Source organism: Pseudomonas sp. JR33AA, assembly GCF_021378985.1.
GTDB classification, from domain to species: Bacteria; Pseudomonadota; Gammaproteobacteria; order Pseudomonadales; family Pseudomonadaceae; genus Aquipseudomonas; species Aquipseudomonas alloputida.
In genome coordinates this window covers 396572-602773 of record NZ_JAJSAW010000002.1, presented here as the reverse complement: position 1 = coordinate 602773, position 206202 = coordinate 396572, and the positions used below count along the sequence as shown (strand labels likewise).

The 206202-nt window shown below is 62.3% G+C and carries 184 protein-coding genes, 1 tRNA gene, 1 other RNA gene and 2 pseudogenes (1 of these 188 running past the window's edge); 103 read left to right on the top strand and 85 right to left on the bottom strand.

Features of this window, described 5'->3' with window-relative positions; genetic code table 11:
- The first annotated feature begins 159 nt into the window (after positions 1-159).
- Entirely contained in the window at positions 160-2550 is a 2391-nt protein-coding gene (locus LVS58_RS06060; protein WP_233690275.1) for a TonB-dependent siderophore receptor, read from the top strand.
- 29 nt (positions 2551-2579) lie between these two features.
- On the opposite strand, the gene LVS58_RS06055 is transcribed toward LVS58_RS06060, so the two are convergent.
- The gene (locus tag LVS58_RS06055; RefSeq protein ID WP_233690274.1) at positions 2580-3455 is read right to left on the bottom strand and encodes a helix-turn-helix domain-containing protein; all 876 of its coding nucleotides are present in this window, start codon (positions 3453-3455) and stop codon (positions 2580-2582) included.
- Between the two features lie 185 nt (positions 3456-3640).
- Between LVS58_RS06055 and LVS58_RS06050 the strand changes: the two genes are divergently transcribed.
- On the top strand, positions 3641-4543 hold the full coding sequence (locus LVS58_RS06050; protein ID WP_233690273.1) for a DMT family transporter: 903 nt from the start codon (positions 3641-3643) through the stop codon (positions 4541-4543).
- Between the two features lie 95 nt (positions 4544-4638).
- Here the strand turns inward: LVS58_RS06050 and LVS58_RS06045 are convergent, their stop codons facing one another.
- Positions 4639-5613 carry a 2-hydroxyacid dehydrogenase gene (locus tag LVS58_RS06045; protein WP_233690272.1) on the bottom strand — a complete coding sequence of 325 codons (975 nt, stop codon included), beginning with the start codon at positions 5611-5613 and terminating at the stop codon, positions 4639-4641.
- 175 nt (positions 5614-5788) lie between these two features.
- The gene (locus LVS58_RS06040; protein WP_233690271.1) at positions 5789-6736 is read right to left on the bottom strand and encodes a LysR family transcriptional regulator; all 948 of its coding nucleotides are present in this window, start codon (positions 6734-6736) and stop codon (positions 5789-5791) included.
- A gap of 191 nt (positions 6737-6927) precedes the next feature.
- Here LVS58_RS06040 and LVS58_RS06035 point away from each other — a divergent pair, with 191 nt between their 5' ends.
- Genes LVS58_RS06035 through LVS58_RS06020 form a run of 4 tightly spaced genes read left to right on the top strand, consistent with a single transcriptional unit; the run spans position 6928 to position 11692 of the window.
- A complete protein-coding gene (locus tag LVS58_RS06035; RefSeq protein ID WP_233690270.1) occupies positions 6928-8457 on the top strand; it encodes an efflux transporter outer membrane subunit in 1530 nt (509 codons plus the stop codon).
- Entirely contained in the window at positions 8454-10631 is a 2178-nt protein-coding gene (locus LVS58_RS06030) for an FUSC family protein (protein ID WP_233690269.1), read from the top strand. The genes LVS58_RS06035 and LVS58_RS06030 overlap by 4 nt, the downstream gene beginning before the upstream one ends.
- On the top strand, positions 10621-10821 hold the full coding sequence (locus LVS58_RS06025; RefSeq protein WP_009685040.1) for a DUF1656 domain-containing protein: 201 nt from the start codon (positions 10621-10623) through the stop codon (positions 10819-10821). The genes LVS58_RS06030 and LVS58_RS06025 overlap by 11 nt, the downstream gene beginning before the upstream one ends.
- A gap of 10 nt (positions 10822-10831) precedes the next feature.
- Positions 10832-11692, top strand: a complete 861-nt coding sequence (locus LVS58_RS06020) for an efflux RND transporter periplasmic adaptor subunit (protein ID WP_233690268.1) — start codon at positions 10832-10834, stop codon at positions 11690-11692.
- Positions 11693-11709: 17 nt separating this feature from the next.
- On the opposite strand, the gene LVS58_RS06015 is transcribed toward LVS58_RS06020, so the two are convergent.
- Positions 11710-12162, bottom strand: a complete 453-nt coding sequence (locus LVS58_RS06015) for a universal stress protein (protein WP_233690267.1) — start codon at positions 12160-12162, stop codon at positions 11710-11712.
- Positions 12163-12412: 250 nt separating this feature from the next.
- On the opposite strand from LVS58_RS06015, the gene LVS58_RS06010 reads away from it, so the two are divergent.
- From LVS58_RS06010 to LVS58_RS05995, 4 genes are all read left to right on the top strand, one after another.
- A complete protein-coding gene (locus tag LVS58_RS06010; RefSeq protein ID WP_233690266.1) occupies positions 12413-13318 on the top strand; it encodes a LysR family transcriptional regulator in 906 nt (301 codons plus the stop codon).
- 135 nt (positions 13319-13453) lie between these two features.
- A complete protein-coding gene (locus LVS58_RS06005; RefSeq protein WP_233690265.1) occupies positions 13454-14995 on the top strand; it encodes an MFS transporter in 1542 nt (513 codons plus the stop codon).
- Positions 14996-15023: 28 nt separating this feature from the next.
- Positions 15024-16085: an HlyD family secretion protein gene (locus tag LVS58_RS06000; RefSeq protein WP_233690264.1), complete on the top strand. Its 1062-nt coding sequence runs from the start codon at positions 15024-15026 to the stop codon at positions 16083-16085.
- Entirely contained in the window at positions 16082-17536 is a 1455-nt protein-coding gene (locus tag LVS58_RS05995) for an efflux transporter outer membrane subunit (RefSeq protein WP_233690263.1), read from the top strand. The genes LVS58_RS06000 and LVS58_RS05995 overlap by 4 nt, the downstream gene beginning before the upstream one ends.
- Before the next feature lie 247 nt (positions 17537-17783).
- Here the strand turns inward: LVS58_RS05995 and LVS58_RS05990 are convergent, their stop codons facing one another.
- On the bottom strand, positions 17784-18596 hold the full coding sequence (locus LVS58_RS05990; RefSeq protein ID WP_233690262.1) for an SDR family oxidoreductase: 813 nt from the start codon (positions 18594-18596) through the stop codon (positions 17784-17786).
- A 31-nt stretch (positions 18597-18627) separates the two neighbouring features.
- Positions 18628-19092: a hypothetical protein gene (locus LVS58_RS05985; RefSeq protein WP_010952405.1), complete on the bottom strand. Its 465-nt coding sequence runs from the start codon at positions 19090-19092 to the stop codon at positions 18628-18630.
- A 269-nt stretch (positions 19093-19361) separates the two neighbouring features.
- Here LVS58_RS05985 and LVS58_RS05980 point away from each other — a divergent pair, with 269 nt between their 5' ends.
- On the top strand, positions 19362-19589 hold the full coding sequence (locus tag LVS58_RS05980; protein ID WP_233690261.1) for a hypothetical protein: 228 nt from the start codon (positions 19362-19364) through the stop codon (positions 19587-19589).
- A gap of 39 nt (positions 19590-19628) precedes the next feature.
- On the opposite strand, the gene LVS58_RS05975 is transcribed toward LVS58_RS05980, so the two are convergent.
- From LVS58_RS05975 to yaaA, 13 genes are all read right to left on the bottom strand, one after another.
- On the bottom strand, positions 19629-21083 hold the full coding sequence (locus LVS58_RS05975; protein ID WP_233690289.1) for a mannose-1-phosphate guanylyltransferase/mannose-6-phosphate isomerase: 1455 nt from the start codon (positions 21081-21083) through the stop codon (positions 19629-19631).
- Positions 21084-21118: 35 nt separating this feature from the next.
- The gene (locus LVS58_RS05970) at positions 21119-21766 is read right to left on the bottom strand and encodes an alginate O-acetyltransferase AlgF (RefSeq protein ID WP_233690260.1); all 648 of its coding nucleotides are present in this window, start codon (positions 21764-21766) and stop codon (positions 21119-21121) included.
- 20 nt (positions 21767-21786) lie between these two features.
- Positions 21787-22944, bottom strand: a complete 1158-nt coding sequence (locus LVS58_RS05965; RefSeq protein WP_233690259.1) for an alginate O-acetyltransferase — start codon at positions 22942-22944, stop codon at positions 21787-21789.
- A gap of 11 nt (positions 22945-22955) precedes the next feature.
- Positions 22956-24413, bottom strand: coding sequence for an MBOAT family O-acyltransferase (locus LVS58_RS05960; RefSeq protein WP_233690258.1), 1458 nt, complete (start codon positions 24411-24413; stop codon positions 22956-22958).
- A 181-nt stretch (positions 24414-24594) separates the two neighbouring features.
- A complete protein-coding gene (locus tag LVS58_RS05955) occupies positions 24595-25698 on the bottom strand; it encodes a mannuronate-specific alginate lyase (RefSeq protein ID WP_233690257.1) in 1104 nt (367 codons plus the stop codon).
- 8 nt (positions 25699-25706) lie between these two features.
- Entirely contained in the window at positions 25707-27146 is a 1440-nt protein-coding gene (locus LVS58_RS05950; protein WP_233690256.1) for an alginate O-acetyltransferase, read from the bottom strand.
- 13 nt (positions 27147-27159) lie between these two features.
- Complete coding sequence (gene algG / locus LVS58_RS05945; protein ID WP_233690255.1) at positions 27160-28719, bottom strand: mannuronan 5-epimerase AlgG; 1560 nt, start codon at positions 28717-28719, stop codon at positions 27160-27162.
- Positions 28720-28741: 22 nt separating this feature from the next.
- On the bottom strand, positions 28742-30220 hold the full coding sequence (locus LVS58_RS05940; RefSeq protein WP_233690254.1) for an alginate export family protein: 1479 nt from the start codon (positions 30218-30220) through the stop codon (positions 28742-28744).
- Positions 30217-31650: an alginate biosynthesis TPR repeat lipoprotein AlgK gene (gene algK, locus LVS58_RS05935; protein ID WP_233690253.1), complete on the bottom strand. Its 1434-nt coding sequence runs from the start codon at positions 31648-31650 to the stop codon at positions 30217-30219. Before algK ends, LVS58_RS05940 begins: the two co-directional genes overlap by 4 nt.
- A 10-nt stretch (positions 31651-31660) precedes the next feature.
- Positions 31661-32827 (bottom strand): PilZ domain-containing protein, encoded by a 1167-nt coding sequence (locus tag LVS58_RS05930; RefSeq protein ID WP_233690252.1) that lies wholly within the window; start codon positions 32825-32827, stop codon positions 31661-31663.
- 37 nt (positions 32828-32864) lie between these two features.
- Positions 32865-34346 (bottom strand): glycosyltransferase family 2 protein, encoded by a 1482-nt coding sequence (locus LVS58_RS05925; protein WP_233690251.1) that lies wholly within the window; start codon positions 34344-34346, stop codon positions 32865-32867.
- Positions 34347-34432: 86 nt separating this feature from the next.
- Positions 34433-35749 (bottom strand): nucleotide sugar dehydrogenase, encoded by a 1317-nt coding sequence (locus LVS58_RS05920; protein WP_233690250.1) that lies wholly within the window; start codon positions 35747-35749, stop codon positions 34433-34435.
- A gap of 842 nt (positions 35750-36591) precedes the next feature.
- Positions 36592-37371, bottom strand: a complete 780-nt coding sequence (gene yaaA / locus LVS58_RS05915; RefSeq protein WP_233690249.1) for a peroxide stress protein YaaA — start codon at positions 37369-37371, stop codon at positions 36592-36594.
- Positions 37372-37508: 137 nt separating this feature from the next.
- On the opposite strand from yaaA, the gene LVS58_RS05910 reads away from it, so the two are divergent.
- The 5 genes from LVS58_RS05910 (at position 37509) to moaE (ending at position 41613) form a co-directional block, all read left to right on the top strand.
- Positions 37509-38636 carry a polysaccharide deacetylase family protein gene (locus LVS58_RS05910; protein WP_233690248.1) on the top strand — a complete coding sequence of 376 codons (1128 nt, stop codon included), beginning with the start codon at positions 37509-37511 and terminating at the stop codon, positions 38634-38636.
- Between the two features lie 281 nt (positions 38637-38917).
- A complete protein-coding gene (locus LVS58_RS05905) occupies positions 38918-40312 on the top strand; it encodes a PhoH family protein (RefSeq protein WP_003251772.1) in 1395 nt (464 codons plus the stop codon).
- A gap of 136 nt (positions 40313-40448) precedes the next feature.
- Positions 40449-40919, top strand: a complete 471-nt coding sequence (gene moaC, locus LVS58_RS05900) for a cyclic pyranopterin monophosphate synthase MoaC (protein ID WP_003251775.1) — start codon at positions 40449-40451, stop codon at positions 40917-40919.
- A complete protein-coding gene (gene moaD / locus LVS58_RS05895; RefSeq protein WP_233690247.1) occupies positions 40919-41164 on the top strand; it encodes a molybdopterin converting factor subunit 1 in 246 nt (81 codons plus the stop codon). Before moaC ends, moaD begins: the two co-directional genes overlap by 1 nt.
- Before the next feature lie 2 nt (positions 41165-41166).
- The gene (gene moaE, locus LVS58_RS05890) at positions 41167-41613 is read left to right on the top strand and encodes a molybdopterin synthase catalytic subunit MoaE (protein ID WP_233690246.1); all 447 of its coding nucleotides are present in this window, start codon (positions 41167-41169) and stop codon (positions 41611-41613) included.
- A gap of 182 nt (positions 41614-41795) precedes the next feature.
- On the opposite strand, the gene rhlB is transcribed toward moaE, so the two are convergent.
- Positions 41796-43238, bottom strand: a complete 1443-nt coding sequence (gene rhlB / locus LVS58_RS05885; RefSeq protein WP_233690245.1) for an ATP-dependent RNA helicase RhlB — start codon at positions 43236-43238, stop codon at positions 41796-41798.
- Between the two features lie 100 nt (positions 43239-43338).
- The gene (locus LVS58_RS05880; RefSeq protein WP_233690244.1) at positions 43339-43995 is read right to left on the bottom strand and encodes an alpha/beta hydrolase; all 657 of its coding nucleotides are present in this window, start codon (positions 43993-43995) and stop codon (positions 43339-43341) included.
- A gap of 332 nt (positions 43996-44327) precedes the next feature.
- On the opposite strand from LVS58_RS05880, the gene LVS58_RS05875 reads away from it, so the two are divergent.
- From LVS58_RS05875 to LVS58_RS05860, 4 genes are all read left to right on the top strand, one after another.
- The gene (locus LVS58_RS05875; protein WP_233690243.1) at positions 44328-45356 is read left to right on the top strand and encodes an amino acid ABC transporter substrate-binding protein; all 1029 of its coding nucleotides are present in this window, start codon (positions 44328-44330) and stop codon (positions 45354-45356) included.
- A gap of 67 nt (positions 45357-45423) precedes the next feature.
- Positions 45424-46602: an amino acid ABC transporter permease gene (locus LVS58_RS05870; RefSeq protein WP_233690242.1), complete on the top strand. Its 1179-nt coding sequence runs from the start codon at positions 45424-45426 to the stop codon at positions 46600-46602.
- 10 nt (positions 46603-46612) lie between these two features.
- Positions 46613-47710 (top strand): amino acid ABC transporter permease, encoded by a 1098-nt coding sequence (locus tag LVS58_RS05865; protein WP_233690241.1) that lies wholly within the window; start codon positions 46613-46615, stop codon positions 47708-47710.
- 10 nt (positions 47711-47720) lie between these two features.
- The gene (locus LVS58_RS05860; RefSeq protein ID WP_016498022.1) at positions 47721-48485 is read left to right on the top strand and encodes an amino acid ABC transporter ATP-binding protein; all 765 of its coding nucleotides are present in this window, start codon (positions 47721-47723) and stop codon (positions 48483-48485) included.
- 176 nt (positions 48486-48661) lie between these two features.
- Here LVS58_RS05860 and algW read toward each other — a convergent pair whose 3' ends face one another.
- The gene (algW, locus tag LVS58_RS05855; protein WP_233690240.1) at positions 48662-49822 is read right to left on the bottom strand and encodes a Do family serine endopeptidase AlgW; all 1161 of its coding nucleotides are present in this window, start codon (positions 49820-49822) and stop codon (positions 48662-48664) included.
- A gap of 168 nt (positions 49823-49990) precedes the next feature.
- Here algW and LVS58_RS05850 point away from each other — a divergent pair, with 168 nt between their 5' ends.
- From LVS58_RS05850 to cysN, 3 genes are all read left to right on the top strand, one after another.
- Complete coding sequence (locus tag LVS58_RS05850; RefSeq protein ID WP_233690239.1) at positions 49991-50749, top strand: Nif3-like dinuclear metal center hexameric protein; 759 nt, start codon at positions 49991-49993, stop codon at positions 50747-50749.
- A gap of 224 nt (positions 50750-50973) precedes the next feature.
- Complete coding sequence (cysD, locus tag LVS58_RS05845) at positions 50974-51891, top strand: sulfate adenylyltransferase subunit CysD (RefSeq protein ID WP_233690238.1); 918 nt, start codon at positions 50974-50976, stop codon at positions 51889-51891.
- A 16-nt stretch (positions 51892-51907) separates the two neighbouring features.
- Positions 51908-53809 (top strand): sulfate adenylyltransferase subunit CysN, encoded by a 1902-nt coding sequence (cysN, locus tag LVS58_RS05840; RefSeq protein ID WP_233690237.1) that lies wholly within the window; start codon positions 51908-51910, stop codon positions 53807-53809.
- Positions 53810-53895: 86 nt separating this feature from the next.
- On the opposite strand, the gene LVS58_RS05835 is transcribed toward cysN, so the two are convergent.
- On the bottom strand, positions 53896-54375 hold the full coding sequence (locus LVS58_RS05835) for an Lrp/AsnC family transcriptional regulator (RefSeq protein WP_233690236.1): 480 nt from the start codon (positions 54373-54375) through the stop codon (positions 53896-53898).
- A 127-nt stretch (positions 54376-54502) separates the two neighbouring features.
- On the opposite strand from LVS58_RS05835, the gene LVS58_RS05830 reads away from it, so the two are divergent.
- On the top strand, positions 54503-55699 hold the full coding sequence (locus tag LVS58_RS05830) for a methionine gamma-lyase (RefSeq protein ID WP_233690235.1): 1197 nt from the start codon (positions 54503-54505) through the stop codon (positions 55697-55699).
- Between the two features lie 155 nt (positions 55700-55854).
- Here the strand turns inward: LVS58_RS05830 and LVS58_RS05825 are convergent, their stop codons facing one another.
- Positions 55855-56292 (bottom strand): YhcB family protein, encoded by a 438-nt coding sequence (locus LVS58_RS05825; protein ID WP_003251807.1) that lies wholly within the window; start codon positions 56290-56292, stop codon positions 55855-55857.
- A 135-nt stretch (positions 56293-56427) separates the two neighbouring features.
- Between LVS58_RS05825 and LVS58_RS05820 the strand changes: the two genes are divergently transcribed.
- The 3 genes from LVS58_RS05820 to zapE all read left to right on the top strand — a co-directional run bounded on the left by LVS58_RS05820 (position 56428) and on the right by zapE (position 59676).
- Entirely contained in the window at positions 56428-57063 is a 636-nt protein-coding gene (locus LVS58_RS05820; RefSeq protein WP_233690234.1) for an alpha/beta hydrolase, read from the top strand.
- Positions 57064-57088: 25 nt separating this feature from the next.
- Positions 57089-58432, top strand: coding sequence for a tryptophan--tRNA ligase (locus tag LVS58_RS05815; RefSeq protein WP_233690233.1), 1344 nt, complete (start codon positions 57089-57091; stop codon positions 58430-58432).
- A 149-nt stretch (positions 58433-58581) separates the two neighbouring features.
- Complete coding sequence (gene zapE, locus LVS58_RS05810) at positions 58582-59676, top strand: cell division protein ZapE (RefSeq protein WP_233690232.1); 1095 nt, start codon at positions 58582-58584, stop codon at positions 59674-59676.
- Positions 59677-59785: 109 nt separating this feature from the next.
- Here the strand turns inward: zapE and LVS58_RS05805 are convergent, their stop codons facing one another.
- Both LVS58_RS05805 and LVS58_RS05800 read right to left on the bottom strand, forming a co-directional pair.
- The gene (locus LVS58_RS05805; RefSeq protein WP_233690288.1) at positions 59786-60706 is read right to left on the bottom strand and encodes a GlxA family transcriptional regulator; all 921 of its coding nucleotides are present in this window, start codon (positions 60704-60706) and stop codon (positions 59786-59788) included.
- A gap of 190 nt (positions 60707-60896) precedes the next feature.
- A complete protein-coding gene (locus tag LVS58_RS05800) occupies positions 60897-61937 on the bottom strand; it encodes an NADP(H)-dependent aldo-keto reductase (protein WP_233690231.1) in 1041 nt (346 codons plus the stop codon).
- A 258-nt stretch (positions 61938-62195) separates the two neighbouring features.
- Here LVS58_RS05800 and rplM point away from each other — a divergent pair, with 258 nt between their 5' ends.
- The 7 genes from rplM (at position 62196) to LVS58_RS05765 (ending at position 67059) form a co-directional block, all read left to right on the top strand.
- Positions 62196-62624 (top strand): 50S ribosomal protein L13, encoded by a 429-nt coding sequence (gene rplM / locus LVS58_RS05795; protein ID WP_003251819.1) that lies wholly within the window; start codon positions 62196-62198, stop codon positions 62622-62624.
- A 14-nt stretch (positions 62625-62638) separates the two neighbouring features.
- Positions 62639-63031 (top strand): 30S ribosomal protein S9, encoded by a 393-nt coding sequence (gene rpsI / locus LVS58_RS05790; protein ID WP_003251821.1) that lies wholly within the window; start codon positions 62639-62641, stop codon positions 63029-63031.
- 262 nt (positions 63032-63293) lie between these two features.
- Complete coding sequence (petA, locus tag LVS58_RS05785) at positions 63294-63887, top strand: ubiquinol-cytochrome c reductase iron-sulfur subunit (protein WP_003251823.1); 594 nt, start codon at positions 63294-63296, stop codon at positions 63885-63887.
- The gene (locus tag LVS58_RS05780) at positions 63887-65098 is read left to right on the top strand and encodes a cytochrome b (RefSeq protein WP_003251825.1); all 1212 of its coding nucleotides are present in this window, start codon (positions 63887-63889) and stop codon (positions 65096-65098) included. The genes petA and LVS58_RS05780 overlap by 1 nt, the downstream gene beginning before the upstream one ends.
- The gene (locus LVS58_RS05775) at positions 65098-65877 is read left to right on the top strand and encodes a cytochrome c1 (RefSeq protein ID WP_233690230.1); all 780 of its coding nucleotides are present in this window, start codon (positions 65098-65100) and stop codon (positions 65875-65877) included. The genes LVS58_RS05780 and LVS58_RS05775 overlap by 1 nt, the downstream gene beginning before the upstream one ends.
- A 116-nt stretch (positions 65878-65993) precedes the next feature.
- A complete protein-coding gene (locus tag LVS58_RS05770; protein ID WP_233690229.1) occupies positions 65994-66617 on the top strand; it encodes a glutathione S-transferase N-terminal domain-containing protein in 624 nt (207 codons plus the stop codon).
- Between the two features lie 10 nt (positions 66618-66627).
- Positions 66628-67059: a ClpXP protease specificity-enhancing factor gene (locus LVS58_RS05765; protein WP_233690228.1), complete on the top strand. Its 432-nt coding sequence runs from the start codon at positions 66628-66630 to the stop codon at positions 67057-67059.
- Positions 67060-67119: 60 nt separating this feature from the next.
- Here the strand turns inward: LVS58_RS05765 and LVS58_RS05760 are convergent, their stop codons facing one another.
- The 4 genes from LVS58_RS05760 to LVS58_RS05745 all read right to left on the bottom strand — a co-directional run bounded on the left by LVS58_RS05760 (position 67120) and on the right by LVS58_RS05745 (position 70563).
- Positions 67120-67698, bottom strand: a complete 579-nt coding sequence (locus LVS58_RS05760; RefSeq protein ID WP_019439045.1) for a BON domain-containing protein — start codon at positions 67696-67698, stop codon at positions 67120-67122.
- The gene (locus LVS58_RS05755; protein WP_012053657.1) at positions 67695-68288 is read right to left on the bottom strand and encodes a phosphoheptose isomerase; all 594 of its coding nucleotides are present in this window, start codon (positions 68286-68288) and stop codon (positions 67695-67697) included. The genes LVS58_RS05760 and LVS58_RS05755 overlap by 4 nt, the downstream gene beginning before the upstream one ends.
- An 86-nt stretch (positions 68289-68374) precedes the next feature.
- A complete protein-coding gene (locus LVS58_RS05750; RefSeq protein WP_012053656.1) occupies positions 68375-68746 on the bottom strand; it encodes a YraN family protein in 372 nt (123 codons plus the stop codon).
- Positions 68746-70563, bottom strand: coding sequence for a penicillin-binding protein activator (locus LVS58_RS05745; RefSeq protein ID WP_233690227.1), 1818 nt, complete (start codon positions 70561-70563; stop codon positions 68746-68748). The genes LVS58_RS05750 and LVS58_RS05745 overlap by 1 nt, the downstream gene beginning before the upstream one ends.
- Positions 70564-70749: 186 nt before the next feature.
- On the opposite strand from LVS58_RS05745, the gene rsmI reads away from it, so the two are divergent.
- From rsmI to lpxC, 18 genes are all read left to right on the top strand, one after another.
- Positions 70750-71625 carry a 16S rRNA (cytidine(1402)-2'-O)-methyltransferase gene (rsmI, locus tag LVS58_RS05740; RefSeq protein WP_014592287.1) on the top strand — a complete coding sequence of 292 codons (876 nt, stop codon included), beginning with the start codon at positions 70750-70752 and terminating at the stop codon, positions 71623-71625.
- Between the two features lie 67 nt (positions 71626-71692).
- An RNA gene (gene rnpB / locus LVS58_RS05735) (RNase P RNA component class A) lies at positions 71693-72068 on the top strand.
- Between the two features lie 308 nt (positions 72069-72376).
- Complete coding sequence (mraZ, locus tag LVS58_RS05730) at positions 72377-72832, top strand: division/cell wall cluster transcriptional repressor MraZ (protein ID WP_233690226.1); 456 nt, start codon at positions 72377-72379, stop codon at positions 72830-72832.
- Positions 72829-73776: a 16S rRNA (cytosine(1402)-N(4))-methyltransferase RsmH gene (gene rsmH / locus LVS58_RS05725; RefSeq protein ID WP_442796435.1), complete on the top strand. Its 948-nt coding sequence runs from the start codon at positions 72829-72831 to the stop codon at positions 73774-73776. Before mraZ ends, rsmH begins: the two co-directional genes overlap by 4 nt.
- Positions 73773-74066 carry a cell division protein FtsL gene (gene ftsL, locus LVS58_RS05720; RefSeq protein WP_233690225.1) on the top strand — a complete coding sequence of 98 codons (294 nt, stop codon included), beginning with the start codon at positions 73773-73775 and terminating at the stop codon, positions 74064-74066. Before rsmH ends, ftsL begins: the two co-directional genes overlap by 4 nt.
- Positions 74066-75817 (top strand): peptidoglycan D,D-transpeptidase FtsI family protein, encoded by a 1752-nt coding sequence (locus LVS58_RS05715; RefSeq protein ID WP_233690286.1) that lies wholly within the window; start codon positions 74066-74068, stop codon positions 75815-75817. Before ftsL ends, LVS58_RS05715 begins: the two co-directional genes overlap by 1 nt.
- On the top strand, positions 75814-77304 hold the full coding sequence (locus LVS58_RS05710; protein WP_233690224.1) for a UDP-N-acetylmuramoyl-L-alanyl-D-glutamate--2,6-diaminopimelate ligase: 1491 nt from the start codon (positions 75814-75816) through the stop codon (positions 77302-77304). Before LVS58_RS05715 ends, LVS58_RS05710 begins: the two co-directional genes overlap by 4 nt.
- Complete coding sequence (locus LVS58_RS05705; protein ID WP_233690223.1) at positions 77297-78664, top strand: UDP-N-acetylmuramoyl-tripeptide--D-alanyl-D-alanine ligase; 1368 nt, start codon at positions 77297-77299, stop codon at positions 78662-78664. The genes LVS58_RS05710 and LVS58_RS05705 overlap by 8 nt, the downstream gene beginning before the upstream one ends.
- Positions 78664-79746, top strand: coding sequence for a phospho-N-acetylmuramoyl-pentapeptide-transferase (gene mraY / locus LVS58_RS05700; RefSeq protein WP_003251852.1), 1083 nt, complete (start codon positions 78664-78666; stop codon positions 79744-79746). Before LVS58_RS05705 ends, mraY begins: the two co-directional genes overlap by 1 nt.
- 6 nt (positions 79747-79752) lie before the next feature.
- On the top strand, positions 79753-81099 hold the full coding sequence (murD, locus tag LVS58_RS05695) for a UDP-N-acetylmuramoyl-L-alanine--D-glutamate ligase (protein WP_233690222.1): 1347 nt from the start codon (positions 79753-79755) through the stop codon (positions 81097-81099).
- Complete coding sequence (gene ftsW / locus LVS58_RS05690) at positions 81096-82310, top strand: putative lipid II flippase FtsW (RefSeq protein WP_010952453.1); 1215 nt, start codon at positions 81096-81098, stop codon at positions 82308-82310. The genes murD and ftsW overlap by 4 nt, the downstream gene beginning before the upstream one ends.
- Complete coding sequence (gene murG / locus LVS58_RS05685; RefSeq protein WP_233690221.1) at positions 82300-83379, top strand: undecaprenyldiphospho-muramoylpentapeptide beta-N-acetylglucosaminyltransferase; 1080 nt, start codon at positions 82300-82302, stop codon at positions 83377-83379. The genes ftsW and murG overlap by 11 nt, the downstream gene beginning before the upstream one ends.
- The gene (murC, locus tag LVS58_RS05680) at positions 83372-84820 is read left to right on the top strand and encodes a UDP-N-acetylmuramate--L-alanine ligase (RefSeq protein WP_233690220.1); all 1449 of its coding nucleotides are present in this window, start codon (positions 83372-83374) and stop codon (positions 84818-84820) included. The genes murG and murC overlap by 8 nt, the downstream gene beginning before the upstream one ends.
- Complete coding sequence (locus LVS58_RS05675; protein WP_020192745.1) at positions 84817-85773, top strand: D-alanine--D-alanine ligase; 957 nt, start codon at positions 84817-84819, stop codon at positions 85771-85773. Before murC ends, LVS58_RS05675 begins: the two co-directional genes overlap by 4 nt.
- Before the next feature lie 5 nt (positions 85774-85778).
- Positions 85779-86648, top strand: a complete 870-nt coding sequence (locus LVS58_RS05670) for a cell division protein FtsQ/DivIB (RefSeq protein WP_003251865.1) — start codon at positions 85779-85781, stop codon at positions 86646-86648.
- A 14-nt stretch (positions 86649-86662) separates the two neighbouring features.
- Positions 86663-87925, top strand: a complete 1263-nt coding sequence (gene ftsA / locus LVS58_RS05665) for a cell division protein FtsA (RefSeq protein ID WP_233690219.1) — start codon at positions 86663-86665, stop codon at positions 87923-87925.
- A 55-nt stretch (positions 87926-87980) separates the two neighbouring features.
- Positions 87981-89177, top strand: a complete 1197-nt coding sequence (ftsZ, locus tag LVS58_RS05660) for a cell division protein FtsZ (RefSeq protein WP_003251871.1) — start codon at positions 87981-87983, stop codon at positions 89175-89177.
- A gap of 112 nt (positions 89178-89289) precedes the next feature.
- Positions 89290-90201 (top strand): UDP-3-O-acyl-N-acetylglucosamine deacetylase, encoded by a 912-nt coding sequence (lpxC, locus tag LVS58_RS05655; protein ID WP_003251873.1) that lies wholly within the window; start codon positions 89290-89292, stop codon positions 90199-90201.
- 47 nt (positions 90202-90248) lie between these two features.
- Here lpxC and LVS58_RS05650 read toward each other — a convergent pair whose 3' ends face one another.
- Positions 90249-90704 (bottom strand): DUF721 domain-containing protein, encoded by a 456-nt coding sequence (locus LVS58_RS05650; protein ID WP_233690218.1) that lies wholly within the window; start codon positions 90702-90704, stop codon positions 90249-90251.
- A 372-nt stretch (positions 90705-91076) separates the two neighbouring features.
- On the opposite strand from LVS58_RS05650, the gene secA reads away from it, so the two are divergent.
- The 4 genes from secA (at position 91077) to LVS58_RS05630 (ending at position 96840) form a co-directional block, all read left to right on the top strand.
- Positions 91077-93812 carry a preprotein translocase subunit SecA gene (gene secA / locus LVS58_RS05645; RefSeq protein WP_233690217.1) on the top strand — a complete coding sequence of 912 codons (2736 nt, stop codon included), beginning with the start codon at positions 91077-91079 and terminating at the stop codon, positions 93810-93812.
- A 182-nt stretch (positions 93813-93994) separates the two neighbouring features.
- Positions 93995-95212 carry a bifunctional glutamate N-acetyltransferase/amino-acid acetyltransferase ArgJ gene (argJ, locus tag LVS58_RS05640; RefSeq protein ID WP_010952461.1) on the top strand — a complete coding sequence of 406 codons (1218 nt, stop codon included), beginning with the start codon at positions 93995-93997 and terminating at the stop codon, positions 95210-95212.
- A gap of 54 nt (positions 95213-95266) precedes the next feature.
- A complete protein-coding gene (locus LVS58_RS05635) occupies positions 95267-95899 on the top strand; it encodes a glutathione S-transferase family protein (RefSeq protein ID WP_233690216.1) in 633 nt (210 codons plus the stop codon).
- A complete protein-coding gene (locus LVS58_RS05630; RefSeq protein WP_233690215.1) occupies positions 95896-96840 on the top strand; it encodes a Nudix family hydrolase in 945 nt (314 codons plus the stop codon). Before LVS58_RS05635 ends, LVS58_RS05630 begins: the two co-directional genes overlap by 4 nt.
- A 31-nt stretch (positions 96841-96871) precedes the next feature.
- On the opposite strand, the gene LVS58_RS05625 is transcribed toward LVS58_RS05630, so the two are convergent.
- From LVS58_RS05625 to LVS58_RS05615, 3 genes are read right to left on the bottom strand one after another with little or no spacing between them, the layout of a single operon-like run.
- On the bottom strand, positions 96872-97438 hold the full coding sequence (locus tag LVS58_RS05625) for a cob(I)yrinic acid a,c-diamide adenosyltransferase (protein ID WP_010952464.1): 567 nt from the start codon (positions 97436-97438) through the stop codon (positions 96872-96874).
- 1 nt (position 97439) lies between these two features.
- A complete protein-coding gene (locus tag LVS58_RS05620; RefSeq protein ID WP_233690285.1) occupies positions 97440-99470 on the bottom strand; it encodes a sensor histidine kinase in 2031 nt (676 codons plus the stop codon).
- A gap of 37 nt (positions 99471-99507) precedes the next feature.
- The gene (locus LVS58_RS05615; RefSeq protein WP_233690214.1) at positions 99508-100425 is read right to left on the bottom strand and encodes a putative 2-dehydropantoate 2-reductase; all 918 of its coding nucleotides are present in this window, start codon (positions 100423-100425) and stop codon (positions 99508-99510) included.
- Positions 100426-100525: 100 nt separating this feature from the next.
- Here LVS58_RS05615 and LVS58_RS05610 point away from each other — a divergent pair, with 100 nt between their 5' ends.
- The 3 genes from LVS58_RS05610 (at position 100526) to LVS58_RS05600 (ending at position 103339) form a co-directional block, all read left to right on the top strand.
- A complete protein-coding gene (locus LVS58_RS05610) occupies positions 100526-101011 on the top strand; it encodes a YajQ family cyclic di-GMP-binding protein (RefSeq protein ID WP_003251890.1) in 486 nt (161 codons plus the stop codon).
- 116 nt (positions 101012-101127) lie between these two features.
- The gene (locus LVS58_RS05605) at positions 101128-101970 is read left to right on the top strand and encodes a mechanosensitive ion channel family protein (protein ID WP_233690213.1); all 843 of its coding nucleotides are present in this window, start codon (positions 101128-101130) and stop codon (positions 101968-101970) included.
- Positions 101971-102097: 127 nt separating this feature from the next.
- Complete coding sequence (locus LVS58_RS05600) at positions 102098-103339, top strand: MFS transporter (RefSeq protein WP_233690212.1); 1242 nt, start codon at positions 102098-102100, stop codon at positions 103337-103339.
- A gap of 248 nt (positions 103340-103587) precedes the next feature.
- On the opposite strand, the gene LVS58_RS05595 is transcribed toward LVS58_RS05600, so the two are convergent.
- Positions 103588-105135, bottom strand: a complete 1548-nt coding sequence (locus LVS58_RS05595; protein WP_233690211.1) for an AmpG family muropeptide MFS transporter — start codon at positions 105133-105135, stop codon at positions 103588-103590.
- A gap of 43 nt (positions 105136-105178) precedes the next feature.
- Complete coding sequence (locus LVS58_RS05590; protein WP_233690210.1) at positions 105179-105532, bottom strand: MGMT family protein; 354 nt, start codon at positions 105530-105532, stop codon at positions 105179-105181.
- 164 nt (positions 105533-105696) lie between these two features.
- On the opposite strand from LVS58_RS05590, the gene LVS58_RS05585 reads away from it, so the two are divergent.
- The 5 genes from LVS58_RS05585 (at position 105697) to groL (ending at position 110276) form a co-directional block, all read left to right on the top strand.
- On the top strand, positions 105697-106707 hold the full coding sequence (locus tag LVS58_RS05585) for a DUF481 domain-containing protein (protein ID WP_233690209.1): 1011 nt from the start codon (positions 105697-105699) through the stop codon (positions 106705-106707).
- Positions 106708-106789: 82 nt separating this feature from the next.
- A complete protein-coding gene (locus LVS58_RS05580) occupies positions 106790-107521 on the top strand; it encodes a HugZ family pyridoxamine 5'-phosphate oxidase (RefSeq protein WP_233690208.1) in 732 nt (243 codons plus the stop codon).
- Positions 107522-107586: 65 nt separating this feature from the next.
- Positions 107587-108048 (top strand): FxsA family protein, encoded by a 462-nt coding sequence (locus tag LVS58_RS05575; protein ID WP_233690207.1) that lies wholly within the window; start codon positions 107587-107589, stop codon positions 108046-108048.
- Between the two features lie 241 nt (positions 108049-108289).
- Positions 108290-108583: a co-chaperone GroES gene (locus LVS58_RS05570; protein ID WP_003251905.1), complete on the top strand. Its 294-nt coding sequence runs from the start codon at positions 108290-108292 to the stop codon at positions 108581-108583.
- A 49-nt stretch (positions 108584-108632) separates the two neighbouring features.
- Positions 108633-110276 carry a chaperonin GroEL gene (groL, locus tag LVS58_RS05565; protein WP_233690206.1) on the top strand — a complete coding sequence of 548 codons (1644 nt, stop codon included), beginning with the start codon at positions 108633-108635 and terminating at the stop codon, positions 110274-110276.
- Between the two features lie 125 nt (positions 110277-110401).
- Here the strand turns inward: groL and pyk are convergent, their stop codons facing one another.
- A complete protein-coding gene (gene pyk, locus LVS58_RS05560; RefSeq protein WP_003251912.1) occupies positions 110402-111856 on the bottom strand; it encodes a pyruvate kinase in 1455 nt (484 codons plus the stop codon).
- A gap of 180 nt (positions 111857-112036) precedes the next feature.
- Here pyk and LVS58_RS05555 point away from each other — a divergent pair, with 180 nt between their 5' ends.
- From LVS58_RS05555 to sbcB, 3 genes are all read left to right on the top strand, one after another.
- Positions 112037-112423: a tetratricopeptide repeat protein gene (locus LVS58_RS05555; RefSeq protein ID WP_233690205.1), complete on the top strand. Its 387-nt coding sequence runs from the start codon at positions 112037-112039 to the stop codon at positions 112421-112423.
- Positions 112424-112546: 123 nt separating this feature from the next.
- On the top strand, positions 112547-112906 hold the full coding sequence (locus tag LVS58_RS05550; RefSeq protein ID WP_012053641.1) for a PilZ domain-containing protein: 360 nt from the start codon (positions 112547-112549) through the stop codon (positions 112904-112906).
- 57 nt (positions 112907-112963) lie between these two features.
- A complete protein-coding gene (gene sbcB / locus LVS58_RS05545; RefSeq protein ID WP_233690204.1) occupies positions 112964-114397 on the top strand; it encodes an exodeoxyribonuclease I in 1434 nt (477 codons plus the stop codon).
- Between the two features lie 73 nt (positions 114398-114470).
- Here the strand turns inward: sbcB and mvaT are convergent, their stop codons facing one another.
- Positions 114471-114848, bottom strand: coding sequence for a histone-like nucleoid-structuring protein MvaT (gene mvaT, locus LVS58_RS05540; protein ID WP_003251920.1), 378 nt, complete (start codon positions 114846-114848; stop codon positions 114471-114473).
- Between the two features lie 285 nt (positions 114849-115133).
- Between mvaT and purU the strand changes: the two genes are divergently transcribed.
- On the top strand, positions 115134-115985 hold the full coding sequence (gene purU, locus LVS58_RS05535) for a formyltetrahydrofolate deformylase (RefSeq protein WP_003251921.1): 852 nt from the start codon (positions 115134-115136) through the stop codon (positions 115983-115985).
- 230 nt (positions 115986-116215) lie between these two features.
- On the opposite strand, the gene LVS58_RS05525 is transcribed toward purU, so the two are convergent.
- From LVS58_RS05525 to LVS58_RS05510, 4 genes are all read right to left on the bottom strand, one after another.
- A complete protein-coding gene (locus LVS58_RS05525; RefSeq protein ID WP_233690202.1) occupies positions 116216-117208 on the bottom strand; it encodes a lysylphosphatidylglycerol synthase transmembrane domain-containing protein in 993 nt (330 codons plus the stop codon).
- On the bottom strand, positions 117205-117969 hold the full coding sequence (locus LVS58_RS05520) for a DUF2334 domain-containing protein (protein WP_233690201.1): 765 nt from the start codon (positions 117967-117969) through the stop codon (positions 117205-117207). Before LVS58_RS05520 ends, LVS58_RS05525 begins: the two co-directional genes overlap by 4 nt.
- Positions 117962-119083 carry a glycosyltransferase family 4 protein gene (locus LVS58_RS05515; protein ID WP_233690200.1) on the bottom strand — a complete coding sequence of 374 codons (1122 nt, stop codon included), beginning with the start codon at positions 119081-119083 and terminating at the stop codon, positions 117962-117964. Before LVS58_RS05515 ends, LVS58_RS05520 begins: the two co-directional genes overlap by 8 nt.
- Positions 119084-119251: 168 nt before the next feature.
- Entirely contained in the window at positions 119252-121126 is a 1875-nt protein-coding gene (locus LVS58_RS05510) for a methyl-accepting chemotaxis protein (protein WP_233690199.1), read from the bottom strand.
- Between the two features lie 169 nt (positions 121127-121295).
- Between LVS58_RS05510 and LVS58_RS05505 the strand changes: the two genes are divergently transcribed.
- Positions 121296-122771, top strand: coding sequence for a helicase HerA-like domain-containing protein (locus LVS58_RS05505; RefSeq protein WP_233690198.1), 1476 nt, complete (start codon positions 121296-121298; stop codon positions 122769-122771).
- A gap of 122 nt (positions 122772-122893) precedes the next feature.
- Here LVS58_RS05505 and LVS58_RS05500 read toward each other — a convergent pair whose 3' ends face one another.
- The gene (locus LVS58_RS05500; RefSeq protein WP_233690197.1) at positions 122894-124366 is read right to left on the bottom strand and encodes an inorganic phosphate transporter; all 1473 of its coding nucleotides are present in this window, start codon (positions 124364-124366) and stop codon (positions 122894-122896) included.
- A gap of 313 nt (positions 124367-124679) precedes the next feature.
- On the bottom strand, positions 124680-124880 hold the full coding sequence (locus LVS58_RS05495) for a hypothetical protein (protein WP_233690284.1): 201 nt from the start codon (positions 124878-124880) through the stop codon (positions 124680-124682).
- A 478-nt stretch (positions 124881-125358) separates the two neighbouring features.
- Between LVS58_RS05495 and pcaR the strand changes: the two genes are divergently transcribed.
- The 8 genes and pseudogenes from pcaR to pcaC all read left to right on the top strand — a co-directional run bounded on the left by pcaR (position 125359) and on the right by pcaC (position 133413).
- Entirely contained in the window at positions 125359-126234 is an 876-nt protein-coding gene (gene pcaR / locus LVS58_RS05490) for a pca regulon transcriptional regulator PcaR (protein ID WP_003251938.1), read from the top strand.
- Positions 126235-126554: 320 nt separating this feature from the next.
- Positions 126555-127901 carry an MFS transporter gene (locus LVS58_RS05485; RefSeq protein ID WP_233690196.1) on the top strand — a complete coding sequence of 449 codons (1347 nt, stop codon included), beginning with the start codon at positions 126555-126557 and terminating at the stop codon, positions 127899-127901.
- Between the two features lie 169 nt (positions 127902-128070).
- A pseudogene (locus LVS58_RS05480) lies at positions 128071-128166 on the top strand (CoA-transferase subunit beta); the annotation flags it as partial.
- The gene (gene pcaF, locus LVS58_RS05475; RefSeq protein ID WP_233690283.1) at positions 128163-129368 is read left to right on the top strand and encodes a 3-oxoadipyl-CoA thiolase; all 1206 of its coding nucleotides are present in this window, start codon (positions 128163-128165) and stop codon (positions 129366-129368) included. The pseudogene LVS58_RS05480 and the gene pcaF, both read left to right, overlap by 4 nt.
- A 187-nt stretch (positions 129369-129555) precedes the next feature.
- Positions 129556-130845 (top strand): MFS family transporter, encoded by a 1290-nt coding sequence (locus LVS58_RS05470; RefSeq protein ID WP_233690195.1) that lies wholly within the window; start codon positions 129556-129558, stop codon positions 130843-130845.
- Positions 130846-130854: 9 nt separating this feature from the next.
- Positions 130855-132207: a 3-carboxy-cis,cis-muconate cycloisomerase gene (locus tag LVS58_RS05465; protein ID WP_233690194.1), complete on the top strand. Its 1353-nt coding sequence runs from the start codon at positions 130855-130857 to the stop codon at positions 132205-132207.
- Between the two features lie 11 nt (positions 132208-132218).
- Positions 132219-133010, top strand: a complete 792-nt coding sequence (gene pcaD / locus LVS58_RS05460) for a 3-oxoadipate enol-lactonase (protein ID WP_233690193.1) — start codon at positions 132219-132221, stop codon at positions 133008-133010.
- Positions 133011-133020: 10 nt separating this feature from the next.
- Complete coding sequence (gene pcaC / locus LVS58_RS05455; protein WP_010952489.1) at positions 133021-133413, top strand: 4-carboxymuconolactone decarboxylase; 393 nt, start codon at positions 133021-133023, stop codon at positions 133411-133413.
- Positions 133414-133463: 50 nt separating this feature from the next.
- On the opposite strand, the gene LVS58_RS05450 is transcribed toward pcaC, so the two are convergent.
- The 5 genes from LVS58_RS05450 to ttgA all read right to left on the bottom strand — a co-directional run bounded on the left by LVS58_RS05450 (position 133464) and on the right by ttgA (position 141561).
- Positions 133464-133988, bottom strand: coding sequence for an Mpo1 family 2-hydroxy fatty acid dioxygenase (locus LVS58_RS05450; RefSeq protein WP_233690192.1), 525 nt, complete (start codon positions 133986-133988; stop codon positions 133464-133466).
- Positions 133989-134230: 242 nt separating this feature from the next.
- Positions 134231-135487: an OprD family porin gene (locus LVS58_RS05445; protein ID WP_233690191.1), complete on the bottom strand. Its 1257-nt coding sequence runs from the start codon at positions 135485-135487 to the stop codon at positions 134231-134233.
- 312 nt (positions 135488-135799) lie between these two features.
- Positions 135800-137254 (bottom strand): AdeC/AdeK/OprM family multidrug efflux complex outer membrane factor, encoded by a 1455-nt coding sequence (locus LVS58_RS05440; protein ID WP_010952492.1) that lies wholly within the window; start codon positions 137252-137254, stop codon positions 135800-135802.
- A complete protein-coding gene (gene ttgB, locus LVS58_RS05435; RefSeq protein ID WP_233690190.1) occupies positions 137251-140403 on the bottom strand; it encodes a multidrug efflux RND transporter permease subunit TtgB in 3153 nt (1050 codons plus the stop codon). The genes LVS58_RS05440 and ttgB overlap by 4 nt, the downstream gene beginning before the upstream one ends.
- A 3-nt stretch (positions 140404-140406) precedes the next feature.
- Entirely contained in the window at positions 140407-141561 is a 1155-nt protein-coding gene (gene ttgA / locus LVS58_RS05430; protein ID WP_233690189.1) for a toluene efflux RND transporter periplasmic adaptor subunit TtgA, read from the bottom strand.
- A 257-nt stretch (positions 141562-141818) separates the two neighbouring features.
- On the opposite strand from ttgA, the gene ttgR reads away from it, so the two are divergent.
- Positions 141819-142451: an efflux transport transcriptional regulator TtgR gene (gene ttgR, locus LVS58_RS05425; RefSeq protein WP_004575141.1), complete on the top strand. Its 633-nt coding sequence runs from the start codon at positions 141819-141821 to the stop codon at positions 142449-142451.
- Positions 142452-142568: 117 nt separating this feature from the next.
- Here the strand turns inward: ttgR and LVS58_RS05420 are convergent, their stop codons facing one another.
- Positions 142569-144020 (bottom strand): MDR family MFS transporter, encoded by a 1452-nt coding sequence (locus tag LVS58_RS05420; protein ID WP_233690188.1) that lies wholly within the window; start codon positions 144018-144020, stop codon positions 142569-142571.
- A 381-nt stretch (positions 144021-144401) separates the two neighbouring features.
- On the opposite strand from LVS58_RS05420, the gene LVS58_RS05415 reads away from it, so the two are divergent.
- On the top strand, positions 144402-145271 hold the full coding sequence (locus tag LVS58_RS05415; protein WP_233690187.1) for an isocitrate lyase/PEP mutase family protein: 870 nt from the start codon (positions 144402-144404) through the stop codon (positions 145269-145271).
- A 104-nt stretch (positions 145272-145375) separates the two neighbouring features.
- On the opposite strand, the gene LVS58_RS05410 is transcribed toward LVS58_RS05415, so the two are convergent.
- Positions 145376-146284 carry a LysR family transcriptional regulator gene (locus tag LVS58_RS05410; protein ID WP_233690186.1) on the bottom strand — a complete coding sequence of 303 codons (909 nt, stop codon included), beginning with the start codon at positions 146282-146284 and terminating at the stop codon, positions 145376-145378.
- 184 nt (positions 146285-146468) lie between these two features.
- On the opposite strand from LVS58_RS05410, the gene LVS58_RS05405 reads away from it, so the two are divergent.
- Entirely contained in the window at positions 146469-147083 is a 615-nt protein-coding gene (locus tag LVS58_RS05405) for an NAD(P)-dependent oxidoreductase (protein ID WP_233690185.1), read from the top strand.
- A 19-nt stretch (positions 147084-147102) separates the two neighbouring features.
- Here the strand turns inward: LVS58_RS05405 and LVS58_RS05400 are convergent, their stop codons facing one another.
- Positions 147103-147978, bottom strand: coding sequence for a LysR substrate-binding domain-containing protein (locus LVS58_RS05400; RefSeq protein ID WP_233690184.1), 876 nt, complete (start codon positions 147976-147978; stop codon positions 147103-147105).
- 114 nt (positions 147979-148092) lie between these two features.
- On the opposite strand from LVS58_RS05400, the gene LVS58_RS05395 reads away from it, so the two are divergent.
- The gene (locus tag LVS58_RS05395) at positions 148093-149730 is read left to right on the top strand and encodes a 5-guanidino-2-oxopentanoate decarboxylase (RefSeq protein WP_233690183.1); all 1638 of its coding nucleotides are present in this window, start codon (positions 148093-148095) and stop codon (positions 149728-149730) included.
- 123 nt (positions 149731-149853) lie between these two features.
- Here LVS58_RS05395 and LVS58_RS05390 read toward each other — a convergent pair whose 3' ends face one another.
- Positions 149854-150774: an AraC family transcriptional regulator gene (locus LVS58_RS05390; RefSeq protein ID WP_233690182.1), complete on the bottom strand. Its 921-nt coding sequence runs from the start codon at positions 150772-150774 to the stop codon at positions 149854-149856.
- 202 nt (positions 150775-150976) lie between these two features.
- Between LVS58_RS05390 and LVS58_RS05385 the strand changes: the two genes are divergently transcribed.
- Both LVS58_RS05385 and LVS58_RS05380 read left to right on the top strand, forming a co-directional pair.
- Positions 150977-151270: a putative quinol monooxygenase gene (locus LVS58_RS05385; RefSeq protein WP_233690181.1), complete on the top strand. Its 294-nt coding sequence runs from the start codon at positions 150977-150979 to the stop codon at positions 151268-151270.
- 16 nt (positions 151271-151286) lie between these two features.
- A complete protein-coding gene (locus tag LVS58_RS05380) occupies positions 151287-151553 on the top strand; it encodes a hypothetical protein (RefSeq protein WP_014592241.1) in 267 nt (88 codons plus the stop codon).
- On the opposite strand, the gene LVS58_RS05375 is transcribed toward LVS58_RS05380, so the two are convergent.
- A complete protein-coding gene (locus tag LVS58_RS05375) occupies positions 151554-152159 on the bottom strand; it encodes a flavin reductase family protein (protein ID WP_233690180.1) in 606 nt (201 codons plus the stop codon).
- Positions 152160-152278: 119 nt separating this feature from the next.
- The gene (locus LVS58_RS05370; protein WP_014592240.1) at positions 152279-152605 is read right to left on the bottom strand and encodes a hypothetical protein; all 327 of its coding nucleotides are present in this window, start codon (positions 152603-152605) and stop codon (positions 152279-152281) included.
- A 342-nt stretch (positions 152606-152947) separates the two neighbouring features.
- Between LVS58_RS05370 and LVS58_RS05365 the strand changes: the two genes are divergently transcribed.
- Positions 152948-153700, top strand: a complete 753-nt coding sequence (locus LVS58_RS05365) for a COG4705 family protein (RefSeq protein ID WP_233690179.1) — start codon at positions 152948-152950, stop codon at positions 153698-153700.
- A gap of 127 nt (positions 153701-153827) precedes the next feature.
- Here LVS58_RS05365 and LVS58_RS05360 read toward each other — a convergent pair whose 3' ends face one another.
- The 4 genes from LVS58_RS05360 to bglX all read right to left on the bottom strand — a co-directional run bounded on the left by LVS58_RS05360 (position 153828) and on the right by bglX (position 160911).
- Positions 153828-155147 (bottom strand): MFS transporter, encoded by a 1320-nt coding sequence (locus tag LVS58_RS05360; RefSeq protein ID WP_003251986.1) that lies wholly within the window; start codon positions 155145-155147, stop codon positions 153828-153830.
- A gap of 254 nt (positions 155148-155401) precedes the next feature.
- Positions 155402-156736 (bottom strand): sigma-54-dependent transcriptional regulator, encoded by a 1335-nt coding sequence (locus LVS58_RS05355; protein ID WP_233690178.1) that lies wholly within the window; start codon positions 156734-156736, stop codon positions 155402-155404.
- The gene (locus LVS58_RS05350) at positions 156730-158487 is read right to left on the bottom strand and encodes a sensor histidine kinase (protein ID WP_233690177.1); all 1758 of its coding nucleotides are present in this window, start codon (positions 158485-158487) and stop codon (positions 156730-156732) included. The genes LVS58_RS05355 and LVS58_RS05350 overlap by 7 nt, the downstream gene beginning before the upstream one ends.
- A 132-nt stretch (positions 158488-158619) precedes the next feature.
- Positions 158620-160911, bottom strand: coding sequence for a beta-glucosidase BglX (gene bglX / locus LVS58_RS05345; RefSeq protein ID WP_233690176.1), 2292 nt, complete (start codon positions 160909-160911; stop codon positions 158620-158622).
- Positions 160912-161097: 186 nt separating this feature from the next.
- On the opposite strand from bglX, the gene LVS58_RS05340 reads away from it, so the two are divergent.
- Entirely contained in the window at positions 161098-161715 is a 618-nt protein-coding gene (locus LVS58_RS05340) for a TPM domain-containing protein (protein ID WP_233690175.1), read from the top strand.
- A gap of 144 nt (positions 161716-161859) precedes the next feature.
- Positions 161860-163074, top strand: a complete 1215-nt coding sequence (locus LVS58_RS05335) for a class I SAM-dependent methyltransferase (protein ID WP_233690174.1) — start codon at positions 161860-161862, stop codon at positions 163072-163074.
- Positions 163075-163106: 32 nt separating this feature from the next.
- On the opposite strand, the gene LVS58_RS05330 is transcribed toward LVS58_RS05335, so the two are convergent.
- From LVS58_RS05330 to LVS58_RS05300, 7 genes are all read right to left on the bottom strand, one after another.
- On the bottom strand, positions 163107-164117 hold the full coding sequence (locus LVS58_RS05330; protein WP_233690173.1) for a DUF4917 family protein: 1011 nt from the start codon (positions 164115-164117) through the stop codon (positions 163107-163109).
- A 134-nt stretch (positions 164118-164251) separates the two neighbouring features.
- Positions 164252-165958, bottom strand: coding sequence for a SulP family inorganic anion transporter (locus LVS58_RS05325; protein ID WP_233690172.1), 1707 nt, complete (start codon positions 165956-165958; stop codon positions 164252-164254).
- Between the two features lie 212 nt (positions 165959-166170).
- Positions 166171-166244, bottom strand: a tRNA-Gly gene (locus LVS58_RS05320).
- Positions 166245-166355: 111 nt separating this feature from the next.
- Positions 166356-167243 (bottom strand): (R)-3-hydroxydecanoyl-ACP:CoA transacylase, encoded by an 888-nt coding sequence (gene phaG / locus LVS58_RS05315; RefSeq protein ID WP_233690171.1) that lies wholly within the window; start codon positions 167241-167243, stop codon positions 166356-166358.
- A 343-nt stretch (positions 167244-167586) separates the two neighbouring features.
- Positions 167587-168279, bottom strand: coding sequence for a pseudouridine synthase (locus LVS58_RS05310; protein WP_233690170.1), 693 nt, complete (start codon positions 168277-168279; stop codon positions 167587-167589).
- An 8-nt stretch (positions 168280-168287) separates the two neighbouring features.
- Positions 168288-168500 (bottom strand): cysteine-rich CWC family protein, encoded by a 213-nt coding sequence (locus LVS58_RS05305; protein ID WP_233690169.1) that lies wholly within the window; start codon positions 168498-168500, stop codon positions 168288-168290.
- Positions 168493-169974, bottom strand: coding sequence for a sensor domain-containing diguanylate cyclase (locus tag LVS58_RS05300; protein WP_233690168.1), 1482 nt, complete (start codon positions 169972-169974; stop codon positions 168493-168495). Before LVS58_RS05300 ends, LVS58_RS05305 begins: the two co-directional genes overlap by 8 nt.
- 211 nt (positions 169975-170185) lie before the next feature.
- On the opposite strand from LVS58_RS05300, the gene LVS58_RS05295 reads away from it, so the two are divergent.
- A complete protein-coding gene (locus tag LVS58_RS05295; RefSeq protein WP_233690167.1) occupies positions 170186-170635 on the top strand; it encodes a hypothetical protein in 450 nt (149 codons plus the stop codon).
- Positions 170636-170678: 43 nt separating this feature from the next.
- On the opposite strand, the gene LVS58_RS05290 is transcribed toward LVS58_RS05295, so the two are convergent.
- A complete protein-coding gene (locus tag LVS58_RS05290; protein ID WP_233690166.1) occupies positions 170679-171785 on the bottom strand; it encodes an enoyl-CoA hydratase/isomerase family protein in 1107 nt (368 codons plus the stop codon).
- 126 nt (positions 171786-171911) lie between these two features.
- Here LVS58_RS05290 and ung point away from each other — a divergent pair, with 126 nt between their 5' ends.
- Complete coding sequence (gene ung, locus LVS58_RS05285) at positions 171912-172604, top strand: uracil-DNA glycosylase (RefSeq protein WP_003252014.1); 693 nt, start codon at positions 171912-171914, stop codon at positions 172602-172604.
- On the opposite strand, the gene LVS58_RS25220 is transcribed toward ung, so the two are convergent.
- From LVS58_RS25220 to LVS58_RS05255, 7 genes and pseudogenes are all read right to left on the bottom strand, one after another.
- Entirely contained in the window at positions 172534-172740 is a 207-nt protein-coding gene (locus LVS58_RS25220) for a 5'-nucleotidase C-terminal domain-containing protein (RefSeq protein ID WP_442796439.1), read from the bottom strand. The two genes, ung and LVS58_RS25220, sit on opposite strands and share 71 nt — an antisense overlap.
- 24 nt (positions 172741-172764) lie before the next feature.
- Positions 172765-172971: pseudogene (locus LVS58_RS05280) on the bottom strand (bifunctional metallophosphatase/5'-nucleotidase); the annotation flags it as partial.
- Positions 172972-173061: 90 nt separating this feature from the next.
- Entirely contained in the window at positions 173062-174117 is a 1056-nt protein-coding gene (locus tag LVS58_RS05275) for an AbrB family transcriptional regulator (RefSeq protein ID WP_233690164.1), read from the bottom strand.
- Positions 174110-175624, bottom strand: a complete 1515-nt coding sequence (locus LVS58_RS05270; RefSeq protein ID WP_233690163.1) for a tripartite tricarboxylate transporter permease — start codon at positions 175622-175624, stop codon at positions 174110-174112. Before LVS58_RS05270 ends, LVS58_RS05275 begins: the two co-directional genes overlap by 8 nt.
- 1 nt (position 175625) lies before the next feature.
- Positions 175626-176084 (bottom strand): tripartite tricarboxylate transporter TctB family protein, encoded by a 459-nt coding sequence (locus LVS58_RS05265; RefSeq protein WP_233690162.1) that lies wholly within the window; start codon positions 176082-176084, stop codon positions 175626-175628.
- A gap of 137 nt (positions 176085-176221) precedes the next feature.
- Positions 176222-177202 (bottom strand): Bug family tripartite tricarboxylate transporter substrate binding protein, encoded by a 981-nt coding sequence (locus tag LVS58_RS05260; protein ID WP_233690161.1) that lies wholly within the window; start codon positions 177200-177202, stop codon positions 176222-176224.
- Between the two features lie 46 nt (positions 177203-177248).
- On the bottom strand, positions 177249-178538 hold the full coding sequence (locus tag LVS58_RS05255) for an OprD family porin (protein WP_233690160.1): 1290 nt from the start codon (positions 178536-178538) through the stop codon (positions 177249-177251).
- Between the two features lie 201 nt (positions 178539-178739).
- Between LVS58_RS05255 and LVS58_RS05250 the strand changes: the two genes are divergently transcribed.
- Both LVS58_RS05250 and LVS58_RS05245 read left to right on the top strand, forming a co-directional pair.
- A complete protein-coding gene (locus tag LVS58_RS05250; protein WP_010952527.1) occupies positions 178740-179411 on the top strand; it encodes a response regulator in 672 nt (223 codons plus the stop codon).
- Positions 179404-180783, top strand: coding sequence for a sensor histidine kinase (locus tag LVS58_RS05245; protein WP_233690159.1), 1380 nt, complete (start codon positions 179404-179406; stop codon positions 180781-180783). The genes LVS58_RS05250 and LVS58_RS05245 overlap by 8 nt, the downstream gene beginning before the upstream one ends.
- 65 nt (positions 180784-180848) lie before the next feature.
- Here LVS58_RS05245 and LVS58_RS05240 read toward each other — a convergent pair whose 3' ends face one another.
- Both LVS58_RS05240 and ygfZ read right to left on the bottom strand, forming a co-directional pair.
- Positions 180849-181655: an HDOD domain-containing protein gene (locus LVS58_RS05240; protein WP_161774364.1), complete on the bottom strand. Its 807-nt coding sequence runs from the start codon at positions 181653-181655 to the stop codon at positions 180849-180851.
- A 55-nt stretch (positions 181656-181710) separates the two neighbouring features.
- On the bottom strand, positions 181711-182652 hold the full coding sequence (gene ygfZ / locus LVS58_RS05235) for a CAF17-like 4Fe-4S cluster assembly/insertion protein YgfZ (RefSeq protein ID WP_233690158.1): 942 nt from the start codon (positions 182650-182652) through the stop codon (positions 181711-181713).
- 133 nt (positions 182653-182785) lie between these two features.
- Here ygfZ and LVS58_RS05230 point away from each other — a divergent pair, with 133 nt between their 5' ends.
- Both LVS58_RS05230 and LVS58_RS05225 read left to right on the top strand, forming a co-directional pair.
- Positions 182786-183040 (top strand): FAD assembly factor SdhE, encoded by a 255-nt coding sequence (locus LVS58_RS05230; protein ID WP_003252043.1) that lies wholly within the window; start codon positions 182786-182788, stop codon positions 183038-183040.
- A complete protein-coding gene (locus LVS58_RS05225; protein WP_233690157.1) occupies positions 183024-183482 on the top strand; it encodes a protein YgfX in 459 nt (152 codons plus the stop codon). Before LVS58_RS05230 ends, LVS58_RS05225 begins: the two co-directional genes overlap by 17 nt.
- Before the next feature lie 106 nt (positions 183483-183588).
- Here LVS58_RS05225 and nadB read toward each other — a convergent pair whose 3' ends face one another.
- Positions 183589-185193, bottom strand: coding sequence for an L-aspartate oxidase (gene nadB / locus LVS58_RS05220; protein ID WP_233690156.1), 1605 nt, complete (start codon positions 185191-185193; stop codon positions 183589-183591).
- Positions 185194-185629: 436 nt separating this feature from the next.
- Between nadB and rpoE the strand changes: the two genes are divergently transcribed.
- The 10 genes from rpoE to pdxJ all read left to right on the top strand — a co-directional run bounded on the left by rpoE (position 185630) and on the right by pdxJ (position 195647).
- Positions 185630-186211, top strand: a complete 582-nt coding sequence (rpoE, locus tag LVS58_RS05215; protein WP_003252049.1) for an RNA polymerase sigma factor RpoE — start codon at positions 185630-185632, stop codon at positions 186209-186211.
- Between the two features lie 33 nt (positions 186212-186244).
- A complete protein-coding gene (locus LVS58_RS05210) occupies positions 186245-186835 on the top strand; it encodes a sigma-E factor negative regulatory protein (protein WP_233690155.1) in 591 nt (196 codons plus the stop codon).
- A 12-nt stretch (positions 186836-186847) separates the two neighbouring features.
- On the top strand, positions 186848-187813 hold the full coding sequence (locus tag LVS58_RS05205; protein WP_233690154.1) for a MucB/RseB C-terminal domain-containing protein: 966 nt from the start codon (positions 186848-186850) through the stop codon (positions 187811-187813).
- A 206-nt stretch (positions 187814-188019) separates the two neighbouring features.
- Positions 188020-189423: a DegQ family serine endoprotease gene (locus LVS58_RS05200; RefSeq protein ID WP_442796438.1), complete on the top strand. Its 1404-nt coding sequence runs from the start codon at positions 188020-188022 to the stop codon at positions 189421-189423.
- A gap of 180 nt (positions 189424-189603) precedes the next feature.
- Positions 189604-191403, top strand: a complete 1800-nt coding sequence (gene lepA, locus LVS58_RS05195; RefSeq protein WP_233690152.1) for a translation elongation factor 4 — start codon at positions 189604-189606, stop codon at positions 191401-191403.
- Between the two features lie 5 nt (positions 191404-191408).
- Positions 191409-192263: a signal peptidase I gene (gene lepB, locus LVS58_RS05190; protein WP_233690151.1), complete on the top strand. Its 855-nt coding sequence runs from the start codon at positions 191409-191411 to the stop codon at positions 192261-192263.
- A 163-nt stretch (positions 192264-192426) separates the two neighbouring features.
- Positions 192427-193116 (top strand): ribonuclease III, encoded by a 690-nt coding sequence (rnc, locus tag LVS58_RS05185; protein WP_003252059.1) that lies wholly within the window; start codon positions 192427-192429, stop codon positions 193114-193116.
- A complete protein-coding gene (gene era, locus LVS58_RS05180; RefSeq protein WP_233690150.1) occupies positions 193109-194011 on the top strand; it encodes a GTPase Era in 903 nt (300 codons plus the stop codon). The genes rnc and era overlap by 8 nt, the downstream gene beginning before the upstream one ends.
- A gap of 168 nt (positions 194012-194179) precedes the next feature.
- The gene (gene recO, locus LVS58_RS05175; RefSeq protein WP_233690149.1) at positions 194180-194863 is read left to right on the top strand and encodes a DNA repair protein RecO; all 684 of its coding nucleotides are present in this window, start codon (positions 194180-194182) and stop codon (positions 194861-194863) included.
- 61 nt (positions 194864-194924) lie between these two features.
- Positions 194925-195647, top strand: coding sequence for a pyridoxine 5'-phosphate synthase (gene pdxJ, locus LVS58_RS05170; protein WP_267954295.1), 723 nt, complete (start codon positions 194925-194927; stop codon positions 195645-195647).
- A gap of 43 nt (positions 195648-195690) precedes the next feature.
- Here the strand turns inward: pdxJ and LVS58_RS05165 are convergent, their stop codons facing one another.
- Positions 195691-197073, bottom strand: coding sequence for a heavy metal sensor histidine kinase (locus LVS58_RS05165; protein ID WP_233690147.1), 1383 nt, complete (start codon positions 197071-197073; stop codon positions 195691-195693).
- Positions 197070-197744 carry a heavy metal response regulator transcription factor gene (locus LVS58_RS05160; RefSeq protein WP_233690146.1) on the bottom strand — a complete coding sequence of 225 codons (675 nt, stop codon included), beginning with the start codon at positions 197742-197744 and terminating at the stop codon, positions 197070-197072. Before LVS58_RS05160 ends, LVS58_RS05165 begins: the two co-directional genes overlap by 4 nt.
- Positions 197745-198054: 310 nt before the next feature.
- Between LVS58_RS05160 and LVS58_RS05155 the strand changes: the two genes are divergently transcribed.
- Positions 198055-198258: a hypothetical protein gene (locus tag LVS58_RS05155; protein ID WP_003252072.1), complete on the top strand. Its 204-nt coding sequence runs from the start codon at positions 198055-198057 to the stop codon at positions 198256-198258.
- Between the two features lie 69 nt (positions 198259-198327).
- Here the strand turns inward: LVS58_RS05155 and cmoB are convergent, their stop codons facing one another.
- The 6 genes from cmoB to LVS58_RS05125 all read right to left on the bottom strand — a co-directional run.
- Positions 198328-199284: a tRNA 5-methoxyuridine(34)/uridine 5-oxyacetic acid(34) synthase CmoB gene (gene cmoB / locus LVS58_RS05150; protein ID WP_233690145.1), complete on the bottom strand. Its 957-nt coding sequence runs from the start codon at positions 199282-199284 to the stop codon at positions 198328-198330.
- Positions 199281-200024 carry a carboxy-S-adenosyl-L-methionine synthase CmoA gene (cmoA, locus tag LVS58_RS05145; protein ID WP_004575434.1) on the bottom strand — a complete coding sequence of 248 codons (744 nt, stop codon included), beginning with the start codon at positions 200022-200024 and terminating at the stop codon, positions 199281-199283. Before cmoA ends, cmoB begins: the two co-directional genes overlap by 4 nt.
- Positions 200025-200113: 89 nt before the next feature.
- Positions 200114-200506, bottom strand: coding sequence for a protease inhibitor I42 family protein (locus tag LVS58_RS05140; protein ID WP_233690144.1), 393 nt, complete (start codon positions 200504-200506; stop codon positions 200114-200116).
- Positions 200507-200657: 151 nt separating this feature from the next.
- On the bottom strand, positions 200658-203075 hold the full coding sequence (gene lon, locus LVS58_RS05135; RefSeq protein ID WP_233690143.1) for an endopeptidase La: 2418 nt from the start codon (positions 203073-203075) through the stop codon (positions 200658-200660).
- Between the two features lie 203 nt (positions 203076-203278).
- Positions 203279-205690: a glucose/quinate/shikimate family membrane-bound PQQ-dependent dehydrogenase gene (locus tag LVS58_RS05130; protein WP_233690142.1), complete on the bottom strand. Its 2412-nt coding sequence runs from the start codon at positions 205688-205690 to the stop codon at positions 203279-203281.
- 30 nt (positions 205691-205720) lie between these two features.
- Positions 205721-206202: the 3' portion of a carbohydrate porin gene (locus tag LVS58_RS05125; RefSeq protein ID WP_233690141.1), read on the bottom strand. It continues 853 nt past the right edge of the window; only the last 482 of its 1335 coding nucleotides appear in the window; its start codon lies beyond the right edge, outside the window — the gene reads right to left on this strand; it ends in the stop codon at positions 205721-205723.

Below are 206202 nucleotides of genomic sequence, written 5' to 3'. Positions count from 1 at the left end.
TGGGGGGGGGGGGGGGGGGGGGGGGGGGGCCCCCCCCCCCCCCCCCCGACACAGCAAAAAATATTTCCAGGCACAGGTGAGGTAACAGCACGTGGCATCCGTGTAATGAGTGAAAGTGCGATTGATTCGCAATAATCACCCCCTCACAGGTCAGCGTCCATGAAGTTCTCCCCGCGTTGCGTCCCTCTCTGGTTCGGCCTTGCTGCGCTCCCGGCCTTCGCTGTCGCCCCCCTGGCAAGCGCCGTCGAGCAGCTGCAGGCCTATGCCTTCGCCCAGCCGGCCCAACCCTTGGCCCAGGCCCTGAACGCCTTCAGCCGCACCACTGGCCAGAGCGTGGTCTACACCCTCGAGTTGCCGGGCGTGCAAGCGCCAGCGCTGAATGGCCGGTTCAGCGCCGAGCAGGCGCTGCAACAACTGCTGGGCAACGCTGGGCTGGCCTGGCGCCGCGTCGACGCACGTACCCTGACCCTCGAACCTGCTGACACCTCCGGTGCGCTCAACCTGCAGGCCACAACCGTGACCTCGCAACTGGACGACTACAGCTACCAGCCCTCCGCCAGCGCTTCGATCATGCGCGGGCAGGGCCCGAACCAGGACATCCCCCAGGCAATCAACGTGGTACCGGCCCAGGTCATCCGCGACCAGGCCCCGCGCAACCTCGATGACGCCCTGGCCAACGTCAGCGGCATTACCCAGGGCAACAACTTCGGCGGCACATCCGACACGGTGATGAAACGTGGCTTCGGCGACAACCGCGACGGCTCGATCATGCGCGATGGCATGCCCGTGGTGCAGGGTCGCAACCTCAACGCCAGCACCGAGCGGGTTGAGGTGCTCAAGGGCCCTGCCTCGCTGTTGTACGGTATCCAGGACCCAGGTGGGGTCATCAACGTGGTCAGCAAGCGTCCGCAGCTGCACCAGTACAACGCCCTGACCGTGCGCGGCTCGACCTATGGCAGCGGCAAGAACGGCAGCGGTGGCGGGCTCGACAGCACGGGTGCACTGGGTGAAAGCAACTTCGCCTACCGCCTGATCGTCGACCACGAAGACGAAGACTACTGGCGCAACTACGGCGTGCACCGCGAATCGCTGGTGGCGCCGTCGCTGGCCTGGCTGGGCGAAGACACGCAGGTGGTGCTGGCCTACGAGCACCGTGAATTTCTCTATCCCTTCGACCGTGGCACCGCGTTCGGCAGCAACGGTCACCCGCTGAACATCCCCGCCACGCGCCGCCTGGACGAGCCGTTCAACGACATGGAAGGGCGCTCCGACCTGTATCGCCTGGAAGTCGACCATCAGCTGGCCGATGACTGGAAGCTGCACGTTGGCTACAGCTTCAATCGTGAGACCTACGATGCCAGCCAGGTTCGCGTGACCGGCGTCAATGAAACCCAAGGCACGCTGACACGCAGCATCGACGGCACCCACAATGCGATGAGCCGTGACCAGTTCGTGACCCTGAGCCTCAATGGCACTGTCGAGCTGGCGGGGATGCAGCATGACCTGCTGTTCGGCATCGACCATGAGGACCGCAAGATCTTTCGCGGTGACCTGATTCGCCAGACACCACAGTCCACGTTCAGTTATCTGGACCCGGTCTACGGGCAGGAAGTGGAAGGCTCCAACGTACGGGCCAGCGACAGCGACCAGACCGACAAGCTGCGCACCGATGCGCTGTTCGTGCAGGACGCGCTGCACCTCGATGAGCACTGGATCCTTGTCGCAGGTGCGCGTTTCCAGCAGTACGACCAATACGCTGGCCGCGGTCGCCCCTTCACGGCCAATACCGACATCAGTGGCCAGGCCTGGGTACCCCACGCTGGTATCGTTTACAAAGTCGACGACCAGCTCTCGTTCTATGGCAGCTACAGCGAGTCGTTCAAGCCCAACTCGACCATCGCGCCGCTGACCGGTAATGTCGTGCTCGACTCCTCGGTGGCACCTGAGGAGGGCAAGTCGTGGGAGCTGGGCGCCAAGCTCGACATGCCAGGGCGCATCACAGGCACCCTGGCCTTGTTCGATATCACCAAACGCAATGTACTGGTCTCGAACTTTGACGCAATCACCCGCGAGACGGTCTACAGCAATGCGGGTGAGGTGAGTTCACGCGGTGTGGAACTCGACGTGACCGGCCAGCTCAGCGAGCGCTGGAGCCTGATCGGCAGCTATGCACTGACCGATGCCAAGGTAACCAAGGACCCTGATCTTGAGGGTAACCGCCTGCAGAACGTGGCCCGGCACAGCGGCTCGCTGTCGGCGGTGTATGACTTTGGCAGCCTGTTCGGGGGTGACCGGCTGCGCTTCGGTGCCGGCGCCCGTTATGTGGGCGAGCGTTCGGGTAATGCGACCAATACCTTCGACCTGCCGAGCTATACCGTTGCCGATGCATTTGCCACTTATGAAACCAAACTCGACGAACACAACGTGCGCCTGCAACTGAACGTGAAGAACCTGTTCGACAAGGTGTATTACAGCTCGGCGGTGAACCAGTACTTTGTGGCGATTGGCGATGCGCGGCAGGTAAGTTTGTCGAGCACCTTCGAGTTCTAGGTAAAGGGAGCCGCAGAGCGGCCCCGGTTTCAGATGCCAAAGGCCTTGCGGTATTCGCCAGGTGTGGCCCCCAGGGCTTGGCGAAACCGGTTGCTGAAATGGCTGGCACTGGCAAACCCGCACGACAAGGCAATCTCTCCTAGTGGTATCACTTCCAACCGCAACAACTGGCACGCCCGGTGCAGCCGCCGAGCCAGCAGATACTGGTGCGGTGGGAGCCCGAAACTGGCGCGGAACATGCGCGCAAAGTGGTATTCGGACAGATTGCAGCGCAGCGCCAGCTCGCCCAGGGTGATGGGCTGGTCCAGGTGTGCCTCGATGTAGTCGACCAGCTGCCGGCGCAGGTTTGGCGCCAGCCCGCCTTTGAGGCGCAGGCCTTGGCGCAACCCGACCTGGCTGAGCAGCGCATGGTCAACGATTGCGTGCGCCAGGCTGCTGGCCAACAGGCGCTCGCCGGGCTCGTCCCAGTTCAGCTGGATCAATTGACGAAAGCGGGCAGCCTGCTGCGGGTCGTCCAGAAAGGTCGCTTCCTGCAGTTGCAGCTCGCGCGGTTCCCGGTCGAGCAGGCGAACGCAGCCCAGGGCGAACTGCGCCTCGCTGACATACAGATGCGCCAGGCGGATCGCGCCATTGACGACCCAGTTCGATTCCTGCCCGGCCGGCATCACGCACAGCTTGTCGGGCGCACCTTTGTCGGCCGGGCGCTGGCGGCGGAAGGTGCCGGTGCCGTCGGCGATGTAGCACGACAGGGTGTGATGGCTGGGCGCCTGGTAGTCGCGCGCATCGTCACGGTTGTGCCACAACGCCGCCGCCAGTCCGTCGCCCAGGTGCGCGCTCAGCTCCAGCCTGGCGTTGGGCGAGGCATGCATGGCGTTGAACACTTGCAACTGGGTGAGTGGCGTCATTGGCGGGTCCTCCTGCCTGCCATCCTACTGCGCTCTGGATCGAGTGACAGCTACCGGCGCAAGAAAAGCGCAAGTTCGTGCAAGCAGACAGAGGCCGATCGAAAGAACACTGGTGATCCCTGTAGGAGCGGGTTTACCCGCGAAGCGCCGGGCACCGATTTCCAAAGGCCCAAGGAACCGCCACCATGAACCTGTCACTCTACCTGCTCACCGTCCTGATCTGGGGCACCACCTGGATCGCCCTGAAACTCCAGTTGGGCGTGGTCGCGATCCCAGTGTCGATCGTCTACCGCTTCGCCCTGGCCGGGCTGATCCTGTTTGCTTTCCTGTTGCTCACGCGTCGGCTGCAACCGATGAACCGCCGTGGCCACCAGATCTGCCTGGCCCAGGGCCTGTGCCTGTTCTGCGTCAACTTCATCTGCTTTCTCAGCGCCAGCCAGTGGATTGCCAGCGGCCTGATCGCGGTGGTGTTCTCCACCGCCACACTGTGGAACGCGCTTAACGCTCGCATTTTCTTCGGCCAGAAAATCGCCAGCAACGTGCTTGGCGGTGGCGCCTTGGGCTTGCTCGGCCTGGGCCTGTTGTTCTGGCCGGAGCTGTCGCATCACGCAGCCAGCCGCGAAACCCTGTACGGCCTTGGCTTGGCCCTGTTCGGCACGCTGTGCTTCTCGGCCGGCAACCTGCTGTCGAGCATGCAGCAGAAGGCCGGGCTCAAGCCGATGACCACCAATGCCTGGGGCATGGTCTATGGGGCAGTGATGCTGGCGGGGTTCTGTGTAGTCAGCGGCGTGCCGTTCGGCATGGAGTGGAATGCGCGCTATATCGGTTCGCTGCTGTACCTGGTGGTACCGGGGTCGGTGATTGCCTTTACTGCGTACCTGACGTTGGTGGGGCGCATGGGGCCGGAGCGGGCAGCTTACTGCACGGTGCTGTTCCCGTTGGTGGCGTTGAATGTGTCGGCGGTGGCCGAGGGTTACCAGTGGACGGCGCCGGCCTTGCTCGGCTTGGTGGCGGTGATGGCGGGGAATGTGCTGGTGTTTCGCAAGCCCCGGGCCAGGGGGGCTGAGGGTGTTGTGGTCGCCAAATAGGTGATGGGTTGCCTTTGCCGGCCCTTTAGCGGGTAAACCCGCCCTGTAGGAGCGGGTTTACCCGCGAAAGGGCCGGCACAGGCACCATCAAACGGTCACCCCTTCCACACCTGCGGGTTCACCAGGTCCCGTGGCCGCTCGCCCAGCAGCGCCGCACGCAGGTTGTCGATCGCCCGGTTGGCCATGGCCGCACGGGTTTCGGCAGTCGCCGAACCAATGTGCGGCAGGGTCAGCGCATTGGGCAGCTTGAACAGCGGCGAGTCGCTCAGCGGTTCTTTCTCGTATACGTCCAGGCCCGCGCCGCGAAGGGTGCCGTTCTGCAGCGCCTCGATCAGCGCCGCCTCATCCACCACCGGCCCACGGGCAATGTTGATCAGGAACGCACTCGGCTTCATCAGCTTCAGCTCGCGGCTGCTGATCAGTTTGCGGGTGGCATCGGACAACGGCACCACGATGACCACGAAGTCGGCTTCGGCCAGCAACTGGTCCAGGCTGCGGAACTGCGCGCCCAGCTCCTGCTCCAGCGCAGTCTTGCGGCTGTTGCCGCTGTACAGGATCGGCATGTTGAAGCCGAAGCGGCCACGGCGTGCCACTGCTGCACCAATATTGCCCATGCCGACGATGCCCAGGGTCTTGCCATGTACATCGCTGCCGAAGTGGGCCGGGCCCACGGTAGCCTGCCAGTTGCCGGCCTTGGTCCAGGCATCCAGTTCGGCGGTGCGCCGGGCGCAGCCCATGATCAGCGAGAAGCCCAGGTCGGCGGTGCTTTCGGTCAGCACGTCGGGGGTGTTGGTCAGGGCGATGCCGCGCTCGTTGAAGTAGTCGAGGTCGTAGTTGTCATAGCCGACCGACACGCTGGACACCACCTCCAGCCTGGCCGCGCCTTCCAGCTGCACCCGGCCAAGCTTGCGGCCAACGCCGATCAGGCCATGGGCTTCAGGCAGGGCTTCGTTGAACTGGGCGTTGATGTCGCCGAGCTTGGGGTTGGGCAGAATCACGTTGAAGTCTTGCTGCAGGCGCTCGGCCATGGCCGGGGTGATACGGCTGAAGGCCAGGACGGTCTTTTTCATCGGGCAACTTCTCTGCTAAGCGGGGTGGGGCTGTGCCGGCCTATTCGCGGGCAAGCCCGCTCCTACAGGGGGGCGCGGTGCGTTGTAGGAGCGGGCTTGCCCGCGAAGGGGCCGGAACAGGCGAAATCAATGGTTAGCAACCTACCATTGTCCGCCCCCGCAATGCAGCAGCTTTTTAGTTGGCGATCAGCACCTGATGGGTTTTCAGGTCGGCCTCATGCGCGGCAAGAATCTCTGGCAGCGAGTTGCGCAGGTACTCGACCCAGGTCTTGATCTTGGCATCCAGATACTGCCGCGATGGATAGATGGCATACAGGTTCAGCTCCTGCAGGCGATATTCGGGCAGCACCCTTACCAGGCTACCGTCGCGCAGGCCCTCGATAGCCGAATAGATCGGCAGCACGCCTACGCCCATGCCGCTGCGGATCGCTGTCTTCATGGCATCGGCGGTATTCACCATGAACGGCGAGCTGGTGATGTTGACCATCTCCTGGCCTTCCGGGCCATCGAACAGCCATTTCTCCAGCGGTATGACCGGGCTGACCATGCGCAGGCAGGCGTGCCTGAGCAAGTCGGCAGGCTTGTGGGCCACGCCATGCTGAGCGATGTAGGCGGGCGAGGCACAGACAATGCTGTAGGTGATGCCCAGGCGCTGCGAAACGAACCCTGAGTCGGGCAGTTCGGTGGCCAGCACGATGGAGACGTCATAACCCTCGTCGAGCAGATCGGGCACGCGGTTGGCCATGGTCAAATCGAAGGTCACGTCCGGGTGCGTTTCGCGGTAGCGGGCGATGGCATCGACCACGAAGTGCTGGCCGACCCCGGTCATTGAATGCACCTTCAACTGCCCGGCCGGGCGCGCATGGGCGTCGCTGGCTTCAGCCTCGGCTTCTTCGACGTAGGTAAGAATCTGTTCGCAACGCATCAGGTAGCGCTTGCCGGCTTCGGTCAGCGCAATGCGGCGGGTGGTACGGTTGAGCAGCCTTGTTTGCAGATGGGCTTCCAGATTGGAGACCGCCCGCGACACGTTCGCGGTGGTCGTATCCAGCTGCGCCGCGGCGGCAGTGAAGCTGCCGAGTTGGGCTACGCAACTGAAAGCACGCATGTTTTGCAGGGTGTCCATGGGTCACTCTCGAGGTAGAGGACAAAATTGTGTCACGAAGTAACTTGGAAAAGAGAAAAAGTTACCTTCGACCAAAGGCGGATTATCGCTGTTTTGGTAACAAAGATTCGCAGGAATCCGTGCTTATCGCCAGTGCTGCCGCCCCCTAGAATTGCCCGGCCCCTTCACCTCTTCCTCGGGAAATCGCAGCTGTGCCGCGTCGCATCATCAGAACGCTCAAGGCGTTCAGTGCCTGTGCCCTTGCCCTCACCTTGAGCGGCTGTATCGGAACCTGGGGCATTGCCCCGCAAAGCAAGACGCTGCAAGCCAATACCTTGACCACCGACGCGGCCATTCGCGAAGCCGCGACCGACGCCCACTGGCCCGACCAGCAGTGGTGGCACGCCTATGGCGACCCGCAGCTGGACCGCTGGATTGCCCTGGCTGTGGCCGGTAGCCCGAGCCTGGCCATGGCTGCGGCGCGGGTGCGCGAAGCCAAGGCCATGGCCGGTGTGGTCGAGTCGGCGGAAAAGCTCCAGGCCAACGGCCAGGCTACGCTCAAGCGCCACAACTGGCCGGAAGACCAGTTCTATGGCCCTGGCGCGCTGTCGGGTGCCAACACCTGGGACAACAACGCTGCCATCGGTTTCAGCTACGCCCTTGACCTGTGGGGGCGCGAGCGCAATGCCAGCGAGCAGGCCGTGGACCAGGCGCACATGAGCGTGGCCGAAGCCCGCCAGGCGCAGCTGGAGTTGCAGAACAATGTGGTGCGTGCCTACATCCAGCTGAGCCTGCATTTTGCCCAGCGCGATATCGTCATGGCCGAACTGCAGCAGCAGGAGCAGATCCTGGCCCTGGCCAAGCGTCGCCTGGAGGCCGGTATCGGCACCCATTTCGAAGTCAGCCAGGCCGAAGCGCCGCTGCCGGAAACCCACCGCCAGCTCGATAGCCTCGACGAAGAAATTGCCCTGACCCGCAACCAGCTGGCCGCACTGGCAGGCAAGGGCCCAGGGGAAGGCGCGCAGTTGCAGCGCCCGGCCCTGGCCTTGGCCGCGCCGCTGAAACTGCCTTCGAACCTGCCCGCCGAGCTGGTGGGCCAGCGGCCGGATGTGGTTGCCAGCCGCTGGCAGGTGGCTGCCCAGGCGCGTGGCATCGACGTCGCTCACGCCGGCTTCTTCCCCAACGTCGACCTGGTCGGCAGCCTGGGCTTCATGGCCACCGGCGGTGGCCCGCTGGAATTCCTCACCGGGCGCAAGTTCAACTACAACGTCGGCCCGGCCATCAGCTTGCCGATCTTCGACGGTGGCCGTTTGCGCTCGCAGCTGGGCGTGGCCTCCGCCGGCTATGACGTGGCCGTGGCGCGCTACAACCAGACTGTGGTCGGCGCACTGAAAAACATCTCCGACCAGTTGATCCGCCGCGAGTCGATGAAAGAACAGTCGCACTTCGCCGCCGAATCGGTTGCTGCCGCGCAGAAAACCTACGACATCGCCATGGTCGCGTTCCAGCGCGGCCTTACCGACTACCTGAACGTACTCAACGCGCAGACCTTGCTGTTCCGCCAGCAGCAGGTGCAGCAGCAGGTGCAGGCCGCCCGCCTGATTGCCCATGCCGAGCTGGTCACCGCCCTGGGCGGTGGCCTGCAGGCTGGTCAGGATGCGCCGAAAGAGGAACGCCAGGCAGCCCCGAAGACCCCGGCCACCCTGGCCATTTTCGACAAGAAGCCGGATAACGCCGAATGAGCACTTCCAGTTTGCCCGTGCGCTGGCTGCAAAGCCTGGAATGGCGGCGGGGCTTCTTTGCCTGGGCGCGCACCGACGGCGTGACCTGGGTGTACATCTTCAAGGTGCTGGCCGCTGCGTTCATCACCTTGTGGTTGGCCATGCGCCTGGAGCTGCCGCAACCGCGCACGGCCATGATCACCGTGTTCATCGTCATGCAGCCGCAAAGCGGGCATGTGTTCGCCAAGAGCTTCTACCGGGTGCTAGGCACCCTGGCCGGCTCGGCGATGATGGTGGCGCTGATCGCCATCTTCCCGCAGAACACCGAGCTGTTTCTGCCCAGCCTGGCGCTGTGGGTGGGCCTGTGCTCGGCCGGCGCCATGCGCTACCGCACCTTCCGCGCCTATGGTTTCGTGCTGGCCGGCTACACCGCAGCGATGATCGGCCTGCCGGTGCTGCAACACCCCGACCAGGCGTTCATGGCAGCGGTATGGCGGGCGCTGGAAATCGCCCTGGGTATTCTGGTGTCGACCTTCGTCAGTGCCGCGATCCTGCCGCAGTCGGCCAGTGCCGCCATGCGCAACGCCCTGTACCAGCGCTTTGGCGTGTTTGCCGGGGTGGTGGTCGAGGCCCTGCGTGGCGATAGCCAAAAGGACCGCTTCGAGAGCAGCAACGTGCGCTTCGTGGCAGAGGCCGTGGGCCTTGAAAGCCTGCGCAACGTCACCGCTTTCGAAGACCCGCACATGCGCCGTCGCAGTGGCCGGCTGGTGCGCATGAACAGCGAGTTCATGGCCATCACCACGCGCTTCAATGCCTTGCACCGCTTGCTGGAGCGCCTGCGTGCCCGTGGTCCGCTGCAGATCGTCAGTGCCATCGAACCGGGCCTGGACACCCTGGTGGAGTTGCTGCAGCCCTATGTGGGCCGGGCATTGACTGACGCCGATGCGCTGCGCCTGACCCTGGAACTGGCCGCCTACAAGGAAGGCCTGCAGGCCCAGGTGCGGGGGCTGCGGGCTGAGTACCTGGCAACGGACCCCAGCGAGTCGGACCTGCTTGATTTTCACACCGCGTTCGAGCTGCTGTACCGCTTCGTCGACGAGATGTTGAGCTACGCCGAAACCCATGCCTCGCTGGCCGCGCACAAGCACGAGCGCGAGCAGTGGGACGAACCCTACGTGGCGCAGACCAGCTGGCTGGTATCGCTGGCGGCCGGTGTGCGCGCCTCGGCAGTGCTGTTGCTGCTGGGCAGTTACTGGCTGCTCAGCGATTGGCCCAGCGGCGCCATGATGACCCTGATCGCCACGGTCACCGTCTGCCTTTCGGCGGCGTCACCCAACCCCAAGCGCATGTCGTTCCAGATGGCTTGCGGCACGGCCATCGGCGCTTTTGTCGGCTTTTTCGAAACCTTCTTCGTGTTCCCCTGGATCGACGGTTTTGCGCTGCTGTGCATGGTGCTGGCGCCCGTGTTCGTGCTAGGCGCGTTTCTTTCGTCGCGCCCTGCCTACGCCGGTTATGGCATCGGCCTGCTGGTGTTCTTCGCGATTGGTTCGGTGCCGAACAACCTCACCGTTTATGACCCGTACACCTTCATCAACGACTACATCGGCATGGTGATCGGCATGATCGTCTGTGCCGCCGCCGGGGCGATCATCCTGCCGCCCAACAGCCGCTGGTTGTGGAGCCGCCTGGAGCAGGCGTTGCGTGAGCAGGTGCTGTTCGCCATCAGTGGCCGCCTGCGCGGCCTGGGCTCGGCCTTCGAAAGCCGCACCCGCGACCTGCTGCACCAGGCCTATGGCCTGGCGGCCGGCAAGCCGCAGGTGCAAAGCCAGCTGATGGGCTGGATGTTCACCGTGCTGGAGATCGGCCACGCCGTCATCGAACTGCGCAAGGAGCAAGCCTGCGCCCCGGTGCACCCGGCCTATGCCGAGTCGCAGCCGTGGCGCCAGGCAATCCGTGTCATGGGCCGTGCACTGACCCGGCTGTTCCTGCAGCCTAGCGCCAGCAACCACGAACGCGCACTGGTGGCAGTGGACCACGCCATTGCACGCGTGCAGGCCACCGACGAGCCATTCGCCCGGCACTTCGACACCTCGGTGCTGCGCCGTGTGCAAAGCTACCTGCACTTCATCCGTACTTCCCTGCTGGACCCACAGTCGCCACTGGCACCGGCGAAAGGACTGCACCATGCCCCGTGAGATCGCCTTCCATGGCGTGTACATGCCCACCATGACCTTGATGTTCCTGTTTGCCCTGGGCCTGGCCTGGGGCCTGGACCGGTTCATTGCCAGCCATGATGGCTACCGCTTCTTCTGGCACCCGGCGCTGCTGCGCCTGAGCCTGTTCGTCTGCTTGTTCGGCGCCATGGCGCTGACTGTCTACTGGTGAGAATCCTTCGATGAAAAAGTTCTTCAGCCTGATCGCCACCCTGCTGGTGCTGGTCGCTGCCGTGGCCATCGGTCGCCAGTTGTGGCTGCACTACATGACCACGCCATGGACCCGGGATGGCCGTGTGCGTGCCGACATCATCAACGTCGCTGCCGACGTGCCCGGCTACGTGGTGGATGTACCGGTCAAGGACAACCAGCGGGTGAAGAAGGGTGACCTGCTGATCCAGATCGACCCTGAGCACTACCAGTTGGCAGTCGACCAGGCCAAGGCACTGGTCGCCTCGCGCAAGGCCACCTGGGAAATGCGCAAGGTCAATGCCAAGCGCCGCGCCGACATGGACAACCTGGTGATCTCCAAGGAAAACCGCGACGACGCCAGCAACATCGCCAATTCCGCCCAGGCCGATTATCAACAAGCCCTTGCCGCGTTGGCCGCAGCCGAGCTGAACCTCAAGCGCACGCATATCGTGGCGACGGTTGACGGCTACGTGACCAACCTGAACATCCACAAGGGCGATTATGCGCGTACCGGTGAAGCGGTGATGGCGGTGGTCGACGAGCACTCGTTCTGGGTTTACGGGTTTTTCGAGGAGACCAAGTTGCCGCATGTGAAGGTGGGTGATCAGGCCGAATTGCAGATGATGAGCGGCGAGCGCCTCAAGGGGCATGTGGAGAGCATCGCCCGCGGCATCTACGACCGTGACAACCCACAGAGCCGCGAGCTGATCGCCGACGTGAACCCCACGTTCAACTGGGTGCGGCTGGCTCAGCGGGTGCCGGTGCGCATTCACATCGATGAAGTGCCGGAAGGGTTTTTGCTGGCGGCAGGGACGACCTGTACGGTGGTGGTGAAGCCGAGTTCGCCTTGAGAGACACCTCGCACAACTCAGGCACTCGTCGCCCCCACCAACACCGGCACTTCGACCCGATCAATCACCTTTGCGCTGATCGACGGGTCGAGTAACCGCCCCAGCCGCGACAGATGGCGGTGGCCCATGATGATCAGTTCGCAGTTCAACTCCTGCGCCTTGGCGACAATCGCTTCAACCGGCAGCCCGGCCACCATGCAGCCCTGGCTGGCGAAGCCGGCTTGCTGCAGTTCGCGCACGGCTTCGGCTACGGCGTGGTCGGCATGCTGCTGTTCCACGCAGGCGGCGGGGTATTCTGCCCGTTCCTCGGCGGTGTAGGGCGCGGGTTGCTCGTGCACCGCGAAGGTCGAATCGATGGCCAGCAGCACGTGCAGTTCGTGCTCGCCCAGGCGGCAGTAGCGGCGGGCGAGGGTAACCAGGGCGGCAGATGCAGGGGAGGCGTCGATGGCGATCAGGACGGGGCTGGGCATGCGGGATCCTTGATGTATTTGGGGGGCTGGGGCGGCCTCTTCGCGGGTAAACCCGCTCCTACAGGCCACCGCAACACCTGATTCAGGGTAGGCGCGGGTGCTCCTGCGAAAGGGCCGAACCTGCCATGCACCATTCTTGACCCAATCCTTTCCCTGAATAAATGGCCCACCACGCACAAGCGCATTGCGTCCGGTGCAATCCATCAACCTGATACCATCGCATTTCCCACAGCTGTAACGGAAAACGGCCATGCAACTTCCGGACATGAACCTGCTTGTTGCCCTCGATGCTTTGCTCGACGAGGGCAGCGTGGTTGGCGCGGCGCAACGCATGAACCTGAGCCCGGCAGCCATGAGCCGGACCCTTGGGCGTATCCGCGAGGCATTGGGCGACCCGATCCTGGTGCGGGCCGGCCGTGGCCTGGTGCCGACGCCGCGTGCGCTGGCCCTGCGCGAGCAGGTGCATGGCCTGGTGGAGCAGGCCGGGCAGGTATTTCGCAGTCGCGACGATGTCGACCTGGTGAACCTGGACCGTGCCTTCAACATCCGCACCAATGACCTGTTCATCGCCCTGTATGGCGCTCAGTTGTTGCGCATGATGCTGGCCCAGGCACCGCATACGGTGCTGCGTTTTGTGCCGGAGGGTAGCGGGGACGATGATGCGGTGCTGCGCAATGGGCAAATCGACTTGATCATCAGCTCAGCCATTGAACTGGGCCCCGAAATCAAAGTTCAGAGCCTGTTCAACACCTACTTCGTGGGTTTGGCGCGGGAAGGGCACCCGGTTTTCGATGACGAGATCACCCCTGAGCGCTTTGCCGCCTACCCGCACATCAGCGTGTCACGCCGTGGCCGTGCCAACGGGCCTATCGACGTGGCGCTGGCCAATTACAAGGTGGAGCGCCGGGTAGCGCTGATCACGACGAGTTTTCACTCCGCGATGTTTTCGCTGCCGGACTCGGACCTGATCTTGCCGATACCCGCCAATATCCTGAACAGTGTGAACCGGTTGAAACTGCCATTGAGGTCCTTCGAGATCCCCGTGCCACTGGAGAAGGTCAACGTCATGCAGGCATGGCACCCGCGGTTCGATAATGACCCGGCCCATCGCTGGCTGCGGCAGATGTTGAAGGCGTGCGGCAGGATGGACCCTTGAGGCATGTGGCACACGCGCTCCCGCTGCCCGATTGCGTTTGACGCAATATAAAACTGCCAACAAGTCAGTTTTCGTAAGCATTCGACCTTTTTAGACTTGCTCCAGTCGCAAATTTGTTGCCGGAGATGTCTGCCCATGAGTTCCCTGTCTGTCCCGTCTGCCGCCATTGCCGCCGCCCCCGCGCCGGCTGCGCCCGCGCAGGCGGCGTTCGGCCTGCAGGTAGTGGTCGGGTTGTTCGGTGTGTTGCTGGCGGTGCTGTGCGCCGGCCTCAACGAGTCGGTAACCAAGATTTCCCTGGCCGATATCCGCGGTGCCATGGGCATTGGGGCCGACGAAGGGGCCTGGTTGCTGGCGGTATACAGCGCCGCTTCGGTCTCGGCCATGGCCTTTGCACCGTGGCTGGCCACGACCTTCTCGCTACGACGCTTCACCATGGGCGCAATTGCTCTGTTCGCGGTGTTTGGCCTGTTGCAACCGTTCGCCCCCAACCTGCACAGCTTGATGTTGCTGCGCGTGCTGCAGGGCTTTGCCGCTGGCGCGTTGCCGCCGATGCTGATGAGCGTGGCCCTGCGCTTTTTGCCGCCAGGTATCAAGGTCTATGGCTTGGCCTGCTACGCCCTGACCGCCACCTTCGGCCCCAACCTCGGCACGCCACTGGCGGGGCTGTGGACCGAATACGTCGGTTGGCAATGGGCGTTCTGGCAGATCATCCTGCCCTCGTTGCTGGCCATCGTCTGCGTAGGTTGGGGGCTGCCGCAGGACCCACTGCGCCTGGAACGTTTCAAACAGTTCGACTGGCGGGGTGTACTGCTGGGCCTGCCCGCCATCAGTTGCACTGTGCTGGGCCTGTCGCTGGGCGACCGCTGGGGTTGGTTCGACTCGCCGCTGATCTGCTGGCTGCTTGGCGGTGGCCTGCTGTTGCTGGTGTTGTTCATGTACAACGAGTGGTCCGAGCCGTTGCCCTTTTTCCAGTTGCGCTTGTTGCAGCGGCGCAACTTGAGTTTCGCCTTGGTGACCCTGGCCGGTGTGCTGGTCGTGCTCTCGGGTGTGGGCAGCATCCCGTCGGCCTACCTTGCGCAGATCCAGGGCTACCGCCCGGCGCAGACCAGCCCGTTGATGATGCTGGTGGCCATGCCGCAACTGATCGCCCTGCCGCTGACGGCGGCACTGTGCAATATCCGTGCGGTGGACTGCCGCTGGGTGCTGGGCCTTGGCCTGGCGATGTTGGCGGTGTCCTGTGTTGGCAGCAGCCTGCTGACCAGCGAATGGATCCGTGGCGACTTCTACCCGTTCTACCTGCTGCAGGTGTTCGGCCAGCCGATGGCAGTGCTGCCGTTGCTGATGCTGTCCACCAATGGCATGACGCCGCAGGAGGGCCCGTTCGCCTCCAGCTGGTTCAACACCGTCAAGGGCCTGGCCGCCGTCATCGCCGGGGGCCTGCTGGATGTTCTTGGCACCCTGCGCCGGCATTTCCATTCCAATCACCTGGTGGACAGCCTGGGCAACGCCCCGCTGGTCGACGGCAATGCCGCTGGCCTGGCCAAGCGCATTCACGACCAGGCCCAGGTACTGACCTCGGCCGACCTCTATCTGGTGCTCGCCTGTATCGCCGTGGCCCTGATCTGCCTGATTCCTTTCGTGCCCACCCGGGTCTATCCGCCGCGTGCGGTCGCTTGAACCCTGGATGATTTCGAGAACCATTGAAATGACCAACAACCGCAAAACCCTGTTCATCGGCTCGGTGCTGGCCGTGGCCGTCCTGGCCGGCATCGTCGGCCCCTGGATGTTTGGCAGCGACCACCGCCAGCGCACCAATGACGCCTATGTGACCGCCGACTACACCGTGGTCGCGCCCAAAGTCGCCGGTTTCATCAAGCAAGTGCTGGTGGAAGACAATCAGCAGGTCACGGCTGGCCAGTTGCTGGCGACCATCGATGCGCGTGACTACCAGGCCGCGCTGGATGCTGCGCAGGCGCAGTTGCTGGTAGCCCAGGCACAAAGCGCCGATGCCCGCGCCACGCTTGAACGCCAGGACGCGCTGATTGCCCAGGCCGAAGCGGCAGTGAAGGCGGCCCAGGCTGAAGTGGCGTTCGCCGACCATGAAGTCAACCGCTACAGCCGCCTTGCCGAGCAGGGCGCGGGTACCGTGCAGAACGCACAGCAGGCGCGCAGCGCTGTCGATCAAGCCCGTGCTCGCCTGGCCAACGCTCAAGCTGCACGGGTGGCGGCGCGCAAGCAGGTCGACATCCTCACGGCTCAAGTGGCCAGCGCCGATGGCCAGCTCAAGCGTGCCGAAGCAGGCCTGGAAAAGGCCCAGCTCGATCTGTCCTACACCCGCATCACAGCGCCGGTGGACGGTATGGTCGGTGAACGCGCCTTGCGTGTGGGGGCCTACGTCAACCCGGGCGCCCGCCTGTTGTCGGTGGTGCCGTTGCAGCAGGCCTATGTGGTCGGCAACTTCCAGGAAACCCAGCTGACCCACGTACAGCCGGGCCAGCCGGTGCGCATCAGTGTCGACACGTTCTCCGGCGAAACGCTGCAAGGCCATGTGCAAAGCATTGCCCCGGCTACCGGCGTCACCTTCGCCGCGGTCAAGCCAGACAATGCCACCGGCAATTTCACCAAGGTGGTGCAACGCATTCCGGTAAAGATCGTCTTCGATGATGGCCAGCCACTGCTCACCCGCCTGCGTGTGGGCATGTCGGTAGAAGCCACCATCGACACGCGTGGCGACAAGCTGGACGGCAAAGAGGTAAGCGCGCGATGAAACCGGGATTACGCTTGAGCCCGTTGCTGCTGGCCGTGCTGCTGGCCGGTTGCACCCTGGGCCCGGATTTCCTGCGCCCAGATAGCCAGGCCCCGCAGCAGTGGGCGCCGCTGCAAGGCGAGGCGGCGGCCAGCCAGCCGCAGGCCGAACCGCTTGAGCTGTGCTGGTGGGAAACGTTCCACGATGCCCGCCTGAGCGCTTTGATCCAGCGCGTTGCCGAACGCAACCTCGACCTGCAGATGGCCAGCGCGCGGCTGCTGCAAAGCCGTGCCCTGCGCAGTACCCTGGCTGCCGACGAAGTACCGTCGGTGGATGTGAACGCCGGTTACAGCCGCGCTCGTAACAGCGCCGATGGCTTGAGCGATCCGTCCGGCAAGGCCGGGAAAGAAGCCTTCAACCTCTGGCAGGGCGACCTGGTGGCCGGTTGGGAACTGGACCTGTGGGGCCGTGTGCGGCGTCAGGTCGAGGCTGCCGATGCCACGGTCGAAGTGGCCGAGAATGACCGCCGCGGTGTGCTGCTGGCACTGCTTTCGGAAACCGCCGGCAATTACATCCAGCTGCGTGCCGTGCAGCACACCCTCGCTGTGACGCAGGACAACCTCAGGGTCGCCCGGCACAGCCTGAAGCTGTCCCAGGACCGCCAGGCCGAAGGCGTTGCCACACGCCTGGATGTGGCCCAGGCCAGCGCCCAGGTCGCGTCTATCGAATCGCGCCTGCCAAGCCTGGAAGCGCGGCGTGATGACCTGATCAATGCCCTCAGCCTGCTCGCTGCCGAGCCGCCGCGCAGCCTGCAGGCCGAATTGCTGCAAGGCGGCGAGCTGCCTGCGCCACAGCAGACCTTTGCCATCGGCTTGCCGTCCGAACTGGCCGAGCGGCGCCCAGACATCCGCCAGGCCGAGGCCCGTCTGCATGCCGCCACCGCCAGCATTGGCGTGGCCAAGGCGGATTTCTACCCGAGCATCCGCCTGTCGGGCAGTGTCGGCTTCCAGGCCCTGCAGCTGTCGGATTTCGGTGGCTGGGATTCGCGCCGTTTTGCCTTCGGGCCGCAGTTGTCACTGCCGATCTTCGAGGGCGGCCGGCTCAAGGGCACCCTGGAACTGCGCGAGGCGCAGCAGCAGGAAGCCGCGTTGAACTACCGCAAGGTGGTGCTGGCGGCCTGGCATGAAATTGACGATGTGCTACGCCTGTACAACGCCAGTCAGTTGCGCCGTGACCACCTTGCCGAGGCCGTGCGGCAAAACCGCATCGCCCTGGAAACCGCCCAGCGCCAGTATGTGGAAGGGGCGGTGGACTTTCTCAACGTGCTGACGGTGCAAGGCGCGCTGCTGGCCAGCGAGGAGCAATGGATCGACAGCTCGGCGGCGGTGTCGCAGGCGCTGGTGGGGCTTTACAAGGCCCTGGGTGGTGGCTGGCAGGCGTTTGACGAGCCGCAGCCGAATGCTCACAGCTAGGGAGGACGCGCTGGTTTTGGAGGGTGGGGCATTGTGGTTCAAGGCCTGATTCTTTACAGCCTGTACCGGCCTCTTCGCGGGTGAACCCGCTCCTACAGGGGGCTGTGTCCAACCTCCGATGTGTGTCCACCACCAATGTGTGTAGGAGCGGGTTTACTCGCGAATACGGTAGCGGCGGCAACAGTGAACGGCGGTTGGAGATTGGCCAGTTGGCCCGGCCATTTCGCGGATACAGGCAGGCGATCACTCAAAGCGGTCGCAACAGGCCAAAGCGCTTGCGCAGCGCCCAGTCCAGCAAACGCCGCGGCAGCAACCGTGCCATCAGCGGCAAGGCTGTACTGCCATTTCCCAGCCGCACCCGCGCTGGCGCCGGCGACTTGCCGACTGCTGCCAGCACGCCTTGGGCAAATACCGCCGCCGACGTTGGCTTGTCCTGCGATGCCCGCGCCCGCGCCTGCACATGCTCACGCAAAGGCCACCACGCCGAGTCTGCCACCAGCACCTGCTCGGCCTGGCGCTGGGCATTGCTGGCGAACTGCGAGGCAATTGCGCCTGGCTGTACTTCCATCACCTGCACACCGAACGGCGCCAACTCCAGGCGCAAGGCATCGCTCAGGGCATGCACAGCCGCCTTCGAGGCGCAGTACGCGCCGGCGAATGGCGTGACCAGCACGCCCGAGACACTGCCGATATTCACCACCAGGCCGCGGGAGCGGCGTAGCAGCGGGAACAGCGCCCGGGTAACGCCGACCACGGCGAAGACGTTGGTTTCGAACTGCTGGCGCAGGGCGTCGACGCCACCATCGAGCAGTGGGCCCATGGCGCCGTAGCCGGCGTTGTTGATCAGGATATCGAGGGTTTCCAGTTCCTCTGCCAACCGGGCCAGCCCCTCACCGTCGTTTACATCCAGCTGCCGGGCCGTGTAGCCGGCGGCACTCAGTTTCTCGACATCCTCAGGCTTGCGGGCGGTGGCCCAGACATGGTGGCCCGCATCGCGGAAGGCGTCGGCCAGGGCGCGGCCGATGCCGCTGGAACAACCGGTGATCAGGACGGTGGGCATGGTAGGGGCCTGTTGTCATGGAGGAAACACATCAATTGGCAAACGTACCTTGCAGGTGCTCGGCACGGAATTCCAGGGTCTGCGGCCGATAGCCGGAACGCAGCGGCGGCAATGGCAGGCAGTCTTGCCACTCGGCACCCGGCTGCAATTCACCTGGCCCTCGGTATCGCGGTGCATTGTAGGTGTTCTCGGCCAGATTCACGGTATCGCCCGGTGCGTACGCCGCCACGCGCCAGCGCAGTTCGGTCAGCGGCACGTCGTTGCCGTTCTTCATGCGTACCTGCAGCGCACGGTCGGCGGGACAGTGTTCGGGAGCGTAGGTCAGGCGCAGGTCCAAGCGTGCCAGTCGACTGCTTTCGCGGCTGTCTTGCCAGACGACGAACAAGGCCACCAGGCCCAAGCCACACACGGCCGCCAGGGAAATGGGAAGAGCCTTGGCTGGGTAGCGCAACAACAACACCAGCCAGGTGAGGATCAGCAGGGCACCGATCAGCATCGCGTAATCGCCTCATTCGCGCGGATGGATGGCTACAGCCTATCGAGAACCCAGCGGTCATGTCACCGGTGAGTCACTGTGCCAGAAGCTAGACCTAGCAGTGCTGCGAGTAGTGGAAAAGGTACATCCATTCTAGATTCCGCCATGCCAATTCAAAAGGAGCATGGCCATGAGTGACACATCGGTTGAGCAAAAGCTTGTGCAAGAAATGAAAAGAACGCCTGGATGCGGACGTCTACATTGACTTCGACCTGGCATTACAGGAAGGCGTGCGGGATGTCGTTATCGGGGGGGAGGAGAACCGGGCGCTTGTTCACAAGCGCGGCACAACCTATGGCGGCTATGCCAAATCCGGGCGTATCCGGAAACTCGAGATGACCGCCACACGCATCAGGGCTGAGTCCTTCGAATTTGAAGGGGAGGATGATTTGCAGCGACCTTTCAAGGTGGTGGGTGGCCCATTCGACATCTACGTCATAGCCCCGACCCTTGAATGAACAGGCTCGCCCCTGGTCAGCCCAGGGGCGAGTCAGCATTTACTGCGCGATGGTCTTCACCGAAACGCCGCGCTCGATGGGTGTGGACGTGCGCCCATACACATCCTCGAAGCGCTCGATGTCATCCTCGCCCAGGTAGCTGCCGGACTGCACTTCGATGATCTCCAGCGGGATCTTGCCCGGGTTGCGCAAACGGTGCACCGAAGCGATGGGGATGTAGGTCGACTGGTTTTCGGTCAGCAGGAACACGTTCTCGTCGCAGGTCACCTCGGCGGTACCGGATACCACGATCCAGTGCTCGGCGCGGTGGTGGTGCATCTGCAGCGAAAGGCTGGCGCCCGGCTTGACGGTGATGTGCTTGACCTGGAAGCGGCCACCCATGTCCACCGAGTCGTACGAGCCCCACGGGCGATACACTTCCAGGTGGTTCTGGGTTTCCGTGCGGCCCTGTTCGTCGAGGGTCTTGACCATCTGCTTGACGCCCTGGACCTTGTCCTTGTGGGCAATCATCATGGCATCCTTGGTCTCGACCACCACGATGTTCTCCAGGCCGATCACCGACACCAGTTTGCCATTGCCGTGGATCATGCAGTTGCGGCTGTCTTGCACCACCACGTCGCCCTTGGTGACGTTGCCGTTGTCGTCTTTCTCGTGCACTTCCCACAGCGACGACCAGCAGCCTACATCGCTCCAGCCGGCCGACATCGGCACCACGCAGGCACGCTGGGTTTTCTCCATCACCGCATAGTCAATGGAGTTGTCCGGGCAGCAGGCGAAGGTGGCTTCGTCAATGCTCAGTACATCGCCGTCTTCCTGGCTGCGCTCCAGGGCCAGTACGCAGGTATCGTAGATGTCGCCGTCGTGCTTTTTCAGCTCTTCGAGGAAGCGGCTGGCGCGGAACAGGAACATACCGCTGTTCCAGAAGTAACCACCGGCCTGGACGAACTCGGCCGCGCGTTTTTCGTCGGGCTTCTCGACGAACTGGGCAACCCGCGCCACGCCTTCGGGCAGCAGCGCGTCCTGGCTGGAACGGATGTAGCCATAGCCGGTTTCCGGCTTGGTTGCCGGCACGCCGAACAGCACCATCTCGCCACGCTCGGCGGCCACGGTGGCCAGGGCCAGGGCGCGTTGCAGCGCCTTCTGGTCCTCGATCACGTGGTCGGCAGGCAGCACCAGCATCAGCTCGTCGCGGCCTTCGTTGACCAGCTTCATCGCCGCCATGGCCACGGCCGGCGCGGTGTTACGGCCGAACGGCTCCATCAGGATGCCTTGGGTTTCGAGCTTCAGGGCGGCCAGCTGCTCCTGGACGATGAACTTGTGGTCCTTGTTGCAGACCACGATCGGCGTGTCCATGCCCTCGAACACCAGGCGCTCGATGGTTTGCTGGAACAGGGTGTGTTCACCGGTCAGGGCCAGGAACTGCTTGGGGAACTGCTTGCGCGACAGAGGCCACAGACGGGAACCGCTACCACCAGAAAGAATTACCGGGATCATCATGTTTCTCCAATAGTCGTTGAGAGGCAGGGGAATCAGTTGCTAGCCACGGGGCGAGTTACCCACACCGGCGACAAGGCGTTGCCGGAACCCGTTACGTACAGCACTGCGGCTTCGCCGCGCTCCAGGGCGACGGGTTTCACGTCGCCCACTTTCTTGTCTCCTTGGTACAGCGCCAGGTTGACCTTGACTGGGTTGATTTCGCGTTCGCCACGGCCGTTGGCGGCCACCGGCTTGACCACTTCGGTCTTGCCGTCGGCGGTTTTCAGGGTCAGTGGCTGGTCGCTCAGGTTCTGCAAGCGCACCAGGGCTTTCTGCTTGTTCTTGAACGGTGGTTCTTCGATCAGTTTCGGGTTGCCGCTGTTGCTGTTGACCAGGGTGTAATACTTGTCCGAGGCCAGCTTGACCGGCACGCTCTTGCCGCCGACCTGAGCGGTGTAGTCGCCGCCTGGCAGGAAGCTGAAGTCGCTGCTGGCCTGTGCGCCAACCTGTTTGATCTGGGTGTTGCCGACCGACGCGGCGGCGGGTGCACTGGTTGCGTTGTACAGGCGTACGAAGGTCGAGCCTTTCGGCGCGCTTGGGCCATACAGTGCGGCGTCGGCACCGGCGAAGGCCTGCATCGAAGCAAGGGAAAGGCCGGCCGCGAGGGTGAGGGCTTTGGCAATGGAAGTCTTGGTAGTCATGTGCATTTCCTCTCTATCAGTCAGTGGTCTGTCCGGGTGGACGACAAGGCCAGGTTTTCTTCGGATTTACGGGAGTTTTTCAGCTGCGCGATCCACTGCGGATCGAAGCTGCTGAGGTCGTTTTTCATTGGCAGATAACGTTCGGGGAATTCCCACACCACCACTTGTGGTGCGGCGTTTTTAAAGGCATCGCTTTGCAGGTACTTGAGCATCGGCAGCAGTGGGCCATGGCCGTCTTCGGCGTAGTTGGCGACGTCACTGCGCAGGGCCTGCTGCAGCGCGCCGAGGAAGTTCCAGTGCGGGTTGGCGCTGTAGCTGGTGCCTACCAGTGCAACCGGGATCTGCTTGTCGGCAAACAATGCGTCGCCGGCGTCACCCTCGGCATCGACCGGCCGGGTGGTGCGTTGCTGCAGGTTGTCCGGGGCCGGCAGCAGGTTGCTGAACAAGGGGTCCAGTGGCAGGAAGTTGGTCAGGTCGCCCTTGTAGGGGGCGGTATTGCCGGCTTCTGTGATGAAGGCTTGTGGGTCGCCGTTGAGCAGGCTCTGGCGGCTGACCGCTTCGGCCAGCGCCTGCGCCGCCACTTCGGCCCCCATAGGCGTCCAGTGGGTGTCCGTACGCAGGAACACCTGTCCGCGGGCCTTGGCCTGCTCCATGGGTGCCATCAGGTCCGGTGCGAACACGTTGGCCTGGCGTGCCTGGGCATGGAACTGGTTGTACAGGTCGTCATGCAGGCTGGCAGGCTGCTCTTTGCCCAGGTATTCGGCGTAGACCCGCGCCTTGGCCGGCACAATCGCCAGCACCAGCTGGCTACCGTGTTGCTGCAGGGTGTCGCGCACGCCACGGATCAGAGCCAGGTTTTCCTGCATCAGTTGCTCGGCACCGGCGGTGGGCTTGAACTCTTCGTCACTGAACAACCACTGGTCGCGGCCCAGGACCACACCGGGGCGGCCTTCGTTGAACAGCTTGAAGTCCATTGCCGCCCACAGGTTGGTGCCCAGGCGCTTGATCGGGAACTCGGCGTCGTAGTGGGTCTCGGCGGCCTTGGCCAGCTTGCCGTTGAGCAGGGTCATCTGCTCGGTACGCTGGAAACTCTGCAGGCCACCGGTGGACCAGACGCCCATGCCGACCAGCAGGCCGAGGAACGACAGGGAATAGGTGATGCGTAATGTCCGGGTCATGGTCATCAACCTCAGAACTGGAAGTAAAGGAACGGCGAGTAGCTTTGCGCCGAAAGCTTGAGGATCGAGGCGACGAACAGCAGCAGGATCAGTGCGCGGGTCATCACCCGGGTCCAGTCCAGGCCGATCGAGCCGTCAGCGTTGACCTGCACCGGGGTCGCCTTGGGCGTCGGTCTGGCATTGCGGTAGAAGTCGCGCAGGCCGAAGAACGCCAGGGTGAGGTAGGCGATGACCAGGGTAGCCACCTGCAGACCGGTGAGCTGGGCGCGGTTGAGCTCCGACAGCTGCCAGTCGCCGAAGCTGAACATGGCGCCGTACATACGGGCGGCCACATGCAGGTTCTCGGCGCGGAAGATCACCCAGCCGACCACCACCAGCAGGAAGGTGAAGGCCCACTTCACCGGGTTGAAGCGCTGCGGGTTGGTGTCGATGCCCAGCGCGCGTTCGATGGCCAGCCACATGCCGTGCCAGGCGCCCCAGATGATGTAGGTGAAGTTTGCACCGTGCCACAGGCCGCCCAGCAGCATGGTCAGGAACAGGTTGCGGTAGGTGTTGAAGGTGCCTTTGCGGTTACCGCCCAAGGTGATGTACAGATAGTCGCGCAGCCAGGTCGACAGGCTGATGTGCCAGCGCCGCCAGAACTCGGTGATCGACTGGCTGATATAGGGCTGCTTGAAGTTTTCCATGAAACGGAAGCCCATCATCAGGCCCAGGCCGATGGCCATGTCGCTGTAGCCGCTGAAGTCGAAGTACAGCTGCGCGGTGTAGGCCAGGGCGCCGAGCCAGGCATCGCCCGTGGTGGGGTTTTGCAGGGCGAAGCAGTGGTCGGCGACCACGGCCAGGGTGTCGGCGATGAACACTTTCTTGATGAAGCCCTGCATGAAGCGGGTGCAGCCTTCGGAGAACTTGTCCAGGGTGTGGGTGCGGTTGTTGAACTGGTCGACCAGGTCCTTGAAGCGCAGCACCGGGCCTGCGATCAGGTGCGGGAAGATCGCTACGAACGCTGCGAAGTCGATCAGGTTGCGGGTAGCCGGGGTGTCGCCGCGGTATACGTCGATGATGTAGCTGATCGACTCGAAGATGTAGAACGAGATACCGATCGGCAGCAGCACGTGGGTCAGAATGAATGGCTCCAGGCCAAACGAAGTCATGATCGCGTTCAGGCTGTCGACGCCGAAGTTGGCGTACTTGAAGTAGCCGAGGATCGCCAGGTCGACACCCACGCCGAGCAGCAGCCAGCGCTGTGCCGGTTTGGTGCGTACACCGGCGGCACCGACTTTCAGGCCGATCCAGTAGTTCCACAGGGTGACGCCGGCGAACAGTGCCAGGAAGTCCACCCGCCACCAGGCGTAGAAGATGTAGCTGGCGACCAGCAGCAGCAGGTTGCGATAGCGTTGCCCGCTCAAGTAGTACAGGCCGAGGAAGATCGGCAAGAACAGGAACAGGAACACGTTGGACGAGAAGACCATCCCGGTTCTCCTAATTTGTTCACAGCATCCAGGGCAAAGCGCCCCCCAAACCCCCCACGAAAGGCGGGAGATACCTAGTCCCCCGTAGGAGCGGGTTTACCCGCGAATGAGGCCGGCACAGGGCACCGCAGATGGCAGGCCCGGCCCTTTCGCGGGTAAACCCGCTCCTACAGGGATGGTGTTACTTTTTACGCTCTGCGCTTGGGTCGTAGACCCGGGTCACATCGCCCCCCAGCCGGAAGCTGTTGAACGGCTGCATGTCGTGCTTGCGCTCAAGCGTGTCGCCGACGCAGTGGTACAGCGCACACCAGGGCTCGAGCCAGGCGTACTTGCTGTCGACCTTGAGGTCGGTCAGGTCCTGTTGCTTGCCCGCACGCGCCTTGAAGTGGCTGGGGTCGCGGGCGCCGGCCAGCACGCCTTCACCCAGGCGCTGCAAGGCGAAGTTGTTCTCGGCGCGCAGGTCGACGCCATTGGCCTGGGCGAAGCTGGCAATCATCGCCAGCGGTGGCAGGGCGTAGTTGTGATAGGCCAGCGCGCGCTGCTTGCGCTTGATTTCGTTGGGCAGGAAGCCCTGGTCATCCACCTGGTTGGCGCCAACCTTGTATTCCTTCACGGCCCAGTCGAACAGGTCGCGGCGGTCGGTGGCGACGGCGGTAGCCATCACCGACCAGGCCGCCCAGTAGCTGTGGTTGTTGATTTTTTCCAGCGGCAGGTCGCTCCAGTCGCGCACAGTCTGCTCGGCCAGGCGGGTGAGCCATTTTTCGATCAGGTCGGCCTCGGCCTGGTGTGCGGCCAGCGGCTGCGAGTTGGAGAACTTCAGCCGCAACCACGAACCGCTCATGCTGCCCAGCGCCCATTTGCGCATCGACTTGCCGGTATGGTTGTAGTCGGTGGACAGCAATGCACCGGCGCGTGCCCAGGTGCCCAGCCACGTCAGGGTGCAGTCGAGTTGCGCCGGGCGGCCGTCGCGCATGTACTGGCCGACCATCTTGCTCACGCCTTTCTCCAGCGTGGTGATGTCTTCGGTCGACGTGCGGAAGGCCTTTTCCGAGGCTGCGTTGAGCGTTGCCCGTGCCTTGTCCGAGCCTTCGTACTTGCTGCGAAACTGCAGCGGGCCGGTGTATGGCCTGGGCGCCGCTTCGCAGCGGAAATTGCCGTCGCCGACCTTGAGCTTTTCGATCCCCTCGTAGTAACCCTGCGGCGGTACCAGCGCGGCGTGCGCGGCACCGCCAAACAGGGCCAACGCGAGCAGGGCGGGGCTGGAAATTCGCTTGAAAATGGTCATGGCGCGCCTCACTGGCCCGCCTGCGCGGTTTGCGCAGGCACGGCAAAGTTGTTGCGTTTGCAGAGCTTGGCTTCGACCTTCTGGGTGCCGCTTTCCGGCCCCTGAACCTCGAACGCCAGCAGGTTCTGGCTGGCCCAGTCCTCGTCTTCGCGCATCTGGAAGACGAAGCGGCCGTCGGTGTCGGAGGTTTCCGGTTTTTCCAGCTTGATGTCCTCGTGGCGGCCGTTGAGGTACCACAGGGTGGCCTGCAACACCTTCACCGAGGGGTCTTCGAACTTGACGTCCATCTGCAGGTTGCGGTTGATCAGGTCCTTGATGACGCCGCCCTTGCCGTTGACCATCAGCTCGTTCTTGCCAGGCTTGAGGGTGGCTTTGGCGCTCATCAGGGCTGGGCGGTCGTCGCAGCCGTCATCGAGCAGGCCAAGGATTTGCCGCCAGATGGTTTCCTGGTCCAGGCGGTACAGCGGGGAGAATTCCCAGATCAGGATCTTCGGCGGGTTCTTCTGGAATTCCTCGCTGCCCAGGTACTGGATCATCGACCCTTCCAGGCCACCGCCTGGGAAGGCGACGTTGAGCACGTCGGCGCCGATGTATTGCTCGAGGAAGCCCGAGAAGTTGTAGTTCTTGCCACTGTGGCTGGTACCGACCAGGGTGATCTGCGCGTTGCCGCTGTCACCGAACAGGTCGTCGCCGCCGCTCGCGCCTTTCGGCTCGGTGGCGAACTGGTCCATGTACTGGACGGCGTAGCTGGTGCCGCACAGTTGGCCGGCAACGTTGTGCAGGGTGCCGGTCTTGCCCATGCGCCCGGACTTCTTGGTCTCGAATTCCTTGCGCGGGATGCCTTCGAAAGCCGGCATCTTGTGCACGGTGTCGGCCACGATCTTCGCCGCGCGCTCGGCACCGTACGGCGTCCAGTGCTGGTCGCCACGGAAGTAGAAGTCCTTGCCCTGGTCGGCGGCGGCCAGTTGCTCGTTGGTCAGCGGTGACAGGTCGGGCACGTTGTAGCCCATGCTGGCGAAGCGCTTGAGCATGGCCTGGTAGTTGCCCAGGGCCTTCTGGTAATCGAACGCGGCCTTTTCGGCCGGGTTGAGCATGTTGCGGTTCACCAGGCCACGGGTCGGCTGGTACACCACCACCAGTTCCACGCCCCGTTTCTTGAACGCGTCGTGCACTTGCTGCAGGCGTTTGTAGCCGGCCGGGGTGGTGTTGAACTCCGTGCGCAGGTCTTCGCGGGTACGGAACAGCCAGTCGCCCTTGGCCTGCACCAGCGTGGTGAAGTTTTGCTGATAGCGGGTGGTGTAGCGGCTGGCATCGTGCGCTTCAGGGCACAGCTGGCAGCAGGGCTCGGCGTTGAAGGTCGGGGCCTTGACGTCTTCGGCGCGCACGCCCTGGCTGATTGCCAGAAGGGCGGCGGACAGGCCCAGCAGTTTCATCAGGTGTGGAGTCATGGTCTGGGCTTCCTTAATCGATCATTTCGGTCTGGCGTTCGACCGGGTCGATCAGCACAGCCTTCTGCTGGCGTACCAGCAGGTCGAGGATTTCGTCCTGGCGCTCGCCCAGCACACCATTGAGGCTGATGCCGCTGGCCTTGCGCGGGGCGAGCATGGACACCTTGTACAGCTCGACCGACAGCGGCGAGTCGATCGACAGCGGGCCGGAGCCGTTGGCCGACAGCTCGCCACCCACAACGATCAGCGACACCTTGGTGTCGAACGGGTCGAGGGCGATGTCGCGGTCGGTGTCGGACAGGTCCTTGATGTGGCCGTATACGCCGACCAGGCCGTTGGCCATGGCGACGTTTTCGTACAGGCGGATGTTCACGCTGTTACGCACGCGGATGCCGTGGCGGCGGTTGTTGACCAGCTTGTTGCCCCAGATCAGGTTGTCGCCGCTTTCGTACAGGGTGATGCCGTCGGTGTGGTTGCGGTAGATCTCGTTGTAGGCCACCAGGTTGTTGACGCTGTTACGGTCGATCACCACGCCCGAGAGCTTGTTGTCGTAGCTCTTGTTGTTGATGATCCAGCTGTCGTTGACCTCACGCGAAACGATGATGCCGTGCTTCTTCTTGGTGCCGTACACCGTGTTGCCAGCGATGATCAGGCGATGCGAACGGTCGTGCGGGTCAATGCCGTAGACGATGTTGTCGCGGTAGGTGCTGTCCTTGACCACGAAGTCCTGCGTCTCGTAGCAGTAGAAGCCGTACCACATGTCGCTGAACTCAGAACCGATGATCCAGCCGGTGGGCTCAGGGCGGCCCATGCGCTTGGCCATGTTCGGGGTGTACTGCGAGATGCTCACGCCATACGACTTGGACTTGGCGTAGCCGAAGCTGGCCATCTTCGTGTTGACGATGTAGGTCTCGGTACCGCCCCACGACAACAGGAACGGGCGGAATTCCTTGGGCGAGCGGAAGGTCGCCGGGCCATTGTCCTTTTCCCGCCAGCCGGTCACCTGGGTGTCGGTTACGAACAGCTTGCCGTCATTGACCAGAAATGCGCCGCCCTCCTGGGACAGGCGCAACTGCTTGACCTTGCCGTCGATCTCGAGGATGCCCTTTTGCCCGACCACGATCGGCAGGCGTGCCAGGTACACCCCAGGCTCGACTTCGCTGAAGTACTGTTTGGGTACCTTCTTGCTCAACTCGGTCAGGTCGACATGGCCGTCATCGACGAAGATCGCCTGCGGGATGCCGTGCTGGCGCTGCACCCACTCGGCGGCCTTGTTGTCGCCGCCGACGAACTCCTTGAGGGTGTCCTCCTGGAACATACGGCGCAGGCTGACCTTGCCCTTGTGACGGCGGTCGATTTTCTTCTGCACCGCCTCGGCCGTGAAACCGGTGAGGTCGGGCAGCTTTGGCGGGTCCATCTGCAGCGGCTCGATCGGTGCGCTGGCCACCGTATAGGTCTTGGCCTGCTGCAGCCCCTTGGCGATCACCTGGGGCTCTGCGGCAGTGGCCAGGCCGCTTGCCAGCAGCAAGGCACTGGCCAACAGGCTGTGACGTAAGTGCGGGTGAAGGTTCATCACGGTCAGTCCCCTACCGGCCTCAGAAGCGCCAGATGACGTCGACGAAGGCGCGGTGCATGTACGAGTCCGCTTCCTTGCCGTAGGCGTCGCCCGGCTTGAATACACCGGCACGCAGGCGCACCAGGGCGGACGGCTCGTCGATTGCCTGGCTCATCGAAGCCGGCAGCAGGCCTTGCTTGAAGTACTTGGTCACGACCACGTCCATTTCCTGGCCAAGGTCTTTCTCGCCATCGACCAGCGGGCGATTCACGCCGTTGTCGTTGACCACCGCGTTGATGCCACTGGAACCGATGTTCTGGTTGCCATCGACTCGCCAGAATTTGTGGTAGATCAGGCTCGCGTCATAGTCGTCACGCAGCTGCCAGGAGGCGAACAGGGTGGCGGCCTGCAGGTTGCCCAGCTCGCCGCGGAACGCTTCGCCGAAGCGGTGCACGCGCGAGCGGGTGCCGGTGAAGTTGGAGCGGTTGCTCTCCAGGCCGGTCTGTTCGAAGTTGTTCGAACCGTCATCCCCGCCGCCGCCGCTACCGCGGGCGTACGCAGCGCCGACCTGCCATTGCGGGTCCAGGCGCAGGCGGATACCGAGGTCGGTTGCCCAGGCATTGACGTCGCCGCTCTGCTTGCCGGTGGCAACCTGCTCATCACCTACGGCCTGGCTGCTGAGGGTGTCGCGGTCACCGGTCAGCCAGGTGACGCTGCCCCAGTAATTCACGGTGTGGTCGTTGCGCCAGTTGTAGGCGTCACTGTTGGCCTCCAGGCCCAGCCAGGTGAGGTCGCCAGTGCGGGTCTTGTCCAGCGCGTCGACCGTTTCGCCGGGGCTTTTCAGGCTGCCGCTGTCATGTGTGTGGTGAGCGCGCAGGCCAACCCAGTGGCCAGGGGTCCACTGCGTGGCGACGTTGCCGTAGATGTGCGTGCGGTCCTTGTCTTCCGGCGCCAGCTCGGTGAGGTCGGTGCGGTATTCGCTGAAGCGCTGGGCTACGCCCAGGTCGGCCTTGAGCAGCGTGGTATCGAAGGTCCAGTTCAGCGCTTCGATGTTGGTATCGCGCCACATGCCATCGTCGCTGCGCAGGCGCTGGCGACCGAAGCGCAGTTGCTCGCCGGGGTAGGCGGTGAGGCCGCTGTAGCCGACCCAGAACTCGCGCATGGCCAGGTAGCTTTTGTCGGGTTGACGGCTGTCGTCGCCGGTGTCGGTGCTGGTGCCGTCGTCGTTCTGGCGCAAGGTGTCCGTTTCGATGGTGTCGGTTGCAGCGACCGCCTGGCCCATGGCGTAGGCACTCCAGTTACCGCGCTCGCCATACACCCACGGGCGCAGATCCAGGCCCAGGCCGTTGACGTCGCCGCCAGAGCGGGTGCCGAGGTCACGGTCGTCTTCCGACTGGCCGGTGATTTTCACGTCCAGGCCGAAGTTTTTTTCAGCGGTAATTTCCGCCAGGGTCGGGCAGGACCACAGCAGGGCGAAGCTCAGGCCGATGCCGGCTTTCACGAAGGGATTGAGCGTCATAGCGAGTCCTCACCGTCTACTTCTTTTTCGTCGTCTTGCAGGGCTTCGAGGGCTAGGGTGCTATTCGCGCCCTGCGCCATGCTGCCGCGTGCACGCTTTTCCTGGTCCAGCAGTTGCTGGGCCTGGTTGCGCTGATCAGGTGTCAGTTGCTGGTCAAGCTGCTGCAGCAGTTCGGCTGATTGCGGCGTCGGGTTGGCCTGCGACAGCTGGGCGAACACCCAGGCGTTGCCCGGTTGCGGGCGGATGCCGTGGCCTTCGCTGAACAGCTGGGCCAGGGCATAGTCGGCGCTGTTCTGCCCGCCACGGGCGGCGGCCAGCAGGTGGTCGACGGCCTTCTGCGGCTCGACATTGCCCAGGTAGCCGCGGCGGTAAAGCTGGCCCAGGTAGTAATGGGCACTGATCTCACCGGCTTCGGCAGCGGCTTGCAGGTGCTGCTCGGCTTTATGAGCGTCGGCTGGCAGGGTTTTGCCTTCGTAGTACAGACGGCCCAGCAGCAGTTCGGCGCGTGGCTGTTCAGCTTCACGGCCTTTGTCGATGTAGGCCATCAACTGGTCGGTGTCGCCCAGTTCGGGGAAGTCGTATACCAGCTGCGCCAGGCTGACCCAGGACGCCGGGTTGGCCGGGGCGACTTGCTCGAGCAGGTCCTTGGCGGTTTTTTCGTCGGTCTGGCCAAGGCTGCGATCGGCCAGCACACGGGCCACGCTGTCAACCCGGGTGGCCGGTACTGCGCCACGGGCGTAGGCGGCCTTCAGCTGGCCGAGCAGGGCGGCTTGCTGGTCGGCCTGGCCGCGTTTCTGGTACACGGTGGCCAGTTCGACGTAGCAGATGTCGGTGCTGTTCAGCGCCGCCTTGCAGATCTTTTCCACTTCGCCCAGGTGCTGGTCATAGGTGCCCTGGGTGCGGTACAGCAGCACCTGGGCCAGGCCCGCTTCCGGGTTGCCGGCGGCGCGCCACTGGTCGATCTGCTGCTGCGCGTTGACCTTGGGGAAGCTCTGCGGGTAGCTGAGGTAGAGCATCGCCAGTGGGATCAGGGTATTGCTTTCACCTTGACTGGCCGCTTGCTTGAGCAGGGTCTCTGCTTCTTCGCGCTCGGCCTGGGTGCTGTCCGGTTTGGCCACCAGCAGGCGGCCAAGGCGCGCCTGGGCGCGTGGCGACGTGGTGGCTGCCGCGCGATAGGTGGCTTCGGCTTCCTTGATTTGCGAGGGGTCGCGGGTGGCCACCTTGATGTCCGCAAGGCCGACTTGCGCTTCGCTGTAGCCCAGGTCGGCCAGCGCCTTGTAGTTGCGCTCGGCCAATGCCGTGTCACCGCGCTTCATGGCCTCGTTGGCCAGGCGCTGGTCGGGCAGGCCGGCACAGCCGGCCAGGGTGATGGCGGCGGCCAACGCGCACAACCCAAGGTTCGCGCGGGCTTTGTAGGTATCAGAGATCATTGTCCGTCCCTCACAGGCCACGGGCCACGGCTTTGTCGATCAGCCAGTTCAGCGACGGGCCACGGTCGCTGTTGACCGAGGCCGGGCGGCCGGCCAGTTCGGCGGGCAGGCCGCTGTCTGGCTTGATCTGCACGCGGATGTCGGAAGACAGGTCTTCGCTGTTGAGGCTGGCGCTGCTGACGATCTGACCGGTGCGCACTTCCTCTTCGCCGGCCACCTGGAAGTTGACCCGGGTACCTGGCTTGATCTCGTCGAACTGGCGGTAGCTGAAGCGCGCCTCGACCATCGGGTTGGTAGTGCGTGGGATCAGCTGGAAGATCGGCTGGCCCTTGGCGGCGTACTGGCCGTCGTCCACCAACTGGCGCGCGACCACGCAATCGCAGGGGCTGGTGAGGGTGCCGGACAACTGCTTGCCGAACAGCTCCTCGATCTTCGCCGGCTCCAGCTGTGCGTCTTCCAGGTTGCCCTTTAGCATGTCCAGCATGCTGGTGGTGAAGCTGGCCAGTGGCGCGCCCTTGGCGATCTGCCCACCGCTTTCGACCAGGCTGCTTACGGTACCGTCGCGCGGCATGGTGACGTTGGTGGTCGGCACTGCAACCACACCTGCTTGGGCGTGGCTGACGAAGTACATGCCATACAACGATTTGGCGACGAAGCCGAAGGCCGCAACCCCGATCACGAACACGCCCAGTGTGACGGTGACCGCCTTGAAGCGGCCAAAGGCGCTCAGGCCCGACCCGCCGTCCTTCTGCTTGCGCGCCTTGGTGAAGTTGTCACGCTGCAGGGTGCTGAGTACGTCGCCGATGCTGATCAGCTCACCCGACAGGTGGCTGGTGATGATGTGCCGCAACGTGGCGATGTCGCGAGGTTCAAGGTTCTGGAATTGCGCACCGATACGGCCGTTGTCCGGGTTGTACGAGCGCACCTGGAACTCGATGTCGATCGACAGGCCCAGGTTGTCGACCACGAACTGCAGGCGCCCGCGCAACACATCGCCCACCGACTGCGGTTGCTTGGTGTGGAAGCTCAGGCCGCCGGCAGAAAGGTCTTCGACTTTGACTTCGTGGACCTGGCGCTGGGCGTCCAGGAACCGCAGCTTGGCGGGAATGCGTACCCGGGCGTGTTGGCGCTGGGCTTCGGACTCATGCACGACATTGACGTTCACGGCGGTATTCATGGTGGTTTGTTCCTGTTAGATCCGATCCGGGTTGGGCTCACACGACCATGAACAGCACAGCAACGAAGATGCTGGCAGCCGAGAAGGTCATGGTCCGCGAGGACCAGGTGTTGAACCATTGTTGAAAGCTGGCGAGGTCACGCTTGAGGGCAGTGGGCTGACGCGTCCATGACTGCTTGTCGAGGCGGAAGAACACGTAGATCTTCATCAGCGCGCCGATGATCTGGTTGTAATAGAGAATCAGCGGGTAGGCCGGGCCTACGTTGTGGCCGGAGCACAGCAGCATGATGGTGAGGATCAGGCGAGTGATGCCGATCCACAGCAGGTACACCAGCAGGAAGGCCATGCCGAATTTGAGGCTGGCGATCACCGCCACGGTCAGGCCCAGCAGGCTGGTCCACATCGACACGCGCTGGTCGAACAACACGATGCTGGTGAACAGCCCCAGGCGGTGCAGGCCAAGGCCCAGTGCCCGTGAGTTCTGCCGCAGGTTGTTGCCGTACCAGCGGTACATCAGCTTGCGGCTGGCCTTGAGGAAGCTTTTTTCCGGCGGATGCTCGACCGTATTGATGGCGGCGTCCGGCACGTAGAAGGTGTCGTAGCCCAGGCGCATCAGGCTGAACCAGCTGGACTTGTCGTCCCCGGTAAGAAACTTGAAGCGGCCCAGGCGCCAGTGCATCAGCGAATCGCTTTCGACGTCGGCGATGAACTCGGGGTTGGTCACCACGCTGGCGCGGAACATCGACATGCGCCCGGTCATGGTCAGTACGCGCTTGGACAGGGCCATCGAGCACATGTTGATGTGGCGCTGGGCGAAGCGCAGCTTGTGCCACTCGCTCATGATGTAGCCGCCACGCACTTCGCAGAATTCATTGGTGGTCAGGCCGCCCACATTGGGGAACAGCTTGAACCACGGTACGGTCTTGCGCACCACGCCGTCGGCCAGCACGGTGTCACCGTCGATCACCGCCACTACGGCGTTGTCGTCCGGCAGCATGCGCGAGATGGCACGGAAGCCGTAGGCCAGGCCGTCGCGCTTGCCGGTGCCGGCGATACGCACGATGTCCAGCTTCACGTGGGCCGGCGGGTTGTACTTGGCCCACAGGCTCTTCACCAGCAGTTCATCGGACATTTCCACCAGCGAGCAGACCACGGTGGTGGGGAAGCCGCAGTTGATCGCCTCGCGGATCACCGAGCTGTATACCTGGGCGGTGGTCAGCGCTTCGATACGGAAGCTGGTGACCATCAGGTAGACATGCGACGGGTCGGTGGCATTGCCCATTTTCTGCACCTTGCGGCGCAGGTACGGGTACACGCCGTAGAGGAAGATCATGCCGCGGATGAAATGGGTGGCGCCCATGGAATAGCGCCAGATGCCGACTGCGCCGACCAGGAAGATGAAGTGCTTCGACTGCGAGTCGAAGATATCGGCCGGCAGGGCCAGGGCGATCAGCATGAGCAGGCTCATGTAGAGCAGCCACCCGGCACACTGCAACAGCACTGTCTGGAGCCTTTGCATGTTCAGCATCCGTCGAGAATTCGGGAAAGGGTGGGCAGCGAGGGGGCGGCTCTTGTCGAGTGCCTCATCGCTGCCCGGTCGGGCACTTACCAGCAGATGCCTTCGGTACGGTTGGTGGTGCTGGTCGGTTTGTTCATGAAGCCGACCAGGTCGATCACCTGCTTGCCGGCTGGCGCTTGCAGGGCCAGCGCACGGAACTGCTCGTCACGGTTGCCGAGGACGATGATGTCGGCGTTGTCGATCACCTGCTGCAGGTCGGCGTTGAGCAGCGACGACACATGTGGGATCTTCGACTCGATGTAGTCCTTGTTCGCGCCGTGAACACGGGCGTACTGGACGTTCTCGTCGTAGATGTCCAGCTGGTAGCCCTTGCCGATCAGGCGCTCGGCCAGTTCCACCAGCGGGCTTTCGCGCAGGTCGTCGGTGCCGGCCTTGAAGCTCAGGCCCAGCAGAGCGACCTTGCGCTTGTCGTGGGCTTCGATCAGCTCGAAGGCGTTCTGCACCTGCGATTCGTTGCTGCGCATCAGCGAGTCGAGCAGCGGTGCACGCACGTCGAGGCTGGCGGCACGGTAGGTGAGGGCGCGTACGTCCTTGGGCAGGCACGAGCCGCCGAAGGCGAAGCCTGGGCGCATGTAGTACTGGGACAGGTTGAGGACCTTGTCCTGGCAGACCACGTCCATCACCTCACGGCCATCGACGCCCACGGCCTTGGCGATGTTGCCGATTTCGTTGGCGAAGGTGACCTTGGTGGCGTGCCATACGTTGCAGGTGTACTTGATCATCTCGGCCACTTCGATCGGCTTGCGGATGACCGGGGCGTCGAGTTCTTCGTACAGGGCCTGGAGGATGTCACCGCTGGCGCTGTCCAGTTCGCCGATGACCGTCATCGGTGGCTGGTCGTAGTCCTTGATGGCGGTGCTTTCACGCAGGAATTCCGGGTTGACCGCCACACCGAAGTCGACGCCGGCCTTTTTGCCCGAGCAATCTTCGAGGATCGGGATGACCACGTTCTTGACGGTGCCAGGCAGCACGGTGCTGCGCACCACGATGGTGTGACGGCGGGTGGTGTCACGCAGCACGTAGCCGATTTCGCGGCACACGGACTCGATGTACTCCAGGCCCAGGTCGCCGTTTTTCTTGCTGGGGGTACCCACGCAGATCATCGACACATCGCTGGCACGGATGGCTTCGGCGAAGTCGGTAGTGCCGCGCAGGCGGCCATTGGCGATGCCCTGTTGCAGCAGTGCTTCCAGGCCAGGTTCGACGATGGGCGACTTGCCCTGGTTGATCAGGTCGATCTTGGTGCTGGACACGTCCACACCGATCACTTCATGGCCACGCGCCGTCAGGCAGCCTGCACAGACTGCACCCACATAACCCAAACCAAAGATGCTGATACGCATCGCTATCACCTCATGTGTTTATCACGCCGACACCTCCGCAGAGAGCCGGGCTGGGTTGATTAACAACAGTTTTCGGGCGCACGGGTCCATGGCGAATGCACACTTCGCCGAGCGCAGGCAAAATAAATCCGGAACGCAAAAAGTTATGCGCTCAAAGTTGGCACTCAATAGCCATTCATTAAAAAACGTGCCCTGAAATGCAGCCGTCTTTATTGCAACGCGCTACTTGGCGCGTTGCTGTGCTTGTTTTTTCAAGTGAATAAATCCTTTGAAATCAACCACTAGGACGATTTGTAAGGGACGCTTCTCTCCTGCATGGACAAGGTCTTCGGGGGGTTCCGTAATACCTGTCAAATTTTTTATGGCGGGCAGTGGATACCCGCCGCTGTCATCTGTAAGTCATCTCTCACAGCCCGTAGGCAGGAAAATCGTTACGGCACTATGAGCGATTGGCTTTGGTAGAAGTTCCGGAGCCGGTTTCGCTCGAATGAAAGATTTCTAAATATTTATTCAGTTGCGGACAGTTTCAAATTGATAGCACGCGGGTGTTTCGCCCCCGTGTATCAAGGGCGTAACTGTTGCGAGATATTTTTATGCCAGCATCTGAAAAATTTTTTCAGAATTCGTCAAAAAAGGTATGAACGGTCTTATGGCGTTTTGCGATAAAGGTGATGGTGCTGGTTTTTTGGCGTCGAATTAATGGCGTTATAGCGGTTTGCAGCGTGCCCTGTTGCAGGGCGAGAGGGGGCATGGCTGCTGGCCTCTTCGCGGGTGAACCCGCTCCTACAGGTAGCGCATTTACCTGTAAGAGCGGGTTTGGCCGTGAAGGGGGCGTTACAGGGTCACTCCGAGGGGTGATCGCGCAGGAACACCAAATGGTCCGGCCTGGACTGCTCGGCACTGTAGTAGTACCCCTGAGCATCAAACTGCTTGAGCTGTTCCGGGGTGCTGATGCGCTGCTGGATGACGAAGCGGCTCATCATGCCTCGGGCTTTCTTGGCGTAGAAGCTGATGATCTTGTACTGGCCGTTTTTCTGGTCCTTGAAGTCGACGTCGATCACCCGGGCCTTCAGTGCACTGCGTTTCACCGCACTGAAATACTCGTTACTGGCCAGGTTCAACAGCACGTCATCGCCTTGGTCGGCCAGGGCCTGGTTCAGCCATTCGCTGATGCGCGTGCCCCAGAAGGCATACAGGTCCTTGCCGCGGGCGTTGGCCAGCTTGGTGCCCATCTCCAGGCGGTAGGGCTGCATCAGGTCGAGCGGGCGCAGCAGGCCATATAGGCCCGAGAGCATGCGTAGGTGGTCCTGGGCGTAGCTGAAGTCGTCTTCACTCAGGCTCTCGGCATCGAGGCCGGTGTACACGTCACCCTTGAACGCCAGCAGCGCCTGCTTGGCATTGGCCGGGGTGAAGTCTGGGGTCCAGCTGCCAAAGCGCGCAGCATTCAGGCCGGCGAGCTTGTCGGACAGGTGCATCAGTTCGCTGATCTGTGCCGGCGACAGTTCGCGCAGCTGCTGGATCAGGGCCTGGGATTCATCCAGGTACTGGGGCAGGGTGAAGCGCTCGGTCACTGGCGGGGTGTCGTAGTCGAGGGTCTTGGCGGGGGAAATCACCGTCAGCATCGGGTCGGCTCCTGGCATCGTTGGCCGAGGATTCTACGGGGTGGGCGGTACAAGTCCAAACTATGGCGACAATAGTCACAGCCCATGGTCGGTGCAGGCGCTATAGTTCGCGTTTTGCCGTTGCGGAGCCTTCCACTGTGCGCATTGCTTCTGCCTTGCTGGCCGGCCTGCTGAGCCTGGCCGCGCAAGCCGCCCCTTCACCCCAGGTCAGCCTGGACCGCAGCCTGTGGCCCGAAAAGCTGGACAGCCCGGCGCTGTTCGATGTGGCCTCTCGGGCAGAAATCCTTTCGTTCGCCCAAGTGCTGCACGAAAGCGAGTTGCTGGATGACGCAAGCCTGGCGGCCCGGCTGGGGCTGCGGCAGATCAACCTACAGAAGGTGCGCCAGGTTCGGGCGCGCATGTGGCGGAGGCTGTGGGAGGGTTATCAACAGGCGCAGCGCAGTTGTGAGCAGGATGCATCATTCTGCTACCCGGTCACGTCCATGGCGGAGTTGCGCACACAAGCGGCGACGTTCGCTGCAGATGTCGGTGCGTTCTATACCGGCTGGATCGAGCCGAGCCACCAGTTCCATGTCCGCTACCTGGACGAGCAGCTGCGCAAGGCGGCGTTGCTGCCGCAGACCAGCAGCGAAATTGAGCGGTTGTCTTCGCGCGAGCGCAAGGGTGACGAACTGAACGACCGCATGTTCCTGCTGACCTTTGTCGGCGGGCCCGGGCCCGAGGGGGGCAGTACGGATCTACTCACCGATTACCTGCGCCGCCAAAAGCTCGAAGGCACGTTCTTCACGCTCGGTAACCGCCTGCAGCAACGCCGTGATGGCGCGGCGGCAAACGCCTTGCGCCAGCTCTATGACGGGCAGTGCGTGGGTATCCAGGGGTGGGAATACCGCTCCCATGCGCAGTGGACCGACTGGCAGGATTCGCTGCGGCGCAGCCAGGCGCGGGTGCAGGCTGATCTGCCCGAGCAGTATGTGCCGCTGTTCAGTCCACCTTATGGCCAGCGTCGGGCTGACGGCGAGGCGTTCATGGCCAGCCAGCAGTTACGGGTCTCGTTGTGGGACATCGACGCTCAGGACGACGGTGCATTGAACGCAGAGGCCTCCGCGCAACGCGTGTTGACCCTGATGCTGTTATGGCGCAAGGGTGTGATCCAGTTTCATGACAGCCTTCCCAAGGCGCAGCCGGCGGTGGAATGGTTGCTGCGCAATACCGCGCAAAGCGGTATCGGCTGGGAGGATTGCCGGGAATATGGATATAGCGAATAGAGGGTATGACTTATGAGCGTAGTCCCCTCTGACGCTGGCGCCAAGGCCTCTTCGTCAATCGGAAAAATAAACTTCAAAAATGCGTAAAAGTGCTTTTTTCGGTCATGGTTTTTGCGGTATGAAGAAACCAGACAGCCGATTCCTGCAGCACAGGTGGCGTCATCCAGGCCCACCTAGCCAGGTTCGCTTCCCGCCCGTAACAACGCGGATACGGGGACAGCGGCAGTCACTCTGCGGCGTAACAGACCACGCCGTGTGGCTTCGATATAAGGTGACCGAGTATGGATGACCAAGGACGCAACCCTTCCTCCAGCAAGCCAATCCTGTATGTGCTCGATACCAACGTCCTGATTCACGACCCTAACGCATTACTGAACTTCGAGGAGCACCATGTCGCCATCCCGATGACGGTGCTGGAGGAACTCGACAAGCTCAAGACCGGCAAACAGAGCATCGCCGCCGAATGCCGCCAGGCCATCCGCCTGATAGACCAGACCCTCGGTGACGCTTCGCCCAGCGATGTCGAGCAGGGCGTACCGATCCAGCGCAACAAGAGCGGCCCCAAGGGGTTCCTGTCCATCCTGATGACCCCGCGCAACGAGCCGAACAAGCTGCTGCCGGAAAACCTCAACGACAACATCATCATCAACCAGTTGCTCGAAGTACGGGCCCGGCGCACCGACCTGGATGTCGTGCTGGTCACCAAAGACATCAACATGCGCCTGAAGGCGCGCGCTTGCGGTATAGCGGCTGAGGACTACAGCACCGACCAACTGGTCGATGACGTGTCCTTGCTGTCCAAGGGCTACCATTCGGTCACCGGCTCGTTCTGGGACCGCGTGAGCAAGGTCGATACCCGTCAGGAGCGCGGCCGCACCTGGCATCGGGTACAGATGATCGACAACCTGCCGGCCGTGCACGTCAACGAGTTCATCATCGATGAGCAGGGCTTCGTCGGCTGGATCAAGGGCATTCGTGACGACGAACTGCTGCTGCTGGACCTGCACCAGGAGCCGTTGCTGCACCAGGAAGCCTGGGGCCTGAAACCCCGCGACATTCACCAAAGCCTGGCGCTGTTCGCCCTGCTGGACCCGGATATCCACCTGGTGAACCTGACCGGTGCCGCCGGCTCCGGTAAAACCATCCTGGCGCTGGCTGCGGCCATTGAGCAAACCATGGTCAGCAAGCGCTACCGGCGCATCATCGCCACCCGCAGCGTGCAGGGGCTGGACCAGGAGATTGGCTTCCTGCCGGGTACCGAAGCAGAGAAGATGGAGCCGTGGCTGGGCGCCATCACCGACAACCTCGAAGCCTTGCACATGGATGACGAAAGCACCCATGGCAGCGTGGAATACATCCTTGAGCGCGTGCCGCTGCAGTTCAAGTCGCTGAACTACATCCGTGGCCGTAGCTTCCAGCAGAGCCTGATCCTGATTGACGAGTGCCAGAACCTGACGCCGCACCAGATGAAAACCATCATCACCCGTGCCGGCTCCGGGTCCAAGGTGGTCTGCCTGGGTAACCTGGCGCAGATCGACACCCCCTACCTGTCCGCGACCAGCTCGGGCCTGACCTACCTGACCGAGCGCTTCAAGGACTTCCCCCACGGCGTGCACATCACTCTGCAGGGTGTGCCTCGCTCGGTGCTGGCCGAGTACGCCGAGTCGCATTTGTAACCCTTTCCGCCGGGCGGTTCGCCGCCCGGCTTGTTCGCGGGCTCGGCCGCGAAGGGGCCAAACCTGCCGACACATATCTCTGCTCAAACCTGACCCACAGGTTTACACTGCGAACTCCCTTCACAGGAGCAGAGCAGTGCTGACACATCTTGATTCCCAGGGGCGGGCCAACATGGTCGACGTCACTGAAAAGGCCGTGACCGAGCGTGAGGCTACTGCCGAGGCGCGCGTGCGCATGCTGCCGCAGACCTTGCAGATGATCGTCGACGGTGAACACCCCAAGGGTGACGTGTTCGCCGTGGCGCGCATTGCCGGGATACAGGCGGCGAAAAAAACCAGCGACCTGATTCCGCTGTGTCACCCGCTGATGCTCACCAGCGTCAAGGTCGAGCTCAGCGCCGAGGGGCAGGATGCCGTGCGCATCGTCGCCCGTTGCAAGCTGGCCGGGCAGACCGGTGTGGAGATGGAGGCGCTGACCGCCGCCAGCGTGGCCGCGCTGACGATCTATGACATGTGCAAGGCTGTGGATAAAGGTATGGTCATCGAGCAGGTGCGCCTGCTGGAAAAACTCGGTGGCAAGAGTGGCCACTACAAGGTGGAGGCGTGATGAAGGTCAAAGTGATGTACTTCGCCCGTTACCGCGAACTGTTGGGCGTGGATGCCGAGCGGGTAGAGGGTGCGTTCAAGGTGCTCGATGATGTGCGCCAGGCCTTGATAGCCAATGGTGGGCAGTACGAAGTACTGGCCGAGCAGAACCTGATGTGCGCGCGCAACGAAGAGCTGTGCAAGCTCGATGAACCGCTGGAAGAGGGTGATGAAGTGGCGTTCTTCCCGCCGGTGACCGGAGGCTGAACATGGCTGTGCGAGTGCAGGAAGGTGCGTTCGACCCGGGGGCTGAGACCAATGCCATGCATGCAGCCAATGTGGGCGTGGGTGCGGTAGTCGGGTTTGTCGGTTATGTGCGGGATTTCAACGATGGCCGCGAAGTGGCGGGGATGTTCCTCGAACACTATCCGGGCATGACCGAAAAGGCCCTGGCCAAGATCGTGGTCGAGGCCGAGCAGCGTTGGCCGCTATTGAAGGTGGAGGTGCTGCACCGCATCGGTGCGCTGGAGCCGGGCGAGCCGATTGTCTTCGTCGGGGTGGCCAGTGCCCATCGGCAGGCGGCGTTCGATGCCTGCAACTTCATCATGGACTACCTGAAGACCCGGGCGCCGTTCTGGAAGAAGGAGAATACCCAGGACGGGCCAAGATGGGTGGAAGGGAAGGAGAGTGACCAGGAGGCGGCGGGGCGCTGGTAACCAAGGCGCCCCCGGTCGCCCGTAGGAGCGGGTTTACCCGCGAAAGGGCCGGCCCTGCTGGCCAATCTCCACCCGCCGTTCACCGTTGCCGCCACTTCCGTATTCGCGGGTAAACCCGCTCCTACAGGGATCGCGCCAGCTTTTAGACATTGAGCAAGACAGTTGCTCCCACAGGGCGCATGTCAGTGATGCTTGCGCGGCACCGGCTTGAGCAGTTCATCCGGCGGCATTTCGCACTTGATCTTGCGTCCCAGCAGCGTTTCGATCGCCGGCAGCTGATACGAGTCGTCTTCACCGGCAAAGCTGATCGACACACCACTGGTGCCGGCACGGCCGGTACGGCCAATGCGGTGCACGTAGTCGTCAGGGTCTTCCGGCAGGGTGAAGTTGATCACGTGGCTGATGCCATCGATATGGATCCCGCGCCCGGCCACGTCCGTGGCCACCAGCACGGTAATGCGCCCTTCGCGGAAGCTTTCCAGGGTTCGGATGCGCTTGTGCTGCGGCACGTCGCCCGACAACTGGGCGGCATTGATACCATCGCGTACCAGCTTTTCCTCGATGCGCCGCACTTCGTCCTTGCGGTTGGCGAACACCATCACCCGTTCCCACTTGTTTTGGGTCACCAGGTTATACAGCAGTTTGTACTTGTCGCTGCCGGCTACCGCATACACGTGCTGCTCCACCGTTTCGCTGGCCACGTTCTCCGGCTCGATCTCGACAATGGCCGGGTTGGTGGTCCACTGCTTGGCCAGGTTCATCACGTCGTCGGTGAAGGTGGCGGAGAACAGCAGGGTCTGGCGCTCGCTTTTCGGCGGCGTCTGGCGAATGATCTGACGCACCTGGGGGATGAAGCCCATGTCGAGCATGCGGTCGGCTTCGTCCAGCACCATCACCTCGACCATGTCCAGGTGCACCTCGCCGCGCTGGTTGAAGTCCAGCAGGCGGCCTGGGGTAGCTACGAGGATGTCGCAGTGGCGTGCTTCAAGGGCTTTGAGCTGCTTGTCGAAGTCCATGCCACCGACGAAGCTCATCACGTTCAGGCCGGTGTACTTGGTCAGGGCAGCGGCGTCCTTGGCGATCTGCACCACCAGCTCGCGGGTGGGGGCGATGATCAGCGCGCGCGGCTCGCCCATGTAGCGCTCTTTAGGCGGCGGCGTCTGCTGCAACTGGGAAATGATCGAGATCAGGAAGGCGGCCGTCTTGCCGGTACCCGTCTGGGCCCGGCCGATGGCGTCCTGGCCACGCAGGGTGTAACCCAGGACCTGCGCCTGGATCGGCGTGCAGTACGGGAAGCCCAGGTCGTGGATGGCGTGCATCAGCTCGTTGGACAGCTTGAAGTCGTGGAAGCGGGTTTTGCCTTCCTGTGGCTCGACAACGAAGTCTTCGGGCTTCCACAGGCTGGCCTGCGGCTTGGGCTTGCGTTCGCGACGCGGTTTGTCCTTGGCCGGTTGTTCGGCAGGTGGTGTCGCGGCGGCAGGTTGCTCAGCCTTGGGGGCGGGGTTGGCCTGTGGTGCGGCCGGTTTTGCTGCGGGCCGGGCTTCCGGCGTCACGCTGGCAGCAGGAGCGGCGGCTTGTGGTGCGGCCTCTCCCTTGCCGAATATTTTTTTGAGTGCTTTGAGCACGGTCGTCTCATCAACTGATTAAGGAATGTACGCCGGGCAGTGTAATGCAAGATCCGGGCGCGGCGTAGCGGAATACGCCCACAACTACAAGCGAGGCTGCCTATTGCAGCTGGTTGCTCAGCCAGTCGTGGATATCGTTCAGTTCTTCGACCGCCACTTCGTGTTCCATCGGGTATTCGTACCAGCGGGCAGCGACGCCCCAGCTGTTCAGGTACTCGAAGGCGGTACGGCCCATGGACGGGATGACCACCGGGTCATGCACACCGTGCAGGCACAGGGCCGGGGTGCGTTGCTGGCAGGCACTCAACTGATGCTGGTCATTGAAGGTGGGGGCATAGGTGGACAGGGCGATCACCCCGCCCAGTGCTTCCTGCCACTTTATATAGGCCGTGTGCAGCACCACCGCGCCGCCCTGGGAGAAGCCGGCCAGGAAGATCCGCGACAGGTTGATGCCTTTGGCCTGCTCGGCCTTGATCAGGGCAACCACCTGCTCGGCAGACGCCTCCAGCTGCGCTTCGTCGATGGCGCGGGCCGGGGTCATGGCCTTGATGTCATACCAACTGGGCATGGCATAGCCGCCGTTGATGGTCACGGGGCGGGTCGGTGCCTGGGGCATGATGAAGCGAGTGCTGAGCAAACGCTCCTGCATGAATTCGGCCACAGGTAGGAAGTCGTAACGGTCGGCCCCCAGACCGTGCAACCAGATCACACAGGCGTCAGCGGTTTTCTGTGGTTCGAGAATCAGCGGGTTGGTCATGACTGCTCCGAAAGTGTGCGGGTCTTGTTATGGCGTGCGTGAAAAGAAAGCACCGGAAATGATTGTGGGAAAAAGAATGTCGCAACGATACAACTTTTACTACTTGACGAGCGCTTAAACGCTACAGCCAGAAAATTTGGTACGCGGTTTGCAACTCCCCCTGTGATGCAAAGGGCAGGCCGTGACGGTAACACCCTCTGCACGCGAAGGCTGTCACAGAACAGTCCATTGCGCCAATTGACCCAATAACAAGCCAATACGGGTCGGATACGCCTCAAAAGGGTGCGGTGCAATTCCGGCTCGATACAACAAGAGCGATTTGGAGGTTGTGAATGAAGATGTTGAAAACCACCCTGGCAGTCCTGACCGCTGCCGCCGCGCTGGGCGCCGTGAGCAATGCCCAGGCCGGCGCCACCCTCGATGCGGTAAAGAAGAAGGGCTTCGTCCAGTGTGGCGTGAGCGACGGTCTTCCAGGCTTCTCGGTACCTGATGCGCAGGGCAAGATTGTCGGCATCGACGCCGATGTCTGCCGCGCCGTGGCCGCCGCCGTGTTCGGTGATGCCACCAAGGTCAAGTTCAGCCAGCTCAACGCCAAGGAACGCTTCACTGCCCTGCAGTCGGGCGAGGTCGACGTGCTGTCGCGTAACACTACCTGGACCAGCTCGCGCGATGCCGGCATGGGCCTGGTGTTCGCGGGTGTCACCTACTATGACGGCGTCGGCTTCCTAGTCAACAAGAAGCTCGGCGTTTCCAGCGCCAAAGAGCTCGATGGCGCGACCATCTGCATCCAGGCCGGTACCACCACCGAGCTGAACGTATCGGACTTCTTCCGCGCCAATGGCCTGAAGTACACCCCGATTACCTTCGACACCTCTGACGAGAGCGCCAAGTCGCTGGAGTCTGGCCGTTGCGACGTGCTGACTTCGGACAAATCGCAGCTGTTCGCCCAGCGCTCCAAGCTGGCCGCGCCGACCGACTACGTGGTGTTGCCGGAAACCATCTCCAAGGAGCCGCTGGGCCCGGTCGTGCGTAAAGGTGATGAGGAGTGGTTCAGCATCGTCAAGTGGACCCTGTTCGCCATGCTCAATGCCGAAGAAGCGGGCATCACTTCCAAGAACGTCGAGGCCGAAGCCAAGGCCACCAAGAACCCGGATGTCGCCCGACTGCTGGGTGCGGATGGCGAGTACGGCAAGGACCTCAAGCTGCCCAAAGACTGGGTAGTGCAGATCGTCAAGCAAGTGGGTAACTATGGCGAAGTGTTCGAGAAGAACCTGGGCCAGAGCACTGACTTGAAGATCGACCGTGGCATGAACGCCCTGTGGAACAACGGCGGCATCCAGTACGCGCCTCCCGTGCGCTGATGGCTGCACCCTGCGGCGGCATCCCGCTGCCGCAGGCTGTTCGAATCCCTACTGTCCGGGGCACTTCATGCAAAATCAAATCGGCGCACCCAAGGGCTTGTCCCTTAACGATCCGCGTGTGCGCGCGTGGCTGTTCCAGATCCTCACGATCGTCTTCGTGGTCGGGCTGGGCTGGTACCTGTTCAACAACACGCAGACCAACCTGCAACACCGGGGTATCACCTCGGGCTTCGACTTCCTCGACCGCAGTGCCGGCTTCGGCATCGCCCAGCACCTGATCCCCTATGTGGAATCCGACAGTTATGCGCGGGTGTTCGTCATCGGCCTGCTCAATACCCTGCTGGTCACTTTCATCGGCGTCATCCTGGCGACGATTCTGGGCTTCATCATTGGTGTAGCGCGCCTGTCACCGAACTGGATGATCAGCAAACTGGCAACCGTGTATGTGGAAACCTTCCGCAACATTCCGCCGTTGCTGCAGATCCTGTTCTGGTACTTCGCCGTGTTCCTGACCCTGCCGGGACCGCGGGGCAGCATCAACATCGATGACATGTTCTTCATCAGCAACCGCGGCCTGAACATGCCGGGCGCGTCGATGGCCGACGGTTTCTGGCCATTCGTGGCGGCCCTGGCAGTCGCGATTGTGGCGATCGTGCTGATGGTGCGTTTCGCCAACAAGCGCTTCGACGAGACCGGCGTGCCGTTCCACAAGTTCTGGGTGGGCCTGGCGCTGTTCATTGCCATCCCGGGGCTGAGCGTGTTGCTGTTCGGCAGCCCGGTCAGCTGGGAAGTGCCGCAGCTCAAAGGCTTCAACTTTGTCGGTGGCTGGGTGCTGATCCCCGAGTTGCTGGCGCTGACCCTGGCGCTGACTATCTATACGGCAGCCTTCATCGCCGAGATCGTGCGCTCCGGGATCCGTTCGGTCAGCCATGGCCAGACCGAAGCCGCGCGCTCGCTGGGCCTGCGCGAGGGCCCGACCCTGCGCAAGGTGATCATCCCCCAGGCACTGCGGGTGATCATTCCGCCGCTGACCAGCCAATACCTGAACCTGGCGAAGAACTCTTCGCTGGCGGCCGGTATCGGCTATCCGGAGATGGTCTCGCTGTTCGCCGGCACGGTGCTCAACCAGACCGGCCAGGCCATCGAGGTGATCGCCATCACCATGAGTGTCTATCTCGCCATCAGCATCAGCATTTCGCTGCTGATGAACTGGTACAACAAGCGCATTGCGCTGATCGAGCGGTGAGGATACGCCCGTGAATGCCCATGTTTTCAAACCCGATATGCCGCCACCGGTGAAAACCGTCGGCGTGCTCGCATGGATGCGTGCCAATCTGTTCTCCAGCTGGCTCAACACGCTGTTGACCCTGTTCGCCATCTACCTGGTGTGGCTGATCGTGCCGCCGTTACTGCAGTGGGCGTTGATCGATGCCAACTGGGTTGGCACCACGCGCGCCGATTGCACCAAGGAAGGCGCCTGCTGGGTGTTCGTGCAGCAGCGCTTTGGCCAGTTCATGTACGGCTATTACCCGACCGAGCTGCGCTGGCGTGTCGACTTGACCGTGTGGCTTGCCGTGCTCGGCGCCGCGCCGCTGTTCATCAAGCGTTTCCCGCGCAAAGCCTTCTACGGCGTGGGATTCCTGGTGCTGTACCCGGTACTGGCCTATACCCTGCTGCACGGTGGGTACCTGGGCCTGGAAAGCGTACCGACCAGCCAGTGGGGCGGGTTGATGCTGACCCTGGTGATCGCCACCGTGGGCATCGTCGGCGCCTTGCCGCTGGGCATCCTGCTGGCACTGGGCCGGCGTTCGAGGATGCCGGCCGTGAAAGTGGTGTGCGTGACCTTCATCGAGTTCTGGCGGGGCGTACCGCTGATCACCGTGCTGTTCATGTCGTCGGTGATGCTGCCGTTGTTCCTGCCAGAAGGCATGAGCTTCGACAAGCTACTGCGGGCGATGATCGGTGTGATCCTGTTCCAGTCGGCGTACATCGCCGAGGTGGTGCGCGGCGGCCTGCAGGCCATCCCCAAGGGCCAGTACGAAGCCGCCGCGGCCATGGGCCTTGGCTACTGGCGCTCGATGGGGCTGGTGATCTTGCCTCAGGCGTTGAAGCTTGTGATCCCCGGCATCGTCAACACTTTCATTGCCCTGTTCAAGGACACCAGCCTGGTGATCATCATCGGCCTGTTCGACCTGCTCAACAGCGTCAAGCAAGCAGCCGCAGACCCGGCCTGGCTGGGCATGGCCACCGAGGGCTACGTGTTCGCTGCCCTGGTGTTCTGGATTTTCTGTTTCGGTATGTCCCGCTACTCCATGCATCTGGAGCGCAAGCTGGACACTGGCCACAAGCGTTAGGAGTTTCGAAATGAGTGAAGCGATCAAGCAGCCTGCTGGCCCCGAAGGCATCATCCAGATGCAGGGTGTGAACAAGTGGTATGGCCAGTTCCATGTGCTCAAGGACATCAACCTGAACGTGCGTCAGGGCGAACGCATCGTGCTGTGCGGGCCGTCCGGCTCGGGCAAGTCCACCACCATCCGCTGCCTCAACCGCCTGGAAGAGCACCAGCAAGGGCGCATCGTGGTCGATGGCGTGGAGCTGACCAACGACCTCAAGCAGATCGAGGCCATCCGCCGCGAGGTGGGCATGGTGTTCCAGCACTTCAACCTGTTCCCGCACCTGAGCATCCTGGAGAACTGCACCCTGGCGCCGATGTGGGTGCGCAAGATGCCACGGCGCAAGGCCGAGGAAATTGCCATGCACTACCTGGAGCGTGTGCGGATTCCGGAGCAGGCACACAAGTACCCTGGTCAGTTGTCTGGTGGCCAGCAGCAGCGTGTGGCCATTGCCCGCGCGCTGTGCATGAAGCCCAAGATCATGCTGTTCGACGAACCAACCTCGGCACTGGACCCGGAAATGGTCAAGGAAGTGCTCGATACCATGGTGGGCCTGGCCGAGGATGGCATGACCATGCTCTGCGTGACCCACGAAATGGGCTTTGCCCGTACCGTGGCGAACCGGGTGATCTTCATGGACAAGGGCGAGATTGTGGAACAGGCCGCGCCGGATGACTTCTTCGACCGGCCGCGCAGCGACCGGACCAGGTTGTTCCTGAGCCAGATCCTGCATTGATGTGACCCAAGGCCGCCCCATCGGGGCGGCTGACGCGGTCCCTGTAGGAGCGGCCTTGTGTCGTGATCGGGCCGCAACGCGGCCCCGCCGATATTTGCTGGAACGCTGAAATCCTGGGGCCGCTACGCGCCCCATCGCGACACAAGGCCGCTCCTACAGAGGTCCTCTGTACGGCTTTACTTTTCTTCTTGCGTTACAGCCGGCGCCGGCGGCGGCCGCAGCCCCACCTCGGCCACCAGCTTCAACTGCTGACCGTTGCGCATCACCTCGATGGTGATCTTCTCGTTGGGTTTGATCCGTGCAACCTGGTTCATCGACTTGCGCCCATCGCCGGCCGGCTCGCCATTGATGCTCAGGATCACGTCACCCAGTTGCAGCCCGGCCTTGGCCGCTGGCCCTTCGCGGAAGATACCCGCCACCACGATGCCTGGGCGGTCCTTCATGCCGAACGATTCTGCCAGCTCCTGGCTCAGTGGCTGTACTTCGATACCCAGCCAGCCACGGATCACCTGGCCGTGTTCGACGATCGACTTCATCACCTCCAGTGCCAGTTTTACCGGGATGGCGAAGCCGATGCCCTGCGAGCCACCGGACTTGGAAAAGATCGCGGTATTGATGCCGATCAGGTTGCCGTTGGCATCCACCAGCGCGCCACCGGAGTTGCCCGGGTTGATCGCCGCGTCGGTCTGGATGAAGTCTTCGTAGTTGTTCAGCCCCAGCTGGTTGCGGCCAGTGGCGCTGATGATGCCCATGGTTACAGTCTGGCCGACGCCGAACGGGTTGCCGATGGCCAGCGACACGTCGCCGATGTGAATGGTGTCGGAACGGCCGATGGTGATCGCCGGCAGGTTCTTCAAGTCGATCTTCAGCACCGCCAGGTCGGTTTCCGGGTCGCTGCCGATCACGCGGGCCAGGGTTTCGCGGCCATCCTTCAGGGCTACGACGATCTGGTCGGCGCCGCTGGTGACATGGTTGTTGGTCAGCAGGTAGCCCTCTGGGCTCATGATTACCGCCGAGCCCAGGCTTGATTCCCAGCGGCGCTGTTTGGGCAGGTTGTCACCGAAGAAGCGGCGGAACTGCGGGTCTTCGAACAGCGGGTGGGCGCTTTTGTTCACCACCTTGGTGGTGTACAGGTTGGCCACCGCCGGGGCGGCCAGGGTCACGGCGTCGGCGTAGGACACCGGGCCTTGCATGATCCGCGTGGTCTGTGGGGCTTGCTGCAGGTTGACGTCCTGGCTGGGCAGCCCGACCCATTGCGGAAAACGCTGGATGATCAGCATGGCGATCAGTATGCCGGTAAGCAGGGGCCAGCCGAAGTAACGCAAAGCCTTGAACATGAACGAATCCTGGAAAGAGCAGGGGCCAGCGGCCTGGCAGTGGGGCATGAGCGCGGGCGATCATACACCGGTTCCCCCAGTGACAGCGACGGCCCATAATGGCCGGCATTATACGGGCGTTCGTCAGGCGTTGTGCCCGAGAAAAGCGCAGTTTTCGAGGAGATTTTCATGGCCGTCGCTCTAAACACCCTGGTCGAGGAAGCCGAGCGTTACCTGGGCAGCGCGAGGATCCAGGATTATTGCCCCAATGGCCTGCAGGTCGAAGGCCGGCCGCAGGTCAGCCGTATTGTCAGTGGTGTTACCGCCAGCCAGGCATTGCTGGATGCCGCCGTCGAGGCCGAGGCCGACCTGGTGCTGGTGCACCATGGTTATTTCTGGAAGGGCGAGAACCCGTGTATCACCGGCATTCGCCAGCGTCGCCTGAAGACCTTGCTGAATAACGATATCAGCCTGTTGGCATTTCACCTGCCGCTGGACGTGCACCCGGAAGTGGGCAACAACGTGCAGCTGGCGCGGCAACTGGAGATCACTGTCGAAGGGCCGCTTGACCCGGAAAACCCCAAGGTGGTCGGCCTGGTCGGTTCGTTGGCTGAGCCGATGACCGCGCGCGATTTTGCCCGGCGGGTGCAAGAGGTGCTGGGGCGTGAGCCGTTGCTGGTCGAAGGCGATGAAATGATCCGCCGGGTGGGCTGGTGCACCGGCGGCGGGCAGGGCTATATCGACACGGCAATTGCCGCCGGGGTCGACCTGTATCTGACCGGCGAGGCGTCCGAACAGACCTACCACAGTGCGCGCGAGAATGGCGTCAGCTTCATCGCTGCGGGGCACCATGCCACCGAACGCTATGGGGTGCAGGCGCTGGGTGACTACTTGGCGCGGCGGTTTGCCGTGGAACACCTGTTCATCGATTGCCCGAATCCTATCTGATGGCAGGGCCGGCCTCTTCGCGGGTGAACCCGCTCTTACGCGCGGGCCTCGGTAGGCGCGGGTTCACCCGCGAAAAGGCCGGGCCTGCGGGCCCAAACCCCCAGTCATATCGTTAGACTTTTTCGATCTAGCCAGCCTCCTAAATAGAAGCAGCCGCTGTGATAAAGTGGCTCGCTCGAACACGGCCCGTAGGCCGTCCATAAGATCGTTTTTCGTGAGTAGCCATGGTCGACAAACTGACGCACTTGAAACAGCTGGAGGCGGAGAGCATCCATATCATCCGCGAGGTGGCCGCCGAGTTCGACAACCCGGTGATGCTGTACTCGATCGGCAAGGACTCCGCCGTGATGCTGCACCTGGCGCGCAAGGCCTTCTTCCCGGGCAAGCTGCCGTTCCCGGTGATGCACGTCGACACCCAGTGGAAATTCCAGGAGATGTACAGCTTCCGCGACAAGATGGTCGAGGAAATGGGCCTGGAGCTGATCACCCACGTCAACCCTGAGGGTGTGGCGCAGGGTATCAACCCGTTCACCCATGGCAGCTCCAAGCACACCGACATCATGAAGACCCAGGGCCTGAAGCAGGCGCTGGACAAGTATGGTTTCGACGCTGCCTTCGGTGGTGCGCGCCGCGACGAAGAGAAGTCGCGGGCCAAGGAACGTGTGTATTCGTTCCGTGACAGCAAGCACCGCTGGGACCCGAAGAACCAGCGCCCCGAGCTGTGGAACGTGTACAACGGCAAGGTCAACAAGGGTGAGTCGATCCGCGTCTTCCCGCTGTCGAACTGGACCGAACTGGACATCTGGCAGTACGTCTACCTTGAAGGCATCCCGATCGTGCCGCTGTACTTCGCCGCCGAGCGTGAAGTCATCGAGAAGAACGGCACCCTGATCATGATCGACGACGAGCGCATCCTCGAGCACCTCTCCGAGGAAGAAAAAGCCCGCATCGTCAAGAAGAAGGTGCGTTTCCGTACCCTCGGCTGCTACCCGCTGACGGGCGCCGTCGAGTCGGAAGCCGAGACGCTGACCGACATCATTCAGGAAATGCTCCTGACGCGCACTTCCGAGCGCCAGGGCCGGGTCATCGACCACGATGGCGCCGGTTCCATGGAAGACAAAAAACGTCAGGGCTACTTCTAATTTTCAGGGTTACTCCATGTCGCACCAATCCGATTTGATCAGCGAAGATATCCTCGCTTATCTGGCTCAGCACGAGCGTAAAGAACTGCTGCGTTTCCTCACCTGCGGCAACGTGGATGACGGCAAGAGCACCCTGATCGGGCGCCTGCTGCACGATTCGAAGATGATCTACGAGGACCACCTCGAGGCCATCACCCGTGATTCGAAGAAAGTCGGCACCACCGGCGAAGAAGTCGACCTGGCGCTGCTGGTCGATGGCCTGCAGGCTGAGCGCGAGCAGGGCATCACCATCGATGTCGCCTACCGCTACTTCTCCACCGCCAAGCGCAAGTTCATCATCGCCGACACCCCGGGCCATGAGCAGTACACCCGCAACATGGCCACCGGTGCGTCCACCTGCGACCTGGCGATCATTCTGGTCGATGCCCGCTACGGCGTGCAGACCCAGACCCGCCGCCACAGCTACATTGCGTCGTTGCTGGGCATCAAGCACATCGTGGTCGCGGTCAACAAGATGGACCTGAAGGGTTTCGACGAAGGCGTCTTCGAGTCGATCAAGGCCGACTACCTGAAGTTTGCCGAAGCCATCAACCTGACCCCGAGCAGCCTGCACTTCGTGCCGATGTCGGCGCTCAAGGGTGACAACGTGGTCAACCACAGCGAGCAATCGCCGTGGTACGCCGGCCCGACGCTGATGGAAATCCTCGAAACCGTCGAGGTTTCGGCTGACCGCAACTTCACCGACCTGCGTTTCCCGGTGCAGTACGTCAACCGTCCCAACCTGAACTTCCGCGGCTTCGCCGGCACCATCGCCAGCGGCGTGGTGCACAAAGGTGACGAGATTGTCGTGTTGCCGTCGGGCAAGAGCAGCCGGGTCAAGTCCATCGTCACCTACGAAGGTGAACTGGAAAACGCCGGCCCAGGCCAGGCCGTGACCCTGACCATGGAAGACGAGATCGACATCTCCCGTGGCGACCTGCTGGTACATGCCGACAACGTCCCGCCGGTCACCGACCAGTTCGACGCCATGCTGGTGTGGATGGCCGAGGAGCCGATGCTCCCGGGCAAGAAATACGACATCAAGCGTGCCACCAGCTACGTGCCAGGTTCGATTGCCAGCATCACCCACAAGGTTGATGTGAACACCCTGGAGCAGGGCGCTGCCAGCGCGCTGCAGCTGAACGAGATCGGCCGCGTCAAGGTAGCCCTGGACACCTCGATCGCCCTCGACGGTTACGACAGCAACCGCACCACCGGTGCGTTCATCGTCATCGACCGCCTGACCAACGGCACCGTTGGCGCCGGCATGATCATCGCCCCGCCAGTATTGCCACACGGCAGCACCGGCCATCATGGCAAACAGGCCCATGTGTCCACCGAAGAGCGCGCCCTGCGCTTCGGCCAGCAGCCAGCCACCGTGCTGTTCAGCGGCCTGTCCGGTGCCGGCAAGAGCACCTTGGCTTATGCCGTGGAGCGCAAGCTGTTCGACATGGGCCGTGCGGTGTACGTGCTCGATGGCCAGAACCTGCGTCACGACCTGAACAAGGGCCTGCCACAGGATCGCGCTGGCCGTACCGAGAACTGGCGCCGCGCCGCCCATGTGGCGCGCCAGTTCAACGAGGCCGGCATGCTGACCCTGGCTGCGTTCGTGGCCCCGGATGCCGAAGGCCGCGAACAGGCCAAGGCGCTGATCGGCAAGGAACGCCTGGTGACCGTTTACGTCCAGGCCTCGCCGCTGGTTTGCCGCGAGCGTGACCCGCAAGGCCTGTACGCTGCCGGTGGCGACAACATCCCGGGCGAAAGCTTCCCGTACGATGTGCCGCTGGATGCTGATCTGGTGATCGACACCCAGGCCACCAGCGTGGACGAGGGCGTGAAACAGGTGCTGGACGTGCTGCGTCAGCGTGGCGCGATCTAAGCGCCAGCCTGCAATTGAAAACCCCGCTTCGGCGGGGTTTTTTGTCTCACGTTCAGGATCCTTCCCAATGCTCGGAAAGATCTGTCTCAGATATGTTTTTCCGACACCGGTATCACCCGTCTGTCCTTCACCGCTTTGTACGAAAAACTCGAATAGATCTCCTTCACCCCCGGCAACCGCTGCAGCACTTCCCGGGTAAATTCGCCAAACGATTCCAGGTCCCGTGCCAGGATCTCCAGCAGAAAGTCATAGCGCCCGGAGATGTTGTGGCAGGCGACGATCTCGGGGATTTCCATCAGGCGTTGTTCGAACGCCAGTGCCATGTCCTTGGTGTGCGAGTCCATCATGATGCTGACGAATGCGGTCACGCCAAACCCCAGCGACTTGGGCGAGAGGATGGCCTGGTAGCCGGTGATGTAGCCGTTTTCCTCCAGTAACTTGACCCGTCGCCAGCAGGGCGAGGTGGTCAGTGCCACCTGGTCGGCGAGTTCTGCAACGGTGAGGCGGGCGTTGTCTTGCAAGGCAGCGAGTAGGGCGCGGTCGGTGCGGTCGAGGCTTGAAGGCATTTTTTGCCCTCCTGATCCGGTAATTTTTGTTTTCATTCCAACAGACGCACGGATATGTGGGCCACTTTGGAAAAAATCGGGCAGCTCGGTGGCATAAGCTTATAGCAAACCACAAGAGGCTGTTGCCATGCGCGACTCCCACCACAACACCGGTTTTTCCACGCGGGCCATTCATCATGGCTATGACCCGCTTTCCCATGGTGGCGCCCTGGTGCCACCGGTGTACCAGACGGCTACTTATGCCTTCCCCACTGTTGAATACGGGGCTGCCTGCTTCGCCGGGGAGGAGCCTGGGCATTTCTACAGCCGCATTTCCAACCCCACACTGGCCTTGCTGGAGCAGCGCATGGCTTCGCTGGAGGGCGGTGAAGCGGGGTTGGCGTTGGCCTCGGGGATGGGCGCGATTACCTCAACCATATGGACCCTGCTAAGGCCTGGCGATGAGCTGATTGTCGGACGCACCTTGTATGGCTGTACCTTCGCGTTTCTGCACCACGGTATTGGTGAGTTCGGGGTGAAAGTTCGCCATGTGGATCTCAACGATGCCAAGGCCCTGAAAGCGGCGATCAGCAGCAAAACGCGGATGATCTACTTCGAAACACCGGCCAACCCCAACATGCAACTCGTGGACATTGCGGCGGTAGTCGAGGCGGTGCGGGGGCATGATGTGCATGTGGTGGTCGATAACACCTACTGTACGCCGTACCTGCAGCGGCCACTGGAGCTGGGGGCGGACCTGGTGGTGCACTCGGCGACCAAGTACCTCAGTGGGCATGGCGACATCACTGCCGGGTTGGTGGTGGGGCGCAAGGCGTTGGTAGACCGTATCCGCCTGGAAGGCCTGAAGGATATGACCGGGGCGGTGCTGTCACCGCATGATGCGGCGCTGCTGATGCGAGGTATCAAGACCCTGGCTCTGCGCATGGACCGGCATTGCAGCAATGCCCGGCAGGTTGCGGAATTTCTGGCTCGGCAGCCGCAGGTGGAGCTTATCCACTACCCAGGGTTGCCGTCGTTTGCCCAGTACGAGCTGGCCCAGCGGCAGATGCGGTTGCCTGGCGGGATGATTGCCTTTGAGCTCAAGGGTGGCATAGAGGCGGGGCGGCGCTTCATGAATGCGCTGCAGCTTTTTGCCCGGGCGGTGAGCCTGGGGGATGCCGAGTCGCTGGCGCAGCACCCGGCGAGCATGACGCACTCCAGCTATACGCCGCAGGAACGGGCGCATCACGGGATCTCGGAGGGGTTGGTGCGTCTGTCGGTTGGACTGGAGGATGTGGAGGACCTGCTGGCAGATGTCGAACAGGCATTGCAGGCCTGCTGTTAGGTTGCCTGCACTGGTCCTTTCGCGGGCACGCCCACAGGTTGAGCGTAATATCTGAAACCTGCGCGGCCCTGTAGGAGCGGGTTCACCCGCGAAGAGGCCGGTAAATCCAGCCCACAAAAAAGGCCTCTTGCGAGGCCTTTTTCATTTTCAGCAGATCAACGCTTGAGCCCGTAGCTCTCATCCAGCATGCCCGGCGAGTTGGGCACTTTCGGCGCATAGTCGCGCGGTACTTCAGCGGTGTCTTTAGGTGGGGTCAGGCGGTCACGCGGGCCTTGCGGTGCGTCGGAGTGCAGCGCAGCCAGCAGGCGTTGGCGAGTGACGTCATCGAGGGCCAGGCTGTTGGCGCCTTCAGCCAGGTGATCTTGTACGTCCTGATAGCTCTGGGTCAGTTTCTTGACCAGCATGGCGGTGCTGTTGAAGTGGGTGACCACTTCGTTCTGGTAGCTGTCGAAGCGCTTCTGGATGTCATCCAGTTGACGCTGGGTGTTGCTCGGGGCCGCATTGGGCAGCAGGCGGGCAACAATGAAACCGACTGCCACACCGATGACCAGGGCCAGGGTTGGCAACAACCAAACAAGGAGCGAGAGTTCCACGAGTCCTTCCTCTATAAACGGCTTTGCTTTACGTTAACGGCTCAGACCTGCGCTGTATACCGCGAGCGATCGCAAATCAGAACAGAATTTCACACCTAGACGAATCGACCCTTCCCGAGGTCACGGAGTAGTGCCTTGCTTGTCCGCGAAACCCCCTTGTTCATCGATGGCCCCAGCGGCCAACTGGAAGCGTTGTACCTGGACGTGGCGCAAGCCCGTGGCGCGGTGCTGATCTGTCACCCTAACCCGGTCCAGGGCGGCACCATGCTCAACAAGGTTGTCTCGACCCTGCAGCGCACCGCACGTGATGCCGGTTATGTGACCTTGCGTTTCAACTACCGTGGCGTCGGCCAGAGCGCCGGCAGCCACGACATGGGTGCTGGCGAAGTGGCCGATGCCGAGGCCGCTGCAGCATGGCTGCGTGCCAGGCACCCCGAGCTCCCGCTGGTGCTGATGGGCTTTTCGTTCGGTGGTTTCGTTGCCACCAGCCTGGCCGGGCGCCTTGAAACTGCAGGCGTAGAGTTGCAGCACCTGTTCATGATCGCCCCGGCAGTCATGCGCCTGACCGCCGAATTCCCGCTGCCGCAGCGCTGCCCGCTCACCGTGGTGCAGCCGGACGCCGACGAAGTCGTCGCGCCGCAGCTGGTTTACGAATGGTCCGACAGCCTGTCGCGTCCCCATGAGCTGCTGAAAGTGGCAGAATGCGGACACTTCTTCCATGGCAAGCTGACCGATCTGAAGGATCTGCTGCTGCCGCGCCTTTCGAACTGAGCCAAGCCTGAATAAGCGAACACCCATGACCACGCGCATCCTTACCGGTATCACCACCACCGGCACTCCGCACCTGGGCAACTACGCCGGCGCCATTCGCCCGGCGATCCGTGCCAGCCAGCAGCCCGGTGTCGACTCGTTCTACTTCCTGGCCGACTACCACGCCCTGATCAAGTGCGACGACCCGCTGCGCATCCAGCGCTCGCGCCTGGAAATCGCCGCCACCTGGCTGGCCGGTGGCCTGGACCCGGACAAGGTGACCTTCTATCGCCAATCCGACATCCCGGAAATCCCCGAGCTGACCTGGCTGCTGACCTGCGTTGCTGCCAAAGGCCTGCTGAACCGTGCGCATGCCTACAAGGCCTCGGTGGACAAGAACGTCGAGAACGGCGAAGACCCGGACGCCGGCGTGACCATGGGCCTGTTCAGCTACCCGGTGCTGATGGCCGCCGATATTCTGATGTTCAACGCCAACAAGGTGCCGGTCGGCCGTGACCAGATCCAGCACGTGGAAATGGCCCGCGATATCGGTCAGCGCTTCAACCACCTGTTCGGTCAAGGCAAGGACTTCTTCGCCTTGCCGGAGGCGGTGATCGAGGAAAGCGTGGCGACCCTGCCGGGCCTGGATGGGCGCAAGATGTCCAAGAGCTATGACAACACCATCCCGTTGTTCACCAGCGCCAAGGACATGAAAGACGCCATCTCGCGCATCGTCACCGATTCGCGCGCGCCCGGTGAAGCGAAAGACCCGGACAACGCGCACCTGTTCACCCTGTACCAGGCCTTCTCGACGCCCGAGCAATGCGCCGGGTTCCGCGAAGAGCTGCTGCAGGGCCTGGGTTGGGGCGATGCCAAGCAGCGCCTGTTCCAGCTGCTGGACGGGCAACTGGCCGAGAAGCGCGAGTACTATCACCAGCTGATCGCACGTCCTGCGGACCTGGAAGACATCCTGCTGGCCGGCGCCGCCAAGGCCCGCAAGATCGCCACACCGTTCCTCGAGCAGCTGCGCGAGGCCGTTGGCCTGCGTTCGTTCCGCAGCAGCGTGCAGGCCAGCACCGAGGTGAAGAAGAAGGCTGCCAAGAGCGCACGCTTTGTTAGCTTCCGTGACGAAGACGGCAGCTTCCGTTTCCGCCTGCTGGCCGCTGACGGTGAGCAACTGTTGCTGTCGCGCAGCTTCGCTGACGGCAAGAGTGCCGGTGCCGTGAGCAAGCAGTTGCAGCAGGGTGGCGAGGCCGATGTCCGGGTCGAAGGCCTGAGCTTCGGCCTGTGGCTCAATGGCGAGCAGGTTGCCGAAGGGCCGCAGTTCGACAGCGCCGAAGCCCGTGATGCCGCCATCGAAGGTCTACGGGTAGCGCTTCAGCCATTGTAGGAGCGAGTTTACTCGCGAACACCGGCAAAGCCGGTGCCATCCAACGCATAAGCTATGCTGGATGAGGCATATTGACGCAAGTCTGATTGCCATTAAGCGGGCCTGTCGCTACAGTGACGGCCCGTTTTTTGTTGCCTCGCTAACGAATCATGACTCCCTTAGAACGCTATCAAGCAGATCTGAAACGTCCCGACTTCTTCCATGACGCGGCGCAGGAAACTGCGGTGCGTCACCTCCAGCGCCTGTACGACGACCTGGTGCACGCGCAGAACAACAAGCCGGGCGTGTTCGGCAAGCTGTTCGGCAAGAAGGAGCAGACCCCGGTCAAGGGCCTGTACTTCTGGGGTGGGGTGGGGCGAGGCAAGACCTACCTGGTTGATACCTTCTATGAAGCGCTGCCCTTCAAGCAGAAGATGCGTACGCACTTCCACCGCTTCATGAAGCGGGTGCACGAGGAGATGAAAACCCTCAAGGGCGAGAAGAACCCGCTGACCATCATTGCCAAGCGCTTCAGCGAAGAAGCCAAGGTGATTTGCTTCGACGAATTCTTCGTGTCGGACATTACCGACGCCATGATCCTCGGCACCTTGATGGAAGAGCTGTTCAAGAATGGTGTGTCGCTGGTGGCCACGTCCAACATCGTGCCGGACGGCCTGTACAAGGACGGCCTGCAGCGTGCGCGCTTCCTGCCGGCCATCGCCATGATCAAGCAGTACACCGACGTGGTGAACGTCGATAGCGGGGTCGACTACCGCCTGCGTCACCTGGAGCAGGCCGAACTGTTCCACTTCCCGCTGGATGACGCAGCGCACCAGAGCATGCGCGCGAGCTTCAAGGCGCTCACCCCTGAGTGTACCCAGGCGATCGAAAATGACGTGCTGATGATCGAGAACCGCCCGATCAATGCCCTGCGTACTTGCGACGACGTTGCCTGGTTCGACTTCCGCGCCCTGTGCGACGGGCCGCGTAGCCAGAACGACTACATTGAATTAGGCAAGATCTTCCACGCCGTATTGCTGAGCAACGTTGAGCAGATGGGCGTCACCACCGACGACATCGCCCGTCGTTTCATCAACATGGTCGACGAGTTTTACGATCGCAACGTCAAGCTGATCATCTCGGCAGAGGTGGAGTTGAAGGACCTGTATACCGGTGGGCGTCTGAGCTTCGAGTTCCAGCGTACCCTGAGCCGGTTGCTGGAGATGCAGTCGCACGAATTCCTGTCGCGCCCGCACAAGCCCTGACCGCAGCGGCAGCTTCGGGGTAGGCGGCAAGGGAACGTCAGGGCAACGCGCGATCCGCTCTGGTTTTCCTTGTCGCTTCAAGCTCGAAACGTGCCGCTCGGGAAGCCTTTCAGGCTTCCTGCATGAACTGCTGCCGATACTGGTTCGGCGACAACTCGGTGTGCTGGCGGAACAGCCGCGCAAAGAAACTGGCATCGTCATACCCCACCTCGTAACTGATGGTCTTGATGCTCTTGCGCGTACTCGACAACAACCCCTTGGCTGTCTCGATGCGTAACCGTTGCAGGTAGTGCAGCGGCTTGTCACCTGTAGCGCCCTGGAAGCGGCGCATGAAGTTGCGGATGCTCATGCCGTGGTTACGGGCCACATCCTCGAAGCGGAACTTGTCGGCGAAGTGTTCCTCCAGCCAGTGCTGGATCTGCAGGATGATCAGGTCCTGGTGCAGCTTCTGCCCGCCAAAGCCCATGCGCCCCGGGGTGTAGTTGCGTTGCACTTCGTAGAGGATGTCGCGGGACACTGCACGCGCCACGTTGGCACCGCAGAAGCGTTCGATCAGGTAGATGTACAGGTCGCAGGCCGAAGTTGCACCGCCGGCGCAATAGATGTTGTCGGCGTCGGTCAGGTGCTTGTCCTGGTTCAGGCGAATCTTCGGGAAGCGTTCGGCAAAGCTGTTGAAGAAGCGCCAATAGGTGGTCGCCTCCTTGCCATCGAGCAGGCCGGATTCGGCCAGCCAGAACACACCACTGGCCTCGGCGCACAGCACCGCGCCACGTGCATGCTGTTCACGCAGCCACGGCAGCACCTGGGGATAACGTTGCAGCAGGTTGTCGAAATCATCCCAGTAGGCCGGGAGGATGATCACATCGGCGTCGTCCAGGCCACCGTCAACCGGTAACTGCACATTGCTGAAGCTGTCCACGGGCTGGCTATCAGGGCTCACCAGGCGGATGTCGAACATGGGCTTCAAGCCCAGGCCCAGCTGCTTGCTGTAGCGCAGGCTGGCGAGGTGGAAGAAGTCCTTGGCCTGCATCAAGGTCGAAGCGAACACCTTGTCAATGGCCAGGATGCTGACGCGCCGCAGCGACGCTGAGGGTTGGGTAAACATCATTGTCATTGTTCTTATAGGGTAGAGTGGTCAATCACCGGCTGGATCGTCTTATTTTTTGGCGATTGTGTCTACCCCATGTCACAGCGGCGCGAAGCGGGGCGCAGTGTTTGGCTCAAGGCGCCGGGTTGGGCTGCTCCTGATGAATGGCTTCGATCGCTGTCAGCAGATCGGCGCTCAGGTTCAGTTCAAGGCTGGCCAGGTTGCTGTCCAGCTGCTGCAGGCTGGTGGCGCCTATGATGTTGCTGGTCACGAACGGCTGCCGAGTGACGAACGCCAGGGCCATTTGCGCCGGGTCCAGGCCGTGCTCGCGGGCCAGCTGCACGTAGCGGCTGCAGGCTGCCACGGTCTGTGGGTTGGAGTAACGGGCAAAGCGGCTGAACAGGGTCAGGCGTGCATTGTCAGGCCGTGCGCCGTTCTCGTACTTGCCCGAGAGCATGCCGAAGGCAAGCGGCGAATAGGCCAGCAGGCCACACTGCTCGCGTATCGCCACTTCTGCCAGGCCCACCTCGAAGCTGCGGTTGAGCAGGTTGTACGGGTTCTGGATCGATACGGCCCGCGGCCAGCCACGGCTCTCGGCCAGTTGCAGGAACTTCATGGTGCCCCACGGCGTTTCGTTGGACAGGCCGATGTGGCGGATCTTGCCCGCACGCACCTGCTCGTCGAGCACTTCGAGGGTTTCTTCCAGGGGGGTGAAGTGATCCTGCGGCAGGTGCTGGTAGCCCAGCTTGCCGAAGAAGTTGGTGCTGCGCTCTGGCCAGTGCAACTGGTACAGGTCGATTCGATCGGTCTGCAGGCGCTTGAGGCTTTCGTCCAGCGCCGCGACGATGTGCTGGCGGTTGTGCTTGAGCTGCCCGTCGCGGATATGGCTGATGCCGTTGCCCGGGCCTGCAACCTTGCTGGCCAGGATCCACTCGTCGCGGTCGCCATGGTCACGGAACCAGTTGCCGATGATGCGCTCGGTGGCCGCGTAGGTCTCCGGGCGGGGAGGGACCGGGTACATTTCGGCGGTGTCGATGAAGTTGACCCCGGCGGCCTTGGCCCGGGCAATCTGTTCGTAGGCCTCGGCCTGGATGTTCTGCTCGCCCCAGGTCATGGTGCCCAGGCACAGGGCGCTGACGTTGAGGTCGGTACGGCCGAGCTGGCGGTATTCCATCGGTTAGTCACTCCTTGGCAATAGAAGCCAATCAAAGCAGGTTGATATTTTTCGCGCAATCTGGATAATTCAGCCCCTCTCCGCGTGGCGGAAGTGATGCACCATCACGCAGGAAGAACCCCGTCGAACATTGGCGTGCCCGACCCGAGCCCCCAAAAGCGTCTGTGTTCGGCTGCGCGCTTGCCCTTGGCAAGCTGTGCACTATCCAGTAAGATTCGCCGTCTATTTTTCGCTGGGCGGCCTCTGAGGCTTTAGAGAATGAAAACTTTTACTGCTAAACCGGAAACAGTAAAGCGCGAGTGGTTCGTAGTCGACGCCGCTGGCCAGACCCTGGGTCGTCTGGCTACCGAAATCGCTACCCGTCTGCGTGGCAAACACAAACCAGAATACACCCCTCACGTTGACACCGGCGACTACATCGTCGTTATCAACGCCGAGCAGGTTCGTGTGACTGGTGCCAAGTCTTCCGACAAGATGTACTACTCCCACTCCGGTTTCCCAGGCGGTATCAAGGAAATCAACTTCGAGAAGTTGATCGCCAAGGCCCCTGAGCGTGTTATCGAAACTGCGGTCAAAGGCATGCTGCCTAAGAACCCGCTGGGTCGCGACATGTACCGTAAGCTGAAAGTGTACGCGGGTGCTGCTCACCCACACACTGCTCAGCAGCCTCAAGAACTGAAGATCTAACGGGATAGTTCATTATGTCGGCGACTCAAAATTACGGCACTGGCCGTCGCAAGACCGCAACCGCTCGCGTATTCCTGCGTCCGGGTACTGGTAACATTTCCATCAACAACCGTTCTCTGGACGTGTTCTTCGGTCGCGAAACCGCTCGCATGGTTGTTCGCCAGCCGCTCGAGCTGACTGAATCCGTTGAGAAATTCGACATCTACGTCACCGTTTCCGGTGGTGGTGTCAGCGGTCAGGCCGGTGCGATCCGTCACGGTATCACCCGCGCTCTGATGGAATACGACGAAACCCTGCGTGGCGCTCTGCGTCGTGCTGGCTACGTCACCCGCGACGCTCGTGAAGTTGAGCGTAAGAAAGTGGGTCTGCGTAAAGCGCGTAAGCGTCCTCAGTACTCCAAGCGTTAATACCGCTTCGGCAGTCGAAAAAAGCCCGGTTCCTTGGAACCGGGCTTTTTTTTTAGCCTTGAACTAACCTGTCAGCAGTCAGTGGCCGCTCGTCGCATAGACGTAGATCAAGCAAAGCGTGGGTTGTCGCCCTTGCCAAGGTAATCACCTTGTCAGTGTGTGGATTTGTTTCTTACCATGGCGGCCAATTTTTAGTGCCATTGACACAACCTAAGTACAGGCCAGGTCCAACTGGCCAAGCAAGCTGATGGGAGAGGACTGAATGAGCAATGACGGCGTCAACGCAGGCCGGCGCCGCTTCCTCGTAGCCGCGACATCCGTGGTCGGGGCGGCGGGGGCAGTGGGGGCTGCGGTACCGTTCGTGGGGTCATGGTTTCCCAGTGCCAAGGCGAAAGCCGCGGGTGCACCGGTGAAGGTCAACATCGCCAAGGTCGAGGCGGGGCAGCAGATGGTGGCCGAGTGGCGTGGCCAGCCCGTATTCATCGTGCGGCGAACGGAGGAAATCCTTGGCAATCTGAAAAAAATCACGGGTGACCTGTCGGACCCCGAGTCCAAGGCCTCGGTACAGCCAGCGTACGTCGACCCAGAGGTTCGCTCGATCAAGCCGGAAATTCTTATTCTCGTCGGCCTGTGCACGCACCTGGGCTGCTCGCCCACCTTCCGACCAGAAGTGGCGCCCGCCGACCTGGGGCCGAAGTGGGTAGGGGGTTACTTCTGCCCGTGCCACGGCTCTCACTATGACCTGGCTGGCCGTGTCTACAAGTCCCAGCCAGCGCCTCTCAACCTGCCCGTGCCACCGCACTCTTACGAGTCGGACGAGATCATCGTCATTGGCGTCGACCAGGAGAACGCATGATGAGCAAGTTCATGGACTGGATTGATGCTCGCTTCCCCGCCACCAAGATGTGGGAAGACCACCTCAGCAAGTATTACGCACCCAAGAACTTCAACTTTCTGTACTTCTTCGGCTCCCTGGCATTGCTGGTGCTGGTCAACCAGATCGTGACCGGCGTGTGGCTGACCATGAGCTTCACGCCCTCGGCGGAAGAGGCGTTCGCCTCGGTCGAGTACATCATGCGTGACGTGGAATACGGCTGGATCCTGCGCTACCTGCACTCCACAGGTGCGTCAGCGTTCTTCATCGTGGTCTACCTGCACATGTTCCGCGGCCTGCTCTATGGCTCCTATCAGAAGCCACGCGAGCTGGTCTGGCTGTTCGGCATGCTGATCTATCTGGCGCTGATGGCTGAAGCGTTCATGGGCTACCTGCTGCCATGGGGTCAGATGTCGTACTGGGGCGCCCAGGTGATCATTTCGCTGTTCGGTGCCATCCCGGTGATCGGTGATGACCTTACCCAGTGGATCCGCGGTGACTACCTGATCTCGGGCATCACCCTGAACCGCTTCTTCGCCCTGCATGTGGTCGCCCTGCCAATCGTGATTCTTGGTCTGGTGGTATTGCACATCCTCGCCTTGCACGAAGTGGGTTCGAACAACCCTGACGGCGTCGACATCAAAAAGAAAAAGGACGAAAACGGTATTCCGCTGGATGGTATTCCGTTCCACCCGTACTACACCGTCAAAGACATTGTCGGCGTGGTGGTGTTCCTGTTCGTGTTCTGCGCCGTGGTGTTCTTCTTCCCGGAAATGGGCGGTTACTTCCTGGAGAAACCTAACTTCGAGCAAGCCAACGCCTTCAAGACCCCTGAGCACATCGCGCCGGTGTGGTACTTCACACCGTTCTACGCAATTCTGCGTGCGGTGCCCGACAAGCTGATGGGCGTCATTGCCATGGGGGCGGCCATCGCCGTGCTGTTCGTGCTGCCCTGGCTCGACCGCAGCCCGGTGCGTTCCATGCGTTACAAGGGCTGGATCAGCAAGGTCTTCCTGCTGGTGTTCTGCGTGGCCTTCGTCATCCTCGGCGTGCTGGGGGTCCTGGCACCGACACCTGGGCGTACCTTGCTGTCGCAGGTGTGCACGGTGCTGTACTTCGCCTACTTCCTGCTGATGCCGTTCTACACAAGGCTCGAGAAGACCAAACCGGTTCCGGAAAGGGTGACTGGCTGATGAAAAAGTTGATTGCAGTATTTTTGCTGGCAGTGATGCCTGCCTTTTCCTTCGCTGCCGAACATGGCCTGGAGCTGGACAAGGTCGATATCGACCTGACTGACAAGGCCGCCATGCAGGACGGCGCGCGGACCTTCGCCAACTATTGCATGGGTTGCCACAGTGCCAAGTTCCAGCGTTATGAGCGGGTGGCTGATGACCTGGGTATCCCACACGAGCTGATGCTCGAGAAGCTGGTGTTCACGGGTGCCAAGATCGGTGACCACATGCAGATCGGCATGAAGCCAAGCGACGCCAAGACCTGGTTTGGTGCCGCGCCGCCCGACCTGACGCTGGTCGCCCGCGTGCGCGGTACCGATTGGCTGTACACCTACCTGCGCAGCTTCTATGAGGACCCATCGCGCCCTTACGGGGTGAACAACAAGGTGTTCCCGAACGTCGGCATGCCTAACGTGCTGGTTGGTCTGCAAGGTAACCAGGTGGTGGGTTGCAAGCAGGTACAGACGGTGGTTGATGGCAAGAAGCAATTCGACCCGTTGACCGGCAGCCCGTTGACCCATGAAGCTTGCGATCAGCTGACCATTACGCCGAATTCCGGTACCCTGACGACCGAGCAGTTCGACGAGAAGGTCAAGAACCTTGTGACCTTCCTGGCCTATTCGGCCAACCCAGTCAAACTGGAAAGCCAGCGCATCGGTACCTATGTGTTGCTGTACCTGGCTTTCTTCTTCGTATTCGCCTACTTGCTCAAGCGTGAATACTGGAAGGACGTGCACTGATCACGCAGTAGTTTCTGGTTGTTGAACGCGCCCGGGGCGGCCTGGCAGTATTGCCAGGTCTCCCCGGGCGCGTTTTCATTTAAAGTTGCACAAGCATCCGTGCGAGGAGCCGCTACATGGGCGCAACCAACAGGTTAGCCTGCTATTCCGATCCCGCTGATCACTATTCTCATCGGGTGCGCCTGGTTCTGGCTGAGAAGGGCGTCAGCGTGCAGTTGATCGATGTCGATCCCACCCGCCTGCCGCCGAAGCTGGCCGAGGTCAACCCTTATGGCAGCGTGCCGACCTTGGTCGATCGTGACCTGGCGTTGTATGAATCGACCGTGGTGATGGAATACCTCGAGGAGCGTTACCCGCACCCGCCGCTGTTGCCGGTATACCCGGTTGCGCGTGGCAACAGCCGTCTGCTGATGCACCGCATCCAGCGCGACTGGTGTGCCTTGGCCGATACCGTGCTTGACCCGCGTAGCAGTGAAGCTGCCCGAACCGAGGCGCGCAAGGCCTTGCGCGAAAGCCTGACCGGGGTCTCGCCGTTGTTTGGCGAGTTCGCCTGCTTCATGAGTGATGAGCAAAGCCTGGTCGATTGCTGTCTATTGCCCATACTCTGGCGTTTGCCGGTGTTGGGTATCGAATTGCCGCGGCAAGCCAAGCCGCTGCTGGATTACATGGAGCGCCAGTTCGCCCGCGAGCCTTTTCAGGCGAGCCTGTCCTCCGTAGAACGTGAAATGCGCAAGCTTTAAGGAGCCGTTGATGAACTCCAGTCGCCCCTATCTGGTTCGAGCACTGTACGAGTGGATCGTCGACAACGATTGCACGCCCCATATGCTGGTCAATGCCGAATTCCCGAAAGTTCAGGTGCCGGATGGTTTCGCCAGTGATGGCCAGATCGTCTTGAATATCTCGCCAAGTGCTGTGCGTAGCCTGCACATGGACAATGACGCAGTCAGCTTCGAGGGCCGCTTCAGTGGCGTGGCTCACTCGCTGTTTGTACCGGTTGGTGCAATCCTGGGTATCTACGCCCGCGAAAATGGCCAGGGAATGGTCTTCGAGCTGGAGTCGTCTTCGATGGAAGGCGACGAGCTGGAAGACGATGCTGTGCAGCCGGATGACGATGGCCCGCCAGAAGGTGGAGGGCAGCCGCCGCGTCCGACTGGCCGGCCAAGCCTGAAAGTGGTCAAGTAACAAAAAAGGCGATCCAGATGGATCGCCTTTTTGTTTGGCCTTGTCCAGGCAATCACTCCGTCAATCGATGTATTCGAACAGCTTGACGATCTTCTGTACGCCCGACACGCCCTGCACCACGGCGGTGGCCGAGTTGGCTTCCTGACGGGTGACCAGACCCAGCAGGTAGACGATGCCGTTTTCGGTGATCACCTTGATGCGCGAGCTGGGCACGGCGCTGTCGGTCAGCATCTGGGTCTTGATCTTGGTGGTCAGCCAGGCGTCGTTGTTGCGCGCCAGAATGGAGGAGGGCTGCATCACTTGCAGCTCGTTGTGTACTTTCTTGACCCGTTGGACCTGGCTGGCGGTTTGCTCCGCGAGGCTCTTGAGGTCGGCGCGCGGGGTTTGCCCGGCCAGCAGGACGATGCCGTTGTAGCTGCTGACAACGATGTGCGAGCCCTTGTCCAGGTCTGGGTTGGCTTTGGAAATGTTCACGGCAGCCTTGGTCTCGATCAGCGAGTCGTCGATCTTGCTACCGATGGTGCGCGTGCCGCGATCGTCCTCGATCGGCGAATTGCGGGTAGAGGTGAGTACCGAGCTGCAACCAGTGACGCTCAGGCACAGGGTCAGGGCCATCAGGCCGAGGCGCATAGGGGTCATTCTTCACTCCCGAACAGTTGGCTGTCGATCAGATCGCACAGGCAGTGGATCGCCAGCAGGTGGACTTCCTGGATACGCGCGGTAACTGTCGAAGGCACGCGGATTTCCACGTCCTCGGGCAGCAGCAGCGAAGCCATGCCGCCGCCGTCGCGACCCGTCAATGCTACGACAATCATTTCACGGTCATGTGCGGCCTGGATTGCCTGGATTACGTTGGCCGAATTGCCGCTGGTGGAGATCGCCAGCAGAACGTCACCGGGCTGGCCCAGGGCGCGGATCTGCTTGGAAAAGACTTCGTTGTAGCTGTAGTCGTTGGCGATTGAGGTCAGGGTCGAGCTGTCGGTGGTCAGCGCGATGGCTGGCAGGCTGGGACGCTCGCGCTCGAAGCGGTTGAGCAGCTCCGATGAAAAGTGCTGGGCATCGCCGGCCGAGCCGCCATTGCCGCAGGCGAGCATCTTGCCCTCGTTGAGCAACGCATTGACCATGACCAGGCTGGCCTGCTCGATGTGCGGTGCCAGGATGTCCATTGCCTGTTGCTTGGTTTCGATGCTGGCCTCGAACAGCCGGCGAATTCGGGATTGCATGTCCATCTGGTGACCTTAAAGGGGGCGGTGGCCTTTGCTACGCGCAACAACGACCAGCCCGCGATACATAGAGCAAAAAAAACGAAGTGGGTTCAGCATTCGAAGGCGTTTTTCAGCCATTGAAGCGGTCTGCCTGCATGGTGGCTACCCTGCAGGGCGACTACGTCGAAGCGGCAGGGGTGGTTGCCCCAGTGGGCCTCCTTCTGCAGGAACAGGCTAGCGGCAAGCACCAACCGTTTCTGCTTGCGCCCGTCGATACTGTCGAGGGCGCCTCCGAAGCCCGCGTGCAACCGGTAGCGGACTTCGACGAATACTACTGTATCGGCGTCGAGCATGACCAGATCAAGCTCGCCGCCTTTGCACCGCCAGTTGCGCGCCAGCAACTGCAGCCCTTGCCCCTGAAGGTACTCAAGGGCTTGGGTTTCTGCCGCTTGCCCGGCACGGGTAGGCGATGCTGCGGCCATCAGCGCGCGGTGTCAGGCAGGCGCTTGACCTGGCCGCCGGTAAACTCGGCCCATGGCAGCTGGCGCTCGACGCGCTGGTTGGCATTGATGCTCAGGCTGCCCGAAAGGCCCAGGACGCGGTTGTCCGGTAGCGCTTTCAGTTGGCCCAGGCGCGGCGCCAGGCTGTAGGCGTCGACGCCCATGGCATACAGGCGGCCGAGGCTGCCGGCGGCTTGCGGCCACTGCTGCACCACCTGTTGACGCAGGCTGTTGCTGGTGTCGAGCAGCCACGGTGTTTCGCAGAAGCGGATGCCGTTCATGTCATTGTACTGGTTGATGTCACCGCTGGCGCTGTACAGGTTCGAGGTGGCATAGACCGGCACGTCACCGGCGTACTGGAAGTTCAGGGTCGGCTTGATCTGCTGCGCCTGTTGTGGGGTAGAGGCGAGGAAGATGAAGTCGATGTCCTGGCGGCGCGACGGTTGTGCAGCGATGCTGCCGCCCACCGTGCTTTGCAGGCTCTTGGCGCGGCCTTCACTCTGGCGCAGCTGGAACAGGTCGGCAATCTGCTGGGCCAGGGCGACCGGTTGGGCGATGCGCTCGGCGGCGAGCAGGGTTCCGCCATTGCCTTCCCAGTCCTGACGGAAGGCGGCCAGGACACGGTCACCCCATTCGCCGCTCGGCACCAGGGCTACGGCGCGGACCATGCCATCGGCGCGGGCGCGGCGGGCCACTTCACGGGCTTCGTCCTCGGCCGCCAGGCCGAACTGGAACAGTTGTGGCGGCGCCTTCTGGCCGGCGTCGGCGTAGTTCAGGGCCAGCGTAGTGATCGGCAGCTGTGGTTTGGCGGCCAGTTGTTTGACCAATGGTTTTTCAAGCGGGCCGATGACCAGCTGCACGCCGGCGGCTTGCGCCTGGCGATAGAAGTCGTCCAGCGAGCCGATACGCGAGCTGTCGAACACTTGCACCGCCGGCGCTGGCTGGCCGCTTTGCTGGGCCTGGAAGTGGGCGGCCATGAAGCCATCGCGCAGCGCGCGGGCTACACCGGCCAGCGGGCCTTCCTGAGGCAGCAGCAGGGCGATCTTGGTCAGCGGCTGGCTGGCCAGCTCCTTGAGTTTGGTCAGGGCCAGCGGCAGTTGCTGGGCGGCAGGGTGGTCCGGGTGCTGTTTGACCCAGGCTTCGATGGCCGCTTGCTGCTGCTCCAGGGTGCCGGCGCTTTTCACGGCGAAGGCCAGGCTGGTCCAGCCCGCCAGGGTCTGATCGTTGGTTGGCTGCTGCAGTTGCTCTGCCGGAAGCGATGCAACCAAGGCCCAGATGGCGTCATTGTTGGTGCTGGCGGCCTGGCCGCCAAGCAGCGGGGCCAGCAGAATGCGCTGCTGTGCGGCAGCCAGGGCCTGGCCATCGGCTTCGAGCGCGGCGGCGTGCACGCTGTAGGTGCGCACTTGCTGTTCTGTCGGCAGCTCGGCAAGGCGCTGCAGGCTGGGGTGGGCCAGGGCGGTCAGCGCTGCTTTGGGCTGGTTGCGGCTCATGGCCAGTTCCGCCGCGAGGGTGCTGGCGAACACTTGCTGGGCCGGCTGGAGCGTGTCCATCGGGACCTGCTCGAGAATGCGTGCGGCGCGTGGGAAGTCCTTCTGCTTGTAGGCCAGGTTGGCCGCGCTCAGGCGCAGCAGAGCGGCGTCTTGCGCAGACTTGCTGGAAGCGGCCTTTTCGAGCAGTTGCTCGATGCTGGCGTCCGGGGTGCGTGGCAGTTCGCCCAGGCTGGATGAGGGCGAGCTGGCGCAGGCTGCCAGCAGGGCGGCGAGGCAGAGGGCTGTGAGCAGCCGCAGGCAAGCGATCATGTAAAGGTCCTGTTACTCGATCAAGTTGGCCGGCAATTGTACCCAAGCACTGGCCGGGGCGCGATGTTGCTGTGTCGATCCTTCACTATAGGCGGCTTGTTCCTGATCGCCGGCGAAGTTCTTTGCGCCCTGTTGCAGGCGCTCGGGCTACAATGGCGCCTTTGATCCGAATGACAGGTGTGCGCAGTGACTGATGTGGCAGGGGCTTCGAAATCCACGGTGGGGACGCTGTATGTGGTGGCAACCCCCATCGGCAACCTCGACGACATGAGCGCCCGGGCGCTGAAGGTGCTGGCGGACGTGGCGCTGATCGCGGCCGAAGACACCCGCCATTCAATCCGCCTGCTGCAACACTTTGGCATTGATACGCCGTTGGCCGCTTGCCATGAGCACAACGAGCGTGACGAGGGCGGGCGTTTTCTCTCCAAGCTGCTGGCGGGTGAAAATGTGGCGCTCGTCTCTGATGCCGGCACGCCTCTGATTTCCGACCCGGGCTACCACCTGGTGCGGCAGGCGCGGGCCGCGGGGGTGAGCGTGGTGCCGGTGCCAGGCGCCTGTGCCTTGATCGCCGCGCTATCGGCGGCAGGCCTGCCGTCGGATCGCTTCATCTTCGAAGGCTTTCTGCCGGCCAAGCAGGCAGGGCGCCGGGCGCGCCTGGAGCAGGTGAGGGAAGAGCCGCGCACGTTGATCTTCTATGAAGCCCCGCATCGAATCCTGGAATGTCTTGAAGACATGGAGGCGGTATTTGGTGGCGATCGTCCGGCGTTGCTGGCGCGCGAACTGACCAAGACCTTCGAGACCCTCAAGGGCTTGCCGCTGGCAGAGTTGCGTGCTTTCGTAGCTGGCGACAGCAACCAGCAGCGCGGTGAATGCGTGGTGCTGGTCGGCGGTTGGAGTGCGCCGGAGGGCGAGCAGGCCATCAGTGCCGAAGCGCAGCGCGTGCTCGACCTGCTATTGGCTGAGTTGCCACTGAAGCGGGCAGCGGCGCTTGCAGCGGAAATTACCGGGGTACGCAAGAACCTGTTGTATCAACTTGCCCTGGAAAAGCAGAAAGCCGAATAGTGGCAGTTTGATATAAATGTCGGTAGCGCTTGTTCTTGCGCGCGCGTGTCGGTAACCTTGGCGGCGGAGAGTCGATCGGACAGTCGCTGCCTGTTTTTGTTCCGCAACTTTTTGTTGTGTGAGCAGCAGGGGGAGGAAAGTCCGGGCTCCATAGGGCAGAGTGCCAGGTAACGCCTGGGAGGCGCGAGCCTACGGAAAGTGCCACAGAAAATAACCGCCTAAGCACTTCGGTGCCGGTAAGGGTGAAAAGGTGCGGTAAGAGCGCACCGCACGGCTGGCAACAGTTCGTGGCTAGGTAAACCCCACTCGGAGCAAGACCAAATAGGGTTCCATCAGGCGTGGCCCGCGTCGGAACCGGGTAGGTTGCTAGAGGCGTCCAGTGATGGCCGTCGTAGAGGAATGACTGTCCTCGACAAAACCCGGCTTACAGATCGACTCTCCACCTTTCTTTCCCTGCTTGAATCGATAGCAGATCCTCTCTGGTAATACCGAAAAAATCTTACTCTTAATAAATTACTTTAACTTCGAACTCCATGCGTTTGCGTGGGTTTGATTTTTCTCGTGTTTTTTTCTCCCTGGCAGTCCTTCCACCTTCCGTTGTCGCGCTAAATCTCGGTCCTGTAAGGCTTTTCCTTATGAACGTGCCTTGACGGTGCTGCGGGCGGATTCCTATAGTGTGCGCAAGTGGCAGAAAGTGGGATGAAGTGGGTTTTCTGACACAAAAAAGCTAACATTGTGGGGAATCACAGCCGTGTTCCGCGGAGCCAACGCCGTCAGCCTCGATGCAAAGGGCCGTCTCGCCATGCCGAGCCGGTACCGTGACGAGCTCGACTTACGTTGCAATGGCCAACTGATCGTGACCATTGACGCCGTAGACCCCTGCTTGTGTGTTTATCCCCTCGATGAGTGGGAACAGATAGAAGCCAAGTTGCGTGCCTTGCCATCATTGCGTGAGGAAAACCGCCGCCTGCAGCGTTTGCTGATCGGTAACGCGGTTGACCTGGAGCTCGATGGCAGTGGGCGTTTCCTGGTGCCGCCCCGCCTGCGTGAGTACGCCAAGCTCGACAAGAAGGCGATGCTGGTGGGGCAACTGAACAAATTCCAGCTGTGGGATGAAGATGCCTGGAACGCGGTTTCGGCAGCTGACCTTGCAGCTATTCAACAACCGGGCGCCATGCCCGACGAATTGCGTGACCTGATCCTGTGACCATAGATAGCGGCTTCAACCACATTACCGTCCTGCTCGACGAAGCTGTCGAGGCATTGGCCCTGCGCGCCGACGGTTGCTATCTGGACGGCACCTTCGGCCGTGGCGGACACAGCCGTCTGATTCTCAGCAAGCTCGGGCCGCAAGGGCGGCTCTTGGGCTTCGACAAAGATCCACAGGCGATTGCCACGGGGCAAGCGCTGGCGGCCGAAGACGGCCGCTTTGTCATTGTGCAGCGCAGTTTTGCCGAGCTGGGTGCGGAAGTGGCAGCGCGCGGCCTGCACGGCAAGGTCAGTGGTGTGTTGCTGGACCTGGGCGTGTCCTCGCCGCAGCTGGATGACCCGGAGCGTGGCTTCAGCTTCCTCAATGATGGCCCGCTGGACATGCGCATGAACCCGGACCAAGGCATCAGCGCCGCCGAGTTCATCGCCACTGCGCCCGTGGAAGAAATCGCCCGCGTCTTCAAGGAGTACGGCGAAGAACGCTTTGCCGGGCGAATGGCGCGTGCAGTGGTCGAGCGCCGTGAAAAACAGCCCTTCACCCGTACCGCCGACCTGGCGGAGGTGCTCAAAGTGGCCAACCCGGCATGGGAAAAGGGCAAGAACCCGGCTACCCGTGCCTTCCAGGGCCTTCGCATTCACGTCAACAACGAGCTGGGTGACCTGGAGGCTGGCCTTGAGGCTGCGCTCGATGCACTGGAAGTCGGTGGTCGCCTGGCGGTCATCAGTTTCCACTCGCTGGAAGACCGTATCGTCAAGCTGTTCATGCGCAAGCTGGTGAAGGGTGAGGCTGACAGTCTGCCGCGTAACCTGCCGGTTCAGCACAAGGTCTTCGAGCCGAAAATCAAGCTCATCGGCAAGGCTCAGTTCGCCTCCGAGGCCGAGCTCAAGGCCAACCCGCGGTCGCGTAGCGCCGTGATGCGCGTGGCGGAGAAGCTGCGGTGAGCAGGCTACTTGCCAAACCCTTGCCAGGCGGAAGCTTCCTGATGCTTCTGCTGTTTGCCGGCGTGCTGGTTTCGGCCATTGCCGTGTCCTACAGTGCGCACTGGAACCGTCAACTGCTCAACACCCTGTACGGTGAATTGAACGAGCGCGACAAGGCGCAGGCCGAATGGGGCCGGCTGATTCTTGAGCAGAGCACCTGGACCGCTGCCAGCCGCATCGAGAGCCTGGCCTCCGAGCAGTTGAAGATGCGCGTGCCGTCAGCTGACGAAGTCCGGATGGTGGCGCCATGATGAAGCTCGAAGGCGCACTCTACCCGTGGCGCTTCCGCGTAGTGATCGGCTTGCTGGCGATCATGGTCGGCGCCATTTGCTGGCGCATCATCGACCTTCAGGTGGTTGACCGTGACTTCCTCAAGGGCCAGGGCGATGCACGCAGCCTGCGTCACATCCCCATCCCGGCCCACCGCGGCTTGATTACCGACCGCAACGGTGAGCCGTTGGCCGTGAGTACCCCGGTTACCACCTTGTGGGCCAACCCCAAAGAGATGCAGGCCTCCAGGGAGCGCTGGCCGCAATTGGCGGCAGCGCTGGGGCAAAACCCGCAGCAGTTGATCGAGCGCCTGACCCAGCAGGCCAACAAAGAGTTCATCTACCTGGTCCGGGGGCTGACCCCCGAGCAGGGTCAGCACGTGCTCGACCTCAAAGTGCCGGGTGTGTACGGCCTGGAAGAGTTCCGCCGCTTCTATCCGGCCGGGGATGTGACTGCGCACATGGTCGGCTTTACCGACCTCGACGACCATGGTCGTGAAGGGGTAGAGCTGGCCTATGACGAGTGGCTGGCCGGTGTGCCGGGCAAGCGCCAGGTGATCAAGGACCGGCGTGGCCGGCTGATCAAGGACATTCAGGTAACCAAGAACGCCAAGGCCGGGAAGACCTTGGCGTTGTCGATAGACCTGCGCCTGCAGTACCTGGCTACCCGCGAACTGCGCAACGCCATTGCCGAACAGGACGCCAAGGCCGGCAGCCTGGTGATCATGGACGTCAAGACCGGTGAGGTCCTGGCCATGGTCAACCAGCCGACCTACAACCCCAACAACCGCCGTAGCATGTTCCCGGCGGCCATGCGTAACCGGGCGATCATCGACGTGTTCGAGCCGGGCTCCACGGTCAAGCCGATCTCCATGAGTGCGGCGTTGCAGAGCGGCCGCTGGAAGCCTACCGACAAGGTCGAGGTGTACCCTGGCAGCCTGCAGATCGGTCGCTACACCATCAAGGACGTGTCGCGTAGCGAGGGCCCGATTCTTGATTTGACCGGCATCCTGATCAACTCCAGTAACGTTGGCATGAGCAAGATCGCCTTCGACATCGGCGGCGAGGCCATTTACCGGGTCATGTCCCAGGTCGGCCTGGGCCAGTACACCGGTCTTGGCTTCCCGGGCGAGCGTGTCGGCAACCTGCCCAACCACCGTGAGTGGCGCAAGGCCGAGACCGCAACCCTGTCCTATGGCTACGGCGTATCGGTGACTGCCCTGCAGCTGGTGCATGCCTACGCAGCGCTGGCCAACGACGGCAAGATGGTGCCGCTGTCGATCATCAAGGTCGACAAGGCGCCGGAGGCCGTGCAGGCCATTCCGAAGGATGTCGCCGAAACCGTTCAGGGCATGCTGCAGCAGGTGATCGAAGCGCCGCGCGGCGTCTTCCGTGCCCAGGTGCCGTTCTATCACGTGGCCGGCAAGTCCGGCACCGCGCGTAAGGCCACCGTGGGGGCCAAGGGGTACACCGAAAACGCCTACCGCTCGCTGTTTGCCGGCTTCGGGCCAATGAGCGACCCGCGCTACGCCATCGTCGTGGTCATCGACGAGCCGGGCAAGGGCGGCTACTTCGGTGGCCTGGTTTCGGCGCCTGTATTCAGCAAGGTCATGTCCGGCACCCTGCGCCTGATGAACGTGCCGCCAGACAACCTGCCGCCACCTGCACCTGCCCCAGTACCCGCCGTGCAATCGCAAGTCAATGCAGCAGCCGCCAAGGGAGGGCGTGGATGATGACAATGCCATTAAGCAAACTTTTCGCCCACGCCAGCCGTGACCCATTGATTCGTGAGCTGACCCTGGACAGCCGTAATGTGCGCCCGGGGGACTTGTTCCTGGCGGTGCCGGGTGCCAAGGTCGATGGCCGCGAACATATCGCCGATGCCCTGGCCCGTGGCGCTGCCGCCGTGGCCTACGAAGAGCAGGGCGCCAACGTGCTGCCGCTGACCGATGCGCCCCTGATTCCGGTCAAAGGCCTGATCGCTCAGCTGTCGGATATTGCCGGGCGCTTCTACGGTGAACCGAGCCGCCAGTTGAATCTGGTCGGCGTGACTGGCACCAACGGCAAGACAAGCGTGACCCAACTGGTCGCCCAGGCGCTCGACCTGCTTGGCCAGCGCTGCGGCCTGATTGGCACCCTGGGTACCGGTTTCTACGGCGAGTTGCAGAGCGGCCGCCTGACCACACCGGACCCGATTGCCGTGCAATCGACCCTCAACGACCTCAAGAAAGGCGGCGCCAAGGCCGTGGCCATGGAAGTGTCTTCCCATGCCCTGGAGCAAGGCCGGGTTGCCGCACTGGAATTCGACATCGCGGTGATGACCAACCTGTCCCGCGACCACCTCGACTATCACGGCAGCATGGAGGCCTATGAGGCCGCCAAGGCCAAGCTGTTTGCCTGGCCGAGCCTGCGTTGCCAGGTGGTCAACCTGGATGACGACTTTGGTCGTCGTCTGGCGGCCGACTTCGCGCGTCGCCCGAGTGTCGACCATCTCGAGACCCGGCTGCTGAGCTACAGCCTGGAAAACCCTGAAGCCTCGCTGTTCTGCCGCGAAGCCTTATTCAGTGACGATGGCGTGCGCGCCACCCTCGTCACCGCCCAGGGTGAGCGTATCCTGCGCAGCCAACTGCTGGGTCGCTTCAACCTGAGCAACATGCTTGCCGCTGTGGCGACCCTGCTGGCGCTGGACTATGCGCTGGACGAGATCCTCAAGGTCACGCCGCAACTGCAGGGGCCGGTCGGCCGCATGCAGCGCCTGGGTGGCGGCGACAAGCCGCTGGTGGTGGTCGACTACGCACACACGCCGGATGCACTTGAAAAAGTACTCGAGGCCCTGCGCCCGCACGCTCATGGCAAGCTGTTGTGCCTGTTCGGCTGCGGCGGTGACCGTGATCGCGGCAAGCGCCCGCTGATGGCCGAAGTGGCCGAGCGCCTGGCCGACCGCGTACTGGTCACCGACGACAACCCGCGTACTGAAGATCCGTTGCGCATCTTCGATGACATTCGCCCCGGTTTCACCAGGCCTGACGACGTCGAGTTCGTCGCCGGGCGTGGCGAAGCCATTGCGCACCTGATTGCCACCGCCGCTGCCAACGATGTGATCGTGCTGGCCGGCAAGGGGCACGAGGATTACCAGGAAATCCATGGCGAGCGCCATGGCTTCTCCGATTTGACCGAAACCGAAAAGGCACTTGCAGCCTGGGAGGCTCCGCATGCTTAAGCCGTTGTCACTCAGCCAGCTGACCACAGCACTGGACGGTCAACTCATCGGTGGCGATGCCACGTTCGCCGGCGTCAGCATCGATAGCCGCAGTGTCAGCGCCGGGCAACTGTTCGTCGCCCTGGCCGGCCCGCGGTTCGATGGCCATGACTACCTGGCAGACGTGAAAGCCAAAGGCGCGGTAGCAGCCCTGGTCGAGCGTGAAGTGGCCGGTGTCGACCTGCCGCAGTTGCTGGTCAAGGATTGCCGGCTAGCACTGGGGCAGCTCGGCGCCCTGAACCGCGCGGCTTTCGGCAAGCCTGTAGTGGCCATTACCGGTTCCAGCGGCAAGACCACGGTCAAGGAAATGCTCGCCAGCATCCTGCGTACCCGTGGCCTGGTGCACGCTACCCGCGGCAACTTGAACAATGACCTCGGTGCACCGCTGACACTGCTGGAGATCGCACCGGAGCACAGCGCGGCAGTGATCGAGCTGGGCGCCTCGCGCATTGGCGAAATCCGCTACACCGTGGGCCTGACACAACCGCAGGTGGTCATCATCAACAATGCCGGTACTGCCCACGTTGGTGAGTTCGGCGGGCCGGAAAAGATCGTCGAAGCCAAGGGCGAGATTCTCGAAGGCCTGGGCGAGGGCGGTATTGCCATTCTCAACCTGGACGACAAAGCCTTTGATATCTGGAAGGCGCGTGCCGGTGCGCACAAGGTTGTCAGTTTCGCGCGCAGCAACCCGGAGGCCGACTTCCACGCTTCAGGCATCGGCCGCGATGCCCGTGGCTGCCCGTCCTTCACCCTGCATGGCGCCGGTGAAACGGTAGACGTGCAACTCAATGTGCTGGGTGAACACAACGTCAGCAATGCCCTGGCCGCTGCCGCCGCTGCACACGCCGTTGGTCTGAGCCTGAGCGGCATCGCCGCTGGCCTGGCTGCGATGCAACCGGTCAAGGGGCGTACCGTGGCGCAGATCGCGCCGAACGGGGTACGGGTAATCGACGACAGTTACAACGCAAATCCCACCTCTATGTGCGCAGCCATTGATATACTCGCCGGCTTTTCCGGGCGCACCGTTCTGGTGCTTGGGGATATCGGCGAATTGGGGCAATGGGCGGAAGAAGGCCACCGTCAGGTGGGTGACTACGCGCGTGGCAAGGTCAACGCCCTGTACGCAGTGGGTTCCAACATGACACATGCGGTCAAGGCGTTCGGCGCCAATGGCCGCCATTTCGCTACTCAAGCTGAGCTGATCGATGCAGTTAGTGCCGAGAATGCCAGTGACACCACTATCTTGATCAAGGGCTCGCGCAGCGCTGCGATGGAAAACGTCGTAGCGGCATTGTGCGGTGCCAGCGGGGAGAAACATTAATGCTGCTGCTGTTGGCCGAGTATCTGCAACAGTTCCATAAAGGCTTTGCGGTCTTTCAGTACCTGTCCCTGCGCGGGATCCTGGGAGTACTGACCGCATTGTCCCTGGCGCTGTGGCTGGGCCCCTGGATGATCCGTACCCTGCAAATTCGCCAGATCGGCCAGGCCGTGCGTAACGATGGCCCGCAATCGCACCTGTCCAAGTCCGGCACCCCGACCATGGGTGGTGCGCTGATCCTGTCGGCCATCGCCGTCAGCACCTTGCTGTGGGCCGACCTGAGCAACCGCTATGTATGGGTTGTGCTGATCGTCACCCTGGCGTTCGGTGCCATTGGCTGGGTCGATGACTACCGCAAGGTGATCGAAAAGAACTCGCGTGGCCTTCCAAGCCGCTGGAAGTACTTCTGGCAGTCGGTGTTCGGCCTGGCGGCGGCGGTGTTCCTGTACAAGACGGCGCCAACCAGCGTCGAGACCACGCTGATCCTGCCGTTCATCAAGGATGTCACCATTCCGCTGGGCGTCGGCTTCGTCGTACTGACCTACTTCGTCATTGTCGGTTCGAGCAACGCGGTCAACCTCACCGATGGCCTTGACGGCCTGGCGATCATGCCGACGGTGATGGTCGGCGGCGCGCTGGGCATCTTCTGCTACCTGTCGGGTAACGTGAAGTTCGCCGAGTACCTGCTGATCCCCTACGTGCCGGGCTCGGGCGAGCTGATCGTGTTCTGCGGCGCGCTGATCGGTGCCGGCCTGGGCTTCCTGTGGTTCAACACTTACCCCGCGCAAGTGTTCATGGGTGACGTCGGCGCGCTGGCGCTGGGCGCCGCGCTGGGCACCATCGCCGTCATCGTGCGCCAGGAAATCGTGCTGTTCATCATGGGCGGCATCTTCGTGGTGGAAACCCTGTCGGTGGTCATCCAGGTCGCCTCCTTCAAGCTCACCGGCAAGCGCGTGTTCCGCATGGCGCCGATCCACCACCACTTTGAACTCAAGGGCTGGCCAGAGCCCCGGGTGATCGTCCGGTTCTGGATCATCACCGTGATCCTGGTACTGATTGGCCTTGCAACCCTGAAACTGAGGTAGATGAGCGTGTCCTTGATCGCTTCCGACCAATTCCGCATCGTTGTCGGCCTCGGCAAGAGCGGCATGTCCCTGGTTCGCTTCCTGGCGAGCCGGGGCATTGCCTTTGCGGTCGCCGATACCCGCGAGCAACCGCCGGAACTGGAAACCCTGCGCCGTGATTACCCGCAGGTGGAAGTGCGCTGTGGTGAACTGGACGTGGACTTCCTGTGCCGCGCCAACGAGTTGTATGTGAGCCCCGGCCTGGCCTTGGCCACACCGGCCTTGCAGCAGGCGGCCGCGCGTGGCGTGAAGCTGTCTGGCGACATAGAGCTGTTTGCTCGCCATGCCAAGGCGCCGATCATTGCCATCAGCGGTTCCAACGCCAAGAGCACCGTCACGACGCTGGTCGGTGAAATGGCCGCCAAGGCCGGCAAGCGCGTGGCCGTGGGCGGTAACCTCGGTACACCGGCGCTCGACCTGCTGGCTGATGACATCGAGCTGTACGTGCTGGAACTCTCCAGCTTCCAGCTGGAAACCACTGACCAGCTCAACGCCGAAGTGGCGACCGTTCTGAACATCAGCGAAGACCACATGGACCGCTATAGCGGCCTTCCGGCCTACCACCTGGCCAAGCACCGGATTTTCCGCGGTGCCCGCCAGGTGGTGGTCAACCGCCAGGACGCCCTGAGCCGGCCGCTGCCGGTGGAAGGCCGTCCATGCTGGACCTTCGGCCTCAACTCGCCTGACTTCAAAGCGTTTGGCCTGCGTGAAGTGGACGGTGAGAAATACCTGGCGTTCGAGTTCCAGGCGCTGATGCCGGCGCGCGAACTGAAGGTTCGCGGGGCTCACAACCAGAGCAACGCCCTGGCAGCGCTGGCCTTGGGGCATGCTGCCGGCCTGCCGTTCGAGCCCATGCTCGCGGCCCTGCGCGAGTTCGGTGGCCTGGCCCACCGTTGCCAGTGGGTACGCGAGCGTAATGGCGTGAACTGGTACGACGATTCCAAGGCCACCAACGTCGGTGCTGCCCTGGCCGCCATCGAAGGCCTGGGCGCCGATATCGAAGGCAAGTTGGTGCTGATCGCCGGTGGTGATGGCAAAGGTGCTGAATTCACTGCGCTGCGCGAGCCGGTCAAGCGTTTCTGCCGCGCCGTGGTATTGCTTGGCCGTGATGCCGAGCGCCTGGCCGAGGCCTTGGGCGATGCCGTGCCACTGGTTCGGGTCAAGACGCTTGACGATGCTGTACAGCAGTGTGCCGAGCTGGCCCAGGCCGGCGATGCCGTGCTGCTGTCGCCAGCGTGCGCCAGCCTCGACATGTTCAAGAACTTCGAGGAGCGGGGGCGCCTGTTCGCCCAGGCAGCGGGAGGTCTTGCATGATCTTCGGCATCTTCAAACCCTACCCGTCGCCGCTGATCAGCGGCCGTGGCATCGACCTCGACTTCCCGATGCTCGCCGGTTGCCTGGCCTTGCTGGGCCTGGGCCTGGTTATGATCACTTCGGCATCGTCGGAAGTGGCTGCTGTACAGTCCGGCAACCCGCTGTATCACATGTTCCGCCACCTGGTGTACGTGTTCCTTGGCCTGGTGGCCTGTGGTGCAACCATGCTGGTGCCGATCGCCACTTGGCAGCGCATGGGCTTCATGATGCTGCTTGGCGCCTTCGGCCTGCTGGTACTGGTACTGGTGCCGGGTATCGGCCGTGAGGTTAACGGCTCCATGCGCTGGATCGGTTTCAGCTTCTTCAACGTGCAGCCTTCGGAAATCGCCAAGGTGTTCGTGGTCATCTACCTGGCCGGCTACCTGGTACGCCGACAGACCGAGGTGCGCGAAACCTGGATGGGCTTCTTCAAGCCGTTCATCGTACTGCTGCCCATGGCCGCCTTGCTGCTGATGGAGCCAGACTTCGGTGCCACGGTGGTGATGATGGGCGCGGCGGCGGCCATGTTGTTCCTGGGTGGAGTGGGGCTGTTCCGCTTCAGCCTGATGGTGGTGCTGGCGGTGCTGGCGGTGTTTGTCCTGGTACAGGCGCAGCCCTACCGCATGGCGCGCCTTATTACGTTCACCGACCCCTGGGCCGATCAGTTCGGCTCCGGCTACCAGCTGACCCAGGCACTGATCGCCTTCGGCCGTGGCGAGTGGCTGGGCGTTGGCCTGGGCAACAGCGTGCAGAAGCAGTTCTACCTGCCTGAAGCGCACACCGACTTCGTGTTCTCGGTCCTGGCGGAAGAACTGGGCGTGGTCGGTTCGCTGCTGACCGTCGCGCTGTTCGTGTTCGTCACCGTGCGCGCCCTGTACATCGGCCTGTGGGCCGAAAAAGCCAAACAGTTCTTTGCCGCCTACATGGCGTTCGGCCTGGCTTTCCTGTGGATTGGCCAGTTCCTGATCAACATCGGTGTGAACGTCGGCCTGCTGCCGACCAAGGGCCTGACCCTGCCGTTTCTCAGTTACGGGGGTAGCTCGCTGGTGATCTGCTGCGCCTGCGTGGGGCTGTTGCTGCGCATCGAGTGGGAGAGCCGCACGCATCTGGGCAGTGAGGAGCACGAATTCAGCGAAAGCGATTTTGCCGAGGAGACCAGTCATGGCCGCTGAAGGCAAAAATGTATTGATCATGGCCGGCGGCACCGGGGGGCACGTATTCCCGGCGCTGGCCTGCGCCCGTGAGTTCCAGAAGCGCGGTTACAGCGTGCACTGGCTGGGCACTCCGCGTGGCATCGAGAACGAGTTGGTGCCACAGGCGGGTTTGCCATTGCACCTGATTCAGGTCAGCGGCTTGCGCGGCAAGGGCAAGCTGTCGTTGCTCAAGGCGCCTTTCACGTTGGTCAAGGCCGTGCTGCAGGCCCGGCGCATCATTCGCCAGCTCAAGCCCGTCTGTGTCCTGGGCTTTGGCGGCTATGTGACCGGCCCCGGCGGCGTGGCCGCGCGGCTGTGCGGTGTGCCACTGGTGATCCATGAGCAGAACGCCAGGGCCGGTACCGCCAATCGGTTGCTGGTGCCACTCTCGGCGCGGGTCTGCGAAGCGTTCCCGAACACCTTCGAGGCCAGCGACAAACGTCGCACCACCGGCAACCCGGTGCGTCCGGAGCTCTTCATGGACGCGCAACGCGTGCCCTTGGGCGAGCGCCGCGCTCGCCTGTTGGTGCTCGGTGGCAGCCTGGGTGCGGAACCATTGAACAAATTGTTGCCTAAGGCCCTGTCTGAAGTGCCCGCGGCGCTGCGGCCAGAGGTATTCCACCAGGCCGGCAAGCAGCACGCACCGATCACCGCCGAGCGTTATCACGAGGTGGGCGTCGAGGCTCAGGTAGAGCCCTTCATCAACGACATGGCCCAAGCTTATGGCTGGGCCGACCTGGTGGTGTGCCGTGCCGGTGCCCTGACTGTCAGTGAACTGGCGGCAGCAGGCCTGCCTTCGCTGTTGGTGCCTTTGCCCCACGCGATCGACGATCACCAGACCCACAACGCCCAATATCTGGCCCGCGAAGGTGCTGCCTTCCTGATGCCACAAGCGACAACTGGCGCAGCGCAACTCGCTGAACGCCTGAACGAGGTGCTGATGCAACCCGAGAAACTCAACGTCATGGCTGGCACCGCACGGCGCCTGGCCAAACCTGCTGCAACCAGCACCGTGGTCGATATCTGCCTGGAGGTGGCCCATGGTTGAGAGCCAGAAAGCCATGCCCCAGCCGAAGATGGGCCGTATTCGCCGTATTCACTTCGTCGGCATCGGCGGCGTGGGCATGTGCGGTATTGCCGAAGTGTTGCTGAACCTGGGCTATGAAGTGTCCGGTTCGGACCTTAAAGCCTCGCCGGTGACCGAGCGCCTGGAGTCCTTTGGCGCTGAGATCTTCGTCGGCCACCGCGCCGAGAACGCCGCCACTGCCGATGTGCTGGTGGTGTCCAGCGCCATCAACCCGGCCAACCCGGAAGTTGCCACCGCCCTCGAGCGGCGCATTCCGGTAGTGCCGCGTGCCGAGATGCTCGCCGAGCTGATGCGTTACCGCCATGGCGTGGCCGTTGCCGGTACGCACGGCAAGACCACCACTACCAGCCTGCTGGCTTCGGTGTTCGCCGCCGGTGGCCTGGACCCGACCTTCGTCATCGGTGGCCGCCTTACCGCTGCCGGTACCAATGCGCAGCTGGGCACCAGCCGCTACCTGATCGCTGAAGCAGACGAAAGCGATGCCAGCTTCCTGCACCTGCAGCCGATGGTGGCGGTTGTTACCAACATCGATGCCGACCACATGGCGACCTACGAAGGTGACTTCAACAAGCTGAAGAAAACCTTCGTCGAGTTCCTGCACAACCTACCGTTCTATGGGCTGGCGGTGATGTGCCTGGACGACCCGGTGGTTCGCGAGATCCTGCCGCAGGTGAAGCGCCCGACCGTGACCTACGGCTTCAGCGAAGAGGCTGACATCCGCGCCATCAATGTGCGTCAGCAGGGCATGCAGACCCACTTCACCGTGCTGCGCCGTGATCGCGAGCCGTTGGATGTTTCGGTGAACATGCCCGGCAACCACAACGTGCTCAACGCCCTGGCTACCATCGCCATCGCCACTGATGAAGGCATTACTGACGAGGCCATCGTCCAGGGCCTGTCCGGCTTCCAGGGTGTCGGTCGTCGCTTCCAGGTATACGGCGAGCTGCCGGTTGAAGGCGGCAGTGTGATGCTGGTCGATGACTACGGTCATCACCCCACCGAAGTGGCGGCGGTGATCAAGGCTGTGCGCGGTGGCTGGCCAAGCCGCCGCCTGGTGATCGTCTACCAGCCGCACCGCTACAGCCGTACCCGCGACCTGTACGACGATTTCGTCCAGGTGCTGGGCGATGCCAACGTGCTGCTGCTGATGGAGGTCTACCCGGCCGGCGAAGAGCCGATCCCCGGTGCCGACAGCCGTCAGCTGTGCCACAGCATTCGCCAGCGCGGCAAGCTGGACCCGATCTACATCGAGCGCGGCGCCGAGCTGGCACCGCTGGTCAAGCCACTGCTGCGCGCTGGCGACATTTTGATCTGCCAGGGGGCCGGTGATGTCGGCGGCCTGGCCCCGCAGTTGATGAAAAGCCCGCTGTTCGCAGGCGCCAAGCAGGAGAAGTCGAAATGACCAGCGCCTACGACAAGCTGCACTCGACCCTGGACGTCAAGGCGTTCGGCCGCGTCGCCGTGCTCTACGGTGGCAAGAGCGCCGAGCGTGAGGTGTCGCTGAAATCCGGCGCCGCAGTGATCGATGCGCTGAGCACTGCCGGCGTCGACGTGGTGGCCATTGACGTCGGTGACGACCTGCTCGCACGCCTGCAGAGCGAGAAGATTGACCGCGCCTTCATCATCCTCCACGGCCGTGGCGGTGAAGACGGGAGCATGCAAGGTTTGCTGGAGTGCCTGGGCATCCCCTACACCGGCAGCGGCATCCTGGCTTCGGCGCTGGCGATGGACAAGCTGCGCACCAAGCAGGTGTGGCAGAGCCTGGGCATTCCCACGCCGCGCCACGCGGTGCTGGCGAGCGAAAGCGATTGTTTGCAGGCCAGTACGGAACTGGGCTTCCCGCTTATCGTCAAACCCGCCCATGAGGGCTCTAGCATCGGCATGGCCAAGGTGAACAGCACCCAGGAACTGGTCGCCGCCTGGCAGGACGCCGCCAAATACGATTCCCAGGTACTGGTGGAGCAGTGGATCCACGGCCCGGAGTTCACCATCGCGGTACTGCGCGGCCAGGTGCTGCCGCCGATCGCCCTGGGGACGCCGCACGTGTTCTACGACTACGACGCCAAGTACATCGCCAACGATACCCAGTACCGCATCCCGTGCGGGCTGGATAGCGTCAAGGAACAGGAACTGATCGACCTGACCGCGCGCGCCTGCGATGCCATTGGCATCGAAGGTTGGGGGCGGCTGGACGTGATGCAGGACGAGCAGGGCCGGTTCTGGCTGCTCGAAGTCAACACCGCACCAGGCATGACAGATCATAGCCTGGTGCCCATGGCGGCCCGCGCGGCCGGCCTGGACTTCCAGCAACTGGTGCTGGCAATCCTGGCCGAAAGCGTGGCGACGCGAGGTTAATAACCATGCAAGGCGCGATGATACGTCAGCAGCAACCCGTTACCGGCCGTAGCAAGCCGGTGCCGCGTGGTGCCAGCCGGCTGGTGGCCGACGAGCCCGTATCGGCGCGCCTGCCTCGGCCAAGCCTGGGCGGCCTGAAGCGCTTGCTGTGGCCGGTGTTGCTGGTGGCGGCCGGCTTTGGTGCCTACGAGGGCGCCATTCGCCTGATGCCGTACGCCGACCGCCCGATCACCAAGATCGATGTGCAGGGCGACCTCAGCTACATCAGTCAGCAATCGGTGCAGCAGCGTATCGCGCCCTACGTGGCGGCGAGCTTCTTCAGCGTCGACCTGCCGGCGATGCGGGCCGAGCTCGAGCAGATGCCGTGGATCGCCCACGCCGAAGTGCGCCGGGTGTGGCCCGACGAGGTGGTGATCCGCCTTGAGGAGCAGCTGCCGGTGGCGCGCTGGGGGGACGCAGCCCTGCTCAACAACCAGGGCCAGGCGTTCACCCCGCGCGAGCTGGCCAACTATGAGCATCTGCCGCAGCTGGCCGGGCCGCAGCGTGCTCAGCAACAAGTCATGCAGCAGTATCAGGTATTGAGCCAGATGCTGCGCCCCCTGGGCTTTTCCATCGCTCGTCTGGAGCTGCGCGAGCGAGGCAGCTGGTTCCTGACCACCGGTGCGAGCAGTGCCGGGCCAGGCATCGAGTTGCTGCTGGGGCGCGATCATCTGGTGGAGAAGATGCGCCGTTTCATTGCCATTTACGACAAGACACTCAAAGACCAGATCACCACTATCGCCCGCATTGATCTGCGTTATTCCAACGGACTTGCCGTTGGTTGGCGGGAACCGATTGCACCGACGACGGCCCAACCCGCCGTTGCGAAGAATTAGAGAGAGGCAGGACCATGGCAAACGCGCATAGCGGCAAAATGATCGTCGGGCTGGACATTGGCACCTCCAAGGTGGTGGCGCTGGTGGGCGAAGTGGGCCAAGACGGCACCCTGGAAATTGTCGGGATCGGCACCCATCCGTCCCGTGGCCTGAAAAAAGGCGTGGTGGTGAACATCGAGTCCACCGTGCAGTCGATCCAGCGCGCCGTGGAAGAGGCGCAGCTGATGGCCGGCTGCCGTATCCACTCGGCGTTCGTCGGTGTGGCCGGTAATCACATCCGCAGCCTGAACTCCCACGGTATCGTCGCCATCCGTGACCGCGAGGTCAGCCTGGCCGACCTGGAGCGCGTACTCGACGCCGCCCAGGCCGTGGCGATTCCGGCCGACCAGCGCGTGCTGCACACCTTGCCGCAGGACTACGTGATCGACAACCAGGAAGGCGTGCGCGAGCCGCTGGGCATGTCTGGCGTGCGCCTGGAAGCCAAGGTTCACGTGGTCACTTGCGCAGTCAACGCCGCCCAGAACATCGAGAAGTGTGTGCGCCGCTGCGGCCTGGAAATCGACGACATCATCCTCGAGCAGCTGGCGTCGGCCTACTCGGTACTGACCGATGATGAAAAGGAACTGGGCGTGTGCCTGGTGGACATCGGTGGTGGCACCACCGACATCGCCATCTTCACCGAGGGCGCCATCCGCCACACGGCGGTCATCCCGATTGCTGGCGACCAGGTGACCAACGACATCGCCATGGCCCTGCGTACCCCGACCCAGTACGCCGAAGAAATCAAGATCCGCTACGCCTGTGCCTTGGCCAAACTGGCTGGCGCTGGCGAGACCATCAAGGTGCCGAGCGTGGGCGATCGCCCACCGCGCGAGCTGTCGCGCCAAGCCCTGGCCGAGGTGGTGGAGCCACGTTACGACGAGCTCTTCACCCTGATCCAGGCCGAACTGCGCCGCAGCGGCTACGAAGACCTGGTGCCCGCCGGCATCGTCCTCACTGGCGGCACCGCGAAGATGGAAGGCGCCGTGGAGCTGGCCGAGGAAATCTTCCACATGCCGGTACGCCTGGGCGTGCCGCACAGCGTTCGGGGGCTGAGCGACGTGGTGCGCAACCCGATCTATTCCACCGGTGTGGGCTTGCTCACCTACGGTCTGCTGAAGCAGTCCGAAGACTTGGCCCTGACCGGTAACAGCAACAGCAGCAGCAACAGCTATGGCGATGAACCGAAGGCCCCCGTGCTTGAACGCTTCAAGAAGTGGGTCCAGGGCAACTTCTAAGTTTCAAAGCAGTAGTGGTAGGCGCAACAACTAGAGAACTGTAAGGAGAGGGAAAATGTTCGAGCTCGTAGACAACGTCCCGCAAAGTCCGGTCATCAAGGTGATCGGCGTTGGTGGTGGTGGCGGCAACGCCGTCAATCACATGGTCAAGAGCAGCATCGAAGGCGTGGAATTCATCTGCGCCAACACCGATGCCCAGGCGCTGAAAAATATTGGCGCGCGCACCATCCTGCAATTGGGCACGGGTGTGACCAAGGGCCTGGGTGCCGGCGCCAATCCAGAAGTCGGCCGTCAGGCCGCGCTGGAAGACCGTGAGCGCATCGCCGAAGTGCTGCAGGGCACCAACATGGTGTTCATCACCACTGGCATGGGTGGCGGTACCGGTACCGGTGCAGCGCCAATCATTGCCGAAGTGGCCAAGGAAATGGGTATCCTCACCGTCGCAGTGGTGACCCGTCCGTTCCCGTTCGAAGGCCGCAAGCGCATGCAGATCGCCGATGAAGGCATCCGCATGCTGGCTGAAAGCGTCGACTCGTTGATCACCATCCCCAACGAGAAGCTGCTGACCATCCTGGGCAAGGATGCCAGCCTGCTGTCCGCCTTCGCCAAGGCTGACGATGTACTGGCCGGTGCCGTACGCGGTATCTCCGACATCATCAAGCGCCCAGGCATGATCAACGTCGACTTCGCCGACGTGCGCACCGTGATGGGTGAAATGGGCATGGCCATGATGGGTACTGGCTGCGCCAGCGGCCCGAACCGTGCGCGTGAAGCCACCGAGGCAGCTATCCGTAACCCGCTGCTGGAAGACGTCAACCTGCAGGGCGCCCGCGGTATCCTGGTGAACATCACCGCTGGCCCGGACCTGTCGCTGGGTGAGTACTCCGACGTGGGTAGCATCATCGAAGCCTTCGCCTCCGACCACGCCATGGTCAAGGTCGGCACCGTGATCGACCCGGACATGCGTGATGAACTGCACGTGACCGTGGTGGCCACTGGTCTGGGCGCACGCATCGAGAAGCCTGTGAAGGTGGTCGACAATACCCTGCAGACTGCCCAGCAGGCGTACGAAGCGTCCAATCCTGCGCCGGTGCGCCAGGAGCAGCCAGCGGTCAACTACCGTGACCTGGAGCGCCCGACCGTGATGCGCAACCAGGCGCATGCAGGCGCTGCAGCAGCCGCTAAACTGAACCCTCAGGATGACCTGGACTACCTTGATATCCCGGCATTCCTGCGTCGTCAGGCTGATTAATGGAATTTATCAGGGGTATAAAGGTGATTGGTATTCATCAAAGGTTGGGTCTGTTATCATCGCCAGCCTTTGTTGATACCTGTTCGCAATTTGCGCTGAAGCGGCCAATGCCATGATTAAACAACGCACCCTGAAGAATACCATCCGTGCCACAGGTGTCGGTCTGCACTCCGGGGAGAAGGTTTACCTGACCCTCAAGCCTGCACCTGTTGACACCGGCATCGTCTTCCGCCGCGCCGACCTCGACCCTGTGGTCGAGATCCCTGCGCGTGCGGCCAACGTCGGCGAGACAACCATGTCGACGACGTTGGTCAACGGTGACGTCAAGGTCGATACGGTCGAGCACCTGCTCTCCGCCATGGCGGGCCTGGGCATCGATAACGCCTACGTCGAGCTCTCCGCCTCGGAAGTGCCGATCATGGATGGCAGCGCCGGTCCTTTTGTATTCCTGATTCAGTCTGCCGGCCTGGAAGAACAGGACGCAGCCAAGAAGTTCATCCGCATCCTGCGTGAGGTAACCGTGGAAGAGGGCGACAAGCGCGCCACGTTCCTGCCTTTCGAAGGTTTCAAGGTGAGCTTCGAGATCGATTTCGATCACCCGGTGCTTCGCAACCGGACCCAGAGCGCCAGTGTCGACTTTTCCAGCACGTCGTTCGTGAAGGAAGTCAGCCGCGCGCGTACTTTTGGTTTCATGCGTGACATCGAGTACCTGCGCAAGCACAACCTTGCGTTGGGTGGCAGTGTCGAGAACGCCATCGTGGTCGATGAGGACGGCGTGCTCAACGAAGACGGCCTTCGTTACGAAGACGAATTCGTCAAGCACAAGATCCTCGACGCCATCGGCGATCTGTACCTGCTGGGCAACAGCCTGATCGGCGAGTTCAAGGGCTTCAAGTCCGGCCACGCGCTGAACAACCAGCTATTGCGCAAGCTGATTGCTGAAACCGATGCCTGGGAAGTGGTCACTTTCGAAGATGCCAGCACGGCACCGATCTCGTACATGCGCCCTGTTGCGGCCGTGTAAGTTCGAACACTCTCTAGTTCATTAAGGCCACCTTCGGGTGGCCTTTTTTATGGCTTTTCCTGAGCGTGGGCAGCCAACCGTTCCAGTGCGGCGCGCAGTTTGGGGTCGGTAATGCCCTCGGCAGTGTCGCGCAGGCTCTCGGCGGCGCTATTGGAAAGCTCGGCGGCATGCCCACCACGTTTGGCTGGCACCAGCGGTGGCTGCACCTTATAAAGGATGCGCCTGAGGTTGCCGAACGCTTCCATGGCCTGCAACGCCGCCAGCAGACGCTTCTGCTGGTAGCGCAGGCGGGTTGCCCAGTGGCCGTCGGTGACCACCAGCAACAGAGTGCCATCGCGCCAGGACGCCACATGGCAATGCTCGCGGGCAGCGGGTTGCAACTGGCTCTCCAGCAGGCGCTGCAGGTGCTCCAGGCGTTCGGCCTGGTTCAGCAGCAGGCGCAGCGGGCGCACTTGGCGCAGCAGGGCCGAAGGTGGCTGGGCGGGGGAAGGTTTGTAGGCCATGGGGGTACGCGTGAATTGACGTGGGCAGAGTCTAACATCTCCGTTGCCTGTACCGGCCTCTTCGCGGGTGAACCCGCGCCTACCAGGGTTATCGGTATCCTGTAGGAGCGGGTTCACCCGCGAAGAGGCCGGCACAGGCAGCCAAAGACAAGACTGGTTCTCGATAGCTTTCATGTTGCCAAGCCTTGAACTCAGGGAAAATGCCCCTATCTAAAACAAGCCCCTGCCAAAACGCTGTATCAGCATCGTGGAAATCCACCACTTTCCTCACCATCGTTTCCGGGTAGAATGCTCGTTCGCATGCGGCCTATGGGCTGCACGGGCGACTCATGGGGCCGCCCTCCATCCCTACGTGTGGAAGATCCTGCCGATATGTTTGCGCCTTTGTTAAAAAAACTTTTTGGAAGCAAGAACGAGCGTGAAGTCAAACGCATGCTCAAGACGGTGAGTATCGTCAATGCCTTCGAAGAGAAGATGGTGGCCCTCTCCGACGAGCAACTGCGTGGCAAGACTGCAGAGTTCAAGGAGCGCCTGGCCAAAGGCGAGACACTGGACCAATTGCTGCCCGAAGCCTTCGCCGTGGCCCGCGAGGCCGGCAAGCGTGTAATGGGCATGCGCCATTTCGATGTGCAGCTGATCGGCGGCATGACCCTGCACGAGGGCATGATCGCAGAAATGCGCACCGGTGAAGGCAAGACCTTGGTCGGTACTCTGGCCGTCTACCTCAACGCATTGTCCGGCAAGGGCGTGCATGTGGTCACCGTCAACGACTACCTGGCGCGCCGTGACGCCAACTGGATGCGCCCGCTGTACGAGTTCCTCGGTCTGTCGGTCGGTATCGTCTCGGCCTTCCAGCCGCCGGAAGAAAAGCGCGCCGCCTATGCAGCCGACATCACCTACGGCACCAACAACGAATTCGGGTTCGACTACCTGCGCGACAACATGGCGTTCAGCCAGGACGAGAAGTTCCAGCGTGAACTGAACTTCGCGGTGATCGACGAAGTCGACTCCATCCTCATCGACGAAGCGCGTACCCCGCTGATCATTTCCGGTCAGGCCGAGGACAGCTCCAAGCTGTACATCGAGATCAACCGCCTGATCCCGCGCCTCACCCAGCACATCGAAGAGGTCGAAGGCCAGGTCACCCAGGAAGGCCACTTCACCATCGACGAGAAGAGTCGCCAGGTGGAGCTGAATGAAGCCGGTCACCAGTTCATCGAAGAGATGCTGGCCCAGGCGGGCCTGCTGGCCGAAGGCGAGAGCCTGTATTCCGCGCACAATCTGGGGCTGCTGACCCACGTCTATGCCGGTCTTCGTGCACACAAGCTGTTCCACCGCAACGTCGAGTACATCGTCCAGGACGGCCAGGTTCTGCTGATCGACGAACACACCGGCCGTACCATGCCGGGCCGTCGCCTGTCCGAGGGCCTGCATCAGGCCATCGAGGCAAAGGAGAACCTGAACATCCAGGCCGAGAGCCAGACCCTGGCTTCGACCACGTTCCAGAACTACTTCCGCCTGTACACCAAGCTGTCCGGCATGACCGGTACCGCCGACACCGAAGCGTTCGAGTTCCAATCGATCTATGGCCTGAACGTGATGGTCATTCCGCCGAACAAGCCACTGGCGCGTAAGGACTACAACGACCTGGTGTACCTGACCGCTGACGAGAAATACGCCGCGATCATTGCCGACATCAAGGAAAGCATGAAGCTGGGCCGCCCGGTGCTGGTGGGTACCGCGACCATTGAAACTTCCGAGCACATGTCCAACCTCCTGAAAAAGGAAGGGATCGACCACAAGGTGCTCAACGCCAAGTATCACGAGAAGGAAGCCGAGATCATTGCGCAAGCAGGCGCGCCAGGTGCACTGACCATCGCCACCAACATGGCTGGCCGTGGTACCGACATCCTGCTGGGCGGTAACTGGGAAGCCGAAGTGGCTGCCCTGGAAAACCCGACAGCCGAGCAGATCGCCCAGATCAAGGCCGACTGGCAGAAGCGTCACCAGCAAGTGATCGAGACGGGTGGCCTGCATGTCATCGCTTCCGAGCGCCACGAATCGCGCCGTATCGACAACCAGCTGCGTGGCCGCTCCGGTCGTCAGGGCGACCCGGGTTCCAGCCGCTTCTACCTGTCGCTGGAAGACAGCCTGATGCGCATCTTCGCCTCTGACCGGGTGAAGAACTTCATGAAGGCATTGGGCATGCAGTCGGGCGAGGCCATCGAGCACCGCATGGTCACCAACGCTATCGAGAAAGCCCAGCGCAAGGTCGAAGGCCGCAACTTCGATATTCGTAAGCAATTGCTCGAATATGACGACGTCGCCAACGAGCAGCGCAAGGTGATCTACCACATGCGCAACAGCCTGCTGGCCGCCGAGAACATCGGCGACACCATCGTCGAATTCCGCAAGGAAGTACTGGACGCTACCATCAGCCAGCACATCCCGCCGCAGTCGCTGCCAGAGCAGTGGGACGTCGCCGGCCTGGAGGCTTCGCTGGCCAGCGATTTCGCCATCAAGTTGCCGATTCAGCAATGGCTCGACGAGGACGATCACCTCTACGAAGAGACCCTGCGCGAGAAGCTGCTGAGCGAGATCACCACTGCCTACACCGAGAAGGAAGACCAGGCCGGTCTCGAGGCCCTGCGAACCTTCGAGAAGCAGATTCTGCTGCGCGTACTGGACGACCTGTGGAAAGACCACCTGTCGACCATGGACCACCTGCGTCACGGTATTCACCTGCGTGGTTATGCGCAGAAGAACCCGAAGCAGGAGTACAAGCGCGAGTCGTTCAGCCTGTTCCAGGAGCTGTTGGAGTCGATCAAGCGCGACACCATCCGCGTGCTGTCGCACGTACAGGTTCGCCGCGAAGACCCGGCCGAAGAAGAAGCCCGCCTGCGCCGCGAGGCCGAAGAGTTGGCGAGTCGCATGCAATTCCAGCACGCCGCTGCACCGGGCCTGGAAAGTGAGCAACTGAGCGAGGAGGGTGCCGAAGTAGCGGTAGCCTCGGCGCCAGTGCGCAATGACCAGAAGCTGGGCCGCAACGAGCCGTGCTGGTGTGGTTCGGGCAAGAAGTTCAAGCATTGCCATGGTCAGATCGAGTGATCTGAACCTTACGTTGTAAAAGCCTGGGGCCGCCGTGCGGCCCTTTCGCGACACAAGGCCGCTCCCACAGGTACCACGCTCGTCCATGAACGGGCGCGCTCCTTGTGGGGGCGGCCTTGTGTCGCGATGGGGCGCGAAGCGGCCCCTTTTTCGACATCATCGTTTTCTCTAGGAGCGCTCTAATGGCTGTTGGTCTTGGTCCTTTGCCCACCCTGCACCCGGTTCCGGGTTTTGAACTCGGTATCGCTTCTGCCGGTATCAAGCGCCCGGGGCGCAAGGATGTGGTGGTCATGCGCTGTGCCGAAGGCTCCAGCGTGGCTGGCGTGTTCACCCTCAACGCCTTCTGCGCAGCGCCGGTGATCCTGTCCAAGCAGCGTGTACAGGGCACCGTGCGCTACCTGCTGACCAACACGGGTAACGCCAACGCCGGCACCGGCGCGCCAGGCCTGGCCGCCGCCGAGCGCACTTGCGCCAAGCTGGCCGAACTGGCTGGCGTACCGGCCGAGTCGGTACTGCCGTTCTCCACCGGCGTGATTGGCGAGCCGCTGCCGGTCGAAAAGATCGAAGGCGCGCTGCAGGCCGCCCTCGACAACCTGTCGGAGAACAACTGGGCTGAGGCCGCTACCGGCATCATGACCACCGACACCCTGCCCAAGGGGGCCAGCCGCCAGTTCCAGCACGATGGCGTGACCGTTACCGTCACCGGTATCAGCAAGGGTGCAGGCATGATCCGCCCGAACATGGCGACCATGCTGGGCTACATCGCCACCGACGCCAAGGTGGCGCCAAAGGTCCTCAAGGACCTGATGCTGGACGGCGCCAACAAATCATTCAACCGCATCACCATCGACGGCGACACCTCGACTAACGACTGCTGCATGTTGATCGCAACCGGCAAGGCCGACCTGCCGGAAGTGACCGAAGCCAGCGGCGCGCTATTCGAAGCACTGAAAAAGGCCGTGTTCGAAGTGTGCATGGAAGTGGCCCAGGCCATCGTCCGTGACGGCGAAGGCGCGACCAAGTTCGTGACCGTGCAGGTCAACGGTGGTGGCAACCACCAGGAATGCCTGGACGTCGGCTACGCCGTGGCCCACTCGCCACTGATCAAGACCGCACTGTTCGCTTCCGACCCGAACTGGGGCCGCATCCTGGCCGCCGTTGGCCGTGCAGGCGTGCCGGAACTGGATGTCAGCCTGATCGACGTGTACCTGGACAGCGTGTGCATCGCCAGCAAAGGCGGCCGCAGCCCGAGCTATACCGAAGCACAGGGCTCGGCAGTGATGGCCCAGGAAGAAATCACCATCCGCATCGAGCTGGGCCGTGGCCAGTGCAGCGAAACCATCTGGACGACCGACCTGTCCCACGAGTACGTGAAGATCAACGCCGAGTACCGTACCTGATCGAAAATGGGGCTGCAAAGCAGCCCCAGCATTCCAAACCGATGGAGCCGAACCATGAGCTATCACCTGATCATCGGCGACAAGCTGTACTCTTCCTGGTCGCTGCGTGGCGCCCTGGCGCTCGAGCTGGCTGGCGTGCCCTACGAAGAAACCCTGATCAAGCTGAACCAGCCTGATACCCGCCAGCGCATCCTCGCTTTCTCCTCCACCGGCAAGGTGCCGCTGCTCAAGACCGAGCACGGTGTGATCGCCGATTCCCTGGCCATCGCCGAATACCTCAACGAACAGCACCCCGACGCCCAGCTGTGGCCTGCCGATGTGGCGGCGCGTGCCCAGGCCCGTTCGGCCTGTGCGCAGATGCATAGCGGCTTCTTTGCCCTGCGCGGCGCGATGCCGTTCGACCTGTCGCGTGACCAGGCGCTGGACAATGTGCCGCTGGACGTGCAGGTCGATATCGACCGTATCGTCGCGCTGTGGTCCGAATGCCGCGTGGTGGCCAAGGACAGCGGCCCGTTCCTGTTCGGCAAGCCGAGCCTGGCCGACGCCTTCTTCGCCCCGGTTGCCGTGCGCCTGCGCACCTACCGTGTGGAAGTGCCGGCAGAGGCGGCAGCCTACATCGAGACCATTTATCAGTGGCCAGCCTTCCAGGCGTGGCAGCAGGCCGGCCTGGCGGAGCGTGAAGGTTGAAACGGATACATGTTGTAGCTGCGGTCATTCGCGGTACTGACGGCCGCATTCTGATTGCCCGCAGGGCCGATACCCAGCACCAGGGGGGCTTGTGGGAGTTCCCCGGTGGCAAGGTGGAAGCAGGTGAAAGCGTCGAAGTGGCGCTTGCCCGCGAGTTGCGCGAGGAGCTGGGCATCGAGGTAAGCCGGTCGCGTGCGCTGATCAAGGTCAGCCATGACTACCCGGACAAGCAGGTGCTACTGGACGTGCGCGAGGTCGAAGTGTTCACTGGCGAACCCCATGGTGCCGAAGGCCAGCCGCTGGAATGGGTTGCCCCGCGTGATTTGCCGCAGTACGCATTCCCCGAGGCCAACAAGCCGATCGTCACTGCTGCGCGCCTGCCGGACCAGTACCTGATCACCCCGGACGGCCTGGAAGTGCCGCAACTGCTCAAGGGCATCCAGAAGGCGGTGGCCAATGGCATTCGCCTGATCCAGTTGCGTGCCCCGGACATGTACGACCCCAAGTACCGCGACGTGGCGGTGGATGCGGTCGGGCTGTGTGCGGGCAAGGCGCAGCTGATGCTCAAAGGTCCGCTGGAATGGCTGGGTGATTTCCCGGCGGCCGGTTGGCACCTGACGGCCGCGCAGTTGCGCAAGTACGCCGCCAGGGGCCGGCCGTTCCCCAAGGAGCGCTGGTTGGCGGCATCCTGCCACAGTGCCGAAGAGCTGGCGCTGGCTGAGCAGATGGGCGTGGACTTTGTCACCTTGTCGCCAGTGCAGGCGACCCAGACGCATCCGGAGGCGGTGCCGCTGGGCTGGGATGAGGCGCAGCGCATGATAGCCGGGTTCACCAAGCCGGTTTATCTGCTGGGTGGAGTAGGGCCAAGTGAGCGCGAGCAGGCCTGGGAAGCGGGTGCACAGGGTGTGGCCGGGATCCGGGCGTTCTGGCCCGAGGCCTGAGTAATGGGGCTGCAAAGCAGCCCCCTTCGTATCAGCCTTCAGGTTTGGGTGCGGGCTGCCACAAAACCTCTGCAATCCCCTGCCGCCGCCCAATGATCCGTGCCGCTACAAAGAGCAGGTCGGAAAGCCGGTTGATATAGGCCAAACCGACGCCTTCCAGCGGCTCCATGGCATTCAACTGCTGACACCGGCGCTCTGCACTGCGCGCCAGGCTGCGGCACACATGCGCCTGCGCCACCAGCGCCGAACCGCTGGGCAGAATGAAGTTCTTCAGCGGCCCCAGCTCTTCGTTCCACACATCGATGGCCGCCTCCAGGCGTTCCACTTCCGCCAGGTTCAACGCCTGGTAACTGGGCATCGCCAGCTCGCCACCCAGGTCGAACAAGCGGTGCTGACACGGCGCCAGCACTGTGGTCACTTCATTCAGCCCATGCTCGGCGAGCCCCGCCAGCAGCAACCCCAACTGGCTGTTCAGGCTGTCCACCTCGCCAATCGCTTCGATCCGCGGGTGGTCCTTGGGCACCCGACGGCCGTCGCCCAGGCCGGTTTCGCCTTTGTCGCCGGTGCGGGTATAGATCTTCGAAAGGCGGTAGCCCATGTCATTGCTCCGTTCGGGCCGGCACCGCCGCTGCCGGCTGGGTGAGGGGCAGGCGTAGGGTAAAGCAGGTGCCTTGGCCTGGCGTGGATTGCACTTCCATCTGCCCCTTGTGATTGTTGGTGATGATGAAGTACGAGACCGACAGGCCCAGCCCGGTGCCCTGGCCGATTTCCTTGGTGGTGAAGAACGGCTCGAAGGTGCGTTTGCGCACGGCCTCGGGCATGCCGACGCCGTTGTCCTCGACCTGGATTTCTGCCCATGGCGGGTTTAGCCGGGTGCGCAGTGTAATGCGCCCCGGCTCGCTGGGTTGCGGGCGTTGGTGGATCGCCTGGGCTGCGTTCTTCAGCAAGTTGAGCAGTACTTGCTCCAGTTCGTTGGCGGTGCAGGGCACCGGCCCCAGGTCGGGGTCGAACTGGCGCACGATGGCTTGCCCCTTGAAGTCGAAGCCGATGGCAAGGTCGAAGTCATTGCCGGCAATTTCAAGCGCCTGATCGATCAGTGCCGGCAGCTCGCATGGCACCAGCTGGCGGTTGCTGCGGCGGCTGAAGCTGAGCATGTGGGTGACGATCTTCGCCGCCCGGGCGCCGGCCTGCTGAATGCCGTCGAGCAGTTGCGGCACCTCGCGGCTGTCCAGGTAGCGGTTGATCGTGGCCAGGTCGATGCCCAGCTCTTCTGCCTGTTCCTGGTTGCGCGGCAGGTCGGACGACAGGCGCCGGCGAATGTTCTGTACGTTGTGCAGGATAGCGCCCAGCGGGTTGTTGATTTCGTGCGCCATGCCGGCAGCCAGACCACCCACCGAGAGCATTTTTTCTGACTGCACCATCATCTCTTCCAATGACAGGCGCTGGGTGATGTCGTCGATACGAATGACCACGCCGCGCCCGCCGCCGCCTGTCAGTGGGTAGAAGGTCAGGGCGTAGTGGCGCAGGTCATCGCCCTTGGGCCAGGTTACCCGCTCGATCTTCGCCACCCGATGTTTTTCCACGGTTTCCTTCAGTTGCGGGAGGAACGGTTTCAGCGGCTCGAACGCAATGAACACCGGCTGGTTAAGTGCCTCGTCCAGTGGCGTGCCGGAAAGCACCGTGGCTTCGTGGTTCCATTGGGTCACGTAGAGCTGTTCGTCGAGGGCGATCAGTGCCGAGGGCATCGAGTCGATGATGCTGTTGAGGTAGTTCTGGAAACCGGTCAGTTTTTTCTCGATCTTGCTGCGTACCTGTACTTCCAGTTCCAGCTTGCGGTTGGTGTGGCGGGTTTCTTCGGCAAGGCCCTGGGCCTGATCGTAGGCACTCTGGAACTCGTCGCGGGCGCTCTTGAGCTGCTGCTCGCGGGCCTCGATGCGCGACAACATGGTGTTGAAGGCCTCGGCCAGGCTGCCGATTTCATCGTCGTTGCCGCGCTGGGCGCGCAAGGCGTAGCTCTCTTCGCGGGTAACCTGGCGGCTGAGCTCCTCAAGCTGGTTGATCGGCTGGGTGATCAGGCGTTTGATCTGCCGGGCGATGACGATCCAGAGCAGGACACTGAACACCAGGATGCCCAGGCTGGCGCTGAGTGTGCCGGTGTAGAAGGCCGTGGGCAGTTCGCTACTGGCTACCAGCAGCAAATGTGCCGGTGGGTTGGCATCGCGGGGGATGCGGATCAACTGAGTGCTGCGAAACTCCATCAGGCGCCAGCCGTCGATGTTGCGAAAACGCTTGGGCAGGGCCAGCGGCTCGCCATGCTGCAACTGCGCCAGCATTCGGCCATCGCCACCGTAGACGGCGGCGGCGCGCAGCGGTGTGTAACTGTCCAGTTCCTTGAGCAGGGCACGGGCAGTGTCCGGGGTGTCGCCGGCACGGGCTGCAAGCTGTGGGTTGGCCACCAGCCGGCCGATGGTCTGCATAGCCTGCGGCGCCATGCTTTCCTGGGTGATCCAGTAGGCGGCGCTGATGAAGGTGAGGTTGGCCATCAGCAGGATGGTCACCAGCAATACCAGCAGGGCCGCCAGCAGCTTCTGCCCGACCGGGAGGTTTTCCAGGCGTTGGCGCAAGGTCATGGGCAAGGCAATGTCCGTATCCGGTGGAAGGGCCGCGTCAGTCGCAAGGCAAGCCACGCACGCGCAGGTTTTCGACCAAGCGCTGCAGCAGGTGTTCCAGTTGCGGCAGTTGCAGGCCATGACGGCCCGCAGCGCGGCAAGCATGACCGAGCAGGTAGTGCAACTCGGTGCGCCGTCCTGCATGCACGTCCTGGTACATGGAAGAGTAGTTGGCTGCGGTGGCGAGAATTACCCGCTGCACTTCTTCGTCCAGCCCCTCGGCTGCCTGCGGCTGGCCGCAATGGTGCAGCAGTCGGGCCAGTTCAACGCACAGGGCCTGCACTTCACCCAGGTGACCCAGCAGCCCGCCATTCTGGCAATCGTGAAGCACGGTCAGCGGGTTGATGGCGCAATTGAGCGCCAACTTGCGCCACAGGCGGGTAAGTATGTCGACTGTCCACTCAGCGGGGATACCGGCTTCGTGCAGGTCATCGAACCAGGCGGGGAGCATGGGGCTTCGTGGGTCGCCCAGCCAGTTGAAGCCATGGCCGGCAAAACGCACTTGCCAGTCCCCCTCGCGGAAGGCGCCTTCGGTGCTGGAGACGAAGATACAGCGAGCGTGCGGCACCAGGTCGGCGACTTCATCCTGGCTGCCCAGGCCATTCTGCAACAGCAGCACTTCGGCGCTCTCGGCCAGCCGAGGCGCTAGAGCGGCAATCGCCGGGGCAGCGTCATAGGCTTTGCAGGCCACCAGCAGCCGGTGGATCGGGCCTTGCGCTTGCGCCGTTTCGGCCGGTATGGCGTAGCGCCGGGTTTGGTCCTGTTCGACCAGGGTCAGGCCACCGGCCTGTTGATAAGCCTGCAGCCGTTGCCCGTCACGCAGGATCAGCCGCACAGCCTTGCCTGCGCGTGCCAGCCGGCAGGCCCACAGACTGCCAAGGCTACCGGCGCCGAGAATATGCCAGGTGCTGCTCATATGCGTTTCGCAACCCGTTATAATGAGCCCGCATTTTAACCTTCAAACCCAGCGCGCTCCATCTTCAGCCTGAGCGCGCTTTTATTTTGGGAGAACAACCATGCCTTCGTTCGACGTGGTATCGGAACTGGACAAGCACGAAGTGCAGAACGCGGTCGACAACGCCATCAAGGAGCTGGACCGCCGCTACGACCTCAAGGGCAAGGGCACCTTCGAGTTCAAGGATAAAGAGCAGACCGTGATGCTCACCGCCGAGGAAGAGTTCCAGCTCGAGGCGATGCTGGAGATCCTGCGCCTTGCATTGGTCAAGCGCAAGATCGACGTGAAGTGCCTGGAAACCAAGGACCCCTACGCCTCCGGCAAGGAAAAGAAACAGGAAGCCAAGTTCCGCGAAGGCATCGACAAGGACCTGGCGAAAAAGATCGTTGCCACCATCAAGGATGGCAAGCTCAAAGTTCAGGCCGCCATCCAGGGTGAGCAGGTACGGGTAACCGGCAAGAAACGTGACGACCTGCAGGAAGCCATTGCCCTGCTGCGCACCAAGGAATTCGACATGCCGCTGCAGTTCAACAACTTCCGCGACTGATGTGGGGGTGGCCCGGAACCCCGATGGCCAAATGATGTCCATGGGGGCCGGGGTTGCGTAATAACACGCGCGGCCTGTTCTACCGTGTACTTGCCGCTCGGCATCAGGAGATGAATATGGATTTGAACGCTGAGGTCGACCAGCTCGTCCGCCAATCCCAGACGTGGATCCCTTTGATCATGGAGTACGGCAGCCGTGTGCTGCTGGCACTGCTGACCCTGGCGGTTGGCTGGTGGATCATCAACAAGATCAGCGCCCGCCTCGGCAAGCTGGTTGGCCTGCGCAACGCCGACCTGGCGCTGCAGGGCTTCATCAGCTCTCTGGCGAACATCGTGCTGAAGGTGCTGCTGATGGTCAGCGTGGCCTCGATGATCGGCATCGAGACCACCTCGTTCGTCGCCGCCATTGGTGCCGCAGGCCTGGCCATCGGCCTTGCCTTGCAGGGTAGCCTGGCGAACTTCGCCGGTGGTGTGCTGATTCTGATGTTCCGCCCGTTCCGTATCGGTGACTGGATCGAGGCCCAGGGCGTTGCCGGCACCGTCGACAGTATCCAGATCTTCCATACCGTGCTGCGCACCGGTGACAACAAGACGGTCATCATGCCCAATGGCAGCTTGTCCAACGGCATCATTACCAACACCAACCGACAGCCGACGCGCAAGGTGGTGTTCGATGTAGGCGTTGACTACGAGGCCGACCTGCAGAAGGCTCGCAATGTGTTGCTGGAGCTGGCAAAGGACCCGCGTGTTCTGCAAGACCCGGCACCGCAGGCGGTCGTGTCGACGCTGGGCGACAGCTCGATCACCGTATCGCTGCGCTTGTGGACCAAGACCTCCGATTACTGGGATGTGATGTTCATGCTCAACGAGTATGCGCGTGACCGGTTGAAGGCCGAAGGGATCGACATTCCGTTTCCGCAGCGGGTTATCCGCGTGGTGCAGGAGACGGCAACGCAGTAATACCGCGTCAAAGCTGGGGCGCAAAGCGGCCCCAGCTTTTTCCTGCCCTGATTACACTTGCTCACAGCAATTTCCTACCATTTCTGGCATATAGCGTGACCCCACCTGCCACACCCGATATGCCATCATGAAACCACTGCTGTATATCACCCCGCTGCGTGCCTTGCTGTTCGGCCTGACCCTGGCCCTGTTCGAGCTGCTGACCTACCTGGCCAGCGACGCGGTCATGCCGGCCATGCCGGTCGTGGTCAGTGACCTAGAGGCCAGCCCCGAATACATACCCCATGCCCTCAACCTGTACCTGCTGGGGGGCGTGGTACTGCAATGGCTGATCGGCCCGTTGGCCGACCGTTATGGGCGGCGCCCGCTGCTGCTGGTCGGCTGCGCATGCTTTGGCCTGGCCTGCCTGGCTACCTTCTGGGTCCGGGACATCGGCCTGTTCAACCTGTTGCGCCTGTTGCAGGGCATTGGCCTGGGCTTTGTGGTCACGGTCAGCTACCCGGCCCTGAACGAGGCGTTCAGCGAGGCGGATGCGGTACGCATGATGGCCCTGCTGGCCAATATCGCCTTGCTGTCGCCCTTGCTCGGGCCGCTGGTGGGCACCTTGCTGCTGCAATGGCTGGACTGGCGCTGGCTGTTCGTGGCGTTCGCCGTCGGCGCGGTGCTGGCCTGGCTGCTGTTGTACCGCCTGATGCCGGAAACCTTGGGCGTGGAGCGCCGTGACGGCTCGCGGTTGGCGTTCACGCCGATTCACCTGCTGCCACTGTTGGCGGGCTATGGCCAACTGCTGGGCAACCGGCGCTTCGTTGCAGGCAGCGCCGCCCTCGGGTTGGTCGGCTTACCGCTGATTGGCTGGATTGGCCTGTCTCCGGTGCTGCTGATTCACGATGAGGGATTGAGTACCCTGGCGTATGCCTTGTGGCAGTTGCCGGTATTTGGCGGGCTGATCCTCGGTAACCTGATCATCAACCGTATTGCCGATCGCTACCCGCTGCCAGCCCTGGTGCGTGGCGCGCTCTGGCCCTACCTGGCTGGCCTGTGCCTGATGGTGCTGGCGACCTGGTACTGGCCGAGCGTGACCAGTGTGGTGGCTGGCCTGTCGCTGTATGCGCTGGGGTTGGGGGTGGCCAATGCGGTGCTGTACCGCATGACGCTGTTCTCCAGTGAGCAAAGCAAGGGGCTGGTTTCGGCCATGCTGGGGATGATCACCATTGCCTTGCTGGGGCTCGGCGGTGCGCTGCTGGCGATGATTGGCGCCGGTGCCAGCTTGCTGCACTTTGCCCTGGCGGCGGGGGTGGCGGGGGCCTTGGCGCTGTGGCCGCTGTGGTTCGTGGTGGGTGGGCGGCCTGGGGAAGGGGCAGTTGCTTGATAAGCGATATTGCCTGTGCCGGCCTCTTCGCGGGTAAACCCGCTCCTACAAGGCAGCGCGGCCCGGCCTCTTCGCGGGTAAACCCGCTCCTACAAGGCAGCACGGCCCGGCCTCTTCGCGGGTAAACCCGCTCCTACAAGGCAGCGCGGCCCGGCTTCTTCGCGGGTAAACCCGCTCCTACAAGGCAGCACGGCCCGACGTAGGAGCGGGTTCACCCGCGAAGAGGCCGGCACAGGCAATACAAAGCTTCAGGGCCGCTCAGCCACCGAGTGATCCTCGGCCACCGGCTTCCCCCGCCCGGCTTCCTGATGCCACTGCAGGGCGATCAGGATCAGCGTAGGCACCCCCAGCAGCGCCGTGATCAGGAAGAAGTCGTGGTAGCCGAACTTCTCCACAATAACGCCCGAGTACCCGCCGATCAGCCGCGGCAACAGCAGCATGATCGAACTGAGCAGCGCGTACTGGGTCGCCGAGAACTTCAGGTTGGTCAGGCTTGACAGGTAGGCGACGAAGGCCGAGGTAGCCATGCCGGAGCTGAAGTTGTCCAGTGAGATGGTCACCACCAGCATTTCCAGGTTCGGCCCCATGTCAGCCAACATCAGGAACAGGATGTTGGTGCCGGCAGAGGCTACGCCGCCAATGAACAGGATTGGCATGATGCCGAAGCGTACGATCAGCAGGCCGCCCACCCCGGCGCCGACCAGGGTCATGATCAGGCCGAAGATCTTGCTGACGCTGGCGATCTGGTCCTTGGTGAAGCCCATGTCGATATAGAACACGTTCGCCATCACCCCCATCACCGTGTCCGACATGCGATAGGTGGCGATCAGGCCGAGCAGCAGCAGAGCCTGCCAGCGGTAGCGGGTGATGAAGTCGTTGATCGGGGTCAGCACGGGGGCCAGGCCGCGACGGCCGAGGCTCGACAGGCAGGCCCAGGTCAGCAGCACGTAGAGGATCAGGCGCAGGAAGGCGCGGTCTTCCAGCAGCAGGTCGAGCGGCGTGGCATCACCGGAGACCACGCTGGACCAGCCGGTATTGAACATCTGGGTAAAGCTGGCCGGTACCGAGACCAGCAGGATGATCAGCACGAACACCGAGGCCATCTGGTGCACCAGCCCGTAGCGCGCTGCCGACAGCTGGGTGCGCAAGGGCACTGGCGGTTCGCGCATGACCAAGGTGGTGAACAGGGCGGGCAGCATCATCACCCCGAACATCACGTAAGTGCCGGCCCAGGCCTTGTGCAGGTAGCTGAAGCCGGTAGAGCCGAACCACTCGGCGAAGAACAGGGCACCGGCCGTGGCGAGCAAGGCAGCCACTCGGTAGCCGGCCATGTAACTGGCAGCGAGCGCGGCCTGGCGCTGGTCGTCAGCGATTTCCAGGCGGTAGGCGTCGACAGCAATGTCCTGGGTAGCCGAGGCGAAGGCCACCAGTACAGCCATGGCAATCAGCCAGGAGAGATGCTGTTGCGGGTCGCACAGGCTCATGCCGACCAGCCCGATCACTACCAGCGCTTGCGACAACAGCAGCCACGAACGCCGGCGCCCCAGGCCGCCAAGCAGCGGCAAGCGCCATTGGTCGAGCAGCGGTGACCAGACCCACTTGAAGGCGTAGGCCAAGCCAATCAGGCTGGCATAACCAATGGTTTCACGGGCAACGCCAGCTTCGCGCAACCATACCGACAGGGTCGAGAACACCAGCATGTAGGGCAGGCCGGCGGCGAAACCGAGTAGCAAAAGTACCAATGTTGACGGGCTGGCATAGGCAGCAAGCGCAGCGCGCCAGGTTTTACGGGGCATGGGCCAACATCTGCCTCAAGTTTTCGAAAACAAAGCGCGCACTCTAACCGCTGTGCTCCATTGGGCGCCAGCCATGGCGCGTCATATCCACACGATTGTTGCTTACATTCACACCTTCCCCGCGTAACCGCGCCCGTTGTTCATCGCCCGACGGGGTGCCCAGCGCCAGGCTCAGCCGGCCACCTGCACCGAGCACCCGGTGCCAAGGCAGGCTTGTGTCGGCAGGCAACTGCCCCAGGGTGCGGCCGACCCAGCGTGCCGCACGACCCAGCCCAGCCAGTTCGGCCAGTTGGCCATAGCTCACGACCTTGCCAGGTGGCACTTGGCCAAGTACTGAATACAGCGCCGTTCGTCGGCCCTCGGCCGAATCAACGCCGTGCTCATATCCATCAGACATCTCGCCCGCCTTGGGCTGCAGATGAAACCGGACCGGTGGTCCGGTAAATGAGAGTTGAACTCAACGGCATACTCCCGGTCTGTCCTTGCTCTGGTCGTGGGTATCTGGATAATGCCCGGCTTTTTCGTCAAATCGAACCCATAGTCCGCAAATAAAGCCCGTTTATGAATTCTAGATCCTTGTTGTGCCTTCTTGCTGTTTCCCTGTGTGCCTCTCCGGTGTTCGCCGACACTGTGTGGATGAAGAACGGTGACCGGCTCAGCGGCAAGATCAAGGTATTCGACGGCGGCAAGCTGCTGCTGGAAACCCCTTATGGCGGGTCCATCGCCCTGGACTGGAAACAGGTCCAGACGCTGGAAAGTGACCAGGAGATGCTGGTCAAGCAGGACGCTTACAGCGGCGAGAAAGCCAAGTCGCTCAAGGCGGCAGAGCCTGGCAAGGTGACCTTGGCCAATGGCGAGGCACCGAAGACGGTGGAGCTGGCGAGTATTGAGCAGATCATGAAGCCCAAACCGCTGGTCGAGGATTTCGTGTGGAAAGGCAATGTCGACGTGGCGCTGGACTACAAGCGCGCCGAGAACGACACCGACGATTACGACGTGGGCTTCAAGACCACTGCCCGCCATGGCCGTTGGCGGCACAACGCCGAGGGTGAGTACAACCGCGAGACCAAGGACGACGTCACCACCACCGACAACTGGAGCGCCGAGTACGCGCTGGACCGTTTCATTACCGATAAGTGGTTCTGGCAGGGGCGCGCGGAATACAAGCGCGATCGCATCGAAGACCTGGCCCGTCAGCGCACCGTGGGTACCGGCCCGGGTTACCAGTTCTGGGACGATGAGCTGGGCGCGTTCTCGCTGGGCTCACTGATCAACCGTACCGACTTCGAGTATCAGGACGGCGGCAAGGACAATTTCTATTCTGCGGCCGTGAAGTGGGATTACACCCGCTACCTGATCGGCAAGAACGTGCAGCTGTTCACCAACGGCGAGTTCGCCAAACCGCTGGGTGGCGTGGCCGACTACTCGCTGGATGCCGAGGTTGGCTTGCGCTACAAGGTCACCGAGTGGGCCTCGCTCAACCTCAAGGCGGAGAAGGATATCATCTCGGGCACGCGCGAGAGTGACCTGGACAAGACACGCTATACCGCGGGCTTCGGCGTTACCTGGTAAGGCGTCTGGATGCAGGTCAGTGGCACAGGCAGCTGATAATGCTTATCTTGTCCCCAACCCGTCCGCCAGGAGCTGCCCTCAAGTGAGTACCAACGCCATCCGCCCCGCCCGGGAACTGCTGCTCAAGGAATACCGCGGCGTGCTTTCGACACATTCCAAGTCGATGCCTGGCTACCCGTTCGGTTCGGTCGTGCCGTACTGCCTGGACGCCCAGGGCAACCCGCTGATCCTGATCAGCCGCATTGCCCAGCACACCCACAACCTGCAAAAGGACCCCAAGTGTTCGCTGCTGGTGGGGGAGCGCGAGGCCGAGGATGTGCAGGCGGTAGGGCGCCTGACGGTGATGGCCGAAGCGCACAAGCTGGTCGACGAGGCCGTCATCGAAGCCGCCGCCGAACGCTATTACCGCTATTTCCCGGACGCGGCCAACTACCACAAGGCCCACGACTTCGATTTCTGGGTGCTGCAACCGGTGCGCCACCGCTACATCGGCGGCTTCGGTGCGATCCACTGGCTTGACCATGTGACCTTGGTCAACCCGTTCGCCGGCAAGGCCGAGGGGAGCATGATCGAACACATGAACAGCGATCATGCCAATGCCATTGCCCACTACGTCGAATTGGCCGGGTTGCCACAGCACGTGCCGGCGCAGATGGTTGGGGTAGACAGTGAAGGCATGCACCTGCGCATCGGCCAGGCAGTGCACTGGTTGCCTTTCCCCGCACCTTGCAACACGCCGACACAAGTCCGCGAGGCCTTGGTTTTGCTGGCTCGCGCCGACCATTGGCCGCTTGTGGTGCAAGCCGAGGGTTGAAATCCGGAGCGCAGGCATCCATTTGAGGTCTTATTGGAAGGTTATCTTCCGTCGAGGAACCCTTGATGCGTGCTTTTCTACTGCTGTTTCTGCTTTTTCCCGTGCTGGAGCTGTTCGTCTTCGTGAAGGTCAGCGCGGCAATCGGTTTCTTCCCGGCGTTGCTGCTGATCATCGCCGGCTCCGCCCTGGGTGTACTGGTCATGCGGGTGGCCGGCCTGGCTACCGCATTGCGCGCCCGTGAAAGCCTGCAGCGCGGTGAATTGCCCGCCGAGGATATGTTCCAGGGCATGATGCTGGCCGTGGGTGGTGGCCTGTTGTTGCTGCCCGGCTTCATCAGCGACGTGCTGGGTGTGCTGTGCCTGCTGCCATTCACCCGCCGCCTGGCGGCGCGCAAGATGCGTGAGCGTGCCGAGGCCCAGGCCATGCGCCAGCGTGCATTCCAGGATGACCCCTTCCAGGCGCAGCCGCGTGATGGCGGCCACCGCCCGAACGTGATCGAAGGCGAGTACGAGCGCCGCGACAAGTAAAAAGACCGGGGCCGCGCAAGCGGCCCCGGTTTTTTCGGCCTGATGAAAAATTTTCTGTCTCGAGCCTTGTAATTGGATATGGCGGCCTCATGTATGTGGTCACCGCAAGGTTTCTGGTGGCAACACCAGACATTACACAGGTGGTTCGCTCACAGCGGGCCACCCCCGGCAACGCCGGACAGCATCAAAACCGCCGGTGTCGAACCGGCCGATGAAAACCACAATTTGGGAGAGATCGACAATGAAACTTCGTCCTCTGCATGACCGCGTAGTCATCCGTCGCAGCGAAGAAGAATCGAAAACCGCTGGCGGTATCGTCCTGCCGGGTTCGGCCGCTGAAAAACCAAACCGCGGCGAAGTTGTAGCCGTCGGCACCGGTCGCGTCCTGGACAACGGCGAAGTTCGCGCGCTGGCCGTGAAAGTGGGTGACAAAGTGGTTTTCGGCCCGTACTCGGGCAGCAACACCGTGAAAGTCGATGGCGAAGACCTGCTGGTCATGGCCGAGAACGAAATCCTCGCCGTTGTCGAAGGCTGATTTCCCCCGACTTCCCGTTACTCCAAAGTTTTTCAAGGATTAAACGATCATGGCTGCTAAAGACGTAAAATTTGGTGATTCCGCTCGTAAGAAAATGCTGGTTGGTGTCAACGTTCTGGCTGACGCAGTAAAAGCGACCCTGGGCCCGAAAGGCCGTAACGTGGTACTGGCCAAGAGCTTCGGCGCGCCGACCATCACCAAGGACGGCGTTTCCGTCGCCAAAGAAATCGAGCTGAAAGACGCGTTCGAAAACATGGGCGCCCAGCTGGTCAAGGAAGTTGCTTCCAAGGCCAACGACGCTGCCGGTGACGGCACCACCACCGCTACCGTTCTGGCTCAGGCCATCGTCAACGAAGGCCTGAAAGCCGTCGCTGCCGGCATGAACCCGATGGACCTGAAGCGCGGTATCGACAAGGCCACTGCTGCCGTTGTTGCCGAGCTGAAGAACCTGTCCAAGCCATGCGCCGACTCCAAGGCCATCGCCCAGGTAGGTACCATCTCTGCCAACTCCGACAACTCCATCGGTGAAATCATCGCCGAAGCCATGGAAAAAGTCGGTAAAGAAGGCGTGATCACCGTTGAAGAAGGCTCGGGCCTGGAAAACGAACTGTCCGTCGTAGAAGGCATGCAGTTCGACCGCGGCTACCTGTCGCCGTACTTCGTCAACAAGCCGGACACCATGGTTGCCGAGCTGGAAGGCCCGCTGCTGCTGCTGGTCGACAAGAAAATCTCCAACATCCGTGAGCTGCTGCCAGTTCTGGAAGCCGTTGCCAAGGCCGGCCGCCCACTGCTGATCGTGGCCGAAGACGTTGAAGGTGAAGCGCTGGCTACCCTGGTAGTCAACAACATGCGCGGCATCGTCAAGGTTGCTGCAGTCAAGGCTCCGGGCTTCGGCGATCGCCGCAAGGCCATGCTGCAGGACATCGCCGTCCTGACTGGCGGTCAGGTCATCTCCGAAGAAATCGGCCTGTCCCTGGAAACCGCTACCCTGGAGCACCTGGGTAACGCCAAGCGCGTCATCCTGTCCAAGGAAAACACCACCATCATCGACGGTGCTGGCGCTGACACCGAGATCGAAGCACGCGTCAAGCAGATCCGTGCCCAGATCGAGGAAACTTCCTCGGACTACGACCGTGAGAAGCTGCAAGAGCGTCTGGCCAAGCTGGCTGGCGGTGTTGCCGTGATCAAGGTGGGTGCCGGCACCGAAGTTGAAATGAAAGAGAAGAAAGCCCGCGTTGAAGACGCCCTGCACGCTACCCGTGCAGCCGTTGAAGAAGGCGTGGTGCCTGGCGGTGGTGTTGCCCTGGTTCGCGCCCTGGCAGCCATCATCGACCTGAAAGGCGACAACGAAGACCAGAACGTCGGTATTGCGCTGCTGCGTCGCGCTGTTGAATCCCCGCTGCGCCAGATCACTGCCAACGCCGGTGATGAGCCAAGCGTGGTTGCTGACAAGGTCAAGCAAGGTTCGGGCAACTTCGGCTACAACGCTGCTACCGGCGAATACGGCGACATGATCGAGATGGGCATCCTGGACCCAGCCAAGGTCACCCGTTCGGCCCTGCAAGCTGCTGCTTCAATTGGCGGTCTGATGATCACCACCGAAGCCATGATTGCTGACGCTCCGAGCGAAGCCCCAGCTGGCGGCGGCATGCCAGACATGGGCGGCATGGGTGGCATGGGCGGCATGATGTAAGCCAGCCTTACCCCCAGCACCATCAAAAAGCCCCGGTTCGCGAGAACCGGGGCTTTTTTTATTGCTGTCGGGGCCTCTTCGCAGCAAAAGGCTGCGCTTGAGCCTTGTGCTGTGAAAAGCGTGGATCAACCGACCAGCGGATCACCGACGTGCAGGATCTTCATGCCGTTGGTGCCACCGATAGTGTGGTAGCTGTCACCCTTGGTCAGGATCACCCAGTCACCTTGCTCCACCAGGCCACGTTTGAGCAGCTCGTCGACCGCCGCCTGGCTCACCTTGTCGGCCGGCAGCGCGGCCGGGTCGAAGGCAATCGGGTACACACCACGGAACATCGAGGCGCGCGCCTGGGTGGCGCGGTGCGGCGACAGGGCGAAGATCGGTACATGCGAACGCAGGCGCGACATGATCAGCGGGGTGTAGCCGCTTTCGGTCAGGGCGATGATCGCCTTAACGCCCGGGAAGTGGTTGGCAGTGTACATGGCCGCCAAGGCGATGCTTTCGTCGCAGCGCTGGAAGGTGGTGTGCAGGCGATGGCTGGACTTCTGGCTGGTCGGGTGCTTTTCGGCACCCAGGCAGATGCGTGCCATGGCCTGGACAGCTTCGATCGGGTAGGAACCGGCGGCGCTTTCGGCCGACAGCATCACCGCATCGGTGTTGTCCAGCACGGCGTTGGCCACGTCGGACACTTCCGCGCGGGTCGGCATCGGGTTCTGAATCATCGACTCCATCATCTGAGTCGCCACGATCACTGCCTTGTTGTTGCGGCGGGCGTGCTGGATGATCTTCTTCTGGATAGCGATCAGCTCGGCGTCGCCGATTTCCACGCCCAGGTCACCACGGGCAACCATCACGGCGTCAGAGGCGGCGATCAGCTTGTCGAGGGTCTCGTCATCGGCCACCGCTTCGGCGCGTTCGATCTTGGCCACCAGCCAGGCGCTACCGCCGGCTTCGTCACGCAGCTTGCGCGCGTACTCCATGTCGCTGGCGTCACGCGGGAAGGACACGGCCAGGTAGTCCAGGTCCATTTCCGCAGCCAGTTTGATGTCGGCCTTGTCTTTTTCGGTCAGGGCCGGTGCGGTCAGGCCACCACCTTTACGGTTGATGCCTTTGTGGTCCGACAGCGGGCCACCGATGATCACTACGCAGTGCAGGGCATCTGCAGTGGCGGTTTCGACGCGCATGACCACGCGGCCATCGTCGAGCAGCAGTTCGTCACCAACGCCGCAGTCCTTGACCAGATCGGGGTAGTCGATACCGACGATGTCCTGGTTGCCTTCGGTCAGCGGGTGGGCGGTGGAGAAGGTGAACTTGTCACCGATCTTCAGTTCGATGCGCTTGTTGGCGAACTTGGCGATGCGGATCTTCGGACCCTGCAGGTCGCCCAGCAGTGCAACATGGCGGCCGTTCTTGGCGGCGATGTCACGGATCAGGCGCGCGCGGGCCTTGTGCTCGTCCGGCGTGCCGTGGGAGAAGTTCAGACGTGCCACGTCCAGGCCGGCGAGGATCAGTTGTTCGATCACTTCCGGCGAGTTGCTGGCGGGGCCAAGGGTGGCGACGATTTTGGTGCGGCGGATGCTCATGCACAGACTCCTATAGTGAAGCGCAGCGAAAGGCTACTCCTGAATCTCGCTGTAGTCATTGTTCCGTTGCACTACCTGCGACCAAGGCAGCGTGGCATTTGAACGGGGCAGGGTATCCTTGCAAAAGGGTGTGAAGATTTGCAGGCAAACGCCGATACACTGGCATCAAAGGAGATCCCCATGCGAGCCCTGATCGTTTTAGCCCTTGCCGTCAGCGCCGTCGGCTGTACCCGCTGGTCGATGGACCATCACTTGAACAATGCCTACCGCGCCTACGACCGCGGCGATTGCGCACGGGTCATGCTCGAACTGTCGCAGGTTGATCGCACCAGCCGTGCCCGGCCGTTCATCCACCCCGAAGTGTCCCTGCTGCGCGGTCAGTGCCTGGAGCGCCAGGCGTTGTACGTGGACGCGGCGCAGACCTATCAGTATCTGATCCAGCAGTACCCGGGCAACGAATATGCCTATCGCGCCCGAGCGCGTCTGCAGACCCTGGAAAAACTCGGCCATTTGCGCGGCGCAGAAACGGCCGTGGCCAATCCGGTGACGACCGTACCTTGGCGCTAACACAAAGGTGTGGTTTATTTCACGAGATTTGCTGCGCGTGCTGCGCTAATCTGTAACTCAGCTGTTACAACAACCGCCAGTACCTTGTATTCCTGGCATCAGGTACGGAATACACTTGCGATCATGTTCAACAAGCGCCACATCGAACGTCATCAACTGCCTTGTGTCCTCAAGGTGTTCAATCGCTTCACCGGTCAGGAGATCGGTCAGCTAGGCAATGCCTCCGAAAATGGCTTGATGGTTATCAGCCAGCTGCCCGTGTTGGTTGGGCCCGATTACGAACTGCAACTGCGTATGCCCCTGCCTGGCGGCGGGCATCAGTTCGTCAACCTCACTGCCAGTTGCCTGTGGTGCCGCGAGGACCAGACGCCTGGGCACTACGATTCGGGCTTCATGCTGCTGCAGTCTCCGCGCGAGTACGATGATTTCGTACGTTCGTTGCGCGACTATTTCAGTTTCCGCCCCGCCAACGCCCCCGTCTGAACGTTCATTTTTCAGAATCGCGCTAGAATCGGGTCGACCTCGATACAGGACGACCCCGTGACCTCCAGCATTTTCTGGCACGACTATGAAACCACCGGCATCAACCCGCGCTGCGATCGGCCGCTGCAGGTGGCAGGCCTGCGCACCGACTTCGACCTTAACGAAATCGACGAGCCAATCAGCCTTTATTGCCGACCGTCGGACGACATCCTGCCGCACCCGGCGGCCTGTCTGGTGACAGGCATCACGCCGCAGCTGCTGGCGGAGCAGGGCCTGTGCGAAGCCGAGTTCATGACTCGCGTGCATGCCCAGCTGGCGCAACCGGGCACCTGTGGTGCCGGCTACAACACCCTGCGCTTTGACGATGAAGTGACCCGCTACAGCCTTTACCGCAACTTTTTCGACCCCTATGCCCGTGAGTGGCAGGGCGGCAATAGCCGCTGGGACCTGATCGACATTGTGCGCACCGCCTATGCCCTGCGCCCGGAGGGCATTGAATGGCCGCAGCAGGACGGGCGCACCAGCCTGCGTCTGGAGCTGTTGAGCAAGGCCAACGGCATTGACCACGGTCATGCCCACGAAGCGCTTTCCGACGTGCGGGCAACCATTGCTTTGGCTCGCCTGATTCGGCAAAAACAACCGAAGTTGTATGACTGGCTGTTTCAGCTGCGCAGCAAGCATAAAGTGATGGAGCAGATCCGTTTGTTGCAGCCACTGGTGCATATATCCGGGCGTTTTTCGGCGGCGCGCAACTACCTGGGGGTCGTATTGCCACTGGCCTGGCACCCGCGTAATCGCAATGCATTGATTGTCTGCGACCTGCATCAGGAAACCCTACCGTTACTGCGGGAAAGTGCTGAAGTTTTGCGTCAGCGCTTGTACACGCGGCATGATGAATTGGCCGAAGGTGAATTTCCGGTACCGCTCAAATTGGTGCAGATCAATCGTTGCCCGGTAGTGGCGCCGCTGTCGGTATTACGCCCGGTCGATCAACAACGATTGGGCCTGGACTTGACGTTGTTACAATCGCGCGGCGAACAATTGGCGAATCAGCAGGCGCAATGGCAAGAAAAGCTGGAGCACATCTATGGCAAGGACGAGTTCGCCCCCAGTGAAGACCCGGAACAGCAGTTGTATGAGGGTTTTATAGGTGACCGCGACCGGCGTTTATGCGAGCAAGTTCGTGCGCTGGGACCGGTGCAGTTGAGCCATGGCCGCTGGATGTTCGATGATCCGCGTTTGCCGGAGCTGTTGTTCCGCTATCGGGCACGTAACTTCCCTGAGACCTTGACCCGCGAGGAGCGGCAACGTTGGCATGGCTTCTGCCAGCAACGCCTGAGCGACCCGCAGTGGGGCGCGCCGAATACCTTGGGCGACTTCGAACAGGCACGCCAGCAAGCCTGGGAGGGCGCCGACGAGGCGGGCAGGCGAGTGTTGGAGGCCTGGCAACTGCATGCTCGACAATTGCAGGAGCACTATTCAATCGGCTGATGATTGGTAAACAAAAACGCCGGCAGTGTGCCGGCGTTTTTGTTGTGTGAAGCAAGAGGGCGTAGGCGGATAATCAGTCCAGCAGGGTTGCCCAGCTTTCAACCACATCGCCGCCCCAAGTGGCTTTCCACTCTTTCAGGGTCTTGTGGTTGCCGCCTTTGGTTTCGATCACTTCACCGTTGTGCGGGTTCTTGTATTGCTTGACCTTGCGTGCGCGCTTGGTGGCGGTAGTCTTGACCGAACCACGAGGTGCCTTGCTCAGTTTCGACTCTGGATCAAGCAGGGCAATCACGTCGCGCAGCGACTTGGAGTACTCGCCCATCAGTGTGCGCAGTTTGCCTTCGAACTCCAGTTCTTTCTTCAGCTTGTCATCCTGCGACAGATTGGCCAAGCGGGCCTGAAGTTCCTTGATGGCTTCTTCGGTAGCGCGGTACTCGTTGATCAGGGACATGGAGTGTTCCTTAATGCGTGTTCAGAAATGTGTGGGGCAATAATAGACAGCCCATACTCGCAAGTAAACATAAGATTGGGCAATTAACTGTTAATTAAGCTGTGACAGGATTTCTCTACGTGAACAAAATTTTACATATGCCTCGTGCGTTTCCTGTTGTCTGTCTGGCAGCGCCCGTGTGGCGTTTTCGGGGGCTGCATATGCAATCGCGGCGGCGATCAATACTGCGTTTTTTCTGGCGGGCCGCTAGAATAGGCGCCTTTGCGAAGTTCTGGAGTCTCATTCATGCGCACCTATCGTCTGGTGATCGCCTGCCCCGACCGTGTAGGCATCGTGGCGAAAGTCAGTAATTTCCTGGCCCTGTACAACGGCTGGATCAACGAAGCCAGCCACCACTCCGATGAGCAGAGCGGTTGGTTCTTCATGCGTCATGAAATCCGCGCTGAATCGCTGCCGTTCGGTATCGAAGCCTTCCGTGAGGCGTTTGCGCCGATCGCCGAAGAGTTCTCCATGACCTGGCGCATTACCGACTCGGCTCAGAAAAAACGCGTGGTATTGATGGCCAGCCGCGAGTCGCACTGCCTGGCAGACTTGCTGCACCGCTGGCACACCGATGAACTGGACTGCGAGATCCCTTGCGTGATTTCCAACCACAACGACCTGCGCAGCATGGTCGAGTGGCACGGTATTCCGTTCTTCCATGTACCGGTCGACCCCAAGGACAAGGCCCCGGCCTTTGCCGAAGTGTCGCGCCTGGTGCAGGAGCATGCCGCCGACGTCGTGGTGCTGGCCCGCTACATGCAAATCCTGCCGCCACAACTGTGCCGGGACTATGCCGAGAAAGTGATCAACATCCATCACAGCTTCCTGCCGTCGTTCGTCGGCGCCAAGCCTTACCACCAGGCCGCCCTGCGTGGGGTGAAGCTGATCGGCGCAACGTGCCACTACGTCACCGAAGAGCTGGATGCCGGCCCGATCATTGAGCAGGATGTGGTGCGTGTCAGCCATGCCGACAGCATCGAGGACATGGTTCGCTTTGGCCGTGATGTGGAGAAGATGGTGCTGGCCCGTGGCCTGCGTTATCACCTTGAGGACCGCGTGCTGGTGCATGGCAACAAGACTGTGGTGTTCGACTGACACCACCCGGCTTGCGGTGAGATTCCGGGCTGCTGCGCAGCCCTGTCGCGACAGGGGTGCAGGGCGCCCGGCAACCTTGGGTGAAATGGCAATGACCAAGCAACGCAACAACCCCGTCGCCTCACCTCCACCAATCCTTGGCGAAGGCTGCCTGGCCCGCTACGACCCTGAAGCTCTGGATGACATGGATGGCACCGACTTCCCCGGCGCCGCCGAACTCTGGCAACAGCTCAACCCGCCTGACGGCGCCAGCGCTCCAGCAGTGGACGCGCCAGCAGGTACACAAACACCGGCCCCCCAGCCAGCAGATAAAAGTAGTAGGTAACCGCCCGCCATATCAGGATTGCCGCAGCAGCGGTCGAACTGCCCACCAAGGGGGTCAAGAGGCTGGCCGACGTCAGCTCGGCGGCACCGGCTCCGCCAGGCAGGAGGCTGAATTGGCCGGCGCTGAGCGACAGCATCTGCACCAGAAAGCTGGGAATCCACTGCAGGTCTTCCCCCAAGCCCCGCAGCACCAGGTACAGCACGCTGTAGCGCAGCCCCCAGTGGATGCAGGTCAGGGTGAACACCAGGCTCAGCCTGCGCTTGGGCAGGCGCCAGGTCTGCGCCAGTGCTGCGACGAAGTGCAGCAGTTTGCGCGCCCAGCGACGTTTGCGCGGCTGGCCCACCCCCATGCGCTGCAACAGCCTGCCGTTCATGCGCATTATCGGGCGCCGGTAGCGCAACAGCCCGACCACCCCGGCCAACGCTGTGCACAGCAGTAACGCACTGCCAAGCAACATGCTTTCCTGGCTGCGGCCCAGGCTGTGGAACAGCGCATAGCCGGCAATCGCCAGCATTGCGCAGAAGAAGAACACCAGGTCGTTCAACTGGTCCATGGCAAAAACGGCGCCGCTGCGCGCCGGGCGAATGCGGTCTCGCGCCAGCAGGGCCATCAGCGTCAGCGGCCCACCACTGCCGCCCGGGGTGGTGCAGATGGCAAACTCGGTGGCCATGACCACGCCCAGGCTGCGCGCATGGCTCAACTGTTTTGCCTGCTCACCCAGCAACAGGCGCAGGCGCAGCGCATTGATTACCCAGCACAACAGAATCATGCCGAGCAGCATGAGCAGCAGGTGCGGGTCGAACCGGCTCAGCCTCGGCAGCAGCTCGCTACCACCCAGCAACGCTGGCACCAGCGCTGCGCCCAGCAATGCCAGCGCCAGCCAGGCCCAACGCTTCATGCTGCCCCCTGGCGCTCCAGCCAGGCAGATTTTGTCAGCGGTTCGCGGCCATCCTTCAACAGTGTCTCCAGCGTTCGTAACCAATAGTCACGGGATGAGCGATGACGCATGTCTACAGGGTGCAGCCCCAGGCGCAACGTGCTCGCGCCCCGCCAGCGCTGGCATTGCCAGTCGCACAGTGTGCGGGACAATGCGCGACGCCATGCGCTCCGGGCGCTCCAGACCAGGCCTGGCGCATCAATGGCCGTAAAGTCTGGCAACCGGTACAGATGCTGCGGTGTACTGGTGTACTTGAGTGGCAGGCGGCACAGCGCTTGCCGCGTGCCCTGACTCATGAGCCAGGCCGGTGCGACAAACCCTGCCACAGGCCAACCTTGGCCTTCGAACAGCGCCAGGCCCTCCTGTAGCCGGGTAAGCGCTTCGTTCTCATCAAGGCTGTAGAACTCACCTTCATGCGTATAGATGCGCCGCATGAAGTAGTCGATAGGGCTGCGCGGTGCTGGTCCTTCGTCAGCGTGGGCATAGCCGTGAAGCGCCAGCTCGTCACCTTTGCCAAGGCGTTCGTCCAGGAGACGACAGAACGAAGGTGCCTGGTGCAGCGGATTACGACGATGGAAGTCCGGGACTACCAGCCATGTCATTGGCACATGGCCCAGCGCGTCCACGGCCGCTACGAACGGTTCATAGTCCGGCCAGGTTTCCGGGGCAACATCATGCAACACCAGCATGAGGCTGCGCTGGCTGGCGGTGGGCTCAAGCATGGGCGCGTACCTGCGGCTGGTGGCCGAGCACGGCCTGATAGTGCTGTAGCAGGCCGGCTACCACGTTATCCCATGAATAATGCTGCTCGACATGGTGACGGGCCTGCACACCGAGCTCGCGGGTACCCGCCTCGAACACCTCGCGCACGGCGCACGCCATGGCCCGACCATCGTTGGGCGTACACAGGCGGCCACACTGTTCGTTGATGATTTCAGGGAACGCACCGGCACGCACAGCCACCACGGGGGTGGCGCTGGCCATCGCTTCGAGAATGACCAGGCCGAAGGTTTCCTGGTCGCCTGCATGCACCAACACGTCGGCGCTGGCGATCAGCCGGGCCACCTCTGCCGCCGGGCAGAAGTGATCGATGACGCTGACGTTGTGCGGCACGCTGGCCGGCATGTTCGAGCCCACCAGTAACAGGTGGTACGGGGCGCCGAGTTGCTGCATGCAGTCAAGCAGCACCGGCAGGTTCTTTTCCCGCGAGCCGCGGCCGGCAAAGATCAACAGGCGGCTGGTGTCGGCAATGCCCAGTTCGGCACGTACATGTGGGTCGCGCCGGGAGGGGTGGAAAGTGGCAAGGTCAACGCCCAGCGGCTGCACATGGACATCGCGCACGCCCAAGCGGCGTAATTTGTCAGCCATCACCTGGCTGGGGGCCAGTACCCGATCAAAATTGCCGTACAGCTTGCTGACGTAGGCCTCGACATTGGGTGCGAACCAGTTGCCCATGCGGTTGCTGACCAGTAACGGCAGGTCGGAATGGTAGAAACCGATCACTGGCACGTCGAGCTGGCGCCGCGCTTCCAGCGCCGCCCAGGCGGTCAGATAGGGGTCGCCAACTTCAATCAGGTCGGGTTTGAGCGTGCGCAGTGTATTGCACCAGGGGGCCAGGCGCACCGGAAAGCGGTAGCCCTTGCCAAATGGCAATGGCGGCGCAGGTACCTGATAGATGCCATCGCCGTGCTGGGCACTGGCACCGGGAATCAACAGGCTGTGACGTACGCCGTGAATGGCGTCGAGACGGTGATGTTTGGCATCAAGATAGGTACGTACGCCACCGCTGGCCGGGGCGTAGAACATGGTGATGTCGGCGATGTGCACGATCAGCATCCCTCCGGGATCGTCTTCGGGTCTGTCATCCGGCGTTGAACTGCCGGCGATGAAATGCCTAAAGGTGGACCTATCAGAAGGATAGTTTGTTCGATCGGTTTGAGAGGAGGGGAGTGCGCAGTGCCTGGCGCAGCACAGAGGCTGCGCCAGGCGAAGGTATAGGCATTATCAGATACGGAAGCTGCCCACCAGGTGCTTCAGGCGGCCAGCCTGCTGCTCCAGGTCGGAGCACGCGCGCAGGGTCGCCTGCAGGTTCTCCACGCCCTCCTGGTTAAGCATGTTGATCTCGTTGATGTCCATGTTGATCGCCTCGACCACGGCGGTCTGCTCTTCGGTGGCAGTGGCCACCGACTGGTTCATGCCGTCGATCTCGCCAATGCGCACGGTAACGCTGTCCAGTCGCTCACCCGCCTGGTTGGCGATCTGCATGCTGTCCTGGCTGTGGCGCTGGCTCTGCTCCATGGTGTCGACCGACGCGCGGGCACCGACCTGCAGCTCTTCGATCATGGTCTGCACTTGCTGCGCCGACTCCTGGGTGCGGTGCGCCAGATTGCGCACTTCATCGGCGACCACGGCAAAGCCACGCCCGGCCTCACCAGCGCGGGCTGCTTCGATGGCGGCGTTCAGCGCCAGCAGGTTGGTCTGTTGGGAAATGCTGGTGATCACTTCCAGGATCTGGCCGATATTCACAGTCTTGCTATTCAGTGTTTCGATGTGTGCGCTGGAGGTGACGATCAGGTCGGACAGGCGGTTCATCGCGGCAATGTTGCGCTCGACCACTTGCTGGCCTTCTTCGGCCAGCAGGCGCGCGGAGCTAGCGTGCTGCGAAGCCTGGGCGGCGTTGCCGGCGATTTCCTGAGCCGCAGCGCCCAATTCGTTGATGGCGGCTGCGACACTGTTGGTGCGGTTGGACTGCTCGTCGGAGTTGGTCATCGACGAGTTCGAAGCGCTGATCACCCGCAGGGCTACTTCGTTGACCTGCTCGGTGGCCGAGGACACTTCGCGGATGCTGCTGTGAATGCGTTCGACGAAGCGGTTGAAGGCGTTGCCGAGGACGCCGAATTCGTCGTGGTTGTGGATGTGCAGGCGCTTGGTCAGGTCGCCCTCACCTTGGGCGATGTCTTCCATGGCGCGGGTCATGGTGTGCAGCGGTTGCATCAACACGCGGATCAGCAGGCCGAGCAAGCCGATGATGATCACCACTGCCACTACCGTGGCGATCACCGCAGAGGTGCGGAAGGTGCTGAGCATCGAGAAGGCCTTGTCCTTGTCCACCGAGAGGCCGATGTACCAGTTTGCCGATGGCAGGCCGGTAATGGGGCTGAAGGTCAGCAGGCGGGTCTGGCCATCGCTTTGCACTTCGGTCAGCTCACCGGTCAGTTTCGGCGTGCGCTGCGGGAACAGGTCCGACATCGACTTCATGACCAGATCTTTATCCGGGTGCACCAGAATCTTGCCCTGGTCGTTGACCAGGAAAGCGTATCCCATGCCGCCGAAGTTCAGCGAGTTGATGATCTGCACCAGGCCGTCCAGGGCCAGGTCGCCGCCGACCACGCCAACGCTGCTGGAGACCTTGCTGAGGATGCCGATGACCATCTTGTTGGTGGTCATATCGATGTAGGGTTCGGTCAGCGTCGCGCCGCTGGCGTTCATGCCGTCCTTGTACCAAGGGCGGGTGCGCGGGTCGTAGCCGTCGGGCATCTTCGCGTCCGGGCGTACGCTGAAACCGCCGTCGACTTTGCCCAGGTAGACCGTAAGGAAGCTGGATATCAGCGCATTCTGACCCATCAGGGTTTCGGCGTTGGCTGGGTTCTGGGCAATGTTCTGCGCCAGGTTCTCCACCAGTTTTATCCGGCCTTCGAACAGGTTGCGAATGTTGGTCGACGTGGAGGTGCCCATTTCAGCCAGATAGTTTTCCAGGTCCTCGCGGATCGCATTACGCTGGAGGTAATCGTTGTAGAGGGTGAAAAGGCTGAAGGCGAGTATCACGATCAGTGATGCTGCCAAAAGAATCTTGTGGCTGAAACGAAGGCTTTTGTTCATGGCGTAATCGGTTCCGCTAAGGTTTTATATCAGGCGTTCGCACGAGTGGAGCCGTAGGCTGTGCAACATCCCGAAAAGTCCCTTTTCGGCTGTTCCTCTCTAACTAAGGCGAATAACACCCACAGGTATCGGCCGAATTAAGCTAAAGCTTGAGCAGAGGATTAAAGAGATGTCGGAATTTTCGACCATCGTTGTAGGCGCGGGCCCGGATGGCCAGCCAATCGGGCAAGCCATGCGCCTGGCCAACCGCCATGGTCTGGTGGCCGGCGCAACCGGTACTGGCAAGACCGTCACCCTGCAGCACTTGGCGGAGGTGTTCAGCGACGCAGGGGTGGCGGTGTTCGCCGCCGATGTCAAAGGCGACCTCTGTGGCTTGGGGGCTGCCGGTGCGCCACAAGGCAAGGTGGCTGAGCGCATCGCCGGCATGCCATGGCTGGGGCATGCGCCCAGGGCCTACCCGGTGAGTTTGTGGGATATCGCCGGGCTGTCGGGCCACCCGCTGCGCACCACCCTCAGTGAAATGGGGCCGCTTCTGTTGGGCAACTTGCTGGAACTGACCGACAGCCAGCAGGCGGCGCTGTATGCAGCATTCAAGGTGGCCGACCGCGAAGGCCTGCTGCTGCTGGACCTCAAAGACCTCAAGGCCCTGCTGGCGCATCTGAAGGACAACCCGCAGCTACTCGGCGAAGACAGCGCGCTGATGACCACGGCCTCCACCCAGGCGTTGTTGCGCCGGCTCGCTACCTTGGAGCAGCAGGGCGCCGAGGCACTGTTCGGCGAGCCGGCATTGCAACTGGAGGACCTGCTGCGCCCTGATCCGGATGGCCGTGGACGTATCCACCTGCTCGATGCCAGCCGATTGGTGCACGAGGCGCCCAAGGTGTACGCGACGTTCCTGTTGTGGTTGCTGGCCGAGCTGTTCGAGCAGTTGCCGGAGCGCGGTGATGCCGACAAGCCGGTGCTGGCGCTGTTCTTCGATGAAGCACACTTGCTGTTCAACGGCACGCCCAAGGCGCTGCAGGACCGCCTTGAGCAAGTGGTCCGGCTGATCCGCTCCAAGGGGGTGGGGGTCTATTTCGTTACCCAGTCGCCGGGTGACTTGCCCGACGCGGTGCTGGCCCAGTTGGGCTTGCGCATTCAGCACGGCTTGCGGGCGTTCACTGCCAAGGAGCAGAAGTCGCTGCGGGCGGTAGCCGATGGTTTTCGCTCCAACCCGACGTTCGACACCCTGGCAGTGCTTACCGAACTGGGTATTGGCGAAGCGCTGGTGGGTACGTTGGAAGAAAAGGGCACCCCGGCCCTCGTGCAGAGAGTGCTGGTTGCACCGCCGCAGTCGCGTATCGGGCCACTGAGTGCGGCTGAGCGCAGTGCGCTGATTGCGGATTCGCCATTGGCGGGGCGCTATGACAAACCGGTGGACCGTGAGTCAGCGTATGAAATGCTGAGCCAGCGTAAGGGCGAGCCGGTGGAACCGGCGCCGCAACCGAAGGCGGATGAAGAGAGTTTTGCCGACAAGGCGGGTGAGTTCTTGCAGAGTGCAGCGGGGCAGGCGATCAAGTCAGCAGTCCGCCAGGCCGCTAACCAGTTGGGGCGGCAGTTGGTACGCGGGTTGATGGGGTCGTTGTTAGGGGGCAAGAAAAGGTAGTCTTCCTGCGCCGCGCCCATTCCCCCTGGTAGCACAAGGCTGCTCCGGCAAAGAACAAGGGACACAGGAATAACAGCCATGAAAAAGGCGCCCGAGGGCGCCTTCATTCATTGCGGTGTCACTCAGCCAATGGCTTTGGACGCCAGCCAGAACAGGCCGGCCGCCAGGCCCATCGAGGCAGGCAGGGTCAGGACCCATGCCAGCAGGATGGTCTTCACGGTGCCGCCTTGCAGGCCACTTTTGTTGGCGACCATGGTGCCGGCTACGCCGGACGACAGCACGTGGGTGGTCGACACCGGCAGGGCGAATACGTTGGCCATACCGATGGCGCAGGCTGCGGTGATCTGCGCCGACATGCCCTGGGCATAGGTCATGCCTTGTTTGCCGATCTTCTCGCCCACCGTCAACACCACACGCTTCCAGCCAACCATGGTGCCCAGGCCAAGGGCCAGGGCGACGGCCACGATCACCCAGAACGGGGCGTATTCGGTAGTGGCGGTGAGGTCTTTGCGCAGTTTTTCAAGGTCTGACTTTTCACGGGCGTCCAGGCCTGGCAGCTTGCCAACCTTCTTCGCCGTGTCATCCAGGCACAACAGGTAGCGGCGCACTTCGACGCGCTTCTCGGTATCCAGGCTGTGGTAGTCCGTCACGCCTTGCAGCGAGGACTGCAGCGCAGCAATGGTCGGTTCGGTCTGCTGTGGGTTGCAACTGAACTGCTCCGGCAGGTCGCTGGCCTTGGACTTGCCCAGTGCCAGGAACTCGCCTAGGGTGGCCGCGTTACGCTGGTAGAACTGGCTCATGTGCAGGGTAGCGTCGCGAGTACGTTCGATCTGATAGGTGGTGCTGTTCAGGTCGAGAACGAATTTGGCCGGGACGATACCGATCAGCACCAGCATGATCAGGCCGATGCCTTTCTGGCCGTCGTTGGAGCCGTGTACGAAGCTCACGCCCATGGCGGAAACCACCAGGACCAGACGGTTCCAGAAGGGCGGGTGCTTCTTGTCGTCGAGCTTGCGGCGCTGTTCCGGGGTTTTGTGCATCTTCGACAGCGGGCGCCACCATTTCAGGCCGATCAGCACCAGGGCAGCAACGGCGAAGCCGGCCATTGGCGAGACCACCAGCGACATGGCGATATCGATCGCTTTCTGCCAGTTGACGCCGTCGCCGAGCGGAATGTCGTTGATCAGGGCGTTGGCCAGGCCGACACCGAGAATGGAGCCGATCAGCGTGTGCGAACTGGAGGCGGGGATGCCAAAGTACCAAGTGCCCAGGTTCCAGGTGATGGCCGCAGCCAGCAACGAGAAGACCATGGCCAGGCCGTGTCCCGTGTTCACATTGATCAGCAGCTCTACCGGCAACAGGTGCACGATGGCATAGGCCACCCCTACACCGCCCAGCAGAACGCCAAGGAAGTTGAACACGCCGGAAAAGAACACGGCGAGGTGCGGCGGCATGGCTTTGGTATAGATGACGGTAGCTACCGCGTTGGCGGTGTCATGAAAGCCATTGATGAACTCGAAGGCGAGTACGAAGGTCAAGGCGAGCAGCAGGCTCACCAACACCCAGGCATCCAGTCCGCTGAATAAATCGATCATGAAGGTTGTCTGGCGGGTCATAGGGGGGCCGGATTATGCCAGAAAACCTTGGCAATCGATGCACCTGCAACAGACAGATGACAGCCTTCATGCTGCAACCTTGTCGTGCGAACGGGGGCGCTCAAGGAGGTAAATGGCAGTAAAAAATCAGAAAAGAGGGTGAAATACGGTCGAAATGTTGAGAAACCGCCATTGCTCCAAAATTCAAACGACCGTATGAAATTTGTGTGATTCCATTTCATCATCGGCCAGGCAGTAAAGATTGACCTCGCCCGGGTTCACCGGGCGACGACGCGCAGAAGGCCCCCGAGGGTCAGGGATTGTCGCTGCGCAGTTCTTTTTCTATACGTTCCAGTTCCTGGCTGAAGGCCTGGTCGCGAATGCTGGCACGCTTGCGCCAGGGTTTGCGTTCCGGATCCGGTTGTGCGGCGTATGTGGTGACTTCGCCACCGTAAACATCCTTGTAACGTTCAGCCTGGCGCTCGAGTTCCGCGCGCAGTTCATCTTTCGTCACGTGCAGTACCTGAAATAAGTGTAATGACGGTTGTTGAGCATTGTGCAACATGCACAGTGCCTTGCTGGCCGCAACGGCTTGATAAAGCGGGAAGGTTTCATGACCACGGTAAGCGGAGGGCCTGCGCAGACGATTATAGCAACCGATAATTCGCCGATCATCGTTAATTTACTCTGGCCTAACAGCATCTGGCGTAAATAGCAGGATGTGCCCGCGAACAGTTTGGGCCTTTCGTACAAGTTGGAAAGGAATGACGGACAGAAGTTCGTTGCAATGTCAGGGCGGGCCGGAACGAAAAACGGCCTCGCCGAAAGGCGAGGCCGTTGCCTGGGACTTCTACGGTGGGTACCTGACCAGTCTCTCCAAAGAAGCCACAAGTGGCAGGGGAAAGGTATAAGCAAAAGTGTCGGCGGTCAATTGCGATTATCGGCCGTTTGTTCGATAATCGCACGAACCGGCGTTTTTTTTGAGGTGTGCGATGAGTGACGAAACCCTGGGCAACGACTCCGGCAATGCAGAGGTAGCGCGACCTGCTTCGGCTGCCATGGCGCCGCCGATCGTGGCTTCCCCGGCCAAGCGCATCCAGGCCTTTACCGGTGACCCGGACTTCATGACCTCACTGGCACGTGGCCTGGCCGTGATCCAGGCATTCCAGGAGCGCAAGCGTCACCTGACCATCGCCCAGATCAGCCACCGTACCGAAATCCCTCGCGCAGCGGTGCGCCGTTGCCTGCACACATTGATCAAGCTGGGTTACGCCACTACCGACGGGCGTACCTATTCGCTACTGCCCAAAGTGCTGACCCTGGGGCATGCTTATCTGTCGTCGACGCCGCTGGCAATTTCTGCCCAGCCATACCTGGATCGCATTAGCGACCAGCTGCATGAGGCGGCCAACATGGCCACCCTCGAAGGCGACGACATTCTGTATATAGCCCGTTCAGCCACGGTCGAGCGGCTGATTTCGGTCGACCTTTCGGTGGGCGGACGCCTGCCGGCCTATTGCACGTCGATGGGGCGCATTCTGCTGGCGGCCATGGACGACACCAGCCTGCGTGAGTACCTGGAGCGTGCCGATCTCAAGGCGCGCACCAGCCGCACCCTGAATGACCCCGAATCGTTGTTCGCCTGCATCCAGCAGGTGCGCGCCCAGGGCTGGTGTGTGGTTGACCAGGAACTGGAACAGGGGCTGCGATCGATAGCGGTGCCGGTGTATGACGCTTCGGGGCAGGTGTTGGCTGCGTTGAACGTAAGTACCCATGTTGGTCGAGTGACCCGCAGTGAACTGGAGCAGCGGTTCTTGCCGATTTTGCTGGCAGCCAGCCGGGACCTTTGCCATCAGTTGTTTGGTTGAGACCGCAGGGAGCGTGTTGCGGCCCCGGATCCGAACAGGCAATACCGTTTCCTGTGCGATAAACGCACAGTGTCGTGCCGGGTGAATTGCTTCACACCGGCCCGCTGATTAATGTCTCTCGCAACGGTCGGCTAGCCGACCGAACAAAAAAAACATAAGAGGCACTTACGCATGAATACTGTCACCTCGCTGCTGCGGCCGCACCCGCATGCAGTACCGTTGTATCCAGGCTGACCCAGGCCATATACCTCAATCATCGCCCTTGTACCGGTAACCCGCGTGCAATGGCCTGACTGTGCCCCACATTCTGGATAACAACAATGAACCAAGCGCAAACCAACGTCGGCAAAAGCCTCGACGTTCAGTCGTTCATCAATCAGCAGCCACTGTCCCGCTATCAGTGGCGGGTCGTGCTGCTGTGCTTCCTGATCGTCTTCCTCGATGGCCTGGACACCGCTGCCATGGGGTTCATCGCCCCGGCACTGTCGCAAGAGTGGGGGATCGACCGCGCCAGCCTTGGGCCGGTCATGAGTGCCGCGTTGATCGGCATGGTATTCGGCGCCCTGGGTTCCGGGCCGCTGGCTGACCGTTTCGGCCGCAAAGGCGTGCTGGTGGGGGCAGTGCTGGTGTTCGGTGGCTTCAGCCTGGCCTCGGCCTATGCCACCAACGTCGACCAGTTGCTGGTACTGCGCTTCCTGACGGGCCTGGGCCTGGGGGCAGGCATGCCCAACGCCACCACGCTGTTGTCCGAATACACCCCGGAGCGCCTCAAGTCACTGCTGGTGACCAGCATGTTCTGTGGCTTCAACCTGGGCATGGCGGGTGGTGGCTTCATTTCCGCCAAGATGATCCCGGCCTACGGCTGGCACAGCCTGCTGGTCATCGGTGGCGTGCTGCCGTTGCTGCTGGCGCTGGTACTGATGGTCTGGCTGCCGGAGTCGGCGCGGTTCCTGGTGGTGCGCAACCGCGGCACCGACAAGGTGCGTAAGACCTTGTCGCCAATCGCCCCGCAAGTGGTGGCCGAGGCAGGCAGTTTCAGCGTGCCTGAGCAAAAGGCGGTGGCTGCGCGCAATGTGTTTGCGGTGATCTTCTCTGGCTCCTACGGCTTGGGCACCGTGTTGCTGTGGCTGACCTATTTCATGGGCCTGGTGATCGTCTACCTTCTGACCAGCTGGCTGCCAACCCTGATGCGTGACAGCGGCGCGAGCATGGAGCAGGCGGCGTTCATCGGCGCGCTGTTCCAGTTTGGCGGAGTGCTAAGTGCAGTCGGCGTGGGTTGGGCCATGGACCGTTTCAATCCGCACAAGGTGATCGGCATTTTCTATCTGCTGGCCGGGGTATTTGCCTACGCCGTGGGGCAGAGCCTGGGCAACATTACCGTGCTAGCCACGCTGGTGCTCGTCGCCGGTATGTGTGTGAACGGTGCGCAGTCGGCAATGCCATCGCTGGCGGCGCGCTTCTATCCCACTCAGGGCCGGGCCACAGGTGTATCGTGGATGCTGGGTATTGGCCGCTTTGGTGCGATTCTCGGCGCCTGGAGTGGCGCAACGTTGCTGGGCCTGGGCTGGAGCTTCGAGCAGGTGCTGACGGCGTTGCTGGTACCGGCAGCGCTGGCGACTGTGGGTGTAGTCGTCAAGGGGCTGGTCAGCCACGCCGACGCAACCTAAAGGCAATCAGGGCGCACAGCTGCCCCCCCCGCGTGGATGGATAGCTGTGCAACAAATTGTTCGTTAATCGCACAGATAGTCGATTATCGGATTGTAAGGTACCTGCCCGTCTCCTTAATCTGCGTTTACTGAAGCACCCTGACCAGGAGCCTCCAAATGCCACGCGCAGACCATTTCCGAACCCACCCCAATCGAGCTGTCCGCCATGCGTGACCTCGACGCCCGTACCGCCGCTGACCATTGCCAGCTGGCAGGAGAAGCCTGATGCACGACGTATTCATCTGTGATGCCATCCGAACCCCGATCGGCCGCTTCGGCGGCGCCCTGGCCAGCGTACGGGCCGACGATCTGGCAGCCGTACCGCTGAAGGCGCTGATGGAGCGCAACCCAGGCGTGCAGTGGGACCAGGTAGACGAAGTGTTCTTCGGCTGCGCCAACCAGGCCGGTGAAGACAACCGCAACGTGGCCCGCATGGCACTGCTGCTGGCCGGCCTGCCGGAAAGCATCCCGGGCGTTACCCTGAACCGCCTGTGCGCGTCGGGCATGGATGCCGTGGGCACGGCGTTCCGCGCCATCGCCAGCGGCGAGATGGAACTGGTGATTGCCGGTGGCGTCGAGTCGATGTCGCGCGCCCCGTTCGTCATGGGCAAGGCTGAAAGCGCCTATTCGCGCAACATGAAGCTGGAAGACACCACCATTGGCTGGCGTTTCATCAACCCGCTGATGAAGCGCCAGTACGGTGTGGATTCCATGCCGGAAACCGCCGACAACGTGGCCGACGACTATCAGGTTTCGCGTGCCGACCAGGACGCTTTCGCCCTGCGCAGCCAGCAGAAGGCTGCCGCTGCACAGGCTGCCGGCTTCTTTGCCGAAGAAATTGTGCCGGTGCGTATCGCCCACAAGAAGGGCGAAATCATCGTCGAACGTGACGAACACCTGCGCCCGGAAACCACGCTGGAGGTGCTGACCAAGCTCAAACCGGTCAACGGCCCGGACAAGACGGTCACCGCCGGCAACGCCTCGGGCGTGAACGACGGTGCCGCGGCGATGATCCTGGCCTCGGCCGCAGCGGTGAAGAAACACGGCCTGACCCCGCGTGCCCGCGTTCTGGGTATGGCCAGCGGCGGCGTTGCGCCACGTGTCATGGGCATTGGCCCGGTGCCGGCGGTGCGCAAACTGACCGAGCGGCTGGGTATAGCGGTAAGTGATTTCGACGTGATCGAGCTTAATGAAGCGTTTGCCAGCCAAGGCCTGGCGGTGCTGCGTGAGCTGGGTGTGGCTGACGATGCACCGCAGGTAAACCCTAACGGCGGCGCCATTGCTTTGGGCCACCCGCTGGGCATGAGCGGTGCGCGTCTGGTGCTGACTGCGCTGCACCAGCTGGAGAAGAGTGGTGGGCGTAAAGGCCTGGCGACCATGTGTGTAGGCGTTGGCCAAGGTCTGGCACTGGCCATCGAGCGGGTTTGACCTGTACCGGCCGCTTCGCGGGCAAGCCCGCTCTTACAGCGATCCACGCAATCACCTGTGGGAGCGGGATTGCCCGCGAAGCGGCCTGCCCTGTGAGACACAAGGCCGATTGCCAGCCAGATAGCGGAACGAGTGTGTTACTAGGTATGTCTAGACTTACCTAGGACCCTCCAGGAGTGAAACCCTCATGACCTCAACCTATTACACCGGCGAAGAACGCAGCAAGCGCATCTTCGCTATTGTCGGTGCCTCATCAGGCAACCTGGTGGAATGGTTCGACTTCTACGTCTACGCCTTCTGCGCAATCTACTTCGCCCCGGCCTTCTTCCCCTCCGACGACCCCACCGTGCAGCTGTTGAACACGGCAGGCGTATTCGCCGCAGGCTTCCTGATGCGCCCCATTGGAGGCTGGATCTTCGGCCGCCTCGCCGACCGCCATGGTCGCAAGAACTCCCTCATGATCTCGGTGCTGATGATGTGCTTCGGCTCCCTGATGATCGCCTGCCTGCCCACTTATGCCAGCATTGGCACCTGGGCCCCGGCGCTGCTGTTGCTGGCCCGCCTGATCCAGGGGCTGTCGGTAGGGGGCGAATACGGCACCACGGCCACCTACATGAGTGAAGTGGCGCTGCGTGGGCAGCGCGGCTTCTTTGCTTCGTTCCAGTACGTCACGCTGATCGGCGGCCAATTGCTGGCGGTACTGGTCGTGGTGATTCTGCAACAGCTGCTGACTGAAGATGAACTGCGGGCCTGGGGCTGGCGCATTCCCTTCGTGGTGGGGGCCATCGCCGCCCTGATCTCGCTGATGCTGCGCCGTTCGCTGCACGAGACCAGTAGCGCCGAAGCCCGCAATGACAAGGATGCAGGTTCGATCGGTGGTCTGTTCCGCAATCACGCAGCGGCGTTCATCACGGTACTGGGCTACACCGCGGGTGGCTCGCTGATTTTCTATACCTTCACCACCTATATGCAGAAATACCTGGTCAACACTGCAGGCATGACAGCCAAGAACGCCAGCTACGTGATGACCGGGGCGTTGTTCCTGTTCATGGTGTTGCAGCCGTTCTTCGGCATGCTGTCCGACCGTATCGGTCGGCGCAATTCGATGCTGCTGTTCGGTGGCCTCGGTACTTTATGCACCGTGCCGCTGCTGATGGCACTGAAAACCGTGACCAGCCCGTTCATGGCCTTCGTGCTGATCAGCCTGGCCCTGTGTATCGTCAGTTTCTACACCTCGATCAGCGGTCTGGTGAAGGCCGAGATGTTCCCGCCGCAGGTGCGTGCACTGGGTGTTGGCCTGGCCTATGCGGTGGCCAACGCAGCATTCGGCGGTTCGGCCGAGTATGTGGCCCTGGGCCTGAAAACCCTGGGGATGGAAAACACTTTCTACTGGTACGTGACAGCGATGATGGCGATTGCCTTCCTGTTCAGCCTGCGCCTGCCGAAGCAGGCGGCGTACCTGCACCATGATGACTAAGGACGCTGCATGAGCAACCAACTGTTCGACGCCTATTTCACCGCGCCGGCCATGCGCGAGATTTTCTCCGACCGTGGCCGCCTGCAAGGCATGCTGGACTTCGAAGCAGCCCTTGCCCGTGCCGAAGCCTCTGCCGGTTTGGTCCCGCACAGCGCGGTCGCCGCCATCGAGGCAGCCTGCCAGGCCGAGCGCTATGACGTTGGCGCGCTGGCCAATGCCATCGCCACCGCCGGCAACTCGGCGATTCCGCTGGTGAAAGCGTTGGGCAAGGTGATTGCCACTGGCGTACCTGAAGCTGAGCGCTATGTGCACCTTGGGGCCACCAGCCAGGATGCGATGGACACCGGCCTGGTTCTGCAGCTGCGCGATGCCCTCGATTTGATCGAGGCCGACCTCGGCAAGCTGGCCGATACCCTGTCGCAGCAGGCCTTGAAGCACGCCGATACGCCCTTGGTGGGGCGTACCTGGTTGCAACACGCCACCCCGGTGACCCTGGGCATGAAACTGGCCGGTGTACTGGGTGCTTTGACCCGCCACCGTCAGCGCCTGCAGGAACTGCGCCCGCGCCTGCTGGCCCTGCAGTTTGGCGGTGCCTCGGGCAGCCTGGCGGCCCTGGGCAGCAAGGCAATGCCAGTGGCCGAAGCGCTGGCCGAACAGCTCAAGCTGTCCCTGCCCGAGCAACCCTGGCACACCCATCGCGACCGCCTGGTGGAGTTTGCCTCGGTACTGGGCCTGGTTGCCGGCAGCCTGGGCAAGTTCGGCCGTGATATCAGCTTGCTGATGCAAACCGAGGCGGGTGAGGTATTTGAGCCTTCTGCGCCGGGTAAGGGTGGTTCTTCGACCATGCCGCACAAGCGCAACCCGGTGGGTGCCGCCGTGTTGATCGGTGCCGCAACACGCGTGCCGGGCCTGCTGTCGACGCTGTTTGCAGCCATGCCTCAGGAGCACGAACGCAGCCTGGGCCTATGGCATGCCGAGTGGGAAACCCTGCCGGATATCTGCTGCCTGGTCTCTGGCGCCCTGCGCCAGGCTCAAGTGATTGCCGAGGGCATGGAGGTGGATGCCGCGCGCATGCGCCGTAACCTCGACCTGACACAAGGCCTGGTGCTGGCTGAGGCGGTTAGCATCGTCCTCGCCCAGCGTCTGGGTCGCGACCGTGCCCATCACCTGCTGGAACAATGCTGCCAGCGCGCGGTGGCCGAACAGCGGCACCTGCGTGCCGTGCTGGGTGACGAGCCGCAGGTCAACGCCGAGCTGTCTGGCGAAGAACTCGATCGCTTGCTCGATCCTGCTCATTACCTGGGCCAGGCCCGCGTCTGGGTGGCGCGCGCCGTGTCCGAACATCAACGTTTTACTGCCTGAAGGAGACCGCTGTGGCGCACTTGCAACTGGCCGATGGCGTTTTGAATTACCAGATCGATGGTCCGGAAGACGCCCCGGTGCTGGTCCTGTCCAACTCGCTGGGTACCGACCTGGGCATGTGGGACACCCAGATTCCTCTCTGGAGCCAGCACTTCCGGGTGCTGCGCTATGACACGCGTGGTCACGGCGCATCGCTGGTGACTGAAGGCCCTTACAGCATCGAACAGCTGGGCCGCGACGTGCTGGCCCTGCTCGATGGCCTGGACATTCAGAAGGCTCACTTCGTCGGCCTGTCGATGGGCGGCCTGATCGGCCAGTGGCTGGGTATCCATGCAGGTGAGCGCCTGTACAGCCTGACCCTGTGCAACACGGCCGCCAAGATCGCCAACGACGAGGTGTGGAACACCCGTATCGACACTGTGCTCAAAGGCGGCCAGCAGGCCATGCTCGACCTGCGCGATGCCTCCATCGCCCGCTGGTTCACCCCGGGCTTTGCCCAGGCACAGGCGCAGCAGGCCCAGCGTATCTGCCAGATGCTGGCGCAAACCAGCCCGCAAGGCTACGCAGGCAACTGTGCAGCGGTACGTGACGCTGATTATCGTGAGCAACTGGGCCGCATCCAGGTGCCCGCGCTGATCGTTGCCGGTACGCAAGACGTGGTTACCACCCCTGAGCATGGCCGCTTCATGCAGGCCGGTATCCAAGGTGCCGAGTACGTCGACTTCCCGGCGGCGCACCTGTCCAACGTCGAGATTGGCGAGGCCTTCAGCCGTCGCGTGCTCGATTTTCTGCTGGCTCACTGAGGGCAACGCCATGGACGAGAAACAACGTTACGACGCTGGCATGCAAGTGCGCCGCGCAGTGCTGGGTGATGCCCACGTGGACCGCAGCCTGGAGAAGCTCAACGACTTCAACGGTGAGTTCCAGGAGATGATCACCCGCCACGCCTGGGGTGACATCTGGACCCGCCCGGGGCTACCGCGCCATACCCGCAGCCTGATCACCATCGCCATGCTGATCGGCATGAACCGCAACGACGAACTGAAGCTGCACCTGCGTGCGGCGGCCAACAATGGTGTGACCCGCGACGAGATCAAGGAAGTGCTGATGCAGAGCGCGATCTACTGCGGCATTCCGGCGGCCAATGCCACGTTCCACCTGGCTGAGTCGGTGTGGGATGAACTCGGCGTAGAGTCGCGCCAGTAAATCGTGTTCGCGGCAAGCCCCTGCAACAGGGCGCTTGCCCGCGAATGGCCTTACACCGATGCCTTTTTTCCCCGCAGGGCAATCGGGCCGGCATTGGTTTCCACGGCGCGCTTGAGGGTCGGGCACAGGCCTAGCATGAACGCAGCCTCCGCCACCACGAACAATGGCCCGATGATCAGGCCACTCACGTCGTCGACAAATGCTGGTTTGCGGCCTTCGTAGTAATGGCCGATGAACTGGATGATCCAGCCCACCACGAACGCTCCCAGTCCGGCGCCGAGCCATAACGTTGTCGACTGCACTGCCAGCGCCTCACCGACCCACAGGCACAGGCCCAGCAACAGCCCCATCACCAGCCCGAAGCGCAGGTCCAGGCGCAGGTAGAACCACACAGCCGCCGCCGCTGCTACCAGGGCAGGGGACAGCCACATGCCAGCTATTTCCCAGCCTGGGCGTGAAAGCAGGATGGTGACTGCCAGCACGATCATGGGGATGCCGACGAAGTGCGTGGCGATGTTGCGAGGATCGCGGTGGTAGGTGGCGTATTGGCTCAGGTGGTCGACGAGGGTTTTCATGGTTGTGCCTCCCTGTTCTGCTTTGTTTCACCTGTACCTGATAGTGATCAGGATAGCTTGCAGTCACCACCATCATCAGCTCAGCGAATGGCGGCAGCGTGCACTGGCAAATTCATGGCAGGGTTTTCATCAAGCTGTTGCAAATCATGCACTCAAGAAAGTGCATGGATTTTTCTAGCTTCAGGGCATTTGAGAAGGCGTGTGGCCTCTTCGCGGGTCTATCCGCAAAAAGGCCATTTGATTCACAGAAGATTCAGCGGATAACTGACAATCAAGCGGTTCTCATCGAACGCGTTGGTGCTGAAGTCGCGACGCATGGTCGAGTTGCGCCATTTCACCGACAGGTCCTTGAAGCTGCCCGACTGCACCACATAGGCCAGTTCTGTTTCCCGCGCCCATTCCTTGCCATCGTCCACGCTGCCCACGGTGACGTTGTCACCCTTGATATAGCGGTTCATCAGGGTCAGCCCGGGTACGCCGACGGTGGCGAAGTTGAAGTCATGGCGAACCTGCCAGGAACGCTCCTTGGCATTGTCGAAGCTTGAATTGTAGCTGTCGTTGGCCAGGGTACCGCCACTGGTGCCATTGACCCGCATCCAGGCATCGTCACCGCTGACCTTCTGCAGGCCAACGTAAAAGGTGTGGCCCTGGTAGCGCGCCGAAAGCAAGGCGGAGGCGGTGCGGTTGTCCAGTTGGCCGGCCCGTTCGGCCCCATCTTCCTTGCCAATGAAGTAGCCCAGGTTGGCGCCCAGCGTCCAGTCGCCCAGCGGCTGGCTGTGCGTCAGGTTGAGGTATTGCTGGCGGTAGATGTCCTTGAGCTGGGCATCCCACAGGCCGATCATGGTGCGCTTGTCGTTGAAGGTGTACTCACCGCCGCCGAAGTTGAACCGGTCGGAGGTGAAGGCGGCTTTGCCGTTGAGCGACATGTCTTCCATGCTGGCATCGTTGCGCGGGCTGTTGCCGCGGAACTGGCCGGCGTACAGGGTCAGGCCGGCGATTTCCCTGGAGGTCAGCTGACCACCGCGGAAGGTTTGCGGCAGTGAGCGGCCATCGTCCGAACGCAGGATTGGCAGTACCGGCATCCATTCACCGACTTTCAGCTCGGTTTCGGACAGCTTGGCCTTCAGCGCCACACCCAGCCGGCCGAAGTCATCCGCGGGGCGGCCGTCGTCATGCACTGGCAGCAGGTGAGTGTTGGTAGTGCCTTTCCCGCCGTCGAGCTTGACCGAGTACAGGCCAAGCACGTCCACCCCGAAACCGATGGTGCCCTGGGTGAAGCCAGAGCGGGCATCGAGGATGAAGCTTTGCGTCCATTCCTCGGCCTTGCCCTGCGGGTGGGCCGGGTCGACGAAGTTGCGGTTGATGTAGAAGTTGCGCAGGTTGAGGGTGGCCTTGGCGTCCTCCAGGAAACCACCTTGGTTGGCGGCGAACGCGGGGAGGGCGCAGGACATGGCCAACAGGCCGGGCAGCAGCTGGCGTGCGGGTAGCGAAATGCTCATCTGTCGTGGATCTCTTGTTTTTATGGTCGAGCCGGTGCACTGCAGGTTCGGGCCTGCAGGTGCGGGTGTTTTTGATGAACTTGGGTAACGTTGCGTGGGGGGATGGTGCGGGGTAGTGCGTGGGTGAGGCAATTCGCCGCAAACGGAACGGGGCGATAATCGAACGGAATGTTCCGGTTGGTTAATAACTCTCCTGTGCTGGCCTCTTCTCGGGTAAACCCGCTCCTACGACGGCTTGCGCCCAGCCGGCACAGGCAGTAAAAACAAAGCCCACCGCTAAGGGTGGGCTTTCTGCTTTTGTAACAAGGCCAATCAGCCTTTCGGTGTTTCCACCGAGGCCTGCTGGTTGGCCTGCCCGGTCTGCTCGTACCAGCCACCGCCCAGCGCCTTGTACAGGTTGACCTCACTGGTCAGCTGCGACAGGCGGTCTCCGATCAGCGCCTGCTGGGCACTGAACAGGTTGCGTTGGGCGTCGAGGAAGGTCAGGTTGCTGTCAATCCCGATGCGGTAACGGCGTTCGGCCAAGCGGTAGTAGTCCTGGTTCGCCTGCACCAGGTCGCGTTGAGCCTGCAATTGCTCTTCGAAGGTCTTGCGTGCCGCCAGGCCATCGGAGACTTCCTGGAAGGCTGTCTGAATGGTTTTTTCGTACTTGGCGACGTTGATGTCCTTCTGGATTTTCGAGTAGTCCAGGCTGGCTTTCAGGCTACCGGCATTGAAGATCGGCAGGTTGATCTGCGGCTGGAACAACCAGGTGCCCTGGCCGCCCGAGAACAGGTGGCCCATGTCGGGGCTCAGGCTGCCGGCGTTGGCGGTCAGGCTGATGCTCGGGAAGAACGCTGCGCGGGCTGCGCCAATGTTGGCGTTCGCGGCCTTGAGCAGGTGCTCGGCTTCCTGAATGTCCGGGCGACGCTGGAGGATATCCGATGGCAGGCCGGCCGGTACTTCGGCCAGTTGGTCGGCATCAAGCTCCAGCGGCTTGGCCAGGTCGGCAGGAATGCCGGTGCCCAGCAGCACGGTCAGGCTATTGACGTCCTGGGCGACCAGGCGCTGGTACTGCGAGTACTTGACCCTGGCGCCTTCCACGGCGGTACGCGCCTGGCTGACGTCCAGGGCCGAGGCCACGCCGACCTCGTTGCTGCGACGGGTGAGGTTGTAGCTTTCCTCGTAGGTCTTCAGCGTTTCTTCGGTCAGCTTGAAAAGGGCCTGGTCGGCCTGCCAGGTGTAGTAGGCATTGGCCACGCTGGCTACCAGGGCGATTTGCGTGGAACGACGCGCCTGCTCGCTGGAGAGGTAGGTTTCCAGGGCCTGCTCGGTCAGGCTGCGCACGCGGCCGAACAGGTCCAGCTCGTAGGCGCTGACGCCCAACGTGGCCGAGTACTGGCTGGTGATGCCAGATTCGCCTGTTTGCGACATGTTCGCCGGGACACGCTGGCGGCTGCCGCTGCCGGTGGCCGAAACTGCCGGGAACAGGTCGGCGCGCTGAATGCGGTATTGCGCACGGTAGGCGTCGAGGTTCAGCGCCGCGACCCGCAGGTCGCGGTTATTGACCAGCGAGGTCTGGATCAGCTGTTGCAGCGCCGGGTCGTGGAAGAACTGGCGCCAGCCCTGTTCAGCAGCGGCAACATCCGCCGATTGCGTCGGCGAGTAAGCAGGGCCTTGCGGCCACTGCGCAGCCACCGGCGCCTCCGGGGTCTGGTAGTCAGGGATTAGCGAGCAGCCGCCGAGAATGAAAGCGGTTACCGCCAGGGACAACAAAGACTTGGTCATTGCCCAGCCTCATAACGTGGATTTTCAGGGGTGACGTCTTTTTCCGGCTCTTTGCTGCCGAACAGCGACGACACTGCGACGAAGAACAGGGGTACCCAGAAGATAGCCAGCACGGTCGCACTGATCATGCCGCCGATCACGCCAGTACCGATGGCGTGCTGGCTGCCGGCGCCGGCGCCGCTGGCGATGGTCAACGGTACCACGCCCAGGATGAACGCCAGCGAGGTCATGATGATCGGGCGCAGACGCATGCGGCACGCTTCGATCGCTGCGTCGTACAGGCTACGGCCTTGTTCGTGCAGTTCCTTGGCGAATTCCACGATCAGAATGGCGTTTTTCGCCGCAAGACCGATGGTGGTCAACAGGCCAACCAGGAAGTACACGTCGTTGGACAGGCCGCGCAGGCTGGTGGCGATCAGCGCACCGATGATACCCAGCGGTACTACCAGCACCACCGCGATCGGAATCGACCAGCTTTCATACAGGGCCGCCAGGCACAGGAACACGAACAGTACCGAAAGGGCGAACAGTGCTGGCATCTGCGAGCCGGAGAGTTTTTCCTCGTAGGACATGCCGGTCCAGGAGAAGCCGATACCGCTCGGCAGCTCGCCTGCAATGCGCTCGACCTCGGCCATGGCTTCACCGGTACTGTAACCAGGCGCCGGTGCACCGAGGATTTCCATCGCTTCGACACCGTTGTAACGCGACAGCTTCGGCGAACCGTAGGTCCATTCGCCTTTGGCGAAGGAGGAGAACGGCACCATCTCGCCTGCGCCGTTGCGCACGTACCATTTTTGCAGGTCTTCCGGGCTCATCCGCGCGCTTGGTTCGCCCTGGATGTACACCTTCTTGACCCGGCCACGGTCGATGAAGTCGTTGACGTAGCTGGCACCCAAGGCAATCGACAGGGTGTTGTTGATGTCGGCAATGGTCACGCCCAAGGCGCTTGCACGCTCGTCATCAATAGTCAACTGGTACTGCGGTTCATCGTTCAGGCCGTTTGGTCGCACGGCGCTGAGGACCTTGCTCTGCGCAGCTTTGGCCAGGAACTGGTTGCGCGCCTCCATCAACTTCGCGTGGCCGACACCGCCGCGGTCCTGAAGGAATACGTCGAAGCCGGTGGCGTTACCCAGTTCAAGCACCGCTGGCGGGGCGAAGGCGAACACCATCGCATCACGGAAGGTGAAGAAGTGCTGCTGGGCGCGCTGGGCCAGGGCGAACACGCTGTTCTCCTTGGAGCGTTCATCCCAGGGTTTGAGCATGATGAAGGCCATGCCCGAGCTCTGGCCGCGGCCTGCGAAGTTGAAGCCGTTGACGGTGAACACCGACGATACGGTATCGGCTTCGTCCTTGAGGAGGTACTCACGCATCTGGTCGACCACAGCCTGCGTGCGTTCGGCACTGGAGCCGGCCGGGGTCTGCACCTGGGCGAACAGTACGCCCTGGTCTTCTTCCGGCAGGAACGCGGTAGGGATACGGGCGAACAGCCAGATCATGCCGACCACGATCAGCGCATAGGCCAGCAGGAATGGCACCTTGTTGCGCAGGATGGTGCCTACACTGCGCTCGTAGCCATTGACGCTGCGGTCGAAGTTGCGGTTGAACCAGCCGAAGAAACCGCCTTTGGCGGTGTGGTGCTCGCCCTTCTTCAGTGGTTTGAGCATGGTTGCGCAGAGCGCCGGGGTGAAGATAAGCGCAACCAGCACCGACAGGCCCATGGCCGAGACGATGGTAATGGAGAACTGCCGGTAGATCACACCCGTGGAGCCGCCAAAGAACGCCATGGGCAGCAGTACGGCCGAGAGCACCAGGGCGATACCCACCAGGGCGCCCTGGATCTGTTCCATCGAACGCTTGGTCGCTTCCTTGGGCGGCAAGCCTTCCTCGGACATGACCCGCTCGACGTTCTCCACCACGACGATGGCGTCGTCCACCAGCAAGCCGATGGCCAGGACCATGGCGAACATGGTCAGGGTGTTGATGCTGAAGCCCGCGGCGGCAAGGATACCGAAGGTACCCAGCAATACGACCGGTACGGTCATGGTGGTGATGATGGTGGCGCGGAAGTTCTGCAGGAACAGGTACATCACCAGGAACACCAGCACCACGGCTTCGATCAGGGTGTGGATGACGCCGCTGATCGATTCGGTGACCACGGGGGTGGTGTCATACGGGAATACCGCCTTGACCCCCGGCGGGAAGAACGGTTCCAGGCCTTTGATGGTCTCGCGCAGTGCCTTGGCGGTGTCCAGGGCGTTGGCGCCGGTTGCCAGTTTAACCGCCAGGCCGGAAGCCGGCTTGCCGTTGAACTGGGCGCTGACGGCGTAGTTTTCACCGCCCAGGCCCACCTGGGCGACGTCACCCAGACGCACCTGTGAACCGTCTTTGTTGACCTTGAGCAGGATATTCTCGAACTGCTCGGCGGTTTGCAGACGGGTCTTGCCGATGATGGTGGCGTTCAGCTGGGTGCCCGGCAGGGCCGGCAGGCCGCCGAGCTGGCCGGAAGACACCTGCACGTTCTGTGCGGCCACAGCGGTCTTGACGTCGACCGGGGTCAGCTGGAACTTGTTCAGCTTGGCCGGATCGAGCCAGATACGCATGGCGTACTGCGCACCGAACACCTGGAAGTCACCCACGCCCGCAGTCCGCGAGATCGGGTCCTGCATGTTGGAGACGATGTAGTTGGCCAGGTCGTCCTTGGTCATGCTGCCGTCTTCGGAGACCAGGCCAATCACCAGCAGGAAGTTCTTCACTGCTTTGGTGACGCGGATACCTTGCTGCTGCACTTCCTGCGGCAGCAGCGGGGTGGCCAGGTTCAGCTTGTTCTGTACCTGTACCTGCGCGGTGTCGGGGTTGGTGCCCTGTTCGAAGGTGGCGGTAATGGTCATGCTGCCGTCGGAGTTACTTTCCGATGACACATAACGCAGGTTGTCGATACCGTTGAGCTGCTGCTCGATCACCTGCACCACGGTGTCCTGCACGGTTTGCGCCGAGGCGCCCGGGTAGGTCACGGCGATGGCGATGGCCGGCGGCGCGATGCTGGGGTACTGGTTGATGGGCAGCTTCAGGATCGACAAGGCCCCGACCAGCATGATCACCAAGGCGATCACCCAGGCGAAGATCGGGCGATCGATAAAGAACTTCGACATGGTTTACTCCGCTTTGGCGTCTGCTTTCGCCGCGCTGGCCTGATCAGGGCCGCCCGGCTTCTTGACGTTGGTGGCTTCGCTGACCTTCACCTCCACGCCCGGGCGCACGTACTGCAGCCCTTCGGTGATCAGGCGGTCACCTGGGTTGAGGCCTTCCTCGATCAGCCAGTCACTACCCAAGGTGCGGCTGGCCTTGAGCTGGCGCAGTTCGACCTTGTTCTCCTGGTTGACCACCAGGGCGGTGGGGGCGCCTTTGAGGTCGCGGGTCACGCCTTGTTGCGGTGCCAGGATGGCGTTGGCGTTGACCCCGGCCTTGAGCCGCGCATGCACGAACATGCCTGGCAGCAGGGTGTGATCGGGGTTGGGGAACAGGGCGCGCAGGGTCACCGAGCCGGTGGTCTCGTCGACCGCGACTTCGGAGAATTCCAGGCGACCTTCCTGCTTGAACAGGCTGCCGTCTTCCAGTACCAGCTGAACCGAGGCGGCGTTGTCGCCGGCCTTCTGCAACTGGCCGCTTTCCAGGTCACGGCGCAGCTTGAGCAGCTCGGCGGTGGACTGGGTAACGTCGACATAAATAGGATCGAGCTGCTGGATGGTGGCCATGGCGTTGGTCTGACCATTGCTCACCAGTGCACCTTCGGTGAACGAAGAGCGACCGATACGGCCGCTGATCGGCGCCAGAACCTTGGTGTAGCGCAGGTCGATCTGTGCGCTCTTGAGCGAAGCCTCGGCCTGCAATCGTTTGGCATTGGCGTCGTCGTATTCCTGTTTGGAGACGGCCTGTTCGTCGATCAGTTGCTTGTAGCGTTCGGCCAGTGAGCGTGTAGCCAGCAGGTTTGCCTTGGCATTGGCCAGGGTAGCTTCGTACACGGCAGGGTCGATCTGATACAACTGCTGGCCTTCCTTGACCTCACTGCCTTCCTTGAACAGGCGCTTGAGGATGATGCCGTTGACCTGCGGGCGCACTTCGGCGATGCGGTAGGCACTGGTTCGCCCCGGCAATTCCGAGGTGAGGGTGAAGGCTTGTGGCTGGATGGTCACGACGCCGACCTGAGGAGCCTGCGCCGCTGGCGCTGCTTCTTCTTTCTTACAGCCACTGAGCAGGGTTGCCAGGGCGACGGCGGAAACCAGAGCGGTAACGGCTGGCTTGAATTGCATGAGGATCCTCGGGTCGCTGGAGCAGGGAGACGCTCAAGAGTAATGGAAGAGATCTTGATCTGGAAAAAATGCTATCCGGTGGATAAATAGCTTGCTAAGGAATATACTTACATTCATGGTTGTTTGTAAATACTGCTGGGTTGTCCTCAGGTACTGCCTCAGCGCTTGATCAGTTCATCCGTGAGGCCCCGGCAGAGGTGCCCCGGAGCGTTCCCCCGCACGCGCTGCGCGTTCGGGCCAGATGAGGTTGTACTGCCATGGTCCGTCGAACCAAAGAAGAAGCCCAGGAAACCCGCGCCCAGATCATCGAGGCGGCGGAAAGGGCCTTCTACAAGCGCGGGGTTGCGCGAACCACCCTGGCCGACATCGCCGAACTGGCGGGTGTGACGCGGGGGGCGATCTACTGGCATTTCAACAACAAGGCCGAGCTGGTGCAGGCGTTGCTCGACAGCCTGCACGAAACCCATGACCATTTGGCGCGGGCGAGCGAAAGCGAGGATGAAGTCGACCCGCTTGGCTGCATGCGCAAGTTGCTGTTGCAAGTGTTCAACGAGCTGGTGCTCGATGCCCGAACCCGGCGTATAAATGAAATCCTGCATCACAAGTGCGAGTTCACCGATGACATGTGTGAAATTCGCCAGCAGCGCCAGAGTGCCGTGCTGGATTGCCACAAGGGCATCACCCTGGCGCTGGCCAATGCCGTACGCCGGGGCCAGTTGCCTGGCGAGCTGGATGCCGAGCGCGCGGCGGTGGCCATGTTTGCCTATGTCGATGGCCTGATCGGGCGCTGGCTGTTGCTGCCTGACAGTGTCGATTTGTTGGGTGACGTCGAAAAATGGGTCGACACCGGGCTGGATATGCTGCGCTTGAGCCCGGCTCTGCGCAAATGACACTTTGTTAAGGATTGTGAGGGAGTGTTTCCCCTTTGTGTTAAGGGGGGATTAAGGTCGCGCCCGCCTTGCGGCTGTTGGCACCACAAGGCGGCTCTGGCAGCGAGTGTGCAACCTTCAGCGGCCGCGCAATTGCCGGTCAGGCAAGGCAAATGCCGCGAACAGTCCCAGCACCGCGACGAGCGCACTCCCCAGCAGCAGTTGCCTGAACGTCTCCAGCAACCGCCCTTGAGTCATCAGGTCCACCTCTGCGGCCTTCAAACTCCCCAGCAACGGATTACCCAGCAATTCGAAACCACCCTGATGCAACAGTGCCAGCAACAGGCTGGACATGCACGCCACGCCCATGGCTCCGCCCAGCGAGCGGAACAGGTTGGTGGTGCTGGTGGCCACGCCGATGTCCTTGCTGGCCACCGCGCTTTGTGTGCCCACCAGCGAGGTCGGAAATTGCAGCCCGCAGGCTATGCCGGTCAGCAGCATGCACAGCGCACTGAGCAAGGCTGATTGCGGCGGCGTGAGTGCCATCGCGAAAATGGCCACTGGCATCAGCAGTGCACCGGCCAGGATCTGTGGCTTGTAGCGCCCGGTCCGGCTGGTCATGCGGCCACCTGTGAAGGCACCCATGGGCAGGCCCATGGCCAGCGGCAGCAGATGCAGGGCGGCGCTGTCGGCACCGGCGCCGGTAATGCCCTGGTAACGCAAGGGCATGAGCATGGACAGGGAAATGGACTGGAAGCTGGCGAAGAAGATCACCGCCCAGCACAGCACTGCCACACGGTTGCTGAACAGGCTGAGCGGCAGCAGCGGTTCCGGACAACGGCGTTCGTGTGCAATGAAAAGCGCCAGGCCCAGCAGGGCACAGCCGAACAGCGCCAGCACGGCCGGGTCGGCCCAGGCATGGCCCTGGCCTACCAAGGTGATGCCCAGCAGCAGGCTGCCAAGGCCAAGAATCAACAGCATGGCGCCAAGGTAGTCCACCTGTGCCTTGCGACGCTGCACCGGCATGCCACCGAGCGCACGGCCAATGGCCCACAAGGCGACCAGCCCCAGCGGCAGGTTGATCCAGAACACCCAGCGCCACGACAGGTACTCGGTCAACCCGCCGCCCAGTACCGGCCCGGCCACGCTGGCCGCGGCGTACATGCTGCTGAAATAGCCCTGGTAGCGGCCGCGTTCGCGCGGGGGCACGAAGTCGCCAATGATCGCCTGGCTCACCGAGACCATGCCGCCGGCGCCGATACCCTGCAGCACCCGGGCCAGCACCAGTTGCGGCATGTCCTGGGCCATGGCGCAGGCAATGGAGGCCAGGGTGAACAGGCTGATGCCGGTGAGGATCATCCGACGCCGGCCGTAAAGGTCGCCCAGTTTGCCGTAGATCGGCACAGCCACGGTCATGGCCACCATATAACCGGAGATGACCCAGGCCAGCAGGCCGACATCACTGAACTGCGCCGAGATGGCGGGCAGCGAGACGGCGACGATGGTCTGGTCCAGTGCGCCGAGGAAGATGGCCAGCATCAGGGCGGTGAGCACGTTGCGCAGGGAAGTGGGGGGCAGGGCGGCGGTCACGGGAATACCTTGTTTTGTCTACGGCGGCCCCTTGGCGGGCGAGCCTGCTCTCACAGAAGCCCTCGGATTGTAACCTGAGTTAGGTAGCTTCCTATGTACTCTATGCATCCCCTATGCAAGATCGGCATTGGCGCATTCATCCAGTGCTGCATGGCTGCGTGATATCGTTGGTATGCCACAGAGGCTGAAATCCGGGGCTTGCACCAGGTTGGTGCAACATCTTCCCGTACGTTTCTCAGCCGCTGTTTCCCACACCTTTTATTCCTCTGCCTGCATGTCGAGCATGACCGCCCAGATGGCGACGGTTGGAACAGGTCAGGTAGACCCGATTACAGGGGTCGGTAGTTACCGTTCACATTTCAACTTTTTTGCGGAGTGATCATGCCCAAGGCTTCCCACCAAGATCTGCGTTTTGCCTTCCGCGAGCTGCTCGCTTCAGGTTCGTGTTTTCACACTGCCTCGGTGTTCGACCCGATGTCGGCACGCATTGCTGCAGACCTGGGCTTTGAAGTCGGTATCCTCGGCGGTTCGGTCGCTTCGTTGCAGGTACTGGCTGCTCCGGATTTCGCTCTGATCACCCTCAGCGAGTTCGTCGAGCAGGCCACCCGCATTGGGCGAGTCGCGCAACTGCCGGTACTGGCCGACGCCGACCACGGCTACGGCAACGCACTGAACGTGATGCGTACGGTGACCGAACTGGAGCGCGCCGGTGTGGCCGCACTGACCATCGAAGACACCCTGCTGCCTGCCCAGTTCGGGCGCAAGTCCACCGACCTGATCCCGGTCGAGGAGGGGGTTGGCAAGATCCGTGCGGCGCTGGAGGCACGAGTCGATTCGTCCCTGTCGATCATTGCCCGTACCAACGCTGGCGTGCTCAGCACCGAAGAAATCATCGTGCGTACCCAGAGCTATCAGAAGGCGGGAGCTGATGGCATCTGCATGGTGGGGGTCAAAGACTTCGAGCAGCTCGAGCAGATTGCCGAGCACCTGACGGTACCGCTGATGCTGGTTACCTATGGCAACCCGAACCTGCGCGATGACGAGCGCCTGGCGCGTCTGGGCGTGCGCATCGTGGTCGATGGCCATGCGGCTTACTTTGCCGCGATCAAGGCCACTTACGACTGCCTGCGGCTGCAGCGTGGTCGGCAGAACAAGTCGGACAACCTCAGTGCCACCGAACTCTCGCACACCTACACTCAGCCTGAAGACTACATTCGCTGGGCCAAGGAATACATGAGCGTCGAAGAGTGACCAGCGGGGCGCCGTCAATTCAACGGACGGCGCTCAAGGTGACTGGGTGAGTCACGCAATGTGGCAGCTCACCCTTGATACAGCGACAGGTGATACCTGCTTTTCTAGTATAGATCTCGGTCCCAGTCTGGCTCGTCCTTGAACCGCTGTACCAGGAAATCCAGCATGCTGCGCAAGGTCGCCGGCATGTGTTTGCGCGACGTATACACCGCATTCAGGTTCAGTTCACGCGGTTTGGCCTCGGGCAGCAGGCGCACCAGTTCACCCCGGCGTATTGCGTCTGCGGCCTGGAAGGTTGGCAGCATGGCGATCCCGGCGCCGGCCAGCGCGGCCCGCTGCAAGGTCATCACCTCGTTGGCACTGATATTCCCCGCTACCGGTACGGCGACCTGCTGGCCAGCTACCTCGAAATGCCAAAGGCTGTGACCGAAATAGGCGTGGGTCAGGCAATTGTGGCGGCTCAGGTCTTCGACCTGTTGCGGCGTGCCGTGCTCGCGTAGATAGGCCGGTGCCGCGCACACCACCGAACGACAGACGCTCAGGCGCCGAGCGATGAGGTTGGGGTCAAGGTCGTTGCTGGTGCGAATGGCCAGGTCGATGCGTTCGTCTACCAGGTTGACGGTGCGATCAAGCATCTGCAGTTCGACCTTTACCCGAGGGTAGCGCTGTACATAGGCCGCCACCGCATCCACCAGCTGTGCCTGGCCAAATGAGGTACTGACGCTGATGCGCAATACACCCCTTGGCGCATCATCCGGCTGCTGTACTGCAGCCTGCAGGTCGCCGGCCAGTTCCAGCAGTTGCCGGCAGCGGGGCAGGGTTTCCTGGCCGGCTGCGGTGAGGCTGAGCTTGCGCGTGGTGCGCTGCATCAGCCGTGCGCCAACCCAGTCCTCCAGTTCGGCCAGGTAGCGCGACACGACCGGCCGGGATAATTGCAGGTAATCCGCCGCCGCCGACTGGCTGCCCAGGTCGATGACTGTGACGAACACACGCATGGCGTTGAGACGGTCCATGATTTGCCCGATTTCAGAAACAAACTATGTCTGAGCATCGCATTTTTTGTGGCGAATCGGGTAACTAAGCTGTGCACATTGTTTGGCAGAAGGCGTTACCCGAAGCCAGCAGACGAGTGCCCTGGCGCTGGCAGCGAAGGTCACCAAGGGCGGTAATTCTGTTCAATTGATGGGAGAGTATTTCATGAGCAAGATCGCAATCATCGGTGCCACCGGCCGTGCTGGCAGCCAGTTACTGGAAGAGGCCCTGCGCCGTGGTCACCGTGTACTGGCCATTGCCCGCGACGCTTCTACGCTTGAAGGGCGTGAGGGTGTGACCGTCAAGTCGCTGGATGTCACGGATAGCGCGGCCCTCCAAGCAGCCGTCGCAGGTATGGAGGCTGTGTTGAGTGCCGCGCATTTCTCGACAATGGAGCCGCCCGCCATCATCGAGCCGGTGAAGCGTGCCGGGGTCAAGCGCCTGCTGGTGGTGGGTGGCGCCGGTAGCTTGTTGCTGCCGTCAGGCCATCGGGTGATCGACAGCCCGGATTTCCCGGAGGCGTATAAAGCCGAGGCCAGTGCCGGTGTGCGTTTTCTGGAGGCGCTGCGGCGCGAGCCGAACTTGGACTGGACCTTCCTCTCGCCTTCGGCTGAGTTTGTTGAGGGTGAACGCAGAGGTCACTACACGCTGGGCAAGGATCATTTGTTGATCGGTGCGGACGGCAAGAGCTGGATCACGTTTGCCGACTATGCGATTGCCATGCTGGATGAGCTGGAGAAGCCGCAGCACTCGCGGCAACGGTTCACTGTCGGCTATTGAGTCGCCTGCGAACGAGCCGTCACATGCTGGCCTGGCGCTCCAGCCAGTCCAGCAATTCCAGCAACCCTGGCGGCAAGCTCCTGGTCTGGCTCACCAGGTAATACCCCTTGCCTGTCAGCACCTTCAGCGCAAACGGCATGCACAACCGCCCGCCGCGTAGGTCATCGCCAATCAGCGACCAGTCACCGATTGCCACCCCTGTCCCCTGCGAGGCCATGGCCATCGCCATGTCCAGTGTCTCGAAATGTTGTTTAGGGCCATGCGTGGCCAGCGTCACTCCAGCCGCCTGCAACCACAACCGCCAATCGTGTTCATCCCGCGAGGGGTGCAGCAACATATGTCGGGCCAGGTCTTCCACCTGCTGCAACGGCACTGGCCCTTCACGCAATGACGGTGCGCACACTGGGGTCAGTTGCTCATCGAACAGCTTGCGCACCTGCAGCCCGTGGTTCGGCGCATCGCCGTAGACCACTGCCGCATCGAAGCCCTCGCGGCGCAAATCCACCCCGTGCTGCACGGTAGTGGTCAGCTCAACCGGCACATCCGGGCGCAGCGCCTGCCATTCCATCAGGCGCGGCAGCAGCCAGCGCATTACGCAGGTTGGCGCCTTGAGCTGCAAGGTAGTGCTGTGCTCACCCACCTCGTGCACCCCTTGTTCGATCAGCGCGAACACCTGCTGCACCCGCGGCAGCCAGTCCAGGCCTTCACGGGTCAGACTCAACCCACGCGCCTCGCGCTTGAACAGGGCGTAACCGAGGTGTTCTTCGAGGGCTGCAATCTGGCGGCTGACAGCGCCCTGGGTGATGTGCAACTGCTGCCCGGCGCGGGTGAAGTTGCAGTGCTGGGCGGTGACCAGAAACGTATGTAGCGCAGGCAGGGGCGGGAGGCGTTTCATTGCATTAAGCCATGATCACAGGACATGGCTAGTATGTGTTTTTTTACATTGTGGCGATAGCCGTGGCTTGGGTCCAATAGGGGCATACCCCAACAAGATTCATGGTGACCCCTGATGGCAACCTGCGGCGAAGTACTGGTCAAACTCCTTGAAGGCTATGGCGTCGATCATGTCTTTGGCATCCCCGGTGTACATACCGTGGAGCTCTATCGTGGCCTGGCGGGCTCTTCCATTCGCCACATCACCCCGCGTCATGAGCAAGGTGCCGGGTTCATGGCTGACGGCTATGCGCGCACCCGCGGCAAACCCGGGGTGTGCTTCATTATCACCGGTCCGGGCATGACCAATATCACCACTGCCATGGGCCAGGCCTATGCTGACTCGATCCCGATGCTGGTGATTTCCAGCGTGCAGTCCCGTGACCAGCTGGGCGGTGGCCGTGGCAAGTTGCACGAGCTGCCCAACCAGGCCGCGCTGGTATCGGGTGTGGCAGCGTTTTCCCACACCTTGATGAGTGCAGCCGACTTGCCGCAGGTGCTGGCCCGAGCATTTGCCGTGTTCGACAGTGCCCGGCCACGCCCGGTGCATATCGAAATCCCGCTCGATGTGCTGGTTGAACCGGTCGACTTCCTGCTGCCGGGCCGCCCTGTACGGGGCAGTCGGGCAGGGGCTGCACCGCAGGCCGTAGCGCAGATGGCTGAGCGACTGGCCGGCGCACGTCGGCCGCTGATTCTGGCCGGTGGCGGGGCGTTGGCTGCAGGGGCCGCGCTGGCACGGCTGGCTGAACACCTTCAAGCCCCGGTGGCATTGACCATCAATGCCAAAGGCTTGCTGCCGGCCAGCCACCCATTGCAGATCGGCTCGACCCAGTCGTTACCTGCCACACGGGCGCTGGTGGCCGAGGCCGACGTGGTGCTGGCGATCGGCACCGAACTGGCCGAAACCGATTATGACGTGACCTTCAAGGGTGGCTTCGAAATCCCTGGCAGCCTGTTGCGCATTGACATCGACCCGGACCAGACGGTGCGTAATTATCTGCCGGAGCTGGCGCTGGTAGCCGATGCCGCGCTGGCTGCCGACGCGCTGCTCGGTGCCTTGCAAGCCCAGCCGCAGCCAGTGCACGAAAGCACTTGGGGCGTGGCCCGTGTGGCCAACCTGCGCAAGGTATTGGCGGCAGACTGGGACCAGCCAACCCTGAGCCAGACGCGTTTGCTGAGCGCCATACTGGAGCGCCTGCCCAATGCGATTCTGGTGGGCGACTCAACCCAACCTGTGTACACCGGCAACCTGACGCTCGACATGGAGCAGCCACGGCGCTGGTTCAACGCCTCGACCGGCTACGGTACCTTGGGTTACGCGCTGCCAGCAGCCATGGGCGCCTGGTTGGGCAGTGCCGAGCACGCTTGCGAGCGCGCCCCGGCGGTGTGCCTGATTGGTGACGGTGGTTTGCAGTTCACCCTGCCGGAGCTGGCCAGTGCAGTGGAGGCTCAGGTACCGCTGATCGTACTGTTGTGGAATAACCAGGGGTACGAGGAGATCAAGAAATACATGGTCAACCGGGCGATCGAGCCGGTCGGGGTGGATATCCATACCCCGGATTTCATCGGTGTGGCGCGGGCATTGGGCGCGGCAGCAGAGAACGTGGCGGATGTCGCGCAGTTGCAGGCGGCGCTCGGGCAAGCGGTGGAGCGCAAGGGGCCGACCTTGATTCAGGTGGACCAGAATCAGTGGCAGGCGGCGGTGTTGGGTTGAACCATTGCGATTGCCTGTATCGGCCTCTCGCGCCTGCAGGCAGCGCGCAATTTTCGCATCTGTGCAAAAACCTGTAGGAGCGGGTTTACCCGCGAAAGCGCCGGTGCAGGCGAATGTTGAGCTTCATACTGCAGTAGCCCGCAACCGAGCCACATCGCGAATCGGTGGCGCGCCGTAAAGCCGGCTGTATTCACGGCTGAACTGCGACGGGCTTTCATAGCCCACCCGATAAGCCGCCACCGCCGCCTCCAGCCCGTTGTTCAACATCAGCCGCCGGGCCTCCTGCAGGCGCAGTTGCTTCTGGTACTGCAATGGGCTCATCGAGGTCACGGCCTTGAAGCGGTGGTGCAAGGTCGAGGTGCTGAGGTTGACCTCCCGGGCCAGGTCCTCGATACGCAGCGGCTGTTGAAAGTTATGGTTGAGCCAGGTGATGGCCTGGCAAACCCGGTGGGTCTGGCTGTTGGCCAAGGCAATTTCATACAGCCGGTAACCCTGCGGCCCACGGAGCAGGCGGTAGAGAATCTCGCGGCGGAACAGCGGCGCCAGCATGGCGATGTCGCGCGGGGTGTCCAGCAGGCGCAGCAGCCGCAGCAGGGCATCGAGTAAAGCGGCATCTGTGCGCTCAACATACAAACCACGACCGGAAGGACGATTGGGTACCAGCATTGGCCCGCTCTCGGCGATCAATTGGCTGATCTCGGCCGGGTCCAGGTCCATGCGCAGGCCCAGGCTTGGTTTTTCGGGGCTGGCATCCAGCCTCACGCCGCTCAGCGGCAAGGTCACCGAAACGACCATGTAATGCAGGGGGTCGTAGGCATACTGCTCGTCACCCAGGAACAGGCTTTTGCTGCCTTGGGCAAGGATGCACAGGGCAGGTTGCGCCAAGGTGGGGACCGAGCGCACGTTTTCGGTGTAGCGCACCAGGTAGAGGTCATCAATGGCTGATGCCGGGCCGTGGGGCGCCTCGGCATGGCGAGCGATCAACTCGGCCAGCTCCAGGCGCTGCAGTTCCAGGGTCGGTTCGGTGGACGTGGCGGTGGTCATGATGGCTTTCCTCTACTGACCGACGCAGCATAGGTTTGGGCAAAGACGGGCGCTAGTCGAAAGCTGCACGTCGATTGCCTGATCCTGCCGCGTTGCAGGATCAGGCAATCGACGTGCAGAAATGGCCTAACGCGCCGCGCGGGTGCGCGCCTAACCTTGGCAGCCTGGCTTTTCCGTCCGCCTGCTTCAAGGAGATTGTGCAATGACCCTAAGACAACCGGTCACCCACCTTGCTTTCATCCGTGCCAGCAGCGGGCGCTCGGCAGAGCTGGGCGCGCGCCTGCGTGACCTGCTCGAGCCCTCGCTGCGTGCACCGGGATGCCTGAGTTTCACCGTGCAACGTTCTCAAGCTGATGCTGACCTGTGGTTGCTCAGCGGAAGCTGGCAGGACCAGCAGGCGATGAGTGGCTACTTTGCTTCGCCGACACTGGAGGTGTTCGGTGAGCTGGTGCAGGCTCAGGTGGTCAGCAGCCTGGACTTGCATACCTTCGATTGAGCGTGGATGAGGTACAGTGACGCCCTTGTTCAACAACCCGGACAGCAACATGGCACGTAGGGAATTCACTCATTTCGAAGCGGTATCGGCAATGGTGCCGGTGGAAGGTGGCGGCTACAACGCGGCTATCGCAGTCAAAGCCTTGGGCATGGGTGGTGCGCCGCGCTTTCACAAGGTTCTCGACGGGCAGGTGTTCAAGGGCGCTGTGGCCGCCGACGAAGCGGCCACCGCCGAGCTGCAACGCCTGCAGGGCGTCAGCGAAGAGGGCGAGCTGGTCTGGTGATCAGGCCGGCGGCCGGGCCATCTTGAACAGGTTGCCCAGCTCGAAATAATCCGCCGGGCCACCCCCACGCAAGATCGGCTCGGCGGCAGCGGTATCGTAGATGCCGTTGTTCAACAGGTGCTCGGCAATGTGCACTGCCACCACTTCCCCAAGGATCAACCAGCTGGGCACCTGTTGCTGGTCGGCGCGCTTGAGCTGGACGATCTGGCTGACCTTGCACTCGAAGGCCACCGGCGTTTCACCCACGCGCGGCACCTTGACGATGCGAGACGGTGCGGCAGTGAGGCCGCTCAATTCGAATTCGTTCACTTCGGCAGCAACCGGTGCGCAGCTCAGGTTCATGTGCTCGGCCAGTGGACGGGTGGCCAGGTTCCAGACGAACTCACCGGTCTGCTCGATGTTGTTCAGGCTGTCTTTGCGCCCGACGCTGCAGAAACCGATGATCGGCGGGATGTAGTTGAACGCATTGAAGAAGCTGTAAGGCGCCAGATTCAGGCGGCCTTCGCGGTCCTGAGAGGAGATCCAGCCGATAGGGCGGGGACCGACGATGGCGTTGAACGGGTCGTGCGGCAGGCCGTGGCCTTTGGCGGGTTCGTAGTAATACATCTGTGCTGGGCTTGTTGGCCCTACCTCCTGGTGGACAAGGTGCCTAGTGTGCCAAGCCTGAGCTCGCCTGCAAATGATCAAGCCCGGCCGAAGCCGGGCTGGGTGCTCGCAGTCAGGTATCAGCTGATGCGGTGCGCGTTGGTGCGGTCGAAGCCGTCTTCAGCGAAGCGTTGGCCGCCGGTGCGGTCGAAGCCGTCTTCAGCGAAGCGTTGGCCGCCGGTGCGGTCGAAGCCGTCTTCAGCGAAGCGTTGGCCGCCGGTGCGGTCGAAGCCATCTTCAGCGAAGCGTTGGCCACCGGTGCGGTCAAAGCCGTCTTCAGCGTAGCTGGCTGACTGGGTTTGAACCGCGGCAAAGGTGTGAGCGTCGGTCCGGTCGAAGCCATCTTCGGCGAAGGCGCCAGCTGCGAAAACCGAAAGGGCCAAGGTAAGGATCAGTTTGTTTTTCATGGTCGTTTCTCCGAGGGTGCGAGAGGTTGTTTGTTTCTATGGGTTTAATCCTACGCCTATAAATTTGATTAAAAAGCGCAAATAATAGCGCATAAAAATCGAATAAATAGATGTATATGTGTACGCTGCGCGTGAGTCAGGCAGCGGGGTCATCCACTCGCTACAAGCACTCGCGTCGTCGTTTTCTCAGCCATTGCAGCTTGAAGAGCGGGAATTAATGGGGCGTTAAGAGCGAAATATCTTGTTTCAAAGTTCTATCAACGCTTTTTTCATGCGTCACCAACCGTTTTTTCAGATGCACCTCAGCACCATCGCCGCACCTTAGACTGGAGCGGCACAACAATGAACAAACTCCCGCAAATCACTTTGGCCTTCTGGGTCATGAAGATCTGCGCAACCACCCTTGGCGAAACGGCAGGCGACTTGCTGTCGATGACGTTGAACATCGGCTATGCACTCAGCTCGTTGATGCTGATCAGCGTGTTCCTGCTGACCTTGGTCGGCCAGCTTTACTCACGCCGCTACCACCCGATGTTGTACTGGCTGGTGATTCTCTCCACCAGTACCGCTGGCACCACCATCTCCGACTTCATGGACCGCACCCTGGGCCTGGGTTATGCCACGGGGTCGGCCCTCCTCATCGGCATCCTGCTGCTTACCTTCCTGGTCTGGCGCCTTAGCGGCAACCCGCTGGATGTCAACCGCATCAAGAACCGAACGGGCGAGCTGTTCTACTGGGTGGCAATCCTGTTTTCCAACACCCTTGGCACCGCGTTGGGCGACTACCTGGCCGATGACTCGGGGCTGGGCTTTGCCGGCGGTGCGCTATTGATTGGCAGTGCCATTGCACTGGTGGTGGTCGCCCGCTACTGGACGCGTATTCCCGGCGTGGTGTTGTTCTGGGTCGCGTTCGTGCTCACTCGGCCGTTTGGCGCAACCTTGGGCGACTTCCTTACCAAACCCCATGAAAAGGGCGGCCTGGACTTCGGCACGGTCGGCTCTTCGGCTGTGCTGGGCGGAGTGCTGCTGGTGCTGGTGCTGATGGCCAACTGGTACCAGCGCCGTGACCCGCGACAGGCGCTTGAGGTGTCCTGAAGCTGCTTTCAGGTACGAGTGAACCGAATAGAATGTTTAATCGGCTCACAGCGAAAATAAGTGCTGATCGAACAAATGAAAAGGGCGCACCTTGAAACGGTGCGCCCTTTTCATTTCGGCGTCGCATTCACTCGGTGGTAATCCGCGAGTGCTGCTTGGTGTCTTTCATGGTTGCGTAAACCAGCAGCGAGCAGGCGATACAGGCGGTGACGTACCAGTAAAAGCCGCTCTCCATCCCGGCGCTTTTGAACCACAGGGCAACGTATTCGGCGGTGCCGCCGAAGATCGACACTGTCAGGGCATATGGCAGGCCTACGCCCAGGGCGCGAATCTCGGTAGGGAACAGTTCAGCTTTGACCACGGCGTTGATCGAGGTATACCCGCTTACGATGATCAGTGCGGCCATGATCAGGAAGAATGCACCCCACCAGGTCTGGATGGTGTGCAGGGTGCTGAGGATGGGGACGGTGAATAGGGTGCCGAGCACACCGAAAGCGATCAGGATCGGGCGGCGGCCGATCTTGTCGGACAGGCCACCGATCACCGGCTGCAGGCACATGAACAGGAACAGCGTGGCGGCCGAGATGGTGGTCGAGTCACTGATGCTCATGCCCACGGTGTTGACCAGGTATTTCTGCATGTAGGTGGTGTAGGTGTAGAAAGCCAGGGTGCCGCCCATGGTCAGACCGACGACGGTCATCAGCTCCTTGGGGTGACGCAGCAGGGTGCGCATCAGGCTTTCCTTGGCCTTTTCCTTCTTGGTGAACGAGGCGGTTTCTTCCATGCCGCGACGCAGGTACAGGGCCACCACGGCGCACAGCGCACCGATCACGAACGGCACGCGCCAGCCCCAGGCGTACAACTGCTCGGTGGTCAGGGTCTGTTGCAGGACGATCAGTACCGCCAGGGCGATGAGCTGGCCGGAGATCAGGGTTACGTACTGGAAACTGGAGAAGAAACCACGGCGCTCCTTGCTGGCCATTTCGCTGAGGTAGGTGGCCGAGGTGCCGTACTCACCACCCACCGACAGGCCCTGCAGCAGGCGTGCGATGACCAGCAGGACAGGCGCGGCGACGCCAATGGTTTCATAACCCGGGGTTAGGGCAATGACCAGCGAGCCTGCGCACATGAGCAGTACCGACGCCATCAGTGCGGCCTTGCGGCCCTTGCGGTCGGCGTACAGGCCCATCAGCCAGCCACCGATCGGCCGCATGAGGAAGCCCACGGCGAAGATCGCAGCGGTATTGAGCAGTTGTGCGGTGGAGTCGCCGGCGGGGAAGAAAGCCTTGGCGAAGTACAGCGAGAATGCGGCGTAGACGTACCAGTCGTACCATTCGACCATGTTGCCGATGGACCCGCTGAAGATCGACTTCAAGCGGCTGGCGGTGGTTTTTTCTGCGGCAGGCGCGGTGGCCGCCCCGGCGGGCAGGGAGGTGGCGTTATCCATCAGGGATACCTTCTCGTTGTTTTTGTGGAGCGCGCCGTGGCGCAGCTTGCCAAGGCAATTGCAGAAGGTGTGCCAAATGGGGGCGGGCTGATTCATTTCAGGGCATCAGATACCCCAGAACCGGCACAGTAGCGGGGCTTGCGCTGCCCTTTGCGGGAGCGGGCCTGCCCGCGAGGGCTGAAAAAGCAGCCCGGAAGCTCGACGGAATAAGCGGTTTTTTGCCTACCAGGTGCAGGTCATAAGCGGATTTCCGCTCATTCCTGACTGACAAAATCCTCGCGCACCAGCCCATGCCGCTGCATCTTCTCGTTAAGGGTGCGCCGCGGCAGCTGCAATGCCTCCATCACCGACTTGATCTCGCCCCCATGCTGACGCAAGGCCGCGCGCAGGCATTGCGCCTCGAATGCTTCCATCTGCTCGCCCAGCGACTGCCCGGCAGGAGCCACCTCGATGTTTGGCGAACCCAGCCCCAACGCATGCCGCTCCGCCGCATTGGCCAGCTCACGCACGTTGCCAGGCCAGTCATGTGACAGCAGCTGCGCCAGCTGTGCAGCCGAGAGCGGCGGGGCGGTGCGACCAAGCTTTTCACCTGCAGCACGGGCAAAGTGTTCGAACAGCAGTGGAATGTCCTCCCGCCGCTCGCGCAGCGGTGCCAGGCGCAATTCGGCCACGTTCAGGCGGTAGGCCAGGTCTTCGCGGAAGCGCCCGGCACGAGCCTCCTCGAGCAGGTCGGGCTTGGTCGCAGCAATGATGCGCAGGTCCACGCTGATGCTCTGGTTGGCCCCCAGGCGCTCCAGCTTCTGCTCCTGTATCACCCGCAACAGCTTGGCCTGTTGGGCCAGTGGCATGCTCTCGATTTCGTCGAGGAACACGGTGCCGCCGTTGGCATACTCCAGCTTGCCGATCCGTTTACCCTGGGCGCCCGTGAAGGCGCCGCTCTCATGGCCGAACAGTTCGGCCTCGAACAACGACTCCGGGATGGCCGCGCAGTTGAGGGCTACAAAGGGTTTGGCGGCACGGGGGCCGAAGTCGTGCAGGCAGCGGGCCACCCGCTCCTTGCCACTGCCGGTTTCACCGCGGATCAGCACGTTCACCGGCAGGCCGGCCAGGTCCAGCACTTGCCGGCGCAGCTGTTGCAAGCCCTGGGACATGCCCAGCAGCGTGACTTCCAGGCGGGACTTGAGGTCGGCCTGCTCATGGAGCCGGCGGTTCTCAAGCACCAGCTGGCGCTTTTCCAGGGCGCGGCGCAGGCTGCCCAGCAAGTCTTGCGGCGTGAAGGGTTTTTCCAGGAAGTCATAGGCCCCGCTGCGCATGGCTTCTACCGCCATCGGTACATCACCGTGACCGGTCAGCAGAATCACGGGCAGGTCGGGGTCGTTCGCCTGCAGGCGTTCGAGCAATTGCAGGCCATCCATGCCCGGCATGCGCACATCGCTGATGATCACCCCAGGGAAGTGCTGCGGCAGGCGTGCCAGGCACTCATCGGCGCGAGCGAACAACTGCACGCTGAAGCCAGACAGGCTCAGCCATTGCTCGACAGCAGTGCGGATGCTGGCTTCATCATCGACGACGATCACTGAATTCAACATACAGGCTCCAGGTCACGGGGCAGGGTAAGGCTCAGGCGCGCGCCGCCAGGCAGGTTTTCGGCCTGCAGTTGGCCGCCGGCCTCGTGGACGATGCCGTAGGAAATGGCCAGGCCCAGCCCTAGCCCTTCCCCCACCGGCTTGGTGGTGAAGAACGGGTCGAAGACCTTGGCCAGGTCGGCTTCGGCAATGCCGCCACCCGAGTCGAGCACACTCAGGCGCCATAGCTCCCCGTCGGGTTCGATGCGGATCTCCAGGCGTTTGTAACGCTTGTCGAGCATGGCGTCGAGTGCATTGTGCAGGAGGTTTATCAGCACCTGCTCCAGGCGGATGGCGTCGCCGCGTACCCAGGCCGGGCGTGCCAGGTACAGGGCCACCTCCACTTCCTCGCTGCGAAGGCGCGCTTCCAGCAGGTGCAAGGCCTGGTCGACCACGGTTGCCAGGTCAAGGCGTTCGCGCAGCCCCATCGGGCTGTTGCGGGCAAAGGTCTTCAGGTGGCTGGTCAGTGCTGCCATGCGCGTGAGCATCTGTTCCAGTGGCTCCAGCGCTTGCCGCGCGTCGTCATGGCGACCATGGTCAAGCAGCAGGCGCAGTGTTTCCAGCTGCATACGTTGGGTGGTCAGCGGTTGGTTGATTTCGTGGGCCATCGCTGCCGACATCTGCCCGAGTGCGGCGAGTTTGGCCGATTGCACCAGGCCTTCCTGGGCAGTGCGCAGCTCGCGGGTGCGTTCCTCGACCTGGCGTTCGAGTTCTTGCCGGCTGCGCTGGCGCAGGCGTGCCAGGCGCAGGCGTTGGCTGACGAAAAGGGCGGCGAACACCAGGCTCAGCCAGACGGCGGCGGCACCCAGCGCGGCATTACGGCCGTCGGCAGCGACCTGCGGTTTGCGCAGCAGGTGCAAGGTCCAGTTTTCGCCTTCCAGCGGCAGGCTTTCCCACAAGTACTCGGTGCTGCCCTCGGGGCCTTGCACGCGGCTAAGGGTGCTGTAGGGGGCAAACCGCGTCAGCACCTGATGGTGTAGCGGCACCAGCGGTTGCTTGTCGTACTGACGGGTTTCGGCCAGCTCGGCACGGTCGGCGCCACTGAGCGGCTGAAGTTCGCGGTAGCGCCAGCCATCCTGGTTTGCGATGAAAGTGATGCCGCGGGCGTCGCTGACCAACAAAATATCGTTGCCCTGTCGCCATTCGCGTTCCAGCTCGGGGAATTCCAGTTTCACCACCATGGCGCCAAGGAATCGACCATGCTCGTCGTTCACCGCACTGGCGAGGAAGTAGCCCGGCACGCCACTGGTCACGCCCACGGCATAGAAGCGGCCACTGCCCTGGCTGCGGGCTTGCTTGAAGTAGGGGCGGAAACCGTAGTTGGAGCCGACGTAGCTGCTGGGCAGCCGCCAGTTGCTGGCGGCAATGGCCAGCCCGGTGCGGTCGAGCAGCTCGAGGGTGGAGGAATTGGCGGCGCCATTGATGCGTTCGAGCTTGTGGTTCAGGGCGTTCTGAACGTTTTCGTCGACCGGGCCGCGCAAGGCTGCGATCAGCTCCGGGTCCAGCGCCAGCACGGCGGGGAGGGCACGGTAGCGATCGATGAGGGTGTGCAGTGCGTTGGCGTACAGGCCCAGTTGCTGGCTGGCACGCCTGGCGTCATCTTCCATGGCCTGGCGCTTGGCCTGGTGCATGGCCCAGCCGGCGCTGAGTGCGGTACCCAGCACGATCAACAGGGTGATCAGCCCCAGACGCAGGGCGCGAAAGGAAAAGGGCATCGGGGGCGGATCCGGTGGTGGGGGATATCGGGGCCGGCCTCTTCGCGGGTAAACCCGCGCCTACAGGCACTCTGCAGCACCTGTAGGAGCGGGTTTACCCGCGAAGAGGCCAGAACAGGCGGCCTGTTTCAGTCAAAGCAATTCAAAACTCTGCTGCTGCACCGCCTGGGAGTCCAGCCCTACCTGGACATTGAACTCCCCAGGTTCGGCAACCCGCTGCAACTGGCCATTGTAGAACTTCAGGTCGTCCTCGCTGATGCGGAAGGTCAACGTGCGGGTTTCACCCGGTTCAAGCGTCAGCTTCTGGAAGTTCTTCAGCTCTTTCATTGGGCGGCTCATCGACGCCGACACATCCTGCAGGTACAGCTGCACCACCGTCTCGCCTGCAACCTTGCCGGTGTTCTTGACCGTAACCTTGGCTTCCAGCGTATCGCCGCGCTTGAGACCCTTGCTCGACAGGTTCAGGCCCGACAGCTCGAAGCTGCTGTAGCTCAAGCCATAGCCGAACGGGTAAAGCGGCCCGTTGGGCTCTTCGAAGTATTGCGAGGTGTAGTTGCCCGGCTTGCCCGGCGTGAACGGTCGGCCGATGCGGGTGTGGTTGTAGTACATCGGGATCTGCCCCACCGACCGTGGGAAGGTAATGGCCAGCTTGCCGGAGGGGTTGTAGTCGCCAAACAGCACGTCGGCGATGGCATTGCCGCCTTCGGTGCCGGCGAACCAGGTTTCGAGGATTGCGTCGGCCTGCTCGCGCTCCCAGCTGATCGACAGCGGGCGGCCATTCATCAGCACCAGCACCAGCGGTTTGCCGGTGGCCTTGAGCGCCTTGATCAGCTCGCGCTGGCTGGCCGGGATCTCCAGGGTGGTACGGCTCGACGACTCGTGGGACATGCCGCGGGACTCGCCGACCACTGCGACCACGACGTCGGACTGCTTCGCTGCCTTGACTGCTTCATCGATCAGCACGGCAGGCGGGCGTGGGTCGTCGACGATTTCCGGGGCATCGAAGTTGAGGAAGTTCAGGTAGTCGAGTATCGCCTTGTCACCCGTGACGTTGGAGCCTTTGGCGTAGACCAGCTTGGCCTTGCCTTCCACGGCGCGGCGCAAGCCTTCGCGCACGGTCACCGAGTGGGCAGGTTTACCGTCGGCGGCCCAGCTGCCCATCATGTCGATCGGGGCATCGGCCAGCGGGCCGACCAAGGCAATGGTGCCGGCCTTTTTCAGCGGCAGGGTCTGGTTGCGGTTTTCCAGCAGCACCAGGCTGCGGCGTGCCACGTCACGCGCAGCTTCGCGGTGCAGGCGGTCGTTGCCGTAGTAGTCCTTCAGGTCGGTTTCGGCCTTGCCGATGCGCACGTATGGGTCTTTGAACAGGCCCATGTCGTATTTGGCACCCAGCACTTCACGTACCGCCTGGTCCAGCTCGCGCTGGGTCACCTCGCCGGACTTCAGCAGGCCCGGCAGCTCTTCGCCGTACAGGGTATCGTTCATGCTCATGTCGATGCCGGCCTTGATCGCCAGCTTGGCGGCTTCACGGCCATCACGGGCGACGCCGTGGCGAATCAGCTCCTGGATGGCACCGTGGTCGCTGATGGTCACGCCCTTGAAGCCCCACTCCTTGCGCAGCAGGTCGTTCATCAGCCAGGTGTTGGAGGTGGCCGGTACGCCGTTGATCGAGTTCAGCGCCACCATCACGCCACCGGCACCCGCATCGAGCGCGGCGCGATAGGGGGGCAGGTAGTCGTTGTACATTTTCGGCAGGCTCATATCGACCGTGTTGTAGTCGCGCCCGCCTTCCACGGCGCCATACAAGGCGAAATGCTTGACGATGGCCATGATGCTGTCGGGGTTGGCCGGGCTGCTGCCCTGGAACGAGCGCACCATTACCTGGCCGATTTTCGAGGTCAGGTAGGTGTCTTCGCCGAAACCTTCACTGGTGCGGCCCCAGCGTGGGTCGCGGGCGATATCCACCATTGGTGCGAACGTCATGTCCAGGGCGTCGGCCGAGGCTTCGATCGCGGCGGTGCGGCCGACCTTGGCGACGGCGTCCATGTCCCAGGTAGCGGCCATGCCCAGGCCGATCGGGAAGATGGTGCGCTCGCCGTGGACGGTGTCGTAGGCGAAGAACATCGGGATCTTCAGGCGGCTGCGCATGGCCGCGTCCTGCATCGGCCGGTTTTCGGGGGCCGTGCGTGAGTTGAAGGTGCCACCGATACGGCCGGCGGCGATTTCCTCGCGGATCTTGTCGCGGGGCATTTCCGGGCCGATGCTGATCAGGCGCAACTGGCCGATTTTCTCGGCTTCGGTCATCTGGCTGATCAGATGCTCGATGAATGCCTGCTTGTCCTGCAGGGGCGGGGCGGTGGGGGCGGCGAGGGCCGCCTGACTGGCAAGGCCCATGGCCAGGCCCAGCAAAGACAGTTTCATCATCAATTCCGTTTTGGGGCCTCTGCCGTATCCTCGGTGATACGTGCGCGACCGAAGTTTTCAGGCGGCTATTGTTGTACGATTTGCAGGCAATTCTTCCAGCGGCGGATTATGCCTGAATATATCGCCTGCGGATGAAGCCCCGAATGCCGGGATAACAACTATAAGAACGCTCAAGAGACCGACGGCATGACCCCCTTCGACGAATACCATCAGCGGCAGATTGCCGAAGCCATTGCCCGTGCCGAACGGCGTACCGATGCCGAACTGGTGACGGTGCTTGCCCGTCGTGCCGACGATTATGCGTATTGGCCGTTGTTGTGGGCCGCCGTGCTGGCACTGACCGTGCCTGGGCTGTTGCACTGGCTGCTGGCTTGGCCCAGCGTGCGTGGCGTGCTGATGGGCAACGTGCTGCTGTTCGTCGTTTTGTGCCTGCTGCTGCGCAACCCGCGCCTGGCCGACTGGCTGATCCCCCGTGCCTTGCGCCGCTGGCGTGCCTCGCGCCTGGCCCGCCAGCAGTTTCGCGAGCAGAACCTGCAGCGCACAGCGGGCGCCACGGGCGTGCTGATTTTCGTCAGCGAGGCGGAGCGGCATGTGGAGATCCTGGTTGATCGGGGTATCGAACACTGCCTGGATGCCGAAACCCGCGCGGCCATCGGAGCCCGCTTTGCCGAGCAGGTGCGCCAGGGCCGGACTTTGCAGGGCTTTGTCGAGTGCATCGAAGTGTGTGGCGAGCTGCTTAGCCAGCACGTGCCGCCCACCCATGCACGCAACGAGTTGCCCAACCGCCTGGTGATTCTGGATTGATCCGGATCCAGCTGGCTTGACGCGTTTCCTGTGGACGCGGGGTCACCCGCGAATACTGCCTCAACGCCACCGGTGCATTCGCGGGTAAACCTGATCCCACAGGGTGTAGAATGCGCTTCCCGCTATTCGAGGCACCGTTTCTTCATGTCCGCCAGTACTTCCGCCCCCTCCGCGCCGGATGCGCGCGCTCAGTTTCTCGACCTGCTGAACGCCGCCCTGCACGGCGAAACCCTGGTCAAGCTGGTGCTGGCGCGCCATGTCGGTGCCGACCAGACCTTGCAACGGATCATTGCCAAGCCGCTGCAGGTCAAGGGCCAGCCGTGCCTGTCGCTGGTCTACCGACACCAGACCCGCGACATCACCCGCAACCTGCCGCTGGACCAGGCCCAGGCGCTGGTTGCCGAACTGCTGCCGGACAGCTTCCGCAATGCGCATCTGTTCGATGCTGATGGCGAAGTGCAGTTGACCTTCAGCAAGAAGGGCAAACCGATGCTCCAGCGCCACGGTGCCCAGGCACCGCGCGTGGCCGATGCGGGTAGCGGGCATGACCGCGAGAAGAAGCGTTATCTGGAGCTGTCGCGGCCGTTTCTGCGCGACCTTGGTGTGACTGACGCACAAGGCGCACTGATCCCGTCCATGTCACGCAAGTGGAAGCAGATCAACAAATTCATCGAGGTCTTCGACCACGCCCTGGCCAATGCACCGGTGTCGACGGAACAGGCCCTACGGGTGGCCGACTTCGGTTCGGGCAAGGGCTACCTGACCTTTGCCATGCATGACTACCTGCGCAACAGTTTGGGTCGAGCAGCGCAGGTGACCGGCGTGGAGCTGCGCCAGGACATGGTCGACCTGTGCAACGCCGCGGCCGCACGCCTTGACCACCCGGGCCTGGAGTTCCAGTGTGGTGATGTGCGCAGCGTGGTGCCTGAGGCCATCGAGGTGATGATCGCCTTGCATGCCTGTGACATCGCCACCGACTACGCCATCCATACCGGCATCCGCTGCAACGCCGCGATCATCATGTGCTCGCCGTGCTGCCACAAGCAGATCCGCCCGCAATTGCACAGCCCAGGGTTGCTGCAACCCATGCTGCAGTACGGCCTGCACCTGGGCCAGCAGGCCGAAATGCTGACTGACAGCCTGCGTGCGCTGTACCTGGAAGCCTGTGGCTATGAAACCAAGGTGTTCGAATTCATCTCGCTGGAGCACACCAACAAGAACAAGATGATTCTTGCGGTGAAGCGGCGGCAGGCCGCGGATAACGGGGCGTTATTGGAGAAGATTGCCCAGCTCAAGGCGTTCTACGGGGTGCAGGAGCATTGCCTGGAAACGTTGTTGCGTGCGGACGGGTTGCTCTGACGCCACCCACCGGCATGCCTGCCGGTATCCTGTCAGCGTCGAGCAGAGGGCACTTCGATAGCCAATGCTGCCTGCCCCAACGGATGGGTGCTGGCATCGAAGAAATGCAGCACCGTCCCCGGCAAATCCCCGAAACGATCTGCAAAATGCTGCTTCTGATTGATCACCGACGCCTCGCCCAGCGGCCGAATGGCAATGGATAGGTGTTGCGGACGGGCTTGGCGAACAGCGTCGAGCAGGTGCCGGTCACTGCTGTCCAGATGCTGCCCGAACAGGCATATCCCTTGGTTTTCCTGCGCCAGCTGCCCCAGGCACCAGCTCAGATAGTCCGAGTTGCGGATAGCGCGCAGTTTTTCGTCGCTGCGGTCTTCATTGACGAACAGCGGTACTTCACCCGGGATGTTCACGGCAAACCCATCGAGCAGTTCGGCACTTTCAGCGCTGCGCTGGCGGGTGGTGGCGTCGGGCAGCTTGAGCAGGTGCAGGCCGCCATGCAGGTGCAGCACCCGGGTGCCTTCGCTGCCGGTGCGTCGCACGTCGAAATACCCTTGTTCGTCGAACAGTTGGGCGAAGCCATTCGGGGTGTGCTGCACGGCCCATGGCAGCAGCAGGTCGTAGTTGCTGGTGTAGACGCTTCGATAGCCGAGCAGGGCCTGGTTGAGGCTTGCCAGGGTGGCCGGCGGCATCAGCGGCCAGGGCAGATGCACCGTGCGCACGGCGTGAATCAGCGCTTCCTTGATCGAGTAGTAGCGGTTCAGCGGCGCGGTGGAGTTGATGGCCAGTGCGGCGTTGGTACGCACGGTGGTATTGAGGGCGCTGAGCACCGGCTCGAACAGTTCCGTGCCCAAGGACTTGAACAGTGCCTGATCACTGATCGCCAGGCCCTTCTTGCGGCCTGCGCGTTGCGCTTGCTCGAACAGCGAGAAGTAGCCGAACGGCTTCCATACTGCGCGGCTTGCGCCATTGCCCAGCAGCAGGGCGTCGCAGGGGTGGCGGGCGGCGAGTTCTGGCCAGGGGGTTAGGGTGGCATCGAGTGCGGGCATGCTGGGTCCGTTGGGTGGTGCGGGGAACGGGGCGACTTTAGCATGTCATGCGAGGTGTGCGAGGGTTGGTGTCAAGGCGATGGTTTTGCGTTGCCTGTGCTGGCCCTTTCGCGGGTGAACAGGACGAAACCCGCTCAACCCTGTTCGGTCACTTGCACACTGCGGTTTCGGTTGCGCCACACGCGGTACGCACGAATCCCCGCGCGTACCGAGCCGAATAGCAGTTTTTCTTCCATGTCCCGCGCCATCCCCGAGCGCACCAGCATGCGCAGGAAAGTGCCACGGGCGCGGGCGATGGCGAAAAGGATGCCTTGAGCCGCCAGGGTGTCGCGCACTTCGCGCAGGGCGGCGATGCCGCTGACATCAATGCTGGTTACCGCTTCGGCATCGAACAGCACGGCTTTAGGCTGGTCCTGGCTTTGCACGGCTTCAAGCAGGCGCATCTTGAAGTAGTCGGCATTGAAGAACAGGATGGCGTCGTCGAAGCGGTACACCACCAGGCCAGGCACGGTCCGGGCGTCCTTGAACTTGCGGATGTCTACCTGGCCTTCGGTGCCCGGCAGCCAGCCCAGGACGGCATCGGTGGGCTGGTAGATGCTGTACAGCAGGCGCAGGATCGCCAGGGTCACGGCAAACACGATGCCGGGCAGCACGCCCAGGCCCAGTACGCCCGCCGTGGTCAACAGGCACAGCCAGAACTCGAAGCGGCTGAGACGCCGGATATGCCCCAGCGATTTGATGTCGATCAGCCCCCAGCCAGCCATCAGCAGCACGGCCCCCAGCGCAGCCTGTGGGATCCAGGCCATGGGCGCGGTGAAAAACAGCAGGATCAGGGCGATTACCAATGCCGCGATGATGCCCACCAGCTGGCTTTTACCACCGACCATGTCGTTGACTGCCGTGCGCGAGTCGGCGCCGCTGATGGCAAAGCCCTGGGAAACCCCGGCCGCCAGGTTGCTCACGCCCAGGGCGACGAATTCGTGGTTGGCATTGATCGCATAGCCATGCCGGGCGGCAAAGCTGCGTGCGGTAAGCATGGCGCTACAGAAGCTGACGGTGGCGATACCCAGGGCGTCGCGCAGCAGGCTCTTCATTTCCGCCAGGTTGCTGTGTGGCCAGGCCAGTTGCGGGATGCCAGCAGGTACCGGCCCAAGGACGGCAACGCCGAAGCGGTCGAGGCCGAACAGGCCAACCAGCAGCATGAACAGCGCCACGACCGTGAGGGCTGCGGGCAGGCGCGGGTAGCGCCGTGGCAGCCAGATGAGCAGGGCCAGGGCGGCCAGGCCGATGATCAATGTGACCCAGTGAATTTCCGCCAGGCGCTGGAAGAAGTTGATCAGACTGAGGATGAAACCGTCGCCCTCGATCTGGAAGCCCACCACCTTGGACAGCTGCCCGGCGATCAGGCTCAGGCCGATACCGTTGAGGTAGCCGATCAGGATCGGCCGCGAGAAGAAGCTGGCGATGAACCCGGCCCGCGCCAGGCCCGCGGCAATCAGCATCACGCCGACCAGCACGGTGACGATCACCGACAGTTCGACGATGCGCTGGGGCTCGCCCATGGCCAGCGGTGCCACGGCGCCAGCGATCATCGCGCAGGTGGCGGCGTCGGGGCCGACCATCAGCTGGCGCGAGCTACCGATCAGCGCATAGACCATCATCGGTAGCACACAGGCATACAGGCCATATTGCGGCGGCAGCCCGACGATCTGCGCATAGGCAATGGCAATGGGAATCTGGATCGCGGCTACCGACAGGCCCGCTTGCAGATCGGCGTGGAACCATTCACGGCGGTAGTGCAGCAGGTTGGCCAGGCCCGGTAGCCAGCGGGAGAGAAACATGCGTTGTCCTTTCGAAATGTTTCATGAATCCATTGAGCGCATATCCGCCACAAACCGTTTCGCTTGCGCGCGCAGAGGCCCGACGCGCATTGAAGCGGATCGGTGGGTAAATGGCCATGGGCCAGGTCAAGGCAGGGTGAAAAACGAAAAAAGGAGCCAAGGCTCCTTTTGACTGCGATGACGTTGCTGGAACGCCATGCGGGAATGCGATGTGGAGCGGGTAGAGGGAATCGAACCCTCAACTAAAGCTTGGGAAGCTTTCGTTTTACCACTAAACTATACCCGCATCTGAGCTGGACTTTTTACCAGAACTTTCAGCGAATTAGAAGCCCACGTTATAAAAAAGCTTGTCGGCGCCCCGTGGCCTGCGGGTATTTGCTACAAGGCGCCGAGCCGCTCAGATGGCAAATGCATGCTGCCCCTGTTGCACGGGTTGGTAACGGTGGCGGGGTTCGCGCACGGTTGGCTTGAGGAACCCCAGCATGACACTGCGGGTGTTCTCGCAGGCGGTCTTGTTCTCCATGTCCAGGAAGTGGCCCGCATCGCGTATCACGCTGAACTGGCTTCTACCCACATGCTTGCTGAACTGCCGCGCATCTTCGACTGTGGTGTACTCATCGCGTTCGCCGTTGATGAACAGCACCGGGATGTTGATATTGCGCGCGCCTTGCAGCGCACGTTCCAGGTCGTGCTCCAGCACCTGGTTGATGTGGAAATGCATCTGTGCGTACTCGTGGCTGTCCAGGCTGCTCACATGGCGGTAGTTGAAGCGTTTGAACAGCGACGGCAAGTGCTTGCCGATGGTGTCATTGACCAGGTTGCCGACCTGATAACGGTCGCAGGCGGCCAGGTACTGGCAGCCACGGTCCAGATAGTCGCGCATCGGTTCGTTGATCACTGGCGAGAACGAACTCACCACGGCCTTCTTCACGTTCCTTGGCTGGTGCGCCAGCGCCAGCAGCGTGCTTGCGCCACCCCACGAGAAAGACATCACGTGGTCTGCCTGGAAGTGTTCGATCAGCTCAAGGAGGATATGCGCCTCGGTCTCCTTGCTGATCAGCCGTTCCTGACGGTTGTGCGGCTTGGACTTGCCTGCATACGGCTGGTCGAACAGCACCACGTTGAACTGTGGGTGCAGGTTACGTACCGTCTGGGCGAACGAGGCCGTGGTGGCCAGCGAGCCGTTGATCAGGATGATCGTGTTTTCGGCCGCATCCGCGCGATAGAACTCCGTGTAAACCCGATACTGACCTTGGATATCAAGTACAGCGATTTCTGGCCTCATGTCATCGACTCCTGGCGCAAAAAGGGTATTCGCGTCACCTAGGGTGCACGTTCTTTATGACAGGTAGGCATTTGCCTGAAGATAAACCGGGGGCCCTGTGTCGATCCTTGGCACGTGCGTCGACGGTATTGTTTTTGGCGGGCAATTTGCCGTGCCCCAAGGCATCTAGGCTTTGGGTGGCCGGCAAAAAGTGTCATCGACCGCCGGTGTGACTTGGTAGTCACAAGCAGACTGACGATTTGGATTCAAGCAGTGGGTTGGGGATCGCGCAAGTGCCGTTCGGTAGGGAATGTGACTTTTGTCGCTGAGCGGTCGTATGACGACACCTGGCTGTCTGCTCCGCCTACACAGTGGCTATCTCATTCGCCGTCAGTTCACGATACTCACCCGGCGCCAACCCCGGATCCAGCCGGATCGCCCCCATGCTCTCGCGATGCAGCCCCACCACCTTGTTGTTGAAATGCCCGAACATGCGCTTGACCTGGTGGTACCGCCCCTCGACGATCGCCAGCCGGGCTCGGTGGGGGCCGAGGATGTCCAGCTGGGCAGGTTGGGTGGTGAGGTCTTCGAAGGCGAAATAGAAACCCTCGCGAAACTTGGCCACGTAGTGCTCGCCAATCTCGTCCTCGGTGTCCACCAGATAATGCTTGGGCAGCTTGGTGGCAGGCTGGGTCAGGCGCCGCGACCACTGGCCATCGTTGGTCAGGATCATCAGGCCGGTGGTGTTGAAGTCCAGGCGCCCGGCTATGTGCAGGTCATCTCGCAACGCCATTGGCAGCAGGTCGAGAACGGTACGGTGCTGCGGATCGTGGGTGGCGCTTACGCAGCCAGTGGGCTTGTACAGCATCAGGTAGCGGGCCGGGCGGCCGGCCTGCAACAGTTGCTCGTCCAGCTCTACGCGGCTGAATTCACGCACGTCAGTGAGCGGGTCGCTGGCTACCTTGCCGTCCACCCGCACGCGGCGTTGCGCCAGCATCAGGCGAACTTGCTGGCGGTTGTAGCTGGGCAGGTTGGCGAGGAAACGGTCAAGGCGCATGGCAACGATCAGTGGGCAGCGGATGGACGCAGCTGTTCTTCAACGGCGGCGCAGCGTGGGCACAGGCAGGCCTTGTTGCGCAGTTCATCGGGCAGCGACTGGAGTACGGCCGGGTCGATGGTCACGCTGTAGCACCAACACGCCTGGGTGGCACGGCTTGGGTCGGCCAGGCTGCACTGGTTGAGAGCACCGCAAGCGGGGCAATGTTGCTTGTCATTCATGGTGGGTTTCACTGCAGACGCGGTTGCGGCCAGCCTGCTTGGCACGATAAAGCGCGCGGTCGGCGCGGGTCAGCAGGGCGTGCAGGGTATCCCCCGGTTGCAGGCTGCTCAGGCCGATGCTGGTGGTCAGCCGCAGCGGCTGGTCGTCGTAACTGAAGGTCAGCTGCTCGGTGCGTCGCCGGATCTTTTCCGCCACCTCGATGGCCTGGCGGCCTTCAGCTTCGCGCAGCAGCACGATGAATTCCTCACCGCCCCAGCGGCACAGTATATCTGACTGACGCAGGCTGCCTTGCAGCACATTGGCGAATTGGCGTAGCACTTCGTCACCTGCCAGGTGGCCGTGGTTATCGTTCAGCGCCTTGAAGTGGTCCAGATCAATCAGCAAGGCCACCAGTGGGCTACTGTCGCGCCGGGCTTCTCGCAGCGCCTGGGCGGCGAGCAGGTCGAAGCTGCGCCGGTTGTACAAGCCGGTGAGGCTGTCGAGCGTGGCCAAGGCTTCGGTGCTGGCCTGGTGGCGGCGGACCATGGCATGCACCAGTGCCAGCACCACCAGGGTGATCATCGTACAGATCGCCAGGTTCAGGTACAGCGCGTGGCGAATGCGGTCGAGGACGCCGGTTTCGCGTTTGTCCACCAACAGGTACCAGTCCAGTTCGGGCAGATGGCGAACGTTGAGAAAGTGGCTGTGGTTTTCGCTGTCATGGTATTCGTGGCTGCCTTCGCCGGGTACCACCTGCTCGGCGAGCATGGCCTTCAGCTCAGGGTTGTCGGTGAGAGACTGGCCGACTTGCAAGCCATGCGGGCCACCCTCGGAGCCGGTCACCAGCACCTTGCCTTTGGCATCCGTGAATAGCACCGCGCGTTGGTAGCGGCGTTGGTACTGATCGATCAGCTTGACCACCGACGAGACGCTCAGCCCTACGCCTGCCGCGCCGATGAAGCGCTGCTGGTAGTCGTGCACCTGGTAGTTGATGAACACGGTCAGGCTGTCCTGGTTGGCCATGTCCAGATCGACGTTGATCTCATAAGGGGCCTTGAGTTCACGCAGACGGAAATACCAGGCATCACGCCAGGTGCCCGGTTCGACGTGCTTGAGCACGCCTTTGGCCTGGTAGTAGGTCCGCGTGCGATCAGACACGAAAAAGGATGTGAAGATGCCCTGCTTGCCCATGACCTCGCCCAGGTAGCGGGTCATGCGTTCGGTATCCTGCTCGCCAGACAGCACCCAGTCGCGCAGGAAGGTGTCCTGGGCCATCATCGAGGCGATCAGCACCGGGCGGATCAGGTCTTTCTGGATTTCCGAGTAGACGGTGTCGGAGGTCAGCGGCAATTCGGTATTGATGATGCCGTCGCGGATGGCGCTGCGCGAGGAGAAGTAGCTGAGCAGCGAGGTGGCCAGGAAGCCGCAGGCCAGTAACACGAGCAGGGTAACGATCAGCGAGCGTTGCGAGAACAGAGCGGAACGTAAGGGCATGATCTTCCTGTGATGTGTGCCGAGCCGCTTATTCTAGTGAGGTGGCCGGCAAATGACTGCAAGTTTTTCAGGGTTATTCACCTGTATCAAGTTATTGCAGAAATGGCACTGTACCTGCGCGCCACTGTCTTATTCAGTGTCGATTGACGCATCTCGCATCGACGCTCGCCAGCGCCGCTGTTCGGGCACTCCAGCGGTCCAGGAGGCCGCCATGTCCTATCGAATCCTGTTGATCACCCTGCTGGGGCTGATGACTTCGGCCTGCGCCCCCTACTATGACCGCGGGGGCTATTACCGTTCGGACTACTACTCCACCGACCGCTATGTGGCGCCGGGGTATTACCGCTATGACCGGTACTATGTGGCGCCAGCCCCGCGCTACTACTATCAGCCTTCCCCCCGTTACTACCATCGGTCGGCCCCTGCGCCCCATTACCGGCCATCTCCGCAGCCAGGGATGAACCAGTGGCATGGCAACCCGCGCTATGACTATGGCAATCGCCAGCGGCAAGACTACAGGCAGGACCGGGATCGCCATGACTATCGCAATGACAGCCAGCGTTACCGGCATGGCGACTGGCACTCCAATGGGCAGGTTAGAGACCGCGGGCGCTGGGAGGGCGGGCGCGGGCAGGGGCGAGGAGGAAACTGGCAGCGCTAGGTGAGTGGACGCGGGGCTGACAAGCAGCCCCAGGTTCACGCAGCTAACCCACATCCGCCAATGGGTGCCGCCCTTCCCACGCCTTGGCAAAATGCGCCTCGACCACCGCCGCCGGCACTTGCGCCACATCAGGCCAGTGCCAGCGCGGCTGGTTGTCTTTGTCCAGCAGGCGAGCGCGTACGCCTTCACTGAATTCGGGGTGGCGGCAACAGTTCAGGCTCATGCTGTATTCCATCTGGAACACTTGCGCCAACGACAGGTACCGCGCCCGGCGGATCTGCTCCCAGACCAGATGCGCCGTCAGCGGGCACCCCTCATGCAGGCGTTGGCCGGCCTCTGCCAGCAATGGGTCGTCATGCTGCTTGAGCCTTTCCAGTGCGCGCCAGGCTGAAGCCGCATCAGCCACGTCGAGTAACTGATCGATCACATGCCGTCGTGGCAGCCACTGGGCATCAGGCAGCTCGGCGCAGGCACGATGCTGCTCGGCCTTGAGCAAGCTGTTCAGTTGCACGGCGGTCTGCTCCTGCCAGTTGAGTTGCAGCAACTCCTCGATCAAGCCCTCTTGCTGGTGTTCGCCCAGAAAACGGTCAGCCAGGCCCAGGTCAAGGGCATCGCGGGCGTTGATCGGCGTACCCGTCAGGCCGAAGAACAAACCCAGTTTGCCCGGTAGCCGGGCCAGGAACCAACTGGCGCCTACGTCAGGGTACAGGCCGATGCTGATTTCCGGCATGGCCAGCCGGCTGCTGGGTGTGACGATACGTACATTGGCGCCTTGCAGCAGCCCCATGCCGCCACCCAGCACATGCCCATGGCCCCAGCAGAATAACGGTTTGGGGTAGGTGTGCAGCGCATAGTCCAGGCGGTATTCGGCGGCGAAGAAGGAAGCCGCCAGCGGCGGGACACTGCCGGGGTGGTCGCGGCAGGCTTGCACCAGCGCACGTACATCGCCGCCTGCGCAAAAGGCTTTTGCCCCGTTGCCGCGCAGCAGCACGCAGACGATACCCGGGTCGCGGGCCCAGGTATGCAGTTGTTCGCCCAGCACCTCGATCATCGGCAGGTTCAGGGCATTGAGCGCCTTGGGCGCATCCAGGGTAGCGATGCCGATGCGGGCGCCATCGACGCCGGTGAGTACCTCGCAGTGAATGGTCATGGACTACCTCTCGCAAGTCATCGCTCAAGTATGGCTTGCCTGGCCAATCATGCCGGTCGTCGGTCGGATCGTTTGACAAGCGCGAAGGGCTTACCTAGTGTCGCGCCATTGTTTATGGAAGGCCCCATGACTGACGACGATCGCATCAAACTCGAACCCAGCTGGAAGGCCGCTTTGCGCGGTGAATTCGACCAGCCTTACATGCACCAGCTGCGCGAGTTCCTGCGTGGCGAGTACGCTGCCGGCAAGGAGATCTACCCGCCAGGGCCGCTGATCTTCAATGCGCTCAATTCGACACCACTGGACCAGGTGAAGGTGGTCATCCTCGGTCAGGACCCGTATCACGGGCCGGGGCAGGCCCATGGCTTGTGCTTCTCGGTGCAACCGGGCGTGGCCACGCCGCCGTCGCTGGTCAATATCTACAAGGAGCTGCAGCGCGACCTGAACATCCCGATCCCCAGCCACGGCTACCTCCAGAGCTGGGCAGAACAAGGCGTTCTGTTGCTCAACACGACCATGACCGTCGAGCGCGCCAATGCCGCATCGCATGCCAAGAAAGGCTGGGAATTGTTTACCGACCGGATCATTCAAGTGGTCAGTGAGCAATGCCCGAACGTGGTATTCCTGCTATGGGGGGCGCATGCACAGAGCAAACAGAAGCTGATCGACGGTACCAAGCACCTGGTACTGAAGTCGGTCCACCCTTCGCCGCTGTCGGCGTATCGCGGGTTTATCGGTTGCGGGCATTTCAGCCGTACCAACAGCTTCCTCGAGCAGCGGGGGCTCGGGCCCATCGACTGGGCACTGCCCCCGCTGTGAGAACCGCGGCGGGGTCGCAATCGCCTGTCAGTTCCTGAACCACCAGTGGGTTATTAAACGGTTGTACGGCGAATAATTGTTCGTAGGTCAGGTCGCTATCGGCAGGCTGGATAAGGTCACTTGGCAGCCCACCCAGGTGAGAAAGGCAACCTGGGTATTAGGCGATGCCGCCGTAGGTCAGGCGGGTAGCGCCTTGCGCGCCGGCGTAGTTCTGGGGGTTGGGTTCCAGGTAGCCGTGAAGATCATTGATAGCCACGACGTTGATCTGGACGGGGGCAGATGGCTCTGCGGCAAGGCTGCCTGCGCTGATGGCAAGGCATGCCCAGGCGATAGCCGAGCGATAGTTGCAGGAAAGGCGGACTTTCATCATTACCTCTTGAATGCCGGGAAGGGTGGGTTTGCTGGCGATCAGGGCAGCAATCCGACTTTATTCACCCAGGCATTGGGCAAGTGGTAATTATCTATCTTCAGGGGGCTTGCAGCTTGAAGACCTGTTGTCCCACAACCGGAAAAGCGGTTCTGCAAGAAACAACACCAGGATCAGGCGCATCACCTGCAGCGCCGTCACCAGTGGCACTGACAACTGCAACGTTTCGGCCGTGAGGCTCATTTCGGCGATCCCGCCAGGCATCATCCCCAGTGTCAGCGAACGCAAGTCCAGTGCAGTCATCATGCTCAGCACCCACGCGGCACTGGCGGCAATTGCCATGCACAAAGCCGTGGCCATCAAGGTGCGCCCCAGGAACGACGGTGCGCGGCGGAAGAACGCGCGGTTGAAGTGGCAGGCCAGGCCGCTGCCGATGAGCCACTGGCCGATCTGGCTGGCGCCGTTGGGCAGGGCGATCTGCAGGTTGCCGGCCAGGCTGACCGTGGCCGCGACCAGCAATGGCCCGAACAGCCATGGGTTGGGCTGGCGCAAGCGCTGCCAGAGCAGGGCAACGCCAACGCCCAAGGGCGCAATCAGTGCCAGCCAGCCCCAGCTCACGCTACCGGTGTGGTTCAGTGGTACCCCGTCACCCAGCAGAAACTTGAACAGCGCCGGCACGCACAGCACCACTGCCAGCACACGCAAGCTCTGCGCTGCCGCCACCTGGCTGAGCACTGCGCCATTGCGCGCCCCAAGGTTGACCATCTCTCCCGAACCGCCTGGCATGCTGGCGAAGAACGCAGTGGCGCGGTCTTCGCCGGTTCGCCGCAGCAGCCATACGCTGATCACACTGGACAAGGTGGTGAACAACGCACCGAAGAAGATCAGCGCGAAATGGCTGGCCACCTGCTCGATCACTGCTGGGGTGAAGTGCAGGCCAATACCGATGCCGATGATCCACTGCCCGCACTTGCGGCCATTGGGAATTTCCGACAGCTGCCAGGGTGTCAGGCAGCGCACCAGGATGATCGTCAGCAGTGAACCGACCATCCATGGCAAAGGCCAGCCGACCTTGCTGGCGGCAAAACCGCCAGCAAGGCCGACCAGCCCGGTCGCGACGAACAATGGCAACGACCGATCAGGCATCGGCCAGGGCCCGGCGCTGCAGGCTGCGTTTGCGCCAGATGCGCAGCAGCGGCAGGGCAAGCATCAGCACTACCAGCGCCCAGACACCCATGCTGATCGGGCTGGACCAGAGGATGCCCAGTTCACCGTTGGAGATCGACAGCGCACGACGCAGGTTCTGCTCCATCAGCCCGCCGAGGATGAAGCCCAGCAGAATCGGCGATAGAGGGAAGTCCAGCTTGCGCAGGATGTAGCCCATGATGCCGATACCGACCATGAGGAACAGGTCGAAGGTAGTGGCATGCACGGCGTACACACCGATCGCGGTGATGATGGCGATCACAGGTACCAGCGCCCAGTTTGGCACGGCGAGGATGCGGGTGAAGATGCGGATCATCGGGATGTTGAGGATCACCAGCATGATGTTGGCGACGAACAGCGAGGCGATCAGGCCCCAGACGATATCTGGCTGCTGTTCGAACAGCAGTGGGCCAGGGGTGATGTTGTACAGGGTCAGGGCGCCGATCATCACGGCCGTGGTGCCAGAGCCCGGTACGCCCAGTGTCAGCATCGGCACCAGGGCGCCACAGCAGGATGCACCAATGGCAGTTTCCGGCGCTGCCAGGCCACGGGCATCGCCTTTGCCGAACTTGCCGCTTTCCCCGGCCATGCGTTTCTCGGTCATGTAGGCCACGGCGCTGGCCAGCGTTGCGCCGGCGCCGGGTAGCACACCCATGATGAAACCGAGCAGGCCGCACCGGATGTTGACCAGGAACACCGAGGCCGCTTCCTTGAAGTTGAACAGCATGCGCCCGGTAGCCTTGACCGCCTGGTGGCCATGGTGGGTCTTTTCCAGCAGCAGGAGGATTTCGCTGACGGAGAACAGGCCCAGCACGAGCACCACGAACTGAATACCGTCGGCCAGGTGCACGCTGTCACCGGTGAAGCGGTACACGCCGCTGTTGGCGTCGATGCCGACCGCCGACAGGAACAGGCCGATGAGTGCTGCAATGAAGGTTTTCAGTGGTTTGTCACCGGCCATGCCACCCAGCGCGACGATGGCGAACACCATCAGCACAAAGTACTCCGCCGGGCCGAAGGCGATGGCCCATTTGGCCAGCAGCGGTGCGAACAACACCATGCCGCAGGTGGCGATGAAGGCGCCGATGAACGAACTCCAGGCCGACAGCGACAGGGCAACACCGGCCAGGCCCTGGCGGGCCATCGGGTAACCATCGAGGGTGGTCATGACGGTCGAGGCTTCGCCCGGAATGTTCAGCAGGATCGAGCTGATACGCCCGCCATATTCGCAGCCCAGGTACACCGCGGCCAGCAGAATCAGCGCCGATTCCGGCGGCAAGCCGAGGGCAAAGGCGATGGGGATCAGCAGGGCCACGCCGTTGATCGGGCCCAGGCCCGGCAGCAGGCCGACCACGGTGCCGATCAAGGTGCCCGAGAGGGCGGTGACCAGGTTGTAAGGGGACAAGGCAACGCCGAAGCCCTGGCCCAGGTAGCTCAAGGTATCCATGTCAGTTCTCCAGTACGCTCAGCAGGCCAAGGGGCAGGGGCACGTCCATCACGCGGTCGAACAGCCAGTAGAGGAAAATGCTCATGCCGGCCACCACAATGGCGCTGTGCAGCCAGCGGCCACCGTACAGCCGAGCCATGGGCAAGCCGACCAGGATGGCGCTGAGGATGAAGCCGAGCGCTTCGAACGTGGCGGCGAAGACGATCAGCAGGCCGACACAGGCGCTGATCTTCATCAGGGTCTCGCGATCCAGTTCCGGTTCGTCATCCTTGCGCAGGATCGGCGTTGGGCGGAACGCCAGGTACAGCAGGCCCAGCCCCATCAGGCCGAGCACCAACAGCGGGTAAGCGCGCGGGCCCACCGGTTCATAGGAAAATGCAGCGTGGTAGGGCCAGGCCATCACGGCCAGGGCAGCACACACCGCCAGCAGGGCCAGGGCGAAAATGCGTTGCAGGATCATTGGGGAATCCTCGTTGGGATTGCTCAAGTGAGATGCAAATCCTGTGGGAGCAGCCTTGCGGCTGTGCCAGGGGCCGCTGTGCGGCCCATCGCGACACAAGGCCGCTCTCACAAGGGGTAGTGGTGAGTCCGACAGGCTTACTGGATCAGGCCGAATTCCCTGGCCAGTGCCTTGTAGTCAGCCACTTGCTTCTTCACATAGCCGTCCAGCTCTTCGCCGGTCATGGCGAACGGGAACAGCTCGCGCTGGTCTCGCAGCTTGGCGAAGTCCTCGGAGGCCAGCATCTTGTCGAACGAGGTCTTCCACCAGGCGTAGTCCTCGTCGCTCACTTTTGGCCCCAGGTAGAAGCCACGCACCACCGGCCAGACGATGTCGTAGCCCTGCTCCTTGGCAGTAGGGATGTCTTTCATTTCCGGCTCGTCCAGGCGGTTTTCAGAGAACACCGCGAGGATGCGCATGTTGCCGCTCTGGATGTGCGGCATGGAGTCGGAAATATCGGTAGAGCCGACCTGGATGTGGCCGCCCAACAACGCCGTGGCGATTTCGCCACCGCCCTCCAGGGCCACGTAGCGCAGGTCGCGCGGGTTTATGCCAGCGGCCTTGGCAATCAACGCAGTCTGCATCCAGTCCTGGCTGCCGACGGTACCGCCGGAACCGATCACGACCTTGCTCGGGTCTTTCTTCAGCGCCGCGACCAGGTCATCAAGGGTCTTGTAGGGTGAGTCGCTCTTCACCGCGATGGCACCGTAGCTGGTGCCGACGGCAGCCAGCCATTTCACTGCGTTTTCGTCGAAGCGGCCGAATTTGCCCTGAGCCAGATTAAGCAGTGAGCCGCTGGACCAGGCCACCAGCGTGCCGGCGTCTGCCGGGCGCTGGGCGACCACGGCGTTGTAGGCGACCGCGCCGACACCGCCGGGCATGTAGGTGACGCGCATCGGTTTGCTGAGGATTTTTTCCTGTACCAGTGCGCTTTGCACCAGCTTGCAGGTCAGGTCGAAGCCGCCGCCAGGGGAGGCGGGGGCAATGCATTCAGGGCGTTTCGGTTCTGCAGCGAGGGCGTTGCCGGCCAACAGCAGGCAGCCGGTAGCGAGGACGAGGCGGCGCAGTGAAAAGGTCATCGTCGATCTCCGTGAGCATTGTTGTTATTGGATTACCGCTAGGGGGTTACCACAGCGCCACGCTGTAGCTGACCAACAGCCTCACTTCATCCGCGTCACGGGCGAAGTTGGAGCGGAAGGTGGCGTTGCGCAGGCGCACGGCGACGTTCTTCAACGGGCCGCCTTGTACCACGTACTTCAGTTCGGTGTTGCGTTCCCACTCCTTGCCCTCGCCACCGGCAGCGCGGCTGACGTTGTCACCGCTGATGTAACGGGTCATGAAGGTCAGGCCCGGTACACCGAGCGCGGCGAAGTTGTAGTCGTAGCGCGCCTGCCAGGAGCGTTCGTCGGCACCGGCGAAGTCGTTGATCTGGACGAAGTTGACCAGGTACGGGTCGGCCCCATCCACATACGGGAAGGCACTTTCGCCAGACAGCTGCTGCCAGGCGGCGCTGACCTTGTGCCCGCCCAGGGCGTAGCTGAGCATGCCGTTGACGGTGGTGTTGTCGATGTTGCCGGCCTTGGCTGCACCGGCGTCGTCGCTGATGGCAAGGCGCAGGTCGGCACCCAAGGTGCCCGGGCCCCATGGCTGGGTGGCGACCATGCCGATGAAGTGCTGGCGGTAAATATCGTCGAGCTGGGCGAAGTGGTAGCTGCCGGTGATGCGGTCGGTGAACTGGTAGTCGAGCCCGCCCAGGGCCAGGTTGTCAGCGCTGAAGGTGCCACCGAAGCGGCCGTTCTTGTTGTTCAGCGCCAGGTCTTCCCAGTTGGTGTCGTTGCGGTCCTTGGCCTTGTCCAAACGGCCACCGGTGAAGGTCAGGCCCTTGATCTCCTTGGAGGTGAGCAGGCCGCCCTCGAAGGTTTGCGGCAGGATACGCCCGTCGTTGGGCTGCAGGGTCGGCAGCTCGGGAATCAGGGTGCCGATCTTGAGTTCAGTCTGGGAGATCTTCACCTTGCCGGTCAGGCCGAGCTTGGAGTATTCGTCAGCAGCCTTACCGTCATCGTGGGTCGGCAACAGGCCGCTGTCGGTGCGGTCAGGGCTGGAGTCGAGCTTGATGCCGAGCATGCCCAATGCGTCCAGGCCAAAGCCCACGGTGCCATCGGTGTAGCCGGACTCGAAATTGAGGATGAAGCCCTGGGCCCATTCATCGCGCTTGGATTGCTGCGCGCTGGTGCCGTCGCGGAAGTCGCGGTTGAAGTACATGTTGCGGGTTTCGAAGGTGGCCGTGCTGTCTTCGAAGAAGGCGGCCTGGCTCATCGGGGCGACACCGGCAAGCGCGAGGGCGCTGGCGATGGCTGAGGGGCGTGCGGCAAAGGAACGGGTAGGCGCGAACGCCTGCGGCTGCAATGACAGCATCGTCGATGACTCCGTTTATTGTTCTTATTCGTTGCACCTTGCTGGTGCTTTTCTCGGCGCGAAGGGCGACCGTGGTGCGATGCTAGGCAACGAACCTTTCGCTAACCTTTCAGCGAGAAAGGTTTGTCACGAGGGGCTTCACAGGCGTGGTGACAGCGGTACACTCCGCGCCACCGTCCCACCCGAGCCGGGGAGAATCCGATGCGTGTGCTACTGGTCGAAGACCACCTGCAACTGGCCGAAAGCGTGGCCCTGGCCTTGAAAAGCCATGGCCTGACCGTAGATGTGCTGCATGACGGCGTGGCTGCCGACCTGGCGCTGGCCAGTGAGGAATACGCCGTGGCCGTGCTGGATGTCGGCCTGCCGCGCATGGACGGCTTTGAGGTACTGGCGCGCTTGCGAGGCCGTGGCAAAACCTTGCCAGTGCTGATGCTGACTGCGCGCAGCGACGTCAAGGACCGGGTCCATGGCCTGAACCTGGGCGCCGACGATTATCTGGCCAAGCCGTTTGAGCTGACCGAGCTGGAAGCGCGGGTCAAGGCCTTGCTGCGCCGCAGTGTGCTCGGTGGCGAGCGCCAGCAACGGTGTGGGCCGTTGGTGTATGACCTGGACACCCGGCGCTTCACCCTCGGTGATGACAACCTGACGCTGACCTCACGCGAGCAGAGCGTGCTCGAAGCGCTGATCGCTCGCCCGGGCCGGGTGATGAGCAAGGAGCAGCTGGCTGCGCAGGTGTTTGGCCTGGACGAAGAAGCCAGCCCAGATGCCATCGAAATCTACATTCACCGCCTGCGCAAGAAGCTCGACGGGCACCCCGTAGCCATCGTCACTTTCCGTGGCCTGGGTTATTTGCTTGAGCACCGCGATGCGTGACAACGGCAGCCTGCGCGGGCGCTTACTGGGTAATTTGGCGCTGTTGCTGGTGGTGCTGATGCTGGCCAGCGGCCTTAGTGCCTACTGGAATGGCCGCGAGGCCGCCGACACCGCCTACGACCGCACCCTGCTGGCTTCGGCGAGGACCATCGCCGCTGGCCTGTCGCAGCGCGATGGTTCGTTGAGCGCGGATGTGCCCTACGTGGCGCTGGACACGTTCGCCTATGACAGTGCGGGGCGCATTTACTATCAGGTGCTGGATATCAAGCAAAGGCTGATTTCTGGCTACGAGAGCCTGCCGCCACCGCCGCCTGGCACGCCGCGCACCGATGACTATCCGGCATTGGCACGGTTCTACAACGCCACCTACCTTGGCCAGGACGTTCGTGTGGTCAGCCTGCTGAAACCGGTAAGCGAGCCGAACATGAACGGCATGGCAGAAATCCGCGTAGCCGAAACCGAGGAAGCGCGGGTGCGTATGGCCCGAGGGTTGATGGCCGATACCCTGCTGCGCCTGGGCATGCTGGCACTGGGGGCGTTGGTGATGGTGTGGTTTGCCGTGAGTGCCGCGTTGCGGCCGTTGGAGCGCCTGCGCACAGCGGTGGAAGAACGCCAGCCAGACGACTTGCGAGCATTGCCGGTGGTACAGGTCCAGCGTGAGCTGGGCCCGCTGGTGCGCGCCTTGAACCACTTTACCGAGCGCTTGCGCGGCCAGTTCGAGCGCCAGGCGCAGTTCATTGCCGACGCGGCCCACGAACTGCGAACGCCGCTGGCGGCGTTGAAGGCACGTGTCGAACTGGGCTTGCGCTCGGCCGAGCCGCAGGAGTGGCGCCAGACCTTGGAGTCCGCAGCTCAGGGCACCGACAGGCTGACCCACCTGGCCAACCAGCTATTGTCGCTGGCGCGGGTCGAGAATGGCGCACGGGCGATTGCCGAAGGCGGTGCGCAGCGTCTGGACTTGAGCCAGCTGGCCCGCGAGCTGGGCATGGCCATGGCGCCTTTAGCGCACAAGCGTGGGGTCGCGCTGGCGCTGGAGGCCGAGGCGCCGGTGTGGCTGAAGGGGGAGCCGACGTTGCTCAATGAGTTGTTGAGCAACCTGGTGGACAATGCCTTGGCGCATACGCCAGCGGGTGGCAATGTGATTTTGCGGGTAATGGCGCCGGCTGTGCTGGAAGTGGAAGACGACGGGCCAGGTATTCCCGAGGCCGAGCGCGAGCGGGTGTTCGAGCGGTTCTACCGGCGAAGTGCGCAGGGCAGTGGCTTAGGGCTGGCGATCGTTGGCGAGATCTGCCGGGCGCACCTGGCGCAGGTGAGCCTGCATGATGGCGAGAAGGGCGGGTTGCGGGTGCGGGTGAGTTTTATTGCGGATTGATGGTTTGCCTGCGTCGACCCTTTCGCGGGTTTACCGGCGAAAGGGCCATGGCAGGCTGCTACGGCTCAACGCAACATGCTCCGTGCTTCTAGCAGCTCGTCGACCTCCAGCTCGGTGCCAAACGGCAGGCCCAGATGGCGGTAAGCCGGCAGCGCAGCCAATGGCCGGTGGCGCCCGCGCTGACTGATGCAGCGGGCGATCTGCACGATGTCGATGTAATCAATCTTGTCAGTCTGGCGGTCCAGGTCATGAACCTGGCTCGGCAGGTTGACCAATTGCTCCGGAAACTCCCAGGCCTTGAGGATCTTGTCCCCCAGCACCGGCTGGAGTTGCTCGATCACGTAATGCAGGCAAACCGGGTCGGACAGCAGTTCGTTGTGCTCTTCGGCATAGATGAGTACCGGCAGCGCGCCAATCTGGTTGACCAGCCCACCCAAGGTGGCCTGGTCAGGCTTGAGAGGTGTAAAGCGGCGGCAGATTTCGTAGCTGATGCCTGCCACTTCCAGGCTACTGGCCCAGATATCACGCAGTTTCTGCTCGACTGCCGGCGAGCGGGCATGGAAAATCTGCTCGATCACCAGGCCGATGGCCAGGTTGCAGCTGTAGTTGATGCCTAGCCGCGTGATGGCGGTATGCAGGTCGGTAACCTCGACCGCAGCACGCAACAGTGGGCTGTTGACGACCTTGATCAGGCGCGCTGAAAGGGCCGCGTCGCGGCCGATCACCTTGCTCAGGGCCGCTACGCTGATCTCGCTGTCTTCTGCTGCTTCGCGGATGCTCAAGGCAACCTCGGGCAGGGTTGGCAGGACCAGGTCATCCTTTTCGATGGCGTCGAGCAATTGTGCTTGAACCAACTCGGCCAGCTTGTTCATGGGCATGTCTACCGCAATGGTGGTGCGGCCCCGCCACAGGGGTGGGGCAGGCTGGTCAGCGCTGGATTTCCCGGTCGCGGTCCAATTCGTAAGGCAGTGTCAGCACCTGCAGGCGCGGGCCTTCGAGGCTGCCCAGGTGCAGGTTGCCGTCTTCCACCGCCTCGGCGCTGAGCACTGCGAGCAGTTCGCAACCGGCGCCGTTGCCGGCTGCGATGACCACTTCACCGACCGACGACCCGTGGGTGGGCGAGAAGATCTCGGCGCCCGGGGCCGGAATGGCCTGCTGGTCCAGGGCCAGCCGGTACTGGCGGCGCTTGAGTTTGCCCAGGTACTGCATGCGAGCGACGATTTCCTGGCCGGTGTAGCAGCCTTTCTTGAAACTGACGCCGTCGACGGCCTGCAGGTTGATCATCTGCGGGATGAACAGTTCACGGGTCGGGCCCATGACCTGGCCGATACCTGCGCGAATCTGGCCCAGCAACCAGTCGTTGAGGGAGCCCTCGGGTAGCGCAGCGGCAAGGGCTTGGCGTACAGGCTCGGCGTCAGCCGACGGCACCCACAGCTCAACCCGGCCGGCGGACACGGCGATCGCGATCAGCCCGTCATGGCGCACGGTGCTACCGGCGGCTGCCGGCACGACAAGCCCCAGCGCCTGCAGTGCAGTGTCGCCATCTTGCAGGCCGAAGCGGGCCCATGCGGTGCTTTCGTCGGTCAGCGTGGCCTTGGAGAACACGGCGTACTTTTTCAGGTCGGCCAGTTGCGCGTCGAGCAGTTCGCTGGCCATGGCCAGCAAGTAGCCGTTGCCCTCGGGCACTATGCGGAAGCTCGATTGCATGCGCCCCTTGACCATGCAGCGGGCGCCGAGACTGGCGTGTTCCTGGCTGAGGTAGTTGATGTTGCAGGTCAGCTGGCCTTGCAGGAACTTGCCTGCATCGGAGCCGCGGACGGCGAGGATGCCCTCGTGGGACAGGGGGCAGAAGAAAGCGGAATCGGCCATGGGTCATCGCGGTGGCTAAAGACTGGCGGCCATCATAGAACGCCGGTAACAAAATAGGTAGGTGACTAGACCAACGCCCGGTGTCGCTTCGCGCGCCGGGCTGTATACTGGCGGCCCATTCGAGGAGGGCCCCATGGTCGAACAAACTGAACTCAACCGGCTTTTCTGGCACAGCCGCCGCGGCATGCTGGAACTGGACGTACTGCTGGTGCCTTTCACCCAGGAAGTCTACCCCACCCTCAATGAGACCGACCGTGAACTGTACGTGCGTCTCCTGAGCTGCGAGGATCAGGACATGTTCGGCTGGTTCATGGAGCGCACCGAGTCCGAAGACCCGGAACTGCAGCGTATGGTCCGCATCATTCTGGACCGTGTCCAGCCCAAGTGAGTGTTTCGAGTGCCGTTGGCAAGGCTCGCGCCTGCTGCTGGCGGCCTACCTGGCTTGTCAGGTGCTGGCGTGGCTTGCCGTGTGGGCGAGCCCGCTACCCGGGTGGCTGGCCTTTTCCGTTGTCGCCGCCTGTATGGTCCACGCTGGCTGGGCCATTCCCCGACGTATTCTGTTGACCCATGAGCATGCTGTAGTCGGCCTGCGCCGTGATGTGCGGGGCTGGCAGGTGTTCAGCCGTGCCTGTGGGTGGCAGCCGGTGAAGTTGTGTCGAGACAGCGTGGCTTTGCCGTGGATCGTGGTGTTGCGTTTTGAGCGGGCAGGGCGGTGGGTAGGGCAGAGCCAGTGCCTTCCCCCGGATGCGCTGGGGCCGGATGAGCATCGGCGATTGCGCGTGCGATTGAAGTTCAGCCGTCGGCGCTGGGCCGCGGTGAGCCGGGCATAGATCGGGACCGGGTCAGTTTCTTCGCGGGCTCGCCCGTTCCCACAGCGGTTCAACTGCCTCGCAGCTTGTGGGGCCGGGCGAGCTCGCGAACGCCGCAACGCCGTTTTCAGAGCGGGCTAAGGATGGTGTCCTTGGCCTCGTCCAGCATCCCTGGATAATCCAGTGTGTAATGCAACCCACGGCTTTCCTTGCGCTGCATGGCGGACAGGATCATCAGCTCGGCCACTTGCGCCAGGTTGCGCAGCTCGATCAGGTCACGGCTGACCTTGTAGTTGCTGTAGAACTCGTCGATTTCATCCAGCAGCAGGCGAATGCGGTGCTGGGCCCGCTGCAGGCGCTTGCTGGTGCGCACGATGCCGACGTAGTCCCACATGAAGCGCCGCAGTTCGTCCCAGTTGTGCGCAATGATCACGTCCTCGTCCGAGTCGGTCACCTGGCTGGCGTCCCAGCCGGGCAGGGCCTTGGGCATGGCCACCTGCCCCAGGTGCGCCTGGATGTCGGCAGCGGCGGCGCGACCGTACACAAAACATTCCAGCAGCGAGTTGCTGGCCATGCGGTTGGCGCCGTGCAGGCCGGTGAAACTGGTTTCGCCGATGGCATACAAGCCGGGCACATCGGTGTGGCCGCAGTCGTCGACCATCACCCCGCCGCAGGTGTAATGCGCCGCAGGTACCACCGGGATCGGCTGGCGGGTGATATCGATGCCAAAAGCCAGGCAGCGCTCGTACACGGTGGGGAAGTGGCTCTTGATGAAGTCTGCAGGCTTGTGAGTGATGTCCAGGTATACGCAGTCCACGCCCAGGCGCTTCATCTCGTGGTCGATGGCGCGGGCCACGATGTCCCGTGGGGCCAGCTCTTCGCGTGGGTCGAAGCGTGGCATGAAGCGTTCGCCGTTGGGCAGGCGCAGCAGGGCGCCCTCGCCGCGCAGGGCTTCGGTGATCAGGAAGCTCTTGGCCTGCGGGTGATACAGGCAGGTGGGGTGGAACTGGTTGAATTCCAGGTTCGCCACCCGGCAGCCGGCCCGCCAGGCCATGGCGATACCGTCGCCGCAGGCACCATCGGGGTTGCTGGTATAGAGGTAGACCTTGGCTGCACCGCCCGTGGCCAGCACGGTGAAGCGCGCGCCGAACGTGTCTACCTCGCCGGTGTTGCGGTTGAGCACATAGGCGCCCAGGCAACGTTCGCCGGGCAGGCCCAGGCGGCGCTCAGTGATCAGGTCGACCGCCACCCGTTGGTCCAGCAGCTGGATGTTCGGGCGCTGGCGAGCCTGTTCCAGCAGCGTGGTAAAAATTGCCGCGCCGGTAGCATCGGCGGCATGGATGATGCGCCGGTGGCTGTGGCCCCCTTCACGGGTGAGATGGAACTCGAAGCCGCCATCGTCGACGCTGTAGTGCTCATCGCGGGTGAAGGGCACGCCTTGCTCGATCAGCCACTGGATCGCTTCGCGGCTGTGCTCGACGGTAAAGCGCACCGCGTCTTCATGGCACAGCCCGCCGCCGGCATTGAGGGTGTCCTCGACATGCGACTGCACAGTATCGGTGTTGTCCAGCACTGCAGCGACGCCGCCCTGGGCCCAGAAGGTCGAGCCGTTGGCCAGGTCGCCCTTGCTCAACACGGCAACGCGCAGGTGGCTGGGGAGGTTAAGTGCCAGGCTGAGACCGGCGGCACCGCTGCCGATCACCAGGACATCATGTTGGAATTGTTGGCTCATGTCGGGACACTAGTAATCTTTAGGAGGGGCACGGCACAATGGTCACGCGCGGATGGCATTGTGAAACTATCGTTAAACGTGACCGGGATGCCTTTATAGCAGCCCCGGGTGGCCAATTTCCATGCTACTTGCCAGGTTGCGACGACCTTTGTGGGAACTTTCCGACATGGCCGGAAATCCTATGAAGGCTGCCCGTACGCCACACTTTGCCGCGGCGACGCAGGGCGGCAGGCCTTTCCGGGCTTTACCCCTGCGTATTTGAAACCTGATTATCGACGTAGCCGGCCGTGACCGCGCCGCGTCTTCCGTGCAAGCCGACCAAGGGCTGCAGGAAACTTGCTTGGAGGGGAGAACTTTTGCGCAAAGCCCGAGTCTATGTTTGCAAGCCTGAGCGATGGCTGATGCAACGCTCCTTCGAGTTCACTGAGGAGTGTTCATGCTAACCCAGGAAGAGGATCAGCAGCTTGTCGAGCGCGTTCAGCGCGGCGACAGGCGAGCTTTCGATCTGTTGGTGCTGAAGTATCAGCACAAGATTCTCGGGTTGATCGTGCGGTTTGTCCACGATACCCACGAGGCCCAGGATGTAGCACAGGAAGCCTTCATCAAGGCCTACCGTGCGCTTGGCAACTTCCGCGGCGACAGTGCGTTTTATACGTGGCTGTACCGCATCGCCATCAACACGGCGAAGAACTACCTGGTGTCCCGTGGAAGACGGCCGCCAGACAGTGATGTGAGCTCCGAGGATGCGGAGTTTTACGACGGCGATCATGGTCTCAAGGATCTCGAGTCCCCAGAGCGCTCGTTGTTGCGGGATGAAATCGAAGGCACTGTCCATCGCACCATCCAGCAACTGCCCGAAGACCTGCGTACGGCATTGACGCTACGCGAGTTCGACGGGCTGAGTTACGAAGACATTGCCAGTGTCATGCAATGTCCGGTGGGTACCGTGCGCTCTCGAATCTTCCGCGCTCGGGAGGCCATAGATAAAGCCCTGCAGCCGTTGTTGCAGGAAACCTGAGACAGCGGCGACAGCGCCAAGAGAGGAACCGCCATGAGTCGTGAAGCTTTGCAGGAATCGCTGTCCGCGGTGATGGATAACGAAGCGGATGAACTGGAACTGCGTCGTGTATTGAACGCCGTCGACGAAGCCGAAACACGTGCCACCTGGTCGCGTTACCAGGTTGCCCGTGCAGCCATGCACAAGGAGCTGCTGCTGCCTAACCTGGATATCGCCTCGGCGGTGTCCGCCGCGCTGGCCGACGAAGCGGTGCCCGCCAAGGTCAAGAAAGGCCCATGGCGCAGCATTGGCCGTCTGGCGGTAGCCGCCTCGGTTACCGTGGCGGTGTTGGCGGGTGTGCGCATGTACAACCAGGACGAAATCACAGGTGCTGAGCTTGCTGCCCAGCAGCCTGTCCAGCAGGGCCTGAGTGTGCCACAAGCGCAAGGCCCGGCCGTTTTGGCAGGCTATAGTGAGATCAGTGAGCAACCGACCGGGCCGATGGCCAATGGCGTGCTGCAGAACCAGGCCGGCTGGGACAAGAGCCTGCCAGGCTACCTGCGCCAGCATGCCCAGGAATCTGCGCTCAAGGGCACTGAAACCGCATTGCCGTATGCCCGCGCCGCCAGCCTGGAAAACCGTTAAGTAAGGAGGATCATGCGCGCGCTACCTCTCCTGTCGCTGCTGATTGGCAGCTGCATGACGGTGCCAGCATTGGCGGCCAATTCTTCGCCTGAGGCGAGTGAGTGGCTGAACAAGCTGGCACAGGCCGAGCAAAAACAGAGCTATCAAGGGTCGTTCGTCTACGAACGCAACGGCAGTTTCTCCTCCCACGACATCTGGCACAGGGTCGAGGACGGCAAGGTCAGCGAGCGGTTGTTGCAGCTTGATGGCGCCGCCCAGGAAATCGTGCGCGTGGATGGCAGGGTGGAGTGCGTCAGCGGGGCCTTGGCCAGCAGTGTCACGGCGCCGCCGGATACCGCACCGCGTGTGCTTGATCCGCTGAAACTGATGGGCTGGTACGACTTGAGCGTTGCAGGCAAGTCACGGGTCGCCGGGCGCGATGCCGTGATCATTACGCTCACGCCACGCGACCAGCATCGCTATGCATTCGAACTGCATCTGGACCGTCGTTCGGGTTTGCCGCTGCGTTCGTTGATGCTCAACGACAAGGGTCAGTTGCTCGAACGCTTCCAGATGACCCGTCTCGATACCGATGATGTCCCCAACGACGCAGACCTGCGTCCCGGTGCTGCCTGCAAGCCGGTGCAGCATGTGGCGGCCGGCAGCAATGATAGCGTCGCGGGTTGGCGTTCGGACTGGCTGCCACCCGGTTTCGAACTGGTCAACAGCGCAGTGCGCCCGGATGCCAAGCGCAACAGTTCGGTCAGCAGCTTGATGTATGACGACGGCCTGGCGCGTTTTTCGGTATTCATCGAGAAAGTGAGCGATGATGGCGGCACCGACATGCGCACCCAGTTAGGCCCGACCTCGGCAGTTTCGCGTCGCCTGAATACGCCTAGGGGCAAAGTGATGGTGACCGTGGTTGGCGAAATTCCGCTGGGTACAGCAGAACGCGTCGCGCTGTCGATGCGCCCTCAGGATGCCCAGGCGCGCCAATAATGGCGCGCTTTTGCGTACCGAGCCAAGGCGGGCGGGTATACGGCTGAAATGAAATTAAAGCATTGTCATTTGCAATCCATCGGCAAATTTTCTATAGGTCAGGCTTTGAAGAGCCTGGCCTTTTCTGCTTTGTGCAGGGGTCTTTCCAAACTACCGCTCGTTGTGACGGGAGTCGTATGTCAATACCACGCTTGAAATCCTACCTAATGATGTTTGCTGCTGTGCTCATGCTCGGCCAAGTCCTCACTGCCCAGGCCGAGGAAGCCCTGCCGGACTTCACCACCCTGGTGGAGCAGGCTTCGCCGGCGGTAGTCAACATCAGTACCAAGCAGAAGCTGCCTGACCGCCGAATCGCCGCAGGCCAGATGCCGGACCTGGAAGGCCTGCCGCCGATGTTCCGCGAGTTCTTCGAGCGCAACATGCCCCAGCAGCCGCGCTCGCCGCGCGGCGACCGCCAGCGCGAGGCGCAGTCGCTGGGCTCGGGTTTCATCATCTCCAGTGATGGCTACGTGCTCACCAATAACCATGTGGTGGCCGATGCCGACGAGATCATCGTCCGCCTGTCGGACCGCAGCGAGCTGCAGGCCAAGCTGGTTGGTACCGACCCGCGTACTGACGTGGCGCTGCTGAAGGTCGATGGCAAGAACCTGCCAACGGTGAAGCTGGGCGACTCCGAGAAGCTGAAGGTGGGCGAGTGGGTTCTGGCCATCGGTTCGCCGTTCGGCTTCGACCATTCGGTGACCAAAGGTATCGTCAGCGCCAAGGGCCGGACCCTGCCCAATGACACCTACGTACCGTTCATCCAGACCGACGTGGCCATCAACCCGGGTAACTCCGGCGGCCCACTGTTCAACATGAAAGGCGAAGTGGTGGGTATCAACTCGCAGATCTTCACCCGTTCTGGCGGTTTCATGGGCCTGTCGTTCGCCATCCCGATCGATGTGGCGATCGATGTTTCCAACCAGCTGAAGAAAGACGGCAAGGTCAGCCGTGGCTGGCTGGGCGTGGTCATTCAGGAGGTCAACAAGGACCTGGCTGAATCGTTCGGTCTGGACAAGCCGGCGGGCGCCCTGGTGGCCCAGGTACTGGAAAACGGCCCGGCAGCCAAAGGCGGCCTGCAGGTGGGCGACGTGATCCTCAGCATGAACGGCCAGCCAATCGTCATGTCGGCCGATCTGCCGCACCTGGTTGGCAGCCTCAAGGATGGCGAGAAGGCCCGGCTGGAAATCATCCGCAACGGCAAGCGCCAGAACCTGGACATCAGCGTCGGTGCACTGCCGGACGACGATGTCGACATCGGCACCGGTGCCGAAGGGGGCGTCGAGCGTAGCAGCAACCGCCTGGGTGTATCGGTCGCCGACCTGACCGCCGAGCAGAAAAAGTCCCTGGAGCTCAAAGGTGGCGTGGTCATCAAGGAAGTGCAGGATGGCCCGGCAGCCATGATCGGCTTGCGCCCGGGTGATGTCATCAGCCATCTGAACAACCAGGCCATCGGTTCGGCGAAGGAATTCACCGAAATCGCCAAGGAACTGCCGAAGAACCGTTCTGTATCGATGCGCGTGCTGCGTCAGGGCCGCGCCAGCTTCATCACCTTCAAGCTTGCTGAATAAGCGGTTTCGCAAGGCGAAAGGGCAGCTTCGGCTGCCCTTTTTCATGAATCTTCACAATTGCCAGAAGGATTGCTGTGTACAGTCGGACAGAGGAATCTCCCATAACCCAGCAGCTTAAGGTACAATTCCCGGCTATTTTTCGGCGGGCGTCCGGCTCGCAGCCTTTTCGAGTGTTGACCCGTGAGTGATTTGAGTCATATCCGCAATTTCTCCATCATCGCCCACATCGACCATGGCAAGTCGACGCTGGCTGACCGTTTCATTCAAATGTGCGGTGGCCTGTCTGCGCGCGAGATGGAAGCCCAGGTGCTCGATTCCATGGACCTGGAGCGTGAGCGCGGTATCACCATCAAGGCCCACAGCGTCACGCTTCACTACAAGGCGCAGGACGGCAAGACCTACCAGCTGAACTTCATCGATACCCCCGGCCACGTCGACTTCACCTACGAAGTTTCGCGCTCGCTGGCGGCCTGTGAAGGGGCGCTGCTGGTGGTTGACGCCGGCCAGGGCGTGGAAGCCCAGTCCGTAGCCAACTGCTACACCGCCATCGAGCAGGGCCTGGAGGTCATGCCGGTCCTGAACAAGATGGACCTGCCCCAAGCCGACCCGGACCGCGTCAAGGACGAGATCGAGAAGATCATCGGGATCGATGCCACCGACGCCGTAGCCTGCAGCGCCAAGAGTGGTATGGGCGTTGACGAGGTGCTCGAGCGCCTGGTGCAGACCATCCCCGCGCCAGAAGGTGAGATCGATGCACCGCTGCAAGCGCTGATCATCGACTCCTGGTTCGACAATTACCTGGGTGTGGTCTCGCTGGTGCGCGTGCGCCAGGGCCGCGTCAAGAAAGGCGACAAGATCCTGGTCAAGTCCACCGGCAAGGTGCACCTGGTCGACAGCGTCGGTGTCTTCACCCCGAAACACACCCAGACTGCTGATCTGAAAGCCGGTGAAGTAGGCTTCATCATCGCCAGCATCAAGGACATCCACGGTGCCCCGGTTGGCGACACCCTGACCCTGTCCTCGACCCCTGAGGTCGAGGTGTTGCCAGGCTTCAAGAAGATTCAGCCGCAGGTCTACGCCGGCCTGTTCCCGGTCAGCTCCGACGACTTCGAGGATTTCCGCGACGCTCTGCAGAAGCTGACCCTGAACGACTCCTCGCTGCAGTACATGCCGGAAAGCTCCGACGCGCTGGGCTTTGGCTTCCGTTGCGGTTTCCTGGGCATGTTGCACATGGAGATCATCCAGGAGCGCCTGGAGCGCGAATACGACCTGGACCTGATCACCACCGCACCTAGCGTTATCTATGAGCTGGAACTGAAAACCGGCGAAACCATCGTCGTCGACAACCCGTCCAAGCTGCCGGACGTCTCGGCTGTAGCCGACTTCCGCGAGCCGATCGTCACCGCGACCATCCTGGTTCCGCAGGAGCACCTGGGCAACGTCATCACCCTGTGCATCGAGAAGCGTGGCGTTCAGCGCGACATGCAGTTCCTCGGCAGCCAGGTGCAGGTGCGTTACGACATGCCGATGAACGAAGTGGTGCTCGACTTCTTCGACCGCCTCAAATCCACCAGCCGCGGCTATGCTTCGCTGGATTATCATTTCGATCGCTACCAGTCGGCCAACCTGGTCAAGCTGGACGTGCTGATCAACGGCGACAAGGTCGATGCCCTGGCATTGATCGTGCACCGCGACAACGCGGCCTACAAAGGCCGTGCGTTGACCGAGAAGATGAAGGAACTGATCCCTCGGCAGATGTTTGACGTAGCGATCCAGGCAGCCATCGGCGGCCAGATCATTGCGCGGACAACCGTCAAGGCGCTCAGAAAGAACGTACTGGCCAAGTGCTACGGTGGTGACGTCAGCCGTAAGAAGAAGCTGCTGGAGAAGCAGAAGGCCGGTAAGAAACGCATGAAACAGGTGGGCAATGTGGAAATTCCACAAGAAGCCTTCCTCGCCGTGCTCAGGTTGGATAGCTAGGTCCTATGTCGCTAAATTTCCCGCTGTTGCTAGTCATCGCCGTCTTCATCTGCGGTCTGCTGGGCTTGATCGACCTGCTGTTCCTGGCCCCGCGCCGGCGTGCGGCAATCGCCAACTATCAGGGCAGCGTCAGCCAGCCTGAGATGGCGGTGGTCGAACGGCTGAACAAGGAGCCGTTGCTGGTCGAGTACGGCAAGTCGTTCTTCCCGGTGCTGTTCATCGTGCTGGTGCTGCGTTCGTTCCTGGTCGAGCCGTTCCAGATCCCTTCGGGATCGATGAAGCCGACCCTGGAAGTGGGCGACTTCATCCTGGTGAACAAGTTCTCGTACGGCATTCGCCTGCCGGTGATCGACAAGAAGGTCATCGAGGTCGGTGACCCGCAACGCGGGGATGTGATGGTGTTCCGCTACCCGAGCGACCCGAATGTCAATTACATCAAGCGTGTGGTTGGCCTGCCGGGCGACGTAGTCCGTTACACCAACGACAAGCAGCTGTTCGTCAACGGCCAGCCCGTTGTCGAACAACTGGTGGGCAGCGAGCCGGGTACCCTGGGCAGCGCTCAGCTGTACAAGGAAAAGCTCGGCGCGGCCGAACACCTGATCCGCAAGGAAATGAGCCGTTATCGCATGCCGCCGGACCAGCAGTGGACCGTCCCTGCGGGCCATTACTTCATGATGGGCGACAACCGCGACAACTCCAACGATAGCCGTTTCTGGGATGACCCGAACATTCCCAAGGAACTGCACGGCATGGTTCCGGATCGGAACATTGTCGGCAAGGCCTTCGCGGTGTGGATGAGCTGGCCAGAGCCCAAACTCAGCCACCTGCCCAACCTGTCGCGGGTTGGCCTGATCCATTGATACCCATCGGCGCTGTCCAGCAGACAGCGCCGAATGCATTTCTGACATAGGCTGTGTTCTCAGGGATTGGGAGATTCGTCGCACATCAAGCGGCGGACCACAGCCAAACAGTCTTTCAGGATGTTGATTTGAACAACGCGTTGAACAACGATCGGGTGGCCGCATGAGTGCTTCCCTTGCCGGTCTGGAGCGAAAGCTCGGTTACACCTTCAAGAACCAGGACCAGATGCTCCTGGCACTGACCCATCGCAGTTACGCCGGGCGCAATAATGAGCGCCTGGAATTTCTCGGTGACGCCATTCTCAACTTCGTTGCCGGCGAAGCGCTGTTCGAGCGTTTTCCGCAGGCCCGCGAAGGCCAGTTGTCGCGGCTGCGTGCGCGGTTGGTCAAGGGCGAGACCCTGGCCCGTCTGGCCCGGGGTTTTGATCTGGGCGATTACCTGCGCCTGGGTTCCGGAGAACTCAAAAGTGGCGGCTTTCGCCGTGAGTCGATCCTGGCCGACGCCCTGGAGGCACTGATTGGTGCCATCTACCTGGACGCTGACATGGATACCGCCCGGGAGCGCATCCTGGCCTGGCTGGCCGATGAGTTCGAAGGCCTGACACTGGTCGACACCAATAAAGATCCGAAAACCCGCTTGCAAGAGTTCCTGCAGTCGCGCAGCTGTGAGCTGCCGCGTTACGAAGTCGTGGATATCCAGGGTGAACCACACTGCCGGACCTTCTTCGTCGAATGCGAAGTGGTACTGCTGAACAACAAGAGCCGTGGTCAAGGCGTTAGCCGGCGTATTGCCGAGCAAGTCGCCGCCGCGTCTGCACTGATCGCCCTGGGCGTGGAGAATGGCAATGACTGATAGCAACCCGACCCGCTGCGGCTACGTAGCCATTGTTGGCCGTCCCAACGTCGGCAAGTCGACCCTGCTCAACCACATCCTGGGCCAGAAGCTGGCGATTACCTCGCGAAAGCCGCAGACCACCCGCCACAACATGCTCGGCATCAAGACCGAAGGTGATGTGCAGGCGATCTATGTCGATACCCCCGGTATGCACAAGGCCAACGACAAGGCACTGAACCGCTACATGAACCGCAACGCCTCGGCGGCCCTGAAGGACGTCGACGTGGTTATCTTCGTGGTCGACCGTACCAAGTGGACCGACGAGGACCAACTGGTTCTGGAGCGCGTGCAGTATGTGACCGGCCCGCTGATCATCGCGGTCAACAAGACCGACCGTATGGAAGAGAAAGCCGAGTTGATCCCGCACCTGCAGTGGCTCCAAGAGCAACTGCCGAACGCCGAGGTGATGCCGATTTCCGCGCAGCAGGGGCACAATCTCGAGGCGCTGGAAGCACAGATCGCCAAGTACCTGCCCGAGAACGATCATTTCTTCCCCGAAGACCAGATCACCGACCGTAGCAGCCGCTTCCTCGCCGCTGAACTGGTACGCGAGAAGATCATGCGCCAGTTGGGTGCGGAGCTGCCGTACCAGATCACCGTGGAGATCGAGGAATTCAAGCAGCAGGGCCATGTGCTGCACATCCACGCGTTGATTCTGGTGGAGCGCGACGGCCAGAAGAAAATCATCATTGGTGACAAGGGTGAGCGCATCAAGCGCATTGGTTCCGAGGCGCGCAAAGACATGGAAGTGCTGTTCGATTCCAAGGTCATGCTCAACCTGTGGGTCAAGGTGAAGGGTGGCTGGTCCGACGACGAGCGCGCACTGCGTTCGCTGGGCTACGGCGACCTGTAAGCCGCGCGCTGGTCCCTGTAGGCGCGGCCTTGTGTCGCGATAGGGCTGCGCAGCAGCCCTGGCGATTTATGCTGCGAAGCTAAAGATCTGGGGCCGCTTTGCGGCCCTTTTCGCGACACAAGGCCGCTCCCACAGGGCCAATGCAACCCTCGGCGCGAGTGATTTTTAATGGAACAACCTGTCGGCCAGCCAGCCTATGTGCTGCACAGCCGTGCCTATAAGGAAACCAGCGCGCTGGTGGACTTTTTCACCCCGCAGGGCCGCCTGCGCGCCGTGCTGCGTCGTGCGCGGGGTAAGGGCGGAAGCCTGGTGCGACCGTTCGTGTCGCTGGAGGTGGAGCTACGTGGGCGCGGCGAGCTGAAGAATGTCGGGCGCATGGACAGCACCGGCATCGCCGCCTGGCTGCACGGCGATGCGCTGTTCAGCGGGCTTTACCTCAATGAGCTGTTGATGCGCCTGCTGCCTGCCGAAGCGCCGTTCCCTGCCCTGTTCGAACACTACGCCTTGACCTTGCAGGCACTGAGTGCCGGTCGCCCGCTGGAACCGCTGCTGCGCTCGTTCGAATGGCGGCTGCTGGACGAACTCGGTTATGCGTTTTCCTTGCACCATGACGTCAACGGGCTGCCCATTGCCGCTGATGGCCTGTACCGCTTGCGCGTTGACGCCGGCCTGGAACGGGTTGAACTGGCGCAGCCCGGTCTGTTCCGTGGCACCGAACTGCTGGCCCTTGCCCAAACCGACTGGGATGCCCCTGGCGCCTTGCTCGCTGCAAAGCGGCTGATGCGCCAGGCACTGGCAGTTCACCTGGGGACAAAACCGCTGGTCAGTCGGGAACTGTTTCGCAAGCGCTGATCAGGACGTATGCTGTTGGGCTCAATCTTCAGGAGAGCCTTTCGTGACTCACAGCAACCGCATGCTTCTTGGCGTAAACATCGACCACGTGGCGACCCTGCGCCAGGCCCGTGGCACGCGCTACCCTGACCCGGTCAAGGCTGCCCTGGACGCCGAGGAAGCAGGCGCCGATGGCATCACCGTGCACCTGCGTGAAGACCGCCGGCACATCCAGGAGCGTGACGTTGTGCTGCTCAAGGATGTGCTGCAGACCCGCATGAACTTCGAGATGGGCGTCACCGAAGAGATGATGGCCTTTGCCGAGAAGATTCGCCCGGCGCACATCTGCCTGGTACCCGAAACCCGCCAGGAGCTGACCACAGAAGGTGGCCTGGATGTGGCAGGGCAGGAAGCGCGGATCAAGGCTGCAGTGGAACGGCTGTCGCGTACCGGTGCCGAGGTGTCGCTGTTCATCGACGCCGACGAGCGGCAGATCGAGGCCTCGCGTCGCGTTGGCGCACCGGCCATCGAGCTTCACACCGGCCGTTATGCCGATGCCGAAACCCCCACCGAAGTGGCTGAAGAGCTCAAGCGCATCGTCGAGGGTGTGGCGTTTGGCGTGGGGCAGGGGCTGATCGTCAATGCGGGTCACGGGCTGCACTACCACAACGTCGAGGCGGTGGCGGCGATCAAGGGGATCAATGAGCTGAACATTGGCCATGCGCTGGTGGCGCATGCCCTGTTTGTCGGCTTCAAGGCTGCTGTGGCCGAGATGAAGGCGCTGATCGTGGCCGCTTCGCGCTGATTGTTGGTCGCCATGTTGGCCCAAAGGCCAGCATGGCGGCCGATCACTCGGCAGGAAACACCAGGGTAAACCGGGTAGGCCCCAAGGGGCTGCTGTTCACGTCAACCCGCCCCCCGTGCAACTGCATGATCGACTTCACGATCGCCAACCCCAACCCGGTCCCGCCCTCCAGCCGCGAACGCCCCGAACCTACCCGGTAAAACCGCTCGAACAAGCGCGACTGGTGCTCTGCAGGCACACCCGGCCCCTGGTTCTCCACGGATAGCCTTACTGCGCTGCCCGAGCGTTCGATGCGCAGCGCCACGGGTTTACCCTCGGGACTGTGCCGTATGGCGTTGCTCAACAGGTTCGACAGTGCCCGCTGAAACATCAGCCGGTCTCCCAGCGCTGTTCCCCAGCCGTGAACACGTAGCTCAATTTCTTTCAGCTCGGCACTGTAGGCGAACAGCTCGACAACCCGCGCTGCCTCGTCGGCCAGCGCCAAGGGTTTCAATGCGACCTGCGTATGCGGCTGGCTGACCTGGGCAAGAAACAGCATGTCGTTGATGATGCGGTTGAGCCGGTTCAACTCATCGATGCTGTCTTCCAGCACTTCCCGATAGTTGGTGTTGTCTCGCTCACGGGCCAGTGTCACCTGCGCCTTGCCCATCAGGTTGCTCAACGGTGTACGCAGTTCATGGGCCAGGTCGTCAGAGAACTGCGACAGCTGCCTGACACCTTGGTCGAGTCGGTCGAGCATCACGTTGATGCTGCTGGCCAGTTCCGCCAATTCCTGCGGCAAGCCAGTGGCGGGCAAGCGATGTTGCAGGTCCTGGGCCGACACCTGCCCGGCAATGCGCCGGAAGCGCCGCAACGGCTTCAGGCCGCGCTGCATCAGCCACCAGGCCCCCGCACCAATCAAGACCAGTAGCAGTGGCAAGGCGAGCAACGTGGAGTGCAGGTAGGCTTGCAACAGGGCGTTGTCGTCGGCGCGGTTGAGCGACATCATCACCTTGACAGGGGTGTTGTCGCGCAGGCGCATCAGCCGGGTAACGGTGAGGATCTGGTTACCGCCGCTGTCACGCCAGGCGTGAAAGGCCAGGCGCGCATCGGTGTGCAGTTCACCGACGCGCGATTCCAGGGCCGGGCCGAGGCTGAGCAGATGCGGGTGGCGGCCGTCGAGCGCCGATACACTGAGGCTCAGGTTGTCATGCCCCATCACCAGGTCCAGCAGCGGATGGGCGCGGCTGCCCAGGTCCTCGCTGCGCAGGTCGACACGCAGGTTGTGCTCGACCTGAAGCATCTTGCGCGCCAAATCCTTGCGCGCGCGGCTGTCCAGTTCGTGATCCAGGGCAAACACGGCCAGCCAGGCCAGCAGCAGCACCAGTGCAGCGCCCATCAATGTCACGCTCAGCCCCAGGCGTAACGACAGGCTGGCGTTTTTCAAAGGCGAGCCTCAAGTACGTAGCCCACACCACGCAGGGTATGGATCAGCTTGTTGTCGAACGGGTCGTCGATCTTCGCACGCAGGCGGCGGATCGAGACCTCGACCACGTTGGTGTCGCAGTCGAAGTTCATGTCCCACACCAGCGAGATGATCTGCGTGCGCGACAACACTTCGCCAGTCTGGCGCATTAGCAGGTGCAGCAGGGCGAACTCCTTGGCGGTCAGGTCGATGCGCTGCCCGGCGCGGTACGCGCGGTGGCGGCCGGGGTCCAGTTCCAGGTCCGCGACGCGCAGGGTACTGGGCTGCAGTTGCTGGTCGTTGCGCCGCAGCAGGCTGCGGATGCGCGCCACTAGCTCAGGGAACTCGAAAGGCTTGAGCAGGTAGTCATCGGCGCCCAGGTCCAGGCCTTTTACCCGGTCGGCCAAGCGACCGTGGGCGGTCAGCATCATGATGCGCGTGGCCGATTCGGCACGTAGCCGCTGCAGCACGGTCCAGCCATCGATTTCGGGCAGGTTGACGTCGAGGATGACCAGGTCATAGGCCTGCTGGCGGCCCAGGTGCAGGCCGTCGGTGCCTGTGTGGGCGCAGTCGACTACGTAACCGTTTTCGCGAAGGCCTTGTTGCAGGTAGTCGGCGGTACGCAGCTCGTCCTCGATGATCAGTAGGCGCATGGTGGGCTCGGTGTGTTGAAAGGGAGCGATTCTTGACCCTGTAGTGACATCAGGGTCAAGCGCCCCAATGGTACGGCATGAAAAAAGGCCTGCGGAGCAGATAACGGATTTGTAATGCTGCTGTTATCTGGCTGTCTGTTCGGCCCTTTTCGCGGCTAAACCCGTTCCTGTAGGAGCGGGTTTACCCGCGAAGAGGCCCGAACAGCCAACACAAGGCCACATTGCAGGACTGTAATCCCCGCCTCACCTTGCCGTTAGCCAGCCCTCGCTAGGATGGCCGTGTCTGATCGGTTATTACGAGGCAAACACGATGAACCTGACCAAATACCTGCTGCTGGCCACCCTTGCCCTGGGCAGTGCCAGTGTTTATGCCGAGGGCGGTGCGGAGCGCTCGAAGCAGTTCTGGCAAGCGTTCCGCGAAGACCAGCAGCGCCTGCATGGCGACAAGCAACAGGCGGTTGCCGAGCGCGAGCGCAAGGCACAAGAGAAGGCTCGTGAGGTGGCGAAGGATTGAGGTAACGACACCTGCGCCGCGACGGCTCCTCGCCGCAGGTGTATTCAGGCGCCCCTGCGGGCGCCTTTTTTATTTGCGCGCCAGCAGGGTGGCGCGGCGTGGGGCAGGCAGGCCTTCGACGGTCTTGCTGTGGTCGTTCGGGTCGAGGAAATCGCTCAGCGACTGGTAGCGCATCCAATCGGTGCTGCGTTGCTCCTGGACGCTGGTCACGCTCACGTCGACGCAGCGCACATCGCTGAAGCCGGCACGGCGCAACCAGCGGGCCAACGCCGGTACTGACGGCAGGTACCAGACGTTGCGCATCTGTGCGTAGCGGTCCTCAGGCACCAGCACCTGGTTTTCGTCGCCCTCGATAACCAACGTTTCCAGCACCAGCTCGCCACCCTTGACCAGGCAGTCCTTGAGCGCCAGCAGGTGCTCGATGGGCGAGCGGCGGTGATAGAACACGCCCATGGAAAATACGGTATCGAAACCTTCCAGGTTGGCGGGCAGGTCTTCCAGGGCGAACGGCAGGTGCCAGGCCGGTAGCTCCGGCAGGTATTGCTGCACGGCCTGGAACTGGCAGAAGAACAGCCAGTTGGGGTCGACCCCGATCACCATGTCTGCGCCGGCCCCGAGCATGCGCCATTGGTAGTAGCCATTGCCACAGCCCACGTCGAGTACGCGTTTGCCTTTGAGGTCCAGGTGCGGGCCGACCCGCGACCACTTCCAGTCCGAACGCCATTCGGTGTCAACGTGCACCCCAAACAGGTCGAACGGCCCTTTGCGCCAGGGCGACAGGCCCATCAGTGCCTGGCGCATCTGCACGCGGGTGGTGTCGTCGCAGTCGCAATCCAGACGCAACCCGTTGACCAGGTCGATTTCACTGGGTTGCAGGGCGGGCAGGGCTTCCAGCGCCCCGCGCCAGCGGTCGAGGTCACCGTGACCCTTTTCCAGCTTGGCGTCCAGTTGCGCTTGCAGGCCTTGCGACCAGGAAGCCAGGGGCGTGCCCGCCAGGCGGCGGACGAGGGAAGACAGATCGATCATGGCAGGGCTATCAACGAGGCGAAGTTAAGGCATTGGAACCAGGGCACCACTTTCGAGAAGCCGGCTGCGCGCAGGCGTTCCTGGTGGGTTTCGAGTGTATCGGGCTTCATCACGTTCTCGATGGCACTGCGCTTCTGGGCGATCTCCAGTTCGCTGTAACCATTGGCCCGTTTGAAATCCAGGTGCAGTTCATTGAGCAGGTCCTGCGCTTGCTCATCGGCGAAGCGCAGCTTCTCTGACAGAATCAGCGCACCGCCGGGCAGCAGCGCCTGGCGGATTCGCCCGAGTAGTTCAAGGCGCTGGTCAGGGGCAATGAACTGCAGGGTGAAATTCATCGCCACTACCGAAGCCGGCTCGAAGGGCAGGGCAAGGATATCGGCCTCCAGCACGTGCACCGGCAGCAACTCCTGGAACATCGAATCCTGTGCAGTGAGGTACTGCCGGCAGCGCTCGACCATGGCGGCGGAGTTATCCACGGCAATTACCCGGCAGCCGTCGCTGCGCACATGGCGACGCAGCGACTGGGTAACGGCACCCAGCGATGCGCCCAGGTCGTACAGTGCGGTGCCTGGCTGAGCGAACCGCGCGGCCAGCACCCCGAGGTTCTCGACAATGGTTGGGTAACCGGGCACCGAGCGCTTGATCATGTCCGGGAACACACGCACGACGTCTTCGTTGAAGACGAAGTCGGGCACCTGCTCCAGGGGTTGGGAGAAAAGGCGGTCGGGTTGTTTGCTCACGGCGAATCCAGGCGGCTGGTGATAGGCAGGGGGCGCATTCTAGCCAAACCGCAGCCCGGATGCATGGTTGGCTGACCAGCGCTTTGCGTTCAATCGACCCGAATGGCGCAATCGAAGGTCTGCACCGGGCGCACTTCCGGGGCCCAGGGTTGCTGGTAGACCAATACCAGATTCCCTTCGCCAGTCGCGCGGGCCTGGAAGCGCCAGGTCGACATGCCGGAGCTGCCAACGATACCGGTGTCTTCAGGCGCGCTGTAAACCTCGGGGCCAAGGCTTTGCAATACGTTGGGCGCCGGGTTCTGTAGCAGCCAGCGGTAGCCGGTGGTGGGATTGCTGGGCAGGGTGAGCGTGAGGATCTGACCGACCTGCAGGCGCTTTGGGCATTCGCTTTCGGCGTCCAGGTCAACAGGCTGCGAGGGTTGTTGCGCGCAGGCAGAAAGCAGGGCGAAGCTCAGGGGAACGAGCAGGCGAGGAGAGGTCATGGTGGCTCCAAAGGCTGGCGATGGCCTGAGGATAACCGATGATCGAGGACATTTGTGTTGCCTGTGCCGGCCCTTTCGCGAGCAAGCCCGCGCCTGCACGGATAACATACCCGTGCAGGCGCGGGCTTGCCCGCGAAGAGGCCAGTGCAGGCTAGAACAGCACTTTCGCCACGTCGGCGAAGCGTTTGGCGAAATGCACTGTCAGGCCTTCGCGCAGGTAGTCCGGCAGTTCTTCGAAGTCGCCGCGGTTAGGCTCCGGCAATATCAGTTCGAAAATCTTCTGCCGCCGCGCCGCAATCACCTTCTCGCGCACACCGCCAATCGGCAGTACCTGGCCGGTGAGGGTCAGCTCGCCCGTCATGGCGACACCTTTTTTGGCAGGCTGGTCCCGGGCCAGTGAAAGCAAGGCGCTGGCCATTGTGATGCCGGCACTGGGGCCGTCCTTGGGCGTGGCGCCTTCGGGTACGTGCAGGTGGATGAACGCTTCGTTGAAGAACCCTGGATCCCCGCCAAATTGCTTGAGGTTGGAGCTGATGTAGCTGTAGGCAATTTCGGCGGATTCCTTCATCACGTCACCCAGTTTGCCCGTCAGCTTGAAGCCGCGGTTGTGGGTGTGGATGCGGGTCGCCTCGATCGGCAGCGTAGCGCCGCCCATGCTGGTCCAGGCCAGGCCGGTGATGACGCCTTTGCCAGCCAGTACCTGCTCGCTGCGAAACACCGGTATGCCGAGTGCGGTCTCAAGGTCCTTGGTGCCGATCTTAAGCTTGGCGTCGGGGTTTTCCAGCAGCTTGACCACGGCCTTGCGCACCAGTTTGCCCAGTTGCTTCTCCAGCTGGCGCACGCCGGCCTCGCGGGCATAACCGTCGATCACCAGGCGCAGGGCACTGTCGCTGATGCTGAGGCTGGTTTTGGAAACGCCGGCCTTTTCCAGCTGCTTGGGCCACAGGTGGCGCTTGGCGATGGTCATTTTTTCTTCGGTGATATAGCCGGACAGGCGGATCACTTCCATGCGGTCGAGCAACGGCCCGGGTATCGAATCGAGGGTGTTGGCCGTGCACACGAACAGCACCTTGGACAAGTCCAGGCGCAGGTCGAGGTAGTGGTCGAGGAAGTCGACGTTCTGCTCGGGGTCGAGGGTTTCCAGCAACGCTGACGCCGGGTCACCCTGATAGCTCTGGCCCATCTTGTCGATTTCATCGAGCATGATCACCGGGTTCATCACTTCGACGTCTTTCAGGGCCTGTACCAGCTTGCCGGGCTGGGCGCCGATGTAGGTGCGGCGGTGGCCCTTGATCTCGGCTTCGTCACGCATGCCACCGACGCTGAAGCGATAGAACGGCCGGCCGAGGGATTCGGCGATGGACTTGCCGATGCTGGTCTTGCCCACCCCGGGCGGGCCCACCAACAGCACGATCGAGCCACTGATTTCGCCTTTCCAGGCGCCCACGGCGAGGAACTCGAGGATGCGCTCCTTGATGTCGTCGAGGCCGGCGTGGTACTGGTCGAGGACTTTGCGGGCATGTTTGAGGTCGAGCTTGTCTTTGCCGTACACGCCCCACGGCAAGGCGGTGGCCCACTCCAGATAGTTGCGGGTGACGGCGTATTCGGGCGAGCCGGTTTCCAGGATGGCCAGTTTGCCCATCTCTTCATCGATGCGCTTGCGGGCCTGGGGCGGCAGGGTCTTGCCTTCCAGGCGCTGTTCGAACTGTTCGAGGTCGGCGCTGCGGTCGTCCTTCGTCAGCCCCAGCTCCTGCTGAATGACCTTGAGTTGTTCCTTGAGGAAGAATTCGCGCTGGTGCTCGCCGATTTGCCGGTTGACCTCGGCCGAGATCTCGTTCTGCAAGCGTGCAACTTCCACCTCTTTGCGTAGCATTGGCAGGACCTTTTCCATGCGTTTGAGCATGGGCACGCAGTCGAGCACTTCCTGCAACTGGTTGCCGGTGGCCGAGGTGAGCGCGGCGGCGAAGTCGGTGAGCGGCGAAGGGTCGTTGGGGCTGAAGCGGTTGAGGTAGTTCTTCAGCTCTTCGCTGTACAGCGGATTGAGCGGCAGCAGCTCTTTGATCGCGTTGATCAGTGCCATGCCGTAGGCTTTGACCTCGTCGGTCGGCTCGGCGGGCTGGCGCGGGTATTCGACTTCGACCAGGTAGGGCGGGCGGTGGTGCTTGAGCCAGTTGCGGATGCGCACCCGGGACAGGCCCTGGGCGACGAACTGCAATTTGCCGTTTTCGCGGCTGGCATGGTGCACCTTGACCAGCGTGCCGTACTGCGGCAATGCCGAGGTGTCGAAGTGGCGGTGGTCTTCTGGCGGGGTGTCCATGAAGAACAGCGCCAGGCAGTGGTCCGGTGACTTGGCCACCAGATCGAGCGTTTCGGCCCAGGGTTCTTCATTGACGATGACCGGTAGTACCTGTGCCGGGAAGAACGGGCGGTTGTGGATCGGGATGACGTAGACTTTGTCCGGCAGCTGCTGGCCGGGCAGCGCGAGGGCGTGGCCGGTTTCAGCCCGGAGGGTGTGTTCGACTTCGCTGTGTTCGTCCGGGTGTTCCGGGAAATCCTGCTGGTCGCTCATGGGGCACCTGCGTGAATGACAATGGTGCTTAGATGGGGCGCGATGGGATGGGTTTCAATGGCGTGGGAGCGGCCTTGTTTCGCGATTGGGCTGCGCAGCAGCCCCAGGATCCCTCCAGCATTCTAGATCGTTGGGGCCGTAGCGCGACCCAATCGCGACACAAGGCCGCTCCCGCAGGGTTGAGCCTGCGGGAGCGGTGTAGCTTAGTCAGCTAATTTGTAAGCGATGATGTAATCGCCCATCTTGGTGCCCAGCGAGCCATGGCCGCCGGCAGTCACCAGCACGTACTGCTTGCCATCCTTGCCGGTGTAGCTCATCGGCGTGGCCTGGCCACCCGCTGGCAGGCGTGCTTTCCACAACTCCTTGCCGTTGTTCACGTCATAGGCGCGCAGGTACTGGTCTAGCGTGCCGCTGAGGAAACCGACGCCACCGGCGGTGACGATCGAGCCCCCCATGCTCGGCACGCCAACCGGCAGGCCGATCGGCACCGGGGTGCTGTCGCGGGTGGTGCCGTTCTTGTGTTTCCACACAACCTTGTTGGTGAACAGGTCGATGGCGGCGACGTAGCCCCAGGCGGGTGCCTGGCACGGTACGCCGAGCGGCGACATGAACGGGTGCATGGTCACTGCATACGGTGCGCCGGTGTTCGGCTGTACGCCGCTGGTCTCGCTTTCGCGCTTGCTGCCTTCGGCAACCTGCTCACGCGGGACCATCTTGGACACGAACGCCATGTAATTGGGCGAAGTGAACAGCAACTGGCGCACCGGGTCGACCGACACGCTGCCCCAGTTGAATACACCGACGTTGCCGGGGTAGACCAACGAACCTTGTTCGGATGGCGGGGTGTACTGGCCTTCGTAGCGCAGTTCGCGGAACTGGATGCGGCACAGCATCTGGTCGAATGGCGTGGCGCCCCACATGGCCTGTTCGGTCAGCTCTGGGCCGAGCAGGTTGAGGTCGGAGCGTGCCTGGGTTGGCGAGGTGTGGTCGCCTTGCACTGCGCCTTGTGGGGTGGGGATCTCGCGGATCGGCACAATTGGCGTACCGTCGCGGCGGTCGAGCACGTACAGGCTGCCTTGCTTGGTCGGTACGATGATCGCCGGTTTCACGCCATCGTCGGTTTTCAGGTGTACCAGGGTCGGCTGGCTGCCGACGTCCATGTCCCACAGGTCGTGGTGGGTGAACTGATAGTTCCAGCGTGCCTTGCCGGTGGCCAGGTCAAGGGCGACCACGCCGGCACTGTACTTCTCGGCGCCCGGGGTGCGGTCGGCGCCCCACTGGTCCGGGGTCTGGTTGCCCAGCGGCAGGTAGATCATGCCAAGGTCTTCGTCGACGCTGGCGATTGACCACATGTTGGCCGAGTTGCGGCTGTACATTTTGCCGGCAGCCAATGGCTTGGTGTCGTCCGGGTTGTTGCTGTCCCAGTTCCACACCAGGTGGCCGTCGTGCACATCGTAGGCGCGGATCACCCCGGACGGCTCATTGGTCGATTCGTTGTCGGTGACGTGGCCACCGATGATCACCAGGTCACGGGTAATCGCAGCAGGCGAGGTGGAGTAATAGCCGCCGGCGGTGAACGGGCCAATACCGGTGGTGAGGTCGATCACGCCCTGGTTGGCGAAGCCTTCGCAGACCTTGCCATTGTCGGCGTTGATGGCGATCAGGCGGGCATCCGCAGTCGGCAGGTAGAGACGACGCGGGCAGGCTTGGGCCACCGCCTGGCCTGCGTCGGTAATTTTCGGTGCCGGGCTGCCATCGCGGCTGACGTAGCGGTTTTCGTCATAGTACGAGACGCCACGGCACGTCATGTGGGCAAAGCCTTTGAAGGTGCCGGTCGGGCTCTTGACCTGCGGGTCGTAGCGCCAGATTTCCGCGCCAGTGTCCGGGTCCAGCGCCAGCAGGCGGCTGTGCGCGGTGCAGGCATACAGCATACCGTTGACCTTCAGCGGGGTGTTCTGGTTGGTCAGCTCCACCGGGTCGTTTTCGGTCGGCAGATCACCGGTACGAATGCGCCAGGCCTCTTCCAGGCGGTAGGCGTTCTGCGGGGTGATCTGGTGCAGCGGCGAGTAGCGGTCGCCATGCTCGGTACGGCCGTAGGCCTGCCATTCGCCGTCGGGCATGGCCGGTGCGGCACTGGCCATTTCGCTGCTGTCGCGGCCCAGTTCGCCGAACACTTCACCGGGATGGGTGAACTGGCTGCCCAGCGCGCAAGCGCCCGAAGCGACGACTGCCACGCCGAGCAGTGCAGTATTGGCTTTGCTGGCCGGGCCGATCAGCGGGCGACGTGCCCACGGGAGCAGCAGCACCACGCCGATGGCGAACCAGATGGCCAGACGGGGCACCAGTTGCCACCAGTCCAGGCCCACCTCGAGCAGGGCCCAAACGGTGCTGCCCAGCAGCATCAGGCCATACAGGCCCAGGGCGATCTGGCGTTGGGCCAGCAGCAGGATGCCCGAAAGGGCAAAGCCGATACCGGCGATCAGGTAGTACAGCGATCCGCCCAGCTGGCTCAGCTTGATACCGCCGGCCAGCAGGGCCAGGCCCATCAGCAACAGCAGCGCGCCAATCAGGCGCGGTAGCCAGCGGCTTCCTTGGTTGGCACCTTCAGTGCTCATCGTAGGTTCTCCGTCAGGTCAAAAAAGGGGTTAGAAACTGCTCTGGATCTTCAGGCCGCCGATCAGGGCGCCATCGACCTGCGACACCCCGCCCGGGTGGCGGATGTACTGCAGGTTGGGGCGTACCGTGAGCCAGTCGGCCAAATGGATGCCGTAGTACAGCTCGGCGCTGTACTCGGTGTCCTGCACGGGCAGGAAGCCTGGGTTGTCGTAGTCGTAGAGGCCGGCGGCCTGGTTGGCCAGGCGGGCGTTCTTGCGATAGGCAGGGTTGACGTGCACGCGCGCCAGGGCGAAACCGATGTCGTCCTTGGCGCGGGCATCGAAGGGCCCTTTGAATACCAGTCCTGCCTGCAGATAGTTGTCGATGGCATTGGTCTTCTTGTCATGCACGGTGGCGTTGGCGAACACGCTCAAGCCGCGTGACTGGTCGGACGCCAGCGAGGTGACCTGCTGCTGGGCGCCAATCCACAAGCCGTGCTTGCTCGAGCTGCTGCGGTAGGCGGCGCCGCTGA

What these genes read in the sequence shown, in the direction of transcription:
- LVS58_RS06060 (WP_233690275.1), top strand. Translation starts at nt 160, where the DNA reads ATGAAGTTCTCCCCGCGTTGCGTCCCTCTCTGGTTCGGCCTTGCTGCG.
- LVS58_RS06055 (WP_233690274.1), bottom strand. Translation starts at nt 3,455, where the DNA reads ATGACGCCACTCACCCAGTTGCAAGTGTTCAACGCCATGCATGCCTCG.
- LVS58_RS06050 (WP_233690273.1), top strand. Translation starts at nt 3,641, where the DNA reads ATGAACCTGTCACTCTACCTGCTCACCGTCCTGATCTGGGGCACCACC.
- LVS58_RS06045 (WP_233690272.1), bottom strand. Translation starts at nt 5,613, where the DNA reads ATGAAAAAGACCGTCCTGGCCTTCAGCCGTATCACCCCGGCCATGGCC.
- LVS58_RS06040 (WP_233690271.1), bottom strand. Translation starts at nt 6,736, where the DNA reads ATGGACACCCTGCAAAACATGCGTGCTTTCAGTTGCGTAGCCCAACTC.
- LVS58_RS06030 (WP_233690269.1), top strand. Translation starts at nt 8,454, where the DNA reads ATGAGCACTTCCAGTTTGCCCGTGCGCTGGCTGCAAAGCCTGGAATGG.
- LVS58_RS06025 (WP_009685040.1), top strand. Translation starts at nt 10,621, where the DNA reads ATGCCCCGTGAGATCGCCTTCCATGGCGTGTACATGCCCACCATGACC.
- LVS58_RS06020 (WP_233690268.1), top strand. Translation starts at nt 10,832, where the DNA reads ATGAAAAAGTTCTTCAGCCTGATCGCCACCCTGCTGGTGCTGGTCGCT.
- LVS58_RS06015 (WP_233690267.1), bottom strand. Translation starts at nt 12,162, where the DNA reads ATGCCCAGCCCCGTCCTGATCGCCATCGACGCCTCCCCTGCATCTGCC.
- LVS58_RS06010 (WP_233690266.1), top strand. Translation starts at nt 12,413, where the DNA reads ATGCAACTTCCGGACATGAACCTGCTTGTTGCCCTCGATGCTTTGCTC.
- LVS58_RS06005 (WP_233690265.1), top strand. Translation starts at nt 13,454, where the DNA reads ATGAGTTCCCTGTCTGTCCCGTCTGCCGCCATTGCCGCCGCCCCCGCG.
- LVS58_RS06000 (WP_233690264.1), top strand. Translation starts at nt 15,024, where the DNA reads ATGACCAACAACCGCAAAACCCTGTTCATCGGCTCGGTGCTGGCCGTG.
- LVS58_RS05995 (WP_233690263.1), top strand. Translation starts at nt 16,082, where the DNA reads ATGAAACCGGGATTACGCTTGAGCCCGTTGCTGCTGGCCGTGCTGCTG.
- LVS58_RS05990 (WP_233690262.1), bottom strand. Translation starts at nt 18,596, where the DNA reads ATGCCCACCGTCCTGATCACCGGTTGTTCCAGCGGCATCGGCCGCGCC.
- LVS58_RS05985 (WP_010952405.1), bottom strand. Translation starts at nt 19,092, where the DNA reads ATGCTGATCGGTGCCCTGCTGATCCTCACCTGGCTGGTGTTGTTGTTG.
- LVS58_RS05975 (WP_233690289.1), bottom strand. Translation starts at nt 21,083, where the DNA reads ATGATCCCGGTAATTCTTTCTGGTGGTAGCGGTTCCCGTCTGTGGCCT.
- LVS58_RS05970 (WP_233690260.1), bottom strand. Translation starts at nt 21,766, where the DNA reads ATGACTACCAAGACTTCCATTGCCAAAGCCCTCACCCTCGCGGCCGGC.
- LVS58_RS05965 (WP_233690259.1), bottom strand. Translation starts at nt 22,944, where the DNA reads ATGACCCGGACATTACGCATCACCTATTCCCTGTCGTTCCTCGGCCTG.
- LVS58_RS05960 (WP_233690258.1), bottom strand. Translation starts at nt 24,413, where the DNA reads ATGGTCTTCTCGTCCAACGTGTTCCTGTTCCTGTTCTTGCCGATCTTC.
- LVS58_RS05955 (WP_233690257.1), bottom strand. Translation starts at nt 25,698, where the DNA reads ATGACCATTTTCAAGCGAATTTCCAGCCCCGCCCTGCTCGCGTTGGCC.
- LVS58_RS05950 (WP_233690256.1), bottom strand. Translation starts at nt 27,146, where the DNA reads ATGACTCCACACCTGATGAAACTGCTGGGCCTGTCCGCCGCCCTTCTG.
- algG (WP_233690255.1), bottom strand. Translation starts at nt 28,719, where the DNA reads ATGAACCTTCACCCGCACTTACGTCACAGCCTGTTGGCCAGTGCCTTG.
- LVS58_RS05940 (WP_233690254.1), bottom strand. Translation starts at nt 30,220, where the DNA reads ATGACGCTCAATCCCTTCGTGAAAGCCGGCATCGGCCTGAGCTTCGCC.
- algK (WP_233690253.1), bottom strand. Translation starts at nt 31,650, where the DNA reads ATGATCTCTGATACCTACAAAGCCCGCGCGAACCTTGGGTTGTGCGCG.
- LVS58_RS05930 (WP_233690252.1), bottom strand. Translation starts at nt 32,827, where the DNA reads ATGAATACCGCCGTGAACGTCAATGTCGTGCATGAGTCCGAAGCCCAG.
- LVS58_RS05925 (WP_233690251.1), bottom strand. Translation starts at nt 34,346, where the DNA reads ATGCAAAGGCTCCAGACAGTGCTGTTGCAGTGTGCCGGGTGGCTGCTC.
- LVS58_RS05920 (WP_233690250.1), bottom strand. Translation starts at nt 35,749, where the DNA reads ATGCGTATCAGCATCTTTGGTTTGGGTTATGTGGGTGCAGTCTGTGCA.
- yaaA (WP_233690249.1), bottom strand. Translation starts at nt 37,371, where the DNA reads ATGCTGACGGTGATTTCCCCCGCCAAGACCCTCGACTACGACACCCCG.
- LVS58_RS05905 (WP_003251772.1), top strand. Translation starts at nt 38,918, where the DNA reads ATGGATGACCAAGGACGCAACCCTTCCTCCAGCAAGCCAATCCTGTAT.
- moaD (WP_233690247.1), top strand. Translation starts at nt 40,919, where the DNA reads ATGAAGGTCAAAGTGATGTACTTCGCCCGTTACCGCGAACTGTTGGGC.
- moaE (WP_233690246.1), top strand. Translation starts at nt 41,167, where the DNA reads ATGGCTGTGCGAGTGCAGGAAGGTGCGTTCGACCCGGGGGCTGAGACC.
- LVS58_RS05880 (WP_233690244.1), bottom strand. Translation starts at nt 43,995, where the DNA reads ATGACCAACCCGCTGATTCTCGAACCACAGAAAACCGCTGACGCCTGT.
- LVS58_RS05875 (WP_233690243.1), top strand. Translation starts at nt 44,328, where the DNA reads ATGAAGATGTTGAAAACCACCCTGGCAGTCCTGACCGCTGCCGCCGCG.
- LVS58_RS05870 (WP_233690242.1), top strand. Translation starts at nt 45,424, where the DNA reads ATGCAAAATCAAATCGGCGCACCCAAGGGCTTGTCCCTTAACGATCCG.
- LVS58_RS05860 (WP_016498022.1), top strand. Translation starts at nt 47,721, where the DNA reads ATGAGTGAAGCGATCAAGCAGCCTGCTGGCCCCGAAGGCATCATCCAG.
- algW (WP_233690240.1), bottom strand. Translation starts at nt 49,822, where the DNA reads ATGTTCAAGGCTTTGCGTTACTTCGGCTGGCCCCTGCTTACCGGCATA.
- LVS58_RS05850 (WP_233690239.1), top strand. Translation starts at nt 49,991, where the DNA reads ATGGCCGTCGCTCTAAACACCCTGGTCGAGGAAGCCGAGCGTTACCTG.
- cysD (WP_233690238.1), top strand. Translation starts at nt 50,974, where the DNA reads ATGGTCGACAAACTGACGCACTTGAAACAGCTGGAGGCGGAGAGCATC.
- cysN (WP_233690237.1), top strand. Translation starts at nt 51,908, where the DNA reads ATGTCGCACCAATCCGATTTGATCAGCGAAGATATCCTCGCTTATCTG.
- LVS58_RS05835 (WP_233690236.1), bottom strand. Translation starts at nt 54,375, where the DNA reads ATGCCTTCAAGCCTCGACCGCACCGACCGCGCCCTACTCGCTGCCTTG.
- LVS58_RS05830 (WP_233690235.1), top strand. Translation starts at nt 54,503, where the DNA reads ATGCGCGACTCCCACCACAACACCGGTTTTTCCACGCGGGCCATTCAT.
- LVS58_RS05815 (WP_233690233.1), top strand. Translation starts at nt 57,089, where the DNA reads ATGACCACGCGCATCCTTACCGGTATCACCACCACCGGCACTCCGCAC.
- zapE (WP_233690232.1), top strand. Translation starts at nt 58,582, where the DNA reads ATGACTCCCTTAGAACGCTATCAAGCAGATCTGAAACGTCCCGACTTC.
- LVS58_RS05805 (WP_233690288.1), bottom strand. Translation starts at nt 60,706, where the DNA reads ATGCAGGCCAAGGACTTCTTCCACCTCGCCAGCCTGCGCTACAGCAAG.
- LVS58_RS05800 (WP_233690231.1), bottom strand. Translation starts at nt 61,937, where the DNA reads ATGGAATACCGCCAGCTCGGCCGTACCGACCTCAACGTCAGCGCCCTG.
- rplM (WP_003251819.1), top strand. Translation starts at nt 62,196, where the DNA reads ATGAAAACTTTTACTGCTAAACCGGAAACAGTAAAGCGCGAGTGGTTC.
- rpsI (WP_003251821.1), top strand. Translation starts at nt 62,639, where the DNA reads ATGTCGGCGACTCAAAATTACGGCACTGGCCGTCGCAAGACCGCAACC.
- petA (WP_003251823.1), top strand. Translation starts at nt 63,294, where the DNA reads ATGAGCAATGACGGCGTCAACGCAGGCCGGCGCCGCTTCCTCGTAGCC.
- LVS58_RS05780 (WP_003251825.1), top strand. Translation starts at nt 63,887, where the DNA reads ATGAGCAAGTTCATGGACTGGATTGATGCTCGCTTCCCCGCCACCAAG.
- LVS58_RS05775 (WP_233690230.1), top strand. Translation starts at nt 65,098, where the DNA reads ATGAAAAAGTTGATTGCAGTATTTTTGCTGGCAGTGATGCCTGCCTTT.
- LVS58_RS05770 (WP_233690229.1), top strand. Translation starts at nt 65,994, where the DNA reads ATGGGCGCAACCAACAGGTTAGCCTGCTATTCCGATCCCGCTGATCAC.
- LVS58_RS05765 (WP_233690228.1), top strand. Translation starts at nt 66,628, where the DNA reads ATGAACTCCAGTCGCCCCTATCTGGTTCGAGCACTGTACGAGTGGATC.
- LVS58_RS05760 (WP_019439045.1), bottom strand. Translation starts at nt 67,698, where the DNA reads ATGACCCCTATGCGCCTCGGCCTGATGGCCCTGACCCTGTGCCTGAGC.
- LVS58_RS05755 (WP_012053657.1), bottom strand. Translation starts at nt 68,288, where the DNA reads ATGGACATGCAATCCCGAATTCGCCGGCTGTTCGAGGCCAGCATCGAA.
- LVS58_RS05750 (WP_012053656.1), bottom strand. Translation starts at nt 68,746, where the DNA reads ATGGCCGCAGCATCGCCTACCCGTGCCGGGCAAGCGGCAGAAACCCAA.
- LVS58_RS05745 (WP_233690227.1), bottom strand. Translation starts at nt 70,563, where the DNA reads ATGATCGCTTGCCTGCGGCTGCTCACAGCCCTCTGCCTCGCCGCCCTG.
- LVS58_RS05715 (WP_233690286.1), top strand. Translation starts at nt 74,066, where the DNA reads ATGAAGCTCGAAGGCGCACTCTACCCGTGGCGCTTCCGCGTAGTGATC.
- LVS58_RS05710 (WP_233690224.1), top strand. Translation starts at nt 75,814, where the DNA reads ATGATGACAATGCCATTAAGCAAACTTTTCGCCCACGCCAGCCGTGAC.
- LVS58_RS05705 (WP_233690223.1), top strand. Translation starts at nt 77,297, where the DNA reads ATGCTTAAGCCGTTGTCACTCAGCCAGCTGACCACAGCACTGGACGGT.
- mraY (WP_003251852.1), top strand. Translation starts at nt 78,664, where the DNA reads ATGCTGCTGCTGTTGGCCGAGTATCTGCAACAGTTCCATAAAGGCTTT.
- ftsW (WP_010952453.1), top strand. Translation starts at nt 81,096, where the DNA reads ATGATCTTCGGCATCTTCAAACCCTACCCGTCGCCGCTGATCAGCGGC.
- murG (WP_233690221.1), top strand. Translation starts at nt 82,300, where the DNA reads ATGGCCGCTGAAGGCAAAAATGTATTGATCATGGCCGGCGGCACCGGG.
- murC (WP_233690220.1), top strand. Translation starts at nt 83,372, where the DNA reads ATGGTTGAGAGCCAGAAAGCCATGCCCCAGCCGAAGATGGGCCGTATT.
- LVS58_RS05675 (WP_020192745.1), top strand. Translation starts at nt 84,817, where the DNA reads ATGACCAGCGCCTACGACAAGCTGCACTCGACCCTGGACGTCAAGGCG.
- LVS58_RS05670 (WP_003251865.1), top strand. Translation starts at nt 85,779, where the DNA reads ATGCAAGGCGCGATGATACGTCAGCAGCAACCCGTTACCGGCCGTAGC.
- ftsA (WP_233690219.1), top strand. Translation starts at nt 86,663, where the DNA reads ATGGCAAACGCGCATAGCGGCAAAATGATCGTCGGGCTGGACATTGGC.
- ftsZ (WP_003251871.1), top strand. Translation starts at nt 87,981, where the DNA reads ATGTTCGAGCTCGTAGACAACGTCCCGCAAAGTCCGGTCATCAAGGTG.
- lpxC (WP_003251873.1), top strand. Translation starts at nt 89,290, where the DNA reads ATGATTAAACAACGCACCCTGAAGAATACCATCCGTGCCACAGGTGTC.
- LVS58_RS05650 (WP_233690218.1), bottom strand. Translation starts at nt 90,704, where the DNA reads ATGGCCTACAAACCTTCCCCCGCCCAGCCACCTTCGGCCCTGCTGCGC.
- secA (WP_233690217.1), top strand. Translation starts at nt 91,077, where the DNA reads ATGTTTGCGCCTTTGTTAAAAAAACTTTTTGGAAGCAAGAACGAGCGT.
- argJ (WP_010952461.1), top strand. Translation starts at nt 93,995, where the DNA reads ATGGCTGTTGGTCTTGGTCCTTTGCCCACCCTGCACCCGGTTCCGGGT.
- LVS58_RS05635 (WP_233690216.1), top strand. Translation starts at nt 95,267, where the DNA reads ATGAGCTATCACCTGATCATCGGCGACAAGCTGTACTCTTCCTGGTCG.
- LVS58_RS05625 (WP_010952464.1), bottom strand. Translation starts at nt 97,438, where the DNA reads ATGGGCTACCGCCTTTCGAAGATCTATACCCGCACCGGCGACAAAGGC.
- LVS58_RS05620 (WP_233690285.1), bottom strand. Translation starts at nt 99,470, where the DNA reads ATGACCTTGCGCCAACGCCTGGAAAACCTCCCGGTCGGGCAGAAGCTG.
- LVS58_RS05615 (WP_233690214.1), bottom strand. Translation starts at nt 100,425, where the DNA reads ATGAGCAGCACCTGGCATATTCTCGGCGCCGGTAGCCTTGGCAGTCTG.
- LVS58_RS05610 (WP_003251890.1), top strand. Translation starts at nt 100,526, where the DNA reads ATGCCTTCGTTCGACGTGGTATCGGAACTGGACAAGCACGAAGTGCAG.
- LVS58_RS05605 (WP_233690213.1), top strand. Translation starts at nt 101,128, where the DNA reads ATGGATTTGAACGCTGAGGTCGACCAGCTCGTCCGCCAATCCCAGACG.
- LVS58_RS05600 (WP_233690212.1), top strand. Translation starts at nt 102,098, where the DNA reads ATGAAACCACTGCTGTATATCACCCCGCTGCGTGCCTTGCTGTTCGGC.
- LVS58_RS05595 (WP_233690211.1), bottom strand. Translation starts at nt 105,135, where the DNA reads ATGCCCCGTAAAACCTGGCGCGCTGCGCTTGCTGCCTATGCCAGCCCG.
- LVS58_RS05590 (WP_233690210.1), bottom strand. Translation starts at nt 105,532, where the DNA reads ATGTCTGATGGATATGAGCACGGCGTTGATTCGGCCGAGGGCCGACGA.
- LVS58_RS05585 (WP_233690209.1), top strand. Translation starts at nt 105,697, where the DNA reads ATGAATTCTAGATCCTTGTTGTGCCTTCTTGCTGTTTCCCTGTGTGCC.
- LVS58_RS05575 (WP_233690207.1), top strand. Translation starts at nt 107,587, where the DNA reads ATGCGTGCTTTTCTACTGCTGTTTCTGCTTTTTCCCGTGCTGGAGCTG.
- LVS58_RS05570 (WP_003251905.1), top strand. Translation starts at nt 108,290, where the DNA reads ATGAAACTTCGTCCTCTGCATGACCGCGTAGTCATCCGTCGCAGCGAA.
- groL (WP_233690206.1), top strand. Translation starts at nt 108,633, where the DNA reads ATGGCTGCTAAAGACGTAAAATTTGGTGATTCCGCTCGTAAGAAAATG.
- pyk (WP_003251912.1), bottom strand. Translation starts at nt 111,856, where the DNA reads ATGAGCATCCGCCGCACCAAAATCGTCGCCACCCTTGGCCCCGCCAGC.
- LVS58_RS05555 (WP_233690205.1), top strand. Translation starts at nt 112,037, where the DNA reads ATGCGAGCCCTGATCGTTTTAGCCCTTGCCGTCAGCGCCGTCGGCTGT.
- LVS58_RS05550 (WP_012053641.1), top strand. Translation starts at nt 112,547, where the DNA reads ATGTTCAACAAGCGCCACATCGAACGTCATCAACTGCCTTGTGTCCTC.
- mvaT (WP_003251920.1), bottom strand. Translation starts at nt 114,848, where the DNA reads ATGTCCCTGATCAACGAGTACCGCGCTACCGAAGAAGCCATCAAGGAA.
- purU (WP_003251921.1), top strand. Translation starts at nt 115,134, where the DNA reads ATGCGCACCTATCGTCTGGTGATCGCCTGCCCCGACCGTGTAGGCATC.
- LVS58_RS05525 (WP_233690202.1), bottom strand. Translation starts at nt 117,208, where the DNA reads ATGAAGCGTTGGGCCTGGCTGGCGCTGGCATTGCTGGGCGCAGCGCTG.
- LVS58_RS05520 (WP_233690201.1), bottom strand. Translation starts at nt 117,969, where the DNA reads ATGCTTGAGCCCACCGCCAGCCAGCGCAGCCTCATGCTGGTGTTGCAT.
- LVS58_RS05515 (WP_233690200.1), bottom strand. Translation starts at nt 119,083, where the DNA reads ATGCTGATCGTGCACATCGCCGACATCACCATGTTCTACGCCCCGGCC.
- LVS58_RS05510 (WP_233690199.1), bottom strand. Translation starts at nt 121,126, where the DNA reads ATGAACAAAAGCCTTCGTTTCAGCCACAAGATTCTTTTGGCAGCATCA.
- LVS58_RS05505 (WP_233690198.1), top strand. Translation starts at nt 121,296, where the DNA reads ATGTCGGAATTTTCGACCATCGTTGTAGGCGCGGGCCCGGATGGCCAG.
- LVS58_RS05500 (WP_233690197.1), bottom strand. Translation starts at nt 124,366, where the DNA reads ATGATCGATTTATTCAGCGGACTGGATGCCTGGGTGTTGGTGAGCCTG.
- pcaR (WP_003251938.1), top strand. Translation starts at nt 125,359, where the DNA reads ATGAGTGACGAAACCCTGGGCAACGACTCCGGCAATGCAGAGGTAGCG.
- LVS58_RS05485 (WP_233690196.1), top strand. Translation starts at nt 126,555, where the DNA reads ATGAACCAAGCGCAAACCAACGTCGGCAAAAGCCTCGACGTTCAGTCG.
- LVS58_RS05470 (WP_233690195.1), top strand. Translation starts at nt 129,556, where the DNA reads ATGACCTCAACCTATTACACCGGCGAAGAACGCAGCAAGCGCATCTTC.
- LVS58_RS05465 (WP_233690194.1), top strand. Translation starts at nt 130,855, where the DNA reads ATGAGCAACCAACTGTTCGACGCCTATTTCACCGCGCCGGCCATGCGC.
- pcaC (WP_010952489.1), top strand. Translation starts at nt 133,021, where the DNA reads ATGGACGAGAAACAACGTTACGACGCTGGCATGCAAGTGCGCCGCGCA.
- LVS58_RS05450 (WP_233690192.1), bottom strand. Translation starts at nt 133,988, where the DNA reads ATGAAAACCCTCGTCGACCACCTGAGCCAATACGCCACCTACCACCGC.
- LVS58_RS05445 (WP_233690191.1), bottom strand. Translation starts at nt 135,487, where the DNA reads ATGAGCATTTCGCTACCCGCACGCCAGCTGCTGCCCGGCCTGTTGGCC.
- LVS58_RS05440 (WP_010952492.1), bottom strand. Translation starts at nt 137,254, where the DNA reads ATGACCAAGTCTTTGTTGTCCCTGGCGGTAACCGCTTTCATTCTCGGC.
- ttgB (WP_233690190.1), bottom strand. Translation starts at nt 140,403, where the DNA reads ATGTCGAAGTTCTTTATCGATCGCCCGATCTTCGCCTGGGTGATCGCC.
- ttgA (WP_233690189.1), bottom strand. Translation starts at nt 141,561, where the DNA reads ATGCAATTCAAGCCAGCCGTTACCGCTCTGGTTTCCGCCGTCGCCCTG.
- ttgR (WP_004575141.1), top strand. Translation starts at nt 141,819, where the DNA reads ATGGTCCGTCGAACCAAAGAAGAAGCCCAGGAAACCCGCGCCCAGATC.
- LVS58_RS05415 (WP_233690187.1), top strand. Translation starts at nt 144,402, where the DNA reads ATGCCCAAGGCTTCCCACCAAGATCTGCGTTTTGCCTTCCGCGAGCTG.
- LVS58_RS05410 (WP_233690186.1), bottom strand. Translation starts at nt 146,284, where the DNA reads ATGGACCGTCTCAACGCCATGCGTGTGTTCGTCACAGTCATCGACCTG.
- LVS58_RS05405 (WP_233690185.1), top strand. Translation starts at nt 146,469, where the DNA reads ATGAGCAAGATCGCAATCATCGGTGCCACCGGCCGTGCTGGCAGCCAG.
- LVS58_RS05400 (WP_233690184.1), bottom strand. Translation starts at nt 147,978, where the DNA reads ATGAAACGCCTCCCGCCCCTGCCTGCGCTACATACGTTTCTGGTCACC.
- LVS58_RS05395 (WP_233690183.1), top strand. Translation starts at nt 148,093, where the DNA reads ATGGCAACCTGCGGCGAAGTACTGGTCAAACTCCTTGAAGGCTATGGC.
- LVS58_RS05390 (WP_233690182.1), bottom strand. Translation starts at nt 150,774, where the DNA reads ATGACCACCGCCACGTCCACCGAACCGACCCTGGAACTGCAGCGCCTG.
- LVS58_RS05385 (WP_233690181.1), top strand. Translation starts at nt 150,977, where the DNA reads ATGACCCTAAGACAACCGGTCACCCACCTTGCTTTCATCCGTGCCAGC.
- LVS58_RS05375 (WP_233690180.1), bottom strand. Translation starts at nt 152,159, where the DNA reads ATGTATTACTACGAACCCGCCAAAGGCCACGGCCTGCCGCACGACCCG.
- LVS58_RS05370 (WP_014592240.1), bottom strand. Translation starts at nt 152,605, where the DNA reads ATGAAAAACAAACTGATCCTTACCTTGGCCCTTTCGGTTTTCGCAGCT.
- LVS58_RS05365 (WP_233690179.1), top strand. Translation starts at nt 152,948, where the DNA reads ATGAACAAACTCCCGCAAATCACTTTGGCCTTCTGGGTCATGAAGATC.
- LVS58_RS05360 (WP_003251986.1), bottom strand. Translation starts at nt 155,147, where the DNA reads ATGGATAACGCCACCTCCCTGCCCGCCGGGGCGGCCACCGCGCCTGCC.
- LVS58_RS05355 (WP_233690178.1), bottom strand. Translation starts at nt 156,736, where the DNA reads ATGTTGAATTCAGTGATCGTCGTCGATGATGAAGCCAGCATCCGCACT.
- LVS58_RS05350 (WP_233690177.1), bottom strand. Translation starts at nt 158,487, where the DNA reads ATGCCCTTTTCCTTTCGCGCCCTGCGTCTGGGGCTGATCACCCTGTTG.
- bglX (WP_233690176.1), bottom strand. Translation starts at nt 160,911, where the DNA reads ATGATGAAACTGTCTTTGCTGGGCCTGGCCATGGGCCTTGCCAGTCAG.
- LVS58_RS05340 (WP_233690175.1), top strand. Translation starts at nt 161,098, where the DNA reads ATGACCCCCTTCGACGAATACCATCAGCGGCAGATTGCCGAAGCCATT.
- LVS58_RS05335 (WP_233690174.1), top strand. Translation starts at nt 161,860, where the DNA reads ATGTCCGCCAGTACTTCCGCCCCCTCCGCGCCGGATGCGCGCGCTCAG.
- LVS58_RS05330 (WP_233690173.1), bottom strand. Translation starts at nt 164,117, where the DNA reads ATGCCCGCACTCGATGCCACCCTAACCCCCTGGCCAGAACTCGCCGCC.
- LVS58_RS05325 (WP_233690172.1), bottom strand. Translation starts at nt 165,958, where the DNA reads ATGTTTCTCTCCCGCTGGCTACCGGGCCTGGCCAACCTGCTGCACTAC.
- phaG (WP_233690171.1), bottom strand. Translation starts at nt 167,243, where the DNA reads ATGAGGCCAGAAATCGCTGTACTTGATATCCAAGGTCAGTATCGGGTT.
- LVS58_RS05310 (WP_233690170.1), bottom strand. Translation starts at nt 168,279, where the DNA reads ATGCGCCTTGACCGTTTCCTCGCCAACCTGCCCAGCTACAACCGCCAG.
- LVS58_RS05305 (WP_233690169.1), bottom strand. Translation starts at nt 168,500, where the DNA reads ATGAATGACAAGCAACATTGCCCCGCTTGCGGTGCTCTCAACCAGTGC.
- LVS58_RS05300 (WP_233690168.1), bottom strand. Translation starts at nt 169,974, where the DNA reads ATGCCCTTACGTTCCGCTCTGTTCTCGCAACGCTCGCTGATCGTTACC.
- LVS58_RS05295 (WP_233690167.1), top strand. Translation starts at nt 170,186, where the DNA reads ATGTCCTATCGAATCCTGTTGATCACCCTGCTGGGGCTGATGACTTCG.
- LVS58_RS05290 (WP_233690166.1), bottom strand. Translation starts at nt 171,785, where the DNA reads ATGACCATTCACTGCGAGGTACTCACCGGCGTCGATGGCGCCCGCATC.
- ung (WP_003252014.1), top strand. Translation starts at nt 171,912, where the DNA reads ATGACTGACGACGATCGCATCAAACTCGAACCCAGCTGGAAGGCCGCT.
- LVS58_RS05275 (WP_233690164.1), bottom strand. Translation starts at nt 174,117, where the DNA reads ATGCCTGATCGGTCGTTGCCATTGTTCGTCGCGACCGGGCTGGTCGGC.
- LVS58_RS05270 (WP_233690163.1), bottom strand. Translation starts at nt 175,624, where the DNA reads ATGGATACCTTGAGCTACCTGGGCCAGGGCTTCGGCGTTGCCTTGTCC.
- LVS58_RS05265 (WP_233690162.1), bottom strand. Translation starts at nt 176,084, where the DNA reads ATGATCCTGCAACGCATTTTCGCCCTGGCCCTGCTGGCGGTGTGTGCT.
- LVS58_RS05260 (WP_233690161.1), bottom strand. Translation starts at nt 177,202, where the DNA reads ATGACCTTTTCACTGCGCCGCCTCGTCCTCGCTACCGGCTGCCTGCTG.
- LVS58_RS05255 (WP_233690160.1), bottom strand. Translation starts at nt 178,538, where the DNA reads ATGCTGTCATTGCAGCCGCAGGCGTTCGCGCCTACCCGTTCCTTTGCC.
- LVS58_RS05250 (WP_010952527.1), top strand. Translation starts at nt 178,740, where the DNA reads ATGCGTGTGCTACTGGTCGAAGACCACCTGCAACTGGCCGAAAGCGTG.
- LVS58_RS05245 (WP_233690159.1), top strand. Translation starts at nt 179,404, where the DNA reads ATGCGTGACAACGGCAGCCTGCGCGGGCGCTTACTGGGTAATTTGGCG.
- LVS58_RS05240 (WP_161774364.1), bottom strand. Translation starts at nt 181,655, where the DNA reads ATGAACAAGCTGGCCGAGTTGGTTCAAGCACAATTGCTCGACGCCATC.
- ygfZ (WP_233690158.1), bottom strand. Translation starts at nt 182,652, where the DNA reads ATGGCCGATTCCGCTTTCTTCTGCCCCCTGTCCCACGAGGGCATCCTC.
- LVS58_RS05230 (WP_003252043.1), top strand. Translation starts at nt 182,786, where the DNA reads ATGGTCGAACAAACTGAACTCAACCGGCTTTTCTGGCACAGCCGCCGC.
- nadB (WP_233690156.1), bottom strand. Translation starts at nt 185,193, where the DNA reads ATGAGCCAACAATTCCAACATGATGTCCTGGTGATCGGCAGCGGTGCC.
- rpoE (WP_003252049.1), top strand. Translation starts at nt 185,630, where the DNA reads ATGCTAACCCAGGAAGAGGATCAGCAGCTTGTCGAGCGCGTTCAGCGC.
- LVS58_RS05210 (WP_233690155.1), top strand. Translation starts at nt 186,245, where the DNA reads ATGAGTCGTGAAGCTTTGCAGGAATCGCTGTCCGCGGTGATGGATAAC.
- LVS58_RS05205 (WP_233690154.1), top strand. Translation starts at nt 186,848, where the DNA reads ATGCGCGCGCTACCTCTCCTGTCGCTGCTGATTGGCAGCTGCATGACG.
- LVS58_RS05200 (WP_442796438.1), top strand. Translation starts at nt 188,020, where the DNA reads ATGATGTTTGCTGCTGTGCTCATGCTCGGCCAAGTCCTCACTGCCCAG.
- lepB (WP_233690151.1), top strand. Translation starts at nt 191,409, where the DNA reads ATGTCGCTAAATTTCCCGCTGTTGCTAGTCATCGCCGTCTTCATCTGC.
- rnc (WP_003252059.1), top strand. Translation starts at nt 192,427, where the DNA reads ATGAGTGCTTCCCTTGCCGGTCTGGAGCGAAAGCTCGGTTACACCTTC.
- era (WP_233690150.1), top strand. Translation starts at nt 193,109, where the DNA reads ATGACTGATAGCAACCCGACCCGCTGCGGCTACGTAGCCATTGTTGGC.
- recO (WP_233690149.1), top strand. Translation starts at nt 194,180, where the DNA reads ATGGAACAACCTGTCGGCCAGCCAGCCTATGTGCTGCACAGCCGTGCC.
- pdxJ (WP_267954295.1), top strand. Translation starts at nt 194,925, where the DNA reads ATGCTTCTTGGCGTAAACATCGACCACGTGGCGACCCTGCGCCAGGCC.
- LVS58_RS05160 (WP_233690146.1), bottom strand. Translation starts at nt 197,744, where the DNA reads ATGCGCCTACTGATCATCGAGGACGAGCTGCGTACCGCCGACTACCTG.
- LVS58_RS05155 (WP_003252072.1), top strand. Translation starts at nt 198,055, where the DNA reads ATGAACCTGACCAAATACCTGCTGCTGGCCACCCTTGCCCTGGGCAGT.
- cmoB (WP_233690145.1), bottom strand. Translation starts at nt 199,284, where the DNA reads ATGATCGATCTGTCTTCCCTCGTCCGCCGCCTGGCGGGCACGCCCCTG.
- LVS58_RS05140 (WP_233690144.1), bottom strand. Translation starts at nt 200,506, where the DNA reads ATGACCTCTCCTCGCCTGCTCGTTCCCCTGAGCTTCGCCCTGCTTTCT.
- lon (WP_233690143.1), bottom strand. Translation starts at nt 203,075, where the DNA reads ATGAGCGACCAGCAGGATTTCCCGGAACACCCGGACGAACACAGCGAA.
- LVS58_RS05130 (WP_233690142.1), bottom strand. Translation starts at nt 205,690, where the DNA reads ATGAGCACTGAAGGTGCCAACCAAGGAAGCCGCTGGCTACCGCGCCTG.